Genomic DNA, 230,686 nt, shown 5'->3' with positions numbered 1-230,686 from the left:
CGCCGAGAACGAGCTCGCCGAGTCCTTCGCGGACGCGGACCGCAACCCTCCGGTCTTCGACCCGGAGACCAACACCGCGCCCGTCCCGGCGTCCTTCAAGAAGAGCTACAAGGCCTTCATGGACTCCGAGTACTGGCGTCTGGGCCTGCCCGAGGAGATCGGCGGCACCACCTCGCCCCGCTCCCTGATCTGGTCCTACGCGGAGCTGCTCCTCGGCTCCAACCCGGCCGTCTGGATGTACTCCTCCGGCCCGGCCTTCGCCGGCATCCTCTTCACGGAGGGCAACGAGGCGCAGAAGAAGGTCGCCGAGATAGCCGTCGAGAAGCGCTGGGGCTCCACCATGGTCCTCACCGAGCCGGACGCCGGCTCGGACGTCGGCGCCGGGCGCACCAAGGCCGTGCAGCAGGACGACGGCTCCTGGCACATCGAGGGCGTGAAGCGCTTCATCACCTCCGGTGAGCACGACATGGAGGAGAACATCCTTCACTACGTGCTGGCCCGCCCCGAGGGCCACGGCCCCGGCACCAAGGGTCTCTCCCTCTTCCTCGTGCCGAAGTTCCACTTCGACTGGGAGACCGGCGAGCTGGGCGAGCGCAACGGCGTCTACGCCACGAACGTCGAGCACAAGATGGGCCTGAAGGCCTCCAACACCTGCGAGATGACCTTCGGCGACCGGCACCCCGCCAAGGGCTGGCTGATCGGCGACAAGCACGACGGCATCCGCCAGATGTTCATGATCATCGAGTTCGCCCGGATGATGGTCGGCACGAAGGCCATCGCGACCCTGTCCTCCGGCTACCTCAACGCGCTCGAGTACGCCAAGGAGCGCGTCCAGGGCCAGGACCTGGTGAACTTCGCGGACAAGTCCGCGCCCAAGGTCACCATCACGCACCACCCGGACGTCCGCCGCTCGCTGATGACGCAGAAGGCGTACGCCGAGGGCATGCGCGCCCTGGTGCTCTACACCGCCTCCGTCCAGGACGAGATCGCCGTCAAGGAGGCCGCGGACGAGGACGCCAAGGCGCTCGTCGCGCTGAACGACCTGCTGCTGCCGATCGTGAAGGGCTACGGCTCCGAGAGGTCGTACGAGCAGCTGGCCCAGTCGCTGCAGACCTTCGGCGGCTCCGGCTACCTGCAGGAGTACCCGGTCGAGCAGTACATCCGGGACGCCAAGATCGACACCCTCTACGAGGGCACCACGGCCATCCAGGGCCAGGACTACTTCTTCCGGAAGATCGTCCGCGACCAGGGCCAGGCGCTGAACACCCTGTCCGAGGAGATCAAGAAGTTCCTGGCGGTCGGCACCGGCGGCGAGGAGCTGGCCCCGGCCCGCGACGCGCTCGCCAAGGCCGCGGTCGACCTTGAGGCGATCGTCGGCACGATGACGAACGACCTCATCGCCACCGGCGAGGACGTCAAGAACATCTACAAGGTGGGCCTCAACACCACCCGCCTGCTGCTCGCCTCGGGCGACGTGGTCGTCGGTTACCTGCTGCTGCGCGGCGCGGCCGTCGCGGCGGAGAAGCTGCAGACGGCGTCCGCCAAGGACGTGCCGTTCTACCAGGGCAAGATCGCGGCCGCGAAGTTCTTCGCCGCCAACGTCCTGCCGGGTGTCTCGGCCGAGCGCGCGCTCGCCGAGACCGTGGACACCTCGCTGATGGACCTGGACGAGGCCGCGTTCTAGTCCTGACCTGCTGAGTCAAACCAGCGCCGCCGCCCGACTCGTTCGGGTGGCGGCGCTGTCGTATCAGCTGGGTATGCCGATCCCACGGCCGAGAATCCCGTTCACGGGAGGAACCCATGACCGCCGAAGCACTGCCCGACTCGCAGCACCGGCAGCCGGACGGCTCCGAGAGCTGGAACCGGCACCGGCAGCCGGACGGTTCTCCGTGGCCGATGCCGCCTGCGGACGGCTACACCGTGGACGACTACTTCACGCTCGACCTCCCGCCGCACACAGAGCTGATCGACGGGAGCCTGGTCTTCGTCAGTGCGCAGCACAAGTTCCACACGCTGGCGATGTCCCTGCTGGAGCAAGGGCTGCGCCGACACGTCCCCGAGCATCTGCGGGTGCGCCGGGAGATGGCCGTGGTGCTCGGCAAGCGGAACGCACCGGAGCCCGACCTGGTCGTGGTGAAGGCGGAGTCCGTGCAGAACCAGCGACAGACCCGCTATCAGGCCGCCGACGTGCTGCTCGCCGTCGAAGTCGTCTCCCCGGACTCCGAGGCCCGCGACCGCGACACCAAGCCGCACAAGTACGCCGCCGCGGGCATCCCGCACTTCTGGCTGGTGGAGATGACCGGCGAGCACGACCGGCCCATGGTGTGCACCTACGAGTACGACCCGGTCACCAGGGCCTACGTCGCGACCGGCATCCATCACGACCACCTCAAGCTCAGCGCGCCGTACGACATCGACGTCGATCTGAGCGCCATCGACCATCTGTAGGCCGCTCCGGGCGGGCCTCGTAGGGTGACCTCATGAGCAGCAGACCCGCCCGCTTCGACCGCGGCCACACCGACGATCTGATGTCCTTCCTGACGGCCGGACCTTCGCCGTACCACGCAGTGGCCGCTGCCGCCGAGCGGCTCGAGAAGGCCGGCTTCCGGCAGGTGCTGGAGACGGACGCCTGGGACGCTGCGACATCACCGGCTGCCGCCTCGGGGACCGGCGGCAGATACGTGCTGCGCGGCGGGGCGATCATCGCCTGGTACGTGCCGGAGGGCGCGCAGGCCCACACCCCGTTCCGGATCGTCGGCGCGCACACCGACTCCCCCAATCTGCGGGTCAAGCCGCTCCCGGACACCGGTTCGTACGGCTGGCGCCAGATCGCCGTCGAGGTGTACGGCGGGACGCTGCTCAACACCTGGCTCGACCGCGATCTGGGGCTGGCCGGGCGGCTCAGCCTGCGCGACGGCTCGCACCGGCTGGTGAACGTGGACCGGCCGCTGCTGCGCGTACCCCAGCTCGCCGTCCATCTGGACCGCTCCGTCAACACCGACGGGCTCAAGCTCGACCGGCAGCGCCATATGCAGCCGATCTGGGGCCTCGGGGACGTCGAGGAAGGCGATCTGATCCGCTTCCTGGAGCAGGAGGCCGGGATAGACGAGGGCGAGGTCACCGGCTGGGACCTGATGGTGCACGCCATCGAGGCGCCCGCCTATCTGGGGCGCGACCGGGAGCTGCTGGCCGGGCCGCGGATGGACAACCTGATCTCCGTGCACGCGGGTACGGCGGCGCTCGCGGCCGTGGCCGCCGCCGACGGGGACCTGCCGTTCATCCCCGTGCTCGCCGCCTTCGACCACGAGGAGAACGGCTCGCAGTCCGACACCGGCGCGGACGGCCCGCTGCTCGGATCGGTGCTGGAGCGCACGGTCTTCGCCCGCGGCGGCACCTTCGAGGACCGGGCCCGCGCCTTTGCCGGAACGATCTGCCTGTCCTCCGACACCGGGCATGCCGTGCACCCCAACTACGGCGAGCGGCACGATCCGACGCACCACCCGCGGGCGAACGGCGGCCCGATCCTCAAGGTCAATGTGAACCAGCGGTACGCCACCGACGGCAGCGGCCGGGCCGTGTTCGCCGCCGCCTGCGAGAAGGCGGGCGTGCCGTGGCAGACGTTCGTGTCGAACAACGCGATGCCGTGCGGCACGACCATCGGCCCGATCACCGCCGCCCGGCACGGCATCCAGACCGTCGACATCGGCGTCGCGATCCTGTCGATGCACAGCGCGCGTGAGCTGTGCGGCGCGGACGATCCGTATCTGCTGGCCAACGCGCTGGTGTCATTCCTGACGGTCTGACAAATCCGCTGTCCCACACGCCCCGGGCCCGTTTATCATGGGAGGCTCGGGGCGCGCCTCATCGAGCACTTTGTTGTCTCCTTCTCCCGCGCGTCCCTCGAATCGTCCGGGGGGACGCACACGTGAAGCGCAGCATTTCCTTTGCCCTGTCCACATCCGTGGTACTGGGCGTACTCGCGGTGCCCAGCGCCGCATTCGCCGCCGCAGGGCCCACCGCCCTCAAAGTCTCCGGCCACGACAAGCAGCTCGGCCGCCTCTTCGTCGACGACCTGAAGGCCGACAGCGATGTGACCGGCATCAGCGCCGTCGTCCACAAGCCGGGCGAGAACGTGGCCGTCGAGTGGGTCCACAACTTCGAGCTCGCTTCGGGCGACAAGAAGTCGGGCGACTGGATCACCAGGAAGGACGTCAAGCTCGAGATCACCGGCGTGTTCGCCGTCGACCTGATCGTCCGCGAGGCCGACGGCGACGAGACGACCCTCAAGGACGTCGGCACGTACAACTACACGGCCAGGAAGTACTTCCAGGAGTTCGGCGTCGACCGGCCCAACCCGACCGTCGACGACCAGAAGGTCACCGCGAGCGGCCGGCTCGCCGAGTGGCAGCCCATCACGCACGAGAGCAAGCCCGTCGCCGATTCGAGCGTGCGCATCCACAACGGCTCCTACGACGAGACCGTGAGGACGGACGCGGACGGCAGGTTCTCCGACTGGTTCATCGCGGACCCCAGGCCCAGCCCGGTCCGTGCGTACCACGGGAACCTGTCGAGCGAGCTGCTCCAGGTCGCGCCCAAGGGCCTGCCCGCCCGCGTCACGCTCGACACGTCCGACTTCAGCGGCACGTTCGGCGCACCGGTCGAGGTCACCGGCAAGGTCGAGTACGAGATCGACGGCGTCTGGAAGACGACGCAGCACGCCGACGTTGAGGTCGTGAACGCAGCGGGGACGTGGCAGGGGAGCGCCGTCACCACCGAGGACGGGCGTTTCAGCCTCGAGACGAAGATCCCCTTCGCGGGTGACAAGCGGCAGCTGAAGGTCAGTTACGGCGACTGGTTCTCCAACAAGCCGACCGCCCCGCTCACCTTCCGCACCACCGGCTACAGCTCCATCAGCCAGTTCGAGATCGAGCTCGGCTTCGACTCGAAGCTGACCGTGTCCGGACTGCTGGAAGTCGAGGGCGCCCCGCGACCGCACAACAAGCTCGACATCCAGGTGTCCAAGAACGGCAAGGACGGCTGGACGAAGCTCAAGACGCTGACGCTGACCAAGGACCGGTACTTCCGGGCGGACATCCCGGCACCGGCGTCCGGCCACTACCGCGCGGTCTACTCCGGCTCCGCGACCGTGCAGGGGTCGGTGAGCCCGGTCCTCAGGGCGAGCCGCATCCAGACCCGCATCAAGGACTACAAGGTCACGCCGAAGGTGAAGAAGCGCGGCGCGATCGCCGTCTCCGGCACGCTGCAGCACGCCGCGCCGGCCTGGAAGGCGTACGGCGGCAGGAAGGTGATGATCTTCTTCTCGCCCAAGGGCAAGCCGAAGGAGTCGTACCTGCTGGGCGAGGTGAAGACCGCGGCCAACGGCACGTTCAAGAAGAGCTTCAAGGAGCGGGGCGACGGCACGGTCTTCGCGCTGCACATCAACGCGGACAGCAAGCACCTGATGAACCCGAAGGTCTCGGGCAACGTCGACGTGAAGTAACCCTGCTCGCACGGGCCTTGGCGCCCGTGCGAAACATCCGGGAAAGGCCCCACCGGGCACGGTGGGTCCATGGTTCTGCTTGATCAGCCGACGGTCGACGTGCGCCACCCCGGCCCGTCGCGCCGCGTCCTGTCCCTCACGTTCGCCTCGGCGGCCGCTGTCCTGCTCGCCGGCTGCTGGTTCGTGACCCTCCGGCACAACGAGCGGCCGCCGTGGGCCAAGGACGTCGCGTACGAGGCGGGCTTCCTCCAGGGCAACCGCGTCAGGCAGTACGACCCGACCGGCCGGCAGGCGAGGGACCTGCTGGCCGGCGGGTGCGAGCGGTTCCAGGCGGAAGGCCGGGGCGGGCTGAAGGCGACGTACGACCCCGGGCTGTGGGTGGACGGCTGCCTGGACGGCGCGGCGGGGCGGCAGCCCGAGAAGCAGGGCCCGTTCCACTAGTTCCAGCCGCCCCGGCCGGCGCCGCTGTCCCTGCCCGCGCCGCTACCCCTGGTCCATCCCTGCCAGTACGAGGGGCAGCCGGGACGCCCCCTGGTCGCTCACCCGCACCGGTACGCCCCAGTCCTGCTGGTGCACATGGCAGGCCGGGTACTCATTGGCCGGATCGTCGTCGCAGGACGCCGCCATCGCCGAGACATGCAGAACGCCCCCGGTGACAGCCGGGTCGATCTCCAGCTCGCGCGTCAGGTCGGTGCCCGCGCCCTCCCCGCCGATCAGCAGCTCGGGCGGGGTGGCGGAGACCAGCAGCCGCGTCGAGGGGCCGTAGCGGGTGTCGAGCTTCTGCCCGGCCGGGGCCTGGAACACCACGTCCAACCGGAGCTTCCCCGGGGCGACTTCGGTGGCGGCGCGCCGGGTGCGGTGGGCGACGGCCTCGACGCGTACCGCCTCCTCCGGCAGCCGCAGCCGGGTCAGCCGGTGCCGCGCCGACTCCACGACCACGATGTCGTCACCGGTCAGCACTGCGCCGCTCGGCTCCCTCAGGTCGGTGGCGAGCGTGGTCACTTCACCGCTCTCGGGGTCGAAGCGGCGCAGCGCGTGGTTGTACGTGTCCGAGATCGCGACCGACCCGTCGGGCAGCGCCGTCACTCCCAGCGGATGCTGGAGCAGTGCCTGCCCCGCCGGCCCGTCCCGGTGTCCGAAGTCGAAGAGCCCGGTACCGACGGCCGTGTGCACCACCAGATCGCGGTCGATCCAGCGCACCGCGGAGGTCTCCGAGTCGGCGATCCACAGCCGGTCCTCGGTCGCCGCGAGCCCGGACGGCTGCGCGAACCACGCCTCGGCCGCCGGCCCGTCGACGAGCCCTTCGTTGGCCGTGCCGGCCGCGACCCCGACGGTCCCGGTCGCCGGGTCGTACGTCCACAGCTGGTGGACACCCGCCATCGCGATCCACAGCCGGTCGCCCCACCAGGCCACGTCCCACGGCGAGGAGAGCGCCACATCGAGGGCCGGCCCGCTCGTCGGCGAGCCCTGCCACCACTGGCTGCCGGTACCCGCGATCGTCTCGATCGCGCCGGTCGTGGGGTCGTACGCACGGATGGCGTGGTTCACGGTGTCGGCCACCGCGACCCGGCCGTCGGGAAGCAGCGCGAGCCCCTGCGGCTCATTGAAGTCTCCGTCGCCGACCCGCCGTACGACGCTCTCGCCGTCCGGCTCCAGCTCGACCAGCTGATGCCGGGTGGAGTCGGAGACAAGGAAGTTCCCGGACGGCAGCAGCAGGGCCTTGCCGGGGAAGCGCAGATCGGTGGCGACCGGCTCGGGTGCGACGTACGGCCCGTCGCCGCGCCGCAGGGTTCCCTTCGCGGCGTGCTCGGCCTCGAGCTCCTCGACGAGCTTCTCGATGGCATGAGCATGGCCCTCGCCCGCGTGCTGGGCGACGACGTACCCCTCGGGGTCGATGACGACCAGCGTGGGCCAGGCCCGTACGGCGTACTGCTTCCAGGTGGCCAGCTCGGGGTCGTCGAGCACGGGGTGGTGCACCTGGTAGCGCTCGACGGCGTCGACGACGGCCTGGTGCTCGGCCTCGTGCACGAACTTCGGCGAGTGGACCCCGATGATCACCACGGTGTCGCGGTGCTTCTCCTCTAGTTCACGCAGCTCATCCAGAACATGCAGACAGTTGATGCAACAAAATGTCCAAAAATCGAGAACGACAATGCGCCCTCGCAGGTCAGTGAGGGTGTACTGCTTGTCGCCTGTGTTGAGCCAGCCGCCCTTGCCGATCAGCTCGGGGGCCCGAACGCGTGCACGTGAAGCCATACCTCCATCCAACCGCAGACATGGTGGTACGCATTCCGCCATGAAGTATCTGGTGCACGACAAGATCTTCGCGATCGGCGACGACTACTGGATCGAGGACGAGAGCGGGCGGCAGGCGTTCCTCGTCGACGGCAAGGCGCTGCGCATGCGCGACACCCTTGAGCTCAAGGATCCCGACGGGATGGTGCTCATCACGCTGCGCGAGAAGATGCTCAGCCTGCGGGACGCGATGAAGATCGAGCGCGACGGGGAGACACTCGCCACGATCCGCAGGAAACGGCTCTCGCTGCTGCGCAACCACTACCGCGTGACGCTGGCCGAGGGCACGGAGCTCGATGTCAGCGGCAAGATCCTGGACCGGGAGTTCGCGGTCGAGTACGACGGGGAGCTGCTGGCGCACATCTCCCGCCGGTGGTTCCGGGTGCGGGAGACGTACACCGTGAATGTCGTACGGGAGGACGCGGACCCGCCGCTCATGATCGCGGTCGCGGTCTGTGTGATCCGTATGGCGGAGAAGGAACGCGACGACGACTGACCGGCAGGGGCCGAGGGCTGCTCCTAGGGGCGAGGGGGTGTGGCGAGGCCCAGGAGGCGGTCCTTGAGGGCCGGGAACTGCTCGCGCGTCGTCGCCACCTTTGCCGGGTCCAGCTCGACGGTCAGCACCTCTTCGTCCGGGCCCGCCTCGGCCAGTACCTCGCCCCAGGGGTCGACCACAATGCTGTGTCCGGCCTGCTCGACCCCGGCGTGGGTGCCGGCGGTGCCGCAGGCCAGGACGTACGCCTGGTTCTCCACGGCGCGGGCGCGGGCCAGCAGCGTCCAGTGTTCGCGGCGGCGCGCGGGCCAGCCTGCCGGGACGACGAACGCCTGCGCCCCGGCGTCCACCAGGCCCCGGAACAGCTCGGGGAAGCGCAGGTCGTAGCAGGTGGCGAGGCCGAGGGTGAGCCCGGACCCGGCCTCCGTCCCGGCCTCGGTCCCCGTCCCGGCCTCGGTCCCCGTCCCGGCCTCGGTCCCCGCCCCCGTCAGCGGGACGGTCACGAGCTCGTCGCCCGCGCCCATCATCACCGCCTCGCCCTTGTCGAAGCCGAAACGGTGGATCTTCCGGTACGTACCGACCAGCTCGCCGGCGGGGGAGAGGACGAGCGAAGTGTTGTAGAGGGTGCCGTCCGTGGCCTTCTCGACGATGGAGCCCGCATGCAGCCAGACCCCGGCGTCGGCGGCGGCCTTCGCCATCACCTCGTACGTCGGCCCCGTGGGCGACTCGGACTCGTCCTCGAACGACTGATAGGCGAACGCACCGACGGGCCACAGTTCGGGGAGGACCACCAGATCGGCGCCCCTCTGTTCCCGTACGAGCGAAGCGGCCCGCACCCTACGGGAATTGGCCGATTCGTCCGGGTCTACAGCGATCTGGATGAGTGAGGCGCGCACACTACCACCGTCCTGGCATTCGAGCCTTCAACACGGGCCTACGATCGTCACACGAAAGCACTGCCGGGGTGCCTGCGGGCAGCGTAACTTAGCTGCCGAGCCTCCCACGCAGCCCAGCAGTCAGCAGCCCAGCCCGCGTACCGCAGAACCGCCGAGGGGTCCCGTGACCGTCCATCCCAGCCTCCAGACCTACGCCGACGCCTGGACCCACTCCGTCGAATCGATAGCCGAGTTGGTGCAGCCACTCGTCGAAGGCGAGTGGAACCGACCCACACCGTGCCCCGCCTGGTCGGTACGCGATGTCGTCTCGCATGTCATCGGCATGGAGTGCGAGATGCTCGGGGACCCGCGTCCCATCCACACGCTGCCGCGCGATCTCTACCATGTGCAGAGCGAGTTCGCCCGCTACATGGAGATGCAGGTCGATGTGCGCCGGCACCACACGGCGCCGGAGATGACCTCCGAACTGGAGTACACGATCATCCGGCGCAATCGTCAGCTGCGCAACGAGAACCGCGGTCCCGACACCATGGTCCGCGCCCCGCTCGGCGCCGAGCAGACTCTCGAACTCGCCATGCGGATGCGCGCGTTCGACATCTGGGTGCATGAGCAGGATCTGCGGACGGCACTGGGGAGGCCGGGCAACCTCGACTCCCCCGGTGCGTACGTCACCCGTGACTGCCTGCTGGAAGCCCTCCCCAAGGTCGTCGCCAAGGATGCCGGCGCCCCGGCGAACTCCGCGGTCGTCTTCGATGTGCACGGCCCCGTCGAGTTCCTCCGCACGGTGCGGGTGGATGCCGACGGCCGCGGCACGGTCGACGGCGCGCCCTCCCTGGGGCCCCTGGCGACCCTCGCCATGGACTGGGAGACGTTCCTGCGGCTGGCCTGCGGGCGGGTGCGGGCGGGTGCGGTGCAGGACCGGGTCAAGGTGGACGGGGACCCGGACCTGGCCGCGGCGATCCTGCGCGAGTTCGCGGTCACGCCCTGAGCGTGTCGCGCCGATCGGTGACGCTCTCAGCCTCGGTGCCGTCCCGAGCGTGTCGCGCCGATCGGTGACGTCCTGAGCGTCGGTGCCGTCCCGAGCGTGTCGCGCCGAGCGGTCACGCCCTGAGCGTGTCGCCACGATCCGTCGCGCCCCGAACCTGGGCGGGTCGCCGAGGGCGACCAGCGTGTGCCGCGCGCTCAGACCGGAACGTGCACCGCCTCCACCCGGCTCGCCACCAGCCGTTCCCGCTCCCGGCGTGCGGCCCGCGCCCGCAGCCGAAGGATCTGCGCGATGCCGAGCGCCTCCAGCACGAAGACCGACGAGAACGCGATCCGGTAGTTGTCCCCCGTCGCGTCCAGCAGCACTCCGACCGCCAGCAGTGTCGTCATCGAGGCCACGAAACCACCCATGTTGACGATTCCCGACGCCGTTCCCTGACGCTCCGGCGGATTGGCCGGCCGGGCGAAGTCGAACCCGATCATCGACGCGGGCCCGCACGCCCCCAGCACCGTGCACAGGGTGATCAGCAGCCACATCGGGGCCCGGTCGCCGGGGTACGCCACGGTCGTGGCCCACAGCATCGCGGTCGCCCCGACCGTGCCGAGGGCCAGCGGAAGCCGGGCCGCGTGATGGCGGGCGATGACCTGCCCGTACACCAGCCCCACCACCATGTTGGTCAGCACCACCAGGGTCAGCAGCTCGCCGGCGGTCTCCCGGGACAGGCCCTGCGCCTCGACCAGGAAGGGCATCCCCCACAGCAGCAGGAACACCATGGCGGGGAACTGGGTGGTGAAGTGCACCCACATACCGAGCCGGGTGCCGGGCTCCCGCCAGGAGTCGGCGATCTGCTTCCGTACGAAGGCGGATCCCGCGTGCTGGGCGGGCGGCGGCTCGTGCCCCTCGGGGTGGTCCTTCAGGAAGAGCGAGAGCAGCACCAGGACGACCAGACCGGCCGCCGCGCTGCCCGCAAACGTGGCGGTCCAGCCGAGACCGTGCAGCATTCGCGCGATGAAGAGGGTCGAGACGAGATTGCCCGCCATCCCGAAGAGCGCGGCGACCTGCCCGATCAACGGTCCCCGGCGGGCCGGGAACCAGCGTGAGCCGAGCCGCAGCACGCTGATGAAAGTCATCGCGTCGCCGCAGCCGAGCAGCGCACGCGAGGCGAGCGCCGTGCCGTACGAGGGTGAGAGGGCGAAGCCCAGCTGCCCGACGGTGAACAGCACTACGCCGAGGGTGAGGACCTTCTTCGTACCCAGCCGGTCGACCATCAGACCGACGGGTATCTGCATGCCCGCGTAGACCAGCAGTTGGAGGATGGAGAAGGTGGACAGCGCGGAGGCGTTGACGTCGAACCGGTCGGCGGCGTCGAGGCCGGCCACGCCCAGGCTCGTACGGAAGATGACGGCGACGAAGTAGACGGCGACACCGATGCCCCAGACAGCTGCGGCGCGGCGGCCGCCGGGCGGATCGCCGGGCAGGGAGACGGCCGGGACCGGGCCGCTCACCTGGCCTCACCCCTGACCAGCACCTTGACCCAGCTCAGATGTCCGCGCACACATGCCGCGGCGCCTTCCGCGTCGCCCGCTCTGATCCTCTCGAGGATCTCGGCGTGCTCGGTGATGTTCTTGGCGACCCGGTCCGGCTGGGACTGCATGACGGCGACGCCCATCCGAAGCTGGCGGTCGCGCATCTGGTCGTAGAGCCTGGAGAGGATCTCGTTGCCCGCGTTCTTCACGATCTCCGCATGGAAACAGCGGTCCGTGACGGCGACGGCAGCCAGGTCGCCGGCGTCAGCGCGCCGCTTCTGCTCCTCCAGCAGCTCCTCGAGCCGCTCGACCAGCCGGGCCGGCGCGGGTACCGCCCTGCGGACCGCGAACTCCTCGACCAGCAGCCGGGTCTCCACCACGTCCGCGATCTCCTGCGCGGAGACGGCGAGCACGAGCGCGCCCTTCTTCGGGTAGAGCTTGATCAGCCCCTCGACCTCGAGTTTCAGCAGCGCCTCGCGCACGGGAGTGCGGGATACGCCGACTGCTTCGGCGAGTTCGCCCTCGGTGAGCAGCGTCCCGCCCTCGTAATGGCGGTCCAGCACGCCCTGCTTGATGTGCATGTAGACGCGGTCGGCGGCAGGGGGCTGTTTCAGCGGGGCGGCAGGCATGCGCACAGCTTAGATACAACACAGGTACATCAGAAAGTCGCGTCCGGATCGCGAAACGCGTACATCCCTTCGCCCATCTCGTGAGTCACTTCAGTGAGCGGCACCCTCATGTGACCGCATCCCAGGGGCATTTCAGATACTTCAGGTATTTCATCGCATTTTCGTCGCATTTCGGAGCGTATAACTTGAGAACAGGAATCAAGGGCATGCGTCGCGCTGTCACCGCGACGGTGACCCTCACCGCGGGCGCGGTCCTCGCGGGCGGCGCGTTCGCCGGCCAGGCGCAGGCTGCCGCGCCACCGACGCCCACGATCGTCGCCAAGGGCGGCTACGTGATGAACAACGGCACCGGGGCGTCCCTCTTCGCCAAGGCCGCTGACACCCGCCGCTCCACCGGTTCCACCACCAAGATCATGACGGCGAAGGTGGTGCTGTCGCAGAAGAACCTCAACCTGGACTCGAAGGTCACGATCCAGAAGGCGTACAGCGACTACATCGTCGACAAGGGCTACGTCTCGTCGGCCAAGCTGATCGTCGGCGACAAGGTCACCGTCCGCCAGTTGCTCTACGGTCTGATGCTGCCGTCCGGCTGCGACGCCGCGTACGCGCTCGCCGACAAGTTCGGCACCGGCTCCACGCGCGCGGCCCGGGTGAAGTCGTTCATCGGCAAGATGAACACCGCCGCCAAGGACCTCGGTCTGAAGAACACGCACTTCGACTCGTTCGACGGCGTCGGGAACGGCGCGAACTACTCGACACCGCGCGACCTGACGAAGATCGCCAGCAGCGCGATGAAGAACTCCACGTTCCGCACCGTCGTGAAGACCAGGACGACGACGCAGAAGGTCACCACGAAGACCGGCGGCTACCGGAACATGTCGTGGACCAACACGAACAAGCTCCTCGGCACCTACAGCGGCGCGCTCGGCGTGAAGACCGGCTCCGGCCCCGAGGCCAAGTACTGCCTGGTCTTCGCCGCGACCCGCAACAACAAGACGGTCATCGGCACGGTCCTGGCCTCGACGTCGGAGGCCAACCGGACGGCGGACGCGAAGAAGCTCATGGACTACGGCTTCAAGAAGTAGTCCTCCGAGGGGTATGCCTCGGGGTTTCGGACGAAGGGCCCGCCGCACTGCGCGACGGGCCCTTCGCCATTCAGGCACGAGGCCCAGTTGTACGGGCGCTAGGCCCAGGTGATCAGCCGCTTGGGCTGCTCCAGAATCGCCGCGACATCCGCCAGCACCTTGGAGCCGAGCTCGCCGTCGACCAGCCTGTGGTCGAAGGAGAGCGCGAGCGTGGTGACCTGGCGCGGCTTCACCTTGCCCTTGTGGACCCACGGCTGGAGCTTGATCGCGCCGACCGCGAGGATCGCCGACTCGCCGGGGTTCAGGATGGGCGTACCGGTGTCGACGCCGAAGACGCCGACGTTGGTGATGGTCACCGTGCCGCCCTGCATCGCCGCCGGAGTCGTCTTGCCCTCCCGGGCCGTGGCGACCAGCTCACCCAGTGCGGCGGCCAGCTCGGGCAGCGTCCTGGTGTGCGCGTCCTTGATGTTCGGGACGATCAGACCGCGCGGGGTGGCGGCCGCGATCCCCAGGTTGACGTACTCCTTGAGCACGATCTCCTGATTGGCCTCGTCCCAGGCGGCGTTGACCTGCGGGTTGCGCTTGATGGCGACCAGCAGCGCCTTGGCGATCAGCAGCAGCGGATTGACCCGCAGCCCCGCCATGTCCTTGTCGGCCTTGAGTTCCTCGACCAGCTTCATCGTCCGCGTCACATCGAGCGTGATGAACTCGGTGACATGCGGCGCGGTGAAGGCGCTGCCCACCATCGCGGCAGCGGTGGCCTTGCGTACGCCCTTGATGGGGATACGGGTCTCCCGCGCCCCGGCCGCGACGGGCGCGGACACGGGTGCCTCGGCCACGGGCTCCGGGCGGACGGGCGCCGGGGCAGCGGCCGGAGCCACCGCCGCGTGCACGTCCTCGCGGGTGATCACGCCGTCGGGACCGGTCGGGACGATGTCCGCCAGATTGACGCCGAGGTCCTTGGCCAGCTTGCGTACGGGCGGCTTCGCCAGCGGGCGCGGAGCCGTACCGCCGTGGCCGTTCATCTCGGCCTGGATCACGGCGGTCACGGTGGCGGGCGCGGCCTGCCCCGGGACGGAGGTGCCCGCAGCGCCCTTGCGGGGGCGGCGCTTGGTGGAGGTCTCGGCGACGCCGTAGCCGACGAGGACGGGCGTACGGCCCTGCGGCTTGGCCTCCTCCTGGGCTGCGGGCGCGGCCGCCGCCTCGGCCACCGGAGCAGCGGCAGAAGCAGCAACAGGAGCCGCCGCGGGAGCCGCGTCACCGCTGCCCGGCGCCACATCGATCGTGATGATCGATGTGCCGACGTCGACGGTCGTGCCCTCCTCGAAGCGCAGCTCGTGCACCACGCCGTCGTACGGGATCGGCAGCTCGACGGCCGCCTTCGCCGTCTCGACCTCGCACACGACCTGGCCGTCGGTCACCGTGTCGCCCGGCTGGACGTACCACTTGAGGATTTCGGCCTCGGTGAGTCCCTCGCCCACGTCGGGCATCTTGAACTCGCGGAAGCGAAGGGAAGTGTCTGCAGTCATGGTCACGGCACTCCTCAGTACGCGAGCGAGCGGTCGACGGCGTCCAGCACCCGGTCCAGACCCGGAAGGTACTCCTCCTCGAGCCGCGCCGGCGGGTACGGCGCGTGGTAGCCGCCGACCCTCAGCACCGGGGCCTCCAGGTGGTAGAAGCACCGCTCCGTGATGCGAGCGGCGATCTCCGCACCGGAGCCGTAGAAGACCGGGGCCTCGTGGACCACGATCAGCCGGCCCGTCTTCTCCACCGACGTCTGGATGGTGTCGAAGTCGATCGGGGACATCGAGCGCAGGTCGAGGACCTCCACCGACTTGCCCTCCTCGGCGGCCGCGGCCGCCGCCTCGACACAGACCTTCACCATCGGTCCGTAGGCGGCGAGGGTGATGTCGGAGCCGACCTGGGCGACACGGGCCTTGTGCAGCGGCCCGGGAATCGCCTCGACATCGACATCGCTCTTGTCCCAGTAGCGCCGCTTCGGCTCGAAGAAGATCACCGGGTCGTCGCTCTGGATGGCCTGCTGGAGCATCCAGTACGCGTCGGAGGAGTTGGACGGCGAGATCACCTTGAGGCCCGGGACGTGCGCGAAGAGCGCCTCGGGGGACTCACTGTGGTGCTCGACCGCGCCGATGCCGCCGCCATACGGGATACGGATGACGACCGGCATCTTGATCTTGCCGAGCGCGCGGGCGTGCATCTTCGCGAGCTGCGTGACGATCTGGTCGTACGCGGGGAAGACGAAACCGTCGAACTGGATCTCCACGACGGGCCGGTAGCCGCGCAGCGCCAGGCCGATCGCCGTGCCGACGATGCCGGACTCGGCGAGCGGGGTGTCGATGACACGGTCCTCGCCGAAGTCCTTCTGCAGTCCGTCGGTGACACGGAAGACGCCGCCGAGCTTGCCGACGTCCTCACCCATGATCAGGACCTTGGGGTCGGTGTCGAGGGCCTTGCGCAGCGACTCGTTGAGCGCCTTGGCGAGGGGGAGTTTCTGTACGGCCATGATTAGTTGCCCTCCTCGGCGAAGGACGCCTGGTACGCGGCGAACTGTGCGCGCTCCTCGTCGACGAGGGCGTGCCCGTCGGCGTAGACGTTGTCGAAGATCGCCATGTGATCCGGGTCGGGCATGGCCCGCACCGCCTCGCGCACCCGCTTGGCGAGCTGGTCGCTCTCCTCGTCCAGAGCGGTGAAGTACGCCTCGTCGGCGTGCCCCTCGTTCTGCAGGTACGTACGCAGCCGCAGGATCGGGTCCTTGGCCTCCCAGGCCACCCGCTCGTCGTCGTGCCGGTACTTGGTGGGGTCGTCCGAGGTGGTGTGCGCGCCCATCCGGTAGGTGAACGCCTCGATCAGGGTCGGGCCCTCGCCGCGGCGCGCCCGCTCCAGCGCCGACCGGGTCACGGCCAGGCAGGCGAGTACGTCATTGCCGTCGACCCGGACGCCGGGGAAGCCGAAGCCCTGCGCGCGCTGGTACAGCGGCACCCGGGTCTGCCTCTCGGTCGGCTCGGAGATGGCCCACTGGTTGTTCTGGCAGAAGAAGACGACCGGGGCGTTGTAGACCGCGGAGAAGGTGAACGATTCGGCGACATCGCCCTGGCTGGACGCGCCGTCGCCGAAGTAGGCGATGACGGCCGAGTCCGCGCCGTCCTTGGCCACGCCCATCGCGTAGCCGGTGGCGTGCAGGGTCTGCGAGCCGATGACGATCGTGTAGAGGTGGAAGTTGTTGGTGGTCGGGTCCCAGCCGCCGTGGTTCACACCGCGGAACATCCCGAGCAGATTGGTCGGGTCGACGCCGCGGCACCAGGCGACGCCGTGCTCGCGGTAGGTCGGGAAGACATAGTCGTCGTCGCGCAGTGCGCGGCCCGAGCCGATCTGTGCGGCCTCCTGGCCCAGCAGCGACGCCCACAGTCCGAGCTCGCCCTGGCGCTGGAGGGCGGTGGCCTCGGCGTCGAAACGGCGGGTCAGGACCATGTCCCGGTACAGCCCGCGCAGCTCGTCCGGCGTCAGGTCGATCTCGTACTCGGGGTGCTCGACGCGCTCACCCTCGGGCGTCAGCAGCTGTACGAGCTGGGGCTCGGAACTCTGCGGCTTTTTCGCGGCGCTGACGCGCTTGGTGCTGCGTCGCGGTTTGCGCGCGGCAGTGCTCTCCACGGTCACGTGCGTGCTCCTCCGTCTGTCCGGCCCCCGGGGTCCGCCGGGAGCCAGTGCGGCTCGCCTGAATTCCGTACCCGTGCACGGGGTGGGTGCGACGCGGCCGGGAACAGGCGTGACAGGTGCCCCGGCGAGCGCCCTGCCAAAGGAACGTTACCCAGTGGGTCGCATTACTGCGAAACCCCTTTTGACCTGCGATTTTGCTTGGATTTCCAAGTAAATCGAGAAATAGGGGAACAACCACTGGTCACAGCCCTGCAGGCCGCCGGAACACGGGCACGTTATCCCGCTGACCCCGGACACGGGAAGAGTAGATGTGTGAAACTATTTTCGTGCGCAAAGACGGAAAAATCACGGTATTTCTGTTGGATGACCTTGAGATTGCGCGGCGCGGTGTCCGTGAGCTGCTCTCGGCCGAGGACGGCATCGAGGTCGTCGGCGAGTCAGGTACGGCGGCAGATGCCCTGGTCAGGATCCCTGCCACCCGCCCCGACGTCGCCGTGCTGGATGTCCGGCTGCCGGACGGCAGCGGCGTGCAGGTCTGTCGCGAGATCCGTTCCCGGAACGAGAACATCAAGTGTTTGATGCTCACCTCGTTCGCCGACGACGAGGCGCTTTTCGACGCGATCATGGCCGGCGCCTCGGGATATGCGCTCAAAGCGATCCGCGGCAGTGAGCTGCTGACAGCGGTACGGGACGTGGCGGCGGGCAGGTCGCTGCTGGACCCGGCGGCCGTCGCCCGCGTACGGGAGCGGTTGCGGTTGCGCGGCGGAAGCAACTCCAGGAGCGACGACAGACTGGACGACAGACTGGACGACAAACCGTCGGACCTGACCGAGCAGGAGCGCAGGATCCTGGACCTGATCGGGGAGGGACTGACCGACCGCGCCATCGGCGAGCGGCTGCATCTGGCCGAGAGAACGATCAAGAACTGTGTCTCCGGCCTGCTCTGCAAGCTGGGCAGGGAACAGCGCTCGGAGGCCGCCGCGTACGGGGGCAGGATGCAGGCGGAGCGTCCGCACCCCTGAGCCGGCACCCTCGGCCCGCACCCCTGACCCGACGGCGCCCCTGGCCCGCACCCCTGAGCCGGCGCCCCTGACCCGACGGCACCAGCGACCCGGAATCACTCATCCCTTCGCGCTCGCGGTTCACCCGTTCGGGCTAAACCGGACGGGCGCGGACGGGCCGGCCGGCGAGCAGCACAGGGGCTCCTCGCCCGCTGGATATCCCGAAGAGCCGCACCTCCGCCACGCTGTGTGATCTAACATCTGGCGGGTGCCGCGCTCATCTGCTACTGCCCCACCCGTCGGTGATTTGCTTCGCCGCTACGAGGACACGGGCGACCCGCTCTCCTGCCAGCCCGTCCACCTCGGCCTCCTCAATCGCGGCTACCGGCTCTCCACCACCCGCGGCGCCTACTTCCTCAAGCACCATCTCGACGGCGACCGCGAGGCCATCGCGCGCCAGCACCGCGCCACCCAGCGACTCCAGACGCTCGGCGTCCCGGTCGCCCCACCGGTCGAGGACGCGCACGGCGACACGGTGGCGGTGATCGGCGGGCGGTGTTACGCCCTGCACCCCTGGATCGACGGCAGGCACCGCGACGGGGCCCAGCTGACGACGGTCCAGTCGCGGCGCCTCGGCTCGCTGCTCGGGCTCGTCCACACCTGTCTGGAGCGGGTCATGGAGGTGGACCCCGCCGGGCGGCGTGAGTACGAGAGCGCGGACCCCGAGGAGACCTTCACGCTCATCGACGAACTGCTGGGTCTTGCCCGCAGGGCCAAGCCCAGGGACTCGTTCGACACCCTGGCCGTACACCGGCTCCTGGAGCGGCGCGCGCTGCTGGAGCGCCACGCGGACCGCAGACCACCGCCGGGCTCCGCCGGGGGCTGGGTGCACGGCGACTTCCACCCGCTGAATCTGCTCTACCGCGGGGCGGAGCCGGCCGCGATCGTCGACTGGGACCGGCTGGGCGTGCAGCCGCGCGCGGAGGAGGCGGTGCGGGCGGCGGCGATCTTCTTCGTCCAGCCGGCCGGGGAGCTGGAGCTGGCCAAGGTACGTGCCTATGCGCGGGCCTACCGCCGTGCGGCGGGGGCGGACGCGGAGGAACTGACGGCGGCGGTGCACCGGGTGTGGTGGGAGCGGCTCAACGACTTCTGGATACTGCGCTGGCGCTACCAGCTGCACGACCGAAGGGCCGACCCGCAGTTTCCTGCGGCGTCGGCCCTGGTGGTGTGGTGGACGAGGGAGTACGAGGCGGTGTGCGAGGCGTTCGCCGGGTGAGCGGCCGGGCGGCCGGCCCCCGCCCGGGCGCTCGACGTCGCCGGGACGGCCGCCCGGGCCACCCGGCGACCCCGTGTGCCGGAGGTTGCCGCCCCGCCCGGGCGCTCGTCGTCAGAGGTTGCCGCCCGGATCTGCCGGGTCGCCCGTCGGGTCGCCGGTCGGCTCCGTGGGATCGGCCGTCGTCGGGTCGTCCGTCGGGTCGCCGGTCGGCTCCGTGGGATCGGCCGTCGTCGGGTCGTCCGTCGGCGTCGGCGGATCGCTCGGCGTGTACGAGGGCGTGTACGACGGCGTGTAGGACGGCGTGTACGACGGCTTCTGGCCGTCGTCCGTGGGGTCCGGCTGCTCGCTCGGCTCGGTCTCCTCGTCGCTCGGCGTCGGCGTCTCGTCCGGCTTCGCAGGAGTCTCGGAGACCGATGTCTCGTCCTTCGGCTTCGTGCCGGGGTCCTTCGCCTTGTCCAGCGCGAAGGCGACACCCGCCGCTATGGCGATCATGGCGAACACGGCGAACAGCCACATCTTCCCGCGGCCGCCCCTGCCGTTGCGGTGGCCACCGTCGTACCCGCCGTCGTCCGGGTTCATCGGCGGCAGGATGGGGCCCTGCGAGGTCTCGCCGTGGACCGGGTGACCCATCATCGCGGTCGGCCCGGTGACGCCCATGGCGGGCGTGAGAGCGCCTTCGTGCATCCCGACGGGCCCGGTGTTCCAGGCACCCGTGTGACTGCCCTGCTGCTGCAGCATCTGCAGGGCGTACTGGACCAGACCGCGCATCTCCTCCGCGCTCTGGAACCGGTCGTCCGGGTCCTTCGCGAGCGAGCGCATGACCAGTCCGTCGAGCTCCGGCGGCACCACGTCCGAGACCTCGGACGGCGGGACCGGGATGTCCTGGACATGCTGGTAGACGACCGAGAGCGGGGTCTCGCCGGTGAACGGGGGCCGCATGGCGAGCAGTTCGTACAGCAGACAGCCCGTGGCGTACAGATCGGACCGGTGGTCGACGGCCTTGCCCAGCGCCTGCTCGGGCGAGAGGTACTGCGGGGTGCCCATGACCATGCCGGTCTGCGTCATCGTCGACTGCGCGCCGTGCAGGGCGCGCGCGATGCCGAAGTCCATCACCTTCACCGCACCGGAGTGGGTGATGATGACGTTGGCGGGCTTGATGTCGCGGTGCACGATGCCGTGCTGGTGCGAGTACGCGAGCGCTTCGAGCACACCCGAGACGATGATCAGCGCCTGCTCGGGCGGCGGGGCCTCCGCGCTGACCAGCAGATCGCGGATGGTGCGGCCCTCGACGAGCTCCATCACGATGTAGGGGACGGTCTGGCCGCCCACCACGTCCTCGCCGGAGTCGTAGACCGCCACCACCGCATGGTGGTTGAGGCCGGCGACCGACTGGGCCTCGCGGGTGAAGCGGGCCTTCGAGACGGGGTCCTCGGCCAGATCTGCGCGCAGCAGCTTGACTGCGACGGTACGGCCCAGCCGTACGTCCTCCGCCGCGAACACCTCGGCCATACCGCCGCGTCCGAGACGGTGCGTCATGCGGTAGCGGCCGTCGCCGACCAGCCCGTCGATGCCCCAGGCATCCGCAGCATCCGGCACTCCGCCGCCGCCTGCTTCGGGTTCGGGTGCCATCAGTCCTCGCCGTCGTATCTGTCCGCGTGCCTGGTGCCGTGCGGGGTTCGCTGTGTCCTCAGGGGTGCTGTGCCAGGTCACGCTACAGCCTTCGGGTGGCGCAGCGGTTTCCAGATGGACCGGCCATCAAACCCGCTGCCCGTATGGCCAGGCAAATTCCATGCTTTTCCTGTAACGCTTCCGAGACGCTTCTCGTGCGTACGGTCACGGAACGGGCACCCGGCTTGACGTGTCGGACCCCTCGGGCAGACTTGCCCCGTAATACGGATCACGTTCCACGGATCGCGCCAGTCGATCACGTACAACGAGTTCCGGACAAAATTCCGCACAACTGATCACGGATCACGGATCAACGCGAACCATCGCGGGCCATCGGGCCTTCGGGCCTTCGCGCCGAGGGGGATGCAAGTCATGAGCCAGGACGGCGCACAGGGCCGCTATGCGGGTGGTTCCGTAGCGGGCGGCCGGTACCAGCTTCGCGACCTGCTCGGCGAAGGCGGCATGGCCTCCGTCTATCTGGCGTACGACTCGGCGCTGGACCGCCAGGTCGCCATCAAGACGCTGCATACGGAGCTGGGGCGCGAGCAGTCCTTCCGCGAGCGCTTCCGGCGTGAGGCGCAGGCCGTCGCCAAGCTGTCGCACACCAACATCGTGTCGGTCTTCGACACCGGTGAGGACGAGCTCGACGGTTCGATGATGCCGTACATCGTCATGGAGTACGTGGAGGGCCAGCCGCTCGGATCCGTACTGCAGGCGGACATCCAGCAGTACGGCGCGATGCCGGCCGACAAGGCGCTCAAGGTCACGGCCGATGTGCTGGCCGCCCTGGAGACCAGCCATGAAATGGGCCTGGTCCACCGCGACATCAAGCCCGGCAACGTGATGATGACCAAGCGCGGCATCGTCAAGGTGATGGACTTCGGCATCGCGCGCGCCATGCAGTCGGGCGTCACCTCGATGACGCAGACCGGCATGGTCGTCGGCACGCCGCAGTATCTGTCGCCCGAGCAGGCGCTGGGCCGCGGCGTCGACGCACGGTCCGACCTGTACTCGGTCGGCATCATGCTGTTCCAGCTGCTGACGGGGCGGATCCCGTTCGACGCGGACTCGCCGCTGGCGATCGCGTACGCGCATGTGCAGGAGGAGCCGGTCGCTCCGTCCACGATCAACCGCTCCGTCACTCCGGCGATGGACGCGCTGGTCGCCCGCGCGCTGAAGAAGAACCCGAACGAACGCTTCCCGAGCGCCGCCGCGATGCGCGACGAGTGCGCGCGGGTCGCGGGCGCCGGGCAGACGGGCGCGCCGGTGATCATCGGCGGTGCGCCGTCGAGCAGTGGCGCGGGGGTCGGCTCCGCGGTCTTCCCGCCGCTGGACCAGTCGACTCCGGCGCCGCAGAGCGTGCAGACGCCGTACCAGCCGGGTCCGTACGGTCCGCCCACGCCGACTCCGGCTCCGGCTCCGGCTCCGCAGTACGGCTATCCGCACACGTCCGCGCCGGTGTACCAGACGCCCGCACCGATGTCCTCGACGCCGCCTCCGTACACGATCGCGCCGCAGCCGACGGCTTCCGGCGGCCCCGGTGGCGGTGGCGGCAAGCGGAACACTCCGGTCATCGTGGGAGCGATCGCGGTTGCCCTGCTGGCGATCGGCGGCCTGGTCGCGGCGGTCGCGCTGAACAAGGAAGCGGACGAGGGCGACGACGCCGACCCGAGCACGAGCGAGTCGGTGGAAGCGGGCCACAAGGGGCCGGAGCGGCACCGGACCATGAAGACGACGGACTGCTCGGACGCCCGGGAGAGTTCGTACGACCCCTCCAAGGTGGTTGCGCCGAACTTCGTCTACAAGGACATCCTCTCGGTCAAGGCATGTGCCCAGACCATGGGCTGGAAGATCGAGGTGAAGGAGTCCGACAACTCGCAGTGGGGCGAGGACGTCGTGCTCTCGCAGTTCCCCCTGGCGGACTCGGACATCTCCGAGGAGAACGCGAGCTTCACTCTTGAGGTCTCCACCGGCGATCCGGAGTAACGGGCGCGGCTCGTACGCAGGTCGCTGCGAGGCATCACGGGCCCGCACCCTCGGGCCTCAGGTCTCAGCTCCGCACCCTCGGGCCTCAGGTCTCAGCTCCGCACCCTCGGGCCTCAGGTCTCAGCTCCGCACCCTCGGGTCCTCACCCTCAGGCCGTCAGACCTCAGGCCTCCCAGGCTCTCGCCCACGGCCCGGCACGCAGCGCGCGTGCCGGGCCGTTGCGCGATCCGGCGTGCTGTTCGAGATGCCGGAAGTATCCCGCTATGTGACGCTGAGTCCGATATCTCGGCGGCTCGGCACGGGAGGGGGTCACCCGGTGACTCCAACGCTCCGCACACGGTGCGCGATCACGGTCGCGTCACTCCTGCTGCTGACCGCGCCCCCTGCGTACGCCGAGGAGCACGATTCCCCGCGCGACGACCGCACGGCTTTCGCTCCCGTCTCGAAGCAGCCGAACGCCTCCCCCTCTTTCGCGGGCCGGCCGGCCGGTGAGGGGCGGCGGCGCCCCGGACGCCAGATGACGCCGTCCAGGAGCACGAGCCCGAGTGCGTACGCGAGCCCCGGCCGGACGCCGCCGGCTTCCAGGCCCCCCTTGGCGAAGCCTCCCCACCCCGCATCCGAGTCTGCGCCCGTGCCTCCCTCCGCGTCCGCATCCACGTCCGAGTCGAGGCCCAAGTCCAAGTCCACGCCCAAGTCGACCTCCAAATCCGCTTGGGCCGACCATTTCCGTACGCGACCGTCCGCCCCCAAGCCCCCTCCTGCGGAGGACGAGGCACTGGAGAGGGAGGAGCAGGAGGAGGCCCGGGACACCGCCCAGGACACCTTCGTGGAGCCGACGCCCACCCCCAGCCGTACGGCACCCGCCGACGCCCGTGACCAGGCCCCACAGGCCGTGCCCCAGCCCGCCGGGCGGCAGACCTCCCCCCTGTCGCTGGGGGCCGGGATGGCGCTCATGGGGCTGGGGATCGGCTTCCTGGGAGTCCGGCTGCGCCGCCGTTGATCTTCCCGTCCCCCTTAGGACGTACGCGCACCGTCCGACTCAGGGTGGTTGGCCGGAGCCTGCATACCCGGTATACATACTGAGTATGTCCATCCGTCACGGGCTCCTTGCCCTCCTTGAGCACGGCCCTCGCTACGGCTCCCAGCTCCGCACGGAGTTCGAGTCGCGCACCGGTGCCACCTGGCCGCTCAATGTCGGCCAGGTGTACACGACCCTCAACCGCATGGAGCGCGACGGCATGGTCGCCCAGAGCGGCGAGGACGACGCCGGCCACGCGCTCTACGTGATCACGGAGCTCGGGCGCACCGAACTGAGGAGCTGGTTCGAGACGCCCGTGGACCGCAGCAGTCCGCCCCGTGACGAGCTGGCCATCAAGCTCGCGATGGCGGTCGGCGCGCCCGGAGTGGACATCCGTTCCGTCATCCAGTCGCAGCGCCACCACACCGTGAAGGCGATGCAGGACTACACCCGGCTCAAGGCGCAGGCACTCGCCGCGATCGAGAGCGGGGGCTCGCAGGAGCGCGACGACGTGGCCTGGCTGCTGGTCCTGGAGCAGCTGATCTTCCAGACGGAGGCCGAGGCGCGCTGGCTCGACCACTGCGAAGTACGGCTCATCAGGCTCTCCGCGGCGGCCGAGCGGGGAGCCGGGCACACGACGGCCGCTTCTTCCACCTCACCCTCGGCGCAGCCCGCGGCCACGTCGGCACAGCCCGCGTCTCCTGCGTCTCCCGCGCACGCGCGGCCTGCGCAGCCGACCTAGCCGGCACAGCGCCCGGCACGACCACACAGCTTGTCCCTGCACCTGCCCGAGCGGCCTCACTGGCCTCACCAGCCCCACCGGCCTCGGCAGGACGGGACCTCATCGCTTCCCGCTCACCACACCGTCACCGCACAGCTCACCTCTCCGTACATCCGCTCGTATGTACGTGTACGCGTCCGTCCAAGGGGGGACCTTCCCATGTCCGATCCGCAGTCCCAGCAGTCCCAGCGGTCACAGAAGTCGCAGAAGTCGCAGGATCCCGTGCTGCAACTTCAGCAGCTGACCCGTGTCCACGGCAGCGGGGCCACCGAGGTGCATGCCCTCCGCGGCATCAACCTCGATGTCTTCCCCGGCGAACTCGTCGCCGTCATGGGCCCGTCCGGCTCCGGCAAGTCCACGCTGCTCACCATCGCCGGCGGCCTCGACGCTCCCACCTCGGGAAGAGTGATCGTCGAGAACACCGACATCACCACGGCCGACCGCAAGACGCTGGCCGCCCTGCGCCGCCGCAGCATCGGATACGTCTTCCAGGACTACAACCTCATCCCGGCCCTCACCGCCGCCGAGAACGTCTCCCTGCCGCGCGAACTCGACGGCGTCTCCGCGCGCAAGGCCCGTACGGAGGCCGTCTCCGCGCTGGAGGAAATGGACCTCGGCCACCTCGCCGACCGCTTCCCCGACGAGATGTCCGGCGGACAGCAGCAGCGCGTGGCCCTCGCGCGCGCCCTCGTCGGCGACCGGCGTCTCGTCCTCGCCGACGAGCCGACGGGCGCCCTGGACTCCGAGACCGGTGAGTCCGTCCTCGCACTGCTGCGCGCCCGCTGTGACGCAGGCGCGGCCGGCATTCTCGTCACCCACGAACCGCGCTTCGCCGCCTGGGCGGACCGGGTGGTCTTCCTGCGCGACGGCGCGGTGGTCGACCAGACACTCCGCAGCCAGGCGGACTCCCTGCTCTCCGGCCAGGCGGCCGAGCTGTGATCACTTGGTACCACTCCTGGCGGGCCGCGATCCGGATCGCCCGCCGCGACGCCTGGCGCTCCAAGGGACGCAGCTTCCTCGTCCTCGCGATGATCGCCCTTCCCATCCTCGGTGTGAGCGCCGCGGATCTGACCGTGCGCAGCGCCGAGCTCTCTACCGAGCAGAGCCTCGAGCGTTCGCTGGGCGCAGCCGACGCCAGGCTGGTCGACGCCCAGATGGGCGGGGTCCCCATCATGCAGAGCCCGGACGCCAACTCCTCCATTCCGGTGGGGAACTTCGACAACAAGCCGTATCCAGAGGGGGGGACGGACGTCACCAAGGTGCTGCCCGCCGGCGCCAAGTCCCTGACGGACACGACGGGTTCCGCCAAGCTGCACACCACACACGGTCTGCTGAACACCGAGATCCGTGAGCTCAACTCCTCGGACCCGCTGGTCAAGGGCATCATGGCCGTCGACAGCGGCCACCTCCCGCAGAAGGCCGACGAGGTCGCCGCGACCACCCACTTCCTGGAGAGCAGCGGGCTGAAGGTGGGCTCCAAGCTCACCGCGCGCGGGTTCGACCGGGAGTACAAGATCGTCGGTGCGTACGAACTTCCCGACTCGCTGAAGACCGACGAGGTCACCGCACTGCCCGGCGCTCTCCTCGCCCCGCTCGACAAGGCGCTCGAGGGGGCCGGGCTGCCCGGCACAGAGGCAACCACCACGCATCTGGTGTCCGTTGCCGGCGGTTTCACGTGGAACATGGTCAAGGAGGCCAACACCAAGGGTGTGACGGTCACCTCGCGTGCCGTGGCCCTCGACCCGCCGGCCAAGTCCGAGATTCCGATCTACCAGCAAGAGGGCTGGGGTCAGTTCGAGGAGAGCACGGCCGCCAAGGCCGCCGCGCTCGCGGCCGTCGGCACCGTCGTCGGCCTTGCCATGCTGGAGATCTGCCTGCTGGCAGGGCCCGCCTTCGCGGTCGGCGCCCGGCGCTCGCGCCGCCAGCTCGGCCTGGTAGGCGCCAACGGCGGCGACCGCCGCCATATCCGCGCCATCGTCCTCGCCGGCGGTCTGGTCATCGGCTTTGCCGCCGCCGTGGTCGGTACGGTCCTCGGCCTCGGCCTCACCTTCGTGCTGCAGCCGCTGCTCGAGGACTACATGGGCAAGCGCTTCGGCAGCTTCGACGTACGGCCGCTGGAACTGCTCGGTATCGGGCTGCTGGCCGTGTTCACGGGCCTGATGGCCGCGATCGTGCCGGCCATCACCTCCTCCCGGCAGTCGGTGCTGGCCTCGCTCACCGGCCGCCGCGGCGTACGCAAGAGCAGCCGCGTGCTGCCGGTCATCGGACTGATCGCGACAGCTCTGGGTGCGGCGATCGCGCTCTACGGGTCGACGATGACCAGCCAGTTCATCGTCGTCGCAGGCGGCAGCGCCCTCGCCGAGCTGGGCGTGGTCGCGCTGACCCCTGCGCTGGTGGGACTGTTCGGCCGGATCGGCCGCATCCTGCCGCTCTCCCCACGGCTCGCGCTGCGCGACGCCGTACGCAACCGGGGCCGTACGGCTCCCGCCGTCGCCGCGGTGCTGGCTGCCGTCGCGGGCACCGTGGCCGTGGCGACGTACACCGCAAGCAACGACGCTCAGGGCAGGGCCGATTACCAGGCCCGGCTGCCGCACGGCGCTATCTCCATGACGATCGACGAGGACGGCGGCCGGGATGTTCCGGCGGTGCGCGCCACCGTGCAGAAGTTGATGTCCATCGACGTACGGGCCGATGTGGACCGGGTGGTCGTCGGGAAGGCCAACTGCTCGATGTACAGCGACGCAGAGGGCTGCGGCCGCCACGAGGTTGTGGTGCCCAAGGCCAACGAGTGCCCGCTGTGGACGACGGACCCGGCCAAGCCGAACGAGGACCCGGCGGAGAAGTACAGCCCCGCCGAGCGACGCAAGCTCGCCGATGACTGGCGCTGCAAGAGTTCGTCGGGCGAGGGCAGCCTTGTGGTCGGCGACGCGAAGCTGCTGAAGGTCCTGGAGATCGACGACGCGGCGGCCGAGAAGGCACTGGCTGCCGGGCAGATCGTCTCGTTCGACAAGCGCAACGTCGACAAGAGCGGCAAGATCGGCGTCCGTCTGATCACCGACAACAAAGCGGCCTCCAAGGCCGCCGAGCAGGGCAAGGAAACACCGGGCGAGATCAAGGCGTTCTCCGCGCACCAGGTCGCCGGTGAACCCAACTCGTACGGAATCTCGATGATCGTGTCACCTGCCGCGGTGAAGTCGGCGGGGATGAGCACGGTGCCGTACGGCGCGTACTACTCCACCGACAAGATGCCGAGCAGCGAGCAGCGTCAGCGGCTCGACGGCGAGCTCAACAAGACCGGCACCGCCATCGACCTCCATGTCGAGGAGGGCTACACCAGCGAGAACAGCATCATCCTGCTGGCGCTGACGGTCTTCGCCGGGCTGATCACCATCGGTGCGGCCGGTATTGCCACGGGCCTCGCCCAGGCCGATGCCGAGGCGGATCTGAAAACGCTCGCCGCGGTCGGCGCTGCGCCGCGGGTCCGCAGGACGCTCAGCGGGTTCCAGTGCGGTGTGGTGGCCGCGATGGGTGTGGTACTCGGCTCCGCAGCGGGTGTGCTGCCGGCGATAGGACTGCGACTCACCGAGAAACGCCAGATGATGGAGTGGCATGAGCACGCGCTCAATGAGGGCTACGGCGGCATAGATGAGCTGCCGTACGTGCCGATCATCGTTCCCTGGGCGACACTGGCGGCACTGCTCGTCGCCGTCCCGCTGGGCGCGGCACTCCTGGCGGCGCTGGTCACCCGCTCCCGCGGCGCGCTGGCCCGCCGCGAGGCAACCTGACGCCCGGCGCCCGACAGGCGTAGTCAGCGGTTTCGTGCCCCCGTACGAGGGTGGATCAACCTCGTACGGGGGCACACCGTCTGGTGATGCATTTGTGCGAGAGAATGGCGGCATGGAGATGCCGAGGAATGAACGGTCGCAGGAGAGCCCCCACATCCTTGTCGTAGGACAGGACGGAATGGCGCTTGGCGGCGGTAACAGTGACGACGAGTCGCGCGAGGTCCCGGTGACGGAGATGGTCGAACAGCCGGCAAAGGTCATGCGCATCGGCAGCATGATCAAGCAGCTGCTGGAGGAAGTCAGGGCAGCGCCTCTGGACGAGGCGAGCCGGGTACGGCTCAAGGAGATTCACGCCAGCTCGGTGAAGGAGCTGGAGGACGGCCTCGCCCCCGAGCTCGTCGAGGAACTCGAGCGTCTCTCCCTCCCCTTCACCGACGAGGCAATCCCCTCAGAGGCGGAACTGCGCATCGCGCAGGCCCAGTTGGTGGGCTGGCTGGAGGGTCTGTTCCACGGAATCCAGACGGCGCTGTTCGCCCAGCAGATGGCAGCCCGCGCCCAGTTGGAACAAATGCGCCGCGCCCTCCCGCCGGGCGCCTCCCACGAGGACGACGAAGACGGCCCCCACGGCGCGATCCGCTCGGGCCCGTATCTGTAGCCGAGTCTGCATGCGTACAGGACCGCCCGGCCCACCGATGTGGGCCGGGCGGTCCTGTGTTCCGTGCCCTGCCTGCCCGTGTCCTGCGTCCTGTGCCCTGCGTCCTGTGCCCTGCGTCCTGTGCCCTGCGTCCTGTGCCCTGCGTCCTGTGCCCTGCGTCCTGTGCCCTGCGTCCTGTGCCCTGCGTCCGGTGTGGGGCGTCCAATGTGGGGCGTACGGTGTGGGGCGTACGACGAGGAGCACGCCAGGTCGAATCGATGCCGCGGATGCGGGCTTGCCACACACCCCCGGCTGCGTTCAAGGGCGCGGGGCGCGACGCTGCCCGTCCGGGAGCCGTGCGGCGCAGCCGTCAGGCCGCCGGGGGCGTGGGAGTACGCAGCACCCCCACGTTCGAGGCCGGGCAGGCGGGATCAGTCCTCCGACGCCACCAGCAGGATCTTGCCGACATGTGCGCCGGCCTCCAGCGCGCGATGCGCCTCCGCCGCGTCCCGCAGGGGAACCGTGCTGTCCACCACCGCACGCACCCGCCCCCCGCCGATCAGCGGCCAGACATGCTCCCGCACCGCCGCGACGATCGCCGCCTTCTCGCCCAGCGGACGCGCCCGCAGCGAGGTCGCCGTGATCGCGCCGCGCTTGCCGAGCAGCGCCGCCAGGTTCAGCTCACCCTTGGTCCCGCCCTGGAGGCCGATCACGGCAAGGCGGCCGTTGACCGCCAGCGCCCGCACGTTCCGGCCCAGGTACTTTGCGCCGACGATGTCGAGGATGACATCCGCGCCCGCCCCGTCCGTCGCCTTGCGGATCTCCTCCACGAAGTCCTGCTCGCGGTAGTCGATCAGGATGTCCGCGCCCAGCTCCGCGCAGCGTGCCAGCTTCTCGGGCCCGCCCGCGGTGACGGCCACCCGCGCACCCACCGCCTTGGCGAGCTGGATCGCCATCGTGCCGATACCGCTCGCACCGCCATGCACCAGCAACGTCTCGCCCGGGCGCAAGTGCGCGATCATGAACACGTTCGACCACACCGTGGCGGTCACCTCGGGCAGCGCCGCAGCCGTCGTCAGGTCCAGCCCCTCCGGTACGGGCAGCAGCTGCCCCGCCGGCACCGCGACTTTCTCGGCGTAGCCCCCACCCGCCAGCAGGGCGCACACCTCGTCGCCCACGGCCCATCCGGAGACGGCAGGCCCCAGAGCGACGATCCGCCCCGAGCATTCGAGGCCCGGGTACGGCGACGAGCCGGGCGGGGGGTCGTAGAAGCCCTGCCGTTGCAGCAGATCGGCGCGGTTGACCGCGCTCGCGACGACCTCGACGAGGACTTCTCCCTCGCCGGGTACGGGATCGGGCACCTCGGCCCAGACAAGCGCCTCGGGACCACCAGGTTCGGGAATCGTGATCGCATGCATGGCCGCGAGGCTACTCCGGCGAAGGGCTACGCCGAGGTGTTGAGCGGTGAACCGTTCTCGGCGCGCACGATGGTGATGAGCCGGTCGGTGAGCTGCAACGGACTGGCCGCCGGATCGTCGTAGCCGAGCAGCCGGTGCCCGCGCAGCACGCACACCACCAGATCCTCCGTCTCCCGGACACCGCGCCCCGCCTCGGCCTTTATCACCGGCCTTTCGATGAGATCGAGTCCGCTGCCCTGCTGGATCAGGTCCTCCATCACCGTGCCCGCGCTGGGGCTGAGCACGGACAGGCCCAGCAGCCGGCCCGCCGCGCTGGCGCTGGTGATCACCGCGTCTGCGCCGGACTGTCGCAGCAGCGGCGCGTTCTCCTCCTCGCGTACCGCAGCAACGATCTTCGCGCCACGGTTGAGCTGGCGCGCGGTCAGGGTGACCAGCACAGCCGTATCGTCGCGCTGGGTCGCGATGACGATCTGGCGTGCCTTCTGCAGCTCGGCACGGAGCAGTACATCGCTGCGGGTGGCATCGCCGATGACGCCCACAAAACCCTCCGCGTTGGCGGCCTCGATCACGTTGCTGCTGGGGTCGACGATGACCAGCTGGTCCTTCTTCAGCCCTGTGGCACAGAGGGTCTGCATCGCCGATCGTCCCTTGGTGCCGAAGCCGACGATGACGGTGTGGTCACGCAAGTTGGACCTCCAGCGGTTCAGCCGCCACTCGTCCCGGGTCCGTTCCGTGAGGACCTCGAGAGTCGTGCCGACCAGGATGATGAGGAAGAGCACGCGCAGTGGAGTCACCAGCAGGACATTGGTGAGCCGGGCCCCGTCGCTGTACGGGACGATATCGCCGTAGCCCGTGGTGGAGAGGGTGACCGTCGCGTAGTAGACGGAGTCGAGGAAGTCGACCGAGCCGTCTGAATTGTCGTGATAGCCGGCCCGGTCGGACCAGACGAGCAGCACCGTCAGAACAAGTACGCCCAAGGCCATCAGCAGCCGTTTGCCTACCTGGCGCAGCGGGCGCTCGACGATACGGCGGGGGAGTTTCACCCGACTGGTGACCAGGTGCTCGCCGGCATCCCGGGCAATGGCGTCTTGGCCGGGAAGTTTCACGTGAAACAGCCTCCTTCGTCACCCGAGGGCGACCAGGGCGTCCAGGGCAGATCGATGACCTCCAGCACGGCACCGGCCCGCGCGCCGCCGGGCGGGACGACGGCGAGACCATCGGCGGCGGCGATGCCGCGCAGCATGGCCGGTCCGTTGTAGTGCAGCGGCACGATCCGGTCGTCGCGGTGGACGATGGGCACGAGGCGGGTGTCGTACGGATGCCCGTGCACCTCGTCCCGTACCGGCAGGTGGTACGGGAGGGGATTCTGCTTGCCCGCCAGCTCACGCAGCAGCGGCTCGGCGAGCGTGAGGAGCCCCGAGACGGCGGCGAGGGGGTTGCCGGGCAAGCCCACCAGATGTCTGGCGGGGAGGTCTCCGCTCGGGGCGAGAGCGGCCAGCAGCATCGGGTGGCCCGGGCGCACCGCGACTCCGTCGACCAGCAGTTCGGCGCCCGCCTTCCGCAGGACCGGATGGACATGGTCGACCGGACCCGCGGCCGTACCGCCGGTGGTGATCAGGAGGTCGGCGTCTGAGGTGGCGAGGGCATGGTGGAGAGCGTCGGCGTCGTCGCCGAGACGTCGCGTTTCCATGACATCGGCGCCGAGGGCGCGCAGCCAGGGGCCGATCATCGGCCCGAGGGCGTCGCGGATGAGGCCTTCGTGGGGCAGTCCGGCAGTGAGCAGCTCATCGCCCAGGACGAGGACTTCGACGCGCGGCCGGGCGACGGTGAGCAGTTCGTCGTAGCCGGCGGCCGCGGCGAGGCCGAGCACAGCGGGGGTCACCAGGCAGGTGGCGGGCAGGAGTTGGTCGCCGGAACGGCACTCCTGTCCCCGCGGCCGGATGTCCTGGCCAGGGATCACCTCACGCTCCGCGTACAGCCGGCTCTTGTCCGCGGCGGTGCGCGAGTGCTCGCTGCGGATCACCGCGGTGGCCTCGGGCGGGACACGGGCACCAGTGGCGATCCGCACCGCCGCGCCGTCGGGAAGGGGCGGGGTCTCGCCGTGACCCGCGAGGATCGAGCCCTCCCCCTGGACGGACCACGGCCCGGGGCCCGCAACGACCCAGCCGTCCATGGCGGAGGTGTCGAAGGAGGGCAGATCACACAGCGCGGTCAGCGGCTCGGCGAGCGACTGGCCGAGGGCCTGATCGAGCGGTACGCGCCGGGTACGGGGAGGGGTGGCGCGCCCGATGCGTGCCGCGAGAGCACGGGCGTCGGGCCAGGAGGTGGCGCGATGCCGGGTCGCTTCGGTTCGGGCCGGGCCGGGCCGGGGTGCGCCGGGGAAAGGGGTGCCCGAGGCGGGATTGCCCGAGTCCGTCGCGTCCGAGCCCGGGGCGCCCGAGCACGCGGCGGAGGCGGGTTCCTCGCGGGTCCGGCGGCCGACGAGTGCGATTGCCTCCTCGACCCCGTCGGCGTCCTCCTCGTCCTGATGGCCCTTGCCCACGGCGTCCACCTCGTGGTCCTGACCGTTCATCCGGCGTCGGCCTCGCCAGAACCGGGGGCCCCGGGACCCTGGGGAGTTTCGGGGGCCTTTGCCTCCGGGAGCGCCTGCTCGGCCTCCTGCGCCCAGCGCGCGGCGAGCGCGGCGGCCTTGCGGGCAGCTTCCGCGACCGCCTCCGGCCCACCGCCGCCCGCCTTGGCCGCCGCGTAGCCCACCAGGAAGGTGGTGAGCGGCGCCGCGGGGCGAGCGACGCCGTGCGCGGCATCACGGGCGAGGTCGAGCAGAACGCCGATGTCGACATCGAGTTCGATGCCGAGTTCGTCCTTGACTGCGGTGATCCATTCGTCCAGCACGTTCCCATGCTCCCTGATACGGGCCCGGGCCGCGGAGATGTCCTCCCAGGTGTCGCAGTCGAAGGAGGCGAGAGGCTCCGCTTCGATCCGGGCGAGATCGAGTTCCTGCGTCAGCAGACGCAGAGGAAGCCCGCTCAGGCTCCCGTACTCGGCGGCCAGGAGAGCAAGTTCGCGGCGCAGCGGTTCGGTGCGGTACACCGCGACGAGAGGCTGGTCGCGGCCGTCGGGATCGGTGAGGAGGGCCGCCTCCCGCCCGCTCGTATCGAGGGCGCCGATCAGCTGCCCTACGGTGCGCTCACCCAGGAACGGCAGATCGGCCGAGAGCACGAGTACGGCCGCGGCCTCGACCTGCCGCACTCCGGCGTCGAGAGCGGCGAGCGGTCCGCCACCCGGCGGCTCCTCCCGCGCCCAGACCACGGGGTGCGCGGTGGCCCGGCGCCCCCCGACGACAACGGTGCGCCGGGCGTCCCGGCACACCCCGAGCACACGGTCGAGCAGGGCCCGACCGCCCACGCTCACCGCCGGCTTGTCGGCCCCGCCCAGCCGCTTCGCGGCACCTCCGGCGAGCACGATGGCGTCATACGCGGTCATCCCTGAAGTATGGGCCGTGATCGCATGGGCGGGGAGTGCCGATGGGAGCTCTCTTGATCCGCGGACCACGTGCGTATCAGCCTGTGGACCGGTGGTCCCTGTGGATCCGGGGGCCGGTCCCGGCAGATGCGTGGACCGGCCCGCAGTCCTACAGGCTGCGCAGCAGCACCGCCGGATGTTCCACGCAGTCGGCCACGTACCGAAGGAAGCCGCCCGCGGTGCCACCGTCGCAGACCCGGTGGTCGAAGGTGAGCGAGAGCTGAACGACCTGGCGCACAGCCAGTTCGCCCTGGTGCACCCATGGCTTCGGCACGATCCGGCCCACCCCGAGCATGGCTGCTTCCGGGTGGTTGATGATCGGCGTGGAGCCGTCGACGCCGAACACCCCGTAGTTGTTCAGCGTGAACGTCCCGCCGGTCAGATCCGCCGGGGTCAGCCTCCCCTCCCTGGCCACCTCCGTAAGACGCGCGAACTCCGCGGTCAGCGACTCGGCCGAGCGGCTGTGGGCATCCCGTACCACCGGAACGACCAGTCCTCGCTCGGTCTGCGCCGCGAACCCGAGGTGCACCTCGGGCAGCCGCACGATCTCCCTGGCATCCATGTCCACCGTGGAGTTGAGCTCCGGGTGGCGGGCGAGGGCGGCCGTGCAGATCCGGGCGAGCAGCGCGAGGAGCGAGATCTTCGGGCCCCCCGCGGCGTTCATGGAGGCCCGGGCGGCCATCAGCTCGGTCGCGTCGGCATCGACCCAGCAAGTGGCGTCGGGTATCTCCCGCCGACTGCGGGAGAGCTTGTCGGCCACTGCCCCGCGAACGCCGCGCAGCGGTATGCGCTCACCGTGTGCCCCAGCAGCAGCGGCTGCGGTGACGGCCACCCCGGGCTTCGGCGTCGCGGCGGGTATCTCCGCGGCGCGCACGGCGTGCTCGACATCGGCGCGCAGGATCAGACCGTCCGGCCCGGACCCGTTCAACTGCCGCAGATCGAGACCGTGTTCACGGGCAAGCTTGCGGACGAGTGGCGAGATGACAGGCACGGGGCCCTGCGTCACGTCCTCGGCCGTCACCCCGGGCGCGGACCGCCCCACAGGCACCGGAGCCGGAGCCTGGACAGCAGCAGGGGCAGGGGCCAGTGCTGCGGCGGGCACAGTTGCCGGGGCTGTGGTCCGGGCCGGCGTCGTGGCGGGCGACGAGGGGCGGATACGACGCCTGCGCGCCGCGGGCGCCCCCGTCCCATAACCGACCAGGACATTGCCGGACGACTCGTTCGAGGAGTCGGGGGCGTGCCCCGCTTCCCCGACGGCGGCCGGTTCGAGCGCACCGACAGCCACGGTCAGCAGCGGCGCGCCGACCGGAAGCTCCGTGCCTTCCTCGCCGAAGCGTGCGGTCACCACGCCCCCGTACGGGCACGGCACCTCCACCATCGCCTTGGCCGTCTCGACCTCGACGACCGGCTGATCGATCGCGACGACATCGCCCACGGACACCAGCCAGCGGACGATCTCGGCCTCGGTCAGCCCTTCTCCGAGGTCGGGGAGCTTGAATTCGAGCACCTGGGGCATCAGCTCCCCGCCTCCCACTGCAGCCGTGCCACCGCGTCCAGCACCCGGTCCACTCCCGGCAGATGGTGCCGCTCCAGCATCGGCGGCGGATACGGAATGTCGAACCCGGCGACCCGCAGCACCGGCGCTTCCAGATGGTGGAAGCAGCGCTCCGTCACCCGCGCTGCGATCTCCCCGCCCGGACCGCCGAAGCCGGTCGACTCATGTACGACGACCGCCCGCCCCGTACGCCGCACGGACGCGCAGACCGTCTCGTCGTCGAAAGGCACCAGCGAACGCAGATCGACGACTTCCAGGTCCCAGCCCTCGGCTGCGGCGGCCTCCGCCGCCTCCATGCAGACCGGCACGGACGGCCCGTAGGTGATGAGCGTGGCACTGCGCCCGGGACGACGGACGACGGCCCGGCCTATCGGCTCGACCGCGGCCGGTGCGTCCGGCGACCACTGCGCCTTCGACCAGTACAGCCGCTTCGGCTCCAGGAAGACCACCGGGTCGTCGGAGGCGATCGCGGCCCTCAGCATTCCGTACGCGTCGTCGACCGTCGCGGGCGTAACGACATGGAGCCCCGGAGTCGCCATGTAATACGCCTCGGACGAGTCGCTGTGGTGCTCGACACCGCCGATCCCGCCGCCGTACGGCACACGCACGGTGATCGGCAGCGGCATCCCGCCCCGCGTGCGGTTCCGCATCCGCGACACATGGCTGATCAACTGCTCGAACGCCGGATACGCGAAAGCGTCGAACTGCATCTCGACGACCGGCCGCAGCCCGTACATCGCCATGCCCACGGCCGTGCCGAGGATCCCCGCCTCCGCAAGCGGTGTGTCCGTACAGCGGTCCTCGCCGAACTCCTTGACGAGCCCGTCCGTGACCCGGAAAACACCGCCGAGCGCGCCGACGTCCTCCCCCAGCACATGGACGGCCGGGTCCTCGGCCATGGCGTCGCGCATCGCGCGCTGCAGGGCCTGCGCCATGGATGCGGGCTTCACCGCGGCCGTGGTCATCGCGCCTCTTCCTCCGCATCCAGCTCGGCCCGCAGCTGCGCCGCCTGCTCGCGCAGCTGGGTGGTCTGCTCGGCGTAGACATGCTCGAACAGATCCATCGGGTCGAGCACCGGGTCGGCGTTCATCCGCTCGCGCAGATCCGCCGCCATCGTCTCGGCCGCGTCGGCCGCCGCCCGTATGCCGTGCTCGTCGAGCAGCCCTCGCTCCGTCAACTCCCGCTCCAGCAACCTGATCGGGTCGTGCGCACGCCAGGTCTCGACCTCGCCCTCGGCCCGGTAGCGGGTCGCGTCATCGGCGTTCGTATGGGCGTCGATGCGGTACGTCACGGCCTCGATCAGCGTCGGGCCGCCGCCGCGCCTGGCCTTCGCCACGGCATCGCCGACGACCTCGTGCACCGCGGCCGCGTCGTTCCCGTCGACGAGCCGGCCGGGCATTCCGTACCCCACGGCCTTGTGGGCCAGCGAAGGCGCGGCGGTCTGCTTGGCCAGCGGGACCGAGATCGCGAAGCCGTTGTTCTGGACGAGGAAGACGACGGGCGCCCGCCATACCGCGGCAAAGTTCAGCGCCTCGTGGAAGTCGCCCTCGCTGGTGCCGCCGTCGCCGACCATGGCGAGCGCGACGACATCGTCGCCCTTGAGCCTGGCGGCGTGCGCCAGTCCCACGGCGTGCGGCAGCTGGGTGGCGAGCGGGGTGCACAGGGGCGCTATGCGGTGCTCACGCGGGTCGTACCCGGTGTGCCAGTCGCCGCGCAGCAGCGTCAGTGCCTGTACGGGGTCGAGGCCACGGGCCACGGCCGCGAGGGTGTCCCGGTAGCTGGGGAAGAGCCAGTCCCGCTCCTCCAGCGCCAGCGCCGCCGCCACCTCGCACGCCTCCTGCCCGGTGCTCGACGGGTAGACGGCGAGCCGGCCCTGCTTGGTCAGAGCCGTCGCCTGAGCGTTGTACCGGCGGCCGCGTACCAGCTGGGCGTACAGCCGCAGCAGCAGCTCGGGGTCGGCCCCGGCCGCGGCGTCCGTGCCCAGCACGCGGTACGGCTCGGGGTCCGGGAGCAGCGGCGTGGGGTCGGTGCGGGGCTTCCACGCCGGGGGCGGAGTGGGCCGATAGGCGGCAGCGGCACCAGGCAGCTCTTGGACCGTCATGCTGCTCTTTCTCAACGCGAGCACCTCCTCGTGGGAGCGACGACGAAAACCGATGACGAAGCAGCGCGGGTGTGGCGCGCCTCACCTACCGATTGTTCGGTCGTGGACGCATTTTGGCTACAGGCACCTTCAGCCTGTGGACAAACGGTTCTCCACAGCCTGAGATGGAGACAGGTCGTCCATGCTAGGGAGGCGGGGGGACATGGCAGCTGAACAAATGGCCGAGGGCGGGGACCGTGCGGAGCAAACCCTTCCGGCACGTCCGCTCGACGCCATCGACCGCGACATCCTGCGCATCCTGCAAACGGACGGCCGCGCGTCGATACGCTCCGTGGCCGAGCGGGTCCATGTGTCGCGCGCCAATGCGTACGCACGGATCAACCGGCTCATCGACGACGGTGTGATCCGTGGCTTCAGCGCACGTGTGAACCACGAGCGGGCGGGCCAGGGCGCCTCCGCCTACATCACGCTCAAGATCGTCCAGAACTCCTGGCGCACGGTGCGCGAGCAGCTGCAGGCCCTGCCGGGGGCGGCCCACATCGCCCTGGTCAGCGGAGATTTCGACGTACTGCTGCTGGTGCACACGCCGGACAACCGCACGCTGCGCGAGCTCGTCCTGACCAGGCTCCAGTCCATCCCGGAGGTGCTGTCCACCCGGACGCTGCTGGTCTTCGAGGAGACGGATCTCGATCCGGGACCCGCGGCGGGTCTGGGCCCTGGACCCGGAGCAGTCCCCGGCCCGGCCCCGGACACCGAGCCGTTCTAGGGCTGCCCGCGCGGTTCCGGGGCCGTCCAGGGCTCTCCACGCCAGGGGCTCCAGCGGTCTCCGCGGGCTCAGGGAGCTCCTCAGAGACTTATGGCTACGACTCCGCGCTTACGGGTACGGGCTCCGCGGAGGCCGTACGCAGCGCCCTAGGAGCCCGTGCGCAGTCCGTCGAAGGCGAGCCGTACGACCGCCTCGGCGACCTGATCGCCGTCATAGCCGCCGCCGGCATGCGGCCGGTACCACTCCACCAGGGAGTTCACCATGCCGAAGAGCAGCCGGGTCGCCAGCCTGATGTCCATGTCCGCGCGCAGGTCTCCGTCCGCCGCGGCCGCCTTCAGCAGATCGGCGACTCGCTGGTCGAATTCACGGCGCCGCTCCATCGCCCACCGCTCGGTCTTGGTGTTACCCCGCACGCGCAGCAGCAGGGTCACATAGGGCAGCTCGGCCATCAGCACCTCGACGGTGCGCCGGGTGACGTACTCGACCCGCTCGATGGCCCGCCCCCGTACGGCCCCCGGCTCGTCCAGGATCCCGAAGAGCGCGTCGATGGCCCGGCTGACGGCCCGGCGCAGCAGCTCCTCCTTGCCCGCGACATGGTGGTAGATGGACGACTTGGAGATGCCGGCCGCCTTGGACAGATGCTCCATGGAGGTGCCGTCGTATCCGCGCTCGTTGAAGATCCGGACGGCGACGGTCAGCAGCGTCTCGGGCGTGTAGGTGTCGCGCTTCGCGGTGGTCATGAGTCGTCCTCCTGCGAGGTCTCGTACGACCACTGATGCAGTGCGAGGGACCTCGCGTAGCGGCCGGTGGGCACGCTCTCGTGGAGATTGGCGAGCAGTTCCCAGGCCCAGTCGCGACCCAGCTTCTCATTCCATTCGACGGGGCCGAGGGGGTAGTTGACCCCCAGGCGCATCGCCGTGTCGATGTCCTCCTTGGTCGCGACCTTCTTGGCGACCGCGTCCAGCGCCAGGTCAGCGAGCATCGCGACGGTACGGGCGACGATCATGCCGGGTACGTCACCGATGACGCTGACCTGCTTGCCGAGCGCCTGGAAGAGGCCGGTCGCCTGCGTGAGCGTCTGCTCCTCGACGCCCGGCGCGGCGGACAGGGCGATCCGGGTCGCGGACCGGTAGTCGAGTGCCAGATCGAAGTAGACGACATCGCGGAACTCGGCCGAGGTCTGGCCGTCGGCAAGCACCAGCTGACCGCCACTGGGCAGCACCAGCCGCGTGCCCTTGTCCTCGGTCTCCTGCCGCACGGTGATACCCGCCTCGCGGATCATTGCGATCAGCTCCCCGGCGGGCTTCAGATCGCCCTCGACCACGACGTACTCGGGGGCGTCCGCCGGCTCCGCGGTGTGCGGCGCGGGCTTCGCAGCCCCTTCGGCGTAGGAGAACCAGCCGTGCCCGGACTTCCGGCCCAGGCGGCGTGACTCGACAAGCCGGCGCTGCGGCAGGGAAGGAAGGAATTTAGGGCTGTGGAAGAACGATTCCCAGACGGAGCGGGTGACGGCCTCGTTGACGTCCTGGCCGATCAGATCGGTGAGCTCGAAGGGGCCCATCCTGAAGCCGCCGGACTCCCTGAGGACCGCGTCGATGGTGGCGGGATCGATGCCGTGCTCCTCGTACACCGCGAAGGCTTCGGCGTAGAAGGGCCGGGCTATGCGATTGACGATGAATCCGGGCAGGTCGGCGCAGCGCACCGGGGTCTTGCCCCAGGCCGCAGCCGTCGCCCACGCGCGCGTGGCCGTCGCCGCATCGGTCGCGTGGCCGCTGACGACCTCGACGAGGGGGAGCAGCGGGGCGGGGTTGAAGAAGTGCAGCCCGACGAAGCGGCCGGGATGCTTCAGAGCGCCGGCGACGGCCGTGACGGAGAGGGAGGAGGTATTGGTGGCGAGGAGACAGTCGTCCGCGACGATCTCCTCCAGCGCCGTGAACAGATCCTGTTTGACCGTGAGCTGTTCGAGGACCGCCTCGACGACGAGCGCGGCGTCGGCGAGCTCGGCGAGATCCGCAGCAGGGTGCAGCCGCGATCGCGCGGCGTCGCGTTCGGCAGCGTCCATCCGGCCCTTCTCGACCAGCCGGTCCAGGCGCGCGCCGATGGCATCCGCGGCCTCGGCCGCCCGTTCGGGAACGGCGTCGTAGAGGCGCACGGGGTGCCCGGCGACAAGGGCGACCTGGGCGATGCCCTGCCCCATGGTGCCGGTGCCGACGACAGCGACGGTACGGCTCTGATCGATGGCGGTCATGGGAGCGATCCTCCCCGATGCGTTGTCCACAGGTTTGACAGGCCCCCTTGTACCGACCGATCGTTCGGTTACTCTAACTCTGTCATTACTTCCCTGCCCAGCTCGACGAGGAGTTGGTCCTTCATGCAGCTGACCGAGACCCACCGGCCCACGCTCGACCAGGCCCTCGAAGCGATCCGCACGCGCGCCTACTGGTCCCCGCATCCCGAGCACCCCAAGGCGTACGGCGAAAGTGCCCCGGCAGAAGGCCTCGCGGCCTTCGAAGCCCTGCGCGGCACCCGCTTCGACCTGGACCAGCCGGGCACAGACGGCTGGACGGGCGGCGAAGTCTCGCCGTACGGACCGGAGTTGGGCATCGAGTATCCACACCCCGATATCGATGCCCTGCTGCCCGCGATGCGCGCGGGCATGAGCGCCTGGCGCGAGGCCGGCCCCGAGACGCGGGCTCTTGTCTGCGTGGAAATCCTGTCCCGCATCAGCACCCGCACTCATGAGTTCGCGCACGCGGTGATGCACACCAGCGGGCAGGCCTTCATGATGGCGTTCCAGGCGGGCGGCCCGCACGCCCAGGACCGCGGCCTGGAGGCCGTCGCGTACGCCTACGAGGAGCAGACCCGCACACCCGCCGCCGCCGACTGGTCCAAGCCGCAGGGCAAGCGCGACCCCCTTGAGCTGCGGAAGACCTTCACCACGGCGGGACGCGGCATCTCGCTCCTGATCGGCTGCAACACCTTCCCGACGTGGAACGGCTACCCCGGGCTTTTCGCCTCTCTGGCCACCGGAAACCCGGTGCTGGTCAAGCCGCACCCCCGCGCGGTGCTCCCGCTGGCACTCACCGTGCGCGTGGCTCGCGAGGTTCTCGCCGAGGCGGGCTTCGATCCGAACCTGGTCTGCCTGGCCGCCGAGCGCCCCGGCGAGGGAATCGCCAAAACCCTCGCGGTACGCCCCGAGATCAAGATCATCGACTACACGGGGTCCACCGCCTTCGGCGACTGGCTGGAGGCCAACGCCCGCCAGGCGCAGGTCTACACCGAGAAGGCCGGCGTCAACACCGTCGTCATCGACTCCACCGACGACTACAAGGGGATGCTCTCCAACCTGGCGTTCTCGCTCTCGCTGTACAGCGGCCAGATGTGCACCACCCCGCAGAACCTCCTCATCCCGAGGGACGGCATCACGACGGACGCCGGCCCCAAGACGTACGACGAGGTGGTCGCCGACCTGTCTGCCTCGGTGGGCGGCCTGCTCGGCGACGACGCACGGGCGAACGCCCTGCTGGGCGCGCTGGTCAATCCGGACGTGAAGGCCCGCCTGGAGGCGGCCGCCGGGCTGGGCGAGGTGGCCCTGCCCTCGCGGGAGGTCGCCAACCCCGAGTTCCCCGACGCGGCCGTCCGTACGCCCGTCATCGTCAAGCTCGACGGTGCGCGGAAGATCTGGGACGCAGCCGACGCCGAGGCGGCGTATCTGTCGGAGTGCTTCGGCCCGGTGTCGTTCGCGGTCGCCGTGGACTCGACAGGGGATGCCCTGGAGCTGCTGCGGCGCACGGTCCGCGACAAGGGCGCGATGACGGTCGGCGCATACACCACCTCGACGGAGACGGAACGCGCGATCGAGGACGTCTGCCTGGACGAATCGGCGCAGCTGTCGCTGAACCTGACGGGCGGGGTGTACGTCAACCAGACCGCGGCGTTCTCCGACTTCCACGGCTCGGGCGGCAACCCTGCGGCGAACGCTGCGCTGTGCGACGGGGCATTCGTCTCGAACCGCTTCCGAGTGGTGGAGGTCCGCCGCCAGGCGTGACAACCGGACAGGCCGTGACCCGCAGGACATACGGGTCACGGCCTTCCCGGGGCTTGATTCTCCCAAGGCACGGTTCTCCCGAGGCACGGTTCTCCCGAGGCACGGTTTTCCCGAGGCACGGCCTTTCGCTGGGAACGGCCCTCCCGGGCTACAGCCCTCGGCACATCACCTCGGCCGATCCGCTTCGGCGTGCGGCCCGCCAGGAACATGCCGTGGGTGGTGCTGATCGTCCCGGCTCCGGCACACAGTCCGACCGGCGCGCTTTCGCCTACGGGGCCGGGATCTCCGCATACCGCTGCACCCACGCATGCATCGCGATCGCCGCCGCCGCGCCTGCGTTGATCGAGCGGGTCGAGCCGAACTGCGCGATCGAGCACACCATCGCCGCGTGCTTGCGCGCCTCTTCCGTCAGCCCCGGCCCTTCCTGGCCGAAGAGCAGTACGCAACGGCGCGGCAGCTCGGTCCGCTCCAGCGGCACTGCCCCCGGCAGATTGTCGATCCCGATGATCGGCAGGTCCTCCGCGGCCGCCCACGCGGTCAGCGAGGCGGTGTCCGGGTGGTGCCGCACATGCTGGTACCGGTCGGTGACCATGGCCCCCCGCCGGTTCCAGCGCCGCCGGCCCACGATGTGGATCTCCTTTGCCAGAAAGGCGTTCGCGGTACGCACCACAGAACCGATGTTGAAATCGTGGCCCCAGTTCTCCACAGCCACGTGGAAGCCGTGCCGCCGGGTGTCCAGATCGGCGACGATCGCCTCGCGCGTCCAGTACCGGTACTGGTCGACGACGTTGCGCCGGTCGCCCTCGGCCAGCAGCTCGGGGTCGTACCGCTCGTCCTGCGGCCACGGCAGCGGGTGCGGCCCGACGCCGATCTCGGAGCCGAAGCCCTCGTCGTACTGGACCGACGGGAACGACGGGATCGACTGCGTCGGCTGGATCGCCTGAATCGGCTCTTCGGTGGTGCTCACCCGACGAGCGTACGGGGCTGGTCCTGGCTCTCCCGCCGCTGCTCCGGAGCCGCGTCCACTCGTGAGAGCAGTCGGTTCCGCCCTCGCGCCGCCCGTCCGCCGAGCCGGACCAGGAAGGCGGTCGGCAGGAAGACCGCGTCGGCAGCGATCATCGCGAGCGAGAAGAAGGGCAGTCCGAGCAGCACGGCGATGGCCGCGTGCTCCAGCATCATGACCACCAGAAGGACGTTCTTGACGCGCCGGTTGAAGAGCGTGAAGGGGAAGGCGACCTGCACGACCACCGTGCCGTACGTCAGCACCATCACCATCACCCCGCCGGAGGCGAGGAGATCGGAGAGGGCAGGCCAGGGCGTGAAGTAGTCCAGCTTGAGCGGGTAGTAGAGCGCGGTGCCGTCCTGCCAGCGCGAACCCTGGATCTTGTACCAGCCGGCGGTCGCGTAGATCACACAGACCTCGGCCATGATGACGACGAGGGCGGCGTTGTGCGTGAGGTTCGCGAGGACGTCCAGCAGGGTACGGGGCTCGCTGTCGGGGGCGTACCGGCTCACCATCCACCACAGCCCCTGCGCCACCCACAGGACCCAGAGAAGCAGGAGTACGAACCAGCCGGTCTGGTTGAGGAATGTGGCGATGACCAGGCCGAATCCCAGTACCGCCCAAAGGGCTGGGCCAACCCGGTCGCGGGGCGGTACGCCCGGAATCGCCGTCGCTGCCCACCGCGCCGCGCGCCGCGCGTCCAGGGACCAGACCTGCGCGCAGCGGGTCAGGACCAGATAGATCGCCATCAGATGGATGACGTTGTCGCCACCGTCGCCCATGAAGATGGAGCGATTCTGGAGCGACAGCACGCCGATCATGAAAAGCCCGGACATGGCGCGAGTACGCCAGCCGAGCATCAGCAGCAGGCTGGACACAACGCCGACGCCGTACAGCACCTCGAACCAGAGGGTGCTGTCCGACCACATGAGAGCGGTGAAGGCGTCGTTGTCGGTGATGAGACGACGCGCCATGTCCGCGTTCCACGGGCCGTCGGGCCCGTACAACTCATGGCGATTGGGCAGCTCGCGAAGGAGGAAGAGGAGCCAGGTGCCGGCGAAGCCGATCCGGATGATGGCGCTCTGGTACGGGCCGAGGGCGGCAGAGGTGACGCGCTGGACGGCGCTCGCGATCTTCCGGTCGAGGGTTTCGCGGCCGCAGGTTTCGCGGATGGTGGTGTCGCGGTCGACGGTGTCCTTCACTCGCCCGCCTCCGTACGACCGTTCCGGATACCCAGTGGCAGATCCGCGGCGGTCACCGTCCACCAGGGCAGCAGCCGGAAGACGGGGCGCGTGTCGATCTTCTCGTCGCTCCACTCCGGTGCCTTGACCGAGCGGGTCGAGGACCGGAGCTGGATGCGCTCGACGGGGCCGCCCAGGTCGCGCGCTTCGAGGCGCAGCATCACGATGCGGCGGATGTAGCTCTCGGAGAGCTGGCCGCGCAGGCCGCTCGAGCGATTCTCGTTGTCGTGGGAGTTGACGTAGAAGTCCCAGCTCCGGCGCAGCTCGTTCTGCTGCACGTGGCTGGGGAGGAGATTGCCGCGTATCGCCTCGCCGTCCTCGGCGGAGAGATCGATCCAGTCGGTGCTCTCGCGGCTGCCGTCGGTCACGGTGATCTCGGCCCGGACCTGCACGGAGACATTCTGTTGGAGCGGATTGGGGGCGAAGAGCTTCCAGTTCTGCTCGAACTCGGGATAGACCCAGCCTTCGACCGCTTCGCCGTGCTGCTTGGTAAGGGTGTTGGAGGGCGCGACGTGCAGAAAAACCATGACCAGGTGGGCACTGGCGAGTACGCCGATGATCGCGAGCGAGACGGCGGCCGCGACCTGGTAGGGGAGCGAGAGCCCCGCTATGCCGCCGGTGGTGACCTGCGGAGGTGGGGGTGGGGCTGGAGGTGGGGCCGGAAGTGGTGGGAACTGGTGCCGCCCCGGATGCGGGAGCCGGTCCTGGATCTGCGGCTGAATCTGCGGCTGCTGCTCCGGCGGACTGTGGAGTGCGGATGCGGGCTGGACTTCCGGCTGCGGTGCGGGATGCGGTTCCGGATGAGAGGGGGGCTGCGGCGCTGGAGGGGATTCGGGCTGGTCACGGGGCTGGGGGACGTCGCCGGGAGGCCGCCCGGAGCTCACGCCCCTGGCACCTTTGACGTCCTCTTCCTCGTAGGAGTCCATCCCGCCCCGATCCCCATCGGTCCACCTCAGTTATCCACAGGGTTGACACCCTACGGGCCGTCGACTCACCATTGAAGTCAATGAACCGAACGATCGGTCGGTAGGGGGCCCGGATGACGGCAGTGACTGCGGATACGTACGAGGCGGTTTTTGACGCCGCCGTGGCCGCCGACGAGCGCATCGAGCCACGCGACTGGATGCCCGACGCATACAGGGCGACGCTGGTGCGCCAGATGGCGCAGCACGCGCACTCCGAAATCATCGGCATGCAGCCCGAGGCAAACTGGATCACGCGTGCGCCCTCGCTGCGGCGCAAGGCGATCCTGATGGCCAAGGTGCAGGACGAAGCCGGCCACGGGCTGTACCTGTACAGCGCCGCCGAGACACTGGGCACAGGCCGCGACGAGTTGCTCGACAAGCTCCACGCCGGCCGCCAGAGGTACTCCTCGATCTTCAACTACCCGACGCTGACCTGGGCCGACGTCGGCGCGATCGGCTGGCTGGTGGACGGCGCGGCGATCACCAACCAGGTGCCGCTCTGCCGCTGCTCCTATGGGCCGTATGCCCGCGCGATGGTCCGGATCTGCAAGGAGGAGTCCTTCCACCAGCGGCAGGGGTACGAGCTGCTGCTCACTCTCTCCCGTGGGACGCCCGCCCAGCACGAGATGGCGCAGGACGCCGTGGACCGCTGGTGGTGGCCGTCGCTGATGATGTTCGGCCCACCGGACGACGAGTCGTCGCACTCGGCGCAGTCCATGGCCTGGAAGATCAAGCGGCACTCCAACGACGAGCTGCGCCAGCGCTTCGTGGACATCTGCGTCCCGCAGGCCGAAGCTCTGGGGCTCACGCTCCCGGACCCGGATCTGCGGTGGAACGAGGAGCGGGGCCACCACGACTTCGGCGCAATCGACTGGGCCGAGTTCCAGGACGTCCTCAAGGGCAACGGCCCGTGCAACGACCAGCGGCTCACCCAGCGCCGCGAGGCGCACGAAGAGGGCGCCTGGGTCCGGGACGCGGCCGCGGCGTACGCCACGAAGCACCGAACAGAGCAGCACGCGAAGCCCGGGGAGGCGACGGCATGAGCAGTTCGACCGACTGGCCGCTGTGGGAGGTCTTCGTGCGCTCGCGCCGTGGTCTGTCGCACACCCACGCGGGAAGTCTCCACGCCCCGGACGCCGAGATGGCCCTGCGGAACGCCCGGGATCTCTACACCCGGCGGAACGAAGGCGTCTCGATCTGGGTGGTGCCCTCCACAGCGATCACGGCGTCCTCGCCCGACGAGAAGGACTCGTTCTTCGAGCCGGCCGGCGACAAGCCCTACCGGCACCCGACCTTCTACGAGATCCCGGAAGGGGTGAAGCACCTGTGACCACGACAGCCAATGCCGCGGCACTCGCCCTCGGCGACGACGCGCTCGTGCTCTCGCACCGGCTGGGGGAGTGGGCGGGCCATGCGCCCGTGCTGGAGGAGGAGGTCGCACTCGCCAACATCGCGCTGGACCTGCTGGGTCAGGCGCGGGTGCTGCTCTCCCTCGTCGGCGACGAGGACGAGCTGGCGTATCTGCGCGAGGAGCGCGCCTTCCGCAATCTCCAGCTGGTCGAGCAGGAGAACGGCGACTTCGCACACACCATCGCCCGCCAGCTGTACTTCTCCGTCTATCAGCGGCTGCTGTACAGCCGGCTGGCGGTAGGCGACACCGAGTTCGCCGGGCTCGCGGCCAAGGCCGTCAAGGAAGTCGCGTACCACCAGGACCACGCCGAGCACTGGACCATGCGGCTCGGCGACGGCACTGCCGAGAGCCACGAGCGGATGCAGCGGGCCTGCGACGCGCTGTGGCGGTTCACCGGCGAAATGTTCCAGCCTGTCGAAGGAGTGGACATCGACTGGCAGGCGCTGCAGAGCGGCTGGCTGGAGACCGTCACCACCGTGCTGGAGCGGGCGACGCTGACCGTGCCCGGAGGCCCGCGGTCCGGTGGATGGTCGGCGGGGGCGGGGCGGCAGGGCCTGCACACCGAGTCGTTCGGGCGGATGCTGGCCGAGATGCAGCATCTGCACCGCAGCCACCCGGGGGCGTCATGGTGACCACCGACCTGACGGATGTCGCTGGCAGCCCGGCTGACACGACCGTTGCCGAGCCCGGGACGCGGCACGCCTCCCCGACCCGGCACGAGGCCGAGACGCGGCTCGAGGCGGAACTGCGCAGGCTCGCCGGCTCTGTGCCCGACCCGGAGCTGCCGGTCCTGACGCTGGAGGAGCTCGGTGTGCTCCGCGGAGTACAGGTGCTCGGGCCCGGCAGGGTCGAGGTTGAGCTGACCCCCACATACACAGGCTGCCCGGCGATCGAGGCCATGACCTCGGATATCGAGCAGGTGCTGCACGACCACGGCATACCGGACGTCTCGGTCGTCAGGGTCCTCTCCCCGGCCTGGTCGACGGACGACATCAGCGCGGAAGGACGGCGCAAGCTCGCCGAGTTCGGGATAGCCCCGCCCCGACCGCACTCCGACCAGGGGACGGTGCCGCTCACGCTCTCCGTGCGCTGCCCGCACTGCGGCTCGACCGACACCGAGCTGCTGAGCAGGTTCTCGTCCACCGCCTGCAAGGCCCTGCGCCGCTGTGTCTCCTGCCGCGAACCCTTCGACCACTTCAAGGAGTTGTAGATGTTCCATCCGCTCCGGGTGAGCAGGGTCGAGCAGCTCACGGACGACTCGGTGGCCGTCACCTTCCAGGTGCCGCCCGAGCTGCGCGAGACCTTTCGCCACACCCCCGGCCAGCACCTGGCCCTGCGCCGACTCGTGGGGGGCGAGGAGATCCGCCGCACCTACTCGATCTGCACCCCGGCCTCCCCGACCGAGAAGGATCCTGTGCTGCGCGTGGGCATCAGGCTGGTCGACGGCGGCGAGTTCTCCACGTTCGCGCTCAAAGAGCTCTCCGTCGGCGACACCGTCGAGGTGATGCCTCCCATGGGCCGGTTCCTTCTTGCGCCGCGTCCCGGGTACTTCGCGGCGATCGTCGGCGGAAGCGGCATCACCCCCGTGCTGTCCATGGCGGCAACGCTGCTGGCGCGAGAGCCGGAGGCCCGGTTCTGTCTGATACGAAGCGACCGCACCGCGGCCTCGACAATGTTCCTTGACGAGGTCGCCGATCTCAAGGACCGCTTCCCGGACCGCTTCCAGCTGGTCACCGCGCTTTCCCGGGAGGAACAGCAGTCGGGCCTGCCGTCCGGACGGCTGGACCAGGAGCGGCTTGCCGGACTGCTGCCGGCCCTGCTTCCGGTGGCGGATGTGGACGGCTGGTTCCTCTGTGGCCCCTTCGGCCTGGTGCAGGGCGCCGAGCGGGCGCTGCATGGGCTGGGGGTGGACCGGAGCCGTATCCACCAGGAGATCTTCCATGTAGACGACGGTTCGGCGCCCGGCCCCGCGCAGGTGACCGCACCGGCCCATGCCTCCCTCACCGCGACTCTTGACGGTCGGTCCGGCAAGTGGCCGGTGCAGGAAGGGGAATCGCTGCTGGAGACGGTGCTGCGGAGCCGCTCCGACGCGCCGTACGCGTGCAAGGGCGGCGTGTGCGGCACCTGCAGGGCGTTCCTGGTCTCCGGCGAGGTGCGTATGGACCGCAATTTCGCGCTGGAGCCGGAGGAGACCGAGGCGGGCTATGTGCTGGCCTGTCAGTCCCATCCGGCCACAGCGGAAGTGGAGTTGGACTTCGACCGCTGACGACCGGGGAGAGTGCGCCCCCACCCCCTTCCTCTCCGCGCAGACTGTGTTCTTTTTCAAGAACATGTTCTATCTTGACGGTCCGTCAGATACGGATTGAGGCAGAGCCGGTGCGTGTGGGAGGACAGGGCTGTGGACTTCACCTTCACCGAGGAGCAGCAGGCGGCCGTCGAGGCCGCGAAGGCAATCTTCTCGGGCGTCGCACCCGACGGAGTGCCGAGCCCCGCGCTCACCCCCGGCGCGGTGGCCGAGGGATTCGACCGGCCGCTGTGGGCCAGGCTCGCGGACGCCGATCTGCTGAGCCTGGTTCTGTCACCCGAGCACGGCGGTGCCGGCCTCGACCCCATCGCCCTCTGCCTGGTGCTGCGCGAGTCCGCGAAGGTGCTGGCGCGGGTGCCACTGCTGGAGACGAGCGCGGTCGCCATGGCCGTGGAGCGATACGGCAGCGATGGGTTGAGCGCCGAGCTCCTCCCCCGGATCGGCCGCGGTGAACTGACGCTCACCATCGGGGCCAACGGTCGCACCGGCCACGACCCGGCCGAACTTGCCGTCACCGCGCGCCGAGACACCGAGCACGGGGGTGGGGAGGGGGACTGCTGGATTCTCGACGGCGTGCAGACGGGCGTGCCCTGGGCCCAGTCCGCGGACCTTATCGCCGTGCCGGCGCACACCGGGGAGGGCCGTGCCGTGTTCGCTCTTGTCCCCCGGGACCATCAAGGTCTTGCCCTCGCCGAGCAGATCTCCACGAGCGGCGAGCGCTTTGCCGAAGTCGGCCTGGATTCCGTGCGGATCGACAGCCGCGAGGTGATCGACGCCGAGGGCGCCTGGGAGTGGCTGCGCCAGCTTCTGGCCACCGGGACCTGCGCGCTCGCGCTCGGGCTCGGCGAGCGTGTGCTCTCCATGACGAGCGACTACACGGGCAAACGCGAGCAGTTCGGCTTCCCGGTGGCGACCTTCCAGGCCGTCGCCGTCCAGGCCGCCGACCGCTACATCGATCTTCGCGCGATGGAAGCCACTCTCTGGCAGGCAGCCTGGCGGCTGTCCCCGTCGCCGGAGGTCGCGGGTGTCGGAGGTCCACTGCCCGTGGCCGGCGATATCGCGGTGGCGAAGATCTGGGCCTCGGAAGGTGTACGCCGCGTCGTCCAGACCGCGCAGCATCTGCACGGTGGCTTCGGCGCGGACACCGACTACCCGCTGCACCGCTACCACGCGTGGGCCAAGCAGCTCGAGCTCTCGCTCGGCCCGGCCGCGGCCCACGAGGAGGCCCTGGGCGACCTGCTGGCCGCCCATCCCCTCGGCTAGCGGCTCAACTGCTCACAGGACGAAAGCGGGGCTGCCGGTCTCGGTGACCATCGCACGCCCGGCGCCGTCCCAGGCAAGCATGCCGCCGTCGATGTTCACGGCGTCGATGCCCTGCTGCACCAGATACTGGGTGACCTGCGCGGACCGGCCGCCGACCCGGCACATCACATAGGCCCGGCCTCCGTCGGCCAGCGCCTCGGTCACCTCACCGAAACGGGCCACGAAGTCGCTCATCGGGACGTGCAGCGCACCCTCGACATGACCGGCCGCCCACTCGTTGTCCTCCCGGACGTCCAGCACGAGGCCGTCGGACGGTACCGCCGCGGCTTCCACCGAGGGCAGCGGGGCGAAATTCATGGGTCATGCCTTCTCTCGTACGTACATCGCCGGCTACTCGGGATTCCTGACGAACCTGACTGCCCCGAGGAACCTCAGAAACCTACTGCACCAGTCCGGACAGTTCCGTCTCACGCTCGGCGACCTGGGCCAGCAACTGCTCGGCAATCTCCTCCAGCAGCCGGTCAGGGTCATCGGGCGCCATCCGCAGCATCGCTCCGATCGCACTCTCCTCCAGCTCCTTGGCGACCACGGTCAGCAGTTCCTTACGCTGCGACAGCCACTCGAGCCGGGCGTAGAGCTCTTCGTTCTCGCTGAGCCGCTGCTCAGGAGGAACCGGTCCGGCAGCCCACTCCTCGGCCAGCTCCCGCAGCATCTTCGTGTCCCCGAGCCCGTATGCGGCGTTCACCCGCGTGATGAACTCGTCGCGCCGTGCCCGCTCGGTCTCGTCCTGGGCCAGGTCCGGATGCGCCTTGCGGGCCAGCTCTCGGTAGAGCTTGCGCGCCTCTTCACTCGGACGCACCCGCTTCGGCGCCCTGACGGGCTGGTTGCTGAGCATCGCGGCGGCCTCGGGGGACAGGCCGTCGGAGTCCATCCAGTCGTGGAACAACTCGTCGACGCCGGGCATCGGCATCACCATGGCCCGCGCCTCCTGCGCCTTGCACAGGTCCTCCGGGTCACCGCTACGGGTGGCCCGGGCCTCGGCGATCTGGGCATCCAGCTCGTCCAGTCGCGCGTACATCGGGCCGAGTCTCTGGTGATGCAGCCGGGAGAAGTTCTCCACCTCCACCCGGAACGTCTCCAGCGCGATCTCGAACTCGATCAGCGCCTGCTCGGCCGCGCGCACCGCCTTCTCGAGCCGGGCCCCGGGCCTGGCGTCGTGCTGCGGCTGCTCGTCCTGCTCTTCGTCGTTCCGGGTCGTCGGGCCCCCGGCTGTATCCTGGGTCACCCGACCAGCCTACGGGCGTGGGGAAGCACCCCGTCACACCCCCAGCTCAGCGGCTATCCGCCCGTTCTTGATCGCCGAAAGCAACTCCGTGTGGTCCGCTTCCGTACGGTCCGCATACGTCATGGCGAAGCTCGCCACCGCCTCGTCCAGCTCCTCGCTCTTGCCGCAGTATCCGGCGAGCAGCCGAGGGTCCACGCTGTGCGCATGCGCCCTGGCCAGCAGCGCGCCGGTCATCCGCCCGTAGTCGTCGAGCTGGTCGGGCTCGAGCGCGACCGGATCCACACTGCCCTTGCGGTTCCTGAACTGCCGCACCTGGAAAGGCCGTCCCTCGACCGTCGTCCAGCCCAGCAGAATGTCACTGACCACCTGCATCCGCTTCTGGCCGAACACCACCCGGCGGCCCTCGTGCTCCACCTCCGGCACCCGGAATCCGGCAGCCGCGAGATACGGCAGCAACGCCGAGGCCCGCGCCTCCTTCACCTGGAGCACCAGCGCAGCGCCCCGGTGGTCGAGCAGCAGCACCACATACGACCGGGTCCCGACGCTCCCGGTCCCCACCACCCGGAACGCCACATCCTCGATCGTGTGCCGCGCGAGCAGCGGCAGCCGGTCCTCCGACACCGTGCGCAGATACTCCCCGAGCGAGGCGGCGACAGCCGCCGCCTCCGCATCCGGCACCCGCCGCAGCACCGGCGGCGCGTCCACGAAGCGTCGCCCCCCTGCGCCGCCCGTGGAGCCGTCATCGGACACGGGCTCCGTCGCCTTGGCGGCGAAGCGCGCACTGGTGTTGTTGCGGGCCTTCGCCGACACCCGCTCCAGCGTGCCGAGCAGATCGCGCGCGTCCGCGTGGGAAACGAGCTCCTCGTCGGCGATGGCGTTCCACGCGTCCAACGCCGACTGCTTCGCCAGTAGCCGCATGGTGCGCCGGTAGGCGCCCATGGCGTCGAACGCGGCCGCCCGGCAGACGGTTTCGTCGGCACCCACGACTCGTCCCGCCAGCACCAGCGAGACCGCGAGCCGCTTGACGTCCCACTCCCACGGGCCGACGACGGTTTCGTCGAAGTCGTTCAGATCCATGACGAGGCGACCGCGCGCATCGCCGTACAGCCCGAAGTTCGCCGCGTGCGCATCACCGCAGATCTGTGCGCTCACCCCGGTGACCGGCGTGCCCACCAGGTCGTGGGCCATCAATCCGGCGGCGCCGCGCAGAAAGGCGAAGGGCGTGGCGGCCATCCGGCCCACCCGTATCGGCGTCAGCTCGGGCACCCGTCCGCGGCTCGACTCCTCGACGGCCTGGACCGCGTCGGGCCGGGCCACCGCCAGCACCAGCGAGTCGTGCGAAGACCGGGGCACCCGGTCGCGCAGCGCCTTCCCCTCGTCCTTGGGGGAGCGCGCACCAGCCGTACAGCGTGCGAAGCCCGGCACTACGGGAATGCGCCCACCGCTCCCGCTTCCGCCGGACTCGGGCCGCTCCACCGGCACCACCTCAGCCTCGCCCATGACGCACCGCCTCCCCCGTCGTCGTACAGCATCAACATCAACTGCCGACGACCGTACAGCCGCTGGCCGACAACCGTCTCCCCCTGTGGATAACGTCAGCAGCCGCCCTCGTCGACGCCCGCCTTCGCCAGATAGGTCTCCGCCCACAGCGCCAGCTCCTTGAGCGCGGGTTCCATCGCCGCCCCTGCCTCGGTCAGCCGGTATGCAACCCGCAGCGGCGGTCCTTCGTCGACCTCCCGCACGACCAGTCCCGCCGCTCCCAGCTCACTCAGCCGGTCCGAGAGCATGCGCTCGCTGATGCCGGGAATCGCCCTCCGCAGCTCCGCGAAGTGCACCGCGCGCTGCATCAGTACGGAGACGATCAGCCCGGTCCAGCGCTTGCCGAGCAGCTCGAAGACGCGCGTGATGCCTCCGTCGACCTTCTTGCACGCCGCTTCGCTGTGTTCCGCCATCCCTCAAGACTACTGCGCCAAAGCTAGGGACTTACAAAAAATAAGTGACTATGCTATTCATAGGTGCATACGGAATTTCAGCTACGCGACCTCGGTCACGCAATGCCCCCACTTGGAGAACCCCATGGCCACGCTGCTGCATCTCGACTCCGCCGTCTTCCCCCAGGGTTCGGCCTCCCGCGACATCACCGCCGCCTTCGTCCAGGCCTGGCAGGAGCAGCACCCGGAGGGCACGGTCGTCTACCGCGACCTCGCCGCCGCTCCCCTGCCCCACCTGGACATGGCCGCCGTCTCCGCGGGCGTCGACGACGCACTGCGTGCCGAGCTCACCGCAGAGCTCGAAGCCGCGGACGCCGTCCTGATAGGCGCGCCGATGTACAACTTCACGATCCCGTCGACACTCAAGGCCTGGCTGGACCAGGTGATCGTCGTCGGTCACAACGCAGGCCCGGACGGGCCGGTGGCCGGCACGCCGATCACCGTCGTCGCCAGCCGCGGCGGCTCTTACGCCCCGGGCACGCCGCGCGAGGACTTCGAGTTCGTCCAGAACTACCTGGAGAAGGTGCTGACCGGAATGCTTGGCGCCGAGGTCGACTTCATCGTCCCCGAGCTGACGCTGGCCCACTCCAAGGCCGAGATGGCCGAGCTGATCCCGCTCGCCGACGCGTCCCGCACCAAGGCGTTCGACGAGGCCGCCCAGAAGGGCAAGGCCCTGGCGGCCCGCTTCGCCGCCTGAGCAGGCCAGAAGGCCCACAAGCCGAGGAGGAGCGGAACGCGGAGGAGCGGAGGCTCATCGCCCGCTCCTCCGTGCCGCCCGCCCGTCCCCTCCTCCGTGCCGCCTCTCCGCCCCGCCCGCTACCGAGCGATGTTCCACGTGAAACATCGCTCACAGCCCCGCGTCGCGCGCCAGCAGGGCCGCCTGCACCCGGTTCTCGCACTCCAGCTTCGCCAGGATCCGGCTCACATACGTCTTCACCGTGGCCTCGCTCATATGCAGTCGTCGCCCGGCGTCCGCGTTGGACAGCCCCTCCCCGAGCAGCGCCAGCACCTCCCGCTCACGCCCGCTCAGCGCCGCCACTCGCGCTCGAGCCGCCTCACTGCGCGCCGCCGCCCGCCCCGAGGCCAGCTGATCCACCACGTGCCGAGTCGCTGCCGGGGAGAGATACGCATCTCCCGCAGCCGCCGCCCGCACCGCCCGGATCAGCTCCGCGGGCGCCGTGTCCTTCAGCAGAAACCCCGCGCCCCCGTACTCCAGCGCCCGCAGTACGTTCTCCCGCTCACCGAAGGTCGTCAGTACGATCACCCGCGCCGCCGGCACCGCCCTGCGCAGCTCACCCAGCGCCGTGAGCCCGTCCATGACCGGCATCTGAATGTCGAGCAGCACCACATCGGCATGGTGCGAACGGGTCAGATCGACCGCCTCGCGCCCGTTCGCCGCCTCCGCCACGACCTCGATCTCCTGGTCCGAGGTGAGGATCATCCGGATTCCCGCCCTGATGAGGGGCTCGTCATCCGCAATCACGACCCTGATCGACGATCCCGGCAGACCCGCGGATCCCGGCAGACCCGCGGATCCGGGCAGACCCGCGGATCCGGGCAGACCCGCGGATCCGGGCAGACCCGCGGATCCCGGCCCGCCCGCCCCCGACGACGAATCCGTCACATGTACCCCCACAGCCACGGCTACCGGCTGACTTCGTAGGACTGCTTCTCGATCAGCTTGCCGTCCCTGAAACAGAACCGGAACACCGGCTCGGTATCGACGCTGTCTCCCACATCTGTCGACATCAGCACCAGACAATCGGAACCTTCGGGCTTCGCCGGCCCCTTCCCGTGCAGTCCGAGCGTCGTGATGGTGTCCCCGCTCGGCAGCCGGTCGCGTACCTCGTCCTCAGTCATCCCGACCCTGACGCTCTCGTACTCATCAGGTTCGATCATCCCCTTGTTCAACGCACCCACCAGGAAGACCAGTCCAAAGACTCCCGCCACCACGAGCACCAGCACCGCCGCCAGCGCGATCCCGCACCCCATCGCGACTCCGCCGCCGCTTCCGGTTCTTGCGTCCCTCGCCAGCTCCCGCTCGGAGACGGTCCAGTCCATGACCGGACCCCCGTTCCTGAAGGGACTCTTCGGCAACTGCTGGCGGAAGTCGTCCTCCTCAGAAACGAACGGCGCCGCCTCGACAGCCCCGTACGGCAGCACTCCCGCCACTCTGAAGCCCCCGCCGTCCGCGGGCCCCGCGTGCACCATGCCGCCGACCAGACGGGCCCGCTCACGCAGCCCGGTCAGCCCCTGCCCGCCACTGACCACCTCGCCGGGCATCGGCGCCCCCATCGCCCCATTGACGATCTCGACAACGAAAGAGTCCGGCTCATACCTCAGCTCGACGCCTATCGCCGAGCCGGGAGCGTGCTTATAGGCATTGGTCAGCGCCTCCTGAACGATGCGGTACGCCGCATGGTCGGCCGCCGCGGCAAGTGGCCGCGCCTCGCCCGTACACCGCAGCTCCACCGTGTTCCCCGCCGTCCGCGCCGCCTCGACGAGTCCCCCGATACCGGCCGTTCCGCGCGCGGCACGGCCCGACTCGTCCACCGGAACGGGCGCCTCAACGCCGTCCCGCAGGATCCCTACGACCTCACGCAGCTCATGCATCGCGGTAACCGACGCGTCCCGCAACACCCCGACCGCCTCCCGCTGCCGCGTGGTCAGTTCGGGGTCCACCTCCAGGGCTCCGGTGTGCACGGAGATCAGCGCAAGCTGATGGCCGAGGCTGTCGTGCATGTCCTGGGCGATCCGCTGCCGCTCACGCAGACGCGCCTGTCCGGCCACCATCGCGCGCTCGCGCAGCAGCTGGCCGTTGCGCTCCTGCAGGGCATGCAGCAGGGTCCGGCGCTGTGTCCAGTAGCGGCTGGCCAGACCCGGCACGACCGTCGTCGCCAGGAAGTACAGAGTGGTGAGAAGCACCTGGGTCATCTGTGACTGCTGTGACCAGCCGTCCACGAGCATGACGCCGACGAGGAGGGCGTACGCGACGGTGAACGCCGCCAGCGCCCGCCCGGCGCCCACGATCCTGCGCCCCGCCGACCACCCCACGAGTATCAGCAGCAGAGCGAACCCGCTCAGAACGGGTGTCAGCGCCCCCGTGACCGCCAGCACCGTCGCGGGCATCCGCCGCCGCAGCAGGGACAGCACGGCGGCGGCCACGCCCACGCCGACCAGCCGCAGCCCCTCGCTGCCCAGCAGTTCCTCGGTCCCGGCGGCCATGAGGCCCAGCACGAGGGCGAGCACCATCTCGCCGGCGGTCCGCCGCGGCGTCCAGAGCTCGGGCGTCGCCAGCCACTTCCAACAGGCTCTGAGATTCCAGGCCCGGACATTCCAGACACAGCGATTCCAGACACGGTGATTCCGGGCGCGGACACCACGGGCCCGACCGTTCCAGACCTGCCTGTTCCAGACCCCGTACTTCCGTCCGCGGAGCCTCCCCGCCCGGCTGTTCCCGTCGGCCCGGATCTTCGATGACTCGTTCACGGACTCGTTCACGCCCGCACCCTAGGCAGCGCGACCCGCCGCCCACCGCCCACTTTCGTCGCGCCCCGGAGCGACGAACGTCGCACAGTCGCACATCCCACAGCCGTCCACCCCGCCCGTACCCCGGCGGCGGCCCCCGGGCAACGCAGAAGCCCCGTAGGTCGATGACCTACGGGGCTTCTGTCTTGTGCGCGAGGGGGGATTTGAACCCCCACGTCCCGAAGGACACTGGCACCTGAAGCCAGCGCGTCTGCCGTTCCGCCACTCGCGCAAGAGTGGTGTGCTGGGCTCTCTCACTGGTTTGTGTGAGCGCCTGGCGACATCCGGAAGATTAGCACGGTGCCCAGGGTGGATTCACATCCGATTTGTTTCGCGGAGCCGACGAGCGAACAGGGAACGGAAGGCGGCCTCCCCCCACTCCTCCAGGGTGCACCCCGGGTGCGGGACACTGTCAGGAGGCCGCCTCTACGATCCGTGTGAGAGGTGACACTCATCGACGGGGCAGACAAGGGGAACCAGCCGATTTCCCGACGCGTGGATACGATCAGTAAGCAGTACCAGGACCGCAACGACCGAGGAGGTGCCCCATGGGAGTCATGAAGCGTTTCGAGCAGCGTCTCGAAGGTCTGGTCAACGGCACCTTCGCCAAGGTCTTCAAGTCCGAGGTCCAGCCGGTCGAGATCGCGGGCGCCCTTCAGCGGGAGTGCGACAACAACGCCACGATCTGGAACCGCGAGCGAACGGTCGTTCCCAACGACTTCATCGTCGAGCTCAGCGCGCCCGACTTCGAGCGCCTGAGCCCGTACTCCGGCCAGCTCGGCGACGAGCTGTCCGGCCTGGTCCGCGACTACGCCAAGCAGCAGCGCTACACCTTCATGGGCCCCATCAAGGTCCACCTGGAGAAGGCGGACGACCTCGACACCGGTCTGTACCGGGTGCGCAGCCGCACTCTCGCGTCGAGTACGTCACAGTCCCCCGAGCGCGCCGCTGCCGGCCCCGCGGCCCCCGCCGCCCCCCAGGGCGGCGCCCGCGGCGGCTACGGCTACCCGCCGACCGGCGCACCTCCCATGCCGGCGGCCCCGCCGCCCGGCCTGTCCCAGGACCGGCGCCCCAGTCCCGCAGCGGACCGGCGCCCGCCGGGCCCCGGCCCCATGCCGGGCGCCCAAGTACGACGCTGGATCGAGATCAACGGCACCCGCCATCAGATCTCCCGCCCGACGTTGGTGCTGGGTCGCAGCACCGACGCCGACGTGCGGATCGACGACCCCGGCGTATCGCGCCGGCACTGTGAGATCCGGACCGGAACGCCCTCGACGATCCAGGATCTCGGGTCTACCAACGGCATCGTGGTAGACGGGCAGCACACCACCCGCGCTACGCTCCGCGACGGCTCGCGGATCGTCGTGGGCAGCACCACCATCGTTTACCGGCAAGCCGAAGGGTGAAGCGGGGGCAATGTCAGAGCTGACCCTTACGGTCATGCGGCTAGGATTCCTGGCTGTTCTGTGGCTGTTCGTCATCGTGGCCGTCCAGGTCATCCGTAGCGACCTGTTCGGTACGCGCGTCACGCAGCGCGGCTCACGCCGCAATGCCGACGCACGTCCGCAGCAGGCGCGCCAGCAAGCGGCACCACCGCAACAGCGCCAGCAGCCCGCGGGCCGCCAGCGCCGCGGGGCGCCGACCAAACTCGTCGTGTCCGAAGGCATCCTCACCGGCACCACGGTGGCGTTGCAGGGCCAGACGATCACGCTGGGCCGTGCGCACGACTCCACGATCGTGCTGGACGACGACTACGCGTCCAGCAGGCATGCCAGGATCTACCCGGACCGTGACGGCCAGTGGATCGTCGAGGATCTCGGGTCCACCAACGGCACATATCTCGACCGGACCCGACTCACCACCCCGACACCGATTCCGCTGGGCGCGCCGATCCGCATCGGCAAGACCGTCATCGAGCTGCGGAAGTAGTACGACAATGAGCGAGCGGAGCGAGCGAGCCGCAGCGGTCCCGACAGCGGACCGGGACGGGCTCCCGACCGGAGGGTGGGCAGTGTGGCTCGAGACCGGCTGTACCCCGAACCGACGGGCGAGGTGCGCATGAGTCTGTCTCTGCGCTTCGCCGCCGGATCGCACAAGGGCATGATCCGGGAGGGTAACGAGGACTCCGGCTACGCCGGCCCCCGCCTCCTGGCCATCGCCGACGGCATGGGCGGCCAGGCCGCCGGCGAGGTGGCCTCCTCGGAGGTCATCTCCACCCTCGTCACGCTCGACGACGACGTGCCCGGCTCGGACATCCTCACGTCGCTCGGTACGGCCGTGCAGCGCGCCAACGACCAGCTCCGGCTGATGGTCGAGGAGGACCCCCAGCTCGAGGGCATGGGCACCACGCTCACTGCCCTCCTCTGGACCGGCCAGCGCCTCGGACTCGTGCACGTCGGCGACTCGCGCGCCTATCTGCTGCGCGACGGCGTACTGACCCAGATCACCCAGGACCACACCTGGGTGCAGCGACTGGTCGACGAGGGCCGGATCACCGAAGAGGAAGCCACCACTCACCCGCAGCGCTCCCTGCTGATGCGCGCGCTGGGCAGTGGCGACCATGTCGAGCCCGACCTCTCCATCCGTGAGGTCAGGGCCGGCGACCGGTATCTGATCTGCTCCGACGGACTGTCGGGCGTCGTCTCCCACCAGACAATGGAGGAGACCCTCGCCAGCTATCAGGGCCCGCAGGAAACCATTCAGGACCTGATCCAGCTTGCCCTGCGCGGCGGCGGTCCCGACAACATCACCTGCATCGTCGCCGACGTCCTGGACACGGACACCAACGACACCCTGGCCGCCCAGCTCAACGACACCCCGGTCGTCGTCGGAGCGGTCGCCGAGAACCAGCTCCAGCTGAACGACAACGGCGCCATGCAGACTCCGGCGGGACGCGCCGCCGGCCTCGGCCGGCCCGTCCCCCCGCAGCCCGGCGGCTTCGGCCCGCCCGGCAGCGGCGACGGCGCGGGCTACGGCGGGATGCCGCCCGAAGGCAGCTTCGGGGCATACACCGACGACGACTTCAGCAAGCCGTCCGGCGGCCGCAAGTGGCTGAAGAGATCGTTCTACATCGTGCTCGCGCTGGCCGTCATCGGCGGCGGTCTGTACGGCGGTTACCGCTGGACCCAGACCCAGTACTTCGTCGGATCCAACGACGAGCACGTCGCGCTTTACCAGGGGATCAGCCAGGACCTGGCCTGGGTCTCGCTCTCGAAGGTCGAGGAGGACCACCCCGAGATCGAACTCAAGTACCTCCCGCCCTACCAGCGCAAGCAGGTGGAGGCCACGATCACCGAGGACAGCCTCGGCGCGGCGCGCAAGAAGATCAACGGGCTCGCCGACCAGGCGGCCGCCTGCAAGAAGGACGAGCAGCGCCGTGAGGCCGCCGATCGTGCGAGCACTCCGCCGCCCGGCGAGGGCGAGGCCGGTGGCGCCATCGGCAAGCCCGCGACCCAGAATGCCAAGACCAAGCCGACCGCAGCTACTCCCACTCCGAGTCCCAGCCTCTCGGAGGAGGAGCAGAAGCTGGCCTCGAACTGCGGAAAGCAGTAATCGGCCGTAGGGGGCCTTCTCCACCATGAGCGTTGTCACCAACACCACTACGATCGGCGCAATCGAAGCACCGAGCCGTCGCAACACCGAGCTGATGCTGCTCGCGTTCGCCGTTGTCATTCCGGTGTTCGCGTACGTCAATGTGGGTCTCGCCATCGATGGCGAACTGCCCACCGGAGTGCTCGGGTACGGGCTCGGCCTCGGACTGCTCGCCGGCGTGGCGCACATCGTGGTGCGCCGGTTCGCCAAGTACGCCGACCCGCTGCTGCTGCCGTTGGCGACGCTGCTCAACGGCCTCGGCCTGGTGATGATCTGGCGGCTCGACCAGTCCCAGCGACTGATCGAGCGCATCGAGTCCAGGTTCGGTCCCGGCTCCTTCAGCCCCGACGCCCCCAAGCAGCTGATGTACTCGGCAATCGGCATCGCCCTTTTCGTCGGCGTGCTCATGGTGCTGAAGGACCACCGCATCCTGCAGCGCTACACCTACATCTCGATGGCGGTGGCCCTGGTCCTGCTGATCCTGCCGGTGTTCTTCCCGGCGGTGAACGGCGCAAAGATCTGGATCAGTCTCGGCCCCTTCACCATCCAGCCCGGCGAGTTCGCGAAGATCATCATCGCGATCTTCTTCTCCGGCTATCTGATGGTGAAGCGGGACGCCCTGGCACTCGCCAGCCGCCGCTTCATGGGGCTCTACCTTCCGCGCGGCCGCGACCTCGGACCGATCGTGGTCGTCTGGGCGATGTCGATCCTCATCCTGGTCTTCGAGACCGACCTGGGCACCTCGCTGCTGTTCTTCGGCCTCTTCGTGATCATGCTGTACGTCGCCACCGAGCGCACCAGCTGGATCGTCTTCGGCCTCGTGATGTCCGCGGTCGGCGCGGTCGGCGTCGCCACCTTCGAACCCCACGTCCAGCAGCGCGTGGAGTTCTGGCTCAACCCGTTCGCCGACAAGACCTGGGAGCAGAGCGACCAGATCGGCCAGGCCCTGATGTCCTTCGGTTCCGGCGGTGTCCTCGGCACCGGCCTCGGCCAGGGCAACTCCGACCTGATCGGCTTCGCCGCCAACTCCGACTTCATCCTCTCCAGCTTCGGTGAGGAGTTCGGTCTCGCCGGGATGATGGCCTTCCTGCTGATCTACGGCCTGATCGTGGAGCGCGGCGTACGTACCGCTCTCGCCGCCCGCGACCCCTTCGGCAAGCTGCTGGCGATCGGCCTCTCGGGCGCCTTCGCCATCCAGGTCTTCGTGGTCGCCGGCGGTGTGATGGGCCTCATCCCGCTGACCGGTATGACGATGCCGTTCGTCGCGTACGGCGGTTCGTCCGTGCTCGCCAACTGGGCCCTGATCGCCATCCTGATCCGTATCAGCGACACCGCGCGCCGTCCCGCTCCCGCGCCCGCTCCGTCCCCCGACGCCGAGATGACCCAGGTGGTCCGACCGTGAACAAGCCCCTGCGCCGGATCGCGATCTTCTGCGGCCTCCTCGTCCTCGCACTGCTGGTGCGCACCAACTGGCTGCAGTACGTCGAGGCCGAAACGCTCAATACGCACACGCGGAACAAGCGGGTCCAGATCGAGCGGTACGCCGCCGAGCGCGGCAACATCATCGTCGACGGCAAGCCCATCACCGGCTCCGTCGACTCGAACGACACGTACTTCAAGTTCAAGCGCACCTACGTCGACGGCCCCATGTGGGCCCCGGTGACCGGGTACGCCTCGCAGGCCTACGACGCCAACCAGATCGAGAAGATCGAGGACGGCATCCTCACCGGCAACAGCGACCAGCTCTTCTTCGACCGCACGATGGCGATGTTCACCGGGGAGAAGAAGGTGGGCGGCAACGTCGTCACCACCCTCAACGGTGCCGCGCAGAAGGCCGCCTTCGAGCGTCTCGGCTCGAAGAAGGGTGCCGTCGCGGCCATCGAGCCCAAGACCGGCAAGATCCTCGCGCTCGCCTCCACCCCTTCGTACGACCCCGCCAGCTTCGCCGGCTACTCCGGCAAGGACGAGAAGGCGTGGCTGGCACTGGAGCGGGACAAGGACAAGCCGAAGCTGAACCGCGCGCTGCGCGAGGTCTATCCGCCCGGATCCACCTTCAAGGTGCTCACCGCGGCAGCGGCCCTCGAGCACGGCAAGGTCGACGACATCAACGCGCCGACGGACACCGAAGAGCCGTACATCCTGCCCAACACGCGCACGAAGATGGTCAACCACGCGCAGGGCTGCGAGAACGCCACCCTGAACGACGCGATGAAAGTCTCCTGCAACTCGGTCTTCGCCAAGCTCGGTGACAAGGTCGGCCGGGACAACATGGTGGAGACGGCCGAGAAGTTCGGCTTCAACGCCGAGCAGTTCACACCGGTCCGCTCCGCCGCCTCCGTCTACGACACGAAGATGGACCGCCCCGGCAACGCGCTGTCCTCGATCGGCCAGTTCAACACCGCCACCACTCCCCTCCAGATGGCCATGGTCACCGCCGCGATCGCCAACGACGGCAAGCTGATGAAGCCGTACATGATCGACTCTCTGGAGTCGCCCAGCCTGGACCCCATCAAGCAGAACGAGCCGGAGGAGATGAGCCAGCCGCTCTCCGCGAAGAACGCGCAGCTCCTCCAGCAGATGATGGAGAACGTCGTCGAGAACGGCACCGGCAGCAACGCTCGGATGGGTGACGGCATCACGGTCGGCGGCAAGACCGGCACCGCCCAGCACGGCGAGAACAACAGCAAGAACCCGTATGCGTGGTTCATCTCGTACGCGAAGACGGACAGCGGATCGCCCGTCGCCGTGGCGGTCGTCGTGGAGGACAGCGACGCCAGCCGCGACGACATTTCCGGCGGTGGTCTGGCCGCCCCGATCGCCAAGGCTGTGATGCAGGCGGTCATCGACAGCAAGAAGTGACACGGATCACGCCCGGCGCCCATACCTGCACATTGCTATACCGGTCAGGTATCAGCTGACGGTTGCGGTCGGATCCGGCCGGGCGTGCCCGGTAGCGTATGCGCGAACAGCACACCGCCGGAACACACACGGGTGCGGTCGGGACTGACGGAGAGGGCTGGAACAGTATGGAAGAGCCGCGTCGCCTCGGCGGCCGGTACGAACTGGGCTCGGTGCTCGGCCGCGGTGGCATGGCTGAGGTCTACCTCGCCCACGACACCCGGCTCGGCCGCACCGTCGCCGTGAAGACGCTGCGGGCCGACCTCGCCCGTGACCCGTCCTTCCAGGCCCGGTTCCGCCGTGAGGCCCAGTCGGCCGCCTCGCTCAACCACCCGGCGATCGTCGCGGTCTACGACACCGGCGAGGACTACGTCGACAACATCTCCATCCCGTACATCGTGATGGAGTACGTCGACGGCTCCACTCTGCGTGAGCTTCTGCACTCGGGGCGCAAGCTGCTGCCCGAGCGCACGCTGGAGATGACCATCGGCATCCTCCAGGCGCTCGAGTACTCGCACCGCAACGGCATCGTGCACCGCGACATCAAGCCGGCGAACGTCATGCTGACGCGCACCGGCCAGGTCAAGGTCATGGACTTCGGCATCGCGCGTGCGATGGGCGACTCCGGTATGACGATGACGCAGACCGCGGCCGTCATCGGCACCGCCCAGTACCTCTCCCCGGAGCAGGCCAAGGGCGAACAGGTCGATGCGCGCTCCGACCTGTACTCCACCGGCTGTCTGCTCTACGAGCTCCTCACCGTCCGTCCCCCCTTCGTGGGCGACTCCCCGGTGGCGGTGGCCTACCAGCACGTACGGGAAGAGCCGCAGCCGCCCAGCAACTTCGACCCCGAGATCACGCCCGAAATGGACGCCATTGTCCTGAAGGCCCTGGTCAAGGACCCCGACTACCGCTACCAGTCGGCCGACGAGATGCGCGCGGACATCGAGGCCTGCCTCGACGGCCAGCCGGTCGCGGCGACGGCGGCGATGGGCGCGGCCGGTTACGGCGGCGGATACGCCCCGGAGGACCGACCGACCACGGCACTGCGCCAGGCCGACCCGGCCGGCCAGACCTCGATGCTCCCACCGGTGAACCCCGAGGACGGCGGCTACGACGGTTACGACGACCGTCCGGACCGCCGTCGGCAGAAGAAATCGAACACCTCGACGATTCTGCTGGTGCTCGCGGGCATCCTGGTGCTGGTCGGGGCGGTGCTGATCGGCAGGGCGGTCTTCGACAACGACGGCGGCGCAAACGGGAGCGTGCCCGTGCCGCAACTCGTGGGAAAGCCCTTCCAGGAAGCTCGGAAGCTCGCGGAGAACGCGCGGGTCAAGGTCACCCAGTCGGGCACGGACCGCTGCGAAGAGGCCAAGGGCAGCATCTGCCGCCAGACTCCTGAGGGCGGCGAGATGGAGGAAGGCGAGACCATCGAGGTCGTCGTCTCCGAGGGCGCCCCCCTGGTCGAGGTCCCCGACGTGGTCGGTCAGCAGGTGGAGCGGGCGACGGAGAACCTCGAGAAGAAGGACTTCACGGTCAAGATCGTGGAGGTCGAGTCCTCCGAGCAGGAGCCCGGCGAGGTCATCTCGCAGAGCCCGGACGGCAACTCCAGGACCGAGCAGAAGACCGAAGTCACCCTCAAGGTGGCCAAGAAGTCCACGCGCGAGGTGCCCGACGTGGTCGGCCAGCAGTTCGACGCCGCCAAGAGCCAGCTCGAAACACTCGCCTTCACGGTCGCCCGCGTCGACGTCGACTCGGAAAAGCCGCTGGGTGAGGTCGTCGCGCAGTCCCCGACGGGCAACTCCAACGCGGAGAAGGGCAGCCAGGTGACGCTGCAGGTCTCCAAGGGCCCGCAGCAGACACAGGTCCCGGTTCCCGAGGTCAGGACCAGGAGCGTCGCCGAGGCCAAGCAGATCCTGGCCCAGAACGGCTTCACGAACATCCAGTTCGCGCCGGGCAGCTCTCAGGACGACAACGCGCTCGTCACGGCCATGGACCCGCAGCCCAACACACCGGTGGACCCGGCGACCACGACGATCACTCTCACCACCTTCGGTGGTGGCGGGAACAACGGTGGTCAGAACGGCGGCGGGAACGGCGGCGGAATCATCGGCGGCGCGGTCGGGGACAGCGACTGATCTTTCTCCGCTCTCTCTCGCACACGGCACAGCGAGAAGCCCCGGCACCCACCAAGGGTGCCGGGGCTTCCGTCGTCCGTACCGCACACACCTGCGTGCCGTGCTGCGTGTGCGCGCCGTGCGTGTGCGCGCCGTACGTGCCGGCTAGCGCAGCTCCGCCGGCAGCGTGCGCTCCTTGTCGACCTTCTCCGTGCGCTCCAGCTCACCCCACACGATGTACCGGTAGTCCGAGGTGTAGACAGGCGTACACGTCGTCAGCGTGATGTAGCGGCCCGGCTTCTTCTTCCCCGACTCCTTCGGGACCGGCTGCAGGACATCCACGTTGTACTTCGAGGTCTCCGGAAGCCTGTTGTAGACCTTGTAGACGTACCAGGTGTCCCGCGTCTCGAAGACGATCGGATCGCCGTCCTTGAGCTTGTGGATGTTGTGGAATTTCGCGCCGTGCCCGTCCCGGTGCGCGGCCAGCGTGAAGTTCCCCTTCTTCTCCCAGGGGAGCGCCGACTTGATGGGGTCGGTGTAGTAGCCGGCGATGCCGTTGTTGAGGCCCTCGGCGTCAGTGCCCTGCTTCACCAGCACCTCGCCGCCACTCATGGCGGGTACATGGAGGAAGCCGATACCGTCCTTGGTGTCGAGCGCGCCAGGACCGCTGTTCGCCCAGTCGTTGCGCATCCGGTCACCCTGCTTGGCGGCCTCACGGTCGGCAAGAACGTTCGTCCACCACAGCGAGTAGACGACGAAGAGCCCCAGCACCACACCTGCGGTGATCAGCAGCTCGCCGAAGACGCTGATGGCGCCGGCGATCCGGCTTCGTGCACGTGCCACTGCACCTGTTCCCGTCTTGAAGCTTGAAGTCCCTCGGTGTGTCAGCGTCTCAGCCGACGAGCGCGTCCGGTTTTCCCTTGCTGCGCGGCCGTTCCTCGACCATCTTGCCCCACACGATCATTCGATACGTACTCGTGAACTCGGGCGTACACGTCGTGAGCGTGATGTACCGGCCCGGCCCGGTGAAGCCGGAGCCCGGCGGCACCGCACCGATCACGGAGACGTTCGAGGGTGCCGTCTGGGGGAGGATGTTCGCCATCTCGTACGTGTAGTAGGCGTCCTGCGTCTCCACCACGATCGGGTCACCCGGCTCGAGGTGGTTGATGTAGCGGAACGGTTCGCCGTGGGTGTTGCGGTGCCCGGCGACCGCGAAGTTGCCCTTCTTGTCCGCGGGCATCGCGGTCTTGAGCTGCCCCTCGGCGTAGTGGCCGACCATGCCGCGGTCGAGGACCTTGGGCTTGCTGATGCCCTCGGCGATCGGGACGACAACATCCAGTTTGGGGATGTGCATGATGGCGAATCCCTGACCGGGCTCGAACGCACCCGGCGTCCGGCCCTTCGCCCATTCCTCCTGGATCTTGTTCGTCTCCTGGCTGGCCTGCTGCCCGGCGAGGATGTTCGTCCACCAGAGCTGGTACGTGACGAACAGCAGCATCAAGACGCCGAAGGTGATGAAGAGTTCACCGGTCACGCGGCTGGCGATGACTGCGGGGCTGTCTTTCTGCGCACGCGCCGCACGGCGGGCCTCGACGCGCGAAAGAGGCCTGGCGGGGGCCGCCGAGGCATGGGAGGCGGCAGTGGCTCCTGAGACCCCGGGAACGGGCTCAGGACGCCTACGGCCGCGCCCCTTGGCCGCCCTGCGGCGCTCGGCACGGCCGGGACCGGCAGGGGTCTCCACCGCGCGCCGGGTGTCCGACGTACGGAGGGCTACGGTCTCGTCGTCCGGAACGGGTACGGGATCGGAGACCACTGTCGGCTCGGGAACAGACCCCCGAACGAACTCGGAAGCGAGTTCGGGAACCGACTCGGCTGCCGGACGCGGTATCCGCTGCGTTGCCGGGGCAGGAGCCGGGGCCGGCTCCGCGTACCAGTCCCGCTGATAGCCCTCCGGGTCGTACCACTCCTGGGGCTGATGCTGAGGTTGGGGCTGATGCTGGTGGGACTGTTGCTGGTGGGACTGTTGCTGGTGGGACTGTTGCTGGTGGGGCTGATGCTGGTGGGGCTGATGCTGAGCTTGGGGCTCCAGCGCCTCGGGCTCTTGCACATTCGCCGCCCGGAACCACGGCGAACCGTGCTCCCCCGGCGGCAGCGGATCCGTCAGCGGGTCGTACTCGTCCTCGGGGCGCGGGGCACTCACGCCACGGCCTTGCCCACCACCGGTGCGAGCCCCGCCGACCGCCCGACCGCCCCGGTGTCGCCGCACTGCTCCAGCCAGTTGGCGAGCATCAGATGGCCGTGCTCGGTGAGGACCGACTCGGGATGGAACTGCACGCCCTCGACGGCCAGTTCACGGTGCCGCAGCCCCATGATGATGCCGTCGGCCGTACGAGCCGTGACCTCCAGCTCGTCCGGCAGCTCCGCCGGCTCGGCCGCCAGCGAGTGGTAGCGGGTCGCGGTGAAGGGCGAAGGCAGCCCGGCGAAGACGCCCTTGCCCTCGTGCGTGACCAGCGAGGTCTTGCCGTGCAGCAGCTCGGGGGCACGGCCCACCACACCGCCGTACGCCACCGCCATCGACTGCATGCCCAGGCAGACACCGAAAACGGGGACGCCCGTCTCGGCGCAGTGGCGCACCATCTCGACGCACACACCGGCCTGCTCGGGCGCGCCGGGGCCGGGAGACAGCAGCACCCCGTCGAAGCCGTCCTGCGCATGTTCCAGGGCCACCTCGTCGTTGCGCCGGACCTCGCACTCCGCGCCGAGCTGGTACAGGTACTGCACGAGGTTGAAAACGAAGCTGTCGTAGTTGTCGACGACGAGGATGCGCGCGCTCATCCGCCCGCCCCCGACCCGTCGACCGTTACATCGTTGAACGGAAGCAGCGGCTCCGCCCACGGGAAGACGTACTGGAACAGCACGTAGACGACCGCCAGGAGCAGCACGAGCGAGATGAACGCCCGCACCCATGCGTTGCCCGGCATACGCCGCCAGATCCAGCCGTACATGCTGTCCCTTTCCGTTTGGTACGGCACCAGACTAAAGGGCCGCAGGGGCACATGGGTCAGCTGTGCAAAGCTTGCGGTTTGCCGTCCGTCACAGGCTGGGTGGCGTCCAGATGCGCCCAGACGATGAGCCGGTGGCTGCTGCCCCACTCCGGCTCGCAGGTGGTCAGCGTCAGATAGCGTCCAGGACCGTCGAATCCGGCCTTGTCCGGGACGGGATCGATGACGCCGACATCGCTGGGGACGGTCCGGTAGGGCCTGTTGTCGATGCGGTACGTGAACCAGGTCGTCCCGTCCGTCAGCACGACCGCGTCCCCGGGGCGCAGCTTGGGGAAGTCCTTGAAGGGATCGCCGTAGGTGCGGCGGTGGCCGGCCACCGAGAAGTTGCCGCTCTCGCCGAGCGCGGCGGTCGAGGCGTAGTGCCCGAGACCCTTCTTCAGGGTGCCCACCTCGGTGCCTTCCAGGACCGGCCAGTCCCAGCCCTTGCCGAAGCGCGGGACGTACATGAGGGCGAAGGGCCTGCCGTCCCGGTACGCCTTCGGGGCAGGGGCAGGGGCAGGCGCAGGGGCGGTGGCGGGTGCGCGCGTCGGGGCGGGCTTCGGTGTCGTCGTGTGCTCCGGAACGGGGGCCGCGACCGTGCCCTGCGACCACTGGTTCCGGAGCTGGTCGATCTGGCCGGCCGCCGCGCTGTCGGCCTTGACCCCGGTCCAGAACAGCACGTACACGACAAAGAGCACGATCACCGTGCCGACGGTGATGCAGAGTTCGCTGAAGGTCCTGACGATCAGTCGCACCGACACCGACACCGACATCGCCCGGCCCCTCCCGGATGGCTACTGCACGGGCTTCGCGTAGTGGAGATCCACTGTGCCCGAGTAGCCGGGAAGAGTCACCGCATCGCGCTCGTCCACTTTCCAGCCGAGGCCGTAGGCCTTCACATACAGCTGGTAGTTCTGGATCGCCGGGGATTCGGCGAGCGCCTTCGTGAGCGCGTCCCGGTCACCGACCGCCGTGATCTTGTACGGCGGCGAGTAGACCCGCCCCTGGAGGATCAGCGTGTTGCCCACGCAGCGCACGGCGCTGGTGGAGATCAGCCGCTGGTCCATGACCTGGATGCCCTTGGCGCCGCCCTGCCAGAGGGCATTCACGACGGCTTGCAGGTCCTGCTGGTGGATGACCAGGTCATTGGCCTGCGGCTCCGGGTAGCCCGGGGCCGCCTGGGCATTCGGCGGGGCGTCGTTCAGGGTGACGGTGAGGGCCTCGCCGCTGAGCTTCTGGGTTCCCGCGGCTTTCTCCAGGGCACCCAGCTTCGCGTCCTCGGCCTTGGTGGAGCCGTCGTCGCGCTGGGCGAGAGTGTCCACGTCCTCGCGCACCGCCGCGGTGGACTCGTCGAGGTCGCCGTTCTTCTCGCTGCGCTGCTTGATCAGGTCGGAAAGCTTCAGCAGCGAGTCGTCAGTGCGTAGATTGGTGCCCTTGGCGGTGTTGAAGCTGGTCACGAAGATCAGGCCGGCAAGGGCGAATACGGCAGCCGTGAGCAGCCGGACCGGACGCCATCGGGACGGGCGAACGGGCCCTTGGGAGGAGTCGGCAGAATTGCTCAACGTACCCTTATCTCCTTCGGCGCCGCGGAAGCACTACGCTAACGGACGCCCGGGGGAGGCAGTGTTCCCCCTCACGCCAGCCCCGGCGCCAGCCACAGTTCCCTGCGCGGTCACGCAGCGCATCGACAGGAGAGTCCCTCGTGCCGAAGTCACGTATCCGCAAGAAGGCCGATTTCACACCGCCGCCGGCTTCCAAGCAGGCGACCAGCATCAAGCTGACCAGCCGCAGCTGGGTCGCCCCGGTGATGCTCGCGCTGTTCCTGATCGGACTTGCCTGGATCGTCCTCTTCTATGTGACCGAGGGCGACCTTCCGATCAAGAGCTTCGGCAACTGGAACATCGTTGCCGGCTTCGGCTTCATCGCCGCCGGCTTCGGCGTCTCCACTCAGTGGAAGTAGCTGTTCCACAGGTCGGCCGTCAAGCCTTGCCCTGAGGTTATCCACAGCGTTGTCCACAGTGGGGAAAAGGTCAGACGATCTGTGGATAACTCTCGGAGCGTTGACGCCGGTGTGACTACATCGGCCATGTTGATGAAACGGCCCGCCCCTTGTCCTTGCTGGGGAAACCCAGCACGGTGACAAGGGGCACGCATGTTCCCCACAGCATGCACAAGATCCAGCACACACTGTGGACAACTTTGGGGAAAGCTCACGCTCAGGTGAGCGAGGCGGTCCTGGCCACCACGAGGGTGACAGTCGCCAGAAGAACCAGGGCACAGGTGCCGAACTGCACCAGGTTCCGTCGCGCGCTCGGCGCGTAGACCATGCCGAGCGTGACGAGCGCACCGGCGACAAGCCCGCCGATATGCGCCTCCCAGGAGATGTTGTCCCAGGTGAAGGTGAAGAACAGGCTGAGTGCGAGCAGTGCGATGACCGGCCGCATGTCGAGGTTCGAGCGTCGCACCAGCACGGCGAAAGCACCCATCAGGCCGTAGATGGCGCCGGAGGCGCCCAGCGAGGGCTGGTTCGGAGCGGCGATCAGATAGGCGAGAGCGCTGCCGCCAAGCCCCGAGAGCAGATAGACGGCGAGATAGCGGGCCCGGCCGAGCTCCGGCTCCACGAGTCTGCCCAGGAACCACAGGCTCAGCAGGTTGAACAGGATGTGCTGTACCTGCTCATGGAGAAACGCCGCGGTGAGCAGCCGGTACCACTCGTTGTCCGCCACTCCGACGGTTTCGCCGCCGAGCTGGGGATTGCGGGCATATCCGATCAGCTCCATCTCCGCGACGAACCGGTCGCCGAGCACAAGCACCATGACGAACACCGCGGCATTGATCGCGATAAGGATCTTGGTGACCAGGAAGGGGTCGGCCGCGATGGTGCCGCCGGCAATCGTCCGCGGCTGGTTCGCGGTCGGCGCGTGCCCCGTACCGGACCCGGTGCGTACGCACTGGGGGCACTGGAACCCCACCGACGCGTCGACCATGCAGTCCGTGCAGATCGGCCGCTCGCAGCGGGTGCAGGTGATGCCCGTCTCGCGGCCCGGATGCCGGTAACAGCTGGGCAGGCCCTGTGTGCCCTGCGGCTCCTGCGGACTGCCCGACTGGTCCATGAGGTCCCCTCAATCTCCCGAACTCGACACATCGCCCCGTCCATCCTTACGGACGGACGGGGCGAATTGGTTCCCCTGACGACACTGGCGGCCCTGCATGCCCTGCATGCCCTGGGGGACCTGGGGCCTTGGGGAACCTGGGGATCAGGCCTCGCGGGTCTCGATGACGACGGACTCGATCACGACGTCGTTGACCGGGCGGTCGGTGCGCGGGTTGGTCTGCGTGCCCACGATGGCGTCCACGACCTTCTTGCCGGCCTCGTTGGAGACCTCACCGAAGATGGTGTGCTTACGGGTCAGCCAGGCGGTGGGCGACACGGTGATGAAGAACTGGGAGCCGTTGGTGCCCGGGCCGGCGTTGGCCATGGCCAGCAGGTACGGCTTGTCGAAGCCGAGGTCGGGGTGGAACTCGTCCTGGAACTCGTAGCCCGGGCCGCCGGTGCCGTTGCCCAGCGGGTCCCCGCCCTGGATCATGAAGCCGCTGATCACGCGGTGGAAGACCGTGCCGTCGTACAGCTTGTCCGTGGACTTCTTGCCGGTCGCCGGGTGGGTCCAATCCCGCTCGCCCTTGGCGAGCTCTACGAAGTTCTTGACCGTCTTGGGCGCGTGGTTCGGCAGAAGCCGGATCTCGATGTCGCCTTGGTTGGTCTTCAAGGTGGCGTAAAGCTGCTCGGCCACGATCTGCCTTCCGTAAGTCTTCGCTGACGTCTCACGATCCTCGCACGGAAGAGCCGCCCACGGAGAAAAGGCGCCAAGCGGCCGCCGTAGCGGCGCATTGCACGGCAAACCGTGGCATCGTCGTCCGCAAAGGTCCCTACATGACCCGGATGCCCGCCCCACATGCCGAGGCAGCTCTCAACAGGCATGATTTTCAATCGGGTGGAAAGGCGAAACTGTGTCCATCTGGGGATAAACCCTCAGCACCCCAGAACGCCACCGAGGAGGAGGATCCTGTGACCCGCAAGGACAGCGTGCGCGCCGCGACCAGCACGGCGAAGGACAGCGTGCGGCACGCCGCGGAAGTGGTGGCGCCCTACGCCGACACGGCCAAGGACCAGGCCGCGCATTATGCGCACGAAGCTCGCGTACGGCTCGCACCCAAAGTCTCGAAGGCCGCCTCTCAGGCACGTGTCCAGTACGACGCGCGTGTCGCGCCGCATGTGCCGCCGAAGGTCGACGAGGCCGCACACCGAGCCGCGGTTCAGGCTCGTAGGGCCGCTCGTCAGGCGGCGGATTACACCGTTCCGCGTTACGAGCACGCGGTGGCCGTCGCTCAGCCCGTAAGGGAAGAGGCTGCGGCCCGCTCCGCTGCCGCTCTGGCCGCGCTGCGCGGACAGGTGACGGCGAAGGATATTCAGAAGCTGGTGAGGAAGCACGAGCGGCGGTCCAGGGCCGGCCGTATCGCCAAGGGCCTCGCGGTCATCGGTGTACTGGTCGGCGGAGCTTTCGCCGCCTGGAAGTGGTGGGACAAGCAGGCCAACCCCGATTGGCTGGTGGAACCGCCCGCTGCCACGGAGGTCTCCGACCGCGCACCGCTGGCGTCCGTCGACGGCAGTCCGGAGTCGCTCGATCCCGACGTACAGGCCAAGCAGGCCGAGGCGGAGGCTACGGACCGCGACGACCGTCGCTGATCGCATACCGCCCGTGAGGCCACGGGTGCCGGGAGACGTGAGTACTCCCGGCGCCTCACGCTGCGGTGAGCACGGTGAGCACTGGGTCCGCGACGGGGGCGGACTCGGCAGCGGGGCCGGCGGCGGGGGCGGGGCCGGCAGCTGTGGCCGAGGCCGAGCTCGGTGAGGCGTCGGCGCTGTCGGCGTCGACAGCGGGCAGGTGCCGGGTGGCGGGTGACGAGCCGTGCGCTTCCGCGTGGATGCGCTGCTTGATCGTGGGCGGCAGCGACCTGTCGCGCGCCGTCGGATTCCATCGCATACTCTGCCGCGTACTTTGAGCGGGTACGAACGCCCGAACGGCTTGTGCACGCGGCGTGCTCGGCTCGTCCGGCGTCTGCTGTACGGCCGGGGCGGGCTGCTGGGCCGCGGCGGCGGTGGTGAGCCCCACCGAGGCAAGCAGGGCAAAGAACGCGGTGATGAATGCGCTCCACAGATTTTTGACCTTGAAGGCGGCCATGACCCCTCGCTTTCGGGTTGAGCGATCTACATACCTTCCTCATGATGTGGACGCATCTCGAGAAGTGGGGGAGCGACGCCGCCGCTGCACAGTTCTTCTGATGAACACCACCCGGACGGCCCAGTCCGCGGGCCCGTGCCGACCGGCAGGAGGGGCCGTACGACCGCTTCCGATGCCCGACGAGGCAGTGCCGGATGTCCGGTCAGAAGCGGGGGCCTGGCACAAAAAAAAGACCCCTCCAACCGCGTTACCGCAGGTCAGAGGGGTCTGATCAAGTGGAGCCTAGGGGAGTCGAACCCCTGACATCTGCCATGCAAAGACAGCGCTCTACCAACTGAGCTAAGGCCCCGCAAGGTGGGTACGACCGAGCAGAAACGTGCCTCGGCCACCGCCGCAGACCAGAGTACCGGGTGACCCCCGTAATCCTGCAAAAGGATTGGGACTCCCGGTCGGCGACCACGCTCCGTAAGATGCTCGTCGTGGTTCGCAGCAGCGAAGCCCGCTTGGGGAAGCGATGGGGAGACGCACATGGACGCGACACAGCAGGAAACGACCGCCAGAGCCAGAGAACTGCAGCGCAGCTGGTACGGAGAGCCGCTGGGGGCGCTCTTCCGTCGGCTCATCGATGACCTGGGTCTCAACCAGGCGCGGCTCGCGGCAGTGCTCGGGTTGTCGGCTCCGATGCTCTCCCAGCTGATGAGTGGTCAGCGTGCCAAGATCGGCAACCCCGCTGTGGTCCAGCGCGTGCAGGCGCTGCAAGAGCTGGCGAGCCTGGTCGCCGACGGCAGCGTCAGTGCGGTCGAGGCCACCGGCCGGATGGACGAGATCAAGAAGTCCCAGGGCGGCTCGGTCCTGACCGGCACCAGCCAGAGCACGAGCAGCTCGGGTGCGCCGACGGTGCGCCGTGTCGTGCGCGAGATCCAGTCACTGTTGCGCTCGGTGTCCGCCGCCGGCGACATCATCGATGCGGCGGACTCGCTCGCCCCGAGCCACCCCGAACTGGCAGAGTTCCTCCGGGTGTACGGTGCCGGGCGCACCGCGGACGCGGTCGCGCACTACGAAGCGCACCAGAGCTGACCGAGGCAGAGCGCCTCACAAGGGAACGGGGAGCGAGCGCAGCACAATGGGTGAGGTCTTCGCTGGTCGGTACGAACTGATCGACCCGATCGGACGCGGTGGTGTCGGCGCGGTATGGCGCGCCTGGGACCACCGGCGCCGCCGCTATGTGGCGGCCAAGGTCCTGCAGCAGAGTGATGCGCACACCCTGCTGCGCTTCGTTCGCGAACAGGCACTGCGGATCGATCATCCTCATGTCCTCGCCCCGGCCAGCTGGGCCGCAGACGACGACAAGGTGCTGTTCACCATGGATCTGGTGAGCGGCGGGTCGCTGGCCCATGTCATCGGTGACTACGGTCCGCTGCCTCCCCGTTTCGTCTGCACCCTGCTCGATCAGCTGTTGTCCGGACTGGCCGCGGTGCATGCGGAAGGAGTTGTGCACCGCGACATCAAGCCGGCCAACATCCTGCTGGAGGCCACCGGGACCGGGCGGCCGCATCTGCGGCTGTCCGACTTCGGGATCTCTATGCGCAAGGGCGAGCCACGCCTGACCGAGACCAACTATGTGGTGGGCACGCCCGGTTATTTCGCACCCGAGCAGATGCTGGGCGCGGAGCCGGACTTCACGGCCGATCTCTTCGCGGTCGGTCTGGTCGCGCTCTATCTGCTCCAGGGCAAGAAGCCCGACTCCCAGGCTCTGGTCGAACGATTCGTCAACATCGGCACCCCCGGCGCTCCCCAGGGCATCCCGGAGCCGCTGTGGCAGGTTCTCGCCGGTTTGCTGCAGCCGGACCCGCAGGCCCGGTTCCGTACTGCCACGGGGGCACGCAAGGCGCTCACCGCGGCCGTCGAGATGCTTCCCGAAACCGGCGCCGACGAAGAACCGGTCGAGGTCTTCGACCAGATCGGCCCGCTCCCCGCCGGATTCGGCCCCTCCGGCCCCGCAACGGACCCGCAGGCAGTCGCACACGCCCCCGTGCAGCAGCCGCTCCCGCCTTCGGAGACGGGAAGTTTCCACCTGGCCCCACCACCGCAGCAGCCTTCCCTGCAGCAGCACGTACAGCCGCATGTACAGCAGCCCGCACAACTGCCGCACGCGGCCCAGCCGTCCACTCCTGCCCCCCTGCCGGTGCCCACGGAGCCCACGCCCACTCCTACTCCCACTCCCGTACCAGCGCACAGCGCGCCCCCCCTCCATGCCCCCGCGCATCAGCAGCCGGCGCAGCCTTCGCAGTCCCAGACCACCGCTCCGACCGCTCCCACCGCCCCGGTGCAGTACGAACCAGCTCTTACTCGTGCTTACACCGCCCAGAGCCCGCAGGTTCCACTCGGGCACGCACCGATTTCGCCGACGGCCCCGGGCAAGCGAACGGGACCGCCCCCGAAGGTTGCGGTCCCGGTGCTGCTCGTTGCGCTGCTCTGTTTCGCGGTCGGCATCTGGGCACTGACCCAGTCCTGAACTACCAGGCGGGCGGCGGTCCGTACTGCCCCGACGCCTGACCGGGCGCCTGACCGGGCCCCTGACCAGTCCCGTGGCCGGGGGCCTGACCCAGAACCTGTCCGTGTACCTGGCCAGGCAGGTGCCCGGGAGCCTGACCCGGTGCCTGCCCCTGAGCCGTGAAGGAATCAGGAGACGGGAAGGGTGCAGGAGTCGGCAACGCGGCCGTCCGTCGCCGCGCGAGCAGCACCCACGCCCCGAGCCCGAGCACCAGCACGGTCCCCGCGCCGATCCCGGCCGCCGCAACCAGCTGCATCGTGTCGCTCTTCGCCACCTCGGGTGCGCTCTTGCCGCTGTCCGCCGCCTCCTGGTCGTCCTGGGTGACCTCGAAGTCCCCGGCAGGTCCCGCATAGGCGGGAGCGGCCTTCGCCTCGCCCTGGACGTTCACCCGCAGGGTCAGCGGGATCGCCTTCTTGCCGAACTCCGCACCGACCTCCGGGTTGAGGGTGACCGAGAGGTAGTACCAGCCGGCGAACCGCATGGCGCTGGTCGCGTTGTCGGAGTCGTACCGGTTCTCGTACGCCACCGGCGGCAGCGGCTCCAGCGCGACCGATTTCTGCTTGCCGTCGTAGTACACGCTCGATTCGTTCTGGACGGACCCGCGGGCCGGGTTGTACAAGGACAGCACAAAGGCGTTCGTGACGCTCTGGGTGCCGTCGGCCGTCGCGCTGGTGCCGAGGTCGGCGCTGGCGAAGATCTGCTGGCCCCAGTTCACCGGCACCCGGTAGAAGAGCGTCCGGCCCGGCGTGATCGCGTCCTGCCACTCGCCCTGCTTCAGGCTGGTCGCGTCGGTGAAGCTCGTGCCGCCGGGCCGCTTCTCCGGGCCACCGGCGGGCGCCGCGGGCGAGGCGGACGGCCAGCTCTCGGGCGGCGCGGTCGGTGCGGCGGACTTCAGCCCGGGCTCGGAGGCGAAACGGATCTCCACGTCCCATGCCTCGGGCGTGGAGGTGGCCTCGCTGGACCGCTCGAGGAGCACGTAGTACGCGCCCGCCTCCTGGCAGGTGCTGCTCTCCTTGTCGATCGTCCTGTCCGCGTACGCGGCGACCGGACGGGCGTAGGTGGCGGAGCCGAACATGGCGTCGTCGTCGCCGCACTTGGCGCCCGAGCGGTCCTCGACACTCACCGCGAGTTTGTCCGCGTAGGCGACCTTGGTGGCGAGCTTGGGTACGGCCACCGCCGAGATGTACGCGTTGGTCTTGGCGTCGAGATCCACGCGGTAATAGCGTTTCTCGCCCGGTTTGATGGTGTCCTTGTACGTCGATCCTGCCGTCAGGGGCGGCCCGTCGCTGTTGACCGGGGAGCCCTGGACGGGCTTGGCCTCGCTGTCGAAGGCGTACGGATTGGGCTCGCCGGCCGCCCACGACTGCCCGGGCAGCGCCGCCACCGCGCACATCGCCGCCATGGCGGCCAGCGTCACCCGGCCGCCCCTGCCGCGCTGCCTCTTCACGCGCTTCTCCTCGTCGTGGTCGTGTCCGTGGCCGGACCCCTGGCCGGACCCGTGCCCGACCTGCGCCGTACCAGTACAAGCACCAGGCCCGCGATCACGATGACCGCGCCGCCGACCGCCGCGGCGGTCGCAGTGCCGGACCATCCTGCCCCGGCAGCCGCTTCGCTGTCTGCGCGGGCAGCCGAATCACCCTTGTTGTCCGCCTTCTTCGCCAGGGCGGGGGCATCGTGCTGGGGACCTGCCAGTTCGTCACCGATGACCGCCACCCGCAGCACCACGCCGATCTGCGGATTCTCGGCGATCTCTGCGGCCTTCGCACCCAGCGTGACGGCGATGTAGAAGCCGCCCGTGGTGTGGACCGGGACGACATTGGGGTGATGCTCGTGGCGGTTGGTCCAGGCGACCGGCACAGTGCCCATCTCCAGCGCCATGGGGCGGCCGTTGTAGATGGTCTGCGGGCCGAACTCCCCGGTGCCGCCACCGACCGGCGCCCGGGCCGGCGTGAAGACCTGAGTGGCTCCGTAGGACCACACCGAGGACGCGCCGTCCACCGTCGGCTCGTTGGCGAACTCCACGTCGTACCGCAGCTGCTGTCCCCAGCCGACCGGGACCTTGTACCAGAGGGTCTGCGACGGCAGAACCTTGTCCCGCCACACCCCGTGTCCGATCTCCTTGGCATCGTTGAAGCCGGTGCCGCCCGTCACGTCCCGCGGATCCCCGGTCGGCAGCGGGGCTTCCTTGTCGCCCCTCCCGTACTCCGGCTGCGACTGAGCGGGCGTCACATCCTTCGCCAGCGGCTGCTCGACCGTGTACGTCAGCTCCAGCGGCCAGCGCGCGGCGTCCGAGCCGGGCTTGCTCTCCCGCTCGACAACCAGCCAGTACCTGCCCGCCTTGTCGCAGCTGCCCGTGCCCTTCGCGCTGGGAATCCGGGCGACAGCCGAGGTCAGCGGGGTCGCTCCCTCTTTCTGGAAGAAGTGCTCGGAGCTGGACTCGCAGGAACTGTCAGTGCCGTACGCGATGCTGGTGCGCAGGACGTCGAAGGTGTCGACCGCCGCCCCGGGCTGCGGCACCGCCGTCGCCGAGAAGTCCACAGTGGAGACGCCGTCCAGATCTGTGGCGTAGTACCGCTTCTCGCCGGGCCCGATCGTGTCCAGGTACTGCCCCGGCAGGAGAGCGGGCGCCGTGTCCCGCGTCCGTGCGCCCTCGACCGGCTTGCCGCGGAAGAGGTATCCGTCCGCCGACAGCTGTGCGGAGCGCTGCAGCTGTCGGGCGAGCGCCTTGGCGTCGGGTGCGTCGTAGTAGCGGCCGTTGCCCGCCCTGGCGATGCACTCCAGCTGCTGCCGTGCCGCGCCCCGCACCTGGAAGCCGACGGTGTCGATACGCAGCCCGATGCCGTCCTTGGCGAGCTGCTCGGCCACCTCGCAGGGCTGCGGGGTGCCGCAGTTGTCCTCGCCGTCGGAGATCAGCAGGATCGTGCGTGTACCGATCGCGCCGTCGGCAGGCCTCGGCAGGTCCTGAGCCGCCTTCTGCAGAGAGAGCCCGATGGGGGTGTCGCCCTTGGGCTGCACTGCTCCCACGGCCTGCTTCATGCCCGTACGGTCCAGCGGCTGCACAGGAAGGGCAAGCCGGGTGTCGGTGCAGCCCTTGGGCTGATCGGCACCGTAGACCCGCAGACCGGTGGGAAATCCGTCAGGAAGTGCGTCCACAACGGTTCCGACGGCCGCACGGGCGGATTCCATCCGGGTCTGCCCTGTGCCGTCGTCGTCGGCCATGGAGCCGGAGGAGTCCAGGACCATCACCAGTCCGTTCTTCCCGTCGGCCTGCCCGGCCTGCTCGATCTGCCCGGTCTGCCCGGTCTGCTCGGTCTGCTCCGCGGCACCGGCGGCCGGCAGTGGACCCGCCACCAGCGCGAACAGCGCCGCGCCGATCGTTGCCCCCGCGGCGCGGCGGCCCAGTCGTGCCTTCACCCGTGTTCCCCTCCCGAGATCCGTGCTTTGCTCTTGCAAGCTAATGATTTGCGGAGGTGAACTCAAGGTCGTGACTGTCACGGTCACGCAACAGCAAGAACAGCGAGAACCACAGCAAGATCGCCCCCGGTACCGGACACCGGCACCTGGGCAGCACGATGCCCCGGGACACGAAGCCCCCGGACAGCACGAAGCCCCGGCCGCTTCCGCGACCGGGGCCCGTGATCAAGACTGACGCGTCTCACACACCCAAACCTGCGGGCACGGAGTCGGTCGCCTCCGTCCACAGATCCTGCTCGGCGCGATCCGCCTGGATCTGGCGGTACACGAGGAGCCCGCCGATGGCGGCCAGTGCGACCAGGAGAAGCTTCTTCACCGCGCGACCTCGTCTTTCCTTGACGTATGAGGACTTCTGGCGCCCGACTATACACACCGACCGATACCGATCGGTGACCTACCTGTGCCCCAACTCCGGGCCCGGAGAAAGAGATCGGTCCGGACGGAGATGCTCCGTCCGGACCGATCCTCAAAACTGGGGCTGACAGGATTTGAACCTGTGGCCTCATCCTTGTCAGGTCGGTTGTGGATCCCCGTTACGCCAAGGTATGCAGCCGTTTCACCGACCTCGGCAGTCGTGGGCGAGCGGCCGTAATCGCCGATGCTTGCTGCTGTTGGCGTCAGGCGTTGATGTCAGCGAGAACGGCGGCGCTTGACGGCTTCAGGCACGGCCTGGATCAGCGTGGCCGCTTCTTACCGATGCACCGGGAACGGCCCGGCGGCCGCACGGGCACTCCCGTCACCACTGCCCTCGCGACCGCGGTCCGCCTTTCGCTCGGCACCGAGCAGAGCTCATCGCCGTCGAGAACTGCTGGTCACACGCCCCGAGGTGCGCAGCGCGCCCGGCAGGTCGAGAGGGAAGCAACCCGACCGGCCGAACGGAAACGCGCGGTTGTGCGGAGCCGTACAGCACCGTTGTGCGGGGCCGTACGACACCAAGGAGCCAGCAAGACGAGTCACATGAGTGGGGCCCGCCGGAGCTCGACCGGCATCGACATCAGCTGGGTGGTCTTCGCCGCCGTGCTGATGATCTTTGGCGGCCTGATGTCGCTCTTTGCGGGCATCTCGACCATCGCCAACGACGACGTGTTCGACTCCGCTCGAAACTACTTCTACGCGTTCGACCTCACCGGATGGGGCTGGATCCATCTGATCACGGGTGGCGTCATCACTCTCGCCGGTTTCGCCCTCTTCCAGGGCGCCACCTGGGCGAGGGTCGTCGGCGTGGGGCTGGCCGGCCTGGCCATACTCGCGAACTTCCTGTGGCTCGCTGCGCGCCGTTCTGGGCGACCGCCCTGATCGCGATCAACGGCTTCGCGATCTGGGCACTGTGCGCCGCTCCCAGTCCGTCCGAAAACTGAAGCCAATGCATCAAGGCCGGCAAGTGCGCTGCCGCCCATCTGCTCCGTCCTCGGGCGGTCCCTGGACAGGCAATCCGCAGGAAACGGACTTACCGTCGAGCAGTAGACGCTGCACCGAGATGCGGAGCCCTTCTACCGCCCGCTGATCCTCGTCACGACACCATCAGGAGACGACCTGCCATGGCCACAGCATCTGAAACCCCGGTACTGGACACCCTCGCCGCGATGACGGTCGATTCGATCGAGCGGTGTGGGCTGGCCCCGGACATGTTCATGCTCACCCGCATCGCTGCCCTCGCCGCCTCGGATGCTCCGCCGATCTCCTACGTCGCCCACATCGACCCCGCCCTCCAAGCCGGCCTGACCGCCGACCAGCTGCAGGATGTCCTGGTCGCCATCGCCCCGATCGTTGGCACAGCCCGCGTCATGACGGCAGCCGGCAACATCGCCAAAGCACTCAGCATCGAGATCGCCGTCGCCGACGCCCAGGCCCGGGGCGGAGCGTAGAGACGTCGCCCGAGGTCTCGAGCCACCAGCCGCGCCCGGCATCGATGAAGCGAAAGGCCGGTGCAGCGGCTTTGGGCGGGATCTGCCACAGGGCGGGAGATCAGGGCCCGTGAGTCTCCCGCGAATCGGGCAGTCTCTGGACCTGCCCGCGATAGCCCGATGTGGGCCCCGATCTTCGAGGCTCACCCCATGGTGGCTGCGTAAGTAGGGCCGTGAAGCCGACCGCCCCAGCCACATCGGGGTCCCATCCCCATCCCCGTCCCCATCACCTTCGCCATCGGCAAGCGGCCCGGCGGCCGGCGGCCGGGCCGGATCAGGGCACAGACCGACGCGCGGCCCGAGTCCTCGGGCCGCGCGCCGTGCGCGCCGTGCACGCCGTGCACGGCGGGAGCGCCTTGATCGAGGTGGAGGAACCTGTAACAGGCCCGCTGGCGCGGCTCAGGGCGTTTTTGTGGCGGCCCGCTTCACGCTCTTGCTCCTGCTGGTACCGGTGCTGCTCCGCCCGGGCTTGGTGGGCGCGCTCTTCCGCCGCTTCGCGGCCTCAGTGCCTGCCACCGCCTGCGATGACGCTGTCCGGGTCCGTGCGGTCGGCCACTTGAACTCGATCTCCAGCTCGATCTCCCCGTTACCGACCTCGACCTCTATCTCGCTGCGAAGGTCGTCGGGGATCCGCAGGCTCAGCACCCCGGGGCCGAGTTCCAGTTCGGCATCCCCACCTTGTCTCAGCGCGGCCGCGAGCGCCGTGAGCTGATCAGCCGCCTCAAGGCGTGACAGCGAGCGCTTCTGCTCAAACTTCAGGTCCTTCATGACTGTCTCCGATCTGGCTGAAAACAGTAGATAACGTCAATTCTGATGCCATGCACCGGATCGGACATCCTCATGGCCGGGCGAAGGAACCGGAAGGACCGACGACCTGACCCAACACCTGACAAAGCCCTACCGGCGGGCGCGAGGGAGCGCGGTCAGGGCGATCCAGGTGGTCCGGCTCACGCCTGCTCAGGTCCGTACGTTCATGACGACGTTGGAGCATCGCGAGGGAGTGCCGGCCGCCACGCGCTTCGAGGTTCCGCGGGTGCTCCGCAATGCGCTCAACCGGGCCCGGCGCGAAGAGCTGCTGTCGCGGAACGTCGCCGAGCCGGTGAACATGCCGAAGGTGAGCAAGGGCGAGGGCAAGGGCGAGGGGGAAGGCAAGCCGTGGTCGGCGCCCGCGCGAAGCCACCGAGCACACACGTTGTGGATGCGCATCAGCGAGAAGCGGCGGCATTGCTCGCCGACCTTCTGGAAGATCCGCCATAGGCTGATCTCGGCCGGAGATGCCAAAGGCCCCCAGCCTTGATCGGCTGGGGGCCTTTGCAATGGTGGGGCTAACAGGATTTGAACCTGTGGCCTCATCCTTATCAGCAATGGTCGTGGACCACTCCTGACAGGAGTTTGCGCAGGTGAGAGCCACTTTCTCCCATTAGATGGAGATCACCTGGGAGATTTTCGGGAGAACTCTGCTCCAAGCAGGGACCACAAGCTCACCTGCGCGGGTACGTCATTGAGGCCGTCTCAGAGGGAGACGCTGAGGCCGGCGTGGTGGAACTGGCCGACCGTGCCCAGGACCTCGCTCTTGACGGCGTCGGCCTGGGACAGCACGGACGCGTCGCTGACCGCGTGGGGACCGACAACGATGCTGGCGTGCGGGGCCACGCCGCCGGAGATGTTGTCGAGCTCAGCGTCGGAGATCTCAGCGGTCTGAACCTGGGGAGCGGAGTTCATGATGAAACTTCCCTTTCGTATGGATGATCCACGAGGGGGCGGCCCCGCTGGGGACGGCGGGCCTCGACCGCAGGTGTGGCGGCACCCGGTTTCCGGATGCCTTCGCACAACCCTGTGGTGCGGAGGATCAAAGCACGGAGCATGCCGGATATCCAATGAACTGGCGCTACCACCAGGGCCGTTCAACGCATGGGTGACCCACCCGTGCAGACGCGCACACGAATGTAGGACGGCTTCTCCACATGCTGTGCAGGGCTGGGAGGTGACTGTTGCTGCCCCTGTGGTTCCAAACGGGCACTCCACACAAACAGAGCACCGCCCGGCGGGCTCTCTGCGGATCCGTCGCGCACTGGTACCGCGCTGCGCATTCGATGTGCAGATTTACCGAAGCCGTCGGGACCACTCACTTCGGACACTGACCGTTGTCTGTCCGTGGCTGGCCGTCCCCCTACTTGCTCGTGCTTTCCACGTCGCCTGCGGGATCGTGCGGCCGAGGGCCCCTGCTTGTCCCCCACAGGATGGGGGCGCCTGGGCACCTACTGATCGTTGCTGCGGAACTGCGGGCGACGTCGCCAGGGCAGCAGAAAGGGCGCCTCCGGGGAGACGCCCTTTCTGCAATGTGACACGGCTAGGAACGTTGAGCTGCCCGAGCGCTGAGGAGAGCATCAAGCACCGCAACCGACGACCGCGGGCTCATCGCCAAGCGAGCATCCAGCGCCGCGTACCAGTTACGGTCCAGGCCCTCCAGGAGCCGGAGCCGCATCTCGCCCGAGACGTGCGAGTACCGCGCCGAGACCGAGCCGTCGATGTGCCCCATCCGCTCGTCCATGAGGACCTTGGGGGTGCCCATCTCCTCCATGTGCATCTTGTGCGAGTGCCGCTCTCCATGGGGCGTGAGCCCGGCAGCGATCGGCGTCCAACAGAGGGTGCCCGGCATCCACCGCTCGGCCTGGATCGGCACGGGTACGACGGGCTTGTCCTCCTTCCCCTTCTCTGGTCGGTACGTGCCATGGGCGGCCGGATAGAAGATGCGGCTGCCGAACCCCGAGCGGCGCCAGTGCGCGGCCGTCTCCTCTGCGGTCCTGCCCCTCGTGTATTCGAGTTCGGCGATGGCTTCGGTCACGCGGAGCTGGGTCTCCGCGGCGACGAGTTCCGGGTGGTTGAGCACGTTCGACACTGTGCCCGTGCTGACGCTTGCCACCTTGGCTACGTCTTTGAGGGTGGGGCCACCTCCTCGTCCCCACCGCCGGACGGTGCCGTAACTATCGAAGACGTATGTACGACCGTGGCACGGGCACGGAACCGGATTCTTGCGAGCGATCTGATCGCGGAGGAGAGCAATGAGCCACCGGTTAGCGTCTAGCGTCCGGTAGCTGTCGTCCTTCGGCGGGCACCGCACGAGTTCGCCGGAGTCGAGTTCGACAAGCTGCCACTCGACACGAATGGCCTCCTCTCTTACGAACTTCGTCTCCAGCCCTACGAGTTCGCCCCAGCGTTTCCCCGTGTATCCGATGGCTACGTTGGCCACAAACTCGTCGTCCCGTCCGGACAAAACTGCCATCCGCTCGGCGATGAGCAAGATTCCCAGGGGCGAGGTCGTCACTTTCTCCGGGCCACGATGGCGGGTACGGCCAGCTCGCTTTCCCCTCCCTCGCCGTTGGGTAGCCGGGTTGGCGGCGACCAGTCCTTCCTCCACCGCGTCCGCGAAGACTAGGTGGAGGCGCGAGCGGTACGTCCTGACACTTTCCGGCGCGTACACCGCCTTGATCTTCTTCTCCCAGACGGAGACGTCTCGCGCAGTGATGGCCTTGAGAGGACGGTCACCGAACTCGGGGAGCAAGTGCCCCTCGATGTCACGCCGGTAGTTGTCCATGGTCGTCGGCGCAAGGTCGATGTCCTCGAACCATCGGTTCACGTACTCCTCAAACGTCTCCAGGCCGAGGGACGGGTCCCTCCAACCCTTGTCCCTGATCCTGGTCTCTTCGTCGTTGGCTGCCCGCTTGGCCTCGCGAGCGGTCTTGAACTTGATCGTTCGACCTTGCTCGTCGCAGACCGTGCCGTACTTACCCTTCTCGATCTTGAACCGGCCACGGAAGTAGTCGCCGCGCTTCTCTCCGTATCCCATAGGGCGTCCTCCTCTCTACTACGCGGCGGCGAGCTGCTGTGCCCGGAGGACCCGGCGCGGCGGACGGGCAACCAGGCGCGTGGTCGGCTCGGCTGTCCGCTGCTTGCGAGTACGCCGTGCGGGAGCGGTCTGGGGAACGCCCGCGCTCCGGTCCGGACGCTCTTCGAAGAGGGCGATGATCTCGGCGCAATGTTCCGCCGTGAAGCGGTACGCACCTCCGGCCCGCGTGAACGGAATACGACGCTGCCGTGCCTGCTCCTTCACCCACCACTCGGAACAGCCGAGGGCCTCGGCGATCTCCGCCGGTCGGAAGAGGTGGGGCAGAGTGACCGCGGTGACACTGTGACGGCTGTGACCGGTCATCCCTGTCCCCCGTTCTCACCCGGGACGACGTAGCCCCCGGCCTTCCTGATGAGCTGGACGTCATTGGCCATGCGGGAGCAGCTCTGCCGTACGAGGTCGGGCTGCAGCCGGGTGCCCTCGGCGATCTGCTTCGGCTTGGCTCCGGGGTGCTCGCGGACGTAGCGCAGGATCGTTGCCCGGGTGTCGCCGATGGTGTGATCGGCTGCGGGGCCCTCGAGGAGCTGCCAGGCGCCGGCCTCTGCGTAGAAGCGGAGCGCGTACTCGGCCTCGTCCACGTCGCGGCCGGTGACGTGCAGGACACCATCGGCCTGGCCCCGAGCTCGCTTCAGCACGAGGGTGGCGTCCGCGGCACCGGCGAGGCCGTTGGTACCGGAGACCTCCGCGAGGAAGTCGTCCGACGCGGCCTTGCGCACGTGGTGCACGAGGACAACGGCGATGCCGTAGTGATCCGCGATGCGCTTCGCGTGGCCCACGGCCGCGTAGTCCGCGTCATACGCGGAGGCACCCGGAGCGGAGTTCCCGCGCATCTTCGCGAACACGTCGATGACGACCATGCGCGCCTCGGGATTCCGCTCGACCCACTGGGCGATGGCCTCGCTCCCGCCCTGCGGGAGCGGCGGGCACGAGGTGGCCAGCGTCAAGCCGGACGGCGCACGCTCGTTGCCGAGGATCTTGCCCATGCGGGTCTGCAGACGGCGCGGGGTGTCTTCCAGCGCGAGGTAGAGCACCGGTCCCCCATCCACCGGAACGCTGTCCATGGCCGTGCCTCCGGCCGCGACCGAGAGGGCTAGGCCGAGAGAGAGCCAGGACTTGCCGACCTTCGGCGGACCGGCAAGGAGGTTCACGCCCTCGGAGATGATCCCCGGAACGGCCCACTTCGGCGCCGGGAACTCCGTTGCCATGAGCTCATCGGCGGTCCAAGCCGTGCGGATGCGCTGCTGTGCGGGCTGCAGGGGGCGAGGTTCCGGCGCAGCCTGTGCGGAGTACAGATAGGGCGGGTTGTGCGGGTCCTCGGTCATGCTGCCCTCCGTACGACGGTCCGCGGCTTCTTCGCTCCGGCGCGCTGGCCAGAGGCGATGGTGCGTCGGGCGTCCGGCTCGGTGAGGCCGATCCGGACGGCAGCCTCAGTCAGCCAATCGCTCACCTCACTCGCCGCGAGCTCTCCGCCGGCGACCAGCTGTCCGAGGGCGACGGACGCCTCATAGAGCGAGTTGTTGCGGTTGCCCCTGTGAGCCCGGGTGACGCGCTGCAGCTCTCCGTCGACCGCCGCGCGCAGGTACGCGCTGTGGCGGTCCTTGGCGATCAGGGCAACGGCAACTGGACCCCGCGGCGGCAGCGGCGCCGGGACGAGGAGCTTGGTCAGCCAGTTCGGCAGCGGAACCGGTGGCACGTCGTGCACCACGGAGTAGGGCTTGCCGTCGACCGAGCTGTGCGCGCCTACGACGTAGCCGCCGCTTGCGCGGGTGTCGATCTTCCATCCGAGCGTGCCCGCAGTGTTGCGCAGCTCCACGTCGGCGGGGGCCGCGAAGTAGAGGTGAGTGCCCCCGCTGGCCGTGCGGACGCTGTACGTCTGGATGGGGAGCGTCTGGCCGTGCCGCTCGGCGAGTACGGCGAACATGTCCGAACCATCGGCCACGTACGAGGGAGTCTCGGCGGGCGGCACGTCCTGGTCGTGCTTGGGCACGTCCAGGTCGACGACCACCAGGCCGGAGGGACCAGCCGCGATGCCGAGGTTGTAGTCACCAGCCGTCCAGCAGCGCGTGACACGGTCGGCGTCGGTCGTTGCGCGCGGTTCCCAAGATCGGATGGCCGGGCGCTTGCTGTCCGGGATGAGGGGGAAGACGTGCCAGCCGCGCTCAGTCGCTTCGAGAGCGGCGCGGGGCAGCGGGCAAGGAGTGTTGTGGTGCATCCTGATGGCACCTCCTGATTCCGTGGATGGGATGGGAGGAACCGGGGCAGTGGGCTGCGTTGACCCGTCGACCACTGCCCCGGGCGAGATCAGAAGAGCTGCGAGCGACTCCATTCGCTGTACTGCTCGCGGACGTAGTCGCGGCGGTCCCCGTCAGTGGCCAGGTCCGCGCCCCTGGGGCTGAGCCCGGTGTGCGCCGAGTCGAAATCGATCAGCCCGAGGGCAGCCCCCTCAGCGGTCTGAATGGCGGTAGCGGCGACCTCCGGCGCGTACGTGGCGGCCTCCTGCAGGGCGATGCGGTCCAGAAGCGCAGCCTTTCGGAGCCAGAACTCGCGGCCGAGCTTCGAGCCGAGGCGGCGGCTGGCGGCTTGCTGAGTGACCCAGCCGATTTCGGAGATGATGCTGGGGGCATCCGCGTAGGTGACGTCGGGGTCCGACGTGTTGAGGGCGGCCTCGGGACCACTCGTTTCGAACGTCATTGCTTCTCCTTGGGGTTGGGATTCGCCCTGGCTGCAGTCAGCAGGAAATGCAGGGCGCTTTCAGCCTTCTCGCCGTAGGCGTATGCGCAGTCCGCCAGTCCGGTGGCGAATTCGGAGGCGTTTGCCATCTCGGCAGCCTCGTCGTCCGACAGGCGGCCGTATGAAGCAAGGTCGTTGGCGACGGCGACGGCACACTCGCGGGCGGTGACGTCGTCCCGGAGAACGGCGAGCCGCTGATTGCCGGACCACTCGCCGAGGGCCGCATGGAGGTCGGGCAGCAGGCTGTCGGGAATCACGTAGCGGCCGTCCTGACGATGCAGCTCGACGTACTGGGGGCTTTCGCCCTTGAGTACGGCCTGCAGGGCTCCGGCCGTGCCGTAGGCGTAGGCCAATGCCGTGTCCTCGTACAGCTCCCTGGCTCGGCTCTCCGTCTGCCGGTAGATCTCTTCGAGTCGAGACAGAGCGTCGTCGTGTGGGCGGATGAAGTGCGCACCAGGAACGTTCAGCGTTCCATCGATGGAGAGCAGACGGAACGGATCGGCATTCCAAGCGGCAATCCGCGCCGTTTGGTTGGCGGTCCGGTACTCGCGGGCTGCCGCCCCGAGAGCGAACACGCTGTCAGCGAGGCTGTGGAACCACACGCTGGTGGGGTTGGGCATCGGCGTCCTCCATGTGGAGTGCAGGCCGGGCTCTCCGGTCCTCCGCTCGGTCCCACCTCCTTGGGAGTTGGGACCGGACGGGGAACCGTCAGCCAAGGGCCTGAGCCTCCTGGATCCCGCCGGCGGCACCCAGGAGGAGTGCACGGAGATCGCTGCCTACGACGATTGCAAGGCGGTGCTCGATCGCCTGCCAGGAAGCGGCATCTATTGCCATCAGGGCGGCGATGGCCGCCGGACCCTTGCCTTCTTCAATCGCGGTGAGGGCATCGCGGAGTTCACCGGAGGCCATCAGCGAGATGCGCGGCCGGACGGTTGCGTTCTGCTTGGACATGGTCGGGATTCCTCTCTTGGGGTCAGTTGCCGACGTCGCGGACGGCGTCCGCGAGGGCGTTCATGACTTGGTCGATGGAGGCGGCGGCTCCCGTCCTGGAGAGGTAGAAGCCGAAGAGGAGGGCGACCACGGCAGCGCCAATGCCGAGGGCCTTGAAGCGCAGGAGCAGGGCCAGGAGGAGGCCGAACAGCGCGAGCGCGGAGATGGTGAGGAACATGGCGGAGCCTCCTTGGGACGGGTCAGCGGGTGCCCTCGCCGTGAAGGCGAGAGGCGATGTTGTAGATGCGGCGACCGAGACGAATGCGGCGGCCGTAGCCGCTGCAGCGGCGGCATTCACGGCCGCGCTTGAGGTGTCCGGTGAAGCGCCCCACCCGGGCCTTGGAGCCCCAGCCCTTGCACTTGCGGCAGGTTCCGAACGGGCTGGCGGCGCACAGTGCTCCGTAGCAGAGCGTGAGGAATATCAGGCCGGGTGCATAGGAAAGCATCGAAGACATGAGGACCCCTCTCAGGGCAGGAATCAGGGTGTGCTCGGAGAGGGCCGCTAGACGCTAGCGGCCAGTTCAGAGGCGACTTAGGGCGCTAGCGGGGGTGCTAGACCTAGCGGGGGTGGCCGCTAGGTCTAGCACCGCGGCAGCTATGCGGCGTCGGCTCTTCCGTCACGTTCCGCAATCACCCTGAGGATGTCGGCGCGCTTGATACCGCGCCGGTTGGCGCCCTTGCCGTCCTCCGTGGTGCCCCACATCTGCGAGGTGCGGATGCCGAGCGGCTTGAGCGCTGCCGCGAGGTGCTCGAGCGTCCACTCGCCGTAGATCTCCGGCCGGAGCTCAGCGAGCCGGGTCACGACTGTCTCGGACCAAGCCTTGGGCTCTTCGGCGGGGACCACGGCGAACAGGTCGGTGAGCAGGTCGTACGAGGCGGCCAGATTGGTCTCTGGCTGCTCGCCGAGCGCATGACCGGCAAGGGTGCCGGCGCGCTCGCGAAGCGCGCGGGCCCGAAGGGCGATTCGGTCTGCCTCTACCGCGTCGATGAACGCCGACCGGACGATACGCGCGTCCGCTCCCTCGCCGAGGAAGTAACAGATGCCCTTGTCACCCCAGGCGAACATGTTCGCCCGGATGCCCCGCTTGTAGGCGCCGGTCCCGAGGACCATGTCGTTCTCGATCTGCCCCATGACCTTGAGGCACCAGCGGGCGGAGGCATTGGCGCTGATCGAAGTCGGGATGGCGTCCTTGTCCGGCCTCTGTGTGGCAAGCAGCAGCACAATGCCGGTGGCTGGGCCGCGCTTGACCAGGTCGGTGCAGATCTCTTTGAACTCTGCACCGTGCTTCGGGTGCTCGAAGAGGATCTGGCACTCATCCACCCCGATGACGATCGGGTGGAGGCCGAGCGATCGTTTGGAGGCGAGTTCGGTGGTGACCTTCGACTCTGGGCATACGTCGCGGGGAAGCGAGCGGATGACCTTCGCTCGGCGGCGCAACTCACCCTGCACTTCCCGGAGATCGGCGAGGATGTACTCGATGTCCGCTTGCTCCTCACCGGCACGGTGCCGATAGGAGACGCGGTCGCCGACCGTGTCCAGGTCGCCTGTGCCCTTCAGGTCGAAGCTGTGAATCTCCGCCCGAGGATCCAGCGCGCCCATAAGGAGCAAGAGCCGCAGAAGGAAAGTCTTGCCCATCCTCGGGATAGCGCCGATGACGCCCGCGATGTACATGAGCGTCATGCCGACCCACCGCCCTCGCTGGTCAGTACCCCAGTCGACGGGCTTGAAGAGGTCCACGGCACCGGTCTTCGCGAGCGGCCATTGCGCCTTCTCGGTCTGCGACATGTCCTGATCGCCAACCCACAGCCGAAGCCGACCGGTGTGTTCGTCCGGCACTGCCTCGGGCCAGACACAGCCCAGCGGGCGGCGGAGGCCCGACGCCAGCTTGTCTCGACGGTCGATGACATCCGTCACGGTCACGCCGTAGGGGAGATCGCCCTCGGCGAGCCAACCGGGACCATCGCGGGTGATGGGAGCGGTGAAGGTGAAGCCGTCCCCGCCCTTGGACTGTGCTTGGTTGATCGCCGGAATCCCCAGGGAGCCGAGGGCGCGGAGCACGATGTCGCTGGTGAGCTTGGTCGCCTTGGGGATTTCCACAGCCCTGTGGATGACCGGATCGTCGGCCGGTTGGCCGAGTCGGCCCATCGCCATGGTCACCACGGAGGCCGAGAGCACTAGCAGCCACGTTGGGGCCAGAACGTACAGTGCCAGCGCCGTAGTGGTGCCCACGACCGAGGCGGCGACCGCGACGACGGTGCGCCAGCGCACCCGCCGGTCGCGCTGACGACTGAGCTTCAGGTAGTCGCCAACGTCCTCGCGGCTGGCCGCGTCCTGACGGAGCGGCTCCCCCTCAGCGTCCACGACCCACCGCAGCGAGTCGCCCACGAACCGGGCCGCACCGCGCGGCACCTGCAGCGTCAGCCGCAGTGTGTACCACGGCGTGCGGACCGCGTGATAGGCGGCGACGTGCCAGGCGTACGCGGCGACGCCCTTGCCGGCGGCCTTGAACTCGCGACCCGACTTTGCCCATGCCGGGATGACCGGTCGGCGCTTCGCGCCGCGTACCCGGTCCATCAGGCCGGGACCCGACGGTCCGCCGGGACGGTCGACCTTGGTGACCTCGTCAGGGTCGGCCGACCCTGACGGTCGGTTGCCGTCCGACTGGTGCTTGCCGAAGTTGAGTACCGACCCTGCGGAGTCCTCAGAGTCGGGGGCCATCTCTTTCTCCAGTCGCGCGAAGATCTCGCGCGCCTGATCGTCGTTGTCGTCGTGCTTCACTGGCACTTCCTTCCGGAACGGGAGGGAAGCTGAGGCCTGGCCCTACCCGCCAAAGCAGCGGCCGGGCCTCAGCTCAAACGGGTAGTTCAGAGGGTTGATATCGGGCGCACTTCAGACAGTGGCCTCGATGGGTTCCGCCTTTGCTGTCTCCGTCAGACGCTCGGCCCTGAGCACGTCGCGTAGCTGACGAGAGCGGTCCTGACTACAGCCGACGACCCTACGAATGGGCTCCGCGTCAAGGCGTTCGTACGGCCAACCAGCCGTCTCCTCACGGGCCTTGGAGATCGCCTCGCCCCACGTCATGCGCCGACTCTTCTTCTCCGGCCTGACTTTGCGGCGTTGCCGAGGGGCCGACCCTGAGCCCGACTCAGCGTCCGGCTCCTCTTCCTCATCAGTCGGGGAGAAACCGTCGGGGGTCAACTCCCCCAGCTTGAGCAGCACCAGATCTCGACGCGGAGCCTTCCTGCGCCATCCACGGCCGTAGCTCTCGCACAGTTCGGCGCGAACCAACAGCCGCTGCTTTTCCAACGCCAGCGCTTCCCGGTAGTCGGTGGTCTCCCACAGGACCATTCGGCGCCAGAGCAGCAGCGTCGTACGGGGTGCGATCAGCCAGCGGGAGCGGCGGATGCGTTCCATCCGCGCCCCGGTCGCCGCACCGATGCGGACGGCGTAGATGTGGGCGGCGATCTCACTCAGCACTACCCACAGCAGGGGCATCGCCCCGTGAGCGACCTTCGCCGAGACCGAGCTCCCGGCTGCGATGTTCAGCCAGCAGGTGACCAGCGTCAGGCCCCAGGGCACGAACCGCACCCATGCCAACGGCATGCCGAGCCGGATCAGCAGGAGATTGGCCGCGGTGAACACGGGGATGGCGAGGTCGATTCCAACCGGCAGCATCCACGGATACGTGAATCCCCAGCGATTCGCGGCCTCGGATACGGAGTTGAACGAGGCAGCGAGGCCCAAGCCTCCCACCCCTGTGCCGGCAGGGATGACGGTGCCCAGCAACGTCCTCTCTGTCTTGCTCAGCGGTGGAGGTGCGGCGATCGGTGGAGTCGTCGTGCTCACGCGACCTTCCTCGCCCCGCGTACCGAGGACTTCGCGTCCACTTTTCCCTCCGGCGCACTCACCCTCCGCCGCAGCGGTACGACCCTGCTGAGCTGGGCCGCGTAGCGCGCATTGAGCCGGGAGACCTCGTCTTCCTCGCTCTGCTCCTGGAGCTCCGCCAGCACCTCGCGGGCAACCGCCATGCGAGCCGCGCGCTGCTGGGTGGACTCTGCCGGCTCGCCGACGAAGAGGTCCCGGAAGTCCTCGGGCATCGGGTCCCCGAATCCGTAGGCCAGCTCCCCGAACTCGAAGGCGTTCAGGGCCTCCTGGCCGCCAACATACGTACGCATTGGATCTCTCCTAGGTCCTGGATGGGATGGGAGAGCCAGGGCGGTGGGCTTTCTTGACCCGTCGACCACCGCCGCTGGCTACGGAAGGGATCAGACGTGGAAGCGCCGAGGGCCGGTCAGACGACCGCCCCAGTGGTACGTCATGGCCACCGCCATGTAGCCACCGAGACTCGCCAGCGACGTCAGCGGCCAGTCGGCACCGGTTTCCCGGGCGGAGTGACCGCCGAGGAAAGCGGCGAGTAACGCGAGGGAGAAGGCGATCAGAGCCAGCACCCTGCGGGCCTTCGTCGGCGGCTTGGTGTGGCGGGCTACGACGTCCAGGCGATCCGGCTCGCCAAGGCGCACCGTGTGGCTGGAGACGTAGAACGCGACGAGGTTGCCGCCGGTCTGGCTGGTGACGCCGATAACCGTGCCAAGCGCCATATCGCTGCGATCTCGGACGACATCGCCGATCGCGAGCTTCATCGGGTCCCCCTTCGGGAGTAGAGGCCAGCGGCGCGTGAGAGCCGCCGCGGCCTAGGTCAGGGAGACCACTCATCCGGAGACGAGTGGTCATCACCTTCGGCACCGCCCACTACGGATGGCGGTGCCGAAGATCAAAAGCACTCGTTTGTCCAGGCACTCTGTGGAGTTCTCAAGGAACGGACGCTTCCTTCGAGCCACCAAGGGCCCTCCGGGCGCACTAACTCCTAAAGAGGTCTTGTCCTCAACTCCTCTTTAGGAGCTGCCATGACTATGGCGTAGCTCTCCCCACTCGTCAAGACCTCTTTAGGAGTCGTAAGCTGAGCGCCGTCAGGCAACAGAGAACGGTGAGCATCAGTGGCAAAGGCGTACGAGCGGATCGCGGATGACCTCCGCCAGTCCATCCGCGCTGGTCAGCTCAAGCCCGGCGACCGACTTCCCGCGGAGACCAAACTCGCCGAGCGGTACGCGAAGAGCGTGCCGACGGTCCAGAACGCACTTCGGCTCCTGCAGCACGAAGGGCTGGTCGAGAAGCGGCACGGCATCGGCAACTTCGTCCGCCGGCCCCGCACGACGGTGCTGCGCGACAACGTCCGGCACCAGTGGGAGAAGGACCGCGCGCGCGAGCCGGAGGCAACGAGGCTGGAGACAGGCGCGACCGAGCATGACACCGGCCTGCAGATAGACGACCTCGTCTTTTACGCGGCGTATCGCGAGATCAAGGCGAACAAGGAACTCGCGGAGACCTTCGGGGTCACCGAGGGGACGCCCGTCCTGGAGCGCACCTACCGGACGAGGTACGCCGCCGAAACCGCCCCGTTCAACCTGGTGACCTCTTACATCGTCCGGGCTCTGATCGAGGAGAACCCCGACCTCCTGGACGACGCCAAAGAACCGTGGCCCGGCGGCACACAGAACCAGCTCTACACCGTGGGAATCGAAGTGGACCGCGTCGAGGAACGCGTCACCGCCCGCCCGCCCACACCGGAAGAAGCCGAGGAGCTGGAGCTACCGCCAGGGATGTCGGTCCTCGTTCTCCGGAAGACCTCGTTCGACATCGATAACCGCGTGGTGGACGTATCCGACATCACGCTGCCTGGTGACCGCACGGAAATGCTCTTCACCACTCATCTGGAAAGGTGGTGAGTGCCGTGCGTCGGCGCGTCATCATCATCACTGCCGTTCACCCGCCGTCCGCTCCATTCCTGACGGACGCGTACAAGTCTCTCTGCGAGCAGGAGCTCCCCGACGGATGGGAGTGGCATTGGTTGATCCAGGAGGATGGCAAGAGCGATGAGGTCGCTCCCCACGTCCCCGACGATGACCGTGTGACCTTCAAGCAGGGGCGCCCTGGTGGCCCCGGCGTCGCCCGCACCATGGCTCTCGCGCACGCAGACGGCGAGTACGTCAAGGTCTTGGATGCCGACGACCAGCTGCCCCCGGGCGCACTGGCCCGCGACCTGGCGGCACTGGAAAGCGACGCCGCGATCGGCTGGGCGACATCGCGCGTACTGGATCTGCTGCCCGACGGCTCTACGGCGGGTTTTCCCGGCGATCCCGAAGCCGGACCGATCGAGCGTGGAGCCGTTCTCGACTACTGGAAGGCGAATGGTTTCCGCGCGCAGGTCCACCCGGCAACGCTCTTCGTCCGCCGCGAACTGCTTGTCGCGCTCGGCGGCTGGATGGCTCTCCCTGCCTCTGAGGACACGGGCCTTCTGCTCGCACTGAATGCGACCAGCCGCGGTTGGTTCTCGCCCGAGGTGGGGCTTCTGTACCGCAAGTGGCCAGGTCAGGCGACCAGCCAGGCGGCGCACACCGATACGGCTGAGCGTGACGGCCGCATGGCGGTTGTAGAGGCCAGGGCACGCCAGCTCGCCTACTTCCAGTGGCGCTACCCGGTCACGGATTGACCGGCACTTCGTAGACGATCTCGCAGAAAGCGGTGGGGACGACGATGTCGGCCGTCTCGACCGGGCGTCCGTCGCTGCTGTAGTACGTCCGCTGAATGCGCGTGACGAGCGCGCCCCGCTGAACGCCGAGGAGGGTTGCCTCCTCGGCGTTTGCTTGTCCCGGCTCCGGCTGTTCCACCGCGTGGCCGACCGTGATGCCGATCTCGGCCATGCGGTCGACCACGCCCTTGCCGGCATGAGGTCCACCCTCGGGCAGCACCACGAGCGTCCCCGCCGTCAGCTCGTACGGCTCCCAGCTGGTCGACGCCTGTACGGGCCTGCCATCGGCCAGGAACTCGTACGCCGTACGGACGCAGAGGTCCCCTTCGGTGATGCCGAGCCGTGTGGCGATGCCTGCCGGAGCAGGGACCTTGGCATCAGTCCGGCTCTCCCAGGTTCCCCGCTTGCCGAGCGCCGACATGTCCGCGCGAAAGGGCGATCCTCCGGTCTGCTCGCGGTACTGCGAGCGGACCATGCGCAACCGCTCGCGCGGTTCGGCGACGTAGGTCCCTGATCCCGAACGCCCCTCCAGGACGCCCTGCGAGATCAGAAGCTCTTGGGCGCGGCGGATGACGTTCTCACCCACTCCGCATTCCTGTGCGATTTGAGCTCGGGACGGCAGTCGGTCTCCCGGCGTCCACTCGTGATCCGCGATGCGCTGTCTCAGCACGTCAGCGATACGAAGGTAAGGCGGCTGCTCACGCATATGGAAAATCTAGTCCACTAGCTCTAATCTAGTTAACTAGCTTAACTTGGAGTGATGTTGCAGCGACGGAGGAAACGGCTTGTGGCCTCACCTGAAGCTCGTGCCAACCGCATCGCCGCACGTCTCTCTGCCGCTGGCTTCACACCGAAAGTGACGCACCAACACGACTCCACCTGCATCGAGATGGAGGTTCCGGATCCGATCTCCGCCGAGTCATGGCGAGAGCTCTTAACGGTGCTGGAGACAGCCGACTGGTTCGGGCTGGTCGACAGCAGCGAGGGCGGCCGCACCGTGTGGGCCGCTGTCAGCAGAGAAGCCCCCGAGGCAGCCGACGCTGTCCGGGGGCACGGCCGACAGCTATGAGGAGCTGATCAGCGTGTTCGACCATATCCGCCGTGCTGCCGCATGGGCTAGATGGCAGCTCGTACCCCATTCCAAGCACCACAGTCGACGCTCGTCGACGAGCTGGTCGACCACGATGCCGGCGTCATTGTCCGCGCCCCAGGTCCGGCGGCTGTTTAAGCACGAGGCAGTGATCCGCGGGGAGGACACCGCCCTCGTCCGTCCCTACGTGCTGACCATTGAGGAACGCGCTTGGCGGCGGAGCGAGCCACGTCGCCGCACGCTGCTGATCTGCCCGCACATCGCTGTACCGGAGGCTTGCTGATGCCCGCGCGACCGCAACAACCGGGAAGCGGCGGAGCGTTGGCGCCGTATCACTCCCTCGCCTGCCACATCGGCACGCACAGCCAGTGTGACGAGACCGAGCCCCAGGCCGCGCCGCTCGCGCTTCCGGTGATCTACGAGACGTGTGCCTGCCGCTGCCACCGGTCCGCCGTCCGGGCTGGCAACAGCGGGGAGGCCTGATGCCTCACCTGGAAGCTCCATTCAGCGGCGCGAGGGAAACCCTGACGCCCAAGACCCGACTGCCTGCGGTGCGGGCAGTCCGGAGGTGGTGATCCACAGCTATGGCAGCCAACCGCTACGAGGACATCGCAGACGACCTCCGGAACAACATCGCAAACGGCTTGTTCAGGGCTGGCGACCAGCTGCCCGCGGAGACGGAACTCGCCCGTCGATACGAGGCCAGCGTGCCCACCGTGAGGATTGCCCTGGGCGTGCTCCAAGACGCAGGACTGATCGAGAAGCAGCAGGGCCGTGGCAACTTCGTTCGCCAGCCGTTCGAGCGGATCACATACTCCAACGACCGGTTCGCCGCAGACAGGCGAGCGGCGTTCAGCACCGCTCTGAACGTCAGCGTCCGCAGCAGCGGCGTCAAGGCCTCGGACACGTTGTCCGCGCTCCTGCAGGTGCCGCGGGGAGCTCTCCTGATCGAGTACGTCTACCTGAGCCACCAAGGCACATCCCCGCACAGCCTGGCGCGCATCTACGTGCCCTGGAGCGTGGCGAATCTCAGCACGCACAGAACCAGCCGGTCACCTCTGGGCGACGACATCCGGGGCCAACTCGCCGAGTCCGGCGTTCAGACGGCCTCCACTGTCGAGCGCGTTACCGCCCGGCTTCCGGACCCGATGGAGGCGAAGACACTGCGCCTCGGCACCGGGGCCCCGGTGCTGGCCATCGAGCGAATCTCCATGGATGCCACAGGCCGGGTGGTTGAGGCGGCGCTCCTGGTGCTCCCCGGCCATCGCACGGAAGCCGTCTTCACCACGCACGCACCGATCCAGGAACTGGAGGCAGCAGGATGACCGACGGCCTGAACCAGGAGGCCCCAGGGCAGCTCTCGCACAGCGCCGGCTCCTGCTCCCTGCGGCTGCTGCCCTGGCAGACACCTGAGGGGAAGCCGTGCTATCTGAGCCCCGACAGTGACGGCGGCGTGTTGTCCCGGCTCGCAGACACGATGGAGGCGGCGCAGACGAACACAGCGGCGGATGTGCTGAAAGCAGCCAAAGCCGTGCTCGACGACTCGCACGCGGGTAACCCGGAACTCCGCTTGGCTCTTTCGCGAGTGAATGACGCCTTGGCCGATGTACTGCGGGTCGCGCAAAGCCGAGGCGCGCGGTTGCCAGCGTCGGACGACGAAGAGCCGGCCGACGAGGGCGAGGGCAACGGGCCGAGGCTTCCGGCGGAGGCCTTCGGATGACGACCGCGGTCGGGGCCCGGAAGATGAGCCCGCAGGCGGAGGGGCGTACGCCAGCCGCGACCTACTGCGGTTGCTGTACTGGGCGTCGCACGATCTGGTGCCCGGACTGCTGCGGCTTCCTTGGGTGCCGCACTTGTCGGCGGACGCTCCGCGTCCCGTGTCCTGCCTGCGCAGGAGGCACCTTGGAACCCATCCGATGGTCATAGCCCAATGAGCTCCGCCCCGGCTCCCCGCACCCTTGGACAGGTCGAGGCCGGGGCGGAATGAAAGTCCCCCACGCGGGGGAGCGAGGCGGCAAAGGGAAGGATGCAGCCTCGCGACGGCAACCGCGTGTCAGGGGACGGTGGCGGTTCCCCCGGCCGCTGCCCACAGCCCGGCTCCCTCGCCTCTGGCAGAGAGCCGGGCTGTGTCCTGTCAGGGAAGCGTTTCGGCGTCGACTCGGGAGAAGATCAGGTCACTCTCGTCGACAACCGCCCCTCGCCAGCGAACTGGCACAGCGGGAGAGCCGCGCAGCGCTGCCGGGTAGCTCTCCGGCGCGTAGTCGTTTGCGAGGCGGTAGACGTGAAAGCCGTGCTCCCGCATCGTGTCCAGCAACTCAGCGGCGGAGTCACCCAGTTGCTCCATGCGCTTGGGAGTGACTTCGATCGTAATCTCCGCGTCCGGCCTGAGCTTGTCGAGCATGGGGGCCAGCCCACGGACGACGCTGCCTTCTGCGCCCTCCACATCGATTTTGATCACACGGGCGTTGGCGACCTCCGCAGGCTCCAGGAGCTCCGGCAGCGGGCGCGCTTCGATCTCGAATGTGGACTCTGCCGGCCCGTCGTACGGGACGATGCTGGTCGCCCCCAGGTTCTTCGAGCTGGCGAGGATGAACGTCAGCATCTTCCGACTGTCTGAGACAGCGGCGTTCACCGCGCGGATGTTGTCACAGCCGTTGAGCCGAGCGTGCTGCAGCAGTGTCCGATGAAAGACGGGCGAGGCTTCAACGGTAACGACCTGGCCCTCTTCGCCGACGAGGCGTGAGGCCATGACGCTGAAGTAGCCGGCGTTGGCCCCGACATCGACGAACGTGTCCCCCGGCCGCAGCCTGCGCTGTAGCCAGTACGTCATGTGGGGCTCCCACACCCCGAACATGTAGAGATACCGCTGAATGAGGTCCTGCGTATCAACGCTGAACCGCGCACCGAATCGAGTCCGTGCAATCCGGCCTCGAGGATGATCGCGTAGTCGGGGATTCAGGCATCCCGCAGCCAGATAGGCCTTGCCTATCGATCCAGGAGCGTGGCGGACGTACCAGCGACCGAGAGTGATCAGGGCCTCTGAACAGGGGTTACTCATCCGACCGCCTCTCTGCGGGTGCACGCGAACCATAGCGCCGAGTTCGACGTTCAGGGCAGCACGGGCAGACAGGAGACGTTCTCGGCCAGCGGGACGCATACCCTCTGGGCCAGCCTCAGCGCTGCGTGAAGAAGGCACGACCTGGCTGTCAGTCCACGGGAACGGACTGCATGTCGACGTCCGTTTGCCGGCCTCCTGAACAGCGATGCTGTCCGCTGCAGAAATCAGAGGTGGCGTGCACAGCGCGGCTCGGCCGGACGGCTCCACGGCTTTAGGCAGCCACTTTGGGGCGAGCCTCTAAGATCATGGCCCCGATTCGGGCTATTGCGGGCAGGCGTGGTGCTGCCCGAATCGCGGCCAGCGTAAGGGGCCATGAACACTCGCCCCAAAGCAGCTCCCGCCCAAAGCCGCTACACCGACCTCGTAACGAAGGTCACCCGCCCATCCATGCTGGCGTCAGTCAGCGCAGCCAGTCGTCCTCGCCACCAGGGCCGACCATGATCGGGTCGATTCCGTGTCCAGTCAGATGCCAGGACTCAAACTGTGGGTCCGGGCCGATCCAGAGTCCTGCGCCATCGTGGAAGTCGATGACCAACGCCCCACGGTCACGCACGTCGACCGAAGTGACCGACTGCCCATAGAGCGCTAGAACAGGTGCGAGGCTCAAACCTGTGCCGGGGTCCAGCTCGTGCCACTCCCCAGCAGCGTCCCGGAACAGGAACGGCGTCTCCACCACCAGCTCGGCATCCAGCCGGTATCCCTCGTCCGGATCGAGGGCACACAGGCTCAGCCGCACCTGCTGATCAAATGACGTGCGCTCCACCCGAGAGCCGATTAAGGCCACTGGAACCTTCACGCCGCCTCCTACTCCACGGCAAGCCGACAACCTGACGGCTCGACATCGTAGGTGCAGCACGTTCCCCCAGCGGCGTGCCCCCTGCGTGCCCGATCAGCAGGAGACGAGCGGGGAACCACGGGGAATCGCGGACACCGAGAAGCTCCCACGCAGGTCAACTACCTCGCAGCTCAGCGGCATCGGCATACGGCGTCTTCCAAACTGGTGCTCCATGTCTCCTGCGCTTCCTACCACTAGGGTGCGGGCGGGGTGATCCAATGCCAGGCAGACTGCCAGTCGACAATGCGGGGAGCGGCACGCTGTGCCTCTTCATCGAGCCGTACGGCGAGGTTCTGGCTTGAGCCGGGCGAGGCCGTCACCTTCTCGCCAATCAGCGACCGCATGGCGACGAGAGCACCTCGACCCGAGGCCGGCAGGAGGAACCGCCCTAGCACCCGGCATCTGAAGCCACAGCAGTGAGTCGGGATGTTCGGCTCGTCTTTGGGAACACGCATAGAGCACAACCTGCAGGGCAGAACTATCCTAAGACTTGTCCCGTAACTGCTGGTCACGGGTGAGATGATCTTCGGGTGTCTGGTGTGATCACGGCGTCGGAGCCGTCCTGGATAGCCCCGTTCACCGGGCTGAGCCCGCGTTCCTTCGGCAGGTTGGTGACCGCACTGCGCCGCGAAGGTGCAGATCCGGTCCGTAAGGGCCGCCCGTGGGGACTTCCGCTGGAGGACCGGGTTCTGCTCGTCGCGGCCTACTGGCGCACGAACCTGACAATGCGCCAACTCGCTCCGCTCTTCGGTGTATCGAAGTCCGCGGCGGACCGCATCATCGACCACCTCGGCCCGTCGCTGGCGCTCCAGCCCCGCAAACGGTTCCGCAAGGACACCGTGCTCATCGTGGACGGCACCCTGGTGCCCACCCGCGACCACAGCATCGCCGAGCAGTCCAAGAACTACCGGTACTCCACGAACCACCAGGTCGTCATCGACGCCGATACCCGCCTGGTCGTCGTGGTCGGCCGGCCCTTGCCCGGCAACCGCAACGACTGCAGGGCGTGGGAGGAGTCCGGCGCGAAGGCCGCCGTCGGCAAGGCCATGACGATCGCCGACGGCGGCTATCCGGGCACCGGACTCGTCATGCCACACCGTCGGCGCAAAGGTGAAGAACTGCCTGACTGGAAGCAGGCCCACAACAAGTCCCACAAACAGGTTCGCGCCCGCGTGGAGCACGTTTTTGCCCGCATGAAGACCTGGAAGATCCTCCGCGACTGCCGCCTCAAGGGCGATGGCGTCCACCACGCCATGCTCGGAATCGCCCGCCTCCACAACCTCAACCTCGCCGGATAGGCGGGCGGCCGGACCGGCCACCAGCCACGCCCGCACCCACCCAAGATCGTTTACGGGACAAGCCTTAGGCCTACGGCTGCCGCCTTTCGGTAAGTAGCTGTATCGCGAATCGCAACCTTGCGATTAAGGAGGGTAGCGATGGGAGAGCCCCCCGAGGGAATCGACGGCCCCGTTGCCGAATTCCAAGCACTTCGGTCGGAAATCGACCGGCGCTCCAATCTTCAACAAGCGCTTCTCGGCGTAGAAATGGTCGCGGCCACAGCCCTAGCCTCAGTAGCCTTGGCGAATCCCAATAACATCACCGTGCTCCTCATACTCCCAATCATATCGTTGATTCTTGGTGCGCAATGGTACGAGCAGCGCCTTACTATCCGTCGCATCGGGGGGTACATTGCACATACATTGCACGAAAAAGTCCCCGGAGGGCTCTGGTGGGAGCTTCAAAGGCGGACGAGTTCTGGACAGTTCCTTGGTGTCCTTGCCGCCTATGGGATCTTCCCGATTTTGAGTTTCGCGGCAATCATAGTTCTTCTTATAGCTGGAGTAGAACGAGAAGAAGTTCCGGCTTGGGCTATCGTTGCTTGGATAATCGGCGTGGTGGCGCTTGGATTGCAGATTGTGACATGGGTGATGCTGAAAAAGAGGCGCAGCCCGACCTCCGGAGCTCTGCAGACGCCCCCTTCCCTTGGCTCCACCTGACGGCCGCTGCATGCGGACCACTTCCGCCGATGTGAGTCACGCCGTGCATGCACCACAACGCCAGCTCACCGGAACAGTCCTCTTGCACGGTGTGCGCTCCGACATACGGAGGCTCCTACGGCAGGCTCCGGGGGGAAGTGCTGCCGCCAACACGTCGGTCGGCGCCCGAGACAAGGCGACCTGACATCACCAGCTGACATCAACGTCCTCGGACGCTGACGGACGAGGCCAATCGCAGGGGACCAGGCGCTTGATCCCGGGTGCACGTTGTGCCAGGTCCCTCAGAGCCAGGCTCGCACTCCTAGAGCGGGTGTCGGCAGCTGGCGACTCGAAGCAACCGTTGTCTGCTGGCGTCTCGACGTGGCCGCTGACCTCGCTCGAAGAGCGCGAGGAGAGCCGGATGCTGATCAACAACACTGGTTCTGTAGCTGGATCCGTCGTTGATCACTACACGGATCTGACTCTCGTCTCCGCTCTGCCCTCATGAGGTGTCTTCGGCAGCGTCAGCGGATAGGTATTGGTAAGTGCCAAATCCGAGGGGGAGCGCAACCAGTTGAACACCGAGCAATTTGCAGACTTGGCCTCACAGATGATGCGGTCCGCACTCGACTCATGGCGTGGCGGGAACCGGCTCTTTGCTGTCCTTCACGCCGGCATGGGCTCCGAGTTCTGTCTGAAGGCAGTCCTGTGCCACCACGACCCGCTGTTGATCGCTGCTCATGGGGACCAGGCGTTACGTTTCCACAGCATTGGCTTTGGCGGGGAGAAGGGCGTCAAGCCTCTGGAGCAAGCTCGGACGATCGGCATGGCGGAGGCGTTCAAGGACGCGAAGATCGTGATGCAAGGCCGTATGCCCGTCACCATCGAAGCGTTCAGGCCTGTGATGGAAGCTCGCAACGGCATCGCTCATCTGGCTCATCACAACCCGGCTACCGCCGAGCATGTGGTGTCCACTGCCCTTCAGGTGGCTGAGGCCATTCGGAAGGAGCTCAATGCGTCCGCTGCGGACTTCTGGAAGGGCTACGCACACGCCTTCCACGACCTCAAGAAGATCGCTGCCATGCCCGCGATCCCGAAGATTGGTCTAGAGCAAGCTGCCGAAAACCTCGCCCAAGCCGAGGCAGTAGAGGCTGCGCGCGCCGCTGTGGACGCTGCCAAGAGCACTGCCAAAACGGCGACTGATGCGCTCACCAGGATTCCCCTGGGGGATGACGCGCTCGGAGGCAACGACAAAGTGGCGCGCCATGCACTGAGCATCGCGCGTCGCTCGGCCGTATCGGCCGTCTTGCACACCACTGCCATGCGGGCTCAGCGTGCTGCAGCAGCCCTGCTCAGGTCGTACGGCTATGTGCCCGGAGACTCAAATAGTCAGGTGGCAGCCAGCGACGCGGTAGCGGTGAAAAGTTTGGTGGCCCGCTATGTCGAAGGTGCGTTCCGGGTCGCTCTTCCAGATGAGCTGGAGTTCGCTCTGTCGGAGCCATCGAGTGACGTTGTGTGGCGTCCACGGTCGTACGAGTCTGCTGGGTATGGCACTTACCTGTGGCGCTGGGAGCCTTGCCCGGCTTGCCCGGCTTGGGGAGATCTATACGGGCACCTGGAACACGACGTATGTGTCGACGAGGAATGCCGCGCGGGCGGTTCCTACTGCGGCGAACACGACGAGGGACCACCGACGGTCGCTCACGCACAGGCGTTTACATGTCCCGTTTGCTGTCTGGTACTGGACGCCGAAGAGGAATTGGAAGCGGCGTACATGGAGCTAGCAACCAGGTACGAGGGATAACCGGCGGCTGGCATCGCTCATCAAGACCGGTACGGCCCGGCCCGGCCAGCACGGCCGGGTGGCTCCTCGGCACTGCCGGGGAGCGATCGAACTCCTAACGGCCTGGTCACCGAGCCCGCCGGCTGCACCCACCAGAACATCCGCGTCATCGATCGTGATGCGACATCTTGCCGCTTGGGGCTGCGGACCGGACCTAACCCCGGGTAGTAGCCCAGCCACCTGAATAGGACTACAGGTATGGACAAGACCAGCCTCCTCGCCTCCGCGCAACGCCAGATGATCCGGGCCATGAGCGCATGGTGCACGAGCGATAACGACATGGCCGTACTCCATGGAGGCATTGCCACCGAACACCTACTCAAGGCACTCCTCGCCGCCCGCCATCCATCCCTTCTCGTCGATGGCCGCGACTTCAATAGCCTTCTCCACGCCACCGGTCAGAGCACCTACGCCGCCTCTCCCGAAACCAAGGTCAAGACCATTGGAGCCCTTGACGCCTTCAAGCGCGCCGCCGCTCTCATCACCATGCCGGTCAAGGAACGCGACCTCGACCCGCTCCTGACGGCCCGAAATGGTGTGGCACACCTCGGCGCTCACGACGACGCCGTTACCCATGACGCCCTAGCCATCACTGTCACCGTGGCGGACGCTGTCCTGACAGACCTCCAGGAAGACATCCCAACCTTCTGGGGGCCGTGGGCAGACACCCGCCTGGACCTCGAACAGATGCAGCGAGACGCCCAGATCGCGGCAGAGCAGGCTCTCAAGGGAGGGGGCGTCGAAGCTGCCGATGAGCCGCAGATAGAAAACTGGGAAGACGGGCTCCTCGAACCCATGATCGAAGACTTCCGCAGCAAGAGCTTCCAAGCAGCCCAGATAGCAGTGGCCGTGAAGGTCAGGTGCGCCAAGAAGCTGTATCGGGTCCTCTACTACGGGAAGACGCCGGGAGAGATCGCGAAGGCCGACATGGTGGAGCCAGAGGCCGACAGGAGCGAGTACGGCGAGTGCCTCTATCGGTCGGTGAAATGCCCTGTATGCGGCGCAGACGGTGATGTCCAGGCATCCCTGGGTAACCAGCCTAAGCGTCCCAAAAAGGGGAGAAGGGCCCGCCAGAGCAGAGAGTTCCCCGACTACTTCGACTGCTACACCTGCGGCCTCGAACTCGACAACCGCTACGAACTCGAAGTCCTCGGCCTGGCCGAGCCGTCCCAGAACGGATGGTTCGTCTATTGAAGGGACGAAGATGCCGTGCCAGAACCGTGTCAGATCCTGCGGGGAACCACGGGGAAAGGCGGGGAAAGGCGGGGACCAGGCCCGGGATAACCGCCCGGCTCTTGCGCCTGCGCAGATGATCCCGAATCGCGCGGGAGGAGTAGGCCTCGTCGGCCAGGACCACCTTCGGTCGCGTGCGGGTACGGCCCAGGGGCCGGGGAACCCGCAGGGCCGCCATGACGGATGGGAAAGCCGGTGCGCCTCCGGCCCGCCCGGCGTGAGACGAAGGCCAGGGGCCGGCACGGCCGTCCGCAGCGAGAAACGCCCCACAGCTGGCCGCTTCTGCGATCCGGCCAGCTCAGTAGTGCAGTGGTGCGGTACTCGTCAATGACGGCTGAAGCGGCCACGGATCAGGAGAATTCCGAGTCCGGCCAACGCTAGGGCGACGACTCCGGTCCCAAGAGACCCGTCGGCACTTGCGGTGCCGAAGCCGTATACGAAGGCAAGGACTGCGGCGAACAGGGATATGCCTCCGAGGAACCGTTCCCACGCCCGTGCTGTCATCGTCCATTCCTTCCGGCAAGTCTGCGATTCTTCACGCTGCCTGCCTAAGCTTGTCCGCTAGGTTTCCTGCGCATGGCGAGGCCGCCATTTCCTGAGCCCTCAGTGAAGCGTAGACGCCGAGGCCAAGGCCTTCGCCAGGGTCCTCGCTCTCGGTGAACGCGACGGGGTCGACCGGGCGCGGTATACGGCCCGAGCCGCCCCTGGCGCAGGATATTTCGGCTCCGGCCCACGCTGCCACAGCCAGCGCCGTCGGGTTGGCCGAAGGCGGTGCCGACACCGACAGGAGCTTCGCGAAGTCCGTAGATATGGAGGCCGTCTCCTGCTGGAACGAGCGGCATTCGTCCGTGACGCTCCACAGCAGTGCCAGCCACGCCCTCACGGCGTCGCTTCCTTGCGAGAACTGTTGCACTGCCTGCGTCAGCGCAGCCTTAAGCTCGGACGTCCCTTGATCTACGACGACGCAGGGCTGGTCCGTACGCAGCAGTGCGAACGTTGCGGACGCCGTGACGGTGAGACGGTCGAGCGGATTCTTCACGCTCTTCAGGTAGGCACTGGCGTCCTGGCGGACATCCTCGGGGTTCAGTGGATCACCGGCCCGAAGCGAGGCATTCAGATAGAAGCGCACGTGGTCGCGGGCGGGTGCAGTATCTGTGGGACGCGGCACGGTTGGGAGGCTGACCTGGTCGCCTGTCAGCTGGGACTTGGCGATGGCCGCGAGGTAGCCGTCGATGGCTGAGTTCTCCTCGGGCTGGTCGGGGATACGGCCGCGCAGCAGAGCGATGTCCCCCAACGCCTGGGCCGCAGCGTCCGACACATCGGCGCCGGCTGGCCGGGCAGACCAGTTGGTCAGCGTGGCGGTGGCCACAGCCAGCTCGGTGAGTGAGGCTGGCAGGCTCCGGAAGTACGAGCCGTTGCTGGCCAGCAGATCCCGCAGTGCGCCGTGTGCCTTCTGCTTCAGTGCCTTCAGGTCTTCCGCGTCTTGCCGTGAGTCCCCACTGCCGGCGATCGCCACTTGGGCGAGCAGGATGGCCTCTGGGGCGGACCAGGCATCGCTGCTGTCGGCGAGCCGTCCGATCTCCTCATGGGCGCCACGCTCAAGTTGGGGCGTCATGGTGCATCTGTACCCCAGAGTCGCCAGTGTTCGGATGGCGACGAAGGTCGGCAGCACTTCGCCGGTCCCCTCGGTGCGGCATGTCTGCGGGTGTGCGGCCAGATACTCTGCCACGGCTTCTCTGACCTGGTCTGCACTCTTCCGCCACTGGTCAGGAGATGTGCTGAGCTGGTTCAGCTGCTTGCCGAGCGCCCCAAGGGCTGCCACGTCCGGGAGCGTGGGGGTGCCTTCAAGCAGCCCGGCGGTCACGGAACTCAGGGCGGGCTGGACGCCGGATGGCTCTAGTTCGGGAAAGGCAAGGAGCCCGATTCGCAGTTGCTGCAACCGTAGCCCGGGCTCGTCTTTCGACGGGGAGGTGACTTGCTTTGACCATTGGGCGGCGAGCTGACTGAGATCGATGCCCTCTGCAGTGCGGCCGGTGCTGCGTAGTACGGACACCGCAGCAACGGCTCGTTCAAGGTCTTCGCCCGTGAGCTGGACCGTCGCAGGAGTAGCCGAGTCAGCGATGAAGGTGGCCGTCAGACGGGCCTCGACCCCCGCTGGCGCCTTGACACGAGGTTCAATCCGCAGGCCTTCGCTCTTATGCTCGCTCGTCTGGCAGCCCACAAGTCCCGTCAGACACATGGCGAGAGCGATGGCGGAGTTACGCAGCCCGGGGGCGGCGGAGCGCCCCCGGACGTTCGCGGTGTGGAACCACATGGGTTAGCCTCGCTGTTTCGCTTCGGGTGGTTGAGGCGGTCTGATCGCGGCGGACCGGTGATTTCGTTTGCTTGTCGTCGGGTGGGCATGGCTGGGCCCCGGCGCTCGGGCCGGGTGCTCCAGGGTTCCTCGGGTCGTGGGTGGGCAGGGATGGTGCCGAGGTTCAGGTGGACGGCCGTGGCAGGGCCGTGAGGCGGGCGAATGCGCTGCTCAGTTCGTGCCGCCAGGGCCAGGTTGCGGAGATTCGCAGGTTAAAGCGGCGTCCGCCGCGGGTGATGCGGGCGGCGACGTGCAGCAGCCGGTAGCGGAGCTTCTTGGGTTCGGCGGTAGCCAGTTCGCTGTCCAGCAGGAGGACGCGCGTCCAGGCCAGCAGGTCGATTGCCGCGAGGCTGAGTTCGAGCCAGGCGGTGTTGATGGTGAAGTGGCGTGAGGGGAAGCGGCCGAAGCCTGTGGTCTTGCCCGTTCGGATGTGGTCCTCGACGGTGGCGTGCCCGCGGTGGCGGACTTCGAGGAACTGGGCGGAGCCGCCGGTGAACGGTGTGTCGGTGAGGAACACCTGATGCCGCAGGCCCTCGTCCTGGTCGAACAGCGAGAGCTGGGCGCCGGGGTGTGGACGTTCCCGTCGGACGATGATGCGGGTGCCGGGCGGGTAGCCGTTCAGGTCGACCATGCCGGTCAGTTCGGCGACCTCGGCCCCGGCACGCAGGGTTCCGTCCTGGTCCAGGGCGGGATGCCAGACCTGCCCGGGCAGGGCCCGGACCGCGCGGCGGACCGGCTCGGTGACCGCGTATCCGACCGAGAAGAAGGTACGGATTCCTCGTGTCCGCAGGTTCCGGACGTGAGTGAGGAAGGCTTTCGCTCCTCCGGCGCTGTCGGTGCGGATCAGGATGTCGATGCCGTGCCGGTGAGCGTCGGGGATCTGTGCGAGGGCCTGATCGAGGACTGTGATGTGATCGGCGGCGGTGTTGGCGCCGGCGTTGCCGGGCCGCAGCAGCCCGGACATGGCCTCACCGGTATTCGCCAGGAAACACAGCAGCGGGTGGTAGCCGAAGCCGCCTTTGTAGGTGGGCGCGGCCTCCTCCTTCTGGGAGTGGCACGTGATCAGCGTGGCGTCGATGTCCAGGACGAGACCGGGCAGTTCCTGCCCTGCGGCCCGGGTCGTGGGTATGCCGGTTCCGGTCTCGGCGGCCTGCAGCCAGGCCACTTCCCGGGCCTGGGCCCTTGCCGATCGCAGCGCAGCGAGTACGTTCTCGTCCGTGTCGGCGAGCAGCCGCCAGGCCGTGGGTGTCGAGGCGACCGGACCGAACACCTCTGCCTGGTCCCTGAGCACGGCCAGGTCGGCGATGGCTTCGCCGCCATCGGCAAGAGTCACCGCAAGGTCGGTCGCGACCCGGCCCGGATCGTGCCCGGTTGCGCGGGGACGAAGAGGCCGCAGCGCGGTGGAGTACGCGGTCGTCAGACCGGTGGCATCAGCGAGATCGGCGAGCAGACGTGCCCCGGCATGCCCGACCACCCCCGCTCCGTCAGCCGACACATGGAGCTTGGGACGCGAACCGATACCCTGCACGCAGAAAGTGCCTTCCGCCTGGACCGACAGAACCCCTCGACAAGGTTCATCGTCCCAGCCCAGAAGGCACTTTCGCGTTACCGCCCGTGATCCGGACACAGGTCCAAGTGAAACGCGCAGGTTAGACGGATCCGCCTATGGGGCTGGAACGCTTGTAGGCGGTCACGTCGTAGTAGGTGTTGCCATACTGCATGCTGGCCGTCGCGGTGTGCGAGACCCAGAGCCACCGGCCATAGACGTTGCCCCGGCCAATAACCTTGCCGTGGTCTACGTTCACACTGGAGTTCGCGCTGCCCTGGTAGACCCCAGAACCGCAGTCGTCGTCTGTGCCGATACTGCCGGACGACAGTTTGCCGCCACTCACGCTCACGCCGCCCATCCCGTACTTGTCGAAGCAGATTCCGTCGCTGAGCTTGAGGGTGTAGCCAGCGTGCGGGCCAGCTGCGTTCTGCTTCCAAGAAGCGGAAGCCTTGGACGAGTCGATCGTCCAAGTCTTCTGGCCGGCACCCCGCCATGTGTCGCCGAACGAGACCTTCAACGTGCCGAGACTGACCCTGCGGGTGTTCGACTTGCTGTGGCTGTAGGCGGCAGCCGGAACCACACCAGCAGCAACGACTGCTGTGCTCAACGCTCCAACTACCAAGGCGCGTATCGCGGTCTGCCGAGAATTCCTACTCATACTGTTCCCCTCTTGTGCCCCATCATCGCGTGAGCCTCAAAGGCTGACGAGCGCCGAATCGGCGGCGACGGGATGACGGCGGCCAGGGAACACAGAAGGTCCCCCGGCGTCTTCCGCCACATGCTGTTGCCACCCCGGAAGTACCTCTGGTCAGGAGGATCGAGCGGCTCTTGCTAGATGATCTTGCAGGTAGCGCGCCAGCCAGGGCAATGGAGTTGAGGAACATCTGAGCTCACCATGACAAAGAGCTGAAACAGGCGGGGGTGTCACAGCCGTCACAGCGTCACGGTGATCACTCCGACCTCGATGAACATACTGTGACCAGCCGTGACACCCCTGTTTCAGCGTTCCCCTGCTCCAAACCGTCCGCACTCGTAAGATCATCCAGTCATGTTTAGGAGTGCTGAAAAACCGGGCGATGTGGGGGACCTGTTGGGTACGAGCGAGCAGCTCATTACGATCGCCGCGGTACTCCTGGGGGCCTTGACCACGCACCTGACCACCTACGTCATGGAGCGCAGCCGCCATCGGCGCGAGCTGCTCACACGGTGGGACGACAAGAAGCTCGACGCCTACGAGGGCTACGTCGACCGAGTCAGGGCCGGCATCTTCCTCGCCGTGCAGCTTTACGAGCACAAGGAAGGCCTCCGCGAGAGCGAGCGGACCGAGCCGGAGATGCTTGCAGAGATAGCCGAGGCCGGCCGACTCCGCGGGCGGGCCTTCGAGCGCGTCATGCTGCTCGGGGGTGACGACGTCGTTGAGGCGGCCCACAATCTCAACGCCAAGGCCCTCGAAGTCGACTGGCAGGCCACAGGCAAGGTGACCGGAACGCTGGAAGGCTGGCGCGACCGGAACCGGACCGTCTTCCGGTCGATCAACAGCTTCCATGAGGCCGCACGAGTAGATCTCGGCGTTGCCGGAAGCGTCACCGGCGAGCAGCACCCCGAGCGGGACCTTCTGCTCCCATCCGCTCGCCGTGACGACGACACACACGCCTGACCGCAGGTTGGGGGAGTGGATTTGAGAGCCGCTCTGGCCTGTTGGCGCCCGCCGTGCCACCCTCCGCACACCTAGCGCCTGTCTGGCGTAGCGCCGGAAGGTCACAGGCCAGCCGACGAGGTAGCACCGTCGTCCTGCAGACAAGGAGATGGCTATGAGCGAACTGGACACACCACAGGCCCGAGCCTCTGAGGTCCAAAACTCGACGGCGGTCACCACCGACGAGGCCCTCAGGAAGAGTCACGCAGCACGTACGAAGAGTGCCGCTTCCCGCACCGCGGCCACCTGTCACTACCTCAGCACTGAGCAGAGCAGCCTCGTTGAGAAGCACGAGGTCGGGACGGCAGCAGAGGGGCCCGTCTTGAAGGCCGACCACGCCGTCCGGACGGCCGCTCAGGCAGTAGCGGCATTTTCCGAGAGCACTCCTGATCCTGCGGCAGACGCCCGCTGCGCAAGGAACGCCTCTGCCGCTGCTGCTCTTGCCGCCCAGACAGCCCAGCTGCACGACAACTCCAGCGAGGTCGCCGTTGCTGCCTACCGTGCCGCTCTCCAGGCATCCCAGGCCGCTGGCGACGCCGCAGCGAAAGGGAGCGCGGGCAACGACGGGGCGTTGAACGCCAGGGCGGATGCTGCCGAGGCAGCCGCCGTCACCGCCGCTGAGAAGGCGGGTTGGATGAAGCCGGGCTACCAGTACGCCCCGCCACCGTCCGACAGCGAGTTCACGCCCTCGCTGGCCGACGTCATGCACCTGGAACACTGACCTCCTCGATCCGAGGATTCGCCGCCAGACGCCCGCTATGCAAGGACGTCTCTGCCTCTGTCCATAGGCCAGCTCCACGGCCACCCCAGCGTGGAGGCAGCCGACAGAGGCTGTCGCCGACGAGGGCTGGGCCGTTCTTTCGGATCATCTGATCGTTGGTCTGTGTTTGCCGTTGACTGACGCGTAGACCGCCCAGCCTGCCGCTTGGCGCTGCTTCGCCGACCCGGACTCGTCGTCCAGGGACAGCAGCATGATCTCCTCGGCCAGTGTGATCGTCATAGCCGATGCCCTCCGTACGCCCCGTGATTGCCTTCTCAAGCGATCAGACGTCCGGTTCCGCTCCGAGGTTCCGCCGTGAACTCCGACTCCAGGTCGTCCCTCTCGGATCAAGCCTGTCCCCGGTCTGATCCGAAAGAACGGCTTGGAGAACCACACAGAGTGCCTGGGCAGCCTCGGGAGAGGCTGGGAGAAATCGGGGAGACGATCAAGTAGGCCCGCTCCCACGGAGGCCACTCCAGACCAACGCAGACCGACACCCTCACCTAGGCCGTACATGCAGAGAGGGCGCTTCCCACCAGGGGAAACGCCCTCTCTGTACTGCCTTACCACTGTGGGGCTAACAGGATTTGAACCTGTGGCCTCATCCTTATCAGGGATGCGCTCTAACCAACTGAGCTATAGCCCCGCCGCGCTGCGCGCTGACTCATGAAGATTAGCGCACGTCGGGGCCAGTCCCAAAATCGGTTGTCCGCACTCACTCGTCCTCGGCGAGCGTGAGCTCGACACCGCCCACAAAACCGGCGGAGAGGTTGTAAATAAAGGCCCCGAGCGTCGCCAGCGCTGTGGCCAGCACCACATCGATCACCGCGATGACCGAGGTGAAGACCAGCACTCGTGGCAGCGACAGGAACGACTGAAGATCGAAGCCGTTGCTCTCGTTGGAGCCGGTGGCCTCACTGATCGTGCCGCCGACCGTGGAGAAGACGCCCATCGCGTCCATGACCATCCACAGCACCGAAGCCGCGATCACCGTGCAGATACCCAGCGCGATGGAGAGCAGGAAACTGACCTTCATCACCGACCACGGATCGGCCTTGGCCACCCGCAGCCGCGCCTTGCGCGTACGCGGCGTCGTACGCGCCCCGGTCCGCGGCCGGCGCACAGCAGCGCCCTCCTGCTGCGCCTGCTGTCCGGTGGACTGCTGGCCGCCCTGCGTCCCACCCCCGCCCTGGGGCGAGGGATACGCCTGCGGCGGGTGGTACGGCTGCCCGGCCTGCTGCGGCGCCGGCTGCTCGCCGCCAAACGTCTCGTACGGGGGCTGCTGCCCCCGGGTGTCCGTCACCGTAACCCCCTGGGAGTCCGCGGCAGGGCCACGGGCACCGTTCCCTCCGGAACCGGCCGATCCGGCGCCCGTGGCTCCACTCACGCTTTACTCCTCGTGCTCCCCGGCCGAGGGCTGCGTGCCCTCGACTACCGCCTCTGCCGTCTCAACGTCGGCCTCTACGGTCCCATCTACCTCTACGGTCCCGTCGACCTCTTCGGCCTCGCGACCGGCCTCGGCGTTACGAGCGATACCGACGACGGCATCGCGCTTGCCCAGATTGATCAGTTGAACGCCCATGGTGTCACGGCCCGTCTCCCTGACTTCGTTGACTCGCGTACGAATCACACCGCCACCGAGCGTGATGGCGAGGATCTCATCAGTGTCCTCGACCACCAGCGCACCCACCAGCGAACCGCGGTCCTCCACGATCTTGGCGGCCTTGATACCGAGGCCACCACGGCCCTGGACTCGATACTCGTCGACGTTGGTGCGCTTTGCGTATCCACCGTCGGTGGCAGTGAACACGAACGTACCCGGCCGGACAACATTCATCGAGAGGAGCTCGTCTCCCTCACGGAAACTCATCCCCTTGACGCCGGACGTCGCACGACCCATCGGGCGCAGCGCATCGTCCGTTGCAGTGAACCTGATCGACTGCGCCTTCTTGCTGATCAGCAGCAGGTCGTCCTCGGCGGACACCAGCTCCGCGCCGATCAGCTCGTCGTCGCTGCCGTCCTCCGTCTCGCGGAGATTGATCGCGATGACACCACCCGAACGGGGCGAGTCGTAGTCCTTCAGGGAGGTCTTCTTCACCAGACCGCCCTTGGTGGCGAGCACCAGGTAGGGCGCGGCCTCATAGTCGCGGATCGCCAGGATCTCGGCGATCTGCTCGTCCGGCTGGAAGGCCAGCAGGTTGGCGACGTGCTGGCCGCGGGCGTCGCGGCCCGCGTCGGGCAGTTCGTACGCCTTGGCCCGGTAGACCCGGCCCTTGTTGGTGAAGAACAGCAGCCAGTGGTGCGTCGTCGAGACGAAGAAGTGGTCGACGATGTCGTCTTCCTTCAGCTTCGTACCGCGTACGCCCTTGCCGCCACGCTTCTGCGAGCGGTAGTCGTCCGTCTTCGTACGCTTCACATAGCCGCCACGCGTGATGGTGACGACGATGTCCTCCTCGGCGATCAGGTCCTCCATGGACATGTCGCCGTCGAAGGGCACCAGCTTGGAGCGCCGGTCGTCGCCGAACTTCTCGACGATGACGGCCAGTTCCTCGCTGACGATCCGGCGCTGCTTCTCGGGCGAGGCGAGGATGCTGTTGTACTCGTTGATCTTCGCCTGCAGTTCGTCGTGCTCGGCGACGATCTTCTGGCGCTCCAGAGCGGCCAGCCGGCGCAGCTGCATCTCGAGGATGGCGTTGGCCTGGATCTCGTCGATCGAGAGCAGACCCATCAGGCCCTCGCGCGCGATTTCGACCGTGTCGCTACGCCGGATCAGGGCGATGACCTCGTCGATCGCGTCCAGCGCCTTGAGCAGACCGCGCAGAATGTGCGCCCGCTCCTCCGCCTTGCGCAGACGGAACTTCGTACGCCGGACGATGACCTCGATCTGGTGCGTCACCCAGTGGCGGATGAACGCGTCGAGGGACAGCGTGCGCGGCACACCGTCGACCAGCGCCAGCATGTTCGCGCCGAAGTTGGTCTGCAGGTCGGTGTGCTTGTAGAGGTTGTTGAGCACGACCTTGGCGACCGCGTCCCGCTTCAGCACGATGACCAGGCGCTGGCCCGTGCGCGAAGAGGTCTCGTCGCGGACGTCGGCGATGCCGCCGATCTTGCCGTCCTTCACCAGGTCGGCGATCTTCTGCGCGAGGTTGTCCGGGTTGGTCTGATACGGAAGCTCCGTGACCACCAGGCACTGGCGGTTCTGGATCTCCTCGACCTCGACGACCGCGCGCATCGTGATGGAGCCACGGCCCGTGCGGTACGCCTCCTCGATGCCCTTGCGGCCCACGACCAGCGCGCCGGACGGGAAGTCCGGGCCCTTGATCCGCTCGACGAGTGCGTCGAGCAGCTCCTCGTGGGTGGCTTCCGGGTGCTCCAGCGCCCACTGGGCGCCGGCCGCGACCTCGCGCAGGTTGTGCGGCGGAATGTTGGTCGCCATGCCGACGGCGATGCCCGCCGAGCCGTTGACCAGCAGGTTCGGGAAGCGCGCCGGCAGAACCGTCGGCTCCTGGTTACGGCCGTCGTAGTTGTCCTGGAAGTCGACGGTCTCCTCGTCGATGTCCCGGAGCATCTCCATCGACAGCGGCATCAGCTTGCACTCGGTGTACCGCATGGCGGCAGCCGGGTCGTTGCCGGGAGAGCCGAAGTTGCCGTTGGAGTCCACCAGCGGCATGCGCATCGACCACGGCTGGGCCAGTCGGACCAGGGCGTCGTAGATCGAGGAGTCGCCGTGCGGGTGGTACGTACCCATGACGTCACCGACGACGCGGGCGCACTTGTAGAAGCCCTTCTCGGGCCGGTAGCCGCCGTCGTACATCGCGTAGAGCACACGCCGGTGGACGGGCTTGAGACCGTCCCGTACGTCGGGCAGCGCACGCGAGACGATGACGGACATCGCGTAGTCGAGATACGAGCGCTGCATCTCCGTCTCGAGCCCGACCGGCTCGATCCGGAGCGTCGGCTCTTCTTCTTCAGTGGTGGCGGGAGTGTTCTCGTCGGCCATTGCTGGTCAAGATCCTTTCGAAGCGGTCAGCTGAGACCGACTCAGATGTCGAGGAAGCGGACGTCCTTGGCATTGCGCTGGATGAACGAGCGCCGTGCCTCGACGTCCTCGCCCATCAGCACCGAGAACAGGTCGTCGGCCTGCGCCGCGTCGTCCAGGGTGACCTGGCCGAGCACGCGGTGGTCCACGTCCATCGTGGTGATGCGCAGCTCCTCGGCGTTCATCTCGCCGAGACCCTTGAAGCGCTGGATCGAGTCTTCCCTGATCCGCTTGCCGTTCTGCTTGCCGAGCTCGACGAGCGCGTCGCGCTCGCGGTCCGAGTACGCGTACTCGAAGTCGTCCCGACCCCACTTGATCTTGTAGAGCGGCGGGCGCGAGAGGTAGACGTGCCCGGCCTCGACCAGCGGCCGCATGAAGCGGAACAGGAAGGTCAGCAGCAGGGTGTTGATGTGCTGACCGTCGACGTCGGCGTCCGCCATCAGGATGATCTTGTGATAGCGGAGCTTCTCGATGTCGAAGTCCTCGTGGACTCCGGTGCCGAAGGCCGAGATCAGCGCCTGGACCTCGGTGTTCTGCAGGATCTTGTCGATCCGCGCCTTCTCGACGTTCAGGATCTTGCCTCGGATGGGCAGGATCGCCTGGTACATCGGGTTACGGCCGGACTTCGCCGAACCGCCGGCGGAGTCACCCTCGACGATGAAGATCTCGCACTTCGTCGGGTCGTTCGACTGGCAGTCGCTCAGCTTGCCCGGCAGCGACGCCGACTCCAGCAGGCCCTTGCGACGGGTCAGGTCACGGGCCTTGCGGGCCGCGACGCGCGCCGTCTGCGCCTGGATGGCCTTGCGGATGATGTCCGCGGCCTCGTTGGGGTTGCGGTCGAACCAGTCGGTGAGGTGCTCGTGCACGACCTTCTGGACGAAGGTCTTCGCCTCGGTGTTGCCCAGCTTGGTCTTGGTCTGACCCTCGAACTGCGGCTCACCCAGCTTGACGGAGATGATCGCCGTCAGGCCCTCGCGGATGTCCTCGCCCGCCAGGTTGTCGTCCTTCTCGCGCAGGAACTTCTTCTCGCGCGCGTACCGGTTGACCAGGCCCGTCATGGCCGCACGGAAGCCCTCTTCGTGCGTGCCGCCCTCATGCGTGTGGATGGTGTTCGCGAAGGAGTACACACCCTCGCTGTACTGCGAGTTCCACTGCATGGCGATCTCGGCCGAGAGCATGCGCTCCTTGTCCTCGGCCTCGATGTCGATGACGGTCGGGTGGATCAGCTCGCCCTTGCGGGAATTGAGGTACTTCACGAAGTCGACGATGCCGCCCTCGTAGTAGTACGTCACCGAGCGGACCTGGTCCTCGGCCGCCTCCTCGACGGTGTCGGCACCGACGGTGGCCTTGGCCGACTCACGCTCGTCCGTCAGCGTCAGGGTGAGGCCCTTGTTGAGGAAGGCCATCTCCTGGAAACGGCGCGAGAGCGTCTCGAAGGAGTACTCGGTCGTCTCGAAGATGTCCGCGTCTGCCCAGAACGTCACCGTGGTGCCGCTCTCGTCGGTGGCCTCGCTCTGGGCCAGCGGCGCGGTGGGCACACCGAGCTTGTAGTCCTGCGTCCAGCGGTAGCCGTCGCGCTTGACCTCGACCGCGACCTTCGACGACAGCGCGTTGACGACGGACACGCCGACGCCGTGCAGACCGCCGGAGACGGCGTAGCCGCCGCCGCCGAACTTGCCGCCGGCGTGCAGGACGGTCAGGACGACCTCGACGGCCGGCTTGCCCTCGGACGGGACGATGCCCACCGGGATACCGCGACCGTTGTCGATCACGCGTACGCCACCGTCGGCGAGGATCGTGACGTCGATGGTGTCCGCGTGCCCGGCCAGGGCCTCGTCGACGGAGTTGTCGACGACCTCGTACACAAGGTGATGAAGTCCACGCTCACCGGTCGATCCGATGTACATGCCGGGGCGCTTGCGGACCGCGTCCAGACCCTCGAGGACGGTGATCGCGCTGGCGTCGTACGAGGCTGTGACCTCGCCGTGCCCGCCGGCAGGAGTGGACGGAGTGTTCTCGTTGGGGTTGCCGGAATCGGCCACGAAGCGCCCTTTCTGGCACAGCACAAGCCGTTCTCCGGGCAGGCGGGAGCGGCTGCGTCGTTCGACATGTTCCGCGAGTGGGCGGGATTGTCCACCAGTCTACCGGTACCGCCGACCCGAATGGGGGTTTGCCGGTAGCTGAGTCCGCATGTGCCGCCCTGAACCCCAACGGTCCGACTCCCCATATCCGGGAAGGGGCTTCAAGAGGCTCACGCAGGCGTTGAGCGCTTCTGCCTGTCAACCACCCACTACCGTGAGGGACACCTCACACATCCCACCCGGTTTCCCCCGCCGCACGGGTGGCCGCGGCGGGGGAAACCGGGTGGGGGGCGCCGGGGGAGGCCGCGAGGCTGAGCCCCGGGGCCGGGATGCTCAACGCGCCCCGAAGACGAGGGCCCCTCGGCGCGGAGCTGCCGCGGCGGGAGCCTGCGAGTGGACCGCAGCACGAGCCGCGATGAAGCCCCGAACGCGAGCCGCCGTACGGGGATAGCAGGGGTGCGGCAGCTTCGCGCCGAACCGGCGGGCGCCGTCCGGCAGGGCACAGCCACCGTGCAGGGTCCCGGGGCGAACGCCCCCGGGCGCAGACCGGGCGCCCACCATCGCGCGGCGCAAAACTGCCGCGGCGACTCCGGCGCGGAGCCCCCGACATGGGAAGCGGCGGGCAAGGGGAGCACGGGGGGCAAGGGGAGAGCGACAAGCCCGCTGCCTACCAGGCCGCCTCAGCCATAGGTGTCCCCCGGACCCACACTCCCCGGTGCCCTCAGCTGCCCATACCTCCGCGGCGGCCCACCCGGCCCCAGCACCTTGATCAGCTTTACGGTCCCCTGCCCGAGGTCCTCGTTCAGCCGCGCCACCAGTCGCGGCGCCAGCAGCCGCAGCTGCGTCGCCCACGCCGTCGAGTCGCACTGCACCGTCAGGACGCACTCGTCCTCGTCGTACTTCTGCGGCACGCAGTGGTTCGCCAGATCGGCGCCCACGATCTGCGGCCAGCGCCCCATCACGCCACCGACCGCGGCCGGCGTCTCCCAGCCCCGCTCGGTGATCAGCCGGTTGATCGCCGCACCCAGCGGCAGCGGATCCCGCCCGTCCGCCCGCGCCCCGGACCGCAGCCCGCCACCCCGCCTGGCCTGCTTCTTCTGCTGCGCGGCCGCACCTCGCGCCTTCGCCTGCTCCTTCGCCGCGCGCAGCGCGACCCGCGCCAGATCGATCCCCGACGACTCGGGCGCCTTCGGCGACTGCTCCACGGGCTCGTCGCTCATACGCGCTCCACCGCCCCGTCCGCCACCGCGTACCGCGTCCCGGCCAGTACCCCGGGCACATCGTCGTCGACCGCCGCCGTCACCAGCACCTGCTCGCCCGGAGCCACCAGCTCCGCCAGCCGTTCCCGGCGCCGCGCATCCAGCTCCGCGAACACGTCGTCCAGGACCAGCACCGGCTCGTTGCCCTCGGCCCGCAGCAGGTCGTACGAGGCCAGCCGCAGCGCCAGCGCGTACGACCAGGACTCCCCATGGCTGGCGTACCCCTTCGCCGGCAGCTGGCCCAGCTTGAGCACCAGTTCGTCACGGTGCGGCCCGACCAGCGTCACGCCCCGCTCGATCTCCTGCTTGCGGACCTCCGCCAGCGCGGCAGTCAACTGCGCGCACAACTCCTCACGCCCGTGCACACCCGCCTCGCCACCGGCGGAGGAACGGTACTCCAGCGCAACCGGACCACCACCGGGAGCCAGCTGCTCGTACGCCTTGTCCGTCAACGGCTGCAGCGCCGCGATCAGATCCATCCGCTGCGCCAGCAGCTCCGCCCCGGCCCGCGCCAGATGCTGGTCCCACACATCCAGCGTGGACAGATCCATCCCGCGCCCGCCGTGCCGCCGCGCCATCGCCGCCGACTTCAGCAAGGTATTGCGCTGCTTGAGCACCCGCTCGTAGTCGGACCGCACCCCCGCCATCCGAGGCGACCGCGCCGTTATCAGCTCGTCCAGGAACCGCCGCCGCTCGCCGGGATCGCCCTTCACCAGCGCCAGATCCTCCGGGGCGAACAGCACCGTCCGTACGATCCCCAGCACGTCACGCGGTCTGACCTGCGAGGACCTATTGACACGGGCCCGATTGGCCTTCCCCGGGTTGAGCTCGAGCTCGATCAACTGGGAGCGCTCGCCCTGGGTGACGGCTGCCCGGATGACCGCCCGGTCGGCCCCCATCCGCACCAGCGGAGCGTCCGAGGAGACCCGATGGCTGGCCAGCGTCGCGAGATAGCCGACGGCTTCGACCAGATTGGTCTTGCCCTGCCCGTTCGCCCCCATGAACGCGGTCACGCCCGGGTCAAGAGGGACCTCGACCCGGGCGTACGAGCGGAAGTCGGCCAGCGACAAATGCGTAACGTGCATGGATGTACGCCGACCTCCCCCGGCTCAGGGACTACTTGTTCTCGACCGCGTGGCCGCCGAACTGGTTGCGCAGCGCCGCGATCATCTTCATCTGCGGGGAGTCGTCCTGGCGGGACGCGAACCGGGCGAACAGCGACGCGGTGATCGCGGGCAGCGGCACGGCGTTGTCGATGGCGGCTTCCACAGTCCAGCGGCCCTCGCCGGAGTCCTGTGCATAACCGCGCAGCTTGTCCAGGTGCTCGTCGTCGTCCAGGGCGTTGACCGCCAGGTCGAGCAGCCAGGAACGGATGACCGTGCCCTCCTGCCAGGAGCGGAAGACCTCGCGTACGTCGGTGACCGAGTTGACCTTCTCCAGGAGCTCCCAGCCCTCGGCATAGGCCTGCATCATGGCGTACTCGATGCCGTTGTGGACCATCTTGGCGAAGTGGCCGGCGCCGACCTTGCCCGCGTGGACCGAGCCGAACTCGCCCTCGGGCTTGAGCGCGTCGAAGATCGGCTGGACCTTGGCGACATTGGCGGCGGTGCCGCCGTACATCAGCGCGTAGCCGTTCTCCAGGCCCCAGACGCCGCCGGAAACACCGCAGTCGACAAAACCTATGTCCTTGATGCCGAGCTCGACCGCGTGCTTCTCGTCGTCGGTCCAGCGGGAGTTTCCGCCGTCCACCACCACATCGCCGGGCTCGAGCAGCTCGGCGAGCTCATCGACGGTGGCCTGAGTCGCGGCCCCGGCCGGGACCATCACCCATACGACCCGCGGGCCCTTCAGCTTGCCCACAAGCTCCTTGAGACTGTGGACATCGGCGAGGTCCGGATTGCGGTCGTATCCGACGACGGTGTGGCCTGCGCGGCGGATGCGCTCACGCATATTGCCGCCCATCTTGCCGAGACCGACGAGACCGAGCTCCATCAGAGATTCCTTTGGCGTTGTGTGCAGTTCTTACCCGCGTCCGAGCCTACGCCCGGACGCGGTTGCACACCTGTGGGGTCAGCCGCTCAGGCGTACCGGCATGATCAGGTACTTGTACGCCTCATCCGCCTCGGCATCCACAGCAGGCTTGCCGCTCAGCAGCGCCGGCTTGGTGGAGGTGGTGAAGGAGAGCTGGGCGACCGGCGAGTCGATGGCGCTCAACCCATCCAGCAGGAAGGTCGGGTTGAAGGCGATCGAGATGTCGTCGCCCTCCAGGTTCGCGTCGACGCGCTCCACAGCCTGTGCATCGTCACTGGAACCGGCTTCCAGGATCAGTACACCCTGCTCGAAGCTGAGCCGCACCGGGGTGTTCCGCTCGGCGACCAGCGCCACACGCTTGACGGCCTCGACGAACGGCGCGGTCTCGATGACAGCGATCGAGTTGAACTCGGTGGGGAACAGCGTCCGGTACTTCGGCAGGTCGCCCTCGAGCAGCCGGGTGGTCGTCCGCCGCCCAGCACCCTCGAAACCGATCAGCCCCTCGCCCGCACCCGAGCCGGAGAGCGCCAGCGTGACCGTGTCACCACTGGTCAGCGCCTTGGCGGTGTCCAGCAGCGTCTTGGCGGGCACCAGGGCGACCGCGGAGGTGTCCGGGTTCTCCGGCTTCCACAGGAACTCGCGGACCGCAAAGCGGTAGCGGTCAGTGGAGGCCAGCGTGACGGAGTCGCCCTCGATCTCGATGCGTACGCCGGTGAGGACAGGCAGCGTGTCATCGCGGCCGGCGGCGATGGCAACCTGCGCGGCGGCGGAGGCGAAGACCTCACCGGGAACGGTGCCGGTCGCGGTCGGCATCTGCGGCAGCGCCGGGTACTCCTCCACAGGCAGGGTGTGGAGTGTGAATCGCGAGGAGCCGCAGACGACGGTCGCCCGTACACCGTCTGTGGAGATCTCCACCGGGCGGTTGGGAAGTGCGCGGCAGATGTCGGCGAGCAGCCGGCCGGAGACCAGAACGGTGCCGTCCTCGTCCACCTCCGCCTCGACCGAGACGCGCGCCGAGACCTCGTAGTCGAAGCTCGAGAAGCTGAGGGCGCCGTTCTCCGCCTTCAGAAGAAGGCCCGCGAGTACGGGCGCCGGCGGACGGGCCGGGAGGCTGCGGGCCACCCAGGCCACCGCCTCCGCGAGTACATCGCGCTCCACCCGGATCTTCACCGGAACCGCCTCCTGCTGTTGCTGGCTCGCCCTGCTGGCCTTCGTCGTCGGCTGTATCGCCGGGGACCAGTCTGACGTACGGCACCGACAGTCGGTGCGGGTCGGGGTCAAGTCGCGGCAAGAGGTGTCAGGCACTCCGGGCTCGAGTTGTGCACAGGGCCTTCTTCGAAGCGAATTTCCCGGTAACTCTAAGTGGGAGTAGTAGTAGGGCCTGTGGAAACGGTGGATAACGTCATCTGTGCAGGTCAGACCCGTTTTTTTGTCCACCGGGCCTGTGGGTGGAGCCGGTGGACAACCCGGTGCTTCTGTGGACGCGCGAAAGTTCTGCACATCCGATGCACAGCCCGAGGGGACTTCTCCCCAGTGCTGTCCCCAGCTTTACCCACGTTCCCCACAGCCCAACCGACCTCGTTGGTGTGACGGCTTTCACTCGGCATGGTGAGACCGGGTGTTTCGTTGCCGAACAGTGGACAGGGGTGTGGAGAAGCTGTGGGCAACGTGGCGCTGCCTGTGGGCTGCCAGTGGACAACGTTGATCGCCCCCTGTGGACGGATTTTTTGTCCACAGCCTGTGGAGCAAGGTTGGCCACAAATCCACAAGCGCCTGACCTGGTGTGATGAGGTCTCAGCAATCGCCCCTGTGGACTCAATCTGGACAACTTCCCAGTCCCCAGGCTGTGGACGCAAGATCGCCCCCGCATCTGTGGAGAACAGCTCCCCGCCGATGCGTATTCGAACACCGGGGACACGCCGGGGACGCACCGGAGACGAGCTGAGGACGCGCTGAAGGGGTCCTGAGGAGGCGCGGCGGCCGGATCGAGGCCGTGCGAAACGAGGAAGGGCGCCCCAGGAGGCTGTCCCGGAGCGCCCTCGAAGGCCTCTTCGCCGGCCTTGGTGGCGGCCTGCTGCGGCGGCTGTGTCAGCCGTTCTTGATGCGGTTGGTGAGCTCGGTGACCTGGTTGTAGATCGAGCGCCGTTCGGCCATCAGCGCGCGGATCTTGCGGTCCGCGTGCATCACGGTCGTGTGATCCCGCCCGCCGAACTGCGCACCGATCTTCGGCAGTGACAGGTCCGTGAGCTCGCGGCACAGGTACATCGCGATCTGGCGTGCCGTCACCAGCACCCGGCTGCGCGAGGATCCGCAGAGATCCTCCACCGTCAGCCCGAAGTAGTCGGCCGTCGCCGCCATGATCGCGCTCGCGGTGATCTCGGGGGCAGCGTCCTCCCCCCCCGGGATCAGATCCTTCAGCACGATCTCTGTGAGCCCGAGGTCCACCGGCTGCCGGTTGAGCGACGCGAAGGCCGTCACCCTGATCAGTGCGCCCTCCAGCTCGCGGATGTTGCGCGAGATCCGGGAGGCGATGAACTCCAGCACCTCCGGCGGGGCGTTCAGCTGCTCCTGCACCGCCTTCTTGCGGAGGATCGCGATTCGCGTCTCCAGCTCCGGCGGCTGTACGTCGGTGGTCAGGCCCCACTCGAAACGGTTCCGCAGCCGGTCCTCCAGCGTCACCAGCTGCTTGGGCGGCCGGTCCGAGGACAGCACGATCTGCTTGTTGGCGTTGTGGAGCGTGTTGAAGGTGTGGAAGAACTCCTCCTGCGTCGACTCCTTGCTCGCCAGGAACTGGATGTCGTCGACCAGCAGGATGTCCACGTCGCGGTAGCGCTTGCGGAAGGTGTCGCCCTTGCCGTCGCGGATCGAGTTGATGAACTCGTTGGTGAACTCCTCGGAGCTCACGTACCGCACCCGCGTGCCCGGGTAGAGGCTGCGCGCATAGTGCCCGATGGCGTGCAGCAGGTGCGTCTTGCCGAGCCCCGACTCCCCGTAGATGAACAGGGGGTTGTACGCCTTCGCCGGGGCCTCGGCGACCGCGACGGCCGCGGCGTGCGCGAACCGGTTGGACGCGCCGATGACGAACGTGTCGAAGAGGTACTTCGGGTTGAGTCGGGCATGCGGCTCGCCCGGACCCGGCGCCGGCGCGGGCTGGGCCCCCAGTGGGCCGGGAGCCCTTCCGGGAGCACTGCGGTGCGGGGCCTGATGCTGGGGGAGATCGTGCCGCTGCTGTTCGTACTGCCGGCGCTCGGGCGGTTGCGGCTGCCGGTAGTCGTCCTGGGGCTGGCGCGGCCGGGCGGTGGCGTACGGATCGCGGTCCTGGAAGCCCCCGAGCCGCGGCTGCTGCCAGGACAGGTCCTCCTGCGTACGCGGCCAGGCTCCGGGCTCCGGGCGCTGCTGCTGATGCTGCTGGTACTCGGGGTAGGCGGGGCGGACGTTCGGCAGTCCGTCGTCGTCGGCGGGCCGGTGCCCGTAGCCCTCGTAGTGGTCGCTCTGCCGAGGATCACGAGGGTCACGAGGATCGTCGTGGTGCGGGTCCTGGTAGCGGGGCGCCTGCTGTTGCTGTGCGGGGGGCCCGTGCTGAGCGGGAGGCTCGCCCACAGAGTCGTCGACGGTGATCGCGATCCGGATCGGGCGGCCGCACTCGCGGCTCAGGGTCTCGCTGATCAGCGGCGCCAGCCGGCCCTCGAGGACCCGCTTGCCCCATTCGTTGGGGACGGCGAGGAGCGCGGTGTCGGCCACCAGCGCGAGTGGCTGGCAGCGCTCGATCCACTGCTTGTCCTTGGGCTCGATGCCCTGCTGGCCCTCCGCGAGGAGTTGCTCCAGCACGCGTGGCCACACTGCGGCAAGATCGGCAGGTACGTCAGCCACAAGGCACGCTCTCTCACAGGTCCCGTCCCACGAATGTGTGGTTCTCGGGAAGGGATGGGAAGACAGGCAGGAAAAGAATTTGGAGTTCAGCCACGGTAGTCAGGCCGACCCGCGCGGTTCAAGTTGTTGTCCACAGGCTGTGCACAGTGGGCCCCGCTATCGGCCTGGTTTGACCGGATGGCGTAGCCGCGCGTACCGTGACCAGGTCGAGTTGTCGATGGCTGCTGCCGCCTGCCTCCGATGGGCAAAGATCACGGTCTGTGATCGTGGAGCGGTGCACTCGGGCGTAAACGCGAGCTACTCGTGGGCGCACGGTGACAGCCAGGCGATGTCCCGCCATCTACGAATCATTTCTGGAGCCCCCGAGTGAGCAAGCGCACCTTCCAGCCGAACAATCGTCGTCGTGCCAAGACCCACGGCTTCCGTCTGCGCATGCGCACCCGCGCCGGCCGTGCGATCCTCGCGGCTCGCCGCGGCAAGGGCCGCAGCAGCCTGTCCGCCTGATCGCGGACAGGTCATGACGTGCTGCCTACCGAGAATCGGCTGAGGCGGCGCGAGGACTTCGCGACCGCGGTACGCCGAGGACGTCGGGCCGGACGCCCGCTCCTCGTCGTCCATCTACGCAGCGGTGCAACGGACCCGCACGCGCCTGGGGAGAGCGCTCCCCCGACGTGTGCGGGTTTCGTCGTGAGCAAGGCCGTGGGCGGGGCGGTCGTGCGTAACAAGGTCAAGCGGAGACTCCGTCACCTCATACGCGATCGGCTCGCCGCGCTGCCCCCCGGTAGCCTGGTGGTCGTACGGGCGCTGCCCGGTGCGGGCGACGCCGACCATGCACAGCTGGCCCGAGACCTGGATGCCGCTCTTCAGCGGTTGCTGGGAGGGGGCGCGCGATGAAGTACCCGCTGCTGGCTCTGATCAAGCTCTACCAGTGGACGATCAGCCCGCTGCTGGGGCCGGTCTGCAGGTACTACCCGTCGTGTTCCCACTACGGATTTACGGCCATCGACCGGCATGGCGCGGTGAAGGGCACAGCTCTGACCGCCTGGCGCATCCTGCGGTGCAACCCGTGGTCGCCGGGTGGCGTGGACCATGTGCCTCCGCGCAAGCGACCGCGATGGCACGAAATGCTGCGCGATGCCTTGCGCGGCAGCAAGGGCGGGCACTCCGCCGCTGATGTGCCTCCCAGGGGGGCGGCCTCCGAACCCCCGAGCCCGGCCGCAGAGACCTCGCCCAATGCTCAAGGAGCCTGATTAGTGGACACGATTGCCAGTCTCTTCAGCTTTATCACCACACCTGTTTCGTGGGTCATCGTCCAGTTCCACACGCTCTACGGCGCCGTCTTCGGCCCCGACACGGGCTGGGCCTGGGGACTGTCCATCGTGTCGCTGGTGATCCTCATCCGGATCTGTCTGATTCCGCTCTTTGTGAAGCAGATCAAGTCGACCCGGAACATGCAGGCGCTCCAGCCGAAGATGAAGGCGATCCAGGAGCGCTACAAGAACGACAAGCAGCGTCAGTCCGAAGAGATGATGAAGCTGTACAAGGAGACGGGCACCAACCCGCTCTCCTCGTGCCTTCCCATCCTGGCCCAGTCGCCGTTCTTCTTCGCCCTGTACCACGTGCTCTCCAGCATCGCGAGCAACAAGCAGGTCGGTGTCATCGACCAGTCGCTGCTCGACAGCGCGCGGCAGGCGCACATCTTCGGTGCTCCGCTTGCATCGAAGTTCACGGACAGCGCGGCGCAGGTCGCTGCTCTCGACGCCTCGCTGACCGATGTGCGTATCGTCACCGCGATCATGATCATCATGATGTCGGCGTCGCAGTTCTACACGCAGCGCCAGCTGATGCAGAAGAACGTCGACCTGACGGTGAAGACGCCGTACATGCAGCAGCAGAAGATGCTGATGTACATCTTCCCGGTCATCTTCGCCGTGATGGGTGTCAACTTCCCCGTCGGTGTCCTCGTCTACTGGCTGACCACCAACGTGTGGACCATGGGTCAGCAGATGTACGTGATCAGCCAGAACCCGACCCCGGGCAGCAAGGCCCAGGACCACTACCTTCAGCGGCTGCTGAAGGGCGTCACCGCCCACGGTGAGGTGCGTTCGCGCCGTAAGCGCAATGTCGTCCAGGCGATCGTCGCCAAGGGCACGGACCGCAACGAGAACGAGCGCAGGTTCATCACCGGTCTGTCCAAGGCGGGCTTCGCAGCCCAGGCGGACGGCACGGTGGCCAAGAGCGAGACCGCTGTTCCCGACGCCGAGGGCGGCGCCGCGCAGAAGCGGCAGCAGCCCAAGCGTTCGACCAAGGCGAAGCGTCAGTCCGGCAGTGCCCAGCAGGGCGCGGCCAAGAGCGGCGAGGACACCGACTCCGTGTCGAAGCTCTCGCTGCAGAAGGACGAGCCACAGGACGCCAAGCAGCAGCCGGGAGGCAAGCCTGCCCCTGGTTCTGCCCGCCAGCCCAAATCCGGACAGGGCAAGGGCCAGCAGCGGCCCAAGCACCCGTCGTCCAAGAAGTAAGAAGGAGTCCATCCGTGACGGAAGGCACCATCTCCGCCGCCGCCGAGGGTGGCGACACCCTGACCCGCCTCGAGCAGGAAGGGGAGATCGCGGCTGATTACCTCGAGGGTCTGCTCGACATCGCCGATCTCGACGGTGACATCGACATGGACGTCGAGGCCGACCGGGCCGCGGTCTCGATCATCAGCGACGGGGGCAGCCGGGATCTGCAGAAGCTCGTGGGCCGTGACGGCGAGGTCCTGGAGGCTCTCCAGGAGCTGACCCGGCTCGCTGTGCACCGAGAGACCGGGGACCGCAGCCGGCTGATGCTGGACATCGCGGGCTTCCGGGCCAAGAAGCGCACGGAGCTCGCCGAGCTCGGTGCCAAGGCCGCCGACGAGGTGAAGAGCACCGGTGCGCCGGTGAAGCTGGACCCCATGACGCCCTTCGAGCGCAAGGTCGTGCACGACGCGGTCGCGGCCGCGGGTCTGCGCAGTGAGTCCGAGGGCGAGGAGCCGCAGCGCTTCGTCGTCGTACTCCCGGCCTGACCTCGATCGTTCCCTCGGCCCCGTCTGTTCGCAGGCGGGGCCGATCTTTGTCAGCCTGATAGTCAGCCATCACAGTCCACATTGCGGCAGTGCGGTACGGAAGGACGGTTCCCGTGACGGAGGCAGCAGAGCTTCCCCATGCGCCCCAAGAAGCGCGGACGGTATTCGGAGAGTTCTTTCCGGAGGCCGTGCGGTATGCGGAGCTGCTCGCGGACGCGGGAGTCAAGCGTGGCCTGATCGGCCCCCGTGAGGTGCCGCGGCTGTGGGAGCGGCACCTGTTGAACTGTGCGGTGCTCTCCGAGGTCGTGCCCGAAGGTGTCACTGTCTGCGATGTCGGCTCCGGGGCCGGCCTGCCGGGCATTCCGCTGGCGCTGGTACGCCCGGATCTGAAGATCACGCTCCTTGAGCCGCTGTTGCGCCGGACGAACTTTCTCCAGGAAGTCGTGGAACTGCTGGGTCTGGACCATGTGACCGTGGTCCGCGGCAGAGCCGAGGAGGTACTCGGCACTCTGCCGCCAGTGCATGTGGTGACGGCGCGTGCCGTGGCGCCGCTGGACCGGCTGGCGGGCTGGGGAGTGCCCCTGCTGCGTCCGTACGGAGAGATGCTGGCGCTCAAGGGCGATACCGCCGAGGAGGAGATCCAGGGCGCTCGGGCCGCACTGAGCAAGCTCGGTGTGGTGCAGGCATCGGTTCTGCATGTGGGCGAGGGGATCGTCGATCCGCTGTCCACTGTGGTGCGGGTGGAGGTCGGGGAGAGCCCTGGCGGAGTGCGCTTTGCCGCGAAGCGGGCGAAGGCAGCCCGGACGAGCCGTACCCGTCGGCGTCGCTGATCGGTACGGCCTGGCCGTCTGCCTGCTCTTTCCGGCGACCTTCGGATAACGATCCGTACAGTCCTACTGCCTATCAGCGATGCTCCATACAAGCTGCCATACCTACGCATTTCGGAGTGTCGAGCCGGTGTGGCAGTGCGGCCCGTGCATCGTGTTTCACGTGAAACGTCGCTCACTGCTGCAGGGAATCATCAGCCGCGGCCGTGCTGCCGCCCCGTCGAAGGGCCGCAAGCCCCTCGTGCGGGCTACGGAATTGTCCACAGAGGTGGATTCCTCCACAGAAGAACGGGCCTCGCTGGTTCACGACCCCGAAAGCATGGCAGGCTCTGTGCATTGCGAGCCTGAAGTCGAGGAGAGTGAATCCTTGCGGTCCGACGCCAACATCGCGGGACCGATGACCGATCCGGTCCCCGGTCCCCGTACCGAGTCGGCGGGGGAGGATGTTTCACGTGAAACACCGCCCCCGATGGACGACACCCCCATTGGCCGTGCTGCCCAGCTGGCTGTGGAGGCGCTGGGGCGTGCCGGCGAGGGTCTGCCCCGACCTGAGCAGACACGCGTCATGGTCGTCGCCAATCAGAAGGGCGGCGTAGGAAAGACCACCACCACGGTCAACCTCGCCGCCTCGCTCGCGCTGCACGGCGCGCGCGTTCTGGTCGTCGATCTGGATCCACAGGGCAACGCCTCCACGGCGCTGGGGATCGATCACCACGCCGAAGTCCCCTCGATCTATGACGTCCTGGTGGAGAGCAGGCCGCTCTCCGAAGTGGTCCAGCCAGTCCCGGACGTCGAAGGTCTCTTCTGCGCCCCCGCCACCATCGATCTCGCCGGTGCGGAGATCGAGCTGGTGTCGCTGGTGGCGCGGGAGAGCCGACTACAGCGGGCGATCCAGGCGTATGAGCAGCCGCTGGACTACATCCTCATCGACTGTCCGCCGTCGCTCGGCCTGCTGACCGTCAATGCGCTGGTCGCCGGCGCAGAGGTGCTCATCCCCATCCAGTGCGAGTACTACGCGCTGGAGGGGCTGGGACAGCTGCTGCGGAATGTGGATCTGGTCCGTGGGCATCTCAACCCCACGCTGCATGTGTCGACGATCCTGCTCACCATGTACGACGGCAGGACACGGCTCGCCTCGCAGGTCGCCGACGAGGTGCGCAGCCACTTCGGCGAGGAAGTACTGCGGACGAGCATCCCGCGCTCGGTGCGTATTTCGGAGGCCCCGAGCTACGGACAGACGGTGCTGACCTATGACCCGGGTTCCAGCGGGTCCCTGTCGTATCTCGAGGCGGCCCGTGAGATCGCGCTGCGGGGGGTCGGGCTTCACTACGACCCGCAGCATGCCCATGTGGGCAGCCAGAACAGCAAGCAGAACATGTCGGAGGGGATCCAGTGAGTGAGCGACGTAGAGGATTGGGGCGTGGGCTCGGTGCGCTGATTCCCGCCGCTCCGCAGGAGAAGCAGGTGCCCCAGACCGGGGCTTCAACTTCTCCGGGAGCGGCTCCGGTGCTGACCGCGGAACGCGGTGTGGCTGCAGCCAAGGTGACGACGCTGCCCGCCGCTTCCGCTCCGCCGGAGGCGAGCATGGCTGCGCCGGAGCCCGAGGCGGCATCGCAGCCTGCCGAGCCGGCCGGAGCACACTTCGCCGAGCTGCCGATCGGCGCCATCACGCCCAACCCGCGCCAGCCGCGTGAGGTGTTCGATGAGGACGCCCTCGCGGAGCTGGTCACTTCCATCAACGAAGTGGGGCTCCTGCAGCCCGTTGTCGTACGGCAGCTGGGGCCGGAGCGATATGAGCTCATCATGGGTGAGCGCCGCTGGCGGGCCTGCCGTGAGGCGGGCCTGGAGCGGATTCCCGCGATCGTCCGGGACACGGATGACGAGAAGCTCCTTCTGGACGCGCTGCTCGAGAACCTGCACCGCGCTCAGCTGAACCCGCTGGAGGAGGCCGCGGCCTACGACCAGTTGCTGAAGGACTTCAACTGCACACACGACCAGCTGGCCGACCGGATCGGACGCTCCCGTCCGCAGGTGTCCAACACGCTGCGACTGCTGCGCCTTTCGCCTTCCGTTCAGCGCCGGGTAGCTGCCGGGGTACTGTCCGCCGGCCATGCTCGGGCGCTGCTCTCGGTGGAGGACTCCGAGGAGCAGGACCGGCTTGCGCACAGGATTGTGGCCGAGGGGCTCTCGGTGCGAGCGGTCGAAGAGATCGTGACCCTGATCAACTCCAGTCCCAAGAGCACGTCCAAGACCAAGAGTCCGCGTGCCGGTGCCCGGCTGTCGCCGGCATTGACCGACCTCGCCTCACGGCTCTCGGACCGGTTCGAGACACGGGTGAAGGTCGACCTCGGACAGAAGAAGGGAAAGATCGTCGTCGAGTTCGCCTCGATAGACGATCTGGAGCGCATCCTCGGCACCCTCGCCCCGGGAGAGGGACGGGTCCTGGAGAAGGGGCTCGGCGAGGAGCCCGCGGAGGACGAGGAGGGCTGAGGCCTTCCGAATGGCTGTCGGCGAGGGCGGGCTGTGTCCGGTTGTTCACGGAACACATCCCGCCCTTTGCCGTCGGAGAGTACCCGTGCCAGGGCTGGGTGGATACGATGCGTTCTGGTACGGCGCATCCACCTTGATCCACCTCAGAGGGAGAGCGAGGGCCATGCGATCGGTGAGCCGCAGCCAGTTGGTGACAGCAGGCTTGGGCCTTGGCGCAGTCGGCGGGTTCGTCAGCAGCCTGCTCCGGGAGAGGAGCGCGCTTGCAGCCGCTCGTAGCGCGGCGGGCAAGGGAAGTGAGGAGGAGCCACCATGGGGCGTCGACTCGTACCGCTCACGCTGGACAACCTTTCGGACCTTCCCAAGCGCTGTCGTGCGTGTGTCTTCTGGGAACTTGATCCGGTCAGCGGAGAGGCCGCGGTAAAGGCGGGAACGCCCGAGCTGGAGAAAGAGGCGTGGATCTCGGCTGTACTGCTCGAGTGGGGCTCCTGCGGCCGGGTTGTCTATGTGGACGAGGTGCCGGTCGGCTTCGTTCTCTACGCGCCTCCGGCGTATGTGCCGCGCTCCACAGCCTTCCCCACGAGCCCTGTCTCAGCGGACGCAGTTCAGTTGATGACTGCCTGGATCATGCCGGGCTATCAGGGGCAAGGGATCGGAAGGGTGATCGTGCAGACCGTCGCCAAGGATCTGCTGCGCAGAGGGTTCCGGGCGATCGAGGCATTTGGCGATGCCCGCTGGAAAGAGCCTGCCTGTGTGCTCCCCGCCGACCATCTGCTGGCTGTGGGCTTCAAGACGGTGCGCCCGCATCCGACGTACCCCCGGTTGAGGCTGGAGCTGCGGAACACGCTGTCCTGGAAGGAAGATGTGGAGCTGGCGCTGGACCGGCTGCTGGGTGCGGTTCAGAAGGAGCCAGTGCTGCGGCCGCTGTGATCACTGCGGCCTCGAACGCGAGAATGGGCTCACCCCCACGGGGGTGAGCCCATTCGTGTTTCACGTGAAACAGGCAGCTACGACTGCTCGCCGATGAAGCCCTCGAGGTCGCGGATGATCGCGGCCTTCGGCTTGGCACCGACGATGGTCTTGGCGACCTCGCCGTTCTGGTAGACGTTCAGCGTCGGGATGGACATGACGCCGTACTTGGCTGCGGTGGCCGGGTTCTCGTCGATGTTGAGCTTCACGATCTGGATCTTGTCGCCGTGCTCGGCCGCGATGGCCTCGAGGGACGGCGCGATCTGGCGGCACGGACCGCACCAGGCGGCCCAGAAGTCCACCAGTACGGGCTTGTCGCTCTTGAGGACGTCTTCCTCGAAGGAGTCGTCGGTCACGTTCTTCAGGTCGCCGGCCACGGCGGCCTCCTTACTTCTTTGCGGGTGAGGGAATGTGGTGCAAGGGAGTCAGGCCGCGGGAGTCTTCTCCGGCTCGGCGGTCTTCTCGCTGTCGGCGAGCGCGGAGAGGTAACGCTCGGCATCGAGCGCGGCCGAGCAGCCGGTTCCGGCAGCGGTGATGGCCTGGCGGTAGGTGTGGTCGACGACGTCACCCGCGCCGAAGACACCGGCCAGGTTGGTGCGAGTCGAGGGCGCCTCGACCTTCAGGTAGCCCTCGTCGTCCAGGTCCAGCGCGCCCTTGAAGAGCTCGGTGCGCGGGTCGTGGCCCACGGCGATGAACAGGCCCGTCACCGCAAGTGCGGAGGTCTCGCCGGTCTTGGTGTTGCGCAGTGTCAGACCCGAGAGCTTCTGTTCGCCGTGGATCTCGGCGACCTCGCTGTCCCAGGCGAAGGAGATCTTCGGGTCGGCGAAGGCGCGTTCCTGCATGGCCTTGGAGGCACGCAGGGTGTCGCGGCGGTGGACGACGGTGACGGACTTGGCAAAGCGGGAGAGGAAGGTGGCTTCCTCCATCGCGGTGTCACCGCCGCCGATCACGGCGATGTCCTGGTCCTTGAAGAAAAAGCCGTCGCACGTCGCGCACCAGGAGACACCGCGGCCGGAGAGCGCGTCCTCGTTCGGCAGACCGAGCTTGCGGTGCTGCGAGCCGGTGGTGACGATCACGGCCTTGGCACGGTGGACGGTGCCCGCCGTGTCGGTGACGGTCTTGATCTCGCCGCTCAGATCGACGGCCACTACATCGTCCGGGACGAGTTCGGCGCCGAAACGCTCGGCCTGGGCGCGCATGTTGTCCATCAGGTCCGGACCCATGATGCCGTCGCGGAAGCCGGGGAAGTTCTCCACCTCGGTCGTGTTCATCAGCGCACCGCCAGCGGTGACGGCTCCCTCGAACACGAGCGGCTGCAACGATGCGCGCGCTGTGTACAGCGCGGCCGTGTAGCCCGCCGGCCCGGAGCCGATGATGATCACGTTACGGACGTCGCTCACGGGTTACTTCCTCGTCTCTGCAGACTGCCTACTGCCTACTGGGGCCGGGTCAACGACTCTCACCCCACCCAACGGATCCTACGGGGCTCGCATTCCCGGGATGTCGGAGCGGCACCGAGAGGAGTGTCAGCGGCGAGGATAGGCGTTCGTCAGCAGGAGCTTTCCCGTGGGCGTGGGAGCCGTGTCGACACAGGCCGCGTCGATCACATAGGCCTCCACCTTGCTGCTGTCGGTGGAGTGCGGGAGCACGACGAGATAGGCATGGGTGCCCTCGTACTTGCCTCGCTCGAAGGCCAGCGGGGGCTCGGCCCGGCCGGTGCCCTTCTGGATGCAGGAGGGCACAGCCGTGTCCGGCGTGCTCTTGGGCGAGAAAGGGCTCACGTGGCGGTCGACGGACGGCCCCTTCTCGACCTTGGGATTCGCCTTTTCAGGACTCGGGGCAAGCAGAGCCTGCACGCGGCCCTGGAGGCCTGGCGCGGAGAAGTCCCGCTGATCGCCTGCTGCCGAGCTGACACCGGCGTCCTTCTTCGCAGCGTCCTCAGTGGTCTGAACCGACTGGAGGAGCAGCACGCTCACACCGATGGCGACCGCGCCGAAGGCTGCGCCGAGGACAGCTGTGCGGCGGCGTCGTGACGGGCGGCTGCGGCCGGGCCCGGTGGCAGCACGGGCGCGTCCCGCCGGCCGGTCGGCCGGTGCGGTACCCGGCTGCTGAGGGGCGGGTCCTGTTTCACGTGAAACATGGGCGACCTCCTCGGGAGCGGTGGCGTCCAGAAGTGCCTCAGCGGCCAGAGCGGCATCGATACGGCCGGCAATGTCGGCGGGCATCCGATGCGGGCCGGGCAGGGTGCCGAGCAGCCCGCGGATCTCCTCGAGGGACGCACGTACATCCGCGCACAGAGGGCAGTCGTCCAGGTGCCGCCGCACATCGGCCGTGCGGGACGGCGGGAGAAGATCCTCGGTGAGGTCGGAGATCTCCGAGACGTCCGGGTGCTGAGTCGTGTCGGTCGTGGATGTCACGCGCGCCCACCTCCGCCCTTCACAGCTGCAGGGTCATTCGGCCCTGCGTCCCTTGGTCCCGACGCCGGTGGGACGGATGTCCCCGGCGTCCGGTTCCTTCCCACGCTGAGGTCGCTGTTATCCCCGCCGCCACCACGTAGATGAGTGAGCATGGGCAGCAGCCGTGCTCTCCCCCGGGCACACCGGCTCTTGACGGTGCCCGTCGGTACGTCGAGGACGCGCGCGGCCTCTGCCACGGGATAGCCCTGCATGTCGACCAGCACCAGCGCGGCCCGCTGATCGACGGGCAGCTTGGCCAGCGCGGCCAGCAGCTCACGGTGGAGATCCTGCCGCTCGGCCGGGGCCTCGGCGGACTCATGGGGTTCGAGGAGCTGCTCGAGGCGCTCGGTGTCGTCGACGGGCGAGGTCCTGCGCGAAGCCGCCTTGCGGGCCCGGTCGAGACAGGCATTCACCGTGATGCGATGGAGCCACGTGGTGACGGCGGACTGACCGCGGAAGGTGTGGGCAGCCCGGAAGGCGGAGACCAGGGCGTCCTGGACCGCGTCCGCGGCCTCCTCGCGGTCGCCCAGGGTGCGCAGGGCGACGGCCCAGAGCCTGTCGCGGTGGCGCCGTACGAGCTCACCGAAGGCATCCGGGTTCCCCGCGACATGGAGGGCCAGCAGGTCCTGGTCGCTTGTGTCGCCGAATGTCGCGTCGTCCAACGGTGAGCCCCCTCCCCTGGTGCCATCAGGTGGTGATCTTGATCTCCGAGACCTTGCCGCGGAAGTTGCCCTCGGTGCTCTGCGGCAGATTGGTCAGCCAGACCAGAACGTACCGTGCCTGCACCGGCTTGCCGGGCTTGAGGGACACATTCGAACCGGATCCGCCGGCGACCTTGGCGAAGCCGTCGAGGGTGGTCGGTTCGGACGCTGCATTCTCCGGCGCTGTGCGCAGCTCTACGGATGTCTCTCCGCCGAGGAAGGACACATCCACGGTGCCGACCTGCTGGACCTTGCCCAGATCGAGAACGATGCCGACGCCTGGCTTGAGACGCCCGAAGTCCCCGCTGCGCAGGTAGCCGTCGGTGTTCCAGTACGTCGCCGGGTCGCCGTCGTAGCTGTTCTTTATCTCAGCGGGCTTCTCGGAGTGATCCCCGAGCGGGTCGAAGTCGCGGGCGCCGGTGATGGCGACCGGCTTGCCGGACGCGGGCTCGGGGTTCTTCTCGCCGTTGTTCGTCTGTGTGGCAGGCGGATCCACCGGGTCCTTGTCGTGGTCGATCAGCTTGTCCGCGATCTGCCAGCTGCCGAGTCCCAGTGCGGCAATCAGCAGCGCGGCCACGGCCCACTTGAGGGCCTTTCCGGTGCGGCTCTGCAGCGGCGCCGGCGGGTTGGGCACCGGCTGGGTGGCAGCCGTGCCCTGGCGGGGCGCAGGACGGCCGTACGTGCCCTGCTGGTAGGTGGTGCGCTGGTACTCGGGCGGGGAGGTGAACGCCGGCTCCGGCGGGCGGATGCGTGGCATCGCCGCGACGGCCTTCGCCAGCTCGTCGGGCGTGGTGCAGGGCGGTTCCTGGCGGGAGGCCGTGGCGCCGTCGTTGACCAGCGCACGCATGGCGAGCTCGGAGAGCCCGCGGTGGACACCGGCCCGTACTTGATCTGGGGCGATCAGCCCCACGCCCTTGGGCAGCCCGGAGAGACCATATGCGTCGCTCTCGTACGGCCACCGATGCGTCAGCGCGGCGTAGAGCAGCGCGCCGATCGCCTCGGTGTCGGTGCGCTGCGGTCCGTCGGAGGTGATTCCGCGCAGGGCGGCGTTCACCGCGAGACCGCGGATCCGGTACTGGCCGGCCGAGCTCCGCAGTACCGCGCCCGGCGTGAGCCTGAGGTGGGCGAGGCCCTCACGGTGTGCCGCTGCCATGGCCTGGGAGATCTGGTCGACGAGCTGGTAGGCGTCGTGAGGCTCCATCGGCCCGGCGGCGAGCAGAGCGGTGAGTTCGGTCGCGTCCGGAAGCCATTCATGGACGACGTAGACGAGATCGTTCTCCTCGACGGCGTCCAGGACCTGTACGAAACGAGGGTCGCCGAGAAGCGCCGAGGAGCGGGCCGCCGCCAGTACGGAGCGGGCCCGTGGGTGGTCGGCGGGAAGCAGATGGACACCGACGGCACGACGCAGTTTCTCGTCGACCGCACGCCAGCTGCTGAAACCGTCCAGACGGGTGACGCACTCCTCGAGCCGGTAGCGTCTGGCGAGCTTGTGGCCACTGTGCAGTTCGGGGGTCGCGATGGCGGGTTCGGTGCCCTGCCGCTCGCTGCCCGTGTCCGGGGCGGTCTGCTCCGCCGAGTCCTGGGATTCCGCCGCCCCGTCGGTCGTGGCCTTGCCCGCCTGCGCGGTCAGCGGGTCATCTCCGCTGTTGTCGGCCACGTCGACGGCAGCCGTGCTACGTTCCGCCACCGTCGTTCCTGCCTCCCCATCCGTTGCGCGTTGTCCAACAGCCATGCCAATTGTGCTCACAGTCTGACGCTATGCACGACACACGACGTCCGACGATGGTTGTGCGGAAATGAGCGTCCCCTACCGTCCGAGGCGCCCGCGCACCATGCCGACCATGGAGTTGAGCTCCTCGATCCGCATTCGCTTCGCGGCGACGAAGAAGACGCCGAGCAGCATGATCCCACCGGCGACCAGCGCCGCGAGCGAGCCGGTGGCGCCGCTGCCGAGCACCTTGAGGACGCCGAAGGCGGCGGCACCGCCGGCGAGGGCCGCCGGAACGGAGGCCATGGAGAGCCGGGCGTACGTACGCATGACGTGGGCACCGTCCAGATCACCGCCCAGCCGGTTCTTCAGCCGTCGCCAGGCGATGCCCACGCCGACGGCGTAGGCGAGGCCGTATGAGGCGCCCATGCCCACCACAGCCCACTGGGCGGGCAGCAACACGTAGCAGAGCGTGGAGGCGACGGCGTTGACCGCGGCGACGATGACGGTGTTGTAGAAGGGCGTCCGGGTGTCCTCGTAGGCGTAGAAGCCGCGCAGCACGACGTACTGCACGGAGTACGGGATGAGGCCGAGGCCGAACGCCATCAGGATGAAGCCCATGCCGCGCGCGGACTCGAGGCCGCTGGAGGCGAAGAGCAGCGTGGACATGGGGACGCCGAGCGCGAGGAACGCGAAGGAGACCGGGACGATCGCGACCGCGGAGTTGCGCAGGCCCTGGGAGATGTCGTCGCGTACTGCGCCAGGGTCGTTGTCGTGGGCGGCTCGGGAGATACGGGGCAGCAGGGCGGCCATGACCGAGACGGTGATGATGGCCTGCGGCATGCCCCAGATCAGCTGTGCGTTGGTGTAGGCGATGAAGCCGGCGCCCTGCTTGCCGGAGGCTTCACCGGCAGCGGTGGCGAGCTGGGTGACTACCAGAACGCCCGCTTGGTTGGCGAGGACGAAGAACACCGTCCACTTGGCCAGCTTGACGGTCTTGCCAAGCCCATGGCCCTTCCAGTCGAAGCGGGGACGGAAGCGGAAACCGGCTTCGCGCAGGTAGGGGATCATCGCCAGCGCCTGGACCACGAGCCCCAGCAGGGTGCCGACACCCAGGAGCCGGATGCCCTCCTGCGGGATCGTCTGGACACCCATGTTGGATTCGGCGGACGTGCCGTAGACCCAGATGAACAGGCCGAACGTGAAGATCATGACGATGTTGTTGAGGACCGGGGTCCACATCATCGCGCCGAACCTGCCGCGAGCGTTCAGAATCTGCCCCATGACCACGTGCACACCCATGAAGAAGATCGTGGGCAGGCAGTAGCGGGCGAAGGCGACGGCGGCGCTGTTTGCCGCCTGATTGCTGGCGATGGTCTCCGACATCAGTTGGATCAGCAGCGGAGCCGCGAACATCGCGACGGCGACGATGAGGCCGAGCGCCACCATGACCAGTGTCAGCAGGCGGTTGGCGTAGGCCTCGCCACCGTCCTCGTCGTTCTTCATCGCCCGCACCAGCTGCGGGACGAAGACCGAGTTGAGGCCGCCTCCGACGGTGAGGATGTAGATCATCGTGGGCAGCGTGTACGCGATGGTGAAGGTGTCACCGAGGAGCGCGGCACCCAGGGCGGCCGTGATCACCAGGCTGCGTACAAAACCGGTGAGACGGGAGACCAACGTGCCGGCTGCCATCACCGCGCTGGACTTCAGCAGGCTGGAACCCTTGCCGCCCGATTTCTTGGGGGCGGGTGCCGCCGGAACCGGCTCAGGGGCGGGCGCGGGCGGACCGGCCGCCTGCTGGTCCCGGAAGAGGTGTGCGAACGCGTCCGGCTCCGGCTCGTCCTCTCCGGCCAGGGTGACCAGGTCGTCCACGCCCGTGAACTGGGTGGTCCTGGCGTCGTCGCCGTAGGGGAGATGACGGGACGGGCCATCGGGCTCCGGCGGTGGCGTCTGTGCCCACACGCGGGGGTCCGGGGCGTACTGCGAAGTCGGCGGCTGCTGGTAGAGCGGCTGAGGCTCCTGGTAGGTGCCCGGGGGCGGCGGCGGGTGCGAGGCACGGTCGTAGAGCGCCTCGGTCACCGGGTCCTGGGCCGCCAGATCCTGTGCCCGGTAAGGATCGCGGGTGTAGGCATCCTGGACATAGGGGTCCTGGGCGTACGGATCGGGGGCGGGCTGGGGCAGCGGAGGACCCTGGCCTTCAGGGTCTGCGCCCGCGCCCTGACCGCGGTCACCGTCATACGGCGCGTTCATTGCTACCCCACCTCATCGTCCCCGGCCGGCCGGCCACGGCATCGCTCAACGGTCCACTTTCTCACCAGTGCCCGACGGGTCGCCGCTTTCCGCTCCGGTGTCCGGCGCCGGGTCACTCGCCTGCCCGGGATCGGGGCTGTCGATGTCACCCTTCGTGTCCTGTGTGCCCTCCGCGGCCGCCTCGCGGGCAGCTGCGCGCTTGCGTCGGCTGTACATCCTGACGCCCGCGAGGACAAGCAGCAGGACACCGCCCGCGATGACGAGCATCACGGTCGGGGTGAGCTCGGAGACCTTCACCGTGAACTTCATGGGCTCGCCGTACGGCTTGCCGTCCTCGGTGTAGAGCTGGGCCGTCATCGGTACCGGACCGTTTGCGTTCGCCTCAGCGGTGAACTTCACCGATTGGCTGTGTCCGCCCTCGACCGTGATCGGCTGCTCGGCAATGCCCTTGTCGTGGTCGAAATTCAGGCGGGTGGGGTGGTCCGACCTCAGCCGCAGCACCAAATGGTCGATGCCCTGGACCAGCTGGTTCTGCACTGTGACCGGGATCGTAGCGCTGCGCCCCGACAAGGTCACGTCCGACTTCTCGATCAGCTGCACCTCTTCGGTGAGGCTCTGCAGATAGTCCTGCACGCTCGTCCGGTACTGCTGGGCCGCCACCGGGCTACCGCGCCAGGACGTGGACATCTCCCGGTCGATCGCCCTGCCGAAGGGGGTCACCACCCGGTGCTGCGCGGTGAGGATGACCTTGAAGTTGTCGAGTCTGTTCTGTGTGGTCCTGATGTCCTGGAACGCCTGGACCGGCAGCTCCTGCTTGCGCAGCTTGCCAGGGTACTGGGAGGCGCCGGGCACCTTGGTTGTGACATTGGCATCAGGCTTGGCGGCTGCCGCGGCGACCAGGTCGAGCGGCTGCGTCCAGCGCTGGTCGTCGAGGGCGTGCAGCGCGCGTGCCATGGACTGAGCCTGTGCGGCGGTCGGCATCCGCTGCGGGGCCACGACGATGCTCCGCTGCTTCTTCGGGTCCTGCTGGGTCAGCGCCAGCGACTGTGCGAGGAATTTCTGGACGGCGAGAGTGGAGCTGCCTGCCTGGAGCATGTCGCCCTGGAACGCGGTGGACAGCCGGGCGTCGGCCACCACTGCGGTGGTGCCGCCACCGATGGGCCGCGCAGCACTCGGCGTGTAGCCCAGGTTGTCCTGGAGGCTGTCGCTGCGGGCGATCACCTTGTGGGCGCCGGCCGATGTGGCGACATCGACGATCGAGGAGTCGACCGCACCGTCCACCGGCCAGGCGAAATCGATGGACGGCTTCACATGGAGGATCGTCTCCACCGTCGTATCGGCCACTTCGGTGGCCGGCTGCAGATGGCTGAGGGACCCGGAGACGTCCTTGCCGCGGTGCGCCAGGGACGCCAGATCGGGGTCGCCGAACGGCAGCGCAACCACCTTGCGCTCCTGCACCGCAGCCTCGACGGCACTCAGCCACCGTTCGGCGACGGCCTGGTTCTTGCCCGCGACGGTGGTGTTCCCGCTCTTGACCCGGTAATTCCGGGTCATCGCGTCGACTGTGGCCAGGAGATCCGGATCGATGACCCAGGTGACGGGCAGCTCGCTGCCGAGGGAGACGAGCTGCCCGAGCCGTCCGCCCGGAGCGAGCTCCGCAGCCAGCGTCTCGTCCTTGAAGACGGGCGTCTGCTGTTCGTCCGAGCTGGTTTCCGAAGTGAGGCGGGTCGATGAGATCAGTGGCCAGAGATAGGTGAACCGGGTCTTCTTCTCCGTGGCCTCGGGCTGCCAGGGAAGGAAGGTCCGCTGGATCCCCAGGACCTGGTCGACCGAGTTGTCCGGGGTCTGTCCCGACAGGGAGACACCGAGCTGGTAGACACCGGCGCCGTCGAGCTTGAGCTCGCTGACCGGGATCGAGAGTGAGAAGTCCCGGCTGATGCCGGAGGCGAGCTGCGGGATCTTGGTCGTGTACTTGCCGCCTATCGGCGCGGGATCCACTCCCGGCTCATGGCCGGTCCGCTCAGCGGCGCTGTCGAGGGCGGTCCTGCCGGACAGCCTCGGCCCCACCCCCACGTCGACACGGGCGTCGGAGACCGTCTGCTTTCCGCGGTTGATCACCGTGCCGGAGACGGTGAGCGTGTCATCCTCGCGCGGCGTGGACGGCGTCAGAGTGTCGAGAGACACATCGACAGTGCGGGAGCCTGTGGCGTCCTCGGAGGCGTACGCGGATGGAGCGGCGGGACCGCACAGCAGTCCGGCCACGAGCGGGACGCCGGCGGTCAGGGCGGCTGTGCGACGCAGCCACCGGCGGGCAGGAGAAGTACTCATCCCCTGGAAGTCTGCCGCCTCGGCCACGCGCTCGCCCGTCCCTCGTCGTCTGCTGCCGGTGATGGTTCTCGGTTCTTGCGTCCACGAATGGTAACGAGGTGCGCTGTGTCGAAGTGCCGCGGAGTGCCGCGGAGGGCACTACATGATCGGGAGGGACGTGCGGGCAGCCATAAACAGGGGCGCCCCGGTCGGCCCGGGCACGTACCCTTTTCTGTTGTGCCGAACGCCAATGAAGACAACCCCACTGCACTGAGCCAGGTGCAACGCCGCGCGGTGAGTGAACTGCTGCGAGTGTCCCCTGTCGCCGACGACCTTGCGCGCCGCTTCCAGGAGGCCGGGTTCTGCCTCGCCCTGGTCGGCGGCTCGGTCCGGGATGCGCTGCTCGGCCGACTCGGCAACGACCTCGACTTCACGACGGATGCCCGTCCCGAGGACGTGCTGAAGATCGTCCGTCCGTGGGCGGACTCGGTGTGGGACGTGGGGATCGCCTTTGGCACGGTCGGGTCCCAGAAGGACGGCTACCAGATCGAGGTCACGACGTATCGCTCGGAGGCGTACGACAGGACCTCGCGGAAGCCCGAGGTGTCCTACGGCGACTCGATCGAGGAAGACCTCGTACGGCGTGATTTCACGGTGAACGCGATGGCCGTGGCGCTGCCGGAGAAGGAGTTCGTGGATCCGTACGGCGGTCTGGAGGACCTCGCCGAGCGAGTCCTGCGGACACCCGGCACGCCCCAGGAATCCTTCTCCGACGACCCGCTGCGCATGATGCGGGCCGCCCGCTTCGCCGCGCAACTGGACTTCGAGGTGGCACCCGAGGTCGTTGCCGCGATGAAGGAGATGGCGGATCGCATTGAGATCGTCTCCGCCGAACGGGTGCGCGAAGAGCTGAACAAGCTGATCCTTTCCGCGAACCCGCGGAAGGGACTGGCGCTGCTCGTCGACACCGGTCTCGCGGCCCATGTGCTGCCCGAACTGCCGGCGCTGCGTCTGGAGAGTGACGAGCACCACCGGCACAAGGATGTGTACGAGCACTCCCTGACAGTCCTGGAACAGGCCATCGATCTTGAGGAGAACGGCCCGGACCTGGTGCTGCGGCTGGCCGCGCTGCTCCATGACATCGGAAAGCCGAGGACGCGGCGTTTCGAGAAGGACGGCCGGGTCTCGTTCCACCATCACGAGGTGGTGGGCGCGAAAATGACCAAGAAGCGGATGGCCGCACTCAAGTACTCCAACGACATGGTCAAGGACGTCTCGCGACTGGTGGAGCTGCATCTGCGTTTCCACGGGTACGGGACCGGGGAGTGGACCGACTCGGCGGTGCGGCGGTACGTACGCGATGCCGGGCCGCTGTTGAGCAGGTTGCACAAGCTGACCCGCTCGGACTGCACCACGCGCAACAAGCGCAAGGCGAGCACGCTCTCCGCGGCCTATGACGGGCTCGAGGATCGCATTGCACAGCTTCAGGAGCAGGAGGAGCTGGATGCCATCAGGCCCGACCTGGACGGCAACCAGATCCAGGAGGTCCTGGGTGTGGGTCCCGGTCCGGTGATCGGCAAGGCGTATGCGTTCCTGCTGGAGCTGCGCCTGGAGAACGGGCCGATGGAGCACGATGCGGCGGTCGCGGCGCTCAAGGAATGGTGGGCGGCGCAGGGCTCGGCGTGAAACGGTGCCATGTTTCACGTGAAACATGGCGACGGTCGATACGCGAAGGGGCGGTGTTTCACGTGAAACGCCGCCCCTTCGCGTACGCGGCTACTTCTTGATGGGATCCAGGCAGAGCACGAGCTTCGTACCCGAGCTGCGCCTCCCGCCGCTTGTCTGCTTGACGTAGCCGGCATCGGACTTGCCCTGGCAGACCGTGGTATCCGTCGTGCCGTTGTGCACTTCGACGACCTTGAACACAGCCTTCGAGTCGGTGCAGTCCACGATCTCGAGGTCGTCTGAGGTCACCGAGGAGCTGCCGTTCTTCAGGCAGTCGCCAGCCTCGGCCTGGTCGGCATCGTCTCGGCCCAGGAACCAGAAGACGCCGAAGGAGATCACGGCCAGGACGGCAACGACGATCTTGAAGATGGTCTTGAAGCCGAGGCCGCCACCACGGGGCCTGGGGGCCGGCGGAGGCGGCGGGGCGCCCCATTGCTGCTGCGGCTGCCCGGGGTGCTGCTGTTGCGGCTGCCCGTAACCCGGTTGAGGCTGCTGCGGGTAGGGCTGTTGCTGCTGCGGATAGCCGTAGCCGGGCTGCGGCGGGTACTGCTGCTGCGGCTGCTGTGCGTACGGGTCAGGGTGCCCGTACGCACCAGGGCCCTGCTGCGGCGGATAGGTCATGCGGAATTCCCTCGGTAAACGTTTGTGATCGCTTTGACGCGCGCACGCTATGACTCCGCTCCAACACGGCTCCAACGGACAAGGGTTGCGGCAACCACCGCGTAGATGACCGCGACTGCAACGACCAGGTGAACCGACCGGCCGTCAGGAGGCAGCATCAGCGCGGCGACTGCCGCCGCCCCCACGAAAGCGACGTTGAACAGCACGTCGTAGAGAGAGAAGACCCTGCCGCGGTAGGCGTCGTCGACCGACGTCTGCACCACCGTGTCCGTCGAGATCTTCGCCCCCTGGGTGATGAGAGCCAGGACGAACGCGGCGACGAGCATCGGCACAGGGGCGAACGGCAACCCCAGAGCCGGTTCGAGAACGGCTGCCGATCCCGCGCACGCCACCATCCATCCGTACTGGCCGAGTCGGCCGACCGCCCACGGGGTCAGCACAGCCGCCGCAAAGAAACCCGCGCCCGAGACGGCGATGGCCAGACCGAGCAGAGCCAGGCCCTCCGACTCGGTCTCGGACCAGGCATACCGGCAGAGCATCAGCACCATCACCGTCAGCGCGCCGTAGCAGAAGCGCATCAGGGTCATCGCGAACAGCACACGGGCCGCCGACCGGCGTTCGGCCAGATGACGGAGACCGCCCACGAGGCCGCGCGCCGTGGAGGCCAATGCGGCAATCAGACCTGGCTGGACCAACCCCTGCTCAGGACCGAGCAGTTCACGCGCCATCCGGAGAGAGGCCAGCGCGGAGCAGAGATAGAGCGCTGCGCCGAGCAGCACCACTGCGGCATCGGACTCCGAGGACACCAGCCGTACCGCGAAGGCGAGTCCGCCGCCAGCGGTTGCGGCGAGTGTGCCGGCCGTCGGCGAGAGGGAGTTCGCCATGACGAGTCGGTCGGTGTCGACCACACGGGGGAGCGCGGCCGAGAGCCCGGCCAGCACAAAGCGGTTGACCGCTGTGACGGACAGGGCCGAGGCGTAGAAGAGCCAGTCGGGCACGGAGGCCAGGATCAGTACCGCGGTGCTGCATGCGAGGAGAGCCCTCAGCAGGTTCCCGTACAGGATGACCTGCCGACGCTGCCAGCGGTCCAGCAGAACGCCGGCGAAGGGACCGATGAAGGAGTACGGCAGCAGCAGCACTGCCATGGCGGACGCGATCGCGGCAGGGGAGGTCTCTTTCTCCGGAGAGAAGACCACATACGTGGCGAGCGCGACCTGATAGACGCCGTCGGCCGACTGGGAAAGCAGCCTGACCGCCAGCAGCCGACGGAAGCCGGTCAGTCGCAGGAGTAGGCGCAGATCACGTGCGACGGGCATGCGATCAAGCGTCACACACGAGGAGGGTCCCCGGGTGGATTACCTGGGGACCCTCCTCGGCTGAAAAGAACGAACGCTTAGCGCTCGACCTCGCCCTTGATGAACTTCTCGACGTTCTCGAGGGCTTCGTCGTCGAAGTACTGCACCGGCGGGGACTTCATGAAGTACGAGGACGCCGAGAGGATCGGGCCGCCGATGCCGCGGTCCTTGGCGATCTTCGCAGCCCGCAGGGCGTCGATGATGACACCCGCGGAGTTCGGGGAGTCCCACACCTCGAGCTTGTACTCAAGGCTCAGCGGGACATCGCCGAAGGCGCGGCCCTCGAGGCGCACGTACGCCCACTTGCGGTCGTCCAGCCAGGCCACGTAGTCCGACGGGCCGATGTGGACGTTGTCGGCGCCCAGGTCACGGTCGCGGATCTGCGAGGTGACGGACTGCGTCTTGGAGATCTTCTTGGACTCCAGACGGTCACGCTCGAGCATGTTCTTGAAGTCCATGTTGCCGCCGACGTTCAGCTGCATGGTGCGCTCGAGGCGGACACCGCGGTCTTCGAAGAGCTTCGCCATCACGCGGTGCGTGATGGTGGCGCCGACCTGCGACTTGATGTCGTCACCGACGATCGGGACGCCCGCCTCGGTGAACTTGTCCGCCCACTCCTTGGTGCCGGCGATGAAGACCGGGAGAGCGTTGACGAAGGCGACCTTGGCGTCGATGGCGCACTGCGCGTAGTACTTCGCAGCGTCCTCCGACCCGACGGGCAGGTAGCAGATCAGGACGTCGACCTGCTTGTCCTTGAGGGTCTGGACGATGTCGACCGGGGCCTCGTCGGACTCCTCGATGGTCTGGCGGTAGTACTTGCCCAGACCGTCGAAGGTGTGGCCGCGCTGGACGGTCACGCCGGAGTTCGGCACGTCGCAGATCTTGATGGTGTTGTTCTCGCTGGCGCCGATGGCATCCGCAAGGTCGAGGCCGACCTTCTTGGCGTCCACGTCGAAAGCGGCCACGAACTCGATGTCAGAGATGTGGTAGTCGCCGAACTGGACGTGCATCAGACCCGGCACCTTGGCGGTGGGGTCGGCGTCCTTGTAGTACTCGACGCCCTGCACCAGCGAGGCGGCGCAGTTGCCCACGCCGACGATGGCTACGCGAACCGAACCCATTCCGGTTGCTCCCTGTGTGATCTCGGTATTCCGGCTGAAACCCTGCGGATCGCAGAGCCTCACTTGGCGGTGTCGTCGGACGGATCCGGCGGGGTGGGGGGTCCGGGGTATGTACCCCCGGACGACTCGGCACCCCTGTGCCGGGGCAGGCCGCCCGTCGCTCCAGATGTGTTGTCCTGCTGAGCTGAGCCCTCGGGGGTGGGCTGTCGCTGATCCCGCCCCGCCCGCTCGCTCTCGATGAGCTCGTTCAGCCAGCGCACTTCGCGCTCCACGGACTCCATGCCGTGTCGCTGCAGCTCAAGCGTGTAGTCGTCAAGGCGCTCGCGTGTACGGACCAGGGAGGCGCGCATCTTCTCCAGACGCTCCTCCAGCCGGCTGCGACGGCCTTCCAGCACCCGCATCCGCACCTCGCGCTCCGTCTGCCCGAAGAAGGCGAAGCGAGCCGCGAAGTGCTCGTCCTCCCAGGTGTCGGGGCCGGTGTGCGAGAGGAGCTCCTCGAAGTGCTCCTTACCTTCTGCCGTCAACCGGTAGACGATCTTGGCGCGCCGCCCTGCGAGTGAAGCGGCGAGGGCATCCTCGGGAGCACTTCCCGGCTCCTCGATCAACCAGCCGTTGGCAACCAGCGTCTTGAGGCAGGGGTAGAGGGTCCCGTAGCTGAAGGCCCGGAAGATTCCCAGCGACGTATTGAGCCGTTTGCGCAGCTCATACCCGTGCATCGGGGCTTCACGGAGCAGACCGAGCACGGCGAATTCGAGGATGCCGGAGCGCCTGCTCATCGTCGCCTCTCTCGCTGTACTGGTCCGCTTATGTCGTGCTGATGTATCGACTCGATACATCAGCACGATAGAACGACGTTCCTGCTGGGACAAGAGGGGTCATGGTGAACGGCGTCACATCGCCAATTCATGGGAAGCAAGTTGCCCGATTTGGGGTGAACTTCAGATCTAGGGGGGTTTTGACCATGCGTAGTCTGTGCGGCATGCAGACCACCGGGAACCAAATGACGCCACAGAGCGTCATCGCCGTGGATGCGCAGCGGATGAGTCCTTCACGGGACTGGTCCGTATCCATTTCGGGGGGACCGGAACTCAACTGCCGCTTCCAGGCGTCTCGCCTGCCCGAGGAGTAGTCGTTCGATGAGCGAGCACCGTCGCAAACCGCCTCAGCAGCCGCAGGGTGGCGGGCGAACCGGGGCCAGGCGCTCCGCCGAGCAGCCCACTGGCCGCCGCGCAGCCCAGCCCCGGGGCACCACTTCACCCTCTCCTTCTGCTTCGTACGGCGAGGAGCGTCCGCGCGGCGGCCGGGCCGAGGCCCGGCGTGCTGCGCAACGCAGTGGCCCTGGCGGTGGTCGCCGGCGCGTGGACGAAGCCGCGGGCGCCGGCCATGGCGGCCGCGGCGGACGTCGCGGTGGCGGCGGTGGCGGGGGTCATGAGGGCCTCGGCCGCGGTCGCGGCGGCCGTCCGTCCAAAAAGCGGTTCATCGACTACCCGCGCCACAACAAGCACGGCTGGCGGCGGTGGGTGCCGTCGTGGAAGCTCGTTACGGGGGCATTCCTGGGTTTCGTCGGCAGTCTGATGGCCGCCGCCACCATCGCGTACGCGATGGTGGAGGTTCCGGACCCGGCCAAGACGGCCAAGGCTCAGAACAATGTCTACTACTGGGCCGACGGCACCCAGATGGTCGCCACCGGCGGTGAGGTCAACCGCCAGATCATCGGGATCGAGCAGATTCCCGACGAGATGCAGAACGCGGTGATCTCGGCCGAGAACAAGACGTTCCGGGATGACTCGGGCATCGACCCGAAGGGCATCACCCGCGCGCTCTTCAACATGGCCAGGGGCCAGCAGACCCAGGGTGGCTCCACCATCACCCAGCAGTATGTGAAGAACGCGCGGCTCGACGACCAGTCCCAGACCCTGGAACGTAAGTTCAAAGAGCTGTTCATCTCCATAAGAGTCGGCACCGACGTGGGCAAGCCGCAGATCATGGCCGGCTACCTGAACACCGCCTACTACGGGCGTGGCGCGTACGGCATCCAGGCCGCGGCCCGCACGTACTACGGCAAGAACGCCACGGACCTGAACGCCAGCGAGTGCGCGTTCCTCGCCGCGCTCCTCAAGGGCGCGACCTACTACGACCCTGCGGGCGCCACGGAAATCGATACGACGGCGACCAAGAAGGACAACACGATCCGTGCCACCAAGCGCTGGCGCTGGATCCTCGACGAGATGGTCAAGGACGGGCACCTCAGCGCCGAGGAGCGGAACAAGTACACCGCCTTCCCGATGCCCGACAAGCTCAAGAAGAACGCGCAGCTGAGCGGTCAGGTCGGCTATCTGGTGGACCTCGCCAAGTCCTACATCCTCAACAACGCCGAAGGCGTCGACGCAAAGAAGCTCGCCCAGGGTGGCTACGCGATCCACACGACCTTCGACAAGAAGAAGGTCAACGAGCTGGAGAAGGCCGTCAAGAAGGTCCGCGAGGCCAACATCAAGCCCAAGAAGCGCCCGGAGACGGACACGCACGTCCAGTTCGGTGGCGCCTCGGTGGAACCGGAGACCGGCAAGATCGTCGCGATCTACGGCGGCGAGGACGCGACACGGCACTTCACGAACAACGCCAACGAGACCGGCGCCCAGGTCGGATCGACCTTCAAACCGTTCGTCCTGGCCGCCGCGATGCGCGACGGGGTGCGCGACCCCCGGCTGGGTCCCGATCAGGGACCGGACGAGCGCAGGATCGTCGACCCGGACAAGAGTCGGTACAGCGGCAAGAACAAGCTCAAGATCAAAAACTGGGACGGTTCCGTCTGGCGCAACGAGAAGGGAGAGGAGTGGCTGCAGCGCAACGACGGCGACGAGTCGTACAAGAACATCGATCTGCGCGAAGCCATGATCCACTCAGCCAACTCGCCGTTCGTTCAGCTGGGCATGGACATCGGAATTCCCCAGGTCCGGGAGGCGGCCATCGACGCCGGTCTGCTCGACGCCCCCAGCCTGTCCACATCGAACGTCCCGTCCTTCTCGATCGGTATCTCCTCCCCCAGTGCCATCCGGATGGCCGGCGCGTACGCGACGTTCGCAGCCGAGGGCAAGCAGCGTGAGCCGTACTCCGTCACCAAGGTCGAGCACGAGGGCAAGAAGATCTTCGAGTACGACGGCAAGCCGAAGACGGCCTTCTCCTCGGCCGTTGCGAACAATGTGACCGATGTACTCAGGGATGTCGTCGACGACCCCGAGGGCACCGGCCGTAACGCCCGCCTTCCCGGCCGGCAGGTCGCCGGCAAGACCGGTACGACCGACGGCAACAAGTCGGCCTGGTTCGTCGGCTACACACCGCAGCTGTCGACCGCCATCGACATGTACCGGCTCGACGACGACGAGAAGAGCGACAAGCCGCGCCAGTTCCTCGAGATGTACGGCACCGGTGGCCAGGACAAGATCCACGGTGCATCGTTCCCCTCGGAGATCTGGCAGGACTACATGGAGCAGGCGCTCAAGGGCGCAGAGCTGCTCACCTTCCCGGAGCCTGAGCCCATCGAGGGCGAAGCCGTCTGGGGCGGCGGCGCCTCCAGCCCGCCCCCGCCGCCGACCGAGGCTCCGTCGGCCACGCCGTCCGAGACGCCGTCGGCCACGCCGTCCGAGACGCCGTCCACCAGCCCCGAACCCAGCGAGTCCTGCAATCCCTGGGAGGACTGGACCTGCGAGCCCGGCGGCTCCAACGGCGGCAATGATCCCGGCGGCACCGACAACGGGGGCGCCAACAACGGGGGTGCCAACAACGGCGGGGCGAACGGCGGCACTACAACCAGCCCGTCAACGTCACCGGGCACCGACGCAGGCGGCGCCGACGGAGGCTTCATCGGAGGCTCCGAGAGCGAGTAGCAGCCACCCCGGCAACGCCACGAGGGCCGCCGCACCCGGTACGCACAGCACCTGTGCACTCCGGAGCGGCGGCCCTCGTCGTGTCCCCACCCCCGTACGGCAGGATGTGCAGCATGCCCAGCGCAGAAGAGACGAGCGTGTACCAGGACCGGCCCGACGTACGGCCCACCAGGCGGGACAAGATCGCCGCGGCCGGCAGCGAGCTGATCGGTGGCCCGGCCGGCCGCTGGGCCCTGCGCGGCAGCAGTGGCCGACTCACCCCCGTACGCGTCGTCGCACTGGTGGCGATCGGGATGTTTGCGCTTGGCATGGTGCAGAAGATGCCCTGCTACAACTGGGCGTGGTTCAGGGGCACCAGCTCTCAGTACACGCACGCCTGCTACTCCGACATTCCGCACCTCTTCCTGGGACGCGGCTTCTCGGAGGGACTCATTCCGTACTTCGACCGGCTGCCCGGCGACATGGAGTACCTCGAGTACCCCGTGCTGACGGGTCTGTTCATGCAGGTCGCGTCCTGGCTCAACCTGGCCGACGGCTCCGTGCAGAACCAGGAGCAGACGTACTGGATGATCAACGCGGGCATGCTGATGATCTGCACCGCGGTCATCGCCGTCTGCGTGGCCCGCACCCACCGCCGCCGCCCCTGGGACGCGCTGCTGCTGGCGCTGGCGCCCGCCTTCGCGCTCACCGCCACCATCAACTGGGACCTGTTGGCCGTGGCGCTCACCGCTGCGGCGATGCTGATGTGGTCACGCGGCCGGACGCTGGCGTTCGGCATCCTCATCGGGCTCGCGACCGCCGCCAAGCTCTATCCCGTGCTGCTCCTCGGGCCGCTGCTCCTGCTGTGCTGGCGGGCGGGGAAATGGCGGGAGTTCACCACGGCGACGCTCGGCGCGGCAGGCGCCTGGCTGGTGGTCAACCTGCCCGTGATGCTGCTCGCACCGGAAGGGTGGAAAAAGTTCTACACCTTCAGCCGGGAGCGCCAGGTCGACTTCGGCTCGTTCTGGCTGATCATCACGCAGCGCACGGGCGAGCCGCTGGAAGTCGAATCGGTGAACACCTACGCGACGCTGCTGATGCTCCTGGCCTGCGCCGGCATCGCGGCCCTGACCTTCACCGCGCCGCGACGGCCGCGCTTCGCGCAGCTTGCCTTCCTGGTCGTCGCCGCGTTCATCCTCACCAACAAGGTCTATTCGCCGCAGTACGTACTGTGGCTGATCCCGCTCGCCGCTCTGGCCAGGCCCCGCTGGCGGGACTTCCTGATCTGGCAGGCCTGCGAGGTCATGTACTTCCTGGGCATCTGGATGTATCTCGCGTACACGACAAGCCCCAAGCACCAGGGACTGCCGACCGAGGGCTACCAGCTGGCCATTGCCCTGCATCTGATCGGAACGCTGTACATGTGCGCGGTGATCGTGCGGGACATCCTGATGCCGGAGCGGGACGGCGTACGGAACGACGGGTCGGACGACCCGTCGGGCGGGGTGCTCGACGGGGCCGGCGACGTGTTCGTCCTGGGGCACCGGGCGACGCATCCCCCACGGCACGTGGCGCAGGCCGTGGAAGGGCCGCGGGTGGAGTGGGGAGCGCAGACCGAGGCGTCCGGGGCGGGGCCCCAGCCGTCGGCCTAGCGCGGGCGGGGCCCGGAGCTGGGGCTGGGCCGGGGCTGACGGCCTAGCGGTCGACGAGGCGGTCGAACTGCGTCGTGGTGTGGCGCAGATGGGCCACCAGCTCTTCGCCGACCTTCGGCTCCTGGGCGTCCGACGGGACGAACAGAATCGAAACCTGCATGTGCGGCGGTTCGGCGAACCAGCGCTGCTTGCCGGCCCAGACGAACGGCGACAGGTTGCGGTTGACGGTCGCCAGGCCCGCGCGGGCGACACCCTTGGCGCGCGGCATCACACCGTGCAGGGCCTTCGGCGCCTCCAGGCCGACGCCGTGGGACGTACCGCCGGCGACCACTACCAGCCAGCCGTCCGACGCCGCCTTCTGCTGGCGGTAGCCGAAGCGGTCGCCCTTGGCGACAGGGGTGACGTCCAGGACAGCGCCGCGGTACTCCGTCGCATCGTGGTCGCCCAGCCACAGCCGCGTGCCGATGCGGGCGCGGAAGCGGGTCTGCGGGAACTGCTGCTGAAGGCGGGCCAGTTCCTCGGCGCGCAGATGGCTGACGAACATGGCGTGCAGCGGCAGCCTGGCCGCACGTAGCCGGTCCATCCAGCCGATGACCTCCTCGACCGCGTCCGAGCCGTCCGTACGGTCCAGGGGCAGGTGGAGCGCGAAGCCTTCCAACCGTACGTCCTCGATGGCGGCGTGCAGCTGGCTGAGCTCCTGCTCCCGTACGCCGTGGCGCTTCATGGAGCTCATGCACTCGATGACGACCCGCGCGCCCACCAGTGCGTGCACACCGTCGACAGAAGAGACCGAGCGGATGACGCGATCGGGCAGCGGAACCGGTTCTTCACCTCGGCGGAACGGCGTGAGGACCAGGAGATCACCGCTGAACCAGTCCTTGACCCGGGCCGCCTCGTAGGTGGTGCCGACGGCCAGCATGTCGGAGCCGAAGCGTGAAGCCTCGTCCGCGAGGCGCTCATGGCCGAAGCCGTAGCCGTTGCCCTTGCAGACCGGTACGAGGCCGGGGAACTGGTCGATCACGGACTTCTGGTGCGCCCGCCAGCGCGCGGTGTCGACGTAGAGGGAGAGCGCCATGGCCGGCCCGGAACCTTTCTGGTGGCTGCGGTGTATCAGAGGTATGTGCGAGATCTACGAGCCTACGGCGTCGGCCGCGGCAGCATCAGCAACGTCGTCAGCGGCGCGACATGTACATGTCGAGCGCCTTGTGCAGCAGCTTGTTGAGCGGGAAGTCCCACTCACCGACGTACTCGACGGCCTCACCACCCGTGCCGACCTTGAACTGGATCAGACCGAAGAGGTGGTCGGTCTCGTCGAGCGAGTCACTGATGCCGCGCAGGTCATAGACGGTGGCGCCCATCGCGTACGCATCGCGCAGCATCCGCCACTGCATCGCGTTCGAGGGCCGGACCTCACGTCCGATGTTGTCGGATGCGCCGTACGAGTACCAGACATGCCCACCGACGACCAGCATCGTCGCCGCGGACAGGTTCACGCCGTTGTGCCGCGCGAAGTACAGCCGCATGCGGTTGGGGTCCTCGGAGTTGAGCACCGACCACATGCGCTGGAAGTACGAGAGCGGGCGCGGCCGGAAGTGATCACGCACCGCGGTGATCTCGTACAGCCGCTGCCATTCGGCGAGATCCTCGTAACCGCCCTGGACGACCTCGACACCGGCCTTCTCGGCCTTCTTGATGTTGCGCCGCCACAGCTGGTTGAAGCCCTTGAGGACATCGTCGAGCGCACGGTTCGCCAACGGCACCTGGTACACGTACCGCGGCTGTACGTCCCCGAAGCCGGCGCCGCCGTCCTCGCCCTGCTGCCAGCCCATCTTCCGCAGCCGGTCCGCCACCTCGAAGGCACGCGGCTCGATATGCGTCGCCTCCACATCACGCAGCCGCTTCACATCCGGGTCCTGGATACCGGCCTTGATCGCCGGCGCGTCCCAGCGGCGGATGACCACCGGCGGGCCCATCTTCACGGAGAAGGCACCCTGCTGCTTCAGATGGGCGAGCATCGGCTGAAGCCAGTCGTCCAGGTTCGGCGCGTACCAGTTGATCACCGGGCCCTCGGGCAGATACGCGAGATACCGCTTGATCTTGGGCAGCTGGCGATACAGCACCAGACCGGCACCCACCAGCTGACCGCTCTTGTCGAACCAGCCCAGGTTCTCCGAGCGCCATTCCGTCTTCACATCCGCCCATGCCGGGACCTGGCAGTGACTGGCCGCGGGCAGGCTCTGGATATACGCCAGATGCTGCTCACGGCTAATGGTCCTCAGGGTCAGGCTCATGCGGGGCGCTCCTCGGCAGGTGTGTCCCCATGGGTACAGGGGCTCCGGCTCTCGCGCCGAAGCCTACTGCGCTGGAGAAGCGCCCCGGATGGCCGGAGGCAAGACCGCCCTTGCTAGCCGAGGAGTCCGCCGAAGAGTCCGCCGTGAGCCATACCGAGGAAGAAGCCGAGCGCGGAGGCACCCAGGCCGATGATCAGCGGGAACCGTTCGCGGGTCGTCTCCGAGATGAACTGGCCGTACGCGCCGGTGAGGATCCCCACCAGCCCGGTCCACGAGCTGAGCAGATGGAGGTTGTCGAACATCGCCGATACGAACGCGATGGCGCCGAGCACCAGCGTCACCGCGACCAGGGTGTCCTGGAGGGGATGAGGCTTGCCGTCCGTGGCGAAGAGGGAGACGGAGGACTGACGTCGCATTGCCTGTGCCATGAGGCACCTCCTGGCGTTGCCGGAAGGCGGCGCATCGTAGCGCCGCGCACACCCGATGCGTACAGATTGCGTCTCCAGGCCACCGGATTTCAACCGGAAGCCCGTCTGCAGGTAGTCTGTACGGTCTGCACCGGTGTCTGCCCAGGCCAGAACACAATCCCCCGGGATTGTCAGTGGCGGCCGATACCGTTGCTTACGCATCACGACCCTCCTGCCACGGAACGACCGTGGCCGCTGAGTCCAAAGGAGGTGGGTTCCACATGCGTCACTATGAGGTGATGGTCATCCTCGACCCCGATCTCGAGGAGCGCGCTGTCTCCCCGCTGATCGAGAACTTCCTCTCCGTCGTCCGTGAGGGCAACGGAAAGGTTGAGAAGGTCGACACCTGGGGCCGTCGTCGTCTCGCTTACGAGATCAAGAAGAAGCCTGAGGGCATCTACTCGGTCATCGACCTGCAGGCCGAGCCTGCGGTCGTCAAGGAGCTCGACCGACAGATGAACCTGAACGAGTCGGTCCTCCGGACCAAGGTCCTCCGTCCCGAGACCCACTGAGCATCTAGCTCAGAGGTCATCGGGTTCGAGTAGCAGCAAGCAGCCAGAAGCAATCCCCGCCGAGAGGTTCACCCATGGCAGGCGAGACCGTCATCACGGTCGTCGGCAATCTCGTCGACGACCCCGAGCTGCGCTTCACCCCGTCCGGTGCGGCTGTCGCGAAGTTCCGCGTCGCGTCCACTCCCCGCATCTTTGACAAGCAGACCAATGAGTGGAAGGACGGCGAAGGCCTGTTCCTCACCTGCTCGGTCTGGCGTCAGGCGGCGGAGAACGTCGCAGAGTCGCTTACGCGAGGCATGCGCGTCGTCGTGCAGGGCCGCCTCAAGCAGCGGTCCTACGAAGACCGCGAGGGCGTCAAGCGCACGGTCTACGAGCTGGACGTCGAGGAAGTCGGCCCCAGCCTCAAGAACGCCACGGCCAAGGTCACCAAGACCACCGGTCGCGGTGGCCAGGGTGGCTATGGCGGCGGTCAGCAGCAGGGCGGCGGCGGAAACTGGGGCGGCGGTCCCAGTGGTGGTGGCCAGCAGCAGGGCGGCGGCGGTGCACCCGCCGACGACCCCTGGGCCACCAGCGCGCCGGCCGGCGGCGGCCAGCAGCAGGGCGGTGGGGGCAGCTGGGGCGGAAGCTCCGGCGGTTCCGGCGGCGGCTACTCGGACGAGCCGCCCTTCTAAGGGCAGCTCGTACCCCACTTCTTGATCAACAGGAGATACACATGGCGAAGCCGCCTGTGCGCAAGCCGAAGAAGAAGGTCTGCGCATTCTGCAAGGACAAGACCGTTTACGTGGACTACAAGGACACGAACATGCTGCGGAAGTTCATTTCCGACCGTGGCAAGATCCGTGCCCGCCGCGTCACCGGCAACTGCACACAGCACCAGCGTGACGTCGCCACGGCCGTGAAGAACAGCCGTGAGATGGCGCTGCTGCCCTACACGTCCACCGCGCGATAAGGGAAGGGTGACCGAATCATGAAGATCATCCTCACCCACGAGGTCTCTGGCCTCGGTGCAGCCGGCGACGTCGTTGACGTCAAGGACGGCTACGCTCGCAACTACCTGGTTCCGCGTGGTTTCGCGATCCGCTGGACCAAGGGTGGCGAGAAGGACGTGGCGCAGATCCGCCGCGCCCGCAAGATCCACGAGATCGCGACCATCGAGCAGGCCAACTCCATCAAGGGCCAGCTCGAGGCTGTCAAGGTGCGTCTGGCTGTTCGCTCCGGCGAAGCCGGCCGCCTCTTCGGCTCCGTCACCCCGGCCGACATCGCCTCGGCGATCAAGGCTGCCGGTGGTCCGGAGGTCGACAAGCGCCGCGTTGAGCTCGGTTCGCCGATCAAGACCCTGGGCTCGCACCAGGTGTCTGTGCGTCTGCACCCCGAGGTCGCCGCGAAGCTGGGCGTCGAGGTCGTCGCCGCCTAAGGCTGCGCTCGACTGAACAGTTCGAAGGGCCGCACCCATGGGTGCGGCCCTTTCGCTTTGCCCTGTTTCACGTGAAACATCGATGTGGCCCTCCAGGGTCTCCGGAGGGCCTTGAGGGTCCTCCTCAGCGCGTTGCTCCGGTGACGATCCAGCGGCCCGAGCGCGTACGGAGCCAGAGCGTGAGCATGCGGACCGTCATCATCAGCGTCATCGCCCACCACAGAGCCGTCAGGCCCCCGCCGAGCGTAGGAATGAGCAAAGCGACAGGCGCGAACACCGCCAGCGTCAGCACCATCGCCCAGGCCAGGTAGGGGCCGTCGCCCGCTCCCATCAGTACGCCGTCGAGTACGAAGACCACTCCCGCGATCGGCTGGGAGACGGCGACCACCAGCAGCGCCGGCAGAAGGGTGTCCCGCACCGCCTGGTCGCTGGTGAACAGCGGAATGAAGAGCGTCCGCGAGGCCACGATCAGAACGCCGAGTACCACACCCGCGGCGAGCCCCCACTGCACCATGCGACGGCACACTTCCCGGGCGCCCTCCGCGTCGTCGGCGCCCAGATGACGGCCGATGATCGCCTGTCCGGCTATGGCGATCGCGTCGAGTGCGAAGGCCATCAGGGTCCACAGGGAAAGGATGATCTGGTGCGCGGCGATATCGACGTCGCCGAGTCCGGCCGCGACGGCCGTAGCGATCATCAGGACGGCACGCAGGCAGAGCGTACGGACCAGGAGGGGGACACCGGCCTGGGCGCTGGCTCGAATACCCGCCGCGTCGGGGCGGAGCGAAGCGCCATGCCGCCGAGCTCCCCGTATGACCACAACCAGATAGGCGACAGCCATGGCGCACTGGGCGATGACAGTGCCCCAGGCGGAACCGGCAATGCCGAGGCCGGCGCCGTAGACGAGGCCGGCGTTGAGTGCCGCGTTGGCGGCAAAGCCGCCGATCGCGACGTACAGCGGAGTCCGGGTGTCCTGGAGACCACGCAGCACGCCGGTGGCGGCCAGCACGATCAGCATCGCGGGGATGCCGAGACTGGAGATCCTCAGATAGGTGATGGCATACGGGGTGGCGGTGTCGGAGGTGCCGAAGAGCTCGATGAGCCAGGGTGCCGCGGGCAGGGTGACGGCGATGACGCCGACACCGAGCAGCAGCGCCAGCCAGATGCCGTCCATCCCCTGACGGATGGCGGCCGGGAGATCGCCCGCGCCGACGCGGCGGGCGACGGCGGCTGTCGTGGCGTAGGCGAGGAAAACGAAGACGCTCACGGCCGTCATCAGCAGGGCCGCCGCGACCCCCAGTCCGGCGAGTTGCGGGGTGCCGAGATGGCCGACGATGGCGCTGTCGACCATCACGAAGAGCGGCTCGGAGACGAGGGCGCCGAAGGCAGGGACGGCGAGTGCGACGATCTCTCGGTCGTGGTGTCGCCGGCGGGCCTTCGGTACGGCGGGGGCCTGTGTCATGCCATCAATCTAATCTTCCACAGGTAAGAGATGTAATGTACCTGCGATCCTTACCAATCTCTATGGTGTGCGTTCTGCTGTGCGCCGTTTGTTCTGATCTTGGTCCAGTCGGGAAAGTTTTTCTCCCCCACAGCCAGTGGACGGAAAAAGACCAGGTCAGAGCGAGTGCAGCGAGGTGGCTATGACTTTGTCCACAGTGCTGTCCCCCGGTCCGTGCACAGGTTCCGGAGAGTTCTCCACAGCATCTGGTCTTTCGTCCACATGGCCTGTGGATAACAAGATTGGCTGACGGTGCCGACGGGCCTACCGTGGACCGTCACCCGACGCGCCGGAAGCGGAGTCTGGCGACTCGTTTTGTCAGTGTCGTGCCGTAGAAAGAGTGGCACGGCGAGGTCCGCGGAGCGGACGGGAGGAGGTGGCCGGGTGAGCATTTCCGAGCCCTTGGACGACCCGTGGGCCGTGGATGGTCCCGGCGACCGCCTGCCCGTCTCCCGCCAGCGTCGCAGCGACGGCCGCGGTGGCCGAGAGGACCAGCACGAACGCGGCAGGGAGAGCGGAGGCTGGGACGGCAGCTCTCCCGGCTTCGAGCGTGTGCCTCCCCAGGATCTGGACGCCGAACAGTCAGTTCTCGGCGGCATGCTGCTGTCCAAGGACGCCATCGCCGATGTCGTGGAGATCATCAAGGGCCACGACTTCTACCGGCCGGCCCATGAGACGGTCTACACGGCGATTCTCGACCTCTATGCCAAGGGCGAGCCGGCCGACCCCATCACGGTCGCGGCCGAGCTGGTCAAGCGCGGCGAGATCACCCGGGTCGGCGGGGCGCCCTATCTCCACACGCTGGTCCAGTCGGTGCCGACCGCGGCCAACGCTTCGTACTACGCGGAAATCGTCCATGAGCGCGCCGTGCTGCGCAGGCTCGTGGAGGCCGGCACCAAGATCACGCAGATGGGGTACGCCGCCGACGGAGACGTCGACGAGATCGTCAACTCAGCCCAGGCCGAGATCTACGCCGTCACCGAGCAGCGGACCAGTGAGGACTATCTGCCTCTCGGCGACATCATGGAAGGCGCGCTCGACGAGATCGAGGCGATCGGTTCGCGCAGCGGCGAGATGACCGGTGTGCCCACCGGTTTCACGGACTTCGACTCCCTGACCAACGGTCTTCACCCGGGTCAGATGATCGTCATCGCGGCTCGTCCCGCAATGGGTAAGTCCACGCTGGCGCTGGACTTCGCGCGGGCTTGTTCGATCAAGAACAACCTGCCGAGCGTGATCTTCTCTCTCGAGATGGGCCGCAATGAGATCGCGATGCGTCTGCTGTCCGCCGAAGCGCGGGTGGCGCTGCACCATATGCGCTCGGGGACGATGACGGACGAGGACTGGACGCGGCTGGCACGCCGGATGCCGGATGTCTCGCAGGCACCGCTCTACATCGACGACTCGCCCAACCTCTCGATGATGGAGATCCGGGCGAAGTGCCGACGGCTCAAGCAGCGCAATGATCTGAAGCTGGTCGTCATCGACTATCTGCAGCTGATGCAGTCCGGTGGCTCGAAGCGAGCGGAGAGCCGTCAGCAGGAGGTCTCGGACATGTCCCGAAACCTCAAGCTGCTGGCGAAGGAGCTCGAGCTGCCGGTGATTGCGCTGTCCCAGCTGAACCGTGGTCCCGAGCAGCGTACGGACAAGAAGCCGATGGTCTCCGACCTGCGTGAGTCGGGGTCGATCGAGCAGGACGCGGACATGGTCATCCTGTTGCACCGTGAGGATGCGTACGAGAAGGAGTCGCCGCGTGCCGGTGAGGCGGACCTGATTGTCGCCAAGCACCGTAATGGTCCGACTGCGACGATCACGGTGGCTTTTCAGGGTCACTACTCGCGGTTTGTGGACATGGCGCAGACCTGATCCCATCGGATGCGGGGGCGGGGGCAGCTGTGTTCGATGGCCGGGGGATGGAGACGCGGACACGGGTCGCGTAGTGAGTTCGACGGGGCGGACCGGGCACCGATAGACCTGCCCCATGACCTCATTGTTGACCTCACCCTTTGAAGAGCTGCTTCCCGCTACGCAGCGTGCCCTTCTGCACCGCATCGCCGTCGCGCAGTCCGAGGGGCGCGCGCCTTCCCTCGTTGCTGCTGTGGCGCGCGACAGGCAGTTGGTCTGGTGGGGCTCCCGTACTTCGGTCGCCGGGCATGCGCCGGAGGACGACACCCAGTACCGCATTGGCTCGATCACCAAGACCTTCACGGCCGTCCTGGTGCTGAGGCTGCGGGACGAGGGGCTGCTCGACTTGAACGACCCTCTGGAGAAGCACCTTTCCGGCACGGGTGTGGGAGATGTGACCATCGCTCAGCTACTCGGACACAGCGCGGGCGTCGCTGCGGAATCCCCGGCCCCGTGGTGGGAGCGGACACCGGGCACCCTCCGACCGGAACTCGCCGATGTTCTCGGTGAGCAGCCGCGGATGCATCCTGCCGGCCGTCGCCATCACTACTCCAACCCTGGCTATACGCTGCTCGGTTCGCTGATCGAGGAGGTGCGGGGCGCGTCCTGGGAGGAGGTTTTGCGGCGCGAGATTCTTGAACCGCTCGCCATGAGTCGTACGAGCACACAGCCTCGGGCTCCGCATGCAGGCGGCTGGGCCGTGCACCCGTGGGCCGATGTGATGATGCCCGAACCGACCGAGGATCTCGGTCTGATGGCTCCGGCTGGGCAGCTGTGGTCGACCGCAGCCGATCTCTGCCGGTTCGCCGCATTTCTCGCTGAGGGCGATGAGCGTGTGCTGAGCGCCGCGTCCGTCCGGGAGATGAGGGCGCCGTCCGTGCAGGCCGAGACCGGGGAATGGGACAGCGCTTACGGTCTGGGGTTGCAGATCGTACGGAAGGACGGCCGCACCTTGATCGGACACGGGGGCTCGCTGCCTGGCTTCGTCGCGGGACTCTGGTTGAGCGTGGAGGACGGTGTCGCCGCTGTCGTACTCGCCAACGCCACTTCGGGCCCGCTGACCGCGGCGGTTGCTGCCGATCTCGTGCGGATCGTGGCCGAGGCGGAGCCGCGTATCCCCGAGCCCTGGCGGCCGCTGCCCGAGGTCGACCAGGCGCTGCTGCAGCTGACCGGGCCCTGGTACTGGGGGACGTACGCCTTCGGGCTGCGTCTTGTCGCCGACCGTGGCCTGGAACTGCAACCGCTCCGCGGTGGCGGCCGCGGGTCCCGCTTCGTTGCGGCGGAGGGGGCTGAAGGGACCTGGACGGGTCTCGACGGCTACTACGCGGGGGAGACGCTGCGGGTGGTGCGCCGGGAGGACGGCTCGGTGAGCCATCTCGACCTGGGGTCGTTCGTCTTCACTCGCGAGCCGTACGAGCCGGGTGCGGCGGTTCCGGGCGGTGTCGACCCCGAGGGCTGGCGCGGGATGTGATGTTTCACGTGAAACCGGACAGACGGGTGGGATGCCGGTAGAGTGCGGGCGGGCCCGAAGCCGCAACGTGGATTTGCGACTTCGGGCCCTATCCGCTCCGGGCGGCAGGGCGGACTCCAACTGCTTTTCTGGAGAAAGCTAGTTGAGAGAGCACAGTTTCGTTCCGCTGTTCCAGGACTCCAGCAGGCCACGGTGGACAGCTGTCACGTCATGGCGGGCAGCCAGGAGCAGCGCGTCCCGGGTGAACGGGCAGGTGGCGACGAGCAGAGCGATGTCGGCGTTGTACTCGAGTTTGGCCATGCCGGCGAACTGCTGGACGTCGCCGCTGGTGATGGTCGCGGCAGGTGTACGGGACTTGCACTGGACCACGATGCGGCGGCCGTCTTCGGCGTAGGCGACGATGTCGGCCCCTGTGTCGCCGTGGCCACCGGTGACCGTGACCCGGTCGCAGCCGTCCCGCCGGCAGAGCCAGGCGATGTGCTGCTCGAACTGACGGGGATTCATGGCGTCGAGTGCGCCCATCGAGCCCGCAGCTTCCCGCTCGCGCAGCACTCGTCGGAGGTGGGTGACTTCTCCTTCGAGGGTTTCGAGGCGGGCGCGGTGCTCGCTGCCGCTCTGGACAGCGACGTTGAGGAGCGGCACGACGGCGCGGCCGAGAGTGGTGCGGCAGGTGGCTTCCGCGATCTGGGCGACGTTGCTGTCGGTGTGTGCAGGCATGTGCTGGGCGAGGAGTTCGACGATGCGGTCGTCGATCAGTGTGGCAAGCCTGTGGACAAAGTTATCCACAGGCTGGGGCCGCTGCATTTCCTCGGCGTTGAGCAGGTACGTACGCACCTGACGTGCGACGACGCTGTCACGTAGCAACATCGCGACGTTGAGGACGGTCCTTCTCGTGAACAGTGCAGCCTTGCTGGCGAAGCGGTCCACGGAGGTGAGTGCCTTGAAGGCACTCACCTCCTCGCTGGTCGCCAGGCGATAGCCGTTCGACTCAAGCTCCTCGCGGTGATCGCACACCATGCTGCGAATCGCGGTCTCGGCTACCTCGAAGTAGTTGGCGACCATCCGTGTTGTCACATGCAGCCCATCCGGGAGCAGTGAGACTGTCTTGACCTTGTCGAGCACTTCCGTGCGCTCGGCCACGCCGTTCCGCAGTGCCCTTGACTCCACTAGTGCCATTTCGTTGACCATGCCCGTCTCCTCTTGGCCCCCTCGGGCCGTTCGAGTAGGGGGACGGGATCCGGACATGAGGCCGCCCCCTCTTGCCGGGGGCAACGAGCCGAATCGGATAAAGATGCGGTATTCAGATACTCATCTTGAAGCCGACGTGGGAGGCCTCGAAGCCGAGCCGCTCGTAGAAGCGGCGGGCGTCGGTGCGGGTGGCGTCCGAGGTCAGCTGTACCAACTGGCAGTTCTGGCGGCGTGATTCGCCGATGGCCCATTCGATGAGCCGGGTGCCGAGGCCGCTGCCGCGTTCGTCGGCATGGATCCGTACGCCTTCGATGATCGAGCGGGTGGAGCCGCGCCGGGAGAGCCCGGGGATGATCGTGAGCTGCAGCGTGCCGACGACCCGGCCCTCGCGTACGGCGACGACCTGGTGCTGGTTCGGGTCCTGGGCCAGTCGTTCGAAGGCGGCGGTGTACGGAGTGAGGTCGTCCGGCGATTCGCGCTGGGCGCCCAGTGGGTCGTCGGCGAGCATCGCCACGATCGTCGGGATGTCTGCGGGTGCGGCGGGTCGTATGTCCAGGTCGCTCATGATCCGCAGACTACGCGGGGACCCGAAGCTCCTCGACGGCCCGGACCAGGGGGGCCAGCTCGGGGTCCTCGGCGGCCTGGTCGAGTGCCTCGCGCAGGGCCGTGTCGTTGGTGGGCCTGGCTTCGGCGAGCAGGGCCTGGCCGGACTCCGTGACATCGGTGTAGATGCCGCGGCGGTCAGTGTCGCAGAGATAGCGGGTCAGCAGGCCGCGGTCCTCGAGGCGGGTGACCAGGCGGGTGGTGGCGCTCTGGCTGAGGACGACGGCGTCGGCGACCTGCTTCATCTGCAGATGCCCGCCGGGGCCGTTGTGCTGGCGGCTGAGGACGTCGAGCAGCGAGTACTCGCGCATGCTCAGGCCGTGCCCGGCCTCGAGTGCCCGCTCGATATGGGCCTCGATCTTCCCGTGGAGCAGGGAGAGGGCGCACCAGCTCTGAGAGAGGGCGGTGAGGGCGGGGTCGGTCGCTGTCATGGGTCTTCCTCCTCCGAGCCGGAGCGGCTTTCACCAGGATAGACGACTGATGCAATAGCCCGCGCTTGCAATTAATCAGCGTCTGCAATTATTGTGAACGCCCGTAAGGCGCAGATGCAATCGTTTGGAAGGTGTACCCCCCATGCCACTCGCGCTCCTCGCCCTTGCCGTCGGGGCCTTCGGGATCGGCACCACCGAGTTTGTGATCATGGGGTTGCTCCCCGAGGTCGCCGCCGACTTCCAGGTCTCCATCCCCGCTGCCGGCTTTCTGGTCACCGGGTACGGCCTCGGTGTCGTCCTCGGCGCTCCGCTGATGACTGCCCTCGGCACCCGCGTTTCCCGCAAGCGGATGCTGATGCTGCTGATGGGGTTGTTCATCGCGGGCAATGTGCTCTCTGCCGTCGCGCCGGTCTTCGAAGTCATGCTGGCCGGCCGGGTCGTCGCTTCCTTCGCGCACGGTGCCTTCTTCGGCATCGGGTCGGTCGTCGCGGCCGATCTCGTCGCTCCCGAGAAGAAGGCCGGGGCGATCGCCATGATGTTCACCGGTCTGACTGTCGCCAATGTCGTCGGCGTCCCGCTCGGTACCTTCGTGGGCCAGAGCGCCGGCTGGCGGACCACGTTCTTCATCGTCGCCGCGCTCGGTGTCATCGGCCTTGCGGGTGTTGCCAAGCTGGTGCCGGAGCAGCCCAAGCCAGAAGGCGTGCGGCTGCGCGACGAGCTCTCGGCCTTCCGTAATGTGCAGGTCCTGCTTGCCATGGCGATGACGGTCCTCGGCTTTGGCGGAGTCTTCGCCGCGATCACCTACATCACGCCGATGATGACCGATGTCGCCGGCTACTCCGACGGCTCCGTCACCTGGCTGTTGGTCCTGTTCGGCCTCGGCATGGTCGGCGGCAACCTGGTCGGCGGCAAGTACGCGGACCGTGCGCTGATGCCGCTGCTGTACGTGTCGCTGGGTGCGCTCGCCCTCGTCCTCGCGCTGTTCACGTTCACCGCCCATGACAAGATCGCGGCGGCCGTCACCCTCACTCTGGTCGGCGCGCTGGGATTCGCGACGGTACCGCCGTTGCAGAAGCGGGTCCTGGACCAGGCTGCGGGCGCTCCCACCTTGGCTTCCGCGGTCAACATCGGCGCCTTCAACCTTGGTAACTCGCTGGCGGCGTGGCTCGGTGGCATCGTCATCGCGGCAGGCTTCGGCTACACGGCCCCCAACTGGGTCGGCGCTGCTCTCGCTGCCTCCGCGCTTGCTCTCGCTGCTCTCTCCCACCATCTCGAACGCCGCGCTACCTCCGTCGGCGGTGGATCCCCCACCTCCGAGGGAGCCACCTTCGATGGAGCGCGGGCCGCCGTCTCGACCGCCACGCCTGAGGGGGCCCCGGTCACTGTGGGCCGGCGCTGAACTGTCTGGCCCGTGCGCTATCCCGCCGCGACCGACAGGGGAGCGAAGCGGCGGGTCCAGTCGCCCGGGAGGCCCGGGATGCCGTAGGTCATCACCGCGTTGAAGGCGATCGGCTCCAGGCCGTTTTCCTTCAACCAGGTGAGCAGTTCCTCGTGGCGCACGTCGATGTCCGTACGGATCGGGCGGTCGCTGCCTGCGGCCAGGGAGGCGATCAGCGCCTTCGCGGTCTCGGTGTCCCGGGCGATCAAGGGGCCGATGACATGGGTGTCCATATTGGGCCAGGCCGCCGCGTACCCCGTCAGGATGCCGTCCTCCTCGGCCACCCGGAGCTGGTCGGCGAAGGCGGGCAGGCGCGTGATCATGTGGGTCCGGTCCAGGCCGAAGACCTCGTTGTCCAGGCGCAGGATTGCCGGGAGGTCCTCGGCGGTGGCGGGTCGTGTGGACATCTCAGGGGCCGGGGCCGGGGCCGATGGCTGGAAGCGGCCGCGGACCATCTCGGCGCGGCCGGTGGTGAGGAAGCCCAGCTCCTCGTAGAGCGGCTTTCCGTACGGGGTGGCGTGCAGCGTGAGCGGGGTGCCGCCGGCCTCCTCCAGTACATGCTTCATCAGGCGCCGCCCGACGCCCTGCCGGGCGTACCGCTCGGCGACGAGCACCATGCCGATCGCGGTGAGCCCGGGGCCGTACGAGGTGAGTACGCAAGCGGTCACCAGCCCCTTGCCCGCCGGGTCGTCGATGCCGTATCCCGTCCCTGCTGTCAGCAGGAGGCCCCATTTGTGCTCCTCGCGCGGCCAGCCGCGGTCCTCGGAGAGATCGGCGCAGGAAATGAGGTCGTCCGTGGTCAGACGCCGGATGGGCAGCTCAGAGAGAGGTGTCGACATAGGGGTCAGGCTGTCGGACGCAGTGATCGTTCGTCCAGCACTTTCCTCGAAGTGGCCAAGACCCGCATACGGCGGCCACGCCGCGTGAGACCCCACGGCTTGAGGATGGAAATGACCGTCATGCAGACGTACGCGGTGAGGGAGACCGCGGGTCCCATCACCAGGTCGAGCGGGTTGGCCAAGGGGGTACCCGAGGCGACGGTGTCGGCAGCGTCGTTGACACCCGGGCGCAGGGCGAAGACCGATGCGGTGAGGGTGGCGAGGGTCAGCCAGAACTTTGTGTAGACCCAGCGATGCCTGGCCAGGCCCCATGGGGTGCCGAGTGAGAGCACGAGACCACTGAGCAGGGTCAGTAGCGCGACCGGAATCACGAGCCAGTCGGTGAAGATCTTCATCGAGCGGCATGCCGCCTCGATCATGGGCAGGGATTGGGTGGTGGCTGCGGTGAGGGCAAGCGCGAGCAGGCCGAGCGTGAGCCCGAGCCAGCCCGCGGATGCGGTGACATGGACGACGAGTGCGGCCCGACGAGCAGGGCGCTTGATTGGTTTCACGTGAAACACGGTGCCCGGCGGGGTTCCGTACCGCGTCTGACAGCGGGAGTAATCGCGGGTACTAGCCTCGGCGTACATGGAGCGAACACGCAGGTTGCATATCTTCGATCTCGACGGCACATTGATCCGCGGTTCGGCGGCTCCGGTGGAGATATCCCGGCAGCTGGGACTGGTCGATGAAATCGGCGAGCTGGAGCGGGATCTGATCTCCCGCAGGATCGGTCCGCCGGAGTACGCGGTGCGCGCGCATGCTCTCTGGGGCGATCTCACCGAGGCGCATGTGGCAGCCGCCTTCGAGTCGGCACCTTGGCTCCAAGGCATCCAGGAGGTGTGGCGGGATATCCGTGAAGGCGGGGACTACTGCGCCGTCATTTCCCTCTCGCCCTCCTTCTTCGTTGAGCGGCTTCTGGGCTGGGGAGCTCATGCGGCGCACGGATCAATCTTTCCCGAGGTGCCCTTCACCCGGGCCGTGGACCCGACCGGCATTCTCAGCGCGGCCGCGAAAGTGAAGATCGCGAACCAACTCTGTGCAGAGTTCGAGGTGGGACTGGACGGATGTGTTGCATACGGTGATTCCATGTCCGACGCGGAGATCTTTGCGTCGGTGCCCACCACGGTGGCGGTGAATGCCGATCACCATCTGTCGGGCCTGGCCACACATACCTATACGGGGGACGATCTGCGCGGGGCCTATGAACTGGTGCGAATCTGCGGATAGTTCAGGAGCCCGGGCGGCCCGGGAGACCCAGCTAGGGACACGAGGGCAATGGAGCTTAACGGGAAAGCGGGCATGGATGCCCGGACTTTCTTCTCTTTGTCCAGTGCGGTGGCGGCGCCTGGCATGCTGCGACGACGGGCGCTGCGGACAATGTCACAATCCGGTCCCGCTCGTCCCTATTCGGCGGATGGCCGAGGTTAGTGTGGGCCGGTAGCAGTCCTGAGTCAGAGCGGGGAATTGAGGCACGTTCCGGGCCAGCGGAAGTGCGTGGACCGACTGAAAGATGTTCGAGGCGAGGCACACAATGGACGCTCCGACCACCACGTCGGCCGACAACGGCACTTCAGGCGAAAGCGGCGGAGGCGGATGGTTCACCCCTCGCAAGCAGCCGGCCCAGGGGCGGTCCGCCCCAGAGCCCAGCACGGCAGAGAGCGCTGCGGGCGGGGGTGGTGGCGCGGGTGATGGCGGGGCCGGGGAGCGAGTAGCCGGCCCGAGGCGCCCCGTCGCCTCCATACGCCCGGTGGGCTCCGGTACGGCTCGTCCCGCCCCGCCGCCGTCCAGGGCCGCGGGGCATGCGACCGCCCCGCGCGAGACCGAGGCGCCGCTGGACGAGGGCCCTGTCGACGACCTCCCGAACGAGTCCGCCCCTGATGAGTGGGCGCCGCCCGGCGCAGCCCATGCGCCGCCCGGCGGCAGCGAGGCCGCCGTGAACCTCGAAGCCCCCGGCTCTCGCGGGCATGCCGGACCCCGCGAAGCCCGCGCAGTCCAGGAGGACTCCGGCCGCTACGAGGGCACTGCGCCCCGCGGGCCCCAGGGGCTCCGGGTGGTTTCCGGTCCGGACGAGCGCTCCGAGCCTCCAAAGGCCCCCGGACTGCATCTGGTACCCGACCCCCACGATGCCGCGGGTGTCGGGGAGGGGCAGAGTGGGCAGGAAGCGCCGCGAGTCCGCGAAGTCCCTGGCCCCTGCCAGGGCGCCGGCCCCGCGGCTGGCCCCGCCCCGCACGAAGCGTCCGCGCGCCATCAGAGCGCCGGCCCCTACGAAGCTTCCGCCGCCGGAGCAGCGGTCGGCCCCCATGCAGTGCGCAACGTGGCGCACGGCCGGGACGCGTACGCAGGTCATCAACCCCAGGCTCCCCGCGACGCGTACGCAGGTCATCAACCCCAGGCTCCCCGCGACGCGCAGGGAGGTCATCAGGCACCAGCCCCCCATGACCTTTCCCGGCCCGCAACCGCCCCGGCCTCTTTCGCCGCCCCGACCGCCGCCCCGACCGTCCCGGCCTCTCCCGCCGCCCCCGTGGACGATGCCTCTCCCGACGCCATCCTCATCCGTCGCACCATGGCGGAGGTCGCGTCGGTCGCGGACAAGGTCACTTCCTACTTCTACGCCTTGCTCTTCGTCCGCCACCCCGAGCTCCGCGGGCTCTTTCCCGCCGCCATGGACTCCCAGCGGGACCGGCTCCTCAAGGCCCTTCTCACCGCCGCCGAGCACATGGACAACGCGGCTGTGCTCACCGACTACCTCCAGCACCTGGGCCGCGGTCATCGCAAGTACGGCACCCAGCCGTCGCACTACCCCGCCGTCGGTGAGGCCTTGATCGGTTCCCTGAGCCGGTACGCCACGACCACCTGGGACGAGGAGACCGAGGCCGCCTGGATCCGTACGTACACCACGATCTCCCAGATCATGATCGACGCGGCCGCCCAGAACGAGCGGCACGCGCCCGCCTGGTGGCAGGCCGAGGTGGTCTCGCACGACCTCAGAACCCCCGACATAGCGATCATCACCGTCCGCCCCGACCAGCCGTACACCTTCCTGGCCGGCCAGTACACGAGCCTGGAGACGCCCTGGTGGCCGCGGATCTGGCGGCACTACTCCTTTGCCGGAGCGCCGCGCTCCGACGGTCTGCTCTCCTTCCATGTGAAGGCGGTCCCGGCCGGCTGGGTCTCCAACGCCCTGGTTCACCACGCACGCCCCGGCGACGTCATGCGCCTCGGTCCGCCCGCGGGTTCGATGACCGTCGACCACACCACCGACAACGGCCTGCTCTGTCTGGGCGGCGGCACCGGCATCGCCCCGATCAAGGCTCTCGTCGAGGATGTCGCCGAGCACGGGGCGCGGCGGCCGGTCGAGGTGTTCTACGGGGCGCGTACCGATTTCGACCTGTACGACATCGACACGATGCTGCGGCTGCAGCAGTCGCATCCCTGGCTTCATGTACGCGCGGTGGTCGACGACCGGGCGCAGTTCCCGGACGCCGTGCGGGAGTACGGCCCGTGGTACGAGTACGACGCCTATCTCTCCGGTCCGCCCGGCATGATCCGCAGCGGTGTCGACGCACTGCGTGGCATCGGTATCCCGTTTGACCGGATTCGCCACGACTCCCTGGAAGAGCTGGTGGCAGCGGGGGACTAGGGCGGTATCAGCCCAGGTCAGGGGCGTGCATTGCCCGTACGCCCTCGATGTTGCCGTCGAGATAGTGCCGCAGCGACAGCGGTACGAGATGGACGGCGGCGATCCCGACCCGGCTGAACGGCACCCGTACGATCTCGTACTCCCCGCACGGTTCGTCGATCTCCGGGCCGTGCCGCAGTGCGGGGTTCATGGACTCCAGCCGGCAGACGAAGAAGTGCTGCACTTTCACCCCCGTCACGCCGCCGTCCGCGATGTGCTCGACGGTGTCGACGAAGCAGGGCACCACATCGGTGATCTTGGCGCCGAGCTCTTCGTCCACCTCCCGGTGGAGGGCGTCGATGACGGTGGCGTCCTCCGGCTCCACGCCGCCGCCGGGCGTGAGCCAGTAGGGATCCACTCCGGGCTTGGTGCGCTTGATCAGGACGAGATCGTCACCGTCGAGCAGAATGGCGCGTGCGGTGCGCTTGACCACCGGTCGTTCGGTCATGGCAAGAGAGTGGCCCGTGCCGCCGCTTCTGAAACTCCTGCCGCCCACTCCTGCCGCCGAACTTGTGTCCGTACGTCCTGTCCCCACCCCTCGTCCCCGACGCCTTCCGGTCCGCCCTCACCAGGCGGCGGAGGCGCGCAGCAGCCACTCGTGCGCCCGCGCGATGTGCGGGAGGGCGAGTGTGCCGGTGCGCACGACGAGGAAGTACGTACGCAGCGGGGGCACCGGCGGGTCGAGGAGTGCCATGATCCGTCCGCTCTCCAGGTCGTCCTGGCACAGATATCGCGGCAGTACGGCGAGCCCGGCGCCCGACGCCGCGGTTTCCAGGACGGCCCGCAGGTCGGGGGCGATGACGGCGGCCGCGGGGGCCGGCCGGCTGTCGAAAACGGCGGCCCAGTAGCGGGAGACCAGCGGCAGGGATTCGTGAACCTCCACCACCGGTAACTGCTCGAGCACCATATGGCCCTTGCGCAGCGCGCCGGGCCCCAGGTGCGCCGCCCAGCGGGGCGAGGCGACCAGGACGTGCTCCTCGTCGCACAGGGGAGTCGCGGTGAGCAGCCCGCCGCGGGGGCGGGCGGTGGCGATGGCGAGATCATGGTGTCCGGCGGCCAGCCCTTCCAGGGTCTCCTCCGCGTTCCCGAAAGAAGCCCGCAGCGCCAGACCCTGGGAGATCAACGGGGTGAGGGCGGGCAGGGCGCGCAGCGCGGTGAACTCCGGGGGTCCGGCGAGATGCAGGGTGCGTACGCCCGACTCGTCGTCGAGGCCGACCTCGGTGATCTCCACCAGGGCGTCCAGGTGGGGGGCGGCCCGGTGGGCGAGCTCGTCGCCGATGGTGGTGGGGGTTACTCCGCGGGCCTGGCGGAGGAAGAGCGGGCGGCCCAACTGCCGCTCCAGCGTGCGTATCTGTCCGGTCACGGCGGGCTGTGAGAGCCCTAGCAGCGCGGCGGCGCGGGTGAAGGAGCCGGCCCGGTGCACCGTGACGAATGTGCGCAGCAGGGCCAGATCCATGCCATGCCCCTCCCGAACCGACGATGCACCCGAACCCGGCCAACTATAAATATGTCGATAGGTCGCTGTCGCTACTGTGATTGGACACTGACGCAGAGTCAACTAGCCTAGGTCGGGCGGTTCTTCGCGCGGGACCCGGCGCCGTTTTCGTGCGTTGAACCGGGGGCGGTCCGAGCCATGAGGGGGGAGGCTCGGACCGCCCGTTGTGTGTACCGTCGATCGGCACACCGATGTACGCGGTCGGGCGGCGTAGGCGGCCGTCGCGATCGGCCGGTGTGGGACGCCGCCCGATGGTGCGAGGTCACCCGATGTACGCGGTGGCCCGATCTACGCGGGCGCCGGCCCATGCGGTGGCCCGCGTACGAATCCGTACGGCCGCACGCCCGCGGTGGCCTAGCGCCCCGCCCCGTCCAGTGCGCGCAGCACATCGGCCACCAGATCGTCTGCGTCTTCGGCTCCCGCCGAGAGGCGGATGAACCCCTCCGGTACGGCGTCGCCGCCCCAGCGCCCGCGGCGTTCCGCGGTGGAGCGCACCCCGCCGAAGCTCGTCGCGTCGTCCACCAGCCGCAGGCCGCCCAGGAACCGTTCGGCGTGCCCGCGGTCCGGCAGCACGAAGGAGACCACGCAGCCGAATCGCCGCATCTGCAGCGAGGCGATCTTGTGCGAGGGGTCCGTCGGCAGGCCCGGATAGCGCAGTCCGGTCACTTCGCCGCGACCGCTCAGGGCTTCTGCGAGCGCCAGTGCGTTTGCGCACTGCCGATCAGCGCGCAGTTGCAGCGTGGCCAGCGAGCGGTGTGCGAGCCAGGCCTCCATGGGACCCGGGATCGCCCCGACGACCTTGCGCCAGTTCCGAACGCCGGCCGCCAACCGGGGATCGCGGCAGGTCACATGGCCGAGCAGGAGGTCTCCGTGGCCCGTCATGCCCTTGGTGTCGCTGGCCACGGAGAAGTCGGCGCCAAGATCCAGGGGTCGCTGCCCGAGCGGCGTGGCCAGAGTGTTGTCGACCGCGACGAGCGCGCCGGCGACGTGTGCCGCCTTCGCCAGGCGGCGCACGTCGCACACATCGAGACCCGGATTGGACGGTGTCTCGATCCACAGCAGCCGCGCCCCCTCCAGGACGGACAGCTGCGCGTCGCCGCCGGTCGGCGCGGTCCGCACCTCGACGCCGTACGTCTCCAGCCGTTCGCGCACCAGCGGCAGCGCCTGGTAGCCGTCGTCCGGCAGCACGACCGCGTCGCCGGCCTTCAGCTGCGAGAAGAGCACGGCCGAGATCGCCGCCATCCCCGAGGCGAAGGTCACGGTCTCCACCGGCTCTCCCGGCGCCTCCAGTTCGCCGATGGCGCGCTCCAGAAGGGTCCAGGTCGGGTTCTGGTCACGCCCGTAGGTGTACGGGCCCGTCGGTTCGCCGGGCAGATGGAAGTGGGCCGCGAAGACCGGTCCCGGCAGGGTCGGTTCGTACTTCACCGGCTCGGGCAGCCCTGCCCGTACCGCCCGGGTACCATCCCCGGCCTGCGGTGGGGGCACCCCATGTTCTGCGTTCATGCCACATGCTCCTCGACAGTGTCAGTCCTTTTCGGGCAGGGCGATGTTCAGCGCCCAGGAAACGACCGAAATGATCAGGCCGCCAAGCACGGCGGTCCAGAAGCCCTCGACATGGAAGTTCAGATCGAACTGGTCGGCGAGCCAGGAGGTCAGCAAGAGCATCAGGGCGTTGATCACCAGCGTGATCAACCCCAGAGTGAGGATGAACAGGGGCAGCGTGAGCAGCTTCACTATGGGCTTGACGAGGAAGTTCACCAGGCCGAAGAGCAGGGCCACCAGTATCAGCGTCAGTGCCTTCTTGCCGGTGTTCTCGCCGGTGAGAGTGATGTCCTGAAGCAGCCAGATGGCCACGCCCAGGGCCGCCGCATTGGCGATCGTCTTGACTAGGAAATTCATCATGTGTCTGATCGTGGCAGACGTGATCGGACCAAGTGCAGGGGCGGACGGGCATGAAGGCATTCCGACTGGACGAGCTGGAGGCGGAACGCGCCGCCAACGACGGTGCGTATCTGCAGTTCCTGCGTGAACGGAACATGTCGGTCGGGCTGTACGCACTGGAGGCCGGCGAGATCGATCCGCAGTTGCCCCACCGCCAGGACGAGGTCTACTTCGTCGTCAGCGGCCGCGCCGCGATCACGGTGGGGATGGAGACGACGCAGGTGGGGCGGGGCAGCGTGGTGTATGTCCCGGCGGGAGAGCCGCACAAGTTCCATCACATCACCGAGGATCTGCGGGTGATGGTTGTCTTCTCTCCCCCCGAGAGCTGAGCGCGACCCTCCCCGGTCCCTAGGGGTTCGATCAGGGGAGAGCGGGGGCTCGCGGGCCCCGCAGGCCACCTCCTCCCGCCTAGCATCGAGGGCAGGAACTCAGAGAAACGAGGTAGGACGATGGCTGTGCGGGAGATCTTCGCGGGAATGCCGTGGTGGGTGAAGTGGGTCGCGGTGCCCGTTATCGCGCTGGTCGTGTTCGGGGGACTGATCGCGAGCATTGTCGGCTTTGTAATGAAGCTGCTCTTCATGGCCCTGGTTTTTGTCGCCCTCGTCGGCGGACTTGTCTTCGTCGTACGGATGTTCACGACATCTTCCGGCTCGCGCAGCGACTGGTAGCAGAGGCAAAGGCGGGTGCCGGTACACGGCTGTTCGTACCGTGGGCCGGAATGGCCATTAGCCCGCCCGGGGGAACGCCTCTGACAAACCCCATCCCCCGACAAGGGCTGCCATTACAGTGGCAACCCGCTGCCGTCCCTTGGGAAATCCGCGCGGCGGGCGCGCGGGGGTGGCCCCCGCAGGCGGGCGCGCAAGCCCGTCACCACGCCTGGGGGTGACCTTTGGCCAAGGCTACGAACGCCGCTGTCCCTACCCTGATTGGTTCGGTGCAGCGGGCGCTGAGGCTTCTGGAGGCAGTGGCTTCCCATCCGGACGGGGCTCCCGCGAAGCAGCTCGCGCGTGAGGCGGGGCTTCCTCTTCCCACCGCTTACCACCTGCTGCGCACCTTGACGCACGAGGACTATCTCCGGCGCGAGAAGGGCGTGTTCGTCCTGGGCGACGCCGTGGGACGGCTCGCCCCCGCCGGCGCTCTGCAGAATCGTCGCACCAGGCTCGAGGACTCGCTGACGCACTGGCGCGACACGATTGGTGTCCCCGTGTACTTCGCGGTCTACCGCGAGGGTGAGATCGAGCTGGTCGCGGTCGCCGACACCCCCTGTGCCCCGGCCGTGAGCGAGTGGGCCGACTTCCGGGAGACCGGGCATGCCCATGCGATCGGCCAGTGTCTGCTCAGTCAGCTGGACGAGCCGGCCCGTCGCGATCATCTGGACCGCCATCCCGTGCAGGCGGTCACTCCCTACTCCGTACGCGACCGGCGCGCGCTGCTGGAGCGGCTCGCGTCAACCGGGCGGATGCAGCCCGTCGTGGAGCGGCAGGAATATGCGCTCGGTACGGTCTGTGCCGCCATTCCGATCACGGCGGGGTCCGCCGCCGCGACGATGGCGATTTCTCTCCCTCTTCACCAGGAAGAACGGCTGCTCCCTGCGATCGAGGAGCTACGCAGTGGAATTGGCGGGTTGTTGGGATCGCTTACCCTCTCTATCAGTATCTGAAAAATTACTCCTTGTGATCAACTAGCGCTTACAGCACGATTGCGTCAAGAGGGCCAAGGGGGATCATTCTTGGCCGTTTTCGTCACGGTTTCATTTCACTGCTTCATCTGCTGCGGAGTACATGATGCGCGAGTCTGTCCAGGCCGAGGTCCTGATGAGTTTTCTTGTCTCCGAGGAACTCTCCTTCCGGATCCCGGTGGAGCTCGGGTACGAGACGGGGGATCCGTATGCGGTGCGGATGACCTTTCACCTGCCCGGAGATGCCCCTGTGACCTGGGCTTTCGGCAGGGAGCTGCTGCTGGACGGCATCAACGCGCGGAGCGGGGACGGCGATGTGTGCATCGCGCCGGTCGGGCCCGAGGGGCTGTCCGACGTCAGGATCCGGCTCCAGGTCGGCTGCGAGCGGGCGGTGTTCCGGGCGAGCGCGGCGCCGTTGGTGGCCTTCCTCGACCGCACGGACAAGCTGGTGCCGCTGGGGCAGGAGCGGACGCTCGGTGACTTCGAGGAGAACTTGGAGGCGGCGCTCGGCCGCATCCTGGCGGAGGAGACCGCCGGCTGACGGGCTCGTACGGCTGCCGCGACCTGACGCCTCCTGCCGTGCGCCCGCGCCCGTCCGCGGACTGCTCCCCGCCGCCTATCGCTTACGGCCGCCCGTCCGCGGACTGCTGCCCGCCGCCCACTGTCCCTGCTCACGGCCTACTTCTTGCGCCGTCGGCCCTTGCCGCTCCGTACCGGCGATCCGCTCGGAGCGCTGTCTGCTCCTGCTTCTGAGGATCCCGCCGAGCCCGGCCGGTCGGCGGAAACCACCAGCGCCGCGAGCGCGGTGGTCACCGGCACCGAAGCGACCAGACCGATCGACCCCACCAGGGTCCGCACGATCTCCACCGCCACCAGCTCGCTGGTGGCCACCGTGCCCACGCTGCTCTGCGCGATCGAGAAGAGCAGCAGCAGCGGCAACGCCGCGCCCGCGTAGGCGAGTACGAGGGTGTTGACGACGGACGCGATGTGATCCCGGCCGATCCGGAGGCCGGCCCGGTACAGGGCCTTCGGCCCCATGGTCGGATCCGCCTGGCGCAGCTCCCACACCGCCGACGTCTGGGTCACCGTCACATCGTCCAGTACGCCGAGCGAGCCGATGATGACGCCGGCCAGCAGCAGACCGCTCATGTCGATGTTCGGAAACAGGCCGTGGATCAGGCCGGTGTTGTCATCGGTGTTGCCGGTCAGGCTCGCCCAGCCGATGAAGAGCGAGCCGAGCAGCCCGATCAGCAGCAGCGAGATCAGCGTACCGAGGACCGCGACCGAGGTCCGGGCGGTCAGTCCGTGGCACATGTAGAGCGACATCAGCATGATGGCGCTCGCCCCGACCACCGCGACGACCAGCGGATTGGAGCCCTGCAGGATCGCGGGGAGGATGAACAGGGTCAGTACGGCGAACGAGAGGGCGAGCGCGATCAGCGCCATCACGCCGCGCATCCGCCCCACCAGTACCACCACAAGCGCAAAGAGCCCGGCCAGCAGGGCCATGGGGAACTCGCGGTTCACATCGGTCACGGAGTACTGGAGATCGCGGGGAGCATCGGGGGCGTACGCCACCACCACTCCCTGGCCCTCGTTCAGTTGCCGCGGCGCGTCCGGCTGGACGATCTCGGTGAAGGTACGGCCCTTGTCCTTGCCGCTGGTGACCTTGATCGTCGCTCTCTCGCAGCTGCCCTGCTGGGCATTGACCGCCTCGCGCCCCTCGGGCGTGGAGGTGTCACCGGTCGGCGGAACCTGTGCGGCGTTCACGTCCTTGCAGTTGACCTTCTCGACCTGCGTCACCGTGCCCTGCTCGGTCTGCCGGTCGAAGCCGACACCACTGCGCTCGTGGGCGGGCGCGCCTCCCGGCCAGAGCACGGCGAGACCGACGAGGACCGCCGTGGCGAAGGGGATCAGCACCGCGGCGATGACTTTGCGGAGGTGGCGGGAGACGGGCGCGGCAGGTCCATGGCTGTGCGAGTGGCCGTGCGGTTCGGGCGTCTGTGGCGAGGTGGTCGGGGTGGAGGTCACCGACCGATCATCGCAAGAATGCGGGGGGCCCACTGTTCAGCGCGCCAGAAATGACGCTAGCGTGGTGGCACCTTTGCACACGCGGGAGCTCGGAGCACCGGGCTGAGAGGGCGCTGACCTCCGTACGAGCCGTCTGGCCACACGCCAGTACTTCGGATACGGAAGCCGCTGCGTCGACCGCCGAACCTGTTACCGGGTAATGCCGGCGTAGGGAGTAGGTCTCATGACCATTCAGGATGCACGCACGCCTGCCGCCAGCCAGGACGGCACCGCCGACCAGGCCGGGCGCACGCCGGGCTGGCACAAGGGGTACCTCGAGGGCTCGCGCCCCGATCTCAGGGTGCCGGTCCGCCAGGTGCACCTCACCAACGGCAAGGACGTGACGCTGTACGACACGTCCGGACCGTACACCGACCCCACCATCGAGACCGATGTACGCCGCGGCCTGGCGCCGCTGCGGGAGAACTGGATCATCGGCCGCGGTGACACCGAGGAGTACGCGGGCCGCCCGGTCCGCCCCGAGGACGACGGGATCAAGCACACCTCGCCGCGCGGCGGACTGCGCAATCTCGACGCGGTCTTCCCCGGCCGGCCGCGCCAGCCGCGCCGGGGCCGAGCGGGTCAGGCGGTGACGCAGCTCGCGTACGCGCGCCGGGGCGAGATCACGCCGGAGATGGAGTACGTCGCGATCCGCGAGAACGTCTCCCCCGAGGTCGTACGCGAGGAGATCGCCGCGGGCCGGGCCGTCCTGCCCGCCAACGTCAATCACCCCGAGATCGAGCCGATGATCATCGGCAAGCGTTTCCTGGTGAAGGTCAATGCCAACATCGGCAACTCCGCGGTCACCTCCTCCATCGAGGAGGAGGTCGACAAGATGACCTGGGCCACCAAGTGGGGCGCGGACACGGTCATGGACCTGTCCACCGGCCGCAATATCCACACCACCCGTGAGTGGGTGCTGCGCAACTCCCCCGTTCCCATCGGCACCGTGCCGCTCTACCAGGCGCTCGAGAAGGTCGACGGAAAGGCCGAGGAGCTTACCTGGGAGGTCTACAAGGACACCGTCATCGAGCAGGCCGAGCAGGGCGTCGACTACATGACGGTCCATGCGGGCGTGCTGCTGCGGTACGTTCCGCTGACCGCGCGCCGCAAGACCGGCATCGTCTCCCGCGGTGGTTCGATCATGGCGGCCTGGTGTCTGGCGCACCACAAGGAGTCGTTCCTGTACGAGAACTTCGAGGAGCTCTGCGAGATCCTCGCCTCGTACGACGTGACGTACTCACTCGGCGACGGCCTGCGCCCCGGCTCGATCGCGGACGCCAACGACGAGGCGCAGTTCGCGGAGTTGCGCACGCTCGGGGAACTCAACACGATCGCCAAGCGTTTCCATGTGCAGACGATGATCGAAGGACCCGGTCACGTCCCGATGCACAAGATCAAGGAGAACATCGACCTCCAGCAGGAGATCTGCGAGGAGGCCCCCTTCTATACGCTCGGCCCGCTCACCACGGACGTGGCCCCGGCGTATGACCACATCACCTCCGGCATCGGGGCGGCGATGATCGCATGGTGGGGCACCGCGATGCTCTGCTACGTCACGCCCAAGGAGCACTTGGGCCTGCCCAACCGCGACGACGTGAAGACCGGCGTCATCACCTACAAGATCGCGGCCCATGCGGCGGACCTGGCCAAGGGCCACCCCGGCGCGCAGGAGTGGGACGACGCACTGTCGGACGCGCGCTTCGAGTTCCGGTGGGAGGACCAGTTCAATCTGGCCCTCGACCCGGACACGGCACGGGAGTTCCACGACGAGACGCTCCCGGCCGAGCCGGCGAAGACCGCGCACTTCTGCTCGATGTGCGGTCCGAAGTTCTGCTCGATGAAGATCTCCCAGGACATCCGGCGCCAGCACGGTGGTGACATGGCCGATACGGCTTCCCTGGAGGAGGCCGAGGCGGGCATGGCGGAGAAGTCGAAGGAGTTCGCGGCCAGCGGCAACCGTGTGTACCTGCCGCTTGCGGACTGACGTGACGCACGGCGGTGCCCCGGGCAGCCGGGCGGGCGCACCGCCGTTCGGGCCGGTGTGTCCGGCTCAGGGGCACCGTGCCGGCCGCCACCGTCATTGCGGTGACCACGGCCGTAGCCTCCGCGGTAGCCACGGCCTTGTGCCACCAGCGGGCATTCGTCCCCGGATGGAGCCGCTGATCGGTACGCCGTGGCGTCCGCCCCAGCATGGCGGTGGCTCCGAAGGGCCGAGAGTTTCGAGGTAACGGTAGAGCCACGGCCACCCGAAGCTTGATCAAATCTGACTAGCCTGCGTGACGTGGGCGGAATCGATGTGGCCAACGGAGTGGTCGGCGCACTGTTCGGCATGCTGTTCGCAACGCTGTTCCAACAGCCCTTGCAGGACGCCTGGTTCACGTTGCGCAAGCGTTCGAAACGAGCGGTTCGGAGCCTTCGGTCCCGTGAGGAGTCCCACCGCGTGTGGTCCACGTTCTCGCTGGGACCGCTCCACACCTCCGCCCTGATAGTGGAGGGGGACGGCGAGTCGCCCGTCGTTTCCGAGGCGATACATGTCCAGGTCCTGGACGACGAGATCACGCTCCCTTCGGACATGGCCGGTTGGCGGGACGAGATCGAGACCGAAAGCGCACAGCTCCGGGCGAAGGGCCGGACCCCGGTGTGGAACGGTCCTCGGTATGCCGTCGAGTCGTTCGACGTCTCCCGGACGGCCCTGGACGAGCAGCCGGAAGTCCACTTGAGGCTGCGGCCGACGGACTATTACACGTTTCTTGCCGCGCAGCAGCTGGATCGGCGGCTGCCCGACGGGACCACGCCGCGGTCCAGATACCTCGATCCGGACCGGCCATTGGAAGCACCGGCCTTCCTTCAGTGCAGCTTCGCCGCCAATGTGGCCGTGGTGACCGCCGACGACATGCTGGTCGTCACTCAGCGCAGCGACCGGGTTCGTATGGCACCCGGAGTGTGGAACTCCTCCGTCAATGAAGGGCTGTCCCGGCACATCGATTCATCCGGCAGGAGTGCTCCGGATCTCTACGCAGTCGCGCGCCGCGGCATGCGGGAGGAGCTGTCCCTGGAGCCGCACGAGTACACCCTCGTTCTGCTGGCCTTCGTGCTGGACGTGGAGAGACGGCACTGGAGCGCCCACTTCTACGCGCGGCTGAAGGACCTGACCCGCGACGGCCTGCAGACACGGATGAGCAGAGGCGTCGCCGACAGGTGGGAACACCAGACGATCGACTACGTTCCTTTCCGCGCGGCGCCGGTGGCCAGGTATCTGCTGCGACCGGACCGGGTCCATCGATGGGCTCCGCTCGCGCCGGCGCTGTTCCATCTGGCGTTGGTGCATGTGCACGGACGTGCGTCGGTCGAACGAGCAGAGACGCAGGCCGTACGGCGCCTGTGAGCACCGGCCGGAGACCGCTGCGGCCGGTGGCCCGGGATCACTCCGGCCGGTGCTCGGGCCCGCCGAAGTCCGGGCTGGTGAAGTCCGGGCTGGTGAACGTGGGGCGCTGTCCGGTCGTCGAGCCCTCGCTCGGGCTGGAGTAGTCCGGGCCGCTGTAGCCGACCTTCGGGATACGGCTCACATGGCGCGGCGGTACCGCGGAGGACGGGTCGGCGCTGGGGTCCGCCAGCGCTGCCCGCAGAAACGGCAGCAGGCCGCGCTCCAGCAGGGCATGACGCCAGGCGTCCTTGGCCCGGGACAGCTCGTCGGGCAGCTCGCCCGCCGACTCCGCGGCCGGGACCTGGGTCGCGCCGTTGCGCAGGGCGGTGAGCAGCAGCCCGATCGCGGCGACCAGGATGGCTGCCGCCGTGACCGCCCCGAAGAACCAGCCGGCAGTGAGCAGGGTCTGTGCGAACGACGGTGTGGGGCTGAGCATCTTCAGGATGTAGCCGACCAGCAGGAAGATCAGTGCGGCCGTCCCCGCGAGCACGGGGGCAAGCACGGCGACGACGGCGGCGAACCCGGCGCCGCCCTCGGACGCCTCGCCCTCGGACGCGGCCAGTACGGAATTGCGTATGGACGCGGCGGTCGTGGGTGAGCGCAGTTCCTCGCGGACCTTCACATAGTGCTCGTACTCGGTCGCGGCGGCGGTGGTGATCAGCGTTGTCGCGTTCAGTGCCATGGTGCGGAGCTGTTCTGCGTTCAGCCGCTCCCCGACGGCAGCGAGATCCGGACGGTCATGGGCGTTGCGCAGTGCGTCGTCGAGGATCCGCTCGTACTCGGCGCGATCCTCGGTCAGCAGGTGCGGAGCGCTGTTCATGTGCATCCCCCGATGCTCCGTAGGGCCGGATTGCCCGCATCGACCGGGCGGTTGGGCAGAAACGGAGGAGAGCCTGCTACGGATAACCCGATGGTAGAGCGGTTGAGGCACGGGGTGACAGGGGGTTTCCGTAAATCGCCTGTCCCGAGTTGACTCAGTCAGACAGCGGGAGTTGGACGACGAGGAGCTTTCCGGCCATGGTCACGCCGCCGTCCATGGCGATCGCGAGCCCGTCGGCGTACACATGCGGGCCTTCGACGACCGGGCGCTCGCCGTCCTCGCCGTCCTCCGTGCCCACCTCGCCCAGCAGGTACGGGATGGGGCTGTGACCGTGCACGATGCGCCCGCCGCCATAGGTGGTGAGCAGTTCGCGTACGGCCTGGGGGCCGTCGTCGTCGCGGAAGGCGAAGCGTTTGGTGAGCTTGCGGAAGAGGTCCCAGCACTCGTCGGCATCGTTGCGCGTGAGGATCGCGTGCACGGTGTCGTTGACGTCCTCGATGGTGGAGCCGTAGTCGAGGTACGCGGTCGTGTCGGAGTGCATCAGCAGATGCCCGTCCTCCTCGACCACTGCGTCGAGCCGCGCCATCCACTGCAGATGGACGTCCTGGAGACGGTCCATGTCTGCCTTCTGGCCGCCGTTGAGCAACCAGGCGGCCTGGAAGGTGGCGGTGCCCGCACCGGAGTGGACGGGGGTGTCGCCGAACCGCTTGGCCCCGAGCAGCAGCAGTTCATGGTTGCCCATCAGGGCCTTGCAGTAGCCGCCGGCTGCCGCGGCCTCGGCGGAGAGCCGCATGACGAGGTCGATCACGCCGATGCCGTCGGGGCCCCGGTCGGTGAAGTCGCCGAGGAACCACAGTCGGGTGTTGTCCGCGGCCCAGCGGCCCTCGGCGTCGATGAGGCCCTGTGCGGTGAGTGCCGCGAGGAGCTCGTCGAGATAGCCGTGGACGTCGCCGACGACATAGAGCGGTCCGAGCCCGTCGGCCGAGGGTGCCTCGGCGGGGTTGACCTGCACCTGGACGGTGTCGCCAGGGCCGCCGAGGCTGATCACAGGAAGATCGCGCGCGGTGGGGGTGTAGCCGTCCGGCTGCTCTCCCTCGGGGAAGGCGTTGCCGGGATGGCCGGACCCCGCCGGCTGCGCAGGCGCCTGGGAGGGCACCGGCGATTCCGTCGGGGGCGGTACCTGGGGCGGCACCTGTGGCTGTGCGCGCGGAGGCACCGGCGGTTGTTCGTGCGACTGCGACTGCGACTGCACGGGAACCTGCGCGTACGGCGGTACGCGAAAATCACGCAATGTCGCTGTTCGCACTACGGGTCCTTGACCGGCCCCCTGAGTCATCGACCCCTCCACCACCGTCGCGCCGCCGTTCACCTCTCGGCCCAGCCTGGTCGGGGTGGTCCGCGGTGTCGTGCGCCCATCATAGGAATGAGGTCCGCGCTGTGTGACGCACCAGGGGTGGTGAATCCTCCTGCACCCCTGGTTCGCCGGTTGTTTCGTCCCAATTGGGAAGGTCTAGTCCTGAGATGAAGATCGCGGGGCGCTCACCGTCGTTCGCGGAGGGCGGCGCTGTGAGGACGTTCTGACGATCAGTTCGGTCGGTATCACCTGCTCGATCGGCCGGTCCTCGTCGATCCCTTCGATGGCGTCGATGAGGAGCTGGACGACCGCTGTACCGATCCGGCGCGGTTTGAGCGAGAGCGTGGTGATGGGCGGCTCGGTGGTGGCATACACGGTCGACTCGCTGCAGCAGACGAGCAGCAGATCATCGGGGACGCGCAGACCGTAGCGCCGGGCGGCGGCAAGCAGATCGGTGCCGTTGGGGTCGAAGAGTCCGTAGACGGCGTCGGGTCTGTCCGGTCGGGCGAGCAGGCGGTCGGCCGCGACGGCCCCGGCGCACGGATCGTGGGCGGGGTAGGACTCGTAGACCGGGTCCTGTCCGACGCGCTCGCACCAGCTCAGATAGGCGGTGGTGGACAGGCGTGTGTAGGTGTCGGTGGTGGTGCCGGTGAGCAGGCCGATGCGGCGGGCGCCGGCGGCGGCGAGATGCTCGAGCAGATCGAGTACGGCGGCTTCGTGGTCGTTGTCGACCCAGGCGGTGACCGGGAGGGTCCCGGCCGGACGCCCGTCGGAGACGACGGGCAGGCCCTGGCGGACCAGTTCGGTGACGACCGGGTCGTGGTCGGAGGGGTCGATGACGACGGTGCCGTCGAGGGCGACGTTCGACCAGACGTCATGGCGTGAGGTGGCGGGCAGAATGACGAGTGCGTAGCCGCGTGCGAGCGCGGCGGAGGTCGCGGCTCTCGCCATCTCGGCGAAATAGGCGAACTCTGTGAAGGTGAAAGGTTCATCCCCGTACGTGGTTACGGTCAGGCCGATCAAGCCCGATTTTCCGGTACGGAGTGTGCGCGCCGCGGCGGACGGGCGATAGCCCAGCCGGTCGGCGACCTCGCGGACATGTCGGCGGGTGGCGTCCGGGAGCCGGCCCTTGCCGTTGAGTGCGTCGGAGACAGTCGTGATGGAGACTCCGGCTGCGGCGGCCACGTCTCGGATGCCCGCCCGGCTTTGCCGGCTGCCCCGGCGGGATGTCTCCGTCCGGCTCACCTGGTGCTTCCCTGCTGCTGTCATGGCGAGCCGATAGTAGGGCTCGCCAGGGTGGTTGGGCCGGTCGCATATTCACTCGTTGACAGGCACGTTTCTGCATGGTCATCATCGATCAATAGCCATGGAAATGAATGGAATTGCAGGGTTTGACCACATCGTCTCGTGTGTCGAGTTGTACGGGCCTCTCGGAAGGTCGATGTCTCGAAGAGGTCTCAACTCACCACTACGGGTGATGCGCGCCACGGAGTGAGCTACCGGCGCGCGCCCTGGAGAGGAGCGCTCCCCCCTTTCCATGCGCCTGCCATTCGCACCAGCCGTGAATCCTCATAAGGTGAGCAGTATTCGAAACTGCTGAAGGCATGAGGAGGACCTGCGGTGAGCGAGACCAGCCCCAAGCTGCGCGCCGAGCTGGACGGCATCCCCACCTACAAGCCGGGCAAGCCTGCGGCGGCCGGAGGCCCGGTCGCGTACAAGCTGTCGTCCAACGAGAACCCGTATCCGCCGCTGCCGGGTGTGATGGAGACTGCGATCGCCGCGGCCCAGGGGTTCAACCGCTACCCGGACATGGCCTGCACCGGCCTGATGAACGAGCTCGCGGACCGCTTCGGGGTGCCGGTGACGCACCTGGCGACCGGCACGGGCTCGGTGGGTGTTGCCCAGTCGCTCCTGCAGTCCACCTCGGGCCCGGACGACGAGGTCATTTTTGCCTGGCGGTCCTTCGAGGCGTACCCGATCATCACGCAGATCAGCGGGGCGAAGGCGGTGCGGGTGCCGCTGACCTCAGGTGAGGTGCACGATCTGGACGCCATGGCCGACGCGATCACCGACCGGACGCGTCTGATCTTCGTCTGCAACCCCAACAACCCGACCGGCACGGTGGTGCGCCGGGCCGAACTGGAGCGGTTCCTTGACCGGGTGCCGTCGGATGTCCTGGTGGTGCTGGACGAGGCATACCGCGAGTTCATCCGCGATGCCGAGGTTCCGGACGGTATCGAGATCTACCGCAACCGTCCCAATGTGGCGGTGCTGCGCACCTTCTCCAAGGCGTACGGACTGGCGGGGCTGCGGATCGGCTTCGCGATCGCGCACGAGCCGGTGGCCGCCGCGCTGCGCAAGACAGCAGTCCCCTTCGGTGTCTCGCAGCTCGCCCAGGACGCGGCGGTCGCCTCGCTTCAGGCCGAGGACGAGCTGCTGGGCCGGGTCGGCTCGCTGGTCGCCGAGCGCGTGCGGGTGTACGAGAGCCTGGTCAAGCAGGGCTGGACGGTGCCCGAGACCCAGGCGAACTTCGTCTGGCTGCGGCTGGGCGACCGGACGCTCGACTTCGCGGCCGTCTGCGAGAAGGCGGGCGTCGTCGTGCGGCCGTTCGCGGGTGAGGGCGTACGGGTCACCATCGGCGAAAGTGAGGCCAACGACATCTTCCTCAATACCGCCGAGAGCTTCCGCCAGGGGCTCTAGCGGGTGTCATTTGGATCTTGCCGGCTCGCGCGCCCCGGCACCTCGCTGCCGCGCAAGACCGCTCACTGATCCACCTGATCCGCGAGGCACCCCCTGGCCTCGACGTTTCCGCCCGTACCGGGTCGTCGGCGCGGACCGTGGTCAGCAGCCGCGGGTCGCCGTGGATCCGGCCGAGGACATTGCGCGGGTCCCGAGGCGGCAGTCCTCCCGCGCGAGATCCCGGGTGGGGCCACCATGGCCGGCGCGAGCGCGTCGCCCGACGGTCCGGAACGCGACCGTGCCCGGGTCCACCACCTGCTGGGCGTTTGCCTCGAGGGCGGGGACTCCGGGGTGGTGAGCTTTTCGCCCTCGCAGAACCCCCATGAGCAAGGCGCTCATGGGGGTTCTGCGGCGAAGAGGCACGGGGGGTGCGTACCAGGGTGCACCCCCCTCGACAGATCCCGGAGTGGGTAAGACATAATGCTTGTGAATGTGAACGCGTTCACAAGCGTTGGCTGTTTCGTCCCGGGATCGGTTGGGATGCGGGGGCGAACCACGCTGTGATCACGGCGAAGTAAGGAGATGACGACGTGGACCTGGCTCTGGCGCCGGAAACCTTGGCGCGATGGCAGTTCGGCATTACCACCGTCTACCACTTCCTCTTCGTTCCCCTGACGATCTCTCTCGCCGCGCTCACTGCCGGCCTGCAGACCGCCTGGGTGCGGACGGAGAAGCAGAAGTACCTCAAGGCCACGAAGTTCTGGGGCAAGCTTTTCCTGATCAACATCGCCATGGGCGTGGTCACCGGCATCGTCCAGGAGTTCCAGTTCGGCATGAACTGGTCCGACTACTCGCGCTTCGTCGGCGACGTCTTCGGTGCCCCGCTCGCCTTCGAGGCGCTGATTGCGTTCTTCTTCGAGTCCACCTTCATCGGGCTGTGGATCTTCGGCTGGGACAAGCTGCCGCAGAAGATCCACCTGGCCTGCATCTGGATGGTCTCGATGGGAACCATCCTGTCCGCGTACTTCATCCTGGCCGCCAACTCCTGGATGCAGCACCCGGTCGGCTACCGCATCAACGAGGAGCGCGGGCGGGCAGAGCTCACCGACTTCTGGCTGGTCCTCACGCAGAACACCGCGCTCACCCAGTTCTTCCACACCATGACGGCCGCGTTCCTCGTCGGTGGTGCGTTCATGGTGGGCATCTCCGCCTTCCATCTGGCGCGCAAGAAGCACGTACCCGTGATGCGGACCTCGCTCCGGCTCGGGCTGATCACCGTGGTCATCGCCGGAATGCTCACCGCTGTCAGCGGTGACCTGCTCGGCAAGGTCATGTTCAAGCAGCAGCCGATGAAGATGGCCGCCGCCGAGGCGCTGTGGGACGGCGAGGCGCCCGCGCCCTTCTCGCTCTTCGCCTACGGGGATGTCGACGCGGGCCACAACACGGTCGCCATAGAGGTTCCGGGACTGCTGTCCTTCCTGGCCAACGACGACTTCGACTCGTACGTCCCCGGCATCAACGACGTCATCAAGTCCGAACAGGAGAAGTTCGGGCCCGGCGACTACCGGCCCAACATCCCGGTCGCCTACTGGGGCTTCCGCTGGATGATCGGCTTCGGCATGGCGTCCCTCACCATCGGGCTCATCGGACTCTGGCTCACCCGCAAGAAGTTCATGCTGCCGCCGCGTCTGCGGACGGGCGAGGACGAAGTGCCGCACCTGGTCCTCTTCAAGGGCAAGGCGCTCAGCCCGAAGTTCACCAAGTGGTACTGGGTCGTGGCGCTGTGGACCATGCTCTTCCCGTTGATCGCCAACTCCTGGGGCTGGATCTTCACGGAGATGGGACGTCAGCCCTGGGTCGTGTACGGCGTGCTGCGCACACGCGACGCGGTCTCCCCCGGCACCTCACAGGGCGAGGTGCTGACCTCGATGCTCGTCTTCACCCTGCTCTACGCGGTGCTCGCCGTGATCGAGGTCAAGCTGCTTGTGAAGTACGTCAAGGCCGGACCGCCCGAGCTCACCGAGGCCGACCTCACCCCGCCCACCAAGATCGGCGGCGACGACCGTGACGCCGACCGGCCGATGGCCTTCTCGTACTGAGGCCCTGAGGAGCTGCTGAGGCATGGAACTTCACGACGTCTGGTTCGTACTCATCGCCGTCCTGTGGACCGGCTACTTCTTCCTCGAGGGCTTCGACTTCGGGGTCGGGGTCCTGACGAAACTGCTGGCCAGGGACCGGACCGAGCGGCGGGTCCTGATCAACACCATCGGGCCCGTATGGGACGGCAACGAGGTGTGGCTGCTGTCCGCCGGCGGAGCGACCTTCGCTGCTTTCCCCGAGTGGTACGCCACCCTCTTCTCCGGCTTCTATCTGCCGCTGCTGCTCATCCTCGTCTGCCTGATCGTGCGCGGAGTCGCCTTCGAGTACCGGCACAAGCGGGACGAGGAACGGTGGCAGACCAATTGGGAGCATGCGATCTTCTGGACCTCGCTGCTTCCGGCCCTGCTGTGGGGCGTCGCCTTCGGCAACATCGTGCGCGGCGTGAAGATCGACGGGCAGAAGGAGTACGTCGGCACCTTGTTCGATCTCCTCAACCCGTACGCGATCCTGGGCGGGCTGGTGACGCTGACCCTGTTCACCTTCCACGGTGCGGTGTTCGCCGCGCTGAAGACGGTGGGGGACATCAGGGTGCGGGCCCGTGGGCTGGCGGTGAAGCTGGGGCTGCTCACCGTCGTGCTGGCGCTCGGCTTCCTGATCTGGACCCAGATATCGCACGGCGACGGCAAGAGCCTGGTCGCGATGGCCGTCGCCGTGCCGGCGCTGGTCGTGGCGGTCGTGGCCATCAAGGCAGGGCGCGAGGGCTGGTCGTTCGCGCTGTCAGGTGTGACGATCGTGGCCGCCGTCGCGATGCTGTTCCTGACGCTTTTCCCGAACGTCATGCCGTCCTCGCTCAATGAGGAGTGGAGCCTCACGGTCACCAACGCCTCGTCGAGCCCGTACACCCTGAAGATCATGACCTGGTGCGCGGGCATCGCGGCGCCGCTGGTGATGCTCTACCAGGGATGGACGTACTGGGTGTTCCGCAAGCGGATCGGCACGCAGCACATCGCCGATGCCCATTAGTGGGGGATGTTTCACGTGAAACCGATCGACCCGCGTCTGCTCCGGTACGCCCGGGCCACCCGTCACTTCCTCGTTGCGGTGGTGCTTCTCGGACTTGTCGGGGCGGCGATGGTCATCGCCCAGGCGATGCTGATTGCCGAAGTGGTGGTGGGGGCGTTCCAGCAGGGGCTCTCCACTTCCGGTCTTGCGGTGCCGCTGGCCCTGCTGGCGGCGGTCGCGGTCGGCCGGGCAACCGTCGCCTGGCTCACCGAGCTGGCCGCGCACCGGGCGAGCGCGGCGGTCAAGTCGGAGCTGCGGGGGAGGCTGCTGGAGCGGGCCGCTGAGCTGGGGCCGGGCCGACTGAGCGGGCAGCGCACAGGATCGCTCGTCGCTCTGGCCACGCGTGGCGTCGACGCCCTGGACGACTACTTCGCGCGCTATCTGCCACAGCTGGGGCTCGCGGTGGTGGTGCCGGTCGCGGTACTGGCGCGGATCGTGACCGAGGACTGGGTCTCGGCGGCGGTCATCGTGGTGACTCTGCCGCTGATTCCGCTGTTCATGGTGCTCATCGGCTGGGCCACGCAGTCCCGGATGGACCGTCAGTGGAGGCTGCTGTCACGGCTGTCGGGGCACTTCCTGGATGTGGTCGCAGGTCTGCCGACCTTGAAGGTCTTCGGGCGGGCGAAGGCGCAGGCCGACTCGATCCGGTCCATCACCGGGGAGTACCGGCGGGCCACGCTGCGGACCCTGCGGATCGCCTTCCTCTCGTCGTTCGCGCTGGAGCTGCTGGCGACGCTCTCGGTGGCGCTGGTGGCTGTCGGCATCGGTATGCGGCTGGTCCATGGTGACCTGGATCTGTACACGGGTCTGGTGATCCTGATCCTCGCGCCCGAGGCGTATCTGCCGCTGCGGCAGGTGGGAGCCCAGTACCACGCGGCGGCGGAGGGACTTTCGGCGGCGGAGGAGATCTTCCAGGTTCTGGAGACCGAGCCGCGGACGGGCGGTACGGGGGAGGTGCCGGGAGACCTGCGCCTGGAGCTGGAGGAGGTGACCGTCCGCCACGCGGGGCGCAGCGAGGCGTCGCTGGACGCTGCCTCGCTGGTGGTGGAGCCCGGCGAGACGGTTGCGCTGGTCGGCCCGAGCGGGGTCGGGAAGTCGACTCTGCTGGATGTGCTGCTGGGATTCGTGGAGCCGGCCGCGGGGCGGGTACGGGTCGGGGGCGCGGACTTGGCGAGCCTCGATCTGGAACGGTGGCGGGAGCGGATCGCATGGGTGCCTCAGCGGCCGTATCTCTTCGCGGGGACGGTCGCCGAGAACGTACGGCTGGCGCGGCCGGACGCGGATGACGCGGCCGTACGGGACGCGCTGCGGGAGGCTGGGGCGTACGACTTCGTGGCCGGGCTCCCCCAGGGTGTGGAGACCCTGCTGGGGGAGGACGGGGCGGGGCTGTCGGCAGGGCAGCGCCAACGGCTGGCGCTGGCACGGGCGTTCCTCGCGGACCGACCGCTGCTGCTGCTCGACGAACCGACGGCGGCGCTCGATGGGGAGACCGAGGCGGGTGTCGTCGAGGCGGTCCGGAGGCTGGCGGAGGGGCGGACGGTTCTGCTGGTCGTTCATCGGCCGGCGTTGCTTGCTGTGGCAGACCGGGTGGTGGCGTTGGAGCCGGCGGCGGCTCCCTTGCGCGGCACAGGTACGGCTGCAGGTGCGGCTGCGGCTGCGGCTGCTGGCGCTGACGCGGCTGCGGGTGCTGGCGCGGGGGACGCTGTGCGGAGCGGCGCCCTGCCCGCTCCTCACCGAAACCGGGGATCCGCCCCGGTTCCCGGTCCTCGAACGCCGGACGGGCCGGGTGATGCGGACGGGCTGGAGGGTGACGGGCCGGAGGTGCCTTCACCGCGGGTGCTGGCTCGGGTGCGGGCGGCCGCCGGGGACCTGCGGGGACGACTCGGGCTCGCACTTCTGCTCGGCAGTCTCGCGCTGGGATCCGCCGTCGGGCTCATGGCCGTGTCCGGGTGGCTCATTTCGCGCGCTTCCGAACAGCCTCCCGTCCTCTATCTGATGATGGCCGTGACGGCGACCCGGGCCTTCGGCATCGGTCGGGCCGTCTTCCGGTACGCCGAGCGACTTGTGGCGCACGATGCCGTACTGCGGATGCTCGCCGAGATGAGGGTCGCGGTCTACCGCCGGCTGGAGCGCATGGCGCCCGCCGGGCTGCGCCGCACCCGGCGGGGGGATTTGCTGTCGCGGCTCGTCGCCGATGTGGACGCGCTTCAGGACTACTGGCTGCGGTGGATGTTGCCGGCCGGGGTGGCCGTCGTCGTCGGAGCGGGGTCCGTCGGGTTCACGGCGTGGCTGATGCCCGAGGCCGGTGCGGTGCTCGCCGTCGGGCTGCTGATGGCCGGCGTGGCCGTACCGCTGGCCGGCGGCGCCTTCGCGCGGCGGGCCGAGCGTCAACTCGCTCCCGCGCGAGGGCTGCTGTCCACCAGGGTCGTCGACCTGTTCGGGGGAATTGCCGAACTGACTGTTGCCGGAGCCCTGAAGGGGCGGATCGAGCGCAGCCGGGAAGCCGACCGGCGGCTGACCCGCATTGCCGCCCGGGGCGCCGCCGCCACCGCGCTCGGCGGGGGGCTCTCCGCGCTGGCCTGTGGACTGACCGTTGTGTGCGCCGCGTTCGCCGGAGTGCAGGCGGTGGGTGACGGGCGGCTCGACGGAGTGTCCCTGGCGGTCGTGGTGCTCACTCCCCTCGCCGCCTTCGAGGCGGTCACCGGGCTGCCGCTGGCCGTGCAGTACCGGCAGCGGGTCAAGCGCAGCGCCGAGCGGGTGTACGAGGTACTGGACGCGCCCGTCCCCGTACATGAGCCGGAGCGGCCGGCTGCCGTACCCAGGACGGCGTTCCCGATCGAGGTGCGGGGCCTGGGCGCCCGGTATGCCGGGCAGGAGCGGAACGCGCTCGACGCCTTCGACCTCACGCTCACCGCCGGCCGGCGCATCGCCGTCGTCGGCACCTCGGGGTCCGGGAAAACCACCCTTGCACAGGTGCTGCTCCGCTTCCTGGACGCGAGGGAGGGCTCGTACACGATCGGCGGCGTGTCCGCGGCGGCGCTCGACTCGGACGCCGTCCGGCGCATGGTCGGGCTGTGCGCGCAGGACGCCCACCTCTTCGACAGTTCCGTGCGGGAGAACCTCAGGCTCGCGCGTCCGGAGGCGACGGAGGAGGAGCTCAGGCAGGCGCTGGGCAAGGCCCGGCTGCTGGAGTGGGTCGACGCTCTGCCCGACGGCCTCGACACTCTCGTCGGTGAGCACGGCGCCCAGCTCTCCGGAGGTCAGCGGCAGCGACTGGCGCTGGCCCGCGCACTCCTTGCCGACTTCCCGGTACTCGTCCTCGACGAACCGGCCGAGCATCTCGACCTGGCGACTGCCGATGCGCTGACGGCGGACCTGCTGGCCGTGACCGAAGGCCGGACGACTCTGCTGATCACACATCGGCTGCGCGGGCTCGACGCCGTCGACGAGGTCGTGGTCCTGGAAGCCGGGCGGACCGTGCAGCGCGGTCCGTACGCCGAGCTTGCCGACACCGAAGGGCCGCTGCGCCGGATGCTGGAGCGCGAGCGGGCCGCCGACCTGCTCGGTACCCGGCTCTCCCCGGCGAGTCTCCCTCTCTCGTCGACCGGCACCACTCTTTCCTCGTGAAATCGGACTTGCTCGTCTCAAGGGCATGACAGCGCCCGAATCGCAGGACCCGCTCGAAGCCGCGACGGGGGGCATCCGGACGGTGGCCGGCGCAGCGGGCTGTGCAATCAGGCGTGGCGGGCCGAGCCGGATGGGCGGATCACGCGGAAGCGGTCCGGGGATCGGGGAGGACGGCAGGGATACGACGGTGTCCTGGGAGGCCCCGCTGTAATTCACGAGCAGAGCCGGAGCAGTACCGGAGCAGTACCGGAGCAGTAACTGAAGGACCGCCGCAGCATGGAGGTCCCCCGTGCCGCGGCCGGTATCTGGGCCAGATGGCGGTACGACACTCACGGGTACCCGAAATCGCACCGGCGCCGGGCGACGATCCGTGGATGTGCTTGAGACGCCGCGACCGGCTGCTGCTCGTCCCGGTGCTGCTGTGCGCGCTCCTTGGCACGACGGCACCCACCGCCGTCGCGTCCGACGGGCCGGGGCCCAGCACAAGCGCCGAGGTGGCGCAGCTGTACGAGGATGCCGCGAAGGCCACCGAGACCTATGAAGAGAGCAGGCGTGCGGCGGACGTACAGCGCGCCACGGCCGACCGGCTCCAGGAACAGCTGGCCAGGCAGCGGCACCAGCTCACCACGATCCAGGACGCCATCGGCGGCGTCGCCCGTCTCCAGTACCGCACGGGCGGCTCGCTCGCGTTCACCGCTCAGCTGCTCCTCGCCGACAACTTTGAGGAGTTGATGCGCGGACGGCGGGTTGCCCAGCAGGTGGAGGCAGCCGTGAACCGGCTGCTGGGCCGGGCCAGGCAGGCTGAGCGACGGCTCGCCCTGACCGAGGGGAAGGCGCGGGCAGCCTGGCACGACCTCGATGTTCGCCAGGCACAGCTGGCGAGCATCAAACGCGGCATCGAGACAAAGCTGGAGGTCGCCCAGTGGAAGCTGCAGGGGGAGGCGGACAGCAGTGTGGCGGCGGGCACGTGCGCGGGTGCCGTACGGCTCGAGCAGCCCGGGGGCCCGCCGCAGGGCCCGACTTGGGTGACACCGGTGGAGAAGTACGAACTGTCCGCCGGATTCGACAGTGCCGGTGAGCGCTGGGCGCACCGGCACACCGGACAGGACTTCGCGGTGGGCATCGGCACCCCGGTCCGGTCGGTCGGGGCCGGCCGGGTCGTCTCGGTCTCCTGCGGCGGCGGGTTCGGCATCGAGGCCGTGGTCGCGCATCCCGGCGGCTACTACTCGCAGTACGCGCACCTTGCCGCGGTGACCGTCGACCAGGGCGAGCAGGTACGGACCGGGCAGTGGATCGGACAGACCGGCACCACAGGCAATTCGACGGGGCCGCACCTGCACTTCGAGGTGCGGCTCACGCCGTATCTGGGGTCCGGAGTGGATCCGGTGGGCTGGCTGCGCGAGCGCGGGGTGTACCTCTAGGGCCCGGGCCTTGTTGCCCCGAGGGGCTCGCGTGGCCCCGCGCGCCCTCGCCCCCCGCCCGCGCGTCCCCGCGGCCCTGATGCCCGTGGGCTACTGGCGTTCCGCGAGTCGGGTGAGGATCTGCTCGATGACGACCGCGACGCCGTCCTCGTTGTTCGCGACGGTCCGGCCGGAGGCCGCGGCGATCACGTCCGGGTGGGCATTGCCCATCGCGTACGAGGTGCCCGCCCAGGTCAGCATCTCCACATCATTGGGCATGTCCCCGAAGGCGACGACTTCGTCGGAGGAGATCCCGCGCTCGGCACAGCAGAGCGCGAGCGTGCTGGCCTTGCTGACTCCCAGACCACTTATCTCCAGCAGCGCGGTCGGGCTGGAGCGGGTGATGGACGCGAGCTCGCCGGCAGCCGTGCGGGCCAGGGTGAGGAAGCCGTCGGGTGTCAGCTCGGGATGGTGGGCGAGCAGCTTGATCACCGGGGCGCCGGTGCCCGGCTGCTCCTCGTGGAGCAGCTTCTCGGCGGTGGCGACAGTCGCGCCCGGGTCGACGCGGAAGGGCGGATAGTCCGGCTCGTAGTGGACGCCGGTGGCCAGGTCGACCGCGAACGAGGTGCCCGGGGCCGCGTCGCGCATGACACGTACGACTTCCAGGGCGGTATCCCGATCCAGGGCCCGGACCTCGAGCAGCGTCCCGCCGGAGTGCAGATCCACCACGGCCGCGCCGTTGGCGCAGATCGCCATCCCATGGCCGTGGACATGATCGCTGACGACATCCATCCAGCGTGCGGGCCGGCCGGTGACGAAGAAGACCTCGATCCCGGCTTCCTCAGCGGCGGCGAGCGCGGCGATCGTACGGTCCGAGACGGACTGGTCGTCGCGCAGCAGGGTGCCGTCGAGATCGGTGGCGATCAGCCGGGGGGTGGTGGGCAGGGGGCGTGGATCGGTAGCTGAGGTCACAGATCCATTCTCCCGTACGTTGGTGCACGGGCGTGCGGCACTGCGCACATTTGAGAGTGCAGGTGCCACTGTGGGGACACGTAGTCTCGATGCATGCGTTTGAGTACCGTGATTCTCCCTGTCCGCCGCTGGCACGAGGGTGGCCGCGATGAGTGGCTCCGAGCCGAGCAGCTCGGTTTCCACACCGCGTACACCTACGACCACCTGTCGTGGCGCACCTTCCGCGACGGCCCGTGGTATGGCGCGGTCCCCACGCTGACCGCCGCGGCCGCCGCCACCGAACGGATGCGTCTGGGCACGCTGGTCACCTCCCCGAACTTCCGGCACCCGGTGACCCTCGCCAAGGACCTGATCTCTCTCGACGACATCTCCGGCGGGCGGCTCACGCTCGGCATCGGCGCGGGTGGCATGGGCTTCGACGCCACGGCGCTGGGCCAGGAGGCCTGGACGCCACGCGAACGGGCCGACCGTTTCGCGGAGTTCGTGCCGCTGCTCGACCGGCTGCTGACCGAGGACTCGGTCACGCACGAAGGGACCTTCTACTCGGCGGTCGAGGCCCGCAACATTCCCGGCTGTGTACAGCGGCCCCGGCTGCCCTTCGCGGTCGCCGCGACCGGGCCGCGCGGGCTGAGGCTGACGGCGCAGCACGGGCAGGCGTGGGTGACCACGGGTGACCCGAAGCTCTTCGAGACGGGCACGCCCGAGCAGTCCGTCGAGGCCATTCGTGGACAGATCGACAAGCTCGGCAAAGCGTGTGCGGACGCCGGCCGCGATGTGGCCGAGCTGGACAAGATCCTGCTCACCGGCTTCACTCCCGAGCCCGGCCGCCCGCTGGAGTCCCTGGACGCGTTTGTGGACTTCGCAGGCAAGCACTTCGAGCTCGGCTTCACCGAGATCGTGATCCACGCCCCCATCCCGGACTCCGGCTTCGCCGCGGACCAGGCGGTCTTCGAGCAGATCGCAACCGAGGGTCTCGCCCAACTGGGGCGCTGAGCACCTCGTACGGCGTTCTGAGAGCGCCAATCCGAGAGGGTGCGCCCAGTCCCTCGCAGGAGTGAAGGGCCCCGTTCCGTACGAGTCGTCCAGTCGTACGGGTCGGGGCCGGCTGCGCATCCCCAGGGTGAGAGGCCGGTGGGCGCGTGGTGAACAGTCCCCATAGAAGTGCGGCGGCAGGGAAGATCATCGGTGTGCGGGCGCGTCAGAGTCCCGCTGCTGGGACGACCTGGCGTCGTTTCACGTGAAACTGTCCGGTCGCGTTCCCTGGGTGGGGCGGGGAGAGCGCGTGGACCAGGTGGCGCCGGAGCCGGCACACGCGTCGGGAAGCCGCTGGATCTGTCCCCCACCATGGTCGAGGAACGGCTGATGCCGCCGGCCAGAGCTGCGGGGCACCGTAGGCGGCCCGAGGATTGTGCCTATCTGCGCGAGGAGACCAGGAACTGCCTCGCGACACACACCACAGGGCGGGCTCGATCCCGGCTCCGCCCCGTACTTCAAACAGCGCAGGCTCCGCAGTCTTGGGCTGCCAGGGCGGCACCGACGCCGGCCACCGCAGCGGGTCGGCTGCGTGCCGTCGTCCGACGGCGCCTCGGGAAGACGACCTCATGGCCGCGCTGACGAAGACCGCGCTGACGAAGAGCCGGGGAAGCGGAGGAACTCCGGTGGTACGGCATCGGTGAGCCAGACGCCGTTGGCGCTGACATGGAAAACGTGGCCCGCCTGGTGCATCGCGCCGGTGTGCACGGAGAGGACGACCGGGCGGCCGCGGCGAGCACCCACGCGGGTCGCGGTCTCGCGGTCGGCCGAGAGATGGACATGGTGGCGGTTCATCGCACGCAGGCCCTCGGCGCGGATCGCGTCCAGGTTGCGGGCGACGGTGCCGTGGTAGAGGTACGCGGGCGGCTCGGCCGGGGGCAGGTCCAGGTCGACCTCGACAGAATGGCCCTGATTGGCACGGATGCGCGCGCCGTCGACCGTGAAGCGCTGCTTGTCGTTGACGGCGACAACATGGTCGAGCTCGGCGCGGGTGAACCGGAAGCCGTGCTCGGCCGCCGCCCGCATCAGCTCGTCGACCGGCACCCAGCCGTTCTCGTCGAGGGTGAGGCCGATCCGTTCCGGCTGATGCCGCAGATGCTTCGAGAGGTACTTCGACACCTTCACGGTGCGTCGCTCATCTGGTGCAGGGAGTCCGGCGGGGCCGGTGGATTTCTCGGGTCTCGCGTTCATTCCATCAGCGTGCCCGTCCCGGTGAAGACGGCGCCACCGAAAAATCCGTCTGCAGGTTTGATCCACAGCCAACTAGTGTTATCCACAGGGGAATTGGCGAATCTGTGGACAACTGGACGGCAACTTAGGGCTTTTGGTCAAATCGGTGATAATCCATATGGTTTGAGGCAAGTGCGTCCAATGTCCTGGACTGTACTTCCCGTTCAGTCGCCGCCGCGACAAAGGCGGCTACGTTCTCCTGGCCAACCAGCGCTTGGACCGCGCGGATTGTCTGCGGGGGAAGCGTCACCGACCTGGGCTCGGCCTCCGGCGGAGGAGTTCCTTCGGGGCTGAGGTGCTGCTGAAGGTGACGGGTGGCGAACGTCCGCATCGCTCGCGCCAGTTCGGCGTCCACGGTCTGCTGGGCAAGCGGGCGCAGACGACGGACCAAGGTCGCCGCCTCGGCCGCATCGGCATCGTTCGGCGGGCGGTGCCCCAGATAGCGCGCGAACACATGCTCGGTGGTGAACTCCAGGAAACGAGAGGCAATGTGCTCCACCTGCCCGCGAAGTTCCCGAAGATGACCCGAGATTGCAGGGAGCGGTACCCCGGCCGCGTACAACTCCGCTGCCACCGCCAGCTCCTGGGGACTGGGCACCAGGAATTCGTCGTCCCGGCCCGGGATGCGCTCCAGCACGCCGAGCTCCACTGCCTCGGCGACGGCCTCCTCGTCCGGCTGTCCCCCGAACTTCCCGTCCAGCTCCGCGCGCGAAATCCGGGCCGCCTCCTCGTCCGTCCACGGGCCCTGCACCTCGGCGACCAGGCCGAGTACCCCGCCGAGTCCGCGCCCGGCGTCCCAGGCCTCCAGCAGCTCCTTGATCGACGCCAGGGTGTACCCGCGGTCGAGCAGGTCGGCGATCTGCCGCAGCCGGGCGAGATGGGCGGCCCCGTACACATTGGCCCGCCCGCGCCGCTCCGGCGTCGGGAGCAGTCCGCGGTCCTGGTAGGCGCGGATCGTACGGACTGTGGCGCCGCTGTGGTGTGCCAGGTCCTCGATCCGGTACTCGGCGACTGACTGGGCGACTGACTGCTCGGACAAGCCCGCTCCCTCGATGACAGGCCGCCTACGACAAGGCGGCGCGACCCACCGCCCCGGCCGCGGCACGGGCCGCGGGTGAGGTCGCGAGATAGTCGACCGCCTTGCGCAGCGAGCCCTCCTGCGAGGGATGGTACGACTGCCGGAAGTAGCGGGGTATGGCAGCGCCGAGCTCCCGCCAACTGGGCAGCAGCCCCTTGGCGACCGAGCGGTTGTGCTCGCGCAGGGAGTAGCGCAGCCGGCCGGCGAGCTGGGGGTCGTGCCGGATCAGATACGCGGTGCCCCACACCCACAGCCAGAGCAGCACGGGCGCGGTGACGGCCATGCCCTCGAGGCGGCGGGCATAGCGCGGCAGTCCCTCGCCCGAGCAGTGCTGGTACATGTCGAAAGCCACTGCCCGGTGCTCGACCTCCTCCGCTCCGTGCCAGCGCAGCAGATCGAGCATGATCTTGTCGGCGCCCGCCCTGTCCAGACCCTCGGCGTGCAGCACCCAGTTCCCCAGGACCGCCGTGAACTGCTCGATGGCGGCGATGATCGACAGGCGGAAGCGAAGCCACTCCTGGGGCGGTACCGGCGCTCCGAACGGCGGCTTCTCGCCGAGGAGCTTCTCGAAGAGGAAGTCGACGTACCGGGTGAAGGCCTCGGTGTCGAGCTGCTGCGCGGCCAGGTGGTCCAGCACATACGCGTGCTGCACACTGTGGGTGGCCTCCTGCCCCATGAAGCCCTTGACGTCCTTCAGCAGCACCGGGTTGTCGACCAGCGGCAGGGCTTCCTTGAACACCTTGACGAACCAGCGCTCACCGGCCGGCAGCAGCAGATGCAGCACATTGATGACATGGGTGGCGGTGGGCTCGTCCGGTATCCAGTGCAGCGGAGTCCCGTCCCAGTCGAACGAGACCCGGCGCGGCGCGATGGGGTGGTGGTTGATGTGCTCCTCGGTGCTCACAGCGGCGGCTCCAATCGGGCGATCGCGCGCAGCGTCCTGGGACTGAAGCGGGACATGAAGTGGGTGACACGGGCCTCCGGCGTCACCGGCACGACCGCCTGGTTCTTCACGACGGCGCGCAGGATCGCGTCCGCGACCTTCTCCGGCGGGTAGTTGCGCAGCCCGTACAGCCGGGCGGACTTCTTCTGGCGCCGCTTCTCCTCGGCCTCGTCGACCCCGGCGAAGCGCGCGGTGGCTGTGATGTTGGTGTTGACGATGCCGGGACAGATCGCCGAGACCCCGATGCCCTGTCCGGCCAGCTCAGCCCGCAGACACTCGCTGAGCATCAGCACCGCGGCCTTGGATGTGCTGTACGCGGGCAGGGCCCTGGAGGGCTGATAGGCGGCGGCAGAAGCGGTGTTGACGATATGGCCGCCCTGTCCGCGCTCGGCCATCTGCCTGCCGAAGAGCCGACAGCCGTGGATGACGCCCCACAGATTGACGTCGAGGACCGCCTCCCAGTCCTCGGTGCTGGTCTGGAGGAGGGGGCCCGACAGTCCGATACCGGCATTGTTGACCAGGACGTCCACGACGCCGTAGGCGGTGGCGACCTTCTCGGCGAGCTTCTCCATCGCCTGCTCGTCGCTGACGTCTACCGTCTCGCCCCAGGCTTCGGGCGAGCCGATCAGCCGGGACATATCCGCGGTCCTGGCCGCCCCCTCAGCGTCCCGGTCCACGGCCACGATCCGTGCTCCCGCCTCGGCGAACGCGAAGGCGGTGGCGCGCCCGATGCCGCTGGCCGCGCCCGTCACCAGGACGAGCTGCCCGCCGAACCGCTCGGCGTACGGGCCACGGACCACGGTCTCCCGCGCCGCCACCCCGGTGGCACTGTCCTCGTTCGCCATGACGAACTCCCCGATCCAGGCCGCCAGCTGGTCGGGCCTGGTGCGCGGTACCCAGTGCTTCGCAGGCAGCGAGCGCCGGGTCAACTGCGGTGCCCACTCGTCCACTTCGTCGTAGAGTCGCTCGGAGAGAAAGATGTCGCCGGTCGGCGTGATCAGCTGGACCGGCGCGTGTGCGTACGCGTCGGGACGCGGGCGGCGCAGCCTGGCGCGGACGTTGTCGCGGTAGAGCCAGGCGCCGTGCGCCGCGTCCTGAGGCAGCGAGGGCGTCGGATAGTCGCCGGCGGGCACCTTCTCCACCCGCTGAAGGATCTTGGGCCACTGCTTGCCCAGCGGTCCGCGCCAGGCGAGCTCCGGCAGAACCGGCGTATGCAGCATGTACACGTACCAGGACTTGGCGCCCTGGCCGAGCAGCTGGCCGACGCTGCGAGGCGTCGGCCGGCTCATCCGCTTCTTGATCCAGTGCCCGAAGTGATCCAGGGAGGGACCGGACATCGAGGTGAAGGAGGCGATTCGACGCTCGGTCCGCTTGACGGTCACGAACTCCCAGGACTGCACGGACCCCCAGTCGTGTCCGACCAGATGCACCGGCTTGTCCGGACTCACCGCGTCCGCGACCGCCAGGAAGTCGTCCGTCAGCTTTTCCAGGGTGAAGCCGCCGCGCAGCGGGGCCGGGGCCGTCGACCGGCCGTGTCCCCGCACGTCGTACAGCACCACGTGGAAGCGTGTCGCCAGCCGTTCGGCGACCTCCGACCACACCTCCTTGCTGTCCGGATAACCGTGCACGAGCAGTACCGTCGGCTGCGTCGCATCGCCCAGCTCGGCGACGCACAGCTCGATGCCGCCCGTACGGACCCAGCGCTCACGCGCCCCTTTGAGACTCACGCCGACCTCTCCTCAGCCCAGCGCCGCACATGCGGCAGATCGTCGTCCAGCCAGAACGCGCTCTGCTCGGGGTCCTTGGAGTCGGTGACGACCAGGATCTCCTCGAACTTCGCGCCCGTACCCCGGAACCCGAGGTGCGGTTCGACCGCCCACAGCCCCGGCTGGGGCGGGTGGTCGGAGAATGTGTACGGGCTCCACAGCGGGGACCAGCCGTCGCGGTGGCCGTGCACCGCGTCGCTCACGAGCCCCTTCAGCGACTGGGTGCCGAACCCGAAGAGGCGCGGCGAGAAACGACGCTCCCTGACGCGGTCGATCTTGTGGGCGATGACACCGAAGGGATAGGCGCGGTGGCGGTTGGCGTACCCCTGCCGGACCATCAGCCGGTCCACGTTCTCGTAGATCTCGCGCAGCGAACGCCGCTCCCGCACCTCCCGCAGGATCAGCTCGCGGTGCGCCTCGAGATCGGCGAGCAGTCTGTTGTGTATCGCGCTCGGGCCGAGACAGCCGGAGTAGCCGATGTCCGCGGTGAAGCCCTTGTAGACCGGGGCCATGTCGAGGATGAAGGGCATCCCCGCCTCGAGCACGCGGTTGGTCGGGAAGAACTGGAGCGGTATCCGGAAGTTGACGAAGGCCGTACGGTCCCCGAACCAGGCGAAGGGCAGGTGGAACCAGTCGCGCACGCCCCGCTCGCGCAGCCACTCGCGCTGCATCCGCGCCGCCGCGCGCTCGGTCACACCGGGCTTCAGCTGCGCCGCGACCGCCTCCGCGCAGTCGTAGGCGAGGCGCTGTACTTCCCTGAACCCCCGCAGTTCCGCGTTCAGTTCGCTTGCCACTGCTGAGGTCATGCCACCTGTCCGTCCCATTGCGGTACGTGCTCGTAACTTGACACTGATGAATGTGACAATGCTCGGCGGCTGCGTCAAGGGGCGTGCATGACCCTGTGGAAAACCCACGCAGCGAAGCTCTCGGCGGTTCGGGGGTTCGACGGTTGTTCTCTTTCGTCGTAGCCCCCTACGGGTCCGTACCTCTCGAGTCGGACACGGATCCAGCCGCCAGGGCTGACGCCGGGTGTGGTCTGCGCCACTACCTTCGAGTTGTGACTGTGATCGCGACCGAAAGCCTGAGCAAGCGGTTCCCGAGGGTGACCGCTCTTGACCGGCTCTCCTTGGACATCGGACCCGGTGTGACCGGCCTGGTGGGCGCCAATGGAGCCGGCAAGTCCACGTTGATCAAGATCCTGCTGGGTCTGTCCCCCGCCACGGAAGGCCGGGCCGCGGTGCTCGGGCTCGACGTCGCCACGAGCGGCGGCGCCATCCGTGAACAGGTGGGATACATGCCCGAGCACGACTGCCTGCCGCCCGATGTCTCGGCGACCGAGTTCGTCGTCCATATGGCGCGCATGTCCGGGCTCCCGCCGACGGCCGCCCGCGAGCGCACCGCGGACACCCTGCGCCATGTCGGCCTGTACGAGGAGCGGTACCGCCCCATCGGCGGCTACTCGACCGGTATGAAGCAGCGCGTCAAGCTTGCGCAGGCGCTGGTTCACGACCCGAAGCTGGTCCTCCTGGACGAGCCGACCAACGGTCTCGACCCGGTCGGACGCGACGAGATGCTCGGCCTGATCCGCCGCGTCCACACCGACTTCGGCATCTCGGTCCTGGTCACCTCGCATCTCCTCGGCGAGCTCGAGCGCACCTGTGACCATGTCGTCGTCATCGACGGCGGCGCGCTGCTGCGCTCCAGCTCCACCAGCGACTTCACCCAGACCACCGCGACCCTCGCGGTCGAGGTCACCGACACGGACACGCATCCCGACGGCACCGCGGTGCTCCGTAAGGCGCTCGCCGCCGCCGGAATCACGCTCCACGCGCGCGTGGAGGACGGTCTGCCCGGCGCGGGCCACATCCTGCTCATCGAGGCGACGGGCGAGGAGACGTACGACGTCGTGCGTGACACCGTCGCCGGACTCGGCCTCGGACTCGTACGGATGGAACAGCGCCGACACCACATCGCGGAGGTCTTCCGCCCCGAGGCAGCGGCCCAGGCCATGGAGGTGCAGGCTCGATGAGCACCGAGACCACAACCGGGACCGACACCACCCGGATCCACAACATCGGTTACCGCAACTACGACGGGCTGCGGCTCGGCCGTGCGTACGCGCGCCGTTCGCTCTACTCGCAGTCGCTGCGCGGCGCGTTCGGACTGGGCCGTTCGGCCAAGTCCAAGGTGCTGCCGATGATCCTCTTCGCGATCACCTGCCTCGTCGCGGCGATCATTGTCGCGGTGGCCATCGCCGTCCCCAACATGACGGACCTTCCGCTCGAGTACACGCGGTACGCGATCGTCATGCAGGCCCTCATCGGTCTCTTCCTGGCGGCGCAGGCACCGCAGTCCGTCTCCCGCGATCTGCGCTTCAAGAGCGTGCCGCTGTACTTCTCGCGGCCGATCGAACGCGTCGACTACGTCCTCGCCAAGTACGCGGCGATGGCTTCGGCCCTCTTCGTCCTCACCGCGACGCCGCTGGTGATTCTGTATCTGGGCGCGCTGCTCGCCAAGTTCGACTTCGCCGACCAGACGAAGGGCTTCGCACAGGGCATGGTCTCCGTGGCGCTCCTTTCCGTCCTCTTCGGCGGCCTCGGCCTGGTCATGGCCGCGCTCACGCCGCGCCGCGGCTTCGGCGTCGCCGCCGTGATCGCCACGCTGACCATCACCTACGGCGCGGTCTCCACGGTTCAGGCCATCGCGTACGAGACGGGCTCCACCGGTGTCATCCAGTGGTTCGGCCTGTTCTCGCCGGTCACGCTCATCGACGGCGTCCAGACCGCCTTCCTCGGCGCGACCTCGGCCTTCCCCGGCTCGCAGGGCCCGGGCGCCGGCGCCGGCGTGGTCTATCTGCTCGTCGTCCTCGCGCTCGTCGCCGGCTCGTACGCCGTCCTGATGCGCCGCTACCGAAAGGTCGGGCTGTGACCATCATCAACATCGAGCACGCCTCACGGTGGTTCGGAAACGTCGTGGCCGTCAACGACGTGACCATGACGATCGGCCCGGGCGTCACCGGGCTGCTCGGCCCGAACGGCGCGGGCAAGTCCACCCTGATCAACATGATGGGCGGCTTCCTCGCCCCCTCCACCGGCACTGTGACCCTCGACGGGCAGCAGATCTGGCGCAACGAGTCGGTCTACCGGCAGATCGGCGTCGTACCGGAGCGGGAAGCGATGTACGACTTCCTCACCGGCCGCGAATTCGTCGTGGCCAACGCCGAACTGCACGACCTCGGTAAAGAGGAGGCCCAGCGCGCCCTGGCCACCGTGGAGATGGAGTACGCGCAGGACCGCAAGATCGCGACGTACAGCAAGGGCATGAGGCAGCGCGTGAAGATGGCCTCGGCCCTCGTCCACGAGCCGTCCGTGCTGCTGCTCGACGAGCCCTTCAACGGCATGGACCCGCGCCAGCGCATGCAACTGATGGATCTGTTGCGGCGGATGGGCGCGGAGGGCCGCACCGTGCTGTTCTCCTCCCACATCCTGGAGGAGGTCGAACAGCTCGCCTCCCACATCGAGGTGATCGTGGCCGGGCGGCATGCCGCCTCCGGCGACTTCCGAAAGATCCGCCGGCTGATGACGGACCGGCCGCACCGCTATCTCGTACGGTCCAGCGACGACCGGGCGCTCGCCGCTGCCCTGATCGCCGACCCGTCGACGGCCGGCATCGAGGTCGACCTGGCCGAGGGCGCGCTGCGCATCCAGGCGGTCGACTTCGGCCGGTTCACCGAGCTGCTGCCGCGGGTCGCCCGTGAGCACTCCATCCGGCTGCTCACGGTCTCGCCCTCGGACGAGTCCCTCGAGTCGGTCTTCTCCTACCTCGTAGCGGCCTGAAAGGAGCTGTGACGTCCATGTACAACCCCACAGTCGCCCGGCTCACCTATCGGGCCGTGCTCGGCAGGCGCCGGGCCGCGATCCTGTTCGTACTGCCCGGTCTGCTGCTGCTCATCGCGGTGGCGGTACGGGCCTTCAACGGCGTGGACGACCAGGTCGCCGCCGATGTCCTGGGCGGGTTCGCCATCGCCACGATGGTGCCGCTGATCGGCGTGATCGCGGGCACCGGTTCGATCGGTCCCGAGATCGACGACGGTTCGATCGTCTATCTGCTGGCCAAGCCGGTGAAGCGGCCGACCATCATCTTCACCAAACTGATCGTCGCGATCGCCGTGACGATGGCCTTCTCGGCGGTGCCCACGTTCATCGCCGGATTCATTCTCAACGGCAACGGGCAGCAGGTCGCGATCGCGTACACGGTGGCGGCGCTGGTCGCCTCGATCGCGTACAGCGCGCTGTTCCTGCTGCTCGGGACGGTCAGCAGGCATGCGGTGGTGATCGGACTCGTCTACGCCCTGGTGTGGGAGACGCTGTTCGGCAGCCTGGTGCCGGGGGCGCGCACGCTGAGCGTCCAGCAGTGGTCGCTGTCGCTCGCCGAGCGGATCGCCGGAGAGGGCCTCATCGGTTCGGACGTGGGTCTGCCGCTGGCGGTGGCGCTGCTGGCGGGCGTCACGGTGGTGGCGACCTGGTACGCGGGCCAGAAGCTGAGGGTGCTGAAGCTCGCCGGCGAGGAGTGAGGCGGAGGATCTCTGCGCTGCGGTGCCGGTCGGCCCCTGCCCGGTGGGCGGGGGCCGACCCTTTGGCCGCGAGCCCGCGAGCCCGCGGGTCCGGCGGTCCTCGGTGGGATCACCCGTCGGGATCACCCACCGCTCGATGTCAGGACATGTCGTGCAGCCGAAAACCAGTGGCACGCAACCGCCGTACGAGGGACAGTGGTTGAGCCGGAGCACGCCAGTGCGAGTTGCCGGTGCCACCGACCGGGAGAGGAGCGCGGCGATGACCGAGAGTACGAGTACGAGTCCGTCGAGCTCCCAGCAGGGCAGCGCCGGGCAGGCAGCGGAGTAGCCACGGACCACTCCGCAGAGCCGCCCACAGGCAGTTGCCCGGGGGGGCGGCCGCTTCGAGCGCGCATCTGCGCGGGCCGCCCCCTCCCGGAGGATTGGCCGAGTGGTAAGGCAGCGACCTGCTAAGTCGTCGTCGGGGCCGTAGAACCCCGCGCGCGTTCGATCCGCGCATCCTCCGCCGGACCGGATGGGGCTTGCGCCCGTCGGTTCCGCCCCGCGGAACGGCTGCCCACCACGGGGTCAGCCGTTCAGCAACTGCTCCAGCACCACCGCGATGCCGTCGTGTTCGTTCGACGCCGTGATCTCGTGCGCCACAGCCTTCAGTTCGTCGTGCGCATTGGCCATCGCCACACCGTGCGCCGCCCAGCCGAACATCGGGATGTCGTTCGGCATGTCACCGAAGGCGATCGTGTCGGAGGCCCGCAGCCCCAGCCGCCGCGCCGCCAGCGAGAGCCCCGTCGCCTTGCTCAGACCCAGCGGCAGGATCTCCACCACGCCCGCACCTGCCATCACGACGTCCACCAGGCTGCCGACCGTCGCCCTGGCCACCTTGGCCAGCTCGTCGTCGTCGAGCCCCGGATGCTGGATGTAGACCTTGTTCAGCGGGGCGGACCACAGCTCGGACGGGTCCTCGAACACCACCACCGGCAGCGGGCCCTCCTGCACCCGGTAGCCGGCGCTGACCAGTACCTCGCCGTCGAGTCCGTCGCGGCTCGCGGCCAGCGCCAGCGGGCCGATCTCCGCCTCGATCTTGGAGAGCGCGAGCCCGGCCAACTGCCGGTCCAGCGTCACGGAGGTCAGCAGCCGGTGCTCACCGGCGTGGTAGACCTGCGCGCCCTGGCCGCAGACGGCGAGGCCGTCGTACCCCAGGTCGTCCAGGATGTGCCGGGTCCACGGCACGGCCCGTCCGGTGACGATGATGTGCGCCGCACCCGCCGCGGTGGCCGCGGCGAGCGCGTCACGGGTGCGCTCCGAGACGGTGTCGTCGCCACGCAGCAGCGTGCCGTCGAGGTCGGTCGCGACGAGCTTGTACGGGAACGGTGCCGGGCTCACTTGGCGATCGGCTCCAGGATCTCTCGTCCTCCCAGGTACGGACGCAGCATCTCGGGCACCCGCACCGAACCGTCCGCCAGCTGGTGGTTCTCCAGGATCGCCACGATCGTGCGCGGTACGGCGCAGAGCGTGCCGTTCAGCGTCGACAGCGGCTGCACCTTCTTGCCGTCGCGCATCCGGACGGAGAGGCGGCGCGCCTGGAAGCTGTTGCAGTTCGAGGCGGAGGTCAGCTCGCGGTACTTGCCCTGGGTCGGGATCCACGCCTCGCAGTCGTACTTGCGCGACGCCGAGGCACCCAGGTCGCCGGTGGCCACATCGATCACCTGGAAGGGCAGCTCGAGGCCGGTCAGCCACTGCTTCTCCCAGTCCAGGAGACGCTTGTGCTCGTCCTCGGCGTCCTCGGGCGCGACGTACGAGAACATCTCGACCTTGTCGAACTGGTGGACCCGGAAGATGCCCCGGGTGTCCTTGCCGTACGTCCCCGCCTCGCGGCGGAAGCACGGCGAGAAGCCGGCGTACCGCAGCGGCAGCTTGTCGGCATCGATGATCTCGTCCATGTGGTACGCGGCGAGCGGGACCTCGGAGGTGCCGACCAGGTAGTAGTCGTCCTTCTCCAGGTGGTACACGTTCTCGGAGGCCTGGCCGAGGAAGCCGGTGCCCTCCATGGCGCGCGGGCGGACCAGCGCGGGCGTGAGCATCGGGATGAAGCCGGCCTCGGTGGCCTGCGCGATGGCCGCGTTGACCAGTGCCAGCTCGAGCAGCGCGCCGACGCCCGTCAGGTAGTAGAAGCGCGAGCCCGACACCTTGGCGCCGCGCTCGACGTCGATGGCGCCGAGCGCCTCGCCGAGCTCCAGGTGGTCCTTGGGCGCGAAGCCTTCGGCTCCGAAGTCGCGGATCGTGCCGTGCGTCTCCAGGACGACGAAGTCCTCCTCGCCGCCGACCGGGACGTCTTCGTGGACGATGTTCCCGAGCTGGAGCAGCAGACGCTTGGTCTCCTCGTCGGCCTCGTCCTGGGCGGCGTCGGCCGCCTTGACGTCTGTCTTCAGCTGCTCGGCCTTCTTCAGCAGCTCGGCGCGCTCTTCGGGAGACGCCTTGGGAATGAGTTTGCCGAGCGACTTCTGCTCGGAACGCAGCTCGTCGAAGCGGAGGCCGGACGACCTGCGCCGCTCATCGGCCAAGAGCAGGGCGTCGACGAGGGCGACGTCCTCTCCACGGGCGCGCTGGGAGGCGCGAACACGGTCGGGGTCCTCACGGAGCAGGCGAAGGTCAATCACCCCACCAGGCTACCGGTGCCCACTCGTGTCAACCCACCCGATATAGCCTTGCGTGTCGATTTGCCCGAATTGCCGGAATTAAGAAACGTGCCGGTAAATCAGCGGAGTGAGCGTCAATAAACGCAACGCCAATCGCCGAAATGGAGCACTCGGCCGCGGTCTGTATTGACCCGCTTCCGCCCGCCGCCCTTGCGGGGGCCGGGGTCTGAGCCTCTCTTGTCCACAGGGATGCGGGTTGATGGAAAGTTATCCACAGGCTGTGTGGAAGATCTGTGGACTACGGAAGTGATCGTTCCGAAAGTCGTGTGCGGGCCGAAGGATTCCCGCCCCAAACCCACCCCACACACTCATTCGGGTGGGAATTCCTCGCTCTAAAGAGTTGATCAATGGAATTGAGGTGACACGGGGCGGCCTGCCGTCCTGTGGAAGGAAGTAGGGCGAGTGAGCAGATTTGTCGACCATGTCGGATTACGTTGTCGACTTGTCCCCAGGTCGGCCTGGGCGCCTGTGGATAAGTTCTGTGGACAATGAAAATCTGCAGGTAGGACCTTCTCGGGAGAGGGCTCAAAGCCGACCGAGGACCGACCGGCGCCGACCCGGGGACCGCTCAGGCCGGGATCCCTGAGGGCAGGGCCCCGGAGACGACTCGGGCCGGGATCTTGAGGCCATGGCCCCCGGAAACCGCTCAGGCCCGGACCCCTGAGGTCAGAGCCCCTGAGGCCATGAACCTCTGAGGTCAGGGCCCGGGAACCGGCCGCTCAGGCCCGGCCGTCCTGGCAGCGCGCCAGCCAGTCCGACGCCGCAGTGAACTCCGCGTCCGACGTCCCCGCGCGCAGCACCCGTACGTCCTCCACAGCCACCCCGGCCCGCGGATACGAACCGAGGAAGCGCACCTTCGGGCAGATCCGCTTCAGCCCCATCAGCGCCTCGCCCACACGCCGGTCCGAGATATGGCCCTCGGCGTCCACCGCGAAGCAGTAGTTCCCGATCCCCGCACCGGTCGGCCGGGACTGGATCAGCATCAGGTTGACCCCGCGCACCGCGAATTCCTGGAGCAGCTCGAGCAGCGCACCGGGGTGGTCGTCGCCCAGCCAGATGACCACGGACGTCTTGTCCGCGCCGGTCGGTGCCGCAGGCCTGGCATGCCGGCCCACCAGCACGAAGCGCGTCTCCGCGTTCTCCGCGTCATGGATCTCGGTGACCAGCGGTTCCAGCCCGTAGGTGGCGGCCGCGAACTCGCCCGCGAAGGCCGCGTCGAACCGCCCCTCCTGCACCAGCCGCGCCCCGTCCGCGTTCGACGCGGCCGACTCCCAGAGCGCGTCCGGCAGGTTGTTGCGCAGCCAGTTGCGTACCTGCGGCTGGGCGACCGGATGCCCGGTCACCGTCTTCACCTCGGAGAGCTTGGTGCCCGGCCGCACCAGCAGTGCGAAGGCGATCGGCAGCAGCACCTCGCGGTAGATCATCAGCGGTTCGCCGGACGCCAGCTCGTCGAGGGTCGCGGTGACGCCGCCCTCCACGGAGTTCTCGATCGGTACGAGGGCGGCAGCGGCGTCCCCGTTGCGTACGGCATCGAGCGCCGCGGGCACGGACACCATCGGGACGAGCTCCCGGGTGGCGGCTTCCGGAAGCGTGCGCAGGGCGGCTTCGGTGAAGGTGCCCTCAGGACCGAGATACGTGTAGCGCGTGGCCGACATACCGTCACCCTAATGGGCCCGCGATCCAATGGTCCCGGGATCCTTACGACTCCAGCAGCCGCTGACCCATGTACTCGCCGTCCCCGGGCCCGCCCGGCACCGCGAAGAGTCCGCTCGCCTCGTGCCGGATGAACGGCGACAACGCGTCCCCCCGGTCGAGCTTGCGCTGCACGGGCACAAAGCCACGCAGCGGATCGGCCTGCCAGCAGACGAAGAGCAGTCCCGCGTCCGGTGTCCCGTCCGCACCTATGCCGTCGTGGAAGGAGAACGGCCGCCGCAGCATTGCCGCGCCGCCGTTCTGCTCCGGCGCCGAGATCCGGGCGTGGGCGTTGTCCGGGATGACCAGCATCCCGTCGGGGCCGGTCTTGTCGAGCGCGAGCTCGGTCGTCTCGCTGCCGCCGGTCAGCGGCGCCCCGTCGGACTTGCGCCGGCCGATGACCAGCTCCTGCTTCTTCAGCGGGAGCTGCTCCCAGTCGTCGAGGAGCATCCGGATGCGGCGTACGACGGCGTACGAGCCCCCCTCCAGCCACGCGTACTCCGTCCCGGACGGCACGAAGATCCGCCGGTCGAAGTCGGGCTCGGACGGCTTCGGATTGCGGGTGCCGTCGACCTGGCCCATCAGATTGCGCGCGGTCATCGGTTTTCCGGTGACGCCCGGCGAACGGTTGAAGCCGTTCATCTGCCAGCGCACCCGGGCCGCGTCGCCCGCTGCCTTCTGGACCGCTCGCAGCGCGTGAAAGGCGACCAGCGCGTCGTCCGCGCCGATCTGCACCCATAGATCACCGTTGCTGCGCCTGGCATCCAGCTGGTCGGAGGAGAAGGGCGGCAGCGGGTCCAGCTCCGGAGGGCGCTGCGCCACCAGGGCCGTACGTTCGAAGAAGGAGCGGCCGAAGCCGAAGGTGACGGTCAGCGAGGAGGGTCCGGCGTCCAGCGCGACGCCCGTGTCGGCGTCGCCGTCGCCCGCCGGCCTGCCCGCCATCAGCTCGCCCGCCAGCGCGGACCAGCGGCGCATGAGCGCGGCGGCTTCCCTGCGGCCCGCTCCCGGCGCCAGATCGAAGGCGATCAGATGGCCGCGGGCCTGCAGCGGTGTGGTGATGCCTGCCTGGTGCTTGCCGTGGAAGGCGATACCGGTCGCGCCGACCGTGGCCAGCGCGGTCGGGGCATCGTCGGCAGCTGCGGCGTACGCACCGGCTCCGCCCGCGGCACCCAGCACAAGACCGGCCGCGCCCACGGTACCGAGCAGCCGTCGCCGGGAGATGTCCGTTTCACTCCCGGGGACATTGCCGGGGACACGGCCACAGGCATCCCCAGGGGCATTCGCAGGGTCACTCACCGCGGCATTCACGGGATCACTCGCACGGTCACTCACGGGTACGTCAGCCGATCTTCACGTTCTTGTCGATGGTCGTCTGGTCGATGTCGGAGGTCCGTACGGTCACCTTGACCTCCCAGTCGCCGGGCATCGGGATCTGGACCACGGGCGCGCTCCAGTGTCCCTTGGCGAGGCGGTCGGGAACGATCGGCAGCGGGCCGATCTCCTTGGCCTTGAGGGTGAAGGCGACCTTCACCTCCGCGGCGTCCAGCGGCTTTCCGTCCGGGCTGTCGAGCCGGATGTCCATCTCGTTGGCGCCGGAGCGGGCCGGGTCGAGACTGAGGCGTACGGTGCCCTTGCCGTTCTGGCCGCCGGTGTCGAAGGGCAGCTTGATCTTGGTGGGCCCCTCGGGCACGGAGGCGGCCGCCTGGCTGCCGTCGCCCGCCTTGGCCGCCTCTTCTTCGGTACGGCCCGGTTCGGTGGCCGTCAGTACGGTCGTCACGGCGAGCAGGACCACCGCGACCCCCGCCTCGGCCAGCACGGAGCGGCGCAGTCCGGAACGCTCGGGGTCGGCTTCCCGGTCCTTGTTCTTCCGGGCGGTCGCTACCGCGGCCTTCTGGCGCGCGAGTTGAGCGGCCCGCCCTGGGGCCGCTGCCTCCGACGGCCCCGCCGCCTTGGCCGCCTCTGTTTCTTCTGTCGCTTCTGCCGTCGTCTCGGGGACGGTGACCGGTTCCCGCTCGGTCTCGTCCGCCGTCACTTCCCCCAGCTGTGAGGTCCACCGCCGCGAGATCCACGCGACGGCGACCATGACGGCGACCAGGCCCACCTTGAGCAGCAGCAGTTGCCCGTACGACGTCCCGGTCAGCGCCGACCAGGAGCCGACCTGCCGCCAGGACTGGTAGAGCCCGGTCGCGGTGAGGACCACGACGCTGCCGAACGCGAGCCCGGAGAACCGTCGTACCGCGGCCCGCTCGATCGACGGCGCCCGGTAGAGCGCGGTCAGCAGTGCCGCCAGACCGCCGAGCCAGGCCGCCACGGCCAGCAGATGCAGTACGTCCACGGGCATTGCGAGGCCGGGCTGAATGCCGGTCGAAGCATGCTCCGAGAGTGCCCAGGTTGCGGCGATTCCCGCCGCGACGACGGTCCCGCCGATGGTGAGGCCGAAGGTGAGGTCATTCTTCTCGGTCTCGTCCTCCCGCTTCGCGTACGTCCCGAAGAGGACGGCGACGAACAGCGCGGCGGCCCCGAGCAGCAGCAGCCGGGACACGAGTGCGGCCCCGGTCTTGGTCTCCAGGACGTCGCTCAGCCCACCGAGATCGAAGGCGTCCGCCAGTGAGCCGGAGCCGGTGTAGGGGGTGCGCAGCAGCAGCATCGCGAGGGTGGCGGCGGTGAGGGTCAGCCAGCCCCGTACGACCAGGCGCTGCAGGGAGCGTACGGAGGCGCCGCGCCGCCAGCACGCGAGGACGAAGGCCGCGCCGCCGGTGAGCAGGATGAAGCCGGTGTACGAGGCGTAGCGCGCGATGTCGTAGAGGGCGCCGACCACGCCTCCGCCGGCCTTCTGCTCGGGCAGGGCGACGGTGGTCTTGGACGGCGCTCCGATGGAGAAGGTGAAGGCGCCCGAGACGGGGTGGCTGTCGGCGGAGACGGCCTGCCAGGCCACGGTGTAGGTGCCGGTGGGCAGGCCGGCGTGCAGATCGACGCCGTAGACGACCTTGCCGCCGGTGCCGAGGTCACGGACCTTGGCCTTGTCGGCGCGTTTGCCGCTGGGTTCGAGGACCCGGATCGAGTTGTCGCCCATGGCGATCTGCTCGGAGAAGGTGAGCGTGACGTCCTTGGGGGCGGTGGCGACCACCGCCCCGTCCTTCGGGTTGCTCCCGGTCAGCGCGGCGTGGGCCGACGCGGGGCTTGCGCCGGCCAGAAGTGCGCCGAGGAGCGTGCCCAGGAGCACGGCCGCGGCGAGCAGCAGCCGTGCCGGGGATGGGCCGAGGCGCGGGGCGGTGGCTGTCATGGAGTAGTCGGTCCCCTCAGTGCTCAGTGCTTCTTCGGGTTGTACGTGGACTCCTTGACGGGAAGCTCAACCGTGATCGGGTCGGACTTCTCGAAGTGCAGCTCCACGGCGACCTTCTGGCCCTGCTCCGGCTTCTGCTTGAGCTTCATGAACATGATGTGGTTCCCACCGCGCTCAAGATCGAGTTCGCCGTCCGCGGGGACGTCGAAGGACTTCACCCGCTGCATCTTCTGGTTCTTCGTCTCGTGGATCGTGACGTCGTCGGAGATGTCGCTGGTGACCGAGGTGAGCCGGTCCGCGGTGCCGCCGCTGTTCTCGACCCTCAGAAACCCGGCAGCCATGTCGTCGACGGGCTGCGGCATGAACGCGCCGCTGACCTTCAATGCGGGCTCGCCGCCGGCCGAGGACGAGCAGCCCGCCAGCGCCGGCCCCGCGCTCAGGGCTATGAAGGCGACGAGGGTGGTGCGGGCGAGGGTGGTGCGGCGGTTCACGGGTTCTCCCCACGGACGAGCTTCGGCAGATCCTTGGCGAACTCCTCGGCCCTGGTGTCATCGTCGTACAGGACATAGCCCCCGTCGGTCTTCGGGGAGAACGCGATGACCTGCGCGCCGTGCATGGAGACGACCGAGCCGTCCTTCTTCTTCTGCGGCGGGTCGATGCCGATGCCGATCTGGCGTGCGCCCGCCTGGATGGTGGGGAAGTCGCCGGTGAGACCGGTGAAGGACGGGTCGCCCGCGCTGGGCAGCCACTTGGCGAGCTCGGCCGGGGTGTCTCGCTCCGGATCGGTGGTGACGAAGACGACCTGGAGTTTGTCCTGGTCGGCCTTGGGGAGCTTCTTCTTGGCGATGGCGATGTTGCTCATCGTCAGCGGGCAGACGTCGGGGCAGTGTGTGTAGCCGAAGTAGATCAGCGTCGGCTTGCCCTTGGTCTGCTCGCGCAGGTCGTACTTCTTGCCGCGAGTGTCGGTCAGAACCAGGTCCGGCTTGGTGAACGGGCGGTCGAGCACCGTCGCGGCCCGGGTCTTCGCCTCGGCGGAGACATCGGTGACGGGACTCTTGGGGGAGTCGTCGCCGGTGCCGCAGGCGGGCAGGGTGAGCCCGGCGGCCACGACGAGCGCGGCCGCGAGCACAGTCTTCTTGCGCATGGAGAAATGTCCCAAATGTGATGTACGAGGCGTCAGATGGCGCGTCAGGTGCCGCGTCCGGTGACGCGTCACGAGGATCGCCGTCAGGCGCCGGCGCGGCGGCGGCCGGCCACGATGCCGAAGGCGAGACCCGCGGCGCCGACGAGGATGCCGACGATGCCCAGGACGCGGGCGGTGGAGTCGCTGCTGTCGTCGGATGCCGCCTGGGACTTCTTGTCCTCGGCGTGCCCGGCGTTCTTGGCGTCGTCCTTGGCGGACGCATCCCTTGCCCCGCCGCCGTGGTGGTCCTCGGTGGCGGCCGACAGCTGCAGGACCGGCGCCGGGGACTCGGGCTCCTCGCCGCCCTCCTTCGGCTCCTCGATCCAGCGCACGACTTCCTTGTTGTCGTACGTCTGCAGGGCCTTGAACACCATCTGGTCGGCGTCCTCGGGGAGCCGGCCGAGCGAGAGCGGGAACTGCTGGAACTGGCCGGGCCCGATCTTGGAACTGTCCGCGGTCCAGGTGACCTTGGAGACCGCCTCGGTGATCTGCTTGCCGTGCACCTCGAGCGGCTTGGCCAGCTTGGACTTGGTGACCTCGACCTTCCAGCCGGGCACGGGCTGCGGCATCACGGAGGCCAGCGGGTGCTCGGTGGGGAGGTTGACCTCGAGCTTCACGGTCGAGGCGTCGTCGCGCTCGTTGGGGACCTTGAAGTTGACGGTGGCGTAACCGCCCTTGGCCGCCTCGCCCTGCGGCTGCACGCTGACGTGTGCGAAGGCGGTGCCGGAGAGCAGCAGGACGGAGGTGGCGGCGACGCCGGTCGCGAGCGCGATGCGGGTGACGTTCATGGCAGTGGACACTCCACAGATCAGAAAAGGTGGGTGTGTGCCGGGCACATGGGTGCGCGGGCACCGCGACACCACTCCCGTCGAGTGGGCCGCGTCAGGCTGCGAGAGCGAAGTGTCCGGGGGGCCCGCGCCTGATCACCGAGTGCTGGAGTGCTTCTGCCGCGGGCGCCAGTGGTGGGTCGGACGACGGCCGGGGAGCGCGCGGATCCACCGCGGGCGCCCCCTGGAGGCCGGTGAGCAGCGTCCGTACGAGAGCGAGCGCGGCCCGCAGCGCACGCAACCGCGCACCCTCGGCCAGCTCATGGGCCGAGTCGGCCGACAGCCGGATGAGCCGGCCCAGCGCCCGGTCCCCACGCCGCAGCAGCCAGCCGGTCGCGACCGCGGCCAGCAGATGGCCGAGCACCATGGGGAGGGTGGGCAGTAGCGCGGGCGCTGCGGCGGCCTCCGCCAGCGGGGCATGGGAGCTGTGCGCAGCAGGGTCGATGCCCGCTGTCCTCACGATCCGGTGCGCCTCGGTGGGACTGATGGACGAGACGCCCGCCCCGCACACCAGCTTCGCCGCCATCCTGATCAGCGCGTCGTCGGCCGTCGGGGCCAGCCGCAGCCGGTTCTGCCCGAGCCCGAACAGAGCGTGCAGCGCGAGCTGTCCGACGGTCAGCGCGGCGGCGATGGACGGTAGTGAGCGCTCCCGTCCGGCGAACGGCGCGACCAGGGCGAACACCCCGAGGAAGCCGAGTGCCAGGGTCCACCAGGGGACGGCCGCGCAGGCGGCCAGCACATGTCCCGTCGCGGACAGCACGACACAGACCGCGGTGAACACCGCGGCCCTCAGCAGCCACAGACCGGCTCCGGCGCGTGCAATGGGGATGGACGACATGGCCGGGTCATCATCGCACTGCGCCGGGTTCGCCCATACGCCAGGTCCGGAAGATCCCCTTTGCTGACATACACCGGCCTCCGCGGCGCGCACATCCGCCGAATGAGCGCTATCACAGTAAGTCTGTGCTTACCGACCGTGTCTTGCGGCAATACGTATCGGTATGTCGAGCCGCAGCCAGGAGGCTGGAGCATGAGCATCTGGTGGTCTCTCCACTTGCGGCGCGAAGCCGCGAGCGTCCCGCTGGCTCGCCGTCTGCTGCTCGGGACCATGGAGACCGCGGGGGTTGATCCGGACGTTTCGTACGACCTCTCGGTCGCGCTCAGCGAGGCTTGTGCGAACGCCGTGGAGCACGGGGGCGACCAGGGGGCAGGTGAGGCCTCGGCGGCGTACCGGGTGACGGCGTATCTGGACGGAGAGACGTGCCGTATCGAGGTCGCGGATTCCGGTCCTGGCTTCCCGGCCCGGCGCGGCGGACAGTGCGCGCACACCGCGGCCCAGTCAGCGGCAATGGCGGCCACCACGGCAACGGCAGCGACCACATCGACGCCGACCACCGCCGCCGTCGCGGCCATCGCGGAGGGCGGCCGCGGACTCTGTCTGATCGAGCAGCTCGCCGACCATGTCCACTTCCGCAACCGGCCGGGGCACGGCGCGGTGGTCAGCTTCGACAAGATCCTCAAATGGCGCGAGGACGCGCCGCTCGTCGCGTCATGAGCGAGAGCCGCAGCGCATAGGCCGCAGGGCTCGTGCCCGGGTGCGCGCACAGCAGAGCCGGCCGACGGGGCCCGTGGCGGGCCCCGTCGGCCGGCGGGAGTGCGAAAGGCGCGAGGTGCGGCGGTCAGCCCTTGAGCGAGGCCATCCATGCCTCGATCTCGTCGGCCTGCCGCGGCAGCGCCGCCGACAGGTTCCTGTTGCCGTCCTCGGTGACCAGGATGTCGTCCTCGATCCGGACGCCGATGCCGCGGTACTCCTCCGGCACCGTCAGATCGTCCGCCTGGAAGTAGAGCCCGGGCTCCACCGTCAGACACATGCCCGGCTCCAGCGTCCCGTCGACGTACGCCTCGGTGCGCGCGGCCGCGCAGTCGTGGACATCCATGCCGAGCATGTGGCCGGTGCCGTGCAGCGTCCAGCGGCGCTGCAGGCCCAGCTCGAGCACGCGCTCCACCGGGCCCTCGACCAGACCCCACTCGACGAGCTTCTCGGCGAGCACACGCTGCGAGGCGTCGTGGAAGTCGCGGTACTTGGCTCCCGGCTTCACCGCCGCGATGCCCGCCTCCTGCGACTCGTACACCGCGTCGTAGATCTTGCGCTGGAGCTCGTTGAAGCGGCCGTTGATCGGCAGGGTGCGCGTGATGTCGGCGGTGTAGAGGGTGTGGGTCTCCACGCCGGCGTCCAGCAGCAGCAGCTCGCCGGAGCGGACCGGGCCGTCGTTGCGCACCCAGTGCAGGGTCGTGGCGTGCGGGCCCGCCGCGCAGATCGAGCCGTAGCCGATGTCGTTGCCCTCGACACGGGCGCGCAGGAAGAAGGTGCCCTCGATGTAGCGCTCGCTGGTCGCCTCGGCCTTGTCCAGGATCCTGACGACGTCCTCGAAGCCGCGCGCGGTGGAATCGCACGCCTTCTGCAGCTCGCCGATCTCGAACTCGTCCTTCACGGCACGCGCCTCGGAGAGGTAGACGCGCAGCTCGTCGTCGCGCTCCGCGGTGACCTTGTCGGTCAGGGCGGACTCGATACCGGCGTCGTGGCCGCGGACATTGCGCACCGGGCCGGTGGCCTCGCGCAGCTGTTCGGCCAGCTCGCGCACATCCTTGGCAGGGATGCCCAGCAGCTGCTCGGCCTCGGCGAGGGAGTGGCGGCGGCCGACCCACAGCTCGCCCTGGCCCGAGAGCCAGAACTCGCCGTCCTCGCGGTTGGAGCGCGGCAGCAGGTAGACGGTGGCCCGGTGCCCGCCGTCCTTGGGCTCCAGCACCAGGACACCGTCCTCGGACTGGTCGCCGGTGAGGTAGGCGTACTCCGTCGAGGCGCGGAAGGCGTACTCGGTGTCATTGGAGCGGGTCTTGATATGTCCCGCGGGGATCACCAGACGCTCGCCGGGGAAGCGCGCCGAGAGCGCGGTACGGCGGGCGGCGGTCTGCGAGGCCTGCGCGATGGGCTTCAGATCGCGCAGCTCGGTGTCGGCCCAGCCGCTCGTCATGTTCTCGGCGAGCTCGTCGGACACGCCCGGGTACAGGCCGTTCTTGCGCTGCTTGATCGGCTGCTCTTCTTCCGGGGTCTCCGGGGTCTCCGGGGTGAGCTCCTGGGCCACGTCTGCCTCCTGGGCCTGTCGGCCTTCCTGATACGACACTGGACCTCCCCTACGTTCGTAGGGGTGACCTCACCATCGTATGTGCGACGGGAAGACGGCCCCGAGCCCTGTGGACAACGTGTGAGGAGTCAGTCGAACCGGGCGGCGAGCAGCACCACGTCCTCGGCATCGTCGCCCTGGTCCAGGCCTTCGGGCAGCATCGTGCGCAGCACATGGTCGGCGATGGCGCCCGGGTCGCCGCGGACCGTCCGGGGCACGCTCGCCGCCGCCGCGTGCAGCCGTGCGAACGCCCGGTCCATGGGATCGCCGGTACGTCGCAGCAGCCCGTCCGTATACAGCAGCACCGTTTCTCCGGGCTCGGGCGCGAGCTCCACGCTCGGCGCCTCCCAGCAGGCGAGCATCCCCAACGGTGCCGACAGGGACGTCTCGACGAACTCGGTGCGCCGCTCGCCCACGATCAGCGGCGGGGTGTGCCCCGCCCCGGCCAGCACCATCTTTCCCCGGGACGGCTCGGCGTAGGCGAAGAGCGCGGTGGCGGTACGGGCGGGCTCGGTCAGCCGTAGCAGCAGCTCCAGATCGGAGAGTACGGCGACGGGGTCCTCGCCCTCCATCACGGCGTACGCCCGCAGGGAGGCGCGCAGCCGCCCCATCGCCGCCAGCGCACTCGGCCCGGATCCGCTGACCGAACCGACCGCGAGCCCCAGCGCGCCTTCGGGCAGAGGCAGCGCGTCGTACCAGTCGCCGCCGCCGCGCGGACCTGTGCGGTGCCGGGCGGCCAGCTGGACGCCGGGCACCCGGGGCAGCCTGCTGGGCAGCAGCTCCTCGGCAACGGTCGCCACCGTGGCGCGGGCGTGCTCCAGCTCGAGGAGGCGGGCCAGATGCTCGGTTGCGTACCGCATATAGAGGCCGACGAGGTGGCACTGGCGCTCCACCGGGGCGGCCGGCTCGTCGTACAGCCAGAAGGCCGCGCCGAGCGTGCCGGCCGCCTCGGTGGTGAGCGGCAGGGTGTAACTGGCGGCGTATCCGAGACGGACGGCGACCTCGCGGTGGCGGGGGTCCAGCGACTCGTCGCCGAGCAGGTCGGGATCGGCGACGGCCTGCGGGGGACCGGTCGGCCCGGGCTGTCCGTCGGGGAAGCGGCCGTCCGGAATCCGGCCGTCCAGAATCCGGCCGTACGCGATCGCGCTGCGGGGCACCGTGTCGATATGGCCCAGTTCGGCGTGGGTGAGCCCGAGGCCTCTGGTGAGGGCCGGACCGCGGCCGCCCTCGAAGCAGTCGGCCCGCGCGGGGCCCTGCGGCGGTTCGAGGACGATCATGCCGCGGCGGGCGCCGACCAGGGCGGCCCCGGCACGCAGCAGTTCATGGAGGGCGTCCTCGAGCGAACCGGTCCGGGCCAGTCGTTCGGTGAGTTCGTGGAGGGTGGTCAGGTCGGAGACCCAGCCGGCCAGCCGGTCCTGAATCACCGCTCCGGGCGGGGCCGGTGCGGCAGGGACGCCGGGCAGGGGCGAGGCAGTGTGCGCGGGTGCCGGAACCGCTGAATCGATTCCAGCCACTTTCGGCAGGTGAGGGGCGCTCATGGCAGCCGGCTTTCCAGCTGGTGCGTTTCGCTCAATAGCATCGCAAACCCCCATGTCATTCTGCGCCGCTATCAATGCATCCACATGTACACGCACACGTGAGGGGATGTCCAGCATTGCTCCAGTGGGATTGATGGTGTCTGCGGGACTGTTAACTTGGCTGAAAAACGCACCTGGTGGCGGCCCATTGGGGTCGACTGAGGGTGTTCGGCAGAGCGTCATTCCAAGCGTGATGGGTACGTAAACGGTGATGGCCAGGGGCAGTTGGGACCGCCCCGGAACCTGGCGGCGGGCCCGGGCGTCTTAGCAGCCGGAGGCCGCGCCCCATCCCCGAGTGGCGGGGAAAAGTTACAGCGGGACTGCAAGCGCCAGGCGCGCGCCACCCCTCGCCATGCGTTTAATGGACTACAGCCCACGTTCGGCCCCCGGGCGGCGATCCTGCCGCAGGCGAAGCGGGGGATCGCCCATGCCACAGGCAAGGGGCGGTGATGCGCCGACGAGTACGCACTTTTGTACGCACAGTTATGAGCTGCACACATTGTGTGATGTGGACCTCGGCGTTCAACGGAAAGGAACGAGCGCTCATGCGCGAGATCCTCGGAAGGCGACGCAGGCTCCGGTTCCGGCGCAAGAGGGGGCCTGTACAGCTCGAAGCGGCGCTCACCTGCGCCACCGAGTGGCACTGGCCCGTCCTGCCCGGTGTGGGACTGAAAGCCGCCGGCAGTCGCGGCGACCGCGAGCGTGCCTGCCTCTGCCCCGACCCTGAGTGCGTCGTACCCGGCGCGCACCCCTTCGATCCCGGAATCCTTGCGGCATCGACCGACGAGCGAATGGTGCGCTGGTGGTGGACCAACCGGCCCACTGCCCCGATCATGCTGGCCACCGGGGGCACCTCCCGGGCCGGAGCCTCCGGCGGCGGGCGGGCGCCGTGCGCGGTGAGCCTGTCCGCGGTCGCCGGGGCCCGCGCGCTCTCCGCGCTGGACCGGATGGGCATGCGGCTGGGACCGGTCGTGGCGACCCCCACCCGCTGGTCCCTGCTGGTGGCTCCGTACACCCTCGAACAGCTCGGCGAACTGCTCTTCGCGAAGGACTGCGTGCCGAGTTCGCTGCGCTTCCACGGCGAGGGCGGCTATCTGGTGCTGCCTCCCTCGGAGACGGGTACGGGGCAGGTGCGCTGGGAGCGGGCGCCGCTGCCCGGATCCGCGGCTCCGTGGCTGCCCGATGTGGAGGCGGTGGTGGACGCGCTGGTCGAGGCGAGCACCAGCGCACCGGACGGCGGCAGCCGGCTCGCGTACTGAGAGCCCGTACAGGAGCGGGAGCGTACGTGCGCGAACGCATGCATGGGAACGCGTGTGCGAGGGCACGTATGAGAGCGCAAACAGGCGAGCGCAAGCATGTGAACGCACGTACGCGAGCGCATGCGCAGGGAGGGCCGGCTCTGTCACGCGTACGTCACTCGTACGGGTAAGAGCCGGCCCGAGTTGTACGGGAATTGGGTGCGCGGCATCCCAGGTGCCTGCATTCCGTCGATATCTTCGGACCACCGTCATGAATTCCCGCGCAGTCGGCAGGTGGACCCACCATGAATCTCCGCGTGATCGGGCTCGCCACCGCAGTGGTGTTCACCGTGTTGCTGCCACTGGCCGCCTCCGCGGGGTCGCTCACGGACGATGCGAAGCCCAACGCCGAGCCGATGGCCGAGTCCGAGCGGGAGGCGGAGCGGGGCCCGCTGGGCGGGATCCGTGCGTCCGGCGGCACCTCCGGCGAGTCCGGCACCTCCGGCGAGGCGGGTGAGGCGGGCGCGTCCAGTGAGTCCGCCGCCGACGAAACTGACGAAACTACCGACGAGTCCGCACTATCAGACGGGGCCGGGCACATTCCACCGCACGCGACCGCGCGATGTGGGCCGGAACTCGCCTCTCCCGATGGTGTCGAGGCGCAGACCTGTGTGCTGACCGAGGGGCGCGACACCTGGGCGCGTACCTACTACCGCAATGCGACAGGCCAGGAATTGCGTTCCGTACTCACGCTCATGGCCCCCGGCGGGCGCACTCTGCAGACGCACTGTGAGGTCGAGGCGGGAGATGAGCCGGGCGCCTGTGAGACGTCTCGAGAACCGACGCGCGGCGCTGATGCGCAGTATTCGGCGGTGGTGGAGTTCACAGCCGGGGGCGGCGCGGAGGAAGGGCCGCTGCTGCTGCGATCCGGGAGCAACTCCCGTGAGCCTGCGGGCCGTTGACGGAACGAACCGTTCCGTGGAAATGGAAGCGCCCGGTCGCTGGCGACGGGGGATGCACCAGCGACCGGGCTTCTAGAACGGTAACAAGAGATCGGCAGTTAGCAAATTCGATCTCGGGTATTCGGACAGGGATTTACCTGCCGATAGAGCGAGTTGTGACTGGAGTCACCTATCGGTCGACAGAAACCGTCACTCTCAGCTGAGGGTGACTTGGCGGTTGGTGAGCCCGCCGCGCGCCCGGCGCTCCTCCGGGGTCAGCGGTGCCTCGGTCGCGAGGGCCTTTGCCAGGCGCTCGGCGAGCTCGGCCGCCGGCTTCTCGCAGTCCTCGGCGCCCATCGCGCTCGGCAGGTCCCAGACCGGGACCATCAGCCCGTGCGCGCGGAAGGAGCCGACCAGCCGGGTCCCCTCGCCGAGCGAGGACGCCCCGGCGGCGTGCAGCCGGGCGAGCCCGTCCAGAAGCTGCTCCTCGGGGTGCGGCATGACCCAGCGGAGGTGGTTCTTCTCCGGGGTCTCGCACCAGTACGCGGCGTCGACGCTGGAGAGCCGCACCGTCGGAATCGCCGCCGCATTGGCACGCTCCAGGGATGCGGACACCTCGGGCGTGGCGTTCTCCGCGTTGCCCGGGACCCAGAACTCGAAGCCGGAGTGGACGGCCGGCTCGAAGGCGCTGTCCGCGTCCAGGAGGTCCTGCAGCCGTACGCCGTCGGCCGGTACGCGCTGGGCGGTGACCGGGCCGCCCGGCTTGGCGGTCAGCGCCCGCTGCAGGGTGTCGGCGAGATCGCGGCTGATGTCGCCGGAAGAGGTGTCGTTCTGCAGTCCGAGCAGCACGGAGCCGTCGTCGCGGCGCAGGGCGGGCCAGGCCATGGGCAGTACGGTCGCGAGCGTCACGGACGGCACACCCTCGGGCAGCCCGCCCTTGAGGGTCAGCGGGACGGTCGCGGCGGGCACCAGCTCGCGCAGCGCCACCCAGTCGCACTCGCCGGGCAGTCCCTCGAAGGGGCGCTGGACCAGCTCGGTCACGGCGTGCGCGGCTGCCCGGCCGTGACAGGCCTTGTAACGGCGGCCGGATCCGCAGGGGCAGGGCTCGCGGGCTCCGACCACCGGGACGTTCACATCAGCGCCGGCGGCGCGGGCGCCGTTCGTCACCTGCGGCTTGGTGGCCTTCGTCTGGGCGCGCTTCTTGGCCATGGTGTGGCTTCTCCCGATTGCGGCGGTGCTGTGTCGGGCGCGAGCCTAGCCGTCCGCCGCCGCCGTGGTGGGGGAGCAGCACTCCGCAGGCGTGCCGGGTCCCGCTGCAGCAGTCGATGTCGTCGTCGTACGACCTTCAGTCGATGTCGTCGTACGACTCCATGTAGTCGAAGTCGGCGCCGGGGCCTGCGACGCGCGTAGCGAAATCCTCGCGGCGGTGCCCTTCGGTGACGATCACCCAGACGGTGACCTCGCCGGCCGCGCTGTCGCGCACGCCCCACTCCTGGGCCAGCGCGCTGATGATGCTGAGACCGCGGCCGCCTCGGGCCGTGACCGAAGGAGTGGCCGGAACCGGTCGGGTCGGACCGCCTCCGTCCGTCACTTCGACGGTCAGCCGGCCCGTTTTGTCCACGCGCCACGCGGCGCGGACGTCGCCGTCGCCCACCTCCGCGTGCCCCAACGGCCTGCCGTGTCGGCAGGCATTGCTGAGCAGTTCGGAAAGGATCAGTACTGCATCGTCGAGGACCGTGTCCGTCACCCCGCTGCGGCCCAGCTGCTCACGCATCCGGTGTCGTGCCTGACCCACGCCCGCAGGGCCGTGGGGTACGGCCATGCTCGACGACGTGGGCACCTCCTGTGCCACCACCAACGCCACCCCCGAGACCTCCTTTGCCCCACGCCACGGTGTGAATGCCCCAATGGACTGGACCGGAAACCGGCCAGCGGCGGGCCGGTGACGCACTCGTAACGATCGAGTACGGACCGAACGCGCCGGTGCACTCCCTGTCACCGGTGTCAGAGGCGACCCAGTTGGGACAGCACCTGTTTGGGGCGGTTGGTGATGATTGCCTCGACGCCGAGGCGGGCGCAGAGTTCGACGTCCTCCGGCTCGTTGACCGTCCAGACGTGCACACGGTGGCCCGCCCGGTGCAGCCGGGCGATGTATGCGGGGTGGTTGCGGACGATCCGCATGCCGGGGCCGGCGATCCGTGACCCGGCAGGCAGCCGTCCGTCGCGCAGCCGCGGTGTCACGAACTGCATCAGATAGACGGTGGGGATGTTCGGGGCGGCCGTCGCGACCCGGTGCAGGGAGCGGGCCGAGAAGCTCATGATCCGTACGGGCGAGTCGTCGGCCGACATCGGATCGTCCAGACCGAAGCGGCCCAGCAGATGGAGGAGCCGCTCCTCGACCTGGCCCGCCCAGCGGGTGGGGTGCTTGGTCTCGATGGCCAGCTCGATACGACGGCCGGAATCGGCCACCAGCTCGAGCAGCCGTTCCAGGGTGAGTACGGACGTGAAGGAGGGGTCTTTCCAGTCGGGGCTCTCCGGGGCGTCCTCATGGCCCTTCCACGTGCCGAAGTCGAGGGCGGCGAGATCCGCGAGCTCCAGGGCGGAGACGGCGCCGCGGCCGTTGGAGGTGCGGTTGACGCGGCGGTCGTGGACGCAGACGAGATGGCCGTCGGCGGTGAGCCTTACATCGCACTCGAGGGCGTCCGCGCCGTCTTCGATCGCCTTCTTGTAGGCGGCCAGAGTGTGCTCGGGGGCGTCTTCGGAGGCGCCTCGGTGGGCGACGACCTGGATGTTGTGCTGCCGTGCTTGAGTCACCGCGTCATGGTGTCACTGTGGCGGGGTAGGCGTGGGAACGGTGGCAGATCCGTCACCGGGCAGTCGCACGGCAGTCGCATTGGAGGCGCCGGGCAGCCGCCGGGCGGCGCCTGTCGAACGCCGGGCGGACGCCCTGGGGGTGCGTCCCTTTTGCCGGACGTAAAGGATTGCCGGAATACACACAGGTCCTGCTTACAGTGGCCTGACGTGCTGTGGGAAAAGCTGACCGCAGACACTTGCACAGCGGAACTCTTGGCGCAGACCGACGAGACCGACGAGACCGACGTGGAACCTGAGGAGAAAGAGCTGTGAGCACCGAGAACGAGGGCAACGCGGTTCCGGCCGCCCCGTCCGTACCTCCTGTGCCGGTCGCCGCTCCCGAGGGCACGCCTGCGTCCGCTCCGGGGTCCGGCGCGCACGACACGCAGGACATGCGCGAGACACCCGTCTCACCGGAGCCGTACGCGGCCCGTGAGGCCCACGAGCCGGCAGCGGCGGCGGGCGGGCAGCCCGGGCACTCCCCCCAGCCCGAGCAGCCCACCGCCCCGCTGCCCGGATACGTACCGGCCGCCTACCCGGCAGAAGCACCTGCGGACGCGTCCGCGGGTGTGCCCGCGGGAGTGCAGCAGCCGGGCGCCGGGTGGCCGCCTTCCCCGCCGGGGCCCCCCTCCTACGGCAGCGGCGGCAGCGGCGGTCCGGCCTGGGGAGCGCCGGTTCCGGTGCCGGAGCCCCCGCGAAGGCGCTCCGGCGGACTGGTCGCCGGTGTGCTCGTGGCCGCGCTGGTCGCGGGCGGCGTCGGCGGCGGTATCGGCTACTGGGCCGCCGAGCGCAACGACGACATCGGCTCGACCACGGTCTCGGCGGCCGACGCCCCCCGGGAGCTCAAGCGTGATCCCGGCACGGTCGCCGCGGTCGCCGGCAAGGCCCTGCCGAGCGTGGTCACCATCGAGGCCAAGTCGGGCGGCGGCGGCATCGGCGAGGGCGACAGCGAGGCCGAGGGCGGTACGGGCACCGGCTTTGTGTACGACAAGGAAGGCCACATCCTCACCAACAACCATGTGGTGGCATCCGCGGCCGGCGGCGGCACGCTGTCCGCGATCTTCTCCAACGGCAAGAAGTACGACGCCGAGGTGGTGGGCCGGGCGCAGGGCTACGACGTCGCCGTACTGAAGCTGAAGAACGCCCCCTCGGGGCTGTCCCCGCTGCCCCTCGGCAACTCCGAGAGGGTCGCGGTCGGCGATTCGACCATCGCGATCGGCGCGCCCTTCGGTCTGTCGAACACCGTCACCACCGGCATCATCAGCGCGAAGAACCGCCCGGTCGCGTCCGGCGACGGCTCCAGCGGCAAGAACTCGTACATGAGCGCCCTGCAGACCGACGCCTCCATCAACCCGGGCAACTCCGGCGGCCCGCTGCTGGACGGGAGCGGCGCGGTGATCGGCATCAACTCCGCGATTCAGTCGGCGGGCAGCGGCGGCTTCGGTCAGACGCAGGCCGGCTCGATCGGCCTCGGTTTCGCCATCCCCATCAACCAGGCGAAGAACGTCGCCCAGCAGCTGATCAGGACGGGGCAGCCGGTGTATCCGGTGATCGGCGCGACGGTCGACATGGCGGGCAAGGACGCGGGTGCCAAGATCGCCGCCCAGGCCGCGGGCGGTTCCGCGGCGGTGGTTCCGAACGGCCCGGCCGCGAAGGCCGGACTCAAGGCGGGCGACATCATCACCAAGTTCAACGGCAAGCCGATCGACAGCGGCCCGACCCTGATCAGCGAGATCTGGACCCACAAGTCGGGCGACAAGATCACGCTGAGCTACGAGCGTGACGGTGTGGAGAAGACGGCGGAGGTCGTCCTCGGCGAGCGCAAGGGCGACAGCTGACGCTCGCTCCGGGGCCGACGGCCACGCTACGCGCGCAGCGTGGCCGGTCCTGGGCGGCCGCTAGCCGCGTACCGTCCGGTCGCGGCCCACGTCGTGACCCCGGTCGTGGCCCCGGCCGCGGTCGCCATTCCCGTCCTGGCCGCCTTTTCGGTCCTGGTGCCGGTCGCCTTTCCTGTCCCGGTCCAGCGGCAGTTGCAGCATACGGATGGCGTTCCCGCGCATGATCTTGTAGATCACGTCCTCGGGCAGCCCGGCCATGTGCTCGGCAGCCACCTTCTTCGTGTGCGGCCATGTCGAGTCGACATGCGGATAGTCGGTCTCGAAGGTCGCGTTGTCGACGCCCACGGTGTCGATCGAGGCGATGCCGTGTTTGTCGCGGAAGAAGCAGCAGAAGATCTGCCGGTAGTAGTACGTCGACGGGGGCTCGGGGATCAGATCCTTGACGCCGCCCCAGGCGCGGTGCTCCTCCCACACGTCGTCGGCGCGCTCCAGGGCGTACGGAATCCACCCCATCTGGCCCTCGCTGTACGCCAGCTTGAGCCGCGGGAACTTCACCAGAACCCCGCTGAAGAGGAAGTCCATCATCGAGGCCATGGCGTTGTTGAAGGACAGCGACGCCTGCACGGCCGGTGGCGCGTCCGGCGAGGCGGCGGGCATCTGCGACGACGACCCGATGTGCATGTTCACCACCGTGCCGGTCTCCTCGCACGCGGCGAAGAAGGGGTCCCAGTAGCCGGAGTGGATCGACGGCAGCCCCAGATGGGTCGGGATCTCGCTGAAAGTCACCGCCCGCACACCACGGGCGGCGTTGCGCCTGATCTCGGCGACTGCGAGGTCGATGTCCCAGAGCGGGATGAGGCACAGGGGAATCAGCCGCCCGCCGCTGTCACCGCACCACTCCTCCACCATCCAGTCGTTGTACGCGCGTACGCAGGCGAGGCCGACCTCCTTGTCCTTGGCCTCCGCGAAGGTCTGCCCGCAGAAGCGCGGGAACGTCGGGAAGCACAGTGACGCCTCGACGTGGTTGAGATCCATGTCCGCGAGCCGTGCCGTCGGGTCCCAGCATCCGCGTCTCATCTGCTCCCGGGTGATGCCGTCGAGCGTCATCTCGTCGCGCGAGAAGCCGACGGCGGCAATGATCCGCTTGTACGGGAAGTTTTCCCCCTCGTACTCCCACCAGTCGGTGACCTGACCGTCCGGGTCGGTGGTGAAGCGGTACTTCCCGCCGATGTACTCCAACTCCCCGATGCCGGCGGTGAAGGGCTTCGGCCCCTTGTCGCGGTACTTGGCGGGAAGCCAGGTCTCGAAGAGATGCGCGGGCTCGATCACATGGTCGTCCACGCTGATGACCTTGGGGAGTTCCGTGCCGTCCTGATTGCCCATCACGTCGATTACCCCTTGCTGCCGCCGGTTTCCCCGGCCCGAATCTGACGATCCATCAGATTCAGGCTAGGACTTCACCGGGTCGACAGCAAGACGTAGCAGCCCTCTTGCGCCAGCCCCGTCCATCCGATGAACTGACGAATCGTCAGTTCGGTGTCGGCGCGTCGGCACGCCTGTGCGCCTGTGCGCCTGTGCGCCTGTGTGCCTGCGAGCGGAGAGGGGGGTCCATGGAGACGATGTGGCTCGACGGGGCCGAATGGATGGCCGTGCTCCGGATCGGCCTGGGCCTGTGGTGGCTGGAAAGCTGGCGGCACAAGGACAAGAAGACCTGGTTCGCGGGCGGCGGCATCACCTGGGCGGCCGGCATAGCCGACAAGCACCGGTGGTCCTTGGTGCGGAGCGGCTTCGACCGGGTGGTGAAGCCCCGCCCACGGGTGATGGCGTACATCGTCGCCTACGCGGAGCTGGCTCTCGGCCTCGGTCTCATCGTCGGCTTCCTGACGCCGGTCGCCCTCGCCGGCGGCCTGGTGCTCAGCCTGATCTATCTCGTCCTGATGATCCATGACTGGGCGGAGCAGGGTCAGAACCTGATGATGGCGCTGATCTCCGGGGTCGCGCTGTTCGCGATGAGCTGGCAGAACTGGTCGCTGGACAGCGCGCTGGGCCTCTTCCTCTAGGCGCCGCGTCCACCCGAGCGCCGGAAGTCGGCAGCCGGTAGTCTGTAGCCCGCTCCGTCGCTGGTCGGCGGGGCGTGGGTGGGTTGCCCGAGCGGCCTAAGGGAACGGTCTTGAAAACCGTCGTGGCAGCGATGTCACCGTGGGTTCAAATCCCACACCCACCGCAGGTGAACGGCCCCTGACCAGGCAACTCGGTCAGGGGTCGTTCTCATGAACGGTGTCCGTCAGCGACCGCTGTTTCCCGACCGAACGGGCACGAGGAGGGCACGGCTGCCTTCTGGTCCGTAGCTCTGGCCGAATCGGTCAGCGACGGTCGTACCGGCCGCTACGAGGCCCCGGAGGGACGCGAGATGTGGATCCTCACCGACTTCGGAAGCGATTGCCGTTTCCTTGCTTGGGCGGTCTCCCCGGGGGACTGGGCCGTCCTACGCTGAGGGGGCGGCGGCCCGGCCTGGCCGCCGCCCCCTCAGCGTTGGGTGCGCGCGGGCTACCGCTGGGCCGCGCGGCGGCGTACAAGCAGTACCGCACCCGCACCTGCGACGGCGGCCGCGGCGGCCGCACCCGCGAGGGGCAGGGCCGAGCCCGATCCGGTGTTGGCGAGGTTGCCGCCGGTGGAGGAGGTGCCGCCGGTCGTGGTCGATCCACCTGTGGAACCGGAGCCGCTCGTGGATCCGCCGTCAGCGGACCCGGAACCGCCGGTGGTGCCCGAGCCACCGGTCGTACCGCTTCCGCCGGTGGAGGACGCCGAGCCGCTGCCGCCCGTCGACCCACTGCCCTCGACGTCGATCAGGATGTCGGCCTT

At 68.4% G+C, this 230,686-nt stretch carries 209 protein-coding genes, 5 tRNA genes, 2 pseudogenes and 1 riboswitch (2 of these 217 running past the window's edge); of the genes and pseudogenes, 93 read left to right on the top strand and 123 right to left on the bottom strand.

What is annotated here, in order from left to right; genetic code table 11:
* The 5 genes from OG883_RS32435 to OG883_RS32415 all read left to right on the top strand — a co-directional run.
* Positions 1-1,684: the 3' portion of an acyl-CoA dehydrogenase gene (locus OG883_RS32435; protein ID WP_266549665.1), read on the top strand. It extends 143 nt beyond the left edge of the window; 1,684 of the gene's 1,827 nt are visible here — the last part of the coding sequence; its start codon lies off the left edge, out of view; the stop codon is at positions 1,682-1,684.
* A 212-nt stretch (positions 1,685-1,896) separates the two neighbouring features.
* Positions 1,897-2,448 (top strand): Uma2 family endonuclease, encoded by a 552-nt coding sequence (locus tag OG883_RS32430; protein ID WP_266549662.1) that lies wholly within the window; start codon positions 1,897-1,899, stop codon positions 2,446-2,448.
* Positions 2,449-2,480: 32 nt separating this feature from the next.
* On the top strand, positions 2,481-3,803 hold the full coding sequence (locus tag OG883_RS32425; RefSeq protein ID WP_266548342.1) for a M18 family aminopeptidase: 1,323 nt from the start codon (positions 2,481-2,483) through the stop codon (positions 3,801-3,803).
* 122 nt (positions 3,804-3,925) lie between these two features.
* Positions 3,926-5,500 (top strand): hypothetical protein, encoded by a 1,575-nt coding sequence (locus OG883_RS32420; protein ID WP_266548340.1) that lies wholly within the window; start codon positions 3,926-3,928, stop codon positions 5,498-5,500.
* A gap of 69 nt (positions 5,501-5,569) precedes the next feature.
* Entirely contained in the window at positions 5,570-5,941 is a 372-nt protein-coding gene (locus tag OG883_RS32415) for a hypothetical protein (RefSeq protein WP_266548337.1), read from the top strand.
* A 42-nt stretch (positions 5,942-5,983) separates the two neighbouring features.
* Here the strand turns inward: OG883_RS32415 and OG883_RS32410 are convergent, their stop codons facing one another.
* On the bottom strand, positions 5,984-7,756 hold the full coding sequence (locus OG883_RS32410; protein WP_266548335.1) for an NHL domain-containing thioredoxin family protein: 1,773 nt from the start codon (positions 7,754-7,756) through the stop codon (positions 5,984-5,986).
* Between the two features lie 40 nt (positions 7,757-7,796).
* Between OG883_RS32410 and OG883_RS32405 the strand changes: the two genes are divergently transcribed.
* Positions 7,797-8,291 (top strand): LURP-one-related/scramblase family protein, encoded by a 495-nt coding sequence (locus tag OG883_RS32405; RefSeq protein WP_266548332.1) that lies wholly within the window; start codon positions 7,797-7,799, stop codon positions 8,289-8,291.
* Positions 8,292-8,314: 23 nt separating this feature from the next.
* Here OG883_RS32405 and OG883_RS32400 read toward each other — a convergent pair whose 3' ends face one another.
* The gene (locus tag OG883_RS32400) at positions 8,315-9,184 is read right to left on the bottom strand and encodes a carbon-nitrogen family hydrolase (RefSeq protein WP_266548330.1); all 870 of its coding nucleotides are present in this window, start codon (positions 9,182-9,184) and stop codon (positions 8,315-8,317) included.
* Between the two features lie 163 nt (positions 9,185-9,347).
* Between OG883_RS32400 and OG883_RS32395 the strand changes: the two genes are divergently transcribed.
* Positions 9,348-10,172 (top strand): maleylpyruvate isomerase family mycothiol-dependent enzyme, encoded by an 825-nt coding sequence (locus tag OG883_RS32395; RefSeq protein ID WP_266548327.1) that lies wholly within the window; start codon positions 9,348-9,350, stop codon positions 10,170-10,172.
* Positions 10,173-10,366: 194 nt separating this feature from the next.
* Here the strand turns inward: OG883_RS32395 and OG883_RS32390 are convergent, their stop codons facing one another.
* Both OG883_RS32390 and OG883_RS32385 read right to left on the bottom strand, forming a co-directional pair.
* Positions 10,367-11,674 (bottom strand): nitrate/nitrite transporter, encoded by a 1,308-nt coding sequence (locus tag OG883_RS32390; RefSeq protein WP_266548324.1) that lies wholly within the window; start codon positions 11,672-11,674, stop codon positions 10,367-10,369.
* Positions 11,671-12,324: a GntR family transcriptional regulator gene (locus tag OG883_RS32385; protein WP_266548321.1), complete on the bottom strand. Its 654-nt coding sequence runs from the start codon at positions 12,322-12,324 to the stop codon at positions 11,671-11,673. Before OG883_RS32385 ends, OG883_RS32390 begins: the two co-directional genes overlap by 4 nt.
* 185 nt (positions 12,325-12,509) lie before the next feature.
* Here OG883_RS32385 and OG883_RS32380 point away from each other — a divergent pair, with 185 nt between their 5' ends.
* Positions 12,510-13,409, top strand: coding sequence for a D-alanyl-D-alanine carboxypeptidase family protein (locus OG883_RS32380; protein WP_266548318.1), 900 nt, complete (start codon positions 12,510-12,512; stop codon positions 13,407-13,409).
* Between the two features lie 98 nt (positions 13,410-13,507).
* Here OG883_RS32380 and OG883_RS32375 read toward each other — a convergent pair whose 3' ends face one another.
* Genes OG883_RS32375 through pdhA (OG883_RS32365) form a run of 3 tightly spaced genes read right to left on the bottom strand, consistent with a single transcriptional unit; the run spans position 13,508 to position 17,084 of the window.
* Entirely contained in the window at positions 13,508-14,938 is a 1,431-nt protein-coding gene (locus OG883_RS32375; RefSeq protein ID WP_266548315.1) for a dihydrolipoamide acetyltransferase family protein, read from the bottom strand.
* 14 nt (positions 14,939-14,952) lie between these two features.
* Positions 14,953-15,933: an alpha-ketoacid dehydrogenase subunit beta gene (locus OG883_RS32370; RefSeq protein ID WP_266548312.1), complete on the bottom strand. Its 981-nt coding sequence runs from the start codon at positions 15,931-15,933 to the stop codon at positions 14,953-14,955.
* A 2-nt stretch (positions 15,934-15,935) separates the two neighbouring features.
* Positions 15,936-17,084, bottom strand: a complete 1,149-nt coding sequence (gene pdhA, locus OG883_RS32365) for a pyruvate dehydrogenase (acetyl-transferring) E1 component subunit alpha (protein WP_266548310.1) — start codon at positions 17,082-17,084, stop codon at positions 15,936-15,938.
* A gap of 326 nt (positions 17,085-17,410) precedes the next feature.
* On the opposite strand from pdhA (OG883_RS32365), the gene OG883_RS32360 reads away from it, so the two are divergent.
* Together OG883_RS32360 and OG883_RS32355 are read left to right on the top strand one after the other, a co-directional pair.
* A complete protein-coding gene (locus OG883_RS32360; protein ID WP_323181021.1) occupies positions 17,411-18,106 on the top strand; it encodes a response regulator transcription factor in 696 nt (231 codons plus the stop codon).
* Between the two features lie 247 nt (positions 18,107-18,353).
* Positions 18,354-19,361 (top strand): phosphotransferase, encoded by a 1,008-nt coding sequence (locus tag OG883_RS32355; RefSeq protein WP_266548305.1) that lies wholly within the window; start codon positions 18,354-18,356, stop codon positions 19,359-19,361.
* 111 nt (positions 19,362-19,472) lie between these two features.
* Here OG883_RS32355 and OG883_RS32350 read toward each other — a convergent pair whose 3' ends face one another.
* Entirely contained in the window at positions 19,473-20,990 is a 1,518-nt protein-coding gene (locus OG883_RS32350; protein WP_266548302.1) for a protein kinase, read from the bottom strand.
* A 411-nt stretch (positions 20,991-21,401) separates the two neighbouring features.
* Here OG883_RS32350 and OG883_RS32345 point away from each other — a divergent pair, with 411 nt between their 5' ends.
* From OG883_RS32345 to OG883_RS32320, 6 genes are all read left to right on the top strand, one after another.
* The gene (locus OG883_RS32345; protein WP_266548299.1) at positions 21,402-23,015 is read left to right on the top strand and encodes a protein kinase; all 1,614 of its coding nucleotides are present in this window, start codon (positions 21,402-21,404) and stop codon (positions 23,013-23,015) included.
* A gap of 631 nt (positions 23,016-23,646) precedes the next feature.
* The gene (locus OG883_RS32340) at positions 23,647-24,015 is read left to right on the top strand and encodes a hypothetical protein (protein ID WP_266548296.1); all 369 of its coding nucleotides are present in this window, start codon (positions 23,647-23,649) and stop codon (positions 24,013-24,015) included.
* An 85-nt stretch (positions 24,016-24,100) separates the two neighbouring features.
* The gene (locus tag OG883_RS32335) at positions 24,101-24,775 is read left to right on the top strand and encodes a PadR family transcriptional regulator (protein ID WP_266548294.1); all 675 of its coding nucleotides are present in this window, start codon (positions 24,101-24,103) and stop codon (positions 24,773-24,775) included.
* A 198-nt stretch (positions 24,776-24,973) separates the two neighbouring features.
* Positions 24,974-25,753 carry an ABC transporter ATP-binding protein gene (locus OG883_RS32330; protein ID WP_266548292.1) on the top strand — a complete coding sequence of 260 codons (780 nt, stop codon included), beginning with the start codon at positions 24,974-24,976 and terminating at the stop codon, positions 25,751-25,753.
* On the top strand, positions 25,750-28,599 hold the full coding sequence (locus OG883_RS32325; protein ID WP_266548289.1) for an ABC transporter permease: 2,850 nt from the start codon (positions 25,750-25,752) through the stop codon (positions 28,597-28,599). The genes OG883_RS32330 and OG883_RS32325 overlap by 4 nt, the downstream gene beginning before the upstream one ends.
* Before the next feature lie 112 nt (positions 28,600-28,711).
* Complete coding sequence (locus tag OG883_RS32320) at positions 28,712-29,254, top strand: bacterial proteasome activator family protein (protein WP_323181020.1); 543 nt, start codon at positions 28,712-28,714, stop codon at positions 29,252-29,254.
* A gap of 410 nt (positions 29,255-29,664) precedes the next feature.
* Here OG883_RS32320 and OG883_RS32315 read toward each other — a convergent pair whose 3' ends face one another.
* The 7 genes from OG883_RS32315 to pdhA (OG883_RS32285) all read right to left on the bottom strand — a co-directional run bounded on the left by OG883_RS32315 (position 29,665) and on the right by pdhA (OG883_RS32285) (position 37,829).
* Positions 29,665-30,651: an NAD(P)H-quinone oxidoreductase gene (locus tag OG883_RS32315; RefSeq protein ID WP_266548287.1), complete on the bottom strand. Its 987-nt coding sequence runs from the start codon at positions 30,649-30,651 to the stop codon at positions 29,665-29,667.
* Between the two features lie 26 nt (positions 30,652-30,677).
* Entirely contained in the window at positions 30,678-31,757 is a 1,080-nt protein-coding gene (locus tag OG883_RS32310; protein WP_266548285.1) for a TrkA family potassium uptake protein, read from the bottom strand.
* Positions 31,754-33,223: a molybdopterin molybdotransferase MoeA gene (locus OG883_RS32305; protein WP_266548283.1), complete on the bottom strand. Its 1,470-nt coding sequence runs from the start codon at positions 33,221-33,223 to the stop codon at positions 31,754-31,756. Before OG883_RS32305 ends, OG883_RS32310 begins: the two co-directional genes overlap by 4 nt.
* Positions 33,220-34,134 carry an NTP transferase domain-containing protein gene (locus OG883_RS32300; RefSeq protein WP_266548280.1) on the bottom strand — a complete coding sequence of 305 codons (915 nt, stop codon included), beginning with the start codon at positions 34,132-34,134 and terminating at the stop codon, positions 33,220-33,222. The genes OG883_RS32305 and OG883_RS32300 overlap by 4 nt, the downstream gene beginning before the upstream one ends.
* 148 nt (positions 34,135-34,282) lie before the next feature.
* Entirely contained in the window at positions 34,283-35,689 is a 1,407-nt protein-coding gene (locus OG883_RS32295) for a dihydrolipoamide acetyltransferase family protein (protein WP_266548277.1), read from the bottom strand.
* Positions 35,689-36,693, bottom strand: coding sequence for an alpha-ketoacid dehydrogenase subunit beta (locus tag OG883_RS32290; RefSeq protein ID WP_266548275.1), 1,005 nt, complete (start codon positions 36,691-36,693; stop codon positions 35,689-35,691). Before OG883_RS32290 ends, OG883_RS32295 begins: the two co-directional genes overlap by 1 nt.
* On the bottom strand, positions 36,690-37,829 hold the full coding sequence (gene pdhA / locus OG883_RS32285; RefSeq protein ID WP_266549656.1) for a pyruvate dehydrogenase (acetyl-transferring) E1 component subunit alpha: 1,140 nt from the start codon (positions 37,827-37,829) through the stop codon (positions 36,690-36,692). The genes OG883_RS32290 and pdhA (OG883_RS32285) overlap by 4 nt, the downstream gene beginning before the upstream one ends.
* Positions 37,830-38,046: 217 nt before the next feature.
* On the opposite strand from pdhA (OG883_RS32285), the gene OG883_RS32280 reads away from it, so the two are divergent.
* Positions 38,047-38,595 carry an Lrp/AsnC family transcriptional regulator gene (locus OG883_RS32280; RefSeq protein WP_266549654.1) on the top strand — a complete coding sequence of 183 codons (549 nt, stop codon included), beginning with the start codon at positions 38,047-38,049 and terminating at the stop codon, positions 38,593-38,595.
* Between the two features lie 146 nt (positions 38,596-38,741).
* Here the strand turns inward: OG883_RS32280 and OG883_RS32275 are convergent, their stop codons facing one another.
* Both OG883_RS32275 and OG883_RS32270 read right to left on the bottom strand, forming a co-directional pair.
* Positions 38,742-39,335, bottom strand: coding sequence for a TetR/AcrR family transcriptional regulator (locus OG883_RS32275; protein ID WP_266548273.1), 594 nt, complete (start codon positions 39,333-39,335; stop codon positions 38,742-38,744).
* Positions 39,332-40,843 (bottom strand): 3-hydroxyacyl-CoA dehydrogenase, encoded by a 1,512-nt coding sequence (locus OG883_RS32270; protein WP_266548271.1) that lies wholly within the window; start codon positions 40,841-40,843, stop codon positions 39,332-39,334. Before OG883_RS32270 ends, OG883_RS32275 begins: the two co-directional genes overlap by 4 nt.
* A gap of 123 nt (positions 40,844-40,966) precedes the next feature.
* On the opposite strand from OG883_RS32270, the gene paaN reads away from it, so the two are divergent.
* Complete coding sequence (gene paaN, locus OG883_RS32265; protein WP_266548269.1) at positions 40,967-42,643, top strand: phenylacetic acid degradation protein PaaN; 1,677 nt, start codon at positions 40,967-40,969, stop codon at positions 42,641-42,643.
* Positions 42,644-42,911: 268 nt separating this feature from the next.
* Here paaN and OG883_RS32260 read toward each other — a convergent pair whose 3' ends face one another.
* The 3 genes from OG883_RS32260 to OG883_RS32250 are packed head-to-tail and all read right to left on the bottom strand — an operon-like array spanning position 42,912 to position 45,813.
* A complete protein-coding gene (locus tag OG883_RS32260; RefSeq protein WP_266549653.1) occupies positions 42,912-43,580 on the bottom strand; it encodes a TrmH family RNA methyltransferase in 669 nt (222 codons plus the stop codon).
* Positions 43,581-43,606: 26 nt separating this feature from the next.
* Complete coding sequence (locus OG883_RS32255; RefSeq protein WP_266549650.1) at positions 43,607-44,818, bottom strand: HTTM domain-containing protein; 1,212 nt, start codon at positions 44,816-44,818, stop codon at positions 43,607-43,609.
* Between the two features lie 26 nt (positions 44,819-44,844).
* Complete coding sequence (locus OG883_RS32250) at positions 44,845-45,813, bottom strand: DUF5819 family protein (RefSeq protein ID WP_266548266.1); 969 nt, start codon at positions 45,811-45,813, stop codon at positions 44,845-44,847.
* 113 nt (positions 45,814-45,926) lie between these two features.
* Here OG883_RS32250 and paaA point away from each other — a divergent pair, with 113 nt between their 5' ends.
* From paaA to OG883_RS32220, 6 genes are all read left to right on the top strand, one after another.
* Positions 45,927-46,895 (top strand): 1,2-phenylacetyl-CoA epoxidase subunit PaaA, encoded by a 969-nt coding sequence (gene paaA / locus OG883_RS32245; protein ID WP_266548263.1) that lies wholly within the window; start codon positions 45,927-45,929, stop codon positions 46,893-46,895.
* Positions 46,892-47,182, top strand: coding sequence for a 1,2-phenylacetyl-CoA epoxidase subunit PaaB (gene paaB / locus OG883_RS32240; RefSeq protein ID WP_254372136.1), 291 nt, complete (start codon positions 46,892-46,894; stop codon positions 47,180-47,182). Before paaA ends, paaB begins: the two co-directional genes overlap by 4 nt.
* The gene (gene paaC, locus OG883_RS32235) at positions 47,179-47,895 is read left to right on the top strand and encodes a 1,2-phenylacetyl-CoA epoxidase subunit PaaC (RefSeq protein ID WP_266548255.1); all 717 of its coding nucleotides are present in this window, start codon (positions 47,179-47,181) and stop codon (positions 47,893-47,895) included. The genes paaB and paaC overlap by 4 nt, the downstream gene beginning before the upstream one ends.
* Entirely contained in the window at positions 47,889-48,473 is a 585-nt protein-coding gene (gene paaD / locus OG883_RS32230) for a 1,2-phenylacetyl-CoA epoxidase subunit PaaD (protein ID WP_266548252.1), read from the top strand. The genes paaC and paaD overlap by 7 nt, the downstream gene beginning before the upstream one ends.
* Positions 48,474-49,529, top strand: a complete 1,056-nt coding sequence (locus tag OG883_RS32225) for a 2Fe-2S iron-sulfur cluster-binding protein (RefSeq protein WP_266548249.1) — start codon at positions 48,474-48,476, stop codon at positions 49,527-49,529.
* 132 nt (positions 49,530-49,661) lie between these two features.
* A complete protein-coding gene (locus tag OG883_RS32220) occupies positions 49,662-50,831 on the top strand; it encodes an acyl-CoA dehydrogenase family protein (RefSeq protein WP_266548246.1) in 1,170 nt (389 codons plus the stop codon).
* Between the two features lie 12 nt (positions 50,832-50,843).
* Here the strand turns inward: OG883_RS32220 and OG883_RS32215 are convergent, their stop codons facing one another.
* The 4 genes from OG883_RS32215 to OG883_RS32200 all read right to left on the bottom strand — a co-directional run bounded on the left by OG883_RS32215 (position 50,844) and on the right by OG883_RS32200 (position 54,068).
* Positions 50,844-51,188, bottom strand: a complete 345-nt coding sequence (locus OG883_RS32215; protein WP_266548243.1) for a rhodanese-like domain-containing protein — start codon at positions 51,186-51,188, stop codon at positions 50,844-50,846.
* Between the two features lie 82 nt (positions 51,189-51,270).
* A complete protein-coding gene (locus OG883_RS32210) occupies positions 51,271-52,116 on the bottom strand; it encodes a hypothetical protein (RefSeq protein WP_266548240.1) in 846 nt (281 codons plus the stop codon).
* Positions 52,117-52,149: 33 nt separating this feature from the next.
* Positions 52,150-53,616 carry a DUF2252 domain-containing protein gene (locus tag OG883_RS32205; RefSeq protein ID WP_266548237.1) on the bottom strand — a complete coding sequence of 489 codons (1,467 nt, stop codon included), beginning with the start codon at positions 53,614-53,616 and terminating at the stop codon, positions 52,150-52,152.
* Between the two features lie 95 nt (positions 53,617-53,711).
* Positions 53,712-54,068, bottom strand: a complete 357-nt coding sequence (locus tag OG883_RS32200) for a helix-turn-helix domain-containing protein (protein WP_266548234.1) — start codon at positions 54,066-54,068, stop codon at positions 53,712-53,714.
* Positions 54,069-54,192: 124 nt separating this feature from the next.
* Here OG883_RS32200 and OG883_RS32195 point away from each other — a divergent pair, with 124 nt between their 5' ends.
* Positions 54,193-54,804 (top strand): FMN-dependent NADH-azoreductase, encoded by a 612-nt coding sequence (locus OG883_RS32195; RefSeq protein WP_266548231.1) that lies wholly within the window; start codon positions 54,193-54,195, stop codon positions 54,802-54,804.
* A gap of 150 nt (positions 54,805-54,954) precedes the next feature.
* Here the strand turns inward: OG883_RS32195 and OG883_RS32190 are convergent, their stop codons facing one another.
* The 3 genes from OG883_RS32190 to OG883_RS32180 form a co-directional block, all read right to left on the bottom strand.
* Positions 54,955-55,614, bottom strand: a complete 660-nt coding sequence (locus tag OG883_RS32190) for a response regulator transcription factor (protein ID WP_266549649.1) — start codon at positions 55,612-55,614, stop codon at positions 54,955-54,957.
* 137 nt (positions 55,615-55,751) lie between these two features.
* Positions 55,752-57,359: a sensor histidine kinase gene (locus OG883_RS32185; RefSeq protein ID WP_266549646.1), complete on the bottom strand. Its 1,608-nt coding sequence runs from the start codon at positions 57,357-57,359 to the stop codon at positions 55,752-55,754.
* A 425-nt stretch (positions 57,360-57,784) separates the two neighbouring features.
* Positions 57,785-57,867 (bottom strand) — tRNA-Leu (locus OG883_RS32180).
* Positions 57,868-58,183: 316 nt separating this feature from the next.
* Between OG883_RS32180 and OG883_RS32175 the strand changes: the two genes are divergently transcribed.
* From OG883_RS32175 to pknB, 6 genes are all read left to right on the top strand, one after another.
* Entirely contained in the window at positions 58,184-59,041 is an 858-nt protein-coding gene (locus OG883_RS32175; protein WP_266548229.1) for a DUF3662 and FHA domain-containing protein, read from the top strand.
* Positions 59,042-59,051: 10 nt separating this feature from the next.
* Positions 59,052-59,564: an FHA domain-containing protein gene (locus OG883_RS32170; protein WP_266548226.1), complete on the top strand. Its 513-nt coding sequence runs from the start codon at positions 59,052-59,054 to the stop codon at positions 59,562-59,564.
* A gap of 129 nt (positions 59,565-59,693) precedes the next feature.
* Positions 59,694-61,187, top strand: a complete 1,494-nt coding sequence (locus OG883_RS32165) for a PP2C family serine/threonine-protein phosphatase (protein WP_266548223.1) — start codon at positions 59,694-59,696, stop codon at positions 61,185-61,187.
* Between the two features lie 25 nt (positions 61,188-61,212).
* Positions 61,213-62,628, top strand: coding sequence for an FtsW/RodA/SpoVE family cell cycle protein (locus tag OG883_RS32160; protein WP_266548221.1), 1,416 nt, complete (start codon positions 61,213-61,215; stop codon positions 62,626-62,628).
* Complete coding sequence (locus OG883_RS32155) at positions 62,625-64,085, top strand: penicillin-binding protein 2 (RefSeq protein ID WP_266548218.1); 1,461 nt, start codon at positions 62,625-62,627, stop codon at positions 64,083-64,085. Before OG883_RS32160 ends, OG883_RS32155 begins: the two co-directional genes overlap by 4 nt.
* Before the next feature lie 167 nt (positions 64,086-64,252).
* Entirely contained in the window at positions 64,253-66,262 is a 2,010-nt protein-coding gene (pknB, locus tag OG883_RS32150; RefSeq protein ID WP_266548215.1) for a Stk1 family PASTA domain-containing Ser/Thr kinase, read from the top strand.
* A gap of 144 nt (positions 66,263-66,406) precedes the next feature.
* Here pknB and OG883_RS32145 read toward each other — a convergent pair whose 3' ends face one another.
* From OG883_RS32145 to OG883_RS32120, 6 genes are read right to left on the bottom strand one after another with little or no spacing between them, the layout of a single operon-like run.
* Entirely contained in the window at positions 66,407-67,084 is a 678-nt protein-coding gene (locus OG883_RS32145; RefSeq protein WP_266548212.1) for a class E sortase, read from the bottom strand.
* 49 nt (positions 67,085-67,133) lie between these two features.
* The gene (locus OG883_RS32140) at positions 67,134-68,441 is read right to left on the bottom strand and encodes a class E sortase (RefSeq protein WP_266548209.1); all 1,308 of its coding nucleotides are present in this window, start codon (positions 68,439-68,441) and stop codon (positions 67,134-67,136) included.
* Positions 68,438-69,076, bottom strand: coding sequence for an aminodeoxychorismate/anthranilate synthase component II (locus OG883_RS32135; protein ID WP_266548206.1), 639 nt, complete (start codon positions 69,074-69,076; stop codon positions 68,438-68,440). The genes OG883_RS32140 and OG883_RS32135 overlap by 4 nt, the downstream gene beginning before the upstream one ends.
* Complete coding sequence (locus tag OG883_RS32130) at positions 69,073-69,246, bottom strand: hypothetical protein (protein ID WP_266548203.1); 174 nt, start codon at positions 69,244-69,246, stop codon at positions 69,073-69,075. The genes OG883_RS32135 and OG883_RS32130 overlap by 4 nt, the downstream gene beginning before the upstream one ends.
* 56 nt (positions 69,247-69,302) lie before the next feature.
* Entirely contained in the window at positions 69,303-70,043 is a 741-nt protein-coding gene (locus OG883_RS32125; protein WP_266549644.1) for a class E sortase, read from the bottom strand.
* A 33-nt stretch (positions 70,044-70,076) separates the two neighbouring features.
* Positions 70,077-70,844 carry a DUF881 domain-containing protein gene (locus OG883_RS32120; RefSeq protein ID WP_266548201.1) on the bottom strand — a complete coding sequence of 256 codons (768 nt, stop codon included), beginning with the start codon at positions 70,842-70,844 and terminating at the stop codon, positions 70,077-70,079.
* 140 nt (positions 70,845-70,984) lie between these two features.
* On the opposite strand from OG883_RS32120, the gene crgA reads away from it, so the two are divergent.
* Positions 70,985-71,242: a cell division protein CrgA gene (gene crgA / locus OG883_RS32115; RefSeq protein WP_142214706.1), complete on the top strand. Its 258-nt coding sequence runs from the start codon at positions 70,985-70,987 to the stop codon at positions 71,240-71,242.
* Positions 71,243-71,498: 256 nt separating this feature from the next.
* On the opposite strand, the gene OG883_RS32110 is transcribed toward crgA, so the two are convergent.
* A complete protein-coding gene (locus OG883_RS32110; protein ID WP_266548198.1) occupies positions 71,499-72,395 on the bottom strand; it encodes a rhomboid family intramembrane serine protease in 897 nt (298 codons plus the stop codon).
* A gap of 144 nt (positions 72,396-72,539) precedes the next feature.
* Complete coding sequence (locus tag OG883_RS32105; RefSeq protein ID WP_266548196.1) at positions 72,540-73,073, bottom strand: peptidylprolyl isomerase; 534 nt, start codon at positions 73,071-73,073, stop codon at positions 72,540-72,542.
* 275 nt (positions 73,074-73,348) lie between these two features.
* On the opposite strand from OG883_RS32105, the gene OG883_RS32100 reads away from it, so the two are divergent.
* A complete protein-coding gene (locus OG883_RS32100) occupies positions 73,349-74,026 on the top strand; it encodes a DUF5324 family protein (protein ID WP_266548193.1) in 678 nt (225 codons plus the stop codon).
* 55 nt (positions 74,027-74,081) lie between these two features.
* Here the strand turns inward: OG883_RS32100 and OG883_RS32095 are convergent, their stop codons facing one another.
* Positions 74,082-74,522, bottom strand: a complete 441-nt coding sequence (locus tag OG883_RS32095; protein ID WP_266548190.1) for a DUF6344 domain-containing protein — start codon at positions 74,520-74,522, stop codon at positions 74,082-74,084.
* 276 nt (positions 74,523-74,798) lie between these two features.
* Positions 74,799-74,871: transfer RNA gene (locus OG883_RS32090), tRNA-Ala, on the bottom strand.
* A 179-nt stretch (positions 74,872-75,050) separates the two neighbouring features.
* Here OG883_RS32090 and OG883_RS32085 point away from each other — a divergent pair.
* Both OG883_RS32085 and OG883_RS32080 read left to right on the top strand, forming a co-directional pair.
* On the top strand, positions 75,051-75,599 hold the full coding sequence (locus tag OG883_RS32085) for a DNA-binding protein (RefSeq protein ID WP_266548188.1): 549 nt from the start codon (positions 75,051-75,053) through the stop codon (positions 75,597-75,599).
* A 46-nt stretch (positions 75,600-75,645) separates the two neighbouring features.
* Positions 75,646-77,037 carry a serine/threonine-protein kinase gene (locus OG883_RS32080; RefSeq protein ID WP_266548178.1) on the top strand — a complete coding sequence of 464 codons (1,392 nt, stop codon included), beginning with the start codon at positions 75,646-75,648 and terminating at the stop codon, positions 77,035-77,037.
* Between the two features lies 1 nt (position 77,038).
* Here the strand turns inward: OG883_RS32080 and OG883_RS32075 are convergent, their stop codons facing one another.
* The 3 genes from OG883_RS32075 to OG883_RS32065 form a co-directional block, all read right to left on the bottom strand.
* On the bottom strand, positions 77,039-78,523 hold the full coding sequence (locus tag OG883_RS32075; RefSeq protein ID WP_266548176.1) for a hypothetical protein: 1,485 nt from the start codon (positions 78,521-78,523) through the stop codon (positions 77,039-77,041).
* Complete coding sequence (locus tag OG883_RS32070; protein WP_266548174.1) at positions 78,520-80,490, bottom strand: VWA domain-containing protein; 1,971 nt, start codon at positions 80,488-80,490, stop codon at positions 78,520-78,522. The genes OG883_RS32075 and OG883_RS32070 overlap by 4 nt, the downstream gene beginning before the upstream one ends.
* A gap of 241 nt (positions 80,491-80,731) precedes the next feature.
* On the bottom strand, positions 80,732-80,866 hold the full coding sequence (locus tag OG883_RS32065; protein ID WP_266548172.1) for a DLW-39 family protein: 135 nt from the start codon (positions 80,864-80,866) through the stop codon (positions 80,732-80,734).
* Positions 80,867-81,507: 641 nt separating this feature from the next.
* On the opposite strand from OG883_RS32065, the pseudogene OG883_RS32060 reads away from it, so the two are divergent.
* Positions 81,508-81,908 (top strand): annotated as a pseudogene (locus tag OG883_RS32060) (hypothetical protein).
* A gap of 180 nt (positions 81,909-82,088) precedes the next feature.
* Positions 82,089-82,415, top strand: coding sequence for a carboxymuconolactone decarboxylase family protein (locus tag OG883_RS32055; protein ID WP_266548170.1), 327 nt, complete (start codon positions 82,089-82,091; stop codon positions 82,413-82,415).
* Positions 82,416-82,853: 438 nt separating this feature from the next.
* Here the strand turns inward: OG883_RS32055 and OG883_RS32050 are convergent, their stop codons facing one another.
* Entirely contained in the window at positions 82,854-83,222 is a 369-nt protein-coding gene (locus OG883_RS32050) for an amphi-Trp domain-containing protein (RefSeq protein ID WP_266548169.1), read from the bottom strand.
* A gap of 205 nt (positions 83,223-83,427) precedes the next feature.
* Between OG883_RS32050 and OG883_RS32045 the strand changes: the two genes are divergently transcribed.
* A complete protein-coding gene (locus tag OG883_RS32045) occupies positions 83,428-83,751 on the top strand; it encodes a hypothetical protein (protein ID WP_266548167.1) in 324 nt (107 codons plus the stop codon).
* Positions 83,752-83,966: 215 nt separating this feature from the next.
* Here OG883_RS32045 and OG883_RS32040 read toward each other — a convergent pair whose 3' ends face one another.
* The 14 genes from OG883_RS32040 to OG883_RS31975 form a co-directional block, all read right to left on the bottom strand.
* The gene (locus tag OG883_RS32040) at positions 83,967-84,176 is read right to left on the bottom strand and encodes a hypothetical protein (RefSeq protein ID WP_266548165.1); all 210 of its coding nucleotides are present in this window, start codon (positions 84,174-84,176) and stop codon (positions 83,967-83,969) included.
* Between the two features lie 628 nt (positions 84,177-84,804).
* Positions 84,805-86,301, bottom strand: coding sequence for a LacI family DNA-binding transcriptional regulator (locus tag OG883_RS32035; protein WP_266548162.1), 1,497 nt, complete (start codon positions 86,299-86,301; stop codon positions 84,805-84,807).
* A gap of 18 nt (positions 86,302-86,319) precedes the next feature.
* Positions 86,320-86,664: a helix-turn-helix domain-containing protein gene (locus OG883_RS32030; protein ID WP_266548159.1), complete on the bottom strand. Its 345-nt coding sequence runs from the start codon at positions 86,662-86,664 to the stop codon at positions 86,320-86,322.
* Positions 86,661-87,683: an AAA family ATPase gene (locus tag OG883_RS32025; protein WP_266548156.1), complete on the bottom strand. Its 1,023-nt coding sequence runs from the start codon at positions 87,681-87,683 to the stop codon at positions 86,661-86,663. Before OG883_RS32025 ends, OG883_RS32030 begins: the two co-directional genes overlap by 4 nt.
* Positions 87,680-88,573 carry a bifunctional DNA primase/polymerase gene (locus tag OG883_RS32020; protein ID WP_266548153.1) on the bottom strand — a complete coding sequence of 298 codons (894 nt, stop codon included), beginning with the start codon at positions 88,571-88,573 and terminating at the stop codon, positions 87,680-87,682. Before OG883_RS32020 ends, OG883_RS32025 begins: the two co-directional genes overlap by 4 nt.
* Before the next feature lie 89 nt (positions 88,574-88,662).
* Complete coding sequence (locus tag OG883_RS32015) at positions 88,663-89,052, bottom strand: hypothetical protein (RefSeq protein ID WP_266548150.1); 390 nt, start codon at positions 89,050-89,052, stop codon at positions 88,663-88,665.
* Positions 89,049-89,711 carry a hypothetical protein gene (locus OG883_RS32010; RefSeq protein ID WP_266548148.1) on the bottom strand — a complete coding sequence of 221 codons (663 nt, stop codon included), beginning with the start codon at positions 89,709-89,711 and terminating at the stop codon, positions 89,049-89,051. The genes OG883_RS32015 and OG883_RS32010 overlap by 4 nt, the downstream gene beginning before the upstream one ends.
* Before the next feature lie 88 nt (positions 89,712-89,799).
* Positions 89,800-90,042 carry a hypothetical protein gene (locus OG883_RS32005; protein ID WP_266548145.1) on the bottom strand — a complete coding sequence of 81 codons (243 nt, stop codon included), beginning with the start codon at positions 90,040-90,042 and terminating at the stop codon, positions 89,800-89,802.
* 22 nt (positions 90,043-90,064) lie between these two features.
* Positions 90,065-90,259, bottom strand: a complete 195-nt coding sequence (locus tag OG883_RS32000) for a hypothetical protein (RefSeq protein WP_266548142.1) — start codon at positions 90,257-90,259, stop codon at positions 90,065-90,067.
* A gap of 22 nt (positions 90,260-90,281) precedes the next feature.
* On the bottom strand, positions 90,282-90,536 hold the full coding sequence (locus OG883_RS31995) for a hypothetical protein (protein WP_266548139.1): 255 nt from the start codon (positions 90,534-90,536) through the stop codon (positions 90,282-90,284).
* A gap of 140 nt (positions 90,537-90,676) precedes the next feature.
* On the bottom strand, positions 90,677-92,860 hold the full coding sequence (locus OG883_RS31990) for a cell division protein FtsK (protein WP_266548136.1): 2,184 nt from the start codon (positions 92,858-92,860) through the stop codon (positions 90,677-90,679).
* 111 nt (positions 92,861-92,971) lie between these two features.
* A complete protein-coding gene (locus tag OG883_RS31985) occupies positions 92,972-93,928 on the bottom strand; it encodes a DUF2637 domain-containing protein (protein WP_266548125.1) in 957 nt (318 codons plus the stop codon).
* A complete protein-coding gene (locus OG883_RS31980) occupies positions 93,925-94,257 on the bottom strand; it encodes a hypothetical protein (protein ID WP_266548122.1) in 333 nt (110 codons plus the stop codon). The genes OG883_RS31985 and OG883_RS31980 overlap by 4 nt, the downstream gene beginning before the upstream one ends.
* Positions 94,258-94,347: 90 nt before the next feature.
* Positions 94,348-94,722: a hypothetical protein gene (locus OG883_RS31975; RefSeq protein WP_266548119.1), complete on the bottom strand. Its 375-nt coding sequence runs from the start codon at positions 94,720-94,722 to the stop codon at positions 94,348-94,350.
* A gap of 354 nt (positions 94,723-95,076) precedes the next feature.
* Here OG883_RS31975 and OG883_RS31970 point away from each other — a divergent pair, with 354 nt between their 5' ends.
* Positions 95,077-95,865 (top strand): GntR family transcriptional regulator, encoded by a 789-nt coding sequence (locus OG883_RS31970; protein WP_266548116.1) that lies wholly within the window; start codon positions 95,077-95,079, stop codon positions 95,863-95,865.
* A gap of 5 nt (positions 95,866-95,870) precedes the next feature.
* On the top strand, positions 95,871-96,629 hold the full coding sequence (locus OG883_RS31965) for a glycosyltransferase family 2 protein (protein ID WP_266548113.1): 759 nt from the start codon (positions 95,871-95,873) through the stop codon (positions 96,627-96,629).
* On the opposite strand, the gene OG883_RS31960 is transcribed toward OG883_RS31965, so the two are convergent.
* Positions 96,619-97,374 carry a GntR family transcriptional regulator gene (locus tag OG883_RS31960; protein ID WP_266548110.1) on the bottom strand — a complete coding sequence of 252 codons (756 nt, stop codon included), beginning with the start codon at positions 97,372-97,374 and terminating at the stop codon, positions 96,619-96,621. The two genes, OG883_RS31965 and OG883_RS31960, sit on opposite strands and share 11 nt — an antisense overlap.
* 150 nt (positions 97,375-97,524) lie before the next feature.
* Here OG883_RS31960 and OG883_RS31955 point away from each other — a divergent pair, with 150 nt between their 5' ends.
* From OG883_RS31955 to OG883_RS31945, 3 genes are all read left to right on the top strand, one after another.
* A complete protein-coding gene (locus OG883_RS31955) occupies positions 97,525-97,737 on the top strand; it encodes a hypothetical protein (RefSeq protein ID WP_266548108.1) in 213 nt (70 codons plus the stop codon).
* 605 nt (positions 97,738-98,342) lie between these two features.
* Positions 98,343-99,083, top strand: a complete 741-nt coding sequence (locus OG883_RS31950; protein WP_266548105.1) for a GntR family transcriptional regulator — start codon at positions 98,343-98,345, stop codon at positions 99,081-99,083.
* The gene (locus tag OG883_RS31945; protein WP_266548102.1) at positions 99,080-99,478 is read left to right on the top strand and encodes a hypothetical protein; all 399 of its coding nucleotides are present in this window, start codon (positions 99,080-99,082) and stop codon (positions 99,476-99,478) included. Before OG883_RS31950 ends, OG883_RS31945 begins: the two co-directional genes overlap by 4 nt.
* Positions 99,479-99,892: 414 nt before the next feature.
* On the opposite strand, the gene OG883_RS31940 is transcribed toward OG883_RS31945, so the two are convergent.
* From OG883_RS31940 to OG883_RS31930, 3 genes are all read right to left on the bottom strand, one after another.
* On the bottom strand, positions 99,893-100,816 hold the full coding sequence (locus OG883_RS31940) for an FkbM family methyltransferase (protein WP_266548099.1): 924 nt from the start codon (positions 100,814-100,816) through the stop codon (positions 99,893-99,895).
* A gap of 460 nt (positions 100,817-101,276) precedes the next feature.
* Complete coding sequence (locus OG883_RS31935) at positions 101,277-101,672, bottom strand: DUF6188 family protein (RefSeq protein ID WP_266548097.1); 396 nt, start codon at positions 101,670-101,672, stop codon at positions 101,277-101,279.
* Positions 101,673-101,905: 233 nt separating this feature from the next.
* Complete coding sequence (locus OG883_RS31930) at positions 101,906-102,055, bottom strand: hypothetical protein (RefSeq protein ID WP_266548095.1); 150 nt, start codon at positions 102,053-102,055, stop codon at positions 101,906-101,908.
* Positions 102,056-102,241: 186 nt separating this feature from the next.
* On the opposite strand from OG883_RS31930, the gene OG883_RS31925 reads away from it, so the two are divergent.
* The 4 genes from OG883_RS31925 to OG883_RS31910 all read left to right on the top strand — a co-directional run bounded on the left by OG883_RS31925 (position 102,242) and on the right by OG883_RS31910 (position 106,724).
* Positions 102,242-103,009, top strand: a complete 768-nt coding sequence (locus OG883_RS31925) for a transposase (protein ID WP_266534967.1) — start codon at positions 102,242-102,244, stop codon at positions 103,007-103,009.
* A 138-nt stretch (positions 103,010-103,147) separates the two neighbouring features.
* Complete coding sequence (locus OG883_RS31920; RefSeq protein WP_266548093.1) at positions 103,148-103,708, top strand: hypothetical protein; 561 nt, start codon at positions 103,148-103,150, stop codon at positions 103,706-103,708.
* 553 nt (positions 103,709-104,261) lie between these two features.
* A complete protein-coding gene (locus tag OG883_RS31915) occupies positions 104,262-105,491 on the top strand; it encodes a hypothetical protein (RefSeq protein ID WP_266548090.1) in 1,230 nt (409 codons plus the stop codon).
* 237 nt (positions 105,492-105,728) lie between these two features.
* Positions 105,729-106,724 carry a hypothetical protein gene (locus OG883_RS31910; protein WP_266548087.1) on the top strand — a complete coding sequence of 332 codons (996 nt, stop codon included), beginning with the start codon at positions 105,729-105,731 and terminating at the stop codon, positions 106,722-106,724.
* Positions 106,725-106,806: 82 nt separating this feature from the next.
* On the opposite strand, the pseudogene OG883_RS31905 reads toward OG883_RS31910, so the two are convergent.
* The 4 genes and pseudogenes from OG883_RS31905 to OG883_RS31890 all read right to left on the bottom strand — a co-directional run.
* A pseudogene (locus tag OG883_RS31905) lies at positions 106,807-107,022 on the bottom strand (IS5/IS1182 family transposase); the annotation flags it as partial.
* Between the two features lie 276 nt (positions 107,023-107,298).
* The gene (locus OG883_RS31900) at positions 107,299-109,077 is read right to left on the bottom strand and encodes a hypothetical protein (protein WP_266548085.1); all 1,779 of its coding nucleotides are present in this window, start codon (positions 109,075-109,077) and stop codon (positions 107,299-107,301) included.
* Between the two features lie 163 nt (positions 109,078-109,240).
* Positions 109,241-110,674 carry an IS1380 family transposase gene (locus OG883_RS31895; protein ID WP_266541169.1) on the bottom strand — a complete coding sequence of 478 codons (1,434 nt, stop codon included), beginning with the start codon at positions 110,672-110,674 and terminating at the stop codon, positions 109,241-109,243.
* 91 nt (positions 110,675-110,765) lie between these two features.
* The gene (locus OG883_RS31890) at positions 110,766-111,272 is read right to left on the bottom strand and encodes a hypothetical protein (protein ID WP_266548082.1); all 507 of its coding nucleotides are present in this window, start codon (positions 111,270-111,272) and stop codon (positions 110,766-110,768) included.
* 483 nt (positions 111,273-111,755) lie between these two features.
* Here OG883_RS31890 and OG883_RS31885 point away from each other — a divergent pair, with 483 nt between their 5' ends.
* The gene (locus OG883_RS31885) at positions 111,756-112,322 is read left to right on the top strand and encodes a hypothetical protein (RefSeq protein ID WP_266549642.1); all 567 of its coding nucleotides are present in this window, start codon (positions 111,756-111,758) and stop codon (positions 112,320-112,322) included.
* Positions 112,323-112,476: 154 nt separating this feature from the next.
* Positions 112,477-113,082: a hypothetical protein gene (locus OG883_RS31880; protein WP_266548079.1), complete on the top strand. Its 606-nt coding sequence runs from the start codon at positions 112,477-112,479 to the stop codon at positions 113,080-113,082.
* 144 nt (positions 113,083-113,226) lie between these two features.
* On the opposite strand, the gene OG883_RS31875 is transcribed toward OG883_RS31880, so the two are convergent.
* The 10 genes from OG883_RS31875 to dnaA all read right to left on the bottom strand — a co-directional run bounded on the left by OG883_RS31875 (position 113,227) and on the right by dnaA (position 126,401).
* Positions 113,227-113,361, bottom strand: coding sequence for a hypothetical protein (locus OG883_RS31875; protein WP_266548076.1), 135 nt, complete (start codon positions 113,359-113,361; stop codon positions 113,227-113,229).
* 332 nt (positions 113,362-113,693) lie between these two features.
* Positions 113,694-113,767 (bottom strand) — tRNA-Ile (locus tag OG883_RS31870).
* Positions 113,768-113,836: 69 nt separating this feature from the next.
* A complete protein-coding gene (locus tag OG883_RS31865) occupies positions 113,837-114,424 on the bottom strand; it encodes a DUF3566 domain-containing protein (RefSeq protein ID WP_266548073.1) in 588 nt (195 codons plus the stop codon).
* Between the two features lie 87 nt (positions 114,425-114,511).
* Complete coding sequence (gyrA, locus tag OG883_RS31860) at positions 114,512-117,121, bottom strand: DNA gyrase subunit A (RefSeq protein WP_266548071.1); 2,610 nt, start codon at positions 117,119-117,121, stop codon at positions 114,512-114,514.
* Between the two features lie 41 nt (positions 117,122-117,162).
* Positions 117,163-119,226 carry a DNA topoisomerase (ATP-hydrolyzing) subunit B gene (gene gyrB, locus OG883_RS31855; RefSeq protein WP_266548068.1) on the bottom strand — a complete coding sequence of 688 codons (2,064 nt, stop codon included), beginning with the start codon at positions 119,224-119,226 and terminating at the stop codon, positions 117,163-117,165.
* 695 nt (positions 119,227-119,921) lie between these two features.
* On the bottom strand, positions 119,922-120,461 hold the full coding sequence (locus OG883_RS31850) for a DUF721 domain-containing protein (RefSeq protein WP_266548065.1): 540 nt from the start codon (positions 120,459-120,461) through the stop codon (positions 119,922-119,924).
* The gene (gene recF / locus OG883_RS31845) at positions 120,458-121,585 is read right to left on the bottom strand and encodes a DNA replication/repair protein RecF (protein ID WP_266548063.1); all 1,128 of its coding nucleotides are present in this window, start codon (positions 121,583-121,585) and stop codon (positions 120,458-120,460) included. Before recF ends, OG883_RS31850 begins: the two co-directional genes overlap by 4 nt.
* Before the next feature lie 31 nt (positions 121,586-121,616).
* Positions 121,617-122,492: a phosphogluconate dehydrogenase (NAD(+)-dependent, decarboxylating) gene (gnd, locus tag OG883_RS31840; RefSeq protein ID WP_266548060.1), complete on the bottom strand. Its 876-nt coding sequence runs from the start codon at positions 122,490-122,492 to the stop codon at positions 121,617-121,619.
* Positions 122,493-122,570: 78 nt separating this feature from the next.
* Positions 122,571-123,701, bottom strand: coding sequence for a DNA polymerase III subunit beta (gene dnaN, locus OG883_RS31835; RefSeq protein WP_266548057.1), 1,131 nt, complete (start codon positions 123,699-123,701; stop codon positions 122,571-122,573).
* 918 nt (positions 123,702-124,619) lie between these two features.
* Positions 124,620-126,401 carry a chromosomal replication initiator protein DnaA gene (gene dnaA, locus OG883_RS31830; RefSeq protein ID WP_323181019.1) on the bottom strand — a complete coding sequence of 594 codons (1,782 nt, stop codon included), beginning with the start codon at positions 126,399-126,401 and terminating at the stop codon, positions 124,620-124,622.
* A 366-nt stretch (positions 126,402-126,767) separates the two neighbouring features.
* Between dnaA and rpmH the strand changes: the two genes are divergently transcribed.
* From rpmH to OG883_RS31785, 9 genes are all read left to right on the top strand, one after another.
* Positions 126,768-126,905: a 50S ribosomal protein L34 gene (rpmH, locus tag OG883_RS31825; RefSeq protein ID WP_030305394.1), complete on the top strand. Its 138-nt coding sequence runs from the start codon at positions 126,768-126,770 to the stop codon at positions 126,903-126,905.
* 18 nt (positions 126,906-126,923) lie between these two features.
* Positions 126,924-127,295 (top strand): ribonuclease P protein component, encoded by a 372-nt coding sequence (gene rnpA / locus OG883_RS31820; protein ID WP_266548052.1) that lies wholly within the window; start codon positions 126,924-126,926, stop codon positions 127,293-127,295.
* On the top strand, positions 127,292-127,651 hold the full coding sequence (yidD, locus tag OG883_RS31815; protein ID WP_266548049.1) for a membrane protein insertion efficiency factor YidD: 360 nt from the start codon (positions 127,292-127,294) through the stop codon (positions 127,649-127,651). The genes rnpA and yidD overlap by 4 nt, the downstream gene beginning before the upstream one ends.
* A gap of 3 nt (positions 127,652-127,654) precedes the next feature.
* Positions 127,655-128,920 (top strand): membrane protein insertase YidC, encoded by a 1,266-nt coding sequence (yidC, locus tag OG883_RS31810; RefSeq protein WP_266548046.1) that lies wholly within the window; start codon positions 127,655-127,657, stop codon positions 128,918-128,920.
* 14 nt (positions 128,921-128,934) lie between these two features.
* Positions 128,935-129,447, top strand: coding sequence for a R3H domain-containing nucleic acid-binding protein (locus tag OG883_RS31805; RefSeq protein ID WP_266548044.1), 513 nt, complete (start codon positions 128,935-128,937; stop codon positions 129,445-129,447).
* Positions 129,448-129,560: 113 nt separating this feature from the next.
* A complete protein-coding gene (gene rsmG / locus OG883_RS31800; protein ID WP_266548042.1) occupies positions 129,561-130,277 on the top strand; it encodes a 16S rRNA (guanine(527)-N(7))-methyltransferase RsmG in 717 nt (238 codons plus the stop codon).
* A gap of 316 nt (positions 130,278-130,593) precedes the next feature.
* Positions 130,594-131,670: a ParA family protein gene (locus OG883_RS31795; RefSeq protein ID WP_323181018.1), complete on the top strand. Its 1,077-nt coding sequence runs from the start codon at positions 130,594-130,596 to the stop codon at positions 131,668-131,670.
* Positions 131,667-132,764, top strand: coding sequence for a ParB/RepB/Spo0J family partition protein (locus OG883_RS31790; RefSeq protein ID WP_266548039.1), 1,098 nt, complete (start codon positions 131,667-131,669; stop codon positions 132,762-132,764). The genes OG883_RS31795 and OG883_RS31790 overlap by 4 nt, the downstream gene beginning before the upstream one ends.
* A gap of 309 nt (positions 132,765-133,073) precedes the next feature.
* Positions 133,074-133,691 (top strand): GNAT family N-acetyltransferase, encoded by a 618-nt coding sequence (locus OG883_RS31785; RefSeq protein ID WP_266548036.1) that lies wholly within the window; start codon positions 133,074-133,076, stop codon positions 133,689-133,691.
* Between the two features lie 77 nt (positions 133,692-133,768).
* On the opposite strand, the gene trxA is transcribed toward OG883_RS31785, so the two are convergent.
* From trxA to OG883_RS31750, 7 genes are all read right to left on the bottom strand, one after another.
* Complete coding sequence (gene trxA, locus OG883_RS31780; RefSeq protein WP_266548033.1) at positions 133,769-134,107, bottom strand: thioredoxin; 339 nt, start codon at positions 134,105-134,107, stop codon at positions 133,769-133,771.
* Between the two features lie 48 nt (positions 134,108-134,155).
* On the bottom strand, positions 134,156-135,130 hold the full coding sequence (gene trxB, locus OG883_RS31775) for a thioredoxin-disulfide reductase (protein ID WP_266548031.1): 975 nt from the start codon (positions 135,128-135,130) through the stop codon (positions 134,156-134,158).
* A 126-nt stretch (positions 135,131-135,256) separates the two neighbouring features.
* A complete protein-coding gene (locus OG883_RS31770) occupies positions 135,257-136,147 on the bottom strand; it encodes an anti-sigma factor (RefSeq protein WP_266548029.1) in 891 nt (296 codons plus the stop codon).
* Positions 136,144-136,848, bottom strand: a complete 705-nt coding sequence (gene sigM, locus OG883_RS31765) for an RNA polymerase sigma factor SigM (protein WP_266548027.1) — start codon at positions 136,846-136,848, stop codon at positions 136,144-136,146. Before sigM ends, OG883_RS31770 begins: the two co-directional genes overlap by 4 nt.
* A 25-nt stretch (positions 136,849-136,873) precedes the next feature.
* Positions 136,874-138,574, bottom strand: a complete 1,701-nt coding sequence (locus tag OG883_RS31760; protein ID WP_266548025.1) for a protein kinase family protein — start codon at positions 138,572-138,574, stop codon at positions 136,874-136,876.
* A gap of 120 nt (positions 138,575-138,694) precedes the next feature.
* Positions 138,695-140,845, bottom strand: a complete 2,151-nt coding sequence (gene murJ, locus OG883_RS31755) for a murein biosynthesis integral membrane protein MurJ (RefSeq protein WP_266548023.1) — start codon at positions 140,843-140,845, stop codon at positions 138,695-138,697.
* A gap of 45 nt (positions 140,846-140,890) precedes the next feature.
* Complete coding sequence (locus tag OG883_RS31750) at positions 140,891-143,200, bottom strand: DUF6049 family protein (RefSeq protein ID WP_266548020.1); 2,310 nt, start codon at positions 143,198-143,200, stop codon at positions 140,891-140,893.
* 189 nt (positions 143,201-143,389) lie between these two features.
* Between OG883_RS31750 and OG883_RS31745 the strand changes: the two genes are divergently transcribed.
* Complete coding sequence (locus tag OG883_RS31745; protein ID WP_266548018.1) at positions 143,390-144,838, top strand: CCA tRNA nucleotidyltransferase; 1,449 nt, start codon at positions 143,390-143,392, stop codon at positions 144,836-144,838.
* Between the two features lie 90 nt (positions 144,839-144,928).
* Here OG883_RS31745 and OG883_RS31740 read toward each other — a convergent pair whose 3' ends face one another.
* The 4 genes from OG883_RS31740 to OG883_RS31725 form a co-directional block, all read right to left on the bottom strand.
* A complete protein-coding gene (locus OG883_RS31740) occupies positions 144,929-145,498 on the bottom strand; it encodes a hypothetical protein (protein ID WP_266548016.1) in 570 nt (189 codons plus the stop codon).
* A gap of 47 nt (positions 145,499-145,545) precedes the next feature.
* Positions 145,546-146,814, bottom strand: a complete 1,269-nt coding sequence (locus OG883_RS31735; protein WP_266548013.1) for an MFS transporter — start codon at positions 146,812-146,814, stop codon at positions 145,546-145,548.
* Between the two features lie 77 nt (positions 146,815-146,891).
* Complete coding sequence (locus OG883_RS31730) at positions 146,892-147,974, bottom strand: inositol-3-phosphate synthase (protein ID WP_266548010.1); 1,083 nt, start codon at positions 147,972-147,974, stop codon at positions 146,892-146,894.
* A 59-nt stretch (positions 147,975-148,033) separates the two neighbouring features.
* Complete coding sequence (locus OG883_RS31725) at positions 148,034-148,750, bottom strand: PadR family transcriptional regulator (RefSeq protein ID WP_266548008.1); 717 nt, start codon at positions 148,748-148,750, stop codon at positions 148,034-148,036.
* Positions 148,751-149,110: 360 nt separating this feature from the next.
* On the opposite strand from OG883_RS31725, the gene OG883_RS31720 reads away from it, so the two are divergent.
* The gene (locus OG883_RS31720) at positions 149,111-151,858 is read left to right on the top strand and encodes a transglycosylase domain-containing protein (RefSeq protein ID WP_266548005.1); all 2,748 of its coding nucleotides are present in this window, start codon (positions 149,111-149,113) and stop codon (positions 151,856-151,858) included.
* A 113-nt stretch (positions 151,859-151,971) separates the two neighbouring features.
* Positions 151,972-153,489: a glycosyltransferase family 87 protein gene (locus OG883_RS31715; RefSeq protein WP_266548003.1), complete on the top strand. Its 1,518-nt coding sequence runs from the start codon at positions 151,972-151,974 to the stop codon at positions 153,487-153,489.
* A 43-nt stretch (positions 153,490-153,532) separates the two neighbouring features.
* Here OG883_RS31715 and OG883_RS31710 read toward each other — a convergent pair whose 3' ends face one another.
* From OG883_RS31710 to OG883_RS31700, 3 genes are all read right to left on the bottom strand, one after another.
* Positions 153,533-154,564, bottom strand: coding sequence for an alanine racemase (locus OG883_RS31710; RefSeq protein ID WP_266548000.1), 1,032 nt, complete (start codon positions 154,562-154,564; stop codon positions 153,533-153,535).
* A 97-nt stretch (positions 154,565-154,661) separates the two neighbouring features.
* The gene (locus tag OG883_RS31705) at positions 154,662-155,780 is read right to left on the bottom strand and encodes a peptidoglycan bridge formation glycyltransferase FemA/FemB family protein (protein WP_266547997.1); all 1,119 of its coding nucleotides are present in this window, start codon (positions 155,778-155,780) and stop codon (positions 154,662-154,664) included.
* Positions 155,781-155,893: 113 nt separating this feature from the next.
* On the bottom strand, positions 155,894-156,208 hold the full coding sequence (locus OG883_RS31700) for a hypothetical protein (RefSeq protein ID WP_266547994.1): 315 nt from the start codon (positions 156,206-156,208) through the stop codon (positions 155,894-155,896).
* A 260-nt stretch (positions 156,209-156,468) separates the two neighbouring features.
* On the opposite strand from OG883_RS31700, the gene rpsF reads away from it, so the two are divergent.
* The 4 genes from rpsF to rplI all read left to right on the top strand — a co-directional run bounded on the left by rpsF (position 156,469) and on the right by rplI (position 158,173).
* On the top strand, positions 156,469-156,759 hold the full coding sequence (gene rpsF, locus OG883_RS31695; protein WP_004950685.1) for a 30S ribosomal protein S6: 291 nt from the start codon (positions 156,469-156,471) through the stop codon (positions 156,757-156,759).
* 74 nt (positions 156,760-156,833) lie between these two features.
* Positions 156,834-157,430, top strand: a complete 597-nt coding sequence (locus OG883_RS31690) for a single-stranded DNA-binding protein (RefSeq protein WP_266547983.1) — start codon at positions 156,834-156,836, stop codon at positions 157,428-157,430.
* 41 nt (positions 157,431-157,471) lie between these two features.
* The gene (gene rpsR / locus OG883_RS31685) at positions 157,472-157,708 is read left to right on the top strand and encodes a 30S ribosomal protein S18 (RefSeq protein ID WP_003956534.1); all 237 of its coding nucleotides are present in this window, start codon (positions 157,472-157,474) and stop codon (positions 157,706-157,708) included.
* A gap of 18 nt (positions 157,709-157,726) precedes the next feature.
* A complete protein-coding gene (gene rplI, locus OG883_RS31680; RefSeq protein WP_266547981.1) occupies positions 157,727-158,173 on the top strand; it encodes a 50S ribosomal protein L9 in 447 nt (148 codons plus the stop codon).
* Between the two features lie 124 nt (positions 158,174-158,297).
* Here the strand turns inward: rplI and OG883_RS31675 are convergent, their stop codons facing one another.
* The gene (locus OG883_RS31675; RefSeq protein WP_266547980.1) at positions 158,298-159,635 is read right to left on the bottom strand and encodes an MATE family efflux transporter; all 1,338 of its coding nucleotides are present in this window, start codon (positions 159,633-159,635) and stop codon (positions 158,298-158,300) included.
* 441 nt (positions 159,636-160,076) lie between these two features.
* Between OG883_RS31675 and dnaB the strand changes: the two genes are divergently transcribed.
* Positions 160,077-161,540, top strand: a complete 1,464-nt coding sequence (dnaB, locus tag OG883_RS31670; RefSeq protein ID WP_266549636.1) for a replicative DNA helicase — start codon at positions 160,077-160,079, stop codon at positions 161,538-161,540.
* Positions 161,541-161,667: 127 nt separating this feature from the next.
* Positions 161,668-163,050: a serine hydrolase gene (locus OG883_RS31665; RefSeq protein WP_266549634.1), complete on the top strand. Its 1,383-nt coding sequence runs from the start codon at positions 161,668-161,670 to the stop codon at positions 163,048-163,050.
* A gap of 138 nt (positions 163,051-163,188) precedes the next feature.
* On the opposite strand, the gene OG883_RS31660 is transcribed toward OG883_RS31665, so the two are convergent.
* From OG883_RS31660 to OG883_RS31650, 3 genes are all read right to left on the bottom strand, one after another.
* Positions 163,189-164,238, bottom strand: a complete 1,050-nt coding sequence (locus tag OG883_RS31660; protein WP_266547977.1) for a restriction endonuclease — start codon at positions 164,236-164,238, stop codon at positions 163,189-163,191.
* 112 nt (positions 164,239-164,350) lie between these two features.
* A complete protein-coding gene (locus OG883_RS31655; protein ID WP_266547974.1) occupies positions 164,351-164,803 on the bottom strand; it encodes a GNAT family N-acetyltransferase in 453 nt (150 codons plus the stop codon).
* 10 nt (positions 164,804-164,813) lie between these two features.
* Positions 164,814-165,272: a MarR family winged helix-turn-helix transcriptional regulator gene (locus tag OG883_RS31650; protein WP_266547971.1), complete on the bottom strand. Its 459-nt coding sequence runs from the start codon at positions 165,270-165,272 to the stop codon at positions 164,814-164,816.
* A gap of 142 nt (positions 165,273-165,414) precedes the next feature.
* Here OG883_RS31650 and OG883_RS31645 point away from each other — a divergent pair, with 142 nt between their 5' ends.
* Positions 165,415-166,671 (top strand): MFS transporter, encoded by a 1,257-nt coding sequence (locus OG883_RS31645; protein ID WP_266547968.1) that lies wholly within the window; start codon positions 165,415-165,417, stop codon positions 166,669-166,671.
* Between the two features lie 17 nt (positions 166,672-166,688).
* Here OG883_RS31645 and OG883_RS31640 read toward each other — a convergent pair whose 3' ends face one another.
* Together OG883_RS31640 and OG883_RS31635 are read right to left on the bottom strand one after the other, a co-directional pair.
* A complete protein-coding gene (locus tag OG883_RS31640; RefSeq protein WP_266547965.1) occupies positions 166,689-167,549 on the bottom strand; it encodes a GNAT family N-acetyltransferase in 861 nt (286 codons plus the stop codon).
* 5 nt (positions 167,550-167,554) lie between these two features.
* Positions 167,555-168,100 (bottom strand): DUF2269 domain-containing protein, encoded by a 546-nt coding sequence (locus OG883_RS31635; RefSeq protein WP_266547962.1) that lies wholly within the window; start codon positions 168,098-168,100, stop codon positions 167,555-167,557.
* A 76-nt stretch (positions 168,101-168,176) separates the two neighbouring features.
* Here OG883_RS31635 and OG883_RS31630 point away from each other — a divergent pair, with 76 nt between their 5' ends.
* Positions 168,177-168,818, top strand: a complete 642-nt coding sequence (locus OG883_RS31630) for an HAD family phosphatase (RefSeq protein WP_266547960.1) — start codon at positions 168,177-168,179, stop codon at positions 168,816-168,818.
* A 304-nt stretch (positions 168,819-169,122) separates the two neighbouring features.
* Complete coding sequence (locus tag OG883_RS31625; RefSeq protein WP_266547957.1) at positions 169,123-171,231, top strand: globin domain-containing protein; 2,109 nt, start codon at positions 169,123-169,125, stop codon at positions 171,229-171,231.
* Between the two features lie 7 nt (positions 171,232-171,238).
* On the opposite strand, the gene OG883_RS31620 is transcribed toward OG883_RS31625, so the two are convergent.
* The 4 genes from OG883_RS31620 to OG883_RS31605 form a co-directional block, all read right to left on the bottom strand.
* Positions 171,239-171,718 carry an NUDIX domain-containing protein gene (locus tag OG883_RS31620; RefSeq protein ID WP_266547954.1) on the bottom strand — a complete coding sequence of 160 codons (480 nt, stop codon included), beginning with the start codon at positions 171,716-171,718 and terminating at the stop codon, positions 171,239-171,241.
* A 117-nt stretch (positions 171,719-171,835) separates the two neighbouring features.
* Positions 171,836-172,726, bottom strand: a complete 891-nt coding sequence (locus OG883_RS31615) for a LysR family transcriptional regulator (protein ID WP_266547951.1) — start codon at positions 172,724-172,726, stop codon at positions 171,836-171,838.
* Positions 172,727-173,119: 393 nt separating this feature from the next.
* The gene (locus OG883_RS31610) at positions 173,120-174,268 is read right to left on the bottom strand and encodes a cystathionine gamma-lyase (protein ID WP_266547948.1); all 1,149 of its coding nucleotides are present in this window, start codon (positions 174,266-174,268) and stop codon (positions 173,120-173,122) included.
* A gap of 21 nt (positions 174,269-174,289) precedes the next feature.
* Positions 174,290-174,667, bottom strand: a complete 378-nt coding sequence (locus OG883_RS31605; RefSeq protein ID WP_266547945.1) for a phage holin family protein — start codon at positions 174,665-174,667, stop codon at positions 174,290-174,292.
* A gap of 50 nt (positions 174,668-174,717) precedes the next feature.
* On the opposite strand from OG883_RS31605, the gene OG883_RS31600 reads away from it, so the two are divergent.
* From OG883_RS31600 to OG883_RS31585, 4 genes are all read left to right on the top strand, one after another.
* Positions 174,718-175,035, top strand: a complete 318-nt coding sequence (locus tag OG883_RS31600; RefSeq protein WP_266547942.1) for a cupin domain-containing protein — start codon at positions 174,718-174,720, stop codon at positions 175,033-175,035.
* 126 nt (positions 175,036-175,161) lie between these two features.
* The gene (locus tag OG883_RS31595; RefSeq protein ID WP_266549631.1) at positions 175,162-175,374 is read left to right on the top strand and encodes a DUF5326 family protein; all 213 of its coding nucleotides are present in this window, start codon (positions 175,162-175,164) and stop codon (positions 175,372-175,374) included.
* 221 nt (positions 175,375-175,595) lie between these two features.
* Positions 175,596-176,366 (top strand): IclR family transcriptional regulator, encoded by a 771-nt coding sequence (locus OG883_RS31590; protein WP_266547940.1) that lies wholly within the window; start codon positions 175,596-175,598, stop codon positions 176,364-176,366.
* 124 nt (positions 176,367-176,490) lie between these two features.
* Entirely contained in the window at positions 176,491-176,925 is a 435-nt protein-coding gene (locus tag OG883_RS31585) for an SsgA family sporulation/cell division regulator (protein ID WP_266547938.1), read from the top strand.
* A gap of 137 nt (positions 176,926-177,062) precedes the next feature.
* Here the strand turns inward: OG883_RS31585 and OG883_RS31580 are convergent, their stop codons facing one another.
* Complete coding sequence (locus OG883_RS31580; protein ID WP_266547937.1) at positions 177,063-178,415, bottom strand: YibE/F family protein; 1,353 nt, start codon at positions 178,413-178,415, stop codon at positions 177,063-177,065.
* A gap of 71 nt (positions 178,416-178,486) precedes the next feature.
* Positions 178,487-178,646, top strand: a riboswitch (TPP riboswitch).
* On the opposite strand from OG883_RS31580, the gene thiC reads away from it, so the two are divergent.
* Entirely contained in the window at positions 178,639-180,441 is a 1,803-nt protein-coding gene (gene thiC, locus OG883_RS31575; RefSeq protein ID WP_266547934.1) for a phosphomethylpyrimidine synthase ThiC, read from the top strand. (Overlaps the previous riboswitch by 8 nt.)
* A gap of 297 nt (positions 180,442-180,738) precedes the next feature.
* Positions 180,739-181,842 carry a hypothetical protein gene (locus tag OG883_RS31570; RefSeq protein WP_266547931.1) on the top strand — a complete coding sequence of 368 codons (1,104 nt, stop codon included), beginning with the start codon at positions 180,739-180,741 and terminating at the stop codon, positions 181,840-181,842.
* A 37-nt stretch (positions 181,843-181,879) separates the two neighbouring features.
* Here OG883_RS31570 and OG883_RS31565 read toward each other — a convergent pair whose 3' ends face one another.
* The 3 genes from OG883_RS31565 to OG883_RS31555 all read right to left on the bottom strand — a co-directional run bounded on the left by OG883_RS31565 (position 181,880) and on the right by OG883_RS31555 (position 185,324).
* Complete coding sequence (locus OG883_RS31565) at positions 181,880-182,707, bottom strand: hypothetical protein (RefSeq protein WP_266547928.1); 828 nt, start codon at positions 182,705-182,707, stop codon at positions 181,880-181,882.
* A gap of 148 nt (positions 182,708-182,855) precedes the next feature.
* Positions 182,856-184,037 carry a metallophosphoesterase gene (locus tag OG883_RS31560; RefSeq protein ID WP_323181016.1) on the bottom strand — a complete coding sequence of 394 codons (1,182 nt, stop codon included), beginning with the start codon at positions 184,035-184,037 and terminating at the stop codon, positions 182,856-182,858.
* 174 nt (positions 184,038-184,211) lie between these two features.
* Positions 184,212-185,324, bottom strand: coding sequence for a LacI family DNA-binding transcriptional regulator (locus tag OG883_RS31555; protein ID WP_266547926.1), 1,113 nt, complete (start codon positions 185,322-185,324; stop codon positions 184,212-184,214).
* 351 nt (positions 185,325-185,675) lie between these two features.
* On the opposite strand from OG883_RS31555, the gene hisC reads away from it, so the two are divergent.
* From hisC to OG883_RS31530, 5 genes are all read left to right on the top strand, one after another.
* Complete coding sequence (gene hisC, locus OG883_RS31550) at positions 185,676-186,755, top strand: histidinol-phosphate transaminase (RefSeq protein ID WP_266547924.1); 1,080 nt, start codon at positions 185,676-185,678, stop codon at positions 186,753-186,755.
* Positions 186,756-187,324: 569 nt separating this feature from the next.
* The gene (locus OG883_RS31545) at positions 187,325-188,833 is read left to right on the top strand and encodes a cytochrome ubiquinol oxidase subunit I (RefSeq protein ID WP_266547922.1); all 1,509 of its coding nucleotides are present in this window, start codon (positions 187,325-187,327) and stop codon (positions 188,831-188,833) included.
* Positions 188,834-188,855: 22 nt separating this feature from the next.
* Entirely contained in the window at positions 188,856-189,857 is a 1,002-nt protein-coding gene (cydB, locus tag OG883_RS31540; protein ID WP_266547920.1) for a cytochrome d ubiquinol oxidase subunit II, read from the top strand.
* A gap of 15 nt (positions 189,858-189,872) precedes the next feature.
* Positions 189,873-193,523: a thiol reductant ABC exporter subunit CydD gene (cydD, locus tag OG883_RS31535; RefSeq protein WP_266547917.1), complete on the top strand. Its 3,651-nt coding sequence runs from the start codon at positions 189,873-189,875 to the stop codon at positions 193,521-193,523.
* 374 nt (positions 193,524-193,897) lie between these two features.
* Entirely contained in the window at positions 193,898-194,944 is a 1,047-nt protein-coding gene (locus tag OG883_RS31530; RefSeq protein WP_266547914.1) for a M23 family metallopeptidase, read from the top strand.
* Between the two features lie 90 nt (positions 194,945-195,034).
* On the opposite strand, the gene OG883_RS31525 is transcribed toward OG883_RS31530, so the two are convergent.
* Entirely contained in the window at positions 195,035-195,895 is an 861-nt protein-coding gene (locus OG883_RS31525) for a Cof-type HAD-IIB family hydrolase (RefSeq protein WP_266547911.1), read from the bottom strand.
* A 93-nt stretch (positions 195,896-195,988) separates the two neighbouring features.
* Between OG883_RS31525 and OG883_RS31520 the strand changes: the two genes are divergently transcribed.
* Entirely contained in the window at positions 195,989-196,888 is a 900-nt protein-coding gene (locus tag OG883_RS31520) for an LLM class flavin-dependent oxidoreductase (RefSeq protein WP_266547909.1), read from the top strand.
* 606 nt (positions 196,889-197,494) lie between these two features.
* Here the strand turns inward: OG883_RS31520 and OG883_RS31515 are convergent.
* The 5 genes from OG883_RS31515 to OG883_RS31495 all read right to left on the bottom strand — a co-directional run bounded on the left by OG883_RS31515 (position 197,495) and on the right by OG883_RS31495 (position 202,750).
* Positions 197,495-198,118, bottom strand: a complete 624-nt coding sequence (locus tag OG883_RS31515; protein WP_266547907.1) for an RNA 2'-phosphotransferase — start codon at positions 198,116-198,118, stop codon at positions 197,495-197,497.
* A 124-nt stretch (positions 198,119-198,242) separates the two neighbouring features.
* A complete protein-coding gene (locus OG883_RS31510; RefSeq protein ID WP_266547905.1) occupies positions 198,243-199,196 on the bottom strand; it encodes a MerR family transcriptional regulator in 954 nt (317 codons plus the stop codon).
* A 25-nt stretch (positions 199,197-199,221) separates the two neighbouring features.
* Positions 199,222-200,139, bottom strand: coding sequence for a metal-dependent hydrolase (locus OG883_RS31505; RefSeq protein ID WP_266547902.1), 918 nt, complete (start codon positions 200,137-200,139; stop codon positions 199,222-199,224).
* Positions 200,136-201,905, bottom strand: coding sequence for an SDR family oxidoreductase (locus OG883_RS31500; protein WP_266547899.1), 1,770 nt, complete (start codon positions 201,903-201,905; stop codon positions 200,136-200,138). Before OG883_RS31500 ends, OG883_RS31505 begins: the two co-directional genes overlap by 4 nt.
* Positions 201,902-202,750: a M24 family metallopeptidase gene (locus OG883_RS31495; protein WP_266547897.1), complete on the bottom strand. Its 849-nt coding sequence runs from the start codon at positions 202,748-202,750 to the stop codon at positions 201,902-201,904. Before OG883_RS31495 ends, OG883_RS31500 begins: the two co-directional genes overlap by 4 nt.
* A 257-nt stretch (positions 202,751-203,007) precedes the next feature.
* Here OG883_RS31495 and OG883_RS31490 point away from each other — a divergent pair, with 257 nt between their 5' ends.
* From OG883_RS31490 to OG883_RS31470, 5 genes are all read left to right on the top strand, one after another.
* On the top strand, positions 203,008-203,973 hold the full coding sequence (locus OG883_RS31490) for an ABC transporter ATP-binding protein (protein WP_266549625.1): 966 nt from the start codon (positions 203,008-203,010) through the stop codon (positions 203,971-203,973).
* Complete coding sequence (locus OG883_RS31485; RefSeq protein ID WP_266547894.1) at positions 203,970-204,872, top strand: ABC transporter permease; 903 nt, start codon at positions 203,970-203,972, stop codon at positions 204,870-204,872. The genes OG883_RS31490 and OG883_RS31485 overlap by 4 nt, the downstream gene beginning before the upstream one ends.
* Positions 204,869-205,780, top strand: a complete 912-nt coding sequence (locus tag OG883_RS31480; RefSeq protein WP_266547891.1) for an ABC transporter ATP-binding protein — start codon at positions 204,869-204,871, stop codon at positions 205,778-205,780. The genes OG883_RS31485 and OG883_RS31480 overlap by 4 nt, the downstream gene beginning before the upstream one ends.
* A gap of 17 nt (positions 205,781-205,797) precedes the next feature.
* Positions 205,798-206,517 carry an ABC transporter permease gene (locus OG883_RS31475; RefSeq protein WP_266547888.1) on the top strand — a complete coding sequence of 240 codons (720 nt, stop codon included), beginning with the start codon at positions 205,798-205,800 and terminating at the stop codon, positions 206,515-206,517.
* Positions 206,518-206,933: 416 nt separating this feature from the next.
* Positions 206,934-207,022, top strand: a tRNA-Ser gene (locus OG883_RS31470).
* A 62-nt stretch (positions 207,023-207,084) separates the two neighbouring features.
* On the opposite strand, the gene OG883_RS31465 is transcribed toward OG883_RS31470, so the two are convergent.
* The 9 genes from OG883_RS31465 to OG883_RS31425 all read right to left on the bottom strand — a co-directional run bounded on the left by OG883_RS31465 (position 207,085) and on the right by OG883_RS31425 (position 217,033).
* Complete coding sequence (locus OG883_RS31465) at positions 207,085-207,897, bottom strand: HAD family hydrolase (protein WP_266547886.1); 813 nt, start codon at positions 207,895-207,897, stop codon at positions 207,085-207,087.
* Positions 207,894-209,171 carry a serine--tRNA ligase gene (gene serS, locus OG883_RS31460; protein WP_266547883.1) on the bottom strand — a complete coding sequence of 426 codons (1,278 nt, stop codon included), beginning with the start codon at positions 209,169-209,171 and terminating at the stop codon, positions 207,894-207,896. Before serS ends, OG883_RS31465 begins: the two co-directional genes overlap by 4 nt.
* A gap of 758 nt (positions 209,172-209,929) precedes the next feature.
* Positions 209,930-210,865 carry a prephenate dehydratase gene (gene pheA / locus OG883_RS31455; RefSeq protein ID WP_266547880.1) on the bottom strand — a complete coding sequence of 312 codons (936 nt, stop codon included), beginning with the start codon at positions 210,863-210,865 and terminating at the stop codon, positions 209,930-209,932.
* A gap of 43 nt (positions 210,866-210,908) precedes the next feature.
* Positions 210,909-212,123, bottom strand: coding sequence for an iron uptake transporter deferrochelatase/peroxidase subunit (efeB, locus tag OG883_RS31450; protein WP_266549623.1), 1,215 nt, complete (start codon positions 212,121-212,123; stop codon positions 210,909-210,911).
* Between the two features lie 118 nt (positions 212,124-212,241).
* Complete coding sequence (locus tag OG883_RS31445; RefSeq protein ID WP_266547877.1) at positions 212,242-214,185, bottom strand: copper resistance protein CopC; 1,944 nt, start codon at positions 214,183-214,185, stop codon at positions 212,242-212,244.
* A gap of 23 nt (positions 214,186-214,208) precedes the next feature.
* On the bottom strand, positions 214,209-214,676 hold the full coding sequence (locus OG883_RS31440) for a copper chaperone PCu(A)C (RefSeq protein WP_266547874.1): 468 nt from the start codon (positions 214,674-214,676) through the stop codon (positions 214,209-214,211).
* Complete coding sequence (locus OG883_RS31435; protein ID WP_266547871.1) at positions 214,673-215,329, bottom strand: SCO family protein; 657 nt, start codon at positions 215,327-215,329, stop codon at positions 214,673-214,675. Before OG883_RS31435 ends, OG883_RS31440 begins: the two co-directional genes overlap by 4 nt.
* An 83-nt stretch (positions 215,330-215,412) precedes the next feature.
* Positions 215,413-216,156, bottom strand: a complete 744-nt coding sequence (locus tag OG883_RS31430; RefSeq protein ID WP_266547868.1) for a YcnI family protein — start codon at positions 216,154-216,156, stop codon at positions 215,413-215,415.
* A 94-nt stretch (positions 216,157-216,250) separates the two neighbouring features.
* Complete coding sequence (locus tag OG883_RS31425) at positions 216,251-217,033, bottom strand: hypothetical protein (protein WP_266547866.1); 783 nt, start codon at positions 217,031-217,033, stop codon at positions 216,251-216,253.
* A 192-nt stretch (positions 217,034-217,225) separates the two neighbouring features.
* On the opposite strand from OG883_RS31425, the gene OG883_RS31420 reads away from it, so the two are divergent.
* Positions 217,226-217,750, top strand: coding sequence for an ATP-binding protein (locus tag OG883_RS31420; RefSeq protein WP_266547863.1), 525 nt, complete (start codon positions 217,226-217,228; stop codon positions 217,748-217,750).
* A 124-nt stretch (positions 217,751-217,874) separates the two neighbouring features.
* Here the strand turns inward: OG883_RS31420 and OG883_RS31415 are convergent, their stop codons facing one another.
* Positions 217,875-219,338, bottom strand: coding sequence for an aminopeptidase P family protein (locus OG883_RS31415; RefSeq protein WP_266549620.1), 1,464 nt, complete (start codon positions 219,336-219,338; stop codon positions 217,875-217,877).
* 128 nt (positions 219,339-219,466) lie between these two features.
* A complete protein-coding gene (locus OG883_RS31410; protein ID WP_266547860.1) occupies positions 219,467-221,032 on the bottom strand; it encodes a PP2C family protein-serine/threonine phosphatase in 1,566 nt (521 codons plus the stop codon).
* Between the two features lie 467 nt (positions 221,033-221,499).
* Between OG883_RS31410 and OG883_RS31405 the strand changes: the two genes are divergently transcribed.
* The gene (locus OG883_RS31405) at positions 221,500-222,213 is read left to right on the top strand and encodes a bifunctional DNA primase/polymerase (protein ID WP_266547857.1); all 714 of its coding nucleotides are present in this window, start codon (positions 221,500-221,502) and stop codon (positions 222,211-222,213) included.
* 284 nt (positions 222,214-222,497) lie between these two features.
* The gene (locus OG883_RS31400; protein ID WP_266547854.1) at positions 222,498-223,154 is read left to right on the top strand and encodes a hypothetical protein; all 657 of its coding nucleotides are present in this window, start codon (positions 222,498-222,500) and stop codon (positions 223,152-223,154) included.
* 195 nt (positions 223,155-223,349) lie between these two features.
* Here the strand turns inward: OG883_RS31400 and OG883_RS31395 are convergent, their stop codons facing one another.
* From OG883_RS31395 to OG883_RS31385, 3 genes are all read right to left on the bottom strand, one after another.
* Entirely contained in the window at positions 223,350-224,342 is a 993-nt protein-coding gene (locus tag OG883_RS31395; protein ID WP_266547851.1) for a DUF5926 family protein, read from the bottom strand.
* A 136-nt stretch (positions 224,343-224,478) separates the two neighbouring features.
* Positions 224,479-225,084, bottom strand: coding sequence for an ATP-binding protein (locus OG883_RS31390; protein WP_266547849.1), 606 nt, complete (start codon positions 225,082-225,084; stop codon positions 224,479-224,481).
* Between the two features lie 53 nt (positions 225,085-225,137).
* Positions 225,138-225,947 (bottom strand): glycerophosphodiester phosphodiesterase, encoded by an 810-nt coding sequence (locus tag OG883_RS31385; protein ID WP_266547846.1) that lies wholly within the window; start codon positions 225,945-225,947, stop codon positions 225,138-225,140.
* Between the two features lie 308 nt (positions 225,948-226,255).
* On the opposite strand from OG883_RS31385, the gene OG883_RS31380 reads away from it, so the two are divergent.
* A complete protein-coding gene (locus OG883_RS31380; protein ID WP_266547843.1) occupies positions 226,256-227,824 on the top strand; it encodes a S1C family serine protease in 1,569 nt (522 codons plus the stop codon).
* 60 nt (positions 227,825-227,884) lie between these two features.
* Here the strand turns inward: OG883_RS31380 and OG883_RS31375 are convergent, their stop codons facing one another.
* Positions 227,885-229,207 carry an amidohydrolase family protein gene (locus tag OG883_RS31375; RefSeq protein ID WP_266547840.1) on the bottom strand — a complete coding sequence of 441 codons (1,323 nt, stop codon included), beginning with the start codon at positions 229,205-229,207 and terminating at the stop codon, positions 227,885-227,887.
* A gap of 227 nt (positions 229,208-229,434) precedes the next feature.
* Between OG883_RS31375 and OG883_RS31370 the strand changes: the two genes are divergently transcribed.
* The gene (locus OG883_RS31370; protein ID WP_266547837.1) at positions 229,435-229,884 is read left to right on the top strand and encodes a DoxX family membrane protein; all 450 of its coding nucleotides are present in this window, start codon (positions 229,435-229,437) and stop codon (positions 229,882-229,884) included.
* Positions 229,885-229,961: 77 nt separating this feature from the next.
* A tRNA-Ser gene (locus OG883_RS31365) sits at positions 229,962-230,048 on the top strand.
* A gap of 323 nt (positions 230,049-230,371) precedes the next feature.
* On the opposite strand, the gene OG883_RS31360 is transcribed toward OG883_RS31365, so the two are convergent.
* Positions 230,372-230,686 carry the 3' end of a hypothetical protein gene (locus OG883_RS31360; RefSeq protein WP_266547835.1) on the bottom strand. 966 nt of this gene lie beyond the right edge of the window, so only the last 315 of its 1,281 coding nucleotides appear in the window; its start codon lies off the right edge, out of view; the stop codon is at positions 230,372-230,374.

This window comes from Streptomyces sp. NBC_01142 (genome assembly GCF_026341125.1).
Lineage (GTDB): Bacteria > Actinomycetota > Actinomycetes > Streptomycetales > Streptomycetaceae > Streptomyces.
This window is presented reverse-complemented; position numbering and strand designations above follow the sequence as displayed.

Coding starts and splice junctions, on each gene's coding strand:
- OG883_RS31710 (WP_266548000.1), bottom strand. CDS start 154,564: ATGGCGCTCTCCCTCTACGTCGACACCGCGCGCTGGCGGGCGCACCAG.
- OG883_RS31630 (WP_266547960.1), top strand. CDS start 168,177: ATGGAGCGAACACGCAGGTTGCATATCTTCGATCTCGACGGCACATTG.
- OG883_RS31650 (WP_266547971.1), bottom strand. CDS start 165,272: ATGACAGCGACCGACCCCGCCCTCACCGCCCTCTCTCAGAGCTGGTGC.
- pknB (WP_266548215.1), top strand. CDS start 64,253: ATGGAAGAGCCGCGTCGCCTCGGCGGCCGGTACGAACTGGGCTCGGTG.
- OG883_RS31675 (WP_266547980.1), bottom strand. CDS start 159,635: ATGACACAGGCCCCCGCCGTACCGAAGGCCCGCCGGCGACACCACGAC.
- OG883_RS31960 (WP_266548110.1), bottom strand. CDS start 97,374: ATGCGTGAGCAGCCGCCTTACCTTCGTATCGCTGACGTGCTGAGACAG.
- OG883_RS31705 (WP_266547997.1), bottom strand. CDS start 155,780: ATGAGCCTGACCCTGAGGACCATTAGCCGTGAGCAGCATCTGGCGTAT.
- OG883_RS31375 (WP_266547840.1), bottom strand. CDS start 229,207: ATGGGCAATCAGGACGGCACGGAACTCCCCAAGGTCATCAGCGTGGAC.
- OG883_RS31740 (WP_266548016.1), bottom strand. CDS start 145,498: ATGACCTATCCGCCGCAGCAGGGCCCTGGTGCGTACGGGCACCCTGAC.
- OG883_RS31585 (WP_266547938.1), top strand. CDS start 176,491: ATGCGCGAGTCTGTCCAGGCCGAGGTCCTGATGAGTTTTCTTGTCTCC.
- OG883_RS31435 (WP_266547871.1), bottom strand. CDS start 215,329: ATGCGCAAGAAGACTGTGCTCGCGGCCGCGCTCGTCGTGGCCGCCGGG.
- OG883_RS32335 (WP_266548294.1), top strand. CDS start 24,101: ATGTCCATCCGTCACGGGCTCCTTGCCCTCCTTGAGCACGGCCCTCGC.
- OG883_RS31975 (WP_266548119.1), bottom strand. CDS start 94,722: ATGAAGCTCGCGATCGGCGATGTCGTCCGAGATCGCAGCGATATGGCG.
- OG883_RS31395 (WP_266547851.1), bottom strand. CDS start 224,342: ATGGCCAAGAAGCGCGCCCAGACGAAGGCCACCAAGCCGCAGGTGACG.
- OG883_RS32020 (WP_266548153.1), bottom strand. CDS start 88,573: ATGCACCACAACACTCCTTGCCCGCTGCCCCGCGCCGCTCTCGAAGCG.
- OG883_RS31720 (WP_266548005.1), top strand. CDS start 149,111: ATGAGCGAGCACCGTCGCAAACCGCCTCAGCAGCCGCAGGGTGGCGGG.
- OG883_RS31945 (WP_266548102.1), top strand. CDS start 99,080: ATGACCGACGGCCTGAACCAGGAGGCCCCAGGGCAGCTCTCGCACAGC.
- cydB (WP_266547920.1), top strand. CDS start 188,856: ATGGAACTTCACGACGTCTGGTTCGTACTCATCGCCGTCCTGTGGACC.
- OG883_RS31910 (WP_266548087.1), top strand. CDS start 105,729: ATGGACAAGACCAGCCTCCTCGCCTCCGCGCAACGCCAGATGATCCGG.
- gnd (WP_266548060.1), bottom strand. CDS start 122,492: ATGGAGCTCGGTCTCGTCGGTCTCGGCAAGATGGGCGGCAATATGCGT.
- OG883_RS32040 (WP_266548165.1), bottom strand. CDS start 84,176: ATGAACTCCGCTCCCCAGGTTCAGACCGCTGAGATCTCCGACGCTGAG.
- paaN (WP_266548269.1), top strand. CDS start 40,967: ATGCAGCTGACCGAGACCCACCGGCCCACGCTCGACCAGGCCCTCGAA.
- OG883_RS31430 (WP_266547868.1), bottom strand. CDS start 216,156: ATGAACGTCACCCGCATCGCGCTCGCGACCGGCGTCGCCGCCACCTCC.
- murJ (WP_266548023.1), bottom strand. CDS start 140,845: ATGAACGCGCCGTATGACGGTGACCGCGGTCAGGGCGCGGGCGCAGAC.
- thiC (WP_266547934.1), top strand. CDS start 178,639: ATGACCATTCAGGATGCACGCACGCCTGCCGCCAGCCAGGACGGCACC.
- OG883_RS31730 (WP_266548010.1), bottom strand. CDS start 147,974: ATGGGTTCGGTTCGCGTAGCCATCGTCGGCGTGGGCAACTGCGCCGCC.
- OG883_RS31605 (WP_266547945.1), bottom strand. CDS start 174,667: ATGATGAATTTCCTAGTCAAGACGATCGCCAATGCGGCGGCCCTGGGC.
- OG883_RS31530 (WP_266547914.1), top strand. CDS start 193,898: ATGTGCTTGAGACGCCGCGACCGGCTGCTGCTCGTCCCGGTGCTGCTG.
- OG883_RS32270 (WP_266548271.1), bottom strand. CDS start 40,843: ATGACCGCCATCGATCAGAGCCGTACCGTCGCTGTCGTCGGCACCGGC.
- OG883_RS32135 (WP_266548206.1), bottom strand. CDS start 69,076: ATGAGCGCGCGCATCCTCGTCGTCGACAACTACGACAGCTTCGTTTTC.
- OG883_RS32160 (WP_266548221.1), top strand. CDS start 61,213: ATGAGCGTTGTCACCAACACCACTACGATCGGCGCAATCGAAGCACCG.
- OG883_RS32305 (WP_266548283.1), bottom strand. CDS start 33,223: ATGAACGGTCAGGACCACGAGGTGGACGCCGTGGGCAAGGGCCATCAG.
- OG883_RS31930 (WP_266548095.1), bottom strand. CDS start 102,055: ATGCGGTCGCTGATTGGCGAGAAGGTGACGGCCTCGCCCGGCTCAAGC.
- yidD (WP_266548049.1), top strand. CDS start 127,292: ATGAAGTACCCGCTGCTGGCTCTGATCAAGCTCTACCAGTGGACGATC.
- OG883_RS32080 (WP_266548178.1), top strand. CDS start 75,646: ATGGGTGAGGTCTTCGCTGGTCGGTACGAACTGATCGACCCGATCGGA.
- OG883_RS32330 (WP_266548292.1), top strand. CDS start 24,974: ATGTCCGATCCGCAGTCCCAGCAGTCCCAGCGGTCACAGAAGTCGCAG.
- OG883_RS31690 (WP_266547983.1), top strand. CDS start 156,834: ATGGCAGGCGAGACCGTCATCACGGTCGTCGGCAATCTCGTCGACGAC.
- OG883_RS32185 (WP_266549646.1), bottom strand. CDS start 57,359: ATGGTGCTCGCCCTCGTGCTGGGCCTCATGGCCGCCGGGACCGAGGAA.
- OG883_RS32015 (WP_266548150.1), bottom strand. CDS start 89,052: ATGACGTTCGAAACGAGTGGTCCCGAGGCCGCCCTCAACACGTCGGAC.
- OG883_RS32085 (WP_266548188.1), top strand. CDS start 75,051: ATGGACGCGACACAGCAGGAAACGACCGCCAGAGCCAGAGAACTGCAG.
- OG883_RS32000 (WP_266548142.1), bottom strand. CDS start 90,259: ATGTTCCTCACCATCTCCGCGCTCGCGCTGTTCGGCCTCCTCCTGGCC.
- OG883_RS32385 (WP_266548321.1), bottom strand. CDS start 12,324: ATGCCTGCCGCCCCGCTGAAACAGCCCCCTGCCGCCGACCGCGTCTAC.
- OG883_RS32275 (WP_266548273.1), bottom strand. CDS start 39,335: ATGACCACCGCGAAGCGCGACACCTACACGCCCGAGACGCTGCTGACC.
- OG883_RS32375 (WP_266548315.1), bottom strand. CDS start 14,938: ATGACTGCAGACACTTCCCTTCGCTTCCGCGAGTTCAAGATGCCCGAC.
- rpsF (WP_004950685.1), top strand. CDS start 156,469: ATGCGTCACTATGAGGTGATGGTCATCCTCGACCCCGATCTCGAGGAG.
- OG883_RS31560 (WP_323181016.1), bottom strand. CDS start 184,037: ATGACTCAGGGGGCCGGTCAAGGACCCGTAGTGCGAACAGCGACATTG.
- OG883_RS32200 (WP_266548234.1), bottom strand. CDS start 54,068: ATGGCGGAACACAGCGAAGCGGCGTGCAAGAAGGTCGACGGAGGCATC.
- paaA (WP_266548263.1), top strand. CDS start 45,927: ATGACGGCAGTGACTGCGGATACGTACGAGGCGGTTTTTGACGCCGCC.
- OG883_RS31920 (WP_266548093.1), top strand. CDS start 103,148: ATGGGAGAGCCCCCCGAGGGAATCGACGGCCCCGTTGCCGAATTCCAA.
- OG883_RS31785 (WP_266548036.1), top strand. CDS start 133,074: ATGGGGCGTCGACTCGTACCGCTCACGCTGGACAACCTTTCGGACCTT.
- OG883_RS32295 (WP_266548277.1), bottom strand. CDS start 35,689: ATGCCCCAGGTGCTCGAATTCAAGCTCCCCGACCTCGGAGAAGGGCTG.
- OG883_RS31725 (WP_266548008.1), bottom strand. CDS start 148,750: ATGAGCAGGCGCTCCGGCATCCTCGAATTCGCCGTGCTCGGTCTGCTC.
- paaD (WP_266548252.1), top strand. CDS start 47,889: ATGGTGACCACCGACCTGACGGATGTCGCTGGCAGCCCGGCTGACACG.
- OG883_RS32010 (WP_266548148.1), bottom strand. CDS start 89,711: ATGCCCAACCCCACCAGCGTGTGGTTCCACAGCCTCGCTGACAGCGTG.
- OG883_RS32195 (WP_266548231.1), top strand. CDS start 54,193: ATGGCCACGCTGCTGCATCTCGACTCCGCCGTCTTCCCCCAGGGTTCG.
- OG883_RS32095 (WP_266548190.1), bottom strand. CDS start 74,522: ATGGCCGCCTTCAAGGTCAAAAATCTGTGGAGCGCATTCATCACCGCG.
- OG883_RS31700 (WP_266547994.1), bottom strand. CDS start 156,208: ATGGCACAGGCAATGCGACGTCAGTCCTCCGTCTCCCTCTTCGCCACG.
- rplI (WP_266547981.1), top strand. CDS start 157,727: ATGAAGATCATCCTCACCCACGAGGTCTCTGGCCTCGGTGCAGCCGGC.
- OG883_RS32315 (WP_266548287.1), bottom strand. CDS start 30,651: ATGCATGCGATCACGATTCCCGAACCTGGTGGTCCCGAGGCGCTTGTC.
- OG883_RS31850 (WP_266548065.1), bottom strand. CDS start 120,461: ATGAGCGACGAGCCCGTGGAGCAGTCGCCGAAGGCGCCCGAGTCGTCG.
- OG883_RS31900 (WP_266548085.1), bottom strand. CDS start 109,077: ATGTGGTTCCACACCGCGAACGTCCGGGGGCGCTCCGCCGCCCCCGGG.
- OG883_RS32055 (WP_266548170.1), top strand. CDS start 82,089: ATGGCCACAGCATCTGAAACCCCGGTACTGGACACCCTCGCCGCGATG.
- pheA (WP_266547880.1), bottom strand. CDS start 210,865: ATGTCGGCCACGCGCTACACGTATCTCGGTCCTGAGGGCACCTTCACC.
- OG883_RS31475 (WP_266547888.1), top strand. CDS start 205,798: ATGTACAACCCCACAGTCGCCCGGCTCACCTATCGGGCCGTGCTCGGC.
- OG883_RS32110 (WP_266548198.1), bottom strand. CDS start 72,395: ATGGACCAGTCGGGCAGTCCGCAGGAGCCGCAGGGCACACAGGGCCTG.
- OG883_RS31405 (WP_266547857.1), top strand. CDS start 221,500: ATGCGCGAGATCCTCGGAAGGCGACGCAGGCTCCGGTTCCGGCGCAAG.
- OG883_RS32350 (WP_266548302.1), bottom strand. CDS start 20,990: ATGGCACCCGAACCCGAAGCAGGCGGCGGCGGAGTGCCGGATGCTGCG.
- OG883_RS32175 (WP_266548229.1), top strand. CDS start 58,184: ATGGGAGTCATGAAGCGTTTCGAGCAGCGTCTCGAAGGTCTGGTCAAC.
- pdhA (WP_266549656.1), bottom strand. CDS start 37,829: ATGACGGTCCAAGAGCTGCCTGGTGCCGCTGCCGCCTATCGGCCCACT.
- OG883_RS32030 (WP_266548159.1), bottom strand. CDS start 86,664: ATGACCGGTCACAGCCGTCACAGTGTCACCGCGGTCACTCTGCCCCAC.
- OG883_RS31950 (WP_266548105.1), top strand. CDS start 98,343: ATGGCAGCCAACCGCTACGAGGACATCGCAGACGACCTCCGGAACAAC.
- OG883_RS31615 (WP_266547951.1), bottom strand. CDS start 172,726: ATGGATCTGGCCCTGCTGCGCACATTCGTCACGGTGCACCGGGCCGGC.
- OG883_RS31655 (WP_266547974.1), bottom strand. CDS start 164,803: ATGAGCGACCTGGACATACGACCCGCCGCACCCGCAGACATCCCGACG.
- OG883_RS31555 (WP_266547926.1), bottom strand. CDS start 185,324: ATGACAGCAGCAGGGAAGCACCAGGTGAGCCGGACGGAGACATCCCGC.
- OG883_RS31610 (WP_266547948.1), bottom strand. CDS start 174,268: ATGAACGCAGAACATGGGGTGCCCCCACCGCAGGCCGGGGATGGTACC.
- OG883_RS31515 (WP_266547907.1), bottom strand. CDS start 198,118: ATGAACGCGAGACCCGAGAAATCCACCGGCCCCGCCGGACTCCCTGCA.
- OG883_RS31640 (WP_266547965.1), bottom strand. CDS start 167,549: ATGTCGACACCTCTCTCTGAGCTGCCCATCCGGCGTCTGACCACGGAC.
- OG883_RS32215 (WP_266548243.1), bottom strand. CDS start 51,188: ATGAATTTCGCCCCGCTGCCCTCGGTGGAAGCCGCGGCGGTACCGTCC.
- OG883_RS31715 (WP_266548003.1), top strand. CDS start 151,972: ATGCCCAGCGCAGAAGAGACGAGCGTGTACCAGGACCGGCCCGACGTA.
- paaB (WP_254372136.1), top strand. CDS start 46,892: ATGAGCAGTTCGACCGACTGGCCGCTGTGGGAGGTCTTCGTGCGCTCG.
- OG883_RS32205 (WP_266548237.1), bottom strand. CDS start 53,616: ATGGGCGAGGCTGAGGTGGTGCCGGTGGAGCGGCCCGAGTCCGGCGGA.
- OG883_RS32225 (WP_266548249.1), top strand. CDS start 48,474: ATGTTCCATCCGCTCCGGGTGAGCAGGGTCGAGCAGCTCACGGACGAC.
- OG883_RS32430 (WP_266549662.1), top strand. CDS start 1,897: ATGCCGCCTGCGGACGGCTACACCGTGGACGACTACTTCACGCTCGAC.
- OG883_RS31565 (WP_266547928.1), bottom strand. CDS start 182,707: ATGCACATGAACAGCGCTCCGCACCTGCTGACCGAGGATCGCGCCGAG.
- OG883_RS31620 (WP_266547954.1), bottom strand. CDS start 171,718: ATGACCGAACGACCGGTGGTCAAGCGCACCGCACGCGCCATTCTGCTC.
- OG883_RS31495 (WP_266547897.1), bottom strand. CDS start 202,750: ATGACCTCAGCAGTGGCAAGCGAACTGAACGCGGAACTGCGGGGGTTC.
- OG883_RS32250 (WP_266548266.1), bottom strand. CDS start 45,813: ATGGACTCCTACGAGGAAGAGGACGTCAAAGGTGCCAGGGGCGTGAGC.
- OG883_RS31940 (WP_266548099.1), bottom strand. CDS start 100,816: ATGAGTAACCCCTGTTCAGAGGCCCTGATCACTCTCGGTCGCTGGTAC.
- OG883_RS31880 (WP_266548079.1), top strand. CDS start 112,477: ATGAGCGAACTGGACACACCACAGGCCCGAGCCTCTGAGGTCCAAAAC.
- OG883_RS32035 (WP_266548162.1), bottom strand. CDS start 86,301: ATGGGATACGGAGAGAAGCGCGGCGACTACTTCCGTGGCCGGTTCAAG.
- OG883_RS31370 (WP_266547837.1), top strand. CDS start 229,435: ATGGAGACGATGTGGCTCGACGGGGCCGAATGGATGGCCGTGCTCCGG.
- OG883_RS31995 (WP_266548139.1), bottom strand. CDS start 90,536: ATGTCTTCGATGCTTTCCTATGCACCCGGCCTGATATTCCTCACGCTC.
- OG883_RS31875 (WP_266548076.1), bottom strand. CDS start 113,361: ATGACGATCACACTGGCCGAGGAGATCATGCTGCTGTCCCTGGACGAC.
- OG883_RS31735 (WP_266548013.1), bottom strand. CDS start 146,814: ATGCCCGTCGCACGTGATCTGCGCCTACTCCTGCGACTGACCGGCTTC.
- OG883_RS32320 (WP_323181020.1), top strand. CDS start 28,712: ATGGAGATGCCGAGGAATGAACGGTCGCAGGAGAGCCCCCACATCCTT.
- OG883_RS31520 (WP_266547909.1), top strand. CDS start 195,989: ATGCGTTTGAGTACCGTGATTCTCCCTGTCCGCCGCTGGCACGAGGGT.
- OG883_RS31410 (WP_266547860.1), bottom strand. CDS start 221,032: ATGCTGGACATCCCCTCACGTGTGCGTGTACATGTGGATGCATTGATA.
- OG883_RS31420 (WP_266547863.1), top strand. CDS start 217,226: ATGAGCATCTGGTGGTCTCTCCACTTGCGGCGCGAAGCCGCGAGCGTC.
- OG883_RS31485 (WP_266547894.1), top strand. CDS start 203,970: ATGAGCACCGAGACCACAACCGGGACCGACACCACCCGGATCCACAAC.
- OG883_RS31400 (WP_266547854.1), top strand. CDS start 222,498: ATGAATCTCCGCGTGATCGGGCTCGCCACCGCAGTGGTGTTCACCGTG.
- OG883_RS32045 (WP_266548167.1), top strand. CDS start 83,428: ATGACGACGTTGGAGCATCGCGAGGGAGTGCCGGCCGCCACGCGCTTC.
- OG883_RS31980 (WP_266548122.1), bottom strand. CDS start 94,257: ATGCGTACGTATGTTGGCGGCCAGGAGGCCCTGAACGCCTTCGAGTTC.
- recF (WP_266548063.1), bottom strand. CDS start 121,585: ATGCACGTTACGCATTTGTCGCTGGCCGACTTCCGCTCGTACGCCCGG.
- OG883_RS32410 (WP_266548335.1), bottom strand. CDS start 7,756: ATGGCTTCACGTGCACGCGTTCGGGCCCCCGAGCTGATCGGCAAGGGC.
- OG883_RS32130 (WP_266548203.1), bottom strand. CDS start 69,246: ATGTACGGCTGGATCTGGCGGCGTATGCCGGGCAACGCATGGGTGCGG.
- OG883_RS32025 (WP_266548156.1), bottom strand. CDS start 87,683: ATGACCGAGGACCCGCACAACCCGCCCTATCTGTACTCCGCACAGGCT.
- OG883_RS32345 (WP_266548299.1), top strand. CDS start 21,402: ATGAGCCAGGACGGCGCACAGGGCCGCTATGCGGGTGGTTCCGTAGCG.
- OG883_RS32280 (WP_266549654.1), top strand. CDS start 38,047: ATGGCCGAGGGCGGGGACCGTGCGGAGCAAACCCTTCCGGCACGTCCG.
- OG883_RS32170 (WP_266548226.1), top strand. CDS start 59,052: ATGTCAGAGCTGACCCTTACGGTCATGCGGCTAGGATTCCTGGCTGTT.
- OG883_RS31445 (WP_266547877.1), bottom strand. CDS start 214,185: ATGACAGCCACCGCCCCGCGCCTCGGCCCATCCCCGGCACGGCTGCTG.
- OG883_RS32050 (WP_266548169.1), bottom strand. CDS start 83,222: ATGAAGGACCTGAAGTTTGAGCAGAAGCGCTCGCTGTCACGCCTTGAG.
- OG883_RS32290 (WP_266548275.1), bottom strand. CDS start 36,693: ATGACCACGGCCGCGGTGAAGCCCGCATCCATGGCGCAGGCCCTGCAG.
- OG883_RS32370 (WP_266548312.1), bottom strand. CDS start 15,933: ATGGCCGTACAGAAACTCCCCCTCGCCAAGGCGCTCAACGAGTCGCTG.
- OG883_RS31645 (WP_266547968.1), top strand. CDS start 165,415: ATGCCACTCGCGCTCCTCGCCCTTGCCGTCGGGGCCTTCGGGATCGGC.
- OG883_RS31660 (WP_266547977.1), bottom strand. CDS start 164,238: ATGGTCAACGAAATGGCACTAGTGGAGTCAAGGGCACTGCGGAACGGC.
- OG883_RS32405 (WP_266548332.1), top strand. CDS start 7,797: ATGAAGTATCTGGTGCACGACAAGATCTTCGCGATCGGCGACGACTAC.
- OG883_RS32415 (WP_266548337.1), top strand. CDS start 5,570: ATGGTTCTGCTTGATCAGCCGACGGTCGACGTGCGCCACCCCGGCCCG.
- OG883_RS31795 (WP_323181018.1), top strand. CDS start 130,594: ATGGCAGGCTCTGTGCATTGCGAGCCTGAAGTCGAGGAGAGTGAATCC.
- OG883_RS31600 (WP_266547942.1), top strand. CDS start 174,718: ATGAAGGCATTCCGACTGGACGAGCTGGAGGCGGAACGCGCCGCCAAC.
- rpsR (WP_003956534.1), top strand. CDS start 157,472: ATGGCGAAGCCGCCTGTGCGCAAGCCGAAGAAGAAGGTCTGCGCATTC.
- OG883_RS31425 (WP_266547866.1), bottom strand. CDS start 217,033: ATGTCGTCCATCCCCATTGCACGCGCCGGAGCCGGTCTGTGGCTGCTG.
- OG883_RS32425 (WP_266548342.1), top strand. CDS start 2,481: ATGAGCAGCAGACCCGCCCGCTTCGACCGCGGCCACACCGACGATCTG.
- gyrA (WP_266548071.1), bottom strand. CDS start 117,121: ATGGCCGACGAGAACACTCCCGCCACCACTGAAGAAGAAGAGCCGACG.
- OG883_RS32300 (WP_266548280.1), bottom strand. CDS start 34,134: ATGACCGCGTATGACGCCATCGTGCTCGCCGGAGGTGCCGCGAAGCGG.
- OG883_RS31625 (WP_266547957.1), top strand. CDS start 169,123: ATGGACGCTCCGACCACCACGTCGGCCGACAACGGCACTTCAGGCGAA.
- OG883_RS32005 (WP_266548145.1), bottom strand. CDS start 90,042: ATGTCCAAGCAGAACGCAACCGTCCGGCCGCGCATCTCGCTGATGGCC.
- OG883_RS32165 (WP_266548223.1), top strand. CDS start 59,694: ATGAGTCTGTCTCTGCGCTTCGCCGCCGGATCGCACAAGGGCATGATC.